This window comes from Flagellimonas eckloniae, from assembly GCF_001413955.1.
In the GTDB taxonomy this organism is placed as follows: domain Bacteria; phylum Bacteroidota; class Bacteroidia; order Flavobacteriales; family Flavobacteriaceae; genus Flagellimonas; species Flagellimonas eckloniae.
In genome coordinates this window covers 1,585,515-1,816,200 of record NZ_LCTZ01000002.1, presented here as the reverse complement: position 1 = coordinate 1,816,200, position 230,686 = coordinate 1,585,515, and the positions used below count along the sequence as shown (strand labels likewise).

The window sequence follows — 230,686 nt, the reverse complement described above, 5'->3', positions numbered from 1 at the left end:
TTTTTATACCGCCCTATACCATACCATGATAGATCCACGTACATTTTCAGATGTTAATGGGAATTATATTGGTGCTGATAAAAAAGTACATCAAACCAAAGACTTTACCTATAGAACCATTTTTAGTGGCTGGGATGTATTTCGGTCGCAATTCCCCTTACAGACAATAATCAACCCAAAATTGGTAAATGATGAGGTCAATTCCTTATTACAGATGGCTGAGTTAAGCGGACGCGAATACCTGCCTAGATGGGAAATGTTGAATTCCTATTCGGGGTGTATGCTGGGGAATCCTGCCGTTTCCGTAATCAATGATGCTTATCAAAAAGGAATTCGGAATTATGATATAGAGAAGGCTTTTCAATATTCTTTAAATACGGTCAACAATACTGGAAATGGTGAATTGGGATATGCCCATAAGCACATTTCCAAAACCTTGGAATATGCATATTCGGATTGGGCACTGGCAACATTTGCAAAATCTCTGGGTAAAAAAGAAATTGCAGAGGAGTACTTTAAGAAAAGTAAGAACTATGCTAATATTTGGAATGATGAAGTAAATTGGTTTAGAGCTAAGGACAGCACTGGAAATTGGTTGGAATGGAAAGGAAAAACTGTTCACGGACAGGGGTGTATCGAAAGCAACCCCTACCAACAAGGATGGTTTGTACCCCATGATATTGAAGGTTTAAAAACTTTGATGGGAGGTAAGGAAGCCTTTAAAAATGAACTTATTTCTTTCTTTGAAAATACTCCGGAAGATTTCCTTTGGAATAACTATTACAATCATCCAAATGAACCAGTGCACCATGTTCCATTTATGCTAAATACCGCTGGAGTTCCACATTTGACCCAAAAATGGACACGGAAAATATGCGAATCCGCCTATGGAACAGACGCGTACGGTTTGTGTGGCAATGAAGATGTAGGACAAATGTCCGCATGGTATGTGTTGGCCTCAATGGGAATTCACCCCATAAACCCTGGGGATAATGTATATCAAATTACAAGTCCGGTTTTCAATGAAATCGAAATAAAATTAGACCAAGATTATTATTCAGGAAAGAAATTTAAAATCCAAGCAAATAACAATTCCAAAGACAATATCTATATCCAATCGATAAAACTGAATGGAAAACCCTTGGACCGCTTTTGGATTACACACCAAGAAATTGTTAAGGGTGGAATTTTAGAAATGGAGATGGGGCCAGAACCTATCATAAATTAAAAATATGAACTACCACAGGTATATGATTTTAAAACGGTTGGTTCCAGTACTTTTTTTGGCCGCTACCTTGATTTCATGTGCGCAGAAAAAAACGGTTGAACCCAAAGTGCAGGCAGCAAAAACTGCTCCCAATATTGTCTATATTCTTTGCGATGATTTAGGGTATGGGGATGTGCAGGTGCTAAATCCTGAAAGAGGTAAAATTCCAACACCCAATATTGATGGTCTGGCTCGGGAAGGAATGACTTTTACCGATGCGCATTCTGGATCCTCGGTATGTACACCCACTCGCTATGGTATTCTAACCGGACGCTACGCATGGCGCAGTCGTCTACAAGAAGGTGTTTTGGCAGGTGGTGCCGAACGGGAACCATTGATTGACAAGGACAGATTGACCGTCCCAACCTTACTAAAAAAACAAGGATATAGTACAGCCATTATCGGAAAATGGCATTTGGGATTTGATTTTGTGGACGATAGTGGAAAAGCTGTAAAATTATACGATGGAAAAAAAGCGCTTTTGGCACCCGTGGGTTCCACGGTTCCTAATGGACCAATTAGCAGGGGATTTGATTCCTATTTTGGTTTTCATCATTCCCGAGTTATGAAAACCGTGATTCAAAATGATAAGGTGGTGGACCATATGCCAGAAGTGGAAATGTTACCCCTTTTGGCTAAGAATACTGCAGAATATATCGAAGAACAATCAAAAAAAGATGCCCCTTTCTTTCTGTATCTGGCATTAAACTCACCCCATAGTCCAGTTGTTCCCACGGCAGAATGGAAAGGGAAAAGCGGTATGGGACCATATGCAGATTTTGTAATGCAGACTGATGATGTAGTTGGCCAGGTGATAAAAGCTTTGGAGAAAAATGGAATTGCAAATAACACCTTGGTTTTTTTTACGAGCGATAATGGCTGTTCTTATCCAGCAGCCAAAGGAAAGCAGTTGGAAGAACAGGGTCATTTTCCAAGTGCACAGTTTAGAGGTTCCAAATCGGATATATGGGAGGGAGGTCATCGCATTCCCTTTATAGTCAAATGGCCTGGCAAGGTGCCACCCAATTCTGAAAACGATGAATTGGTTTGTCTTACCAGTTTGATGGCAACGGTTGCGGAGATAACAGGAGCTGAGATTCCCGATACTGCGGGTGAGGACTCTTTTAACATTTTACCCTTACTTACCGATGCTACTGCCAGTACCAATCATGATGTTGTAGTACACCATTCGATTCATGGAAAATTTTCCATACGAAAGGGAAAGTGGAAATTGGAACTTAATCCTGGTTCTGGCGGATGGTCCAATATAAAAGACCCCAAGGCCCGAAAAATGGGAATGCCAGAAGTGCAATTATACGATATGATGGCAGATGAAGAAGAGCAACATAATGTGCACGACAAATATCCTGAACTGGTAAAAGAACTTACAGATGAATTGGTAGCGGTAGTGAATAAAGGACGTTCTACCCAAGGGGAAGCACAGTCCAATGATGTGTCCATCGATATTTATAAAACAGACAGATAACAGCAAAAATTAAGTATACCAAATTAATGAGACAATGAAGAAAGTGATTTTGATTTTGATGTGTTTTTGGGCAACACTTACAGTAAATGCACAAAAATTTTACGATTACCCAATGCCAGAGTATACACCAACCCAAGGTAATTTAGAAGCACGGGCTACTTTTCAGGATATGAAATTTGGTATGTTTATTCACTGGGGTGTTTACAGTGTTTTAGGGGATGGTGAATGGGTAATGCATCAACAAAAAATACCACTGGAGACCTATAAAAAATTACCGAAGTTTTTTGACCCTGAAGATTTTAATGCCGAGGAGTGGGTTAAAATAGCCAAATCTGCAGGCATGAAGTATATTACAATTACCTCTCGACACCATGATAGCTTTAGTATGTTCGATACCAATGCTACAGATTATGATATTATAGATGCTACACGGTTTGATAGAGATCCTTTAAAAGAATTGGCTGAAGCCTGTAAAAAAGAAGGAATACAATTAAATTTCTATTACTCACTTTTAGATTGGGCAAGAGAGGACTATAAAAATGGTAGAAAAGGTGATGAAGAAGCTTGGAAAGATTATATAAAATTCATGAAAACCCAACTCACCGAACTTCTTACAAATTATGGCGAAATAGGATGTATTTGGTTTGATGGACATTGGGACAGAAAACAAGCCAATTGGCATTATGATGAGATTTATGCTTTAATCCACGAGCTGAGCCCAAATACGTTAATCGCAAATAATCATCACATTCAACCCATACCGGGAGAGGATATTCAAACTTTTGAGCGCGATTTACCGGGAGAAAATCAAGGAGGATATAGTGCAGGAGTTCAGGTAAGTCAGCTGCCATTGGAATCTTGTGCCACCATGGGAAAAGCGTGGGGATTTAATTTAAACGACAAAAAGTATAAAACTACAAAGCAACTCATTCACTTTCTTGTAAATGCGGCAGGCAAAAATGGCAACTTATTATTAAATGTAGGTCCAATGCCAAATGGGGAAATTCAGCCAGAATTTGTTGATACTTTAGGTGAAATAGGTGAGTGGACCAGTACTTACGGAGAAAGTATTTATGGTACACGCGGTAATGTTATTAAAAGCCAAGAATGGGGCACAATGACCAGAAAAGGGAAAACGCTGTACATGCATATTTTAAATCCTTCATCAAAACCCTATTTCTTTATTCCGGAACTAAACGAAAAGATAGTTTCGGTAAAAACTTTTGACGGAAAAAGAGTGAAATTCAAACAAATAAAAGAAGGTGTTTTTATTTACATGGACAGTAAAAAAATAGATGGGATAGATGAGGTTTTAAAATTGAACATAAAATGAAAAAGCATAGCCTATTTTTAATTTTTATTTTGGTTTTTTCGGTTTCATGCTCAAAGCCCAATCCGTCATTTAAAAAAGAGGATATATCAATAATTCCAAAGCCTTTAAATTTTAAACTCAATGAAGGTTCCTTTGAAATAAAAGAAAATACAGCGATTATCCTCGATAGCAGAAATCAGGAAAAAGCAGCAGACTTTTTGGTAAGCATGTTTGAAAAAGCTGCGGACTACAATTTGGAATTGAAAAATACATTGGCAGAAGGAGCATTTTTTTTTAAAAATGTAGAAGGCTTAAAACAAGGCGCATATACATTAGAAGTTAATACCACTTCTATAGTTATAGAAGCATCGGATGAAGGTGGTTTTTTTAATGCGGTTCAAACTATTCGTCAACTTTTACCAGTGGCAGTAGAAAGTTCGAAAAAAACAGCTTCAGATTGGTTTGTGCCTGCAGTGAGTATTGAAGATGAGCCACGTTTTTCTTGGCGAGGGATGCATATGGATTTTAGCCGTCATTTCTTCAATATTGATGAAGTAAAGGCATTTTTGGATTATATGGCACTCTATAAATTGAATACCTATCACATGCATCTTACTGATGATCAAGGATGGCGCATTGAAATAAAAAAATATCCATTGTTGACGGAAAAAGGAGCATGGCGAACCCCTAACAACCAGGATACGATTTGTAACACGAGAGCCATTGAGAATGAATTGTACAAAATAGACGAATCCAATTTTAAGGAAATGGATGGGGAGCGAAAGTACGGAGGATTCTTTACCCAAGAACAGATCAAGGAAATTATAAGCTATGCGGATGAACGCAATATTACTGTAATTCCTGAGATTGATATGCCTGGTCATTTTATGTCCGCAATTGATAATTATCCCTTTTTATTGTGTGAAGGAGAAGAATCTGGTTTTGATACGGTATTTACCAAACCCGCTTGTTTGGCAGAGGATACTACTTACAAGTTTATGGAGAACATATTGACGGAAGTGGCTGAACTGTTTCCAAGTAAATACATCCATATTGGAGGTGATGAGGTCAATATAAGGACTTGGAAAAAATGTCCCAATTGTCAAGTTATGATTAAGAAGCATCACTTGGAAGACGAACATGAATTACAATCACATTTCAATAGACATATAGAGAAGTTTTTGCAATCCAAAGGAAAACAGTTAATGGGCTGGGATGAGATTGTTACAGGCGGCCTAACAGAAGATGCCTCTGTCATGTGGTGGCGGGGTTGGAGACCAGAAGCACCTGGAATTGCAGCAGACAATGGAAACGATATTGTTATTACAACCACGGATGCCTATTATTTTGACTATTTAAATGAAGGTAATCCGGTAGAAAAGATATATAACTACGAACCGGTGCCAGATTATTTTACGCCCAAGCAAACAGAACGGGTTCTTGGATTACAGGCAAATCTCTGGTCGGAGTGGATTCCGAGTTTTAAACGATTGCAGTATCAGGCCTTTCCCAGAATGTTGGCCGTATCAGAAAATGGATGGGCAACGCAAGAAAAAGATTTTGGGGAGTTCAATTCGAGATTGGAAAAACAATATAGTAGGTTGGATGCCCTTGATGTGTACTATTACATTCCTGCCGTAAAAGGTCTTGAAAAGGACATCGCTTATGTGGACAGCACCAAAGTGGCTTTGGAACTGGCATACCCTCTTAAGGACGTGGAAATTTATTACTCTTTGGATGGAAGAAGTCCAACAAAAGAAGCCATAAAATATGAGGCCCCTTTTATGGTGAATGACACGATTGAAATCAAGGCCCGTGCGTATCGTGGTGAAAAATTCAATGATTTAAAAAAAGCAAAGGTAATTCAGAAAACCTATAAAGAGGCATCCGGCAAAACCCCAAAAGAAAGCGGTTTAAAAAGATGGATCACTCGAGGGAAATTTAAAAAAGTCGAAGATATTAAAACACCTATTAATGGCAATTATACAAAAGTGGACAGTATTGCTCTAGGTGATTTTAAGGATGAAAAAAACTTCTCTATGATCTACCAAGGGTATTTCAAAGCAGAAAAAGATGCTGTTTATGAATTTGAGACACGATCGGATGGAGGGAATCTGCTTTATATTGATGATGAATTGATTGTCGACAATGGCGGATATCATGGTCCACGAAAGCGTTATGGAAAAGTTGCACTTAAAAAAGGGTGGCACCCCATCTCAATACGATACAAGCCCAGTCAAAATCCTCGGATGATCAATGTTTGGTACGGCGTACAAGGAGAACAATTAATACCAATAGACAGCCAGGTAACAGGTCACTAAACGGACAAAGGGAAATGAAAAAACACATACTTATAGTTTTCATTTTACTGCTTGGCCATTGGTCATGTAAAGAAAAAGATGTGGTTCCTGAAAAGGAAAAATTAACAGGCTACGTGAACACATTCACGGGTACGGACGGTCCTGGAAACACCTATCCAGGTGCCGTTTTGCCCTTTGGAATGGTACAATTGAGCCCGGATAATGGACTTCCGGGATGGGATAGGATTGCGGGCTATTATTGGCCGGATTCAACCATAGCCGGATTTAGCCATACCCACTTGTCCGGAACTGGTGCAGGGGATATGTATGATTTATTATTGATGCCCTTAAACAGTAGGTTTACCGAAAGCTTGACCCAAGAAGGAAGATATCGACCCTATTCTAAGTTCTCACACGATAAGGAAGAAGCAAGCCCTGGATACTATGCCGTCGATTTATTGAGTTCGGGGATCAAGGCAGAACTTACCACCACTTCCAGGGTGGGATTCCATCGATATGCATTTCCAGAGGATAAAAACAGTCAACTTATTCTTGATTTGGGCTATAGTCTCAATTGGGATGCCCCTGTGGATACCAAGATAACCATTGAAGATGGGCAAACCATTTCAGGATATCGAAAATCAACGGGCTGGGCCAGGGATCAACGGGTGTTTTTTGTGGCCAAGTTTTCAAAGCCATTTGAAAATATACAATTGTCCCAAAATTCAGAACAAAAAGATACCACTTCGGTAAATGGAAAGTTCACACGATTTGCGGCAAATTATAGTACGGAAATGGGTGAGGAAATATTGGTCAAGGTTGCACTTTCCTCGGCAAGTATTGAGGGAGCCCGTAAAAACCTGGAAGCAGAAATGCCACATTGGGATTTTGACCAAACCGTATCCAATGCCAAGAATATGTGGGAAAGGTATTTGTCAAAAATCAAGGTGGAAGGGACAAAAGCACAAAAAGAACTTTTTTATACGAATATGTACCATTGCTACCTAACACCTTCATTGCACAGTGATGTGGATGGAGACTATAAGGGTGCAGATGGCAAGGTACATAAGGCTGAGGGCTACAATAAATATGATACCTTTTCCCTTTGGGACACCTTTAGGGCCACACACCCGCTGTATACCTTATTGAATCAAAGGGAAACCGAGGACATAATCAAGTCGTTTTTATCCCATTATGATGAAACGGGCCTGCTCCCTGTTTGGTCCATGGCCGGAAATGAGACCAATATGATGATCGGTTACCATGCAGTTCCGGTCATTGTGGATGCCTATTTTAAAGGAATCCCCATGGATGCCGAAAAAGCATTGAGGGTCTGCGTGGCTTCGGCGACTGAGAAAGGAAGGCAGATAGATATGTATATGGAACTGGGTTATGTTCCCACTGGTGAAGACCACGAAAATTGGTCGGTTTCAAAAACCTTGGAATATGCCTATGACGACTGGTGTATAGCCCGGTTGGCCAAAGCGCTTGGCGAAAATGAAACGGAAAAAATATTTTTAAAAAGAGCGGATAATTGGAAAAACCTATACGATGATTCTTCGACATTTTTCCGCCCTAAAGATAAAGATGGAAATTTTAGTTCTCCGTTTTCTCCAAAAGCATATACCAGGGAATTTTGTGAAAGTAATGCCTGGCAGTATTTCTGGTTTGTACCCCATGACATGAATGACTTGATAGATACTTTAGGCAAGAAACGTTTTGAACAGAAACTCGACTCCATGTTTACCTATTACCCAACAGCTGGGGATAAATTGCCCATTTTTAGTACGGGAATGATTGGGCAGTATGCACATGGAAACGAGCCTAGTCATCATGTATCGTACTTATACAATGCTATTGGCAAACCCTGGAAAACGCAACAAATGGTTCGCAAGATTATTGAGACCCAGTATAGCACGGAACCTGACGGGTATTGCGGTAACGAGGACTGTGGACAAATGTCGGCCTGGTTGGTATTTTCATCTTTGGGCATGTATCCAACAAACCCGGCAGATGGTATCTATAGTTTGACATCACCGCTTTTTGAAGAAGCCGTAATTGATTTGGAAAATGGAAAGCAATTCAAGATAAGTGTGGAAAATCAATCCAAAACTAATAGTTACATACAAGAAATTACCTTAAACGGAAAACCTTATCAGCAACTAACTATAACCCATCAGCAAATTATTGATGGTGGAGAACTTCATTTTGTACTAGGTGCTGAACCGAATAGGGAGTTAATAAATTTAGGATTATGAAGAGATTTGTATTTGGGCTTATAGGGTTTTTATTGCTTGCGTCATGCGCTAATAAAGAATTGCTTTTAGGCGAAATTTCCATAACCCCTTTACCAGCTGATTTAATAGAGGGCCAAGGATATTTTGAAATCAATGCAAATACTATTGTTGCTGTTGAAAACGAAGAGCAACAAGAAATAGCTACTAGGTTTTTCAACCAATTTGAAACCGTATCAAGATGGGTTCCGGAAATTCAGCGAGGAACGGACAAAGGGACTATTTCTTTAAGCACTGATGCCTCCATGGAAAATGAAGCGTACAAGCTCCAAGTGGATACAACCAAAATACAGATAAAAGCTGCTTCGGGAGCAGGCTTTTTCTATGCTTTGCAGAGTTTAAAACAACTACTTCCCACATCATTCTATTCAACAAAAGAACAGCCCAATGTTGTTTGGGGCGTGCCTGCAGTTACTATAAAGGATAAACCTGCTTTTGGCTGGAGAGGTTATATGCTGGATGTTTCCCGTCATTTTTTTGATAAGGAACAGATCAAGGACGTAATTGACTTTATGGCCGAGATTAAATTGAATCGCTTTCATTGGCATTTGTCAGATGACCAGGGATGGCGTTTGGAAATTAAAAAGTATCCCAAGTTAACAGAAATTGGAGCTTGGAGGGTGGATTACAATGTAACTGATGAAAGTGTTTCCAATTGGTGGGGAAGACCTGTTCAAAAAGAAGGGGATAAAGCCACCTATGGTGGTTTTTATACCCAGGAGGATATAAAGGAGATCGTGGCCTATGCCAAAGAGCGTTATGTTGAAATAATTCCGGAGATTGATATGCCCGGACATTCTTTGGCCGCTATTGCATCCTATCCAGAAATATCATGCACAGGAGGTCCTTTTTATGTAGGGACCGGTGGTGTTTCAAAAGATAACACCTATTGCCCTGGTAAGGAGGTAACTTATGAATTTGTGGAAGGTGTGTTGGATGAGGTCACAACACTTTTCCCATTTGAATATGTCCATATTGGAGGTGATGAATGTAATAAACTAGCGTGGAAAGCAGATCCAGATTGTCAAAAGCGAATTAAAGATGAAAACCTTGCCAATGAAGATGAACTACAGAGCTATTTTATTAAGCGTGTGGAAAAGATGGTCAATGCCCGCAATAAAAAAATGATTGGTTGGGATGAGATTTTGGAAGGAGGTCTAGCGCCGAATGCAACAGTAATGTCTTGGCGTGGTGAAAAAGGAGGTATTGCCGCTGCAAGAGCAGGTCATGATGTAATCATGACACCCTTTAAATATTGCTATCTCGATTTAAAACAAGGTGATGACGACCTAGAACCTAATTTGGGGTATGCCTACAGTTTTCTGAAAGATGCCTATTATTATAATATTGTATCAGACAGTTTAACCGAAGCACAAGGAAAACATGTTTTAGGAGTGCAAGGAAATTTATGGACGGAGTCCATCAGCGATTGGGGCAAGCTTACCTATATGACATTTCCGCGCTTGTATGCCATTGCAGAAAATGGCTGGACGCAGGAGAAACATAAAAACTGGAAAGGGTTTACATCACGTTTACTTTATCAATTTAAACGCTTTGATGAACAAGGCACACGATATGCCACAAGTGCCTTTAATGTAAAAATTGACCATGAGGGTACTGGGACAGGAGCTGTTGACATCTCCTTAAAAACTGAGGTGGAAGATTTGGAGATATATTACACCCTGGATGGTAATGAACCAACCTTGAGTTCAATCAAATATGAAGGGGAATTTAGTGTTGATAGCACCGCCACCTTAAAGGCGACCAGTTTTTTAAATGGAAAACAGGATGGAAATATATCAGAAAAACATTTTCCTATACACATGGCTTTTGGTGCCAAGGTAGTGTATCATTCAGAGGCTGTGAACCCTAAAGAAAAAGACGAAATTGATAAACTGGTGGATTTAAACTATGGAAAACTCCATAGATGGGATTCCAATTGGCAAACGATAAAAGGGGATTTGGAAGTGGATTTGATTTTTGCGAAACCCTCAAAGATTGAGAAAATGGAAATGACTTGTCTACGGTTTACCATCGGAGGTCTTTATATTCCAGAATATGTGGAGGTTTATGGTTCGGAAAATGGGGAATCTTACTCAAAATTGGGCGAAATCCATAAAACGGAACAGAGCATCATTCAAGGACGTAATAAAGTTACATACATAGTGGATTTTGACAAAACAGTAGCGAAATCCATAAAAATAAAAGCAAAAAGTGTAAACCCAATACCGGAAGGACACCACCAAGCTGGAGTTCCTTCAAAAATAGCAGTAGATGAGATTGTGGTCTATTAAATATTTTGAATGTGAGAGGATAATAGGGAGTCTATGAATTTAAAATTTGAGTTTTTGATTTTGTTGTGTGCTGGGTTTTCAATGTTTGGCTGTGCCCAGTCAAAAAACGAACCAACGCCCAAAAGTTATATAGCCTATAAAACACTTGAAAAAATAAAAATTGATGGTGATGGTTCAGATAATTCTTGGAGCAAAACAGATTGGTCTGATTCTTTTATCGATATAGAAGGCGTTAAGCTACCGAAGTACAAAACACAGGTGAAGATGCTTTGGGACAACACCTATTTCTATATTCTGGCCAAATTGGAAGAACCCCACGTTTGGGCAAGTCTAAAAATAAGGGATACCATTATTTTTCACAATAATGATTTTGAAGTGTTTATAGATCCAGATAGTGATACGCACAATTATTATGAGTTGGAGGTAAATGCCCTAAACACTGTTTGGGACTTGTTTGTAACAAAACCCTACCGGAATGAAAATGTGGTTTTAAATGATTGGAATATTTCAGGATTAAAGTCTGCGGTTAAAGTAAACGGAACACTGAACAATCCAAATGATACAGACACGGGTTGGGTTTTGGAGATGGCAATTCCGTGGGCGGTCTATAAAAAAGGATATTTTAAAAAAAATATACCATTAGATAAATTTTGGAGAGTCAATTTTTCCAGAGTGAATTGGGATTTTCAAATTTCCGATGGTAATTATGAAAGAAAGCAGGACGCACATGGGAAGCTATTACATGAATACAATTGGGTATGGTCTCCCATGGGGGTTATCAATATGCATGAACCGGAAAAATGGGGCTATGTATATTTTTCATCAAATGAAGTAGGGCAACAAGATAGTTTCAGTATTCCTCAAGATGAAAAAATAAAATGGGAACTATATAAGATGTACCGTGTTCAAAATGCACATTTCAAAGAACATGAAGCCTATTTTACTTCAATAGACAGTTTGATGGCTACAGAAATACAGGTAGAAGGTAAGGTTTTAGAACCCATATTGGAAAACCACAGTACGGGTTGGAACCTTAGCATTAAAAGTCCGTTCACGGATAAAATATTGATAGTAAAAGAAGATGGAAAGTTTATATCAAAATAAGTTGGATATGAAGATTATACGAATAGTTGTTTATTGTTTTTTGCTAGGCTTGATGTCTTGCAACACTCAGGAAAAGTCAAAGGAAACTACTGGGGTGGAAGATGTAACCATAAAAGAACCAAAATTTAAGTATTGGAACTGGATTACGGTGGGGCATAAAAAGTCGGATTCGGCGTATACGGCCCATTTCAAAAAATTGAAGGGATATGGTATTGACGCGGTGCTTATAAATTCTGGTGCCGATCCAAAATTGTTGGCACGGGTGGCACCTTTGGCAACTGAAGAGGGTCTGGAAGTACATGCTTGGATGTTTACCACCAACCGGCCGGGGGATTCCATTGCTTTGCAACACCCAGATTGGTATATGGTCAGTAGGAGTGGGAAGTCTTGCTTTGATGAACGTCCGTATGTAAATTATTACCAATGGCTTTCACCCAGTCATCCTGATGCAAGAAAACACATTTTAAGCTTGATTGAAGGTCTTGCCAAGGTTGAGGGCGTTGCTAGTGTTCACCTCGACTATATACGCTATCCAGATGTCTATTTGCCCATCGGCCTGCTTCCAAAGTATAATTTAAAACAAGAGGAGGAACTACCGGATTTTGATTTCGATTATTCCGATGCCAGTGTGGAGAAATTTATGGCACTTCATCATAAAGACCCGAGAAAAATGGAAAATCCGGCCATAGACATTGAGTGGAAGAATTTTCGCTTGAACGAGATAAAATCCCTAGTAAATGAGGCCTATACCTTGGTTCATAAATATGATAAAAAACTAAGTGCTGCTGTTTTTCCATATCCTGAAATGGCAGATTATATGGTACGTCAACGTTGGGATAAATGGAATATTGATATTGTATTGCCCATGATTTATTATAATTTTTATAATGAGGAGTTGGATTGGATAGGCTATGCAACGGCACAAGGGGTAGAAGATTTGAAAGGAAGACCAACTGATTTGCACACAGGATTGTATACTCCTAAACTCAGTCCTGAGGACCTAAAATTGGCAATACAATACGCAAAAGACAATGGAGCTTCCGGAGTTGCATTCTTCGATGATTACACCCTTACCGATGAGCAGTTCGAAGTCATAAAAACATCAAAAGAATAGTTGTTTAATACGGCAAATTTATGTCAGAAAGTATACTTAAAACCTTAAAATTAATATCAGGAGTAAAAACAGGAACTATTATCTGTTTGCTATTTTGTAGTATAGGATTAAAGGGACAAGAAGTTTCAGATTACGTAAACCCTTTTATTGGCACATCCAATTTCGGTGCAACATATCCTGGGCCGGTCGCGCCAAGGGGCATGGTTAGCATAGCACCTTTTAATGTGGCGGGTAAGCAAAATGTTTTGGAAAAAGATAGTAGATGGCTTTCCAACCCATATGTTCATGAAAACACTTTCTTAACAGGGTTTAGCCAAGTAAACCTTAGTGGCGTAGGCTGTCCAGACTTAGGCGTGATTTTGGTCATGCCAACTACTGGCATGGTGGAAACGGACCATTTATCATACGGCTCAACCTATTCCAATGAGGTGGCAAAAGCGGGTTATTACAGCAATACATTGGATAAATACAATATCAAAACTGAATTCACAACATCAAAACGAGTTGGGGTGAACAGGTTTACGTTTCCCGCTGGAGAATCCAACATCCTTTTGAATTTGGGACTTGGGCTTACCAATGAAGAAGGTGCCATGGTCAAAGTCGTATCATCTTCAGAAATTGAAGGTATGCGAACTGTAGGTGCATTTTGTTACAACAATCCAGAGTCGGCTTATCCAGTATATTTTGTGGCTAAATTTTCAAAGCCTGCGGACAGTTTTGGAGTTTGGAAGAAACCCAGAAAGTATGAAGGAGAAGAAGCCCAATGGATGACCTACAATGGAAAAACGCGAATGATGGACAATGCCACAAGAATGATTGTTGGCGATAGCATTGGAACGTATTTCAAGTATACTTTCAGTAAACAGGAAACAGTTGAGGTGAAAATTGGCGTATCCTATGTCAGTATTGAAAATGCAAGGAAAAATCTAGAGGAAGAAACATCCAATAAATCACTTGAAACCGTTTATGAAGAAACCCTTGGGGAATGGAATCAAATACTATCAAAAGTAAAAGTGGAAGGTGGTTCAAAAGAGGACAAGATTAACTTTTATACGGCACTGTACCATACATTGATTCACCCCAATACCTTGAACGATTTTAATGGTGATTATCCTGAAATAAATACAGGGAAAATAGGGAATACTACTGGAACTAGATATACGGTGTTTTCACTATGGGATACCTATAGGAACTTACATCAATTCATGTCCTTGGTATATCCCAGACAACAATCAAATATGGTAAAAAGTATGTTGGCCATGTATGACGAAAATGGTTGGTTGCCAAAATGGGAATTAAACTCCACAGAAACCTTTACCATGGTTGGGGACCCAGCAAGCATTGTCATTGCTGACACCTATTTAAAAGGTATTCAGGATTTTGATGTTCAAAAATCGTATTTGGCCATGTTGAAAAGTGCAAATCAAATTGAGGATAATCCATTGCGCCCCGGGCTTAAAAATTATTTGGGAAAAGGATATTTGACAACTGAAGATGTAGGCTCGGTCTCAACAACACAGGAATACAATGCAGCGGATTATTCTATTGCCGTTTTGGCAAAAGCATTGGGAAAAACGAAGGATTATAAAACCTATAGAAAACGGTCATTATCCTATAAAAAACTATTTGATAAGGAGTATAATCTACTAAGACCCCGAAATTCTGATGGAACTTTTTATGAACCTTTTAATCCATTGGCAGGGGCCAATTTTGAAAAAAATGTGGGTTATATAGAGGGGAACGCCTGGCAGTATGCCTTTATGGTGCCCCATGACATAAAAGGACTTAAAAAATTGATGGGAGGTGATAAAAACTTCACAATCCAATTACAAAAAGTGTTTGACGACAATCAATTTGATATGGCCAATGAACCCGATATTGCATATCCGTATTGGTTTAACTATGTCGCCGGTGAAGAATGGCGCACCCAAAAAACAGTAGAGGAATTAGTGACCAAGTATTTTCAGAACAAGCCTGATGGACTTCCTGGGAATGATGATACGGGGACCATGTCTGCTTGGTTGGTGTATTCCATGATGGGAATTTATCCAGCTTCAATAGGGGATAATAAATATCAGATTACAAGCCCTGTATTTGATCAGGTAGAAATAGGCTTGGATTCTAAGTACTATTCTGGAAAAAAATTCACCATAATTACCAAGAATAATTCCAAAGAAAATAACTACATACAATCAATTAAACTTAACGGAGAATCATTGAAACGGTATTGGATAACCCATGATGAGATTGTAAAAGGAGGCGTTTTAGAGTTGGAACTGAGTCCGAATCCAAAAAAATAAAATCAGTTTTTCTTTGAAACTTTCCAGGCTTCAAACTCAGTTTTGAATGTATCGTTGGTTAACGGATATAATCCAATAATTGAGGTTCCATTTTCAACTTTTTCCATCACAAATTCCTCGTACAATGTCATTTGAAGGCATTCATCGGCAACAACTTCTGCAATGTTTCGAGGAATTACCATTACCCCATCATTGTCTCCTACAATATAATCTCCAGGAAAAACGGCAACATCACCACAACCAATGGGTTCATTAATAGAAATGGCTTGGTGAAGTGTTAAATTGGTAGGAGCAGATGGTGTAACATGATAGGATGCAAAATCGAGTTCTGCAATTTCTGCTGAATCCCTAAAACCACCATCGGTTACAATACCTGCCGCCCCCCTTTTCATAAGTCGGGTCACTAAAATGGAACCTGCGGATGCCGCTCTCGAATTCTTCCTACTATCAATGACCATTACATGGTTTTCCGGACATTCCTCCACGGCAACTCTTTGCAGGTGTTTGGGATCCCTAAAAACTTCAATCGGATTCAAATCCTCACGGGCCGGAATATAACGCAAGGTATAGGCGAGTCCTACCATGGTTTTGTTTCGGGATTTTAATGGACGGACTTTTTGTATAAACTGATTTTTCAACCCTTTTTTAAATAGACATGTTGCGATGGTAGCTGTGCTTACCTGGGTTAATTTTTCAATAATGGATTCTTGGTAATTTTTCATGCCGATATATGTTATTTTGGTCGTTTGTCAGGGATATTTTTGTGAATGTCGTAAATATACATATATTTGGTAAACCAATTTGGTAAACCAATTTTTAAATGAACATTTCAAGGAAGCTTTTTTTATGCCTTTTTTCCATTCTATTAGCGTCTTGCAATCAGTCCAATACATCTTCGGGAATAATTAATTCCGTTGATGAATTTAACGAAGCCGTTTCTAATGCACAACCTGGAGATGTAATTACACTGGCCAATGGTGTATGGGAAAATGCAGAGCTTCTGTTTGAAGGGAATGGTACCGAGGATAACCCCATTACACTTACTGTTGAGGAAAAAGGGAAAGTGACATTGGAGGGAAATTCCAATTTAAGATTGGCTGGTAGCTATTTGGTGGTCGAGGGATTGGTTTTTAAAAATGGATTCACACCTACTACTGAGGTGATTTCCTTTAAAAAAGATAAGAATACATTGGCAAATCATAGCAGGATTACTGAATGTGTAATTGATCGCTATAATAATCCCGAACGTCATGAACCGGATACTTGGGTTGCTGTTTACGGGAACAATAATCGGGTAGACCATAACCACCTAGTTGGTAAAGGAAATAGAGGAGTGACCATGATTGTTAGGTTAAATACCAAAGAAAGTGAGAAGAACAACAATAGAATAGATCATAATTATTTTGGGCATAGACCCAATTTGGGTTCAAATGGGGGAGAAACACTTAGGATAGGAACAAGTCATTATTCGTTGGTGAATTCCATGACAGTCGTGGAATCTAATTACTTTGACCGATGTAATGGAGAGCATGAGATTATTTCCAATAAATCGTATAATAATGTATATCGAGATAATGTTTTCTACGAATGTACGGGAACATTGACCATGAGACATGGAAATGAAACCCTGGTTGAAGGCAATGTTTTTATAGGTAACAATAAACCCAGTACAGGAGGGATTCGGGTTATTAACGGCCAACAAACAGTTAGAAACAATTACGGGGTTGGTTTGAAGGGATATCGTTTCCGCGGAGCCTTTGTAGTTATGAACGGTGTACCAAATTCGCCTTTAAACAGGTATTTTCAGGTTGAAGATGCCGAAATCCACAATAATACCTTTATAGAATGTGACCATATTCAATTATGTGCGGGGAGCGATGCTGAAAGAAGCGCTGTTCCCATCAATTCATCCATGACCAATAATATTTTCTACAATCCAGACAAGAATGATGTTTTTACGGTGTATGATGATATTAGTGGTATTGATTTTAAGAATAATCTTCTGAGTCCAAATATATCCGCTATTTCGGAGAATGGTTTTACAGCGAGAGAATTGGAATTTGAGGTGAACAAATACGGATTGAAAATTCCCAAAAAACTGGAAGGTAACCAAGGAGCTGTGTTGAGCGATAAGTTGGCAACAAAAGAAAATACAGGGGTAAGTTGGTATCCAAAGGACGATATTGAAGTGGAACTATCATCTGGAAAAACAATAGTAGTATCCCCAGGCTTGAATACCTTGTTCGATGCCGCAAAAAACTCAAAACCAGGAGACATCTTGGAACTGGAAAACGGAACATACACTCAGACCAAAACCCTAGCGGTTGGTCATCCATTAACTATAAAATCCAAAAATTCACAAAAACCCACAATCCTTTTTGAGAAGAAATCACTGTTTGAAATTAGCAATGGAGGTAGCCTATCATTAGAAGACCTTATTTTTGATGGCGCAGAATCTCCGGATAGAACAGGTAATTCTGTGATTACAACAAGCAAGTACTCTATGAACAAAAATTACAAATTGTTCATAGAGGATTGTGAGTTTACTAATTTAGATGTGAACCACTCCTATGATGCGATTCGGGTTTACAAAAACACTTTTGCGGATACCATCAGTATCAAAAACTCAAAATTTAAAACGATTTCCGGTAATGTAATCGCTTTGGACAAGGAAACTGATGATATTGGAATTTATAATTCAGAATACGTGATTATGAAGAACAATGTTTTTTCGCATGTTGGTGGTGCTGCTTTACGCTTGCATAGGGGAGGAAAAGATGAAAGTACTTTTGGACCATTTTTGGAAATGGATCATTGCGTATTTGATAATGTAGGAAATGACAAAAGAAACAAGTACGATGCGTCAGTTTCACTTTACGGGGTTCAGGTAATCGATATAAAAAATAATATTTTCAATGCAAGTAAAGGTGTCGGAATGCATTTGGTTGTAGGGGAACCCATTGTCAATATATTGAACAACAATTTCTTTAATAGTGCCAGCATCAGTGTAACAGGAGATGAAAAGTATACGATAAGGAATTCCTGGTCTTTGCCTCCGGCATTTGATTCTGAAATCAGCTATATCTTAAAATCGAATTCAGCTTTGATAGGTAAGGCAACAGATGGGAGTAACTTAGGGGTAATCTCTAATTAAATGGATGCGCTAAATATGAATCGAAAGACCTATCATTTTTTTTGTTTGCTTTTTGTTTTTTGTTTTCACACCCTGATTCAGGCGCAGGAACATCCCAAATTAATACTTACAAAACAAGGAGTTGAGGCTATTAGGGCCAAACTAGGGACTGTTCCTTTATTTGATGCATCATTGTCTAAAATAAAGGATGAAGTTGATGCCGAAATTGCGACTGGGATTCATATGCCCATTCCCAAGGATTATTCTGGAGGGTATACACATGAGCGGCATAAAAAAAACTTTTTAATACTTCAAAAATCGGGAGTGCTCTTTCAAATATTGGATGACGAAAAGTATGCAGTATATGTTAGGGATGTGTTGATGTCATATGCAGAAATGTATCCCACACTTCCAGTGCATCCAAAAGAACGGTCTTATGCCCGGGGCAAATTGTTTTGGCAATGTTTGAATGATTCCAATTGGTTGGTATACACAAGTCAAGCTTACGATTGCATCTATGATTGGCTCTCCAAAAAAGAGCGGAAAAAATTGGAAAAAGACTTGTTCAAACCTTTTGCAGATTTCATTTCAAAAGGCAATCCACAGTTTTTTAATCGTGTTCATAATCATAGTACTTGGGGCAATGTGGCATTAGGTATGATTGCTTTGGTGATGGATGATGACCAATTGTTGAACCGTGCCTTATATGGTTTAAAAGTGGATAACCTTTCAGAGGATATGAAGGACAATGATGGGGGCTTCATTAAGACTAAGGATCAGAAGATTGGTTTTTTTGGCAATTTGGATGAACCATTCTCTCCGGATGGATACTATACGGAGGGACCTTATTATCAACGCTACGCCATGTATCCCTTTTTAATTTTTGGACAGGCATTGCATAATGCTAAACCAGAACTGAAAATATTTGAATATAATGATGGGGTTTTATTAAAGAGTGTAGAGACCTTACTCAACCTTACTGATGCTGATGGTGAATTCTTTCCAATAAATGATGGCCAAAAAGGAATGTCCTATTATTCTAGGGAATTAGTCACTGCGGTTGATATTGCATATCATTTTGGAGGTGAAAATGCTCAATTATTGAGTATTGCAGAAAAGCAGGATAGAGTAGTATTGAATGATGCAGGGTTGTCCATAGCTATTGGAATAAAGGAAGGACGGTCAGAGCCATTTCTCAAAAAAACAGTCAATTTATTGGATGGTTCCGATGGGACAGAAGGTGGAATAGGTATTTTGAGAAAGGATGATATGGAGTTGATTTTTAAATACGCTGCCCAAGGATTGAGCCATGGACACTATGACAAACTCTCATTTTCTGTATTTGAAAAGGGAGATGAAGTTCTTCAAGATTATGGATTGGCCAGGTTTGTCAATATTGAACAAAAAGGTGGAGGAAATTATCTAAAGGAGAATACCACTTGGGCAAAGCAGACAATAGCCCATAATACTTTGGTTCAAAATGAGACCTCACATTTTCAAGGAAAGTATGAAATAGGAAGTAAGAACCATTCAGTTTTACATTTTTTTGATACCTCAGATGAAAATCTACAACTTATTAGCGCAAAGGAAAAGAATGCTTATCCTGGCACGGAAATGCACAGAACATTTGCCTTAATCATGGATAACGACTATGAGAAACCTTATATACTGGATATATTGAAGATAAGTTCCGAAACCAATAATCAATATGACCTTCCCTTTTATTTTCTGGGACAGGTTATGGAAGTGAACTTCGATTACGAGGTACCCAAAACCTTGGGTCAATTAGGGGCAGCAAATGGATATCAACATTTATGGCTGGAAGGAAAAGGGCAACCAAAATCAAAGAACACAAAGTTGTCCTGGCTCAACAATCAAAAGTTTTATAGTATAACCATGGCCGCAAATCTTCAGGATGAATTACTATTCGCCAGAATTGGGGCAAATGACCCCAGCTTTAATTTAAGAAGGGATCCTGCCTTGATTGTGAGAAGAAAGGACATCTCAAATACTGTTTTTGTATCCGTTATCGAGTCACATGGATCATATAGTCCGGTTTCGGAGTTTGCCGTGAATGCCTCTAGTAGTGTTGCAGCGCTTCAAGTTGTATTGGATACTGTGGATTTTACTGCTGTGGAAATCGAAAGTGAGAAAGGAAATACAAAATTACTTATTGTGTCAAACGTAAATGCTTCAAAAGAACAGAAGCACGAATTGGAAATTGAAAATAACAAATATAATTGGACAGGGCCATACTATTTTGGCCAACTAAAAAAATAATTTTATGGAAAGTTTTGGATCAAGTAAGGAGTTTTTAATAGGAAGTGAAATCCCATGGGAAACAGTAGGTGAAGGTCTTGAAAGACAAATTATGGGATATGATGACAAGATAATGTTGGTAAACGTAAAATTTGCCAAAGGGGCAATTGGTGTTATGCACGAACACCATCATTCCCAAGTAACTTATGTGGTAAGTGGTTCCTTTAAACTGACTATTGGGGACGAAACCAAAATACTTAATGCGGGGGATTCTTTCTATATACCTCCGCATGTGATGCACGGTGCTCTATGCCTTGAAGCTGGGTTTTTAATTGATGTTTTTAGCCCAATCCGAGAAGACTTCATGCAAAACCGATAAAAAAGCACCTATAAAAATAAATACTTGGTGTTTTTTGGGCACAAAATTGTGTCTAGTCTTAAAATTTTAACATTTAAATCCAAATTAAGTTTTTATTTAACTTTTAGATAACATATATTTGGTAAACCAAATTGGTAAACCAGATTGGATTACCAAAAAAGAAATTAACAAACTAAAACTATGGAACCATGATTAAATGAAAAGGGGATAAGTTTACTATTGTCCTCTTAAAATTTACTTCTTTTTGAAGTAAGCACTAACCTTAACATTTTTATTATGTTTTTAAGAGATCTAAAAAGTGGAAGGCAAATTTTAGATTGTGTTTTAAGAATCCTAATGAAAATGTAGAACAGTAAAGAAAATTATTCTTGCCGGAAATGCTCAACAGTAAGGATTAATTAACTCAACTTTTTTTGAAATTAACTAAATATCAAATGAATTTAAAATTAAAACTAATTTTAATTGCAATATTGTCGATCAATATTCAATTATTTGCCCAAGACAACTATAGTCTGTCGGGTAATGTATCAGATGAGAACAATGTCCCGATTCCCGGGGCGAACGTGGTTGTTTTTGACACAACCAGGGGAACTCAAACAGATTTTGATGGTAACTACACGATTCAGGTAAGCAATGGAGACGTTTTGGTTTTCTCCTATATTGGTTATGCTACACAACAAGTTATCGTAAACGGCCAGACCACGGTAAACATTGTTATGGCTGAAGATCTTAGCGAACTGGATGAAGTGGTTGTCGTTGGGTATGGTACCCAGAAAAAATCGACGGTTACTGGGTCTATTTCCAAAGTAGTGAATGAAACTTTAGATCAGATTGCAGTATCTAGGGTAGATGACGCCCTTATCGGTCAGGTATCCGGTGTAAACATTCAAGCTACCAATGCTGAAGCAGGTGGGGCACCCACTATTACCATTAGAGGTGTTGGGTCAATTGCAGCGGATTCAGGTCCTGCATTAGTGGTTGACGGTATTGTTGTAAGCTCAGATTTTCTAGGAAATCTTGATATGAATGATGTAGAGTCTTTTGAAGTTTTAAAGGATGCTGCCTCGGCTGCTATTTATGGTAGTGAAGGTGCAAATGGTGTTATTTTGATTACTACTAAAAGTGGTAAAGCAGGGAAAACAAAATTTAGCTACCAAACCTACACAGGATTTAAGCAAGCACATGGCAGTGAGGATTACAAAAAAAATATTGATGAATGGTTGGCGTTGGAGCAATCAGTTACTGGGACACTCTCGGAAGAATCGGAATATATAAAGCTTTTAGTAGCGACAACAGGAGTAAATAGAGATTGGCAAGATGTTTTCTTTGATGGAGGTAATGTTACCAGTCACTCACTTTCAGCAAGAGGGGGAACAGAGGATACAAGTTTCAGTACATCTTTGAGATACCTGCATGATGAAGGTGTTGTAATTACTGACGATTATAAATTGTATACAGGTAATTTAAAGGTCAATTCAAAAATTGGCGAAAAAATTAAGTTTGGTGTTAGTGTAACTCCTTCTTACACAAAGCAAAGACGTTTGCCAACGTCGATTCATAATCCAATTCGTCAATCACCTTGGTTGCCTATTTACCATACAGAAGAATCATTGCAGTTTATTAATCGAGATGTATACCCAAATGTTGGTGTCGGAGATTACTTTTGGGAAGATCATTTGGTTGAACTGGATTTAGATGGGAATGGAAGTGATGCCAGACCTCGTACATCAGGTGACTCCAATCCGTATCAACAATATGTGGAGAGAGAGCATTACGATTTTAATACCAAACTATACGGTTCCACGTACTTAAGTTATGAAATTATCGATGGTCTAACGGCAAAAACATCTTTGGGTGTAACTATAGATCAAAGAAAACAAACAAGATGGGATGGTACAAATTATCATCAATCTGGTGATAGTAGGTCCCAGTATATTTTAAGAAATAGATATCGAACAAGATTAATCAGTGATAACACTTTAAATTATAGTAAGAATTTTGGGAAGCATGACCTTAATTTATTGGCAGGTGCAACTATTCAGAAAAGAAGATCTGAGTTTAGCACAATTACAGGTAGTGGATTTACGGATGATAGGCTTAAGAACATGAATGGGGCTGATCCAGAAAATACTATTGTAACTGAATTTAACACAAATCGTAGCAAACTAGGTTTTTTTGCACGAGTTAATTATGCCTTTGCAGATAAGTACTTATTCAATGCATCTTTTAGACGAGATGGTAGTTCGGTTTTTGGTGTTGATTCAAAGTGGGGTAATTTCCCTGCAGTGTCAGTTGGTTGGAATGTTGCCAAAGAAAATTTCTTGGTTAATACCGATTGGATAAGCAATTTAAAGTTTAGAGCTAGTTATGGACTTACAGGTTCAGAGAACTTTAACGTTGGAAATGCGCTAACTAATGCATGGCCTTACCTGGCCTTGAATCAAAATACCAACTATGGTGTAACTCAAGGTGCTTCTCCACTTAATATTGCGAATCCCGATCTACAATGGGAGGCTTCCAAAGAACTAACCATAGGTTTGGACTATGGATTTGCAGGGAATAGAATTTCAGGTTCAATTGATTATTATCAAAGAAACAGTGATGAGCTGCTTTTAAACAACCCTGTTTCATATCTAACTGGATTTAATCAAGGTATTGTAAACTTAGGAGAAGTTCAGAACCGAGGTTTGGAATTTGAATTAAGAACTAGGAACATTGTTACTGAAAATTTCAGATGGAATTCTACATTCATAGCTTCTACTAACCAAAATGAATTGTTGAGTTTTGGTGATTCTAACAATGCTTTGATCTCAGATACTTATGGTAGAAATTCACAATGGATAAACCGAATAGGTGAACCTATTTCATCTTACTGGGGTTTTGTTGTTGATGAAGAGCTTTTTGATGAAACTTCTTTTAGAACAACGTATGTTGACAGTCCCTGGAACAGAATAAATGGAGAGTCAAGGGCCACAATTGTAAAAGATTTAAATGGTGATGGCTTAATTACTGAAGAGGATAAAACCATTTTAGGGGATCCTTATCCAGATTTGATTTACAGTTTCACGAACGAATTTAAAATTGGCGACTTCGACATTTCTTTTATGGTACAAGGTCAGTTAGGTGGTCAAGTAAATAATATTGGAGATGAGTACTTCTTTAACTGGTTTGGTAATACGACTAGAGGCACAGGTGCTGAGGAGGCTGTAGCAGCTGGTCTTGTCCCTGATGTGTCCTTCATTCAAAGAAAAGTTGTCACCAGTGATGTAATAGCAAGTTCAGACTATTTTTCTCTACGTAATGTAAACGTAGGGTATAACTTTTCAAAAGATATCGTATCACGTATTGGATTGAATGGAGTAAGACTTTATGTTACTGGCCAGAATTTGATTTACATCACTGCTGATGATTATCACGGTTTTAATCCAGAGCATGATGATAATGGTAATGTAAGGGCTTTTGGATCACAAAGAGCGGGTACACCAATATTTAGAACGGTTACACTTGGTTTGAACATTGACTTTTAATTTTAGTAAAGAAAATATATTATGAAAAATATAAAATATCTAATTTTTGCTTTCACAGGGTCTCTTTTTCTCTCCTGTGATACAGAAGAATTTTTAAACCCAGTTCCAGACTCTGTAGTTACTGTAGATTCATTCTTTCAAACGGATGCTGACGTGTTTTCTGGACTTATGGGGATTTATGATGCCATTCAAGGTGTAAATGATGCTACAAATTCAAATGAAGCAACGACAAATAGGGGAGTGCAATTTGAGCACCTTCTAACAGAACATAGAACCGATAATACAAGAAACGCTACCACAGAAGGCTCAAAGGCTGATTTTCACCGTTATCTTGTTAATGCTAACAACGTAGAAGTTGAGGATTACTACGCTTCTATGTACGAGGTAATTTTTAGAGCAAACAATGTTTTGAACTTTATTGATATTGCAGATACTGGTAATCAAGCAAGATATACTGCAGAAGCTAAATTTTTAAGAGCTTATGCGTACTTCAAACTAGTTCGCTTATTTAGTGATGTGCCTCTGGTTACAGAAGTAGTGTCACCAGATGATAAAGAGACACCATTTATTAGAACGCCCGAGTCAGAGATTTATGCTCAAATCATTGCAGATTTGCAAGAGGCAATAAGTGTTTTGGATAATTCAAATGTAATAAGAGCTTCTAGAGCGGCTGCACAAGGCATTTTGGCAAAGGTATATCTTACTCAGGATAATCCTAACTATACCGGTGCACAGCAGTTATGCGAAGACATAGTTAATAGTGGGAATTTCTCTTTAGAGCCTGATTTTAATGACGTATTTTATTCAGGAACCGAGGAGGAATATGATGCATCTGCAAATAGTGAAGTCATATTTGCTATTCAATATATTTCCGGTAACCAGTTGGAAAGCCAAGGTTTTTCAGCTGAATTTACTTCATCCACACGTGTTGGTGCAGAAGATGGTCAAAATATTGTTAATGATAATCTTGTTGCTGATTTTGCATTGGCGGGAGGAGATAGAACAGAACTTTCTTATGTTACCTTTGGCCTATCCAATGAGGTAATTAAGTTCTTGCCAGAAGGATCCGATATAACCACGGTACCTCCAAGTTATGGTGCGGGACGTGATGCTGGAAATGATTATATTGCTTTACGTTATGCTGATGTATTGTTAATGCATGTTGAAGCTATTATGGCAGGTGGAGCATCTACAAACAATGCTGCTGCCTTGAGTTCATTCCAAGCAGTTAGGAATAGGGCAGGTTTAACAGATGTTGTAACTAATATTACGCAGGATGATCTTTTACTTGAGCGAAGGGTAGAATTGGCTTTTGAAAACCAACGTTGGTTCGATTTGTTAAGATTTGGTGTGGCAGAAGCTGTATTAAGTGCCCATGCAGTTGAAATGGATTATGTCTTTGATGCCAGAAAATTATTGTTACCAATACCCGCCAGTGAAATTAACATTAGTGGAGGCCTTTTAACTCAAAATCCAGGATATTAATACTCAAAAATATAAACTATGAAAAATAATGTAAAATTTTTCCAAAAAACAACATTGGTACTCTTAACAGCTATTTTTGCTGGTAGTTGTGTTGGTACTGATCTTTTTAGAGATGATTTACCGGATACAGGTTCTAAAGCAGATACCGTATTTCCGGAGGCAAATTTTGATTATACTGCTGATCAAGATGAATTTACAATAATATATTTCACTGATCTTTCCACAGAAGCCAATACGTATTTATGGGATTTTGGAGGTGGAGTTACTTCAACGGAGAGAGATCCATCACACACCTTTGAAAGAGAAGGTACTTTTCCTGTTAGCTTAACTGCATCTGATGCCAATGGAGAATCGTCTACAGTTACCTTGGATGTTGAAGTTGTCGACGAATTGGTTGCAGCTTTTCAATGTCCTGACTTTTTATGTGACCCAAGAACACCTTGGGCAGGAGTAGATAGAGGAACCACGAGTTCTTATTCTGGTAGTTCTTCTCCAACACCACCTGAGGATAATGGGGGAGCTAAAATAAGTAGTTCCTCACAATTTCTTGATCAAACTATTCGTGTAGTTGCAGATGCGCAATATAGAATAACTTTTTGGTATGTGAGTAAAACTACTGGAACGTCTGCAGGTCAGCTCTTAATTGAAGATGGAGATACTGGTGATGACTTCTTAAGCGAAGATGTTCCATTAACTTCTCAATCTACGGAATATGTAGAATACTCTGTTTCATTTGCAACAGGTGTAGACACAGAAAACATGAGGTTCAATATTGAATATGATGGTACAGAATGTAGATACTCTAAAATTAGTATAGAAAGACTTGATTAAGTTATATCTATAGTAATATGTCTCAGAATAAGTATAATGTTTATGCTTTATCAAGTACAACAGACTTTGGCAGACATAAACAAACAAAAAATAAATAAGATTATGAATTTATTAAAAAAAGGAATAGGAGCTCTCTTGGTAATTGGGCTTATAATATCATGTGACGAAGAGGACGAGTTTACACGAGTGGCTCCAGAGGCTTCATCTGGTCCAGGTAGTTCTACAACTGCTGTGTTTTCCAGTTTTTCTGCGGAGGCAAGTGGTGATGGAACTATTGTAACCGTATCACCTCTAACGGTTGGTGTTGATACATATGTTGTGGATTTTGGTGATGGAAGTAGTCCCGTTACCACAGCACAAGGAGAAAGTACAACCCATGATTATTCAAACGTGGAAGCTACGGCAGATTATACCATAACGGTTACTACCAAAGCAGATGGTTATGCTGATATTGTTAAAACCCAAGATATAACCGTGGATCATACGGTAGAATCCATAGATATTGCTCCTGACTCGCCAACAGGTAAACTATATAATATTTTTAATATTTATACGGACAGTGGCTATCCAATAGGTTCTGCTGGGTCAGGTGGTAACGAAGTAACATTGGATTCTGGAAATACCTTACTTGAATTTTCACGACTACATAGTGATACAGGTGTTGTTGAATTGGCTGATGAAGTTGTAGTTGCCGATGCATTTTATAATGGTGTTGGAGCTGAGGTTATTCATTTTGATGTTTATTCGGATTTTGCAACGGGTATCGATAAATTGAAAATAACATTGGTAGACGGTACTAATACGGTAAACTATGAAATAGACGATTTAGATTTAACAGATGGAGAATGGACTAGCTTTGATTTTGATTTAGCCTCTGATTTCTCATCTCCAGTTTCGCAGTTTGATTCAATTATCTTTGAATTGGGTGCTACTGGAACTGCAAATGATCATGCAACTATAACAGTTGATAATATTTATATGCCAAGAACAACTGGTTCAACCGTCATAAATGGTGATTTTGAAGATGGTCAGGATTTCTGGAAATGGGAAACATTTACAGATGGGGAAACCAATCCTTTCGGCTCAAGTTCCGATGGTTCTGATTTTGATATCGATGGAAATGATACTGGAGGCAAAACAAGAGGAGCCAAGTGGTCTTCAAGTCAATCTGGAGGAGAATTTAGATCTTCAAGTTCCAGATATGCATATCAAGAACTTATACTAACTCCTGGAGCTAATTATGTTTTAGAGTATCAATATGCAATTAAAGATGATAGCGGAACCGATCCAATTGGTGGAAGAAATGTAGTAGGTTTAATACTTGGTGAACATTTTGACGATGGAGCAGATGCTGTTGATAGTATCGGAGATAATATAGGATATCATGAAGGGTTTATAGCTGAAGGGAAATTCTCAGATACTACAGATGATTTTGGAACATTGGTTCAAATACCATTTACCGCTTCTGATAACGGTGAGGTTGCTGTAATGTTTTATGCAGTTACTCCAGTCGATGCCTATATAGATAATGTAAAGGTCATTGCCCAATAATTTCAATTTTAATGAAAAAACTTCGAAAAGATTTATTGGTATTTGCTGTACTAATTTTTCTATCTGTTAACGCTACTTCTCAAAAAAAGAAAAGTAGCGTTGCAGAGTCGAAGACAAAAATTGAAAAGCGCAAAAAGAAGAAGTTAAGGCTTCCTGATATTGATTTATCCCATTGGAAAGTTACCATTCCTGAAGGAAAAGGAAAAGGAGGAGCTGTAAGTGTGGAGCCACCGGAGATTTTGGATTATGCAATGAATGAAACATTAAAGCCATTTATGTATAATGACTCTGTTTCTGGAGCATTGGTTTTCCATGCATACCCAACTGAAGCAACAACTGCTAACACAAAATATTCAAGGTCCGAATTGAGGGAGCAGATGGTTCCTGGAGATGATAATGTAAACTGGACTTTTGCCCAAGGTGGTGTTTTAAAAGCCAAAATGGCCATGGATGAAGTGTCTAGAGACAAGAATGGAAAATACCATAAAGTTATCATTTTGCAGATTCATGGTAGATTGACCAATGAGCAACGTGATTTGATAGGACAAAAGGACAATAATGCCCCTCCAATTTTGAAAATTTACTGGGATAAGGGCAAAATTAGGGTCAAGACGAAAGTACTTAAATCTCTAGCGGCCACCCAAGAAGGAATATTGCATGAGGAAGCATGGGGTGATGATAAGGGTCATACGTTTGAGGAGGAAGTAGGATTTGGAAAATTTTATATAGAAGTCAAGGTTACCGATGGCAAAATGGTAGTGTCTTTAAATAAAAATGAATTCGCTGTATATGACGATGCAAGTATTAGAAGATGGGGTGTGTTTGAAAATTACTTCAAAGCAGGAAACTATTTTCAGACAAGGGATGAAGGAGCATTTGCCAAGGTTAAAATTTATGAATTACAGGTTGAACATTAATAGTATTTTTTTGAGTTAGTTTGGTTAAAAATGGGGACTATTGTCCATAAAAAGGTGGTCAATAGTCCTCTAATAACTAAATATGCATAATAAAAAAATACAATCAGTGCATTGTTAATGTAATTTGTTAAATTTAAATTACCAATCTGGTTAACCAATTTAAACTTAAAGAGATTTATGCGAGTTGAAATACTTACTAAAAGTGAAAATGAAGACGTTCAGAAGAATATAATCTCCAAGCTTAGGGATTTGGTAAATTATAAAAATCTGGAGCCTGGAGATAAGTTGCCATCAGAGAGAATGCTGTCAGAAAAGTTTGGGGTCAGTAGAAACAATGTGCGCGAAGCTATTCAGAAACTGGAGTTTTTTGGCATTTTGAAATCAAGACCACAAAGCGGAACTTTCATAGCAAATATTGGCACAGTAGCTATGAATGGGATGTTCGATGATATTTTACGTCTGGAAGACCCAGATTTTAAATCATTGGTTGAAACTCGAATTTTACTCGAGTTAAAAACAGTCAGATTGGCATCGTTGAGAAGAACTGATGAAGATTTGAAGGGATTAAGGGCAGCATTGGATGCATACAATAAAAAAGTGTTGGATGGGAAGGATGCTGTTGAGGAGGATTTGCTGTTTCATTTGGCAATAGCAAAAGCAAGTAAGAACAGTACCATGAATACCTTTATGTTGATAATTACACCTGAGATTATTACAAATTTTGAAAAATATCACGTGTGCGATGCAAATCAATCTTTTATTGGCATTCAAGAGCATGAAGATATTTATGAAGCTATAAAAAATCAAGATCCACAATCAGCAAAAGAGAAAATGAAGGTTCATTTTAAAATGTTGTACCAATACTGTTACAATTCCGGAGGGGAAGAGGATAAATAGGAAATAATATCAAGTAAAGCTAATACCCAAGCTTAATCAATAAATAATCAAATACTAAAGGATTTTCTTTTAAAGTCGTGTTGTAAACTGTGATCAGATGTCTCCAAGAGTATTTTTGGGCTCACTGATAGGATTTTTGTGCTAAAAACATATTAGAATTATGAAAGTAAAGGGATTAAGGTGGTGGATAATAATGCTTATTTTTTTAGCCACTGTTATAAATTACATAGACAGAACGGCTTTTGCATTATTATGGCCAGAGATGGGCAAGGACTTGGGTATGGACAACTCGGACTATGCTTTTATGCTCAACCTATTCATGGCGGCATATGCTATAGGTAAGTTTGCTTCCGGAAAATTATATGATGAAATAGGAACACGTTTGGGTTTTACAGTTTCCATAGTTGTCTGGTCCGTAGCATGTGTCTTTCATGCATTTGCAAAGGGTCTAGGATCACTTTCTCTTTTTAGGGTGTTACTTGGACTTGGAGAGGCAGGGAATTGGCCAGGTGCCGTAAAAAGCAATGGAGAATGGTTTCCGGTTAAAGAACGTGCAACAGCTCAGGGTATTTTTAATTCGGGAGCCTCTATAGGGAATGTCATAGCTCCGTTCATTATTATCTTTTTATATACTGGATACGGATGGAAAATGACCTATGTTATCTTGGGTGTAGTTGGCTTATTGTGGGTAATACCATGGCTTTTTATAAACAAGGCTAAACCTGAGAACCATAAGTGGATAACCGATGCTGAAAAAGAACTTATTCTTAAAGACAGAATTGATAAAGTAAAAGAGAACGAAGATAAAAAACAAAAAGGATTGAGTGTATTGAAAATCCTTAGTTATAAAGAATCTTGGGGAGTTTTGTCCTGTAGATTTTTTATTGAACCCATTTGGTGGTTTTTTGTTGGTTGGATGCCCATTTATTTAGGGGATAGATTTGGCTTGAACATTAAGGAGACCCAAACCATCTGGATTTCATATTTAATGGCTGCTGCCGGAAGTATAATTGGTGGAATGTTTACTGGAGCATTGATGAAAAAACTTTCTGTGGATGCTTCCAGAAAAATTACAATTGCAATTGGGGGGCTATTGATTTTAATTGCCTTTGTCTGCATAATAACATACGTGAAAGAAGATAATTTCATGGCATTTATATACCTAGCGGGATTAGCCTTATTTGGATTTCAATTTGCAATAGGTAATATTCAAACTATTTCAAGTGATCTCTTCAGAGGTCCATCAGTTGGTACCCTTGCCGGTTTGGCAGGAACGATAGCAGCGGTGTCGCCAATGATCATGAACTGGTTCGTTGGTCAAATCACAACAAACTCATATACACCTGCATTTATAGCCATATGTGTATCAGTTGTGTTGGGTGTTTTATCAATATTTATATTAATAAAAAATATTGGTCCAGTTAGAAAAAAGATAATTTAAACATAGAATAAATAGTACAAATAATGAATTTAAACGGAAAAATAGCTTTGATTACAGGAGCAACAGGTGGTATCGGCTTTCAAGTGGCTAAAAGACTTGGAAAAGATGGATATACTGTAATCTTAAACGGAATAGAAGATGAAGAAGGGGCTAAGAGAGTTGAGGAGCTCACCTCAGAAGGGATTACCTCTGAATATTATGGGTTCGATGTTACTAAAGAAGAAGAAGTAACTTCAAATGTCAATACTATCGGAGAGAAGTACGGTAAAATAGATGTGCTCGTAAACAATGCTGGAGGATTGGGTGGAAGATCGAGGTTCGAGGATATGACAACTGAATTTTACAGATTTGTTATGGCCTTAAATCTTGACTCAACGTTTTTTGCTTCAAGAGCTGCAATCCCTTTCCTTAAAAAAGGAGAGAATCCTTCAATAATCAACTATACATCAATTGCTGGTTGGAATGCTGGTGGCCCCGGCGCTGGTATTTATGGAACATCTAAGGCTGGAGTACACGCAATAACACGGGCGCTGGCAAAAGATCTTGCCGAATACGGAATTCGTGTGAATGCTGTATCTCCGGGTACAATAGACACTCCCTTTCATGCTCAAATTAAATCTACAAAACCAGAGGTGTTCCAGTCATGGAAGAACAATATCTTACTTGGAAGATTGGGGCAACCAGAAGACGTAGCTTCAGTAATTTCATTTTTGGTGAGTGATGATGCTTCTTTTATGACTGCTGAAACAATTCAAGTTGGTGGAGGACAAGGGTTAGGAATATAGCGTTAAGGATAGGATGCAAAGATTTAAAGGAAAGGTGGCAGTTGTTACCGGTGGAGCTAGGGATATAGGACGGGCAATATCGGTAAAACTTGCAAAAGAAGGCGCCAAGGTAGTTGTAAACTATTACAATTCCGAATCTGGAGCAAATGAGACGGTTGATGAGATAAAAGCTGCCGGAGGTGATGCTATTGCTGTTAAAGCTGATGTTTCAAAACTGAGTGATATAGAGAACTTAAAAGCAAGAACGGTTGAATCTTTTGGAAATAAAGTAGACGTTTTAGTGAGTAATGCAGGAGGGCTTTTTGCCCGTAAAACATTACAGGAATTTGATGAGTCATTTTATGACTTGGTCATGAACGTTAATTTTAAATCTGCAGTTTTTGTTATGAAAGCTTTTGAGCCTTTAATGGGCAAAGGAGCTTCCATTGTAAATCTTTCTTCACAAGCAGCCAGAGATGGAGGAGGTGGAGGTTCTTCTCTATATAGTTCCTCCAAAGGAGCTGTGACTACATTTACCAGGGCAATGGCAAAAGAACTCGGGCCTAAGGGAGTACGGGTAAATGCGGTCTGTCCGGGTTTAATAGGCACAAAGTTCCATGACGATTTCACAAAAGATGAAGTCCGTACTAAAGTTGCTGCTGGAACCCCTTTAAGAAGGGAGGGCTCAGCATCAGAAGTAGCTGATTTGGTAGTTTATTTGGCAGGTGATGAATCGTCATTTATTACCGGCGCTAATTATGATATCAATGGAGGTTTAGCCTTCAGTTGATGCTATCTAAATAACACATACTTTCAAAGCCCCTTTTAAAAGGGGCTTTTGTTTTTATGGATTTAGTCGTCCTTTCTATTAGAAGAATCCCTAACAATAAGTTCAGCATCAAGAATTATCTTGTTCAAGGTTTGTTTTAAAATAGGTTCCTTTATGCGATCTAAAAATGTTTTTGCTGCCAACTTTCCAATCTCAGAGCTATGTTGCTCAACACTTGTAATTGCAGGGGAAATTAATGAGGTAAAAGGTTCATTGCCAAAACCTACCAATGCAATTTCGGAGGGGACCTTTATTTTGTTTTCCTTTAATACTTGCAGTGCTCCAAGAGCGGCATAGTCCCCAGCAACGTAAACAGCATCTGGCCGATTATCCAACGACAACAATTGAATCATTTTGGCCCTTCCATCTTCCTTGGTAAGACTACTTTCAATTAAAAGTTGATTATCCAAAGGCAAGTTATTCTTTTTGATTGCTTCAACATAACCTCGTATTCTATTGTTGAAAATCCTAGTATGCTTATAACCACCAATGTGGGCAATTCTTTTGCAACCTTGTTCAATAAGATGTTCAACGATCATATGACTACTGGCATAATCATCAATACCAATATAATCAACATTCAAATCATTTTCACCACGATCAAATAAGATAAGCGGGATTCCTTTGGATTTTATTTTTTTATAAAAATCCAAGCTAATGGTCTCATTGGCCATAGAAGCAATAATGCCATCAACCTGGGTAAATAAAAGGGTATCTATATTATCGCATTCTTTTTTAAAAGACTCATTGGATTGGGTCATGATGATGTTGTAACCCTCCTTGTTTAAAACCTCCTCCATATTCTGTATTACCGAAGAAAAGAAGTTGCTGTTTGTTCTTGGAACAATAACACCAACCAGATTGCTTTTTCCCCTTCGCAAAGCACTGGCCAAATGATTGGGTTGATAATTCAGTTCTTTGGCTACCTTTCGTACAGCCTCTTTTGTTTTTGAACTAATACGTGGATCATCATGTAATGCCTTGGAAACCGCAGCAGCAGATATTTTTAAAATATCGGCGATGTCTTTTATAGTAGTTCTTTTTTTATTTGTCAAATTTTAATATATTTGCTTAAACGTTTAAGCAAATATAGATTTTTTAATTACGACAATCAAAATGATTCCATTTTGATTTATTTTAAAAAGATAGGTTAAACGTTTAACCATTTTATAGAAAACAGTAGTAAATAATACAATTTTAGATGAAAAAAGTAGTAACTTTTGGTGAGATAATGCTGCGCTTGGCACCTCAAGGATTTTTAAGGTTTTCACAAGCATCAAGTTTTGATGTTGTATACGGAGGAGGTGAATCTAATGTAGCCGTCTCTTTGGCTAATTATGGTGTTCCCGTTGACTTTGTTACTCGGTTACCAAAAAATGATATTGGCGAATGTGCAATGATGGAGATGCGAAAAAGGGGAGTAGGAGTAGACAAGATTGTTTATGGCGGTGACCGTTTGGGAATATATTTTCTTGAAACCGGTGCAGTAAGTCGTGGAAGCAAAGTTGTTTATGACAGAGCCCATTCCGCAATTGCGGAAATTGAAAAGGGAATGATTGACTGGAAGTCAGTTTTTGAAGGAGTGGAATGGTTCCATTGGACCGGTATTACTCCAGCTATTTCCCAAGGTGCCGCAGATGAATGTTTGGAAGCGGTAAAAGTTGCTAGTGAAATGGGAGTTACGATTTCTACAGACCTTAATTACAGGGCTAAGCTTTGGAATTATGGTGGAGATCGTGAAGCAATTATGACCGAATTAACCTCATATTGTGATATTATACTGGGTAATGAAGAAGATGCAGAAAAGCATTTTGGAATCAAACCAGAAGGATTGGATATTACAACTCAAGGAGAACACGTAAAGGCGGAGGCGTTCTTATCGGTTTGTAAGCAGATGATGAAAAAATTTCCTCGCGCTAAAAAAGTGATAACAACCTTAAGAGGTTCTATTTCTGCTTCCCATAATACATGGGCAGGAGTTTTGTATGATGGGGAAACTATGTTCAAATCAGCAGAATACCAGATTACGGATATCGTTGACCGTGTTGGTGGTGGAGATTCTTTTATGGGTGGATTGATTTATGGATTGCTAAAATATCCTGAAGATGATCAAAATGCATTGAACTTTGCTGTTGCTGCTTCCTGTTTAAAGCATACCATAAAAGGAGATGCCAATTTGGCAACAGTATCAGAAGTTGAAAAATTAATGGGTGGAGATGCTTCCGGAAGGGTAGCTAGATAAATTTTATGGCACAATATTCAAGAATAGAAGTAGTAAAAGTGATGCAGGAGACGGGGATGGTTCCTTTGTTCTATCACTCAGACATAGAATTGGGCAAAAAAGTACTAAAAGCCTGTTATGACGGTGGCGCACGGTTAATGGAATTTACGGCTAGGGGCGATTTTGCTTTTGAAGTATTCTCCGAGTTGAACAAATTTGCCATAAAAGAACTCCCTGGAATGATCATGGGAGTGGGCTCAATTACTGATGCGGGGGCAGCTTCCATGTTTATGCAGATGGGAGCTAATTTTATTGTTACCCCTTCACTTAGGGAAGATATTGCGATTGTCTGCAATCGGAGAAAGGTATTGTGGTCTCCAGGTTGTGGATCACTTACAGAAATCAATAAGGCTGAAGAACTAGGTTGTGAAGTTGTAAAATTGTTTCCGGGATCCACATATGGACCGGGCTTTGTTAAGGCAATTAGAGGACCACAGCCATGGACAAGTGTTATGCCTACGGGCGGTGTCAGCACTGAGGAAAGTAATTTAAAAGGGTGGTTCGATGCCGGGGTAACCTGTGTTGGAATGGGCTCAAAGTTAATCTCCAAGACAATCTTGGAAAAGAAAGACTACAAAGGTCTGGAAGAATTGGTTAAAAATACATTGGAAATAATACAAAGACTAAAAGCTTAATTGTTTCTATTATTTTTTCACCGCTATTGTTTACTTATTTGATTTAATTATGGAGGTGAAAAAATCCCTATTAAAAAAAATACTTGGTCTAATATTAGGTTTTGGGCCAGGTATTTTTGCTATTGGATATACCATTGGCACCGGAAGCGTAACCTCAATGATTGTTGCAGGAAGCACCTATGGCATGCAATTGCTATGGGTACTCTTACTAAGCTGTCTTTTTTCTGGAGTTTTAATGTACGTTTATGGCAATTATGCCCTGATTTCAGGCGACACAGCCCTCTATGGTTTTAAAAAACACATTAAAGGCGGGAAACTCATTGCTATTCTAATAATAATAGGGATATCTTTTGGGCAATGGAATTCCCTGATGGGTATTTTAGGGATTTCCGCTAATATTATATTTGAAATATTTGCCATCTACTTTCCCGGGTTAAGAGGGTCCGAGTATGAAATGGTTTTAGGTATTGCCATTGTTGTAATTGCTATAATGTATGGTTTATTGCTTATTGGTAAGTATACGTTTTTCGAAAAGATTCTGGTGATTTTTGTGTCTATAATGGGATTATCCTTTTTAATATCCCTTTTTATGGTATATCCATTGCCCATTGAGGTTGCAAAAGGACTTATTCCGTCAATACCAGAAGTTAAAGGTGGTAAAATGCTCGTGGCCGCTTTTGTGGGTACTACCATGGCCGCAGCTACATTTCTCTCAAGACCGTTATTTGTTCAAGGTAAAGGTTGGACCAAAGCCAACCTTGGACAACAAAAAAAGGATGCAATTTTAGCGGCTATTTTGGTTTTCACTATAAGCGCTTCCATTATGGCAGTGGCATGTGGCGCTTTGTTCCATCAAGGTAAGCCGGTAACCCATGTTTTGGATATGGTTTCAACTCTGGAACCAGTTGCAGGTAAATTTGCATTGACATTATTTTTCTTTGGAACCCTCAGCGCCGGATTATCTTCAATTTTCCCATGTTTATTGATTGCTCCCATATTAGTTGCTGATTATCAATCCGGAAAATTGGATACCAATTCCAAGCAGTTTAGAATAATCACTGCAATAGCATGTTTATTTGCCTTGATTGTTCCGATCTTTGGAGCCAATCCAATAGAAATGCAAATTCTGTCCCAGGTATTTAATGTCTTTGTATTGCCTTTGGTCATTATAGGTATTATGCTCCTTATCAACAATAAGAAAATTATGGGTCAACATAAGGCGAGCATCTGGATAAATATTGTGTTGGTACTTTCCCTATTGTTTGCCTGTATTATTTCATACAATGGGATAATGGCACTGGGCGCTTACTTTTAGGCAGAACGAGAATGGTTTTTGTTTAAAGGTGTATTAAGAGAGTAATTTCATAAAATAGTATTTTTAATAATTAATCTATTGTCTATCATATGATGATTAGTGGAAAGAATAGTATTGGAAACAATTTTTCAGCCATGGGAACCGATGTTTTTTATGCAAAGAATCCTTCTTCTGGGGAACAATTGAAAACGAAGTACCATGAAGCTACCGTTTCAGAAGTAAATGAAGCCATTGTACTTGCAGAAAAGGCATTTGTTCAATATCGTGAGAAGACCGGATTTGAAAAAGCATCGTTTTTGGATGCTATTGCTGATGAATTGTTCCAGATTGAAAATGATGTGGTTGATTTGTGTGGACAAGAGACAGGACTTCCTGAAGGTAGGCTTAAAGGTGAACTTGGACGAACAACGAATCAGTTAAGGTTGTTTGCTTCCCTTTTGAGAGATGGATCTTGGGTTGATGCAAGAATAGACTTTGCGAACTCAGATAGAAAACCCTTACCCAAACCAGATATTAGACAAATGCAAATTGCTCTTGGTCCTGTGGGCATTTTTGGAGCAAGTAATTTTCCGTTGGCATTTTCTGTGGCGGGTGGTGACACTGCATCTGCCTTGGCCGCTGGTTGTACAATTGTAGTTAAAGCACATCCATTGCACCCTGGAACATCAGAATTGGTTGGGCAGGCAATATTAAAAGCTGCGAAAACCTGCAATATGCCTAATGGTGTATTTTCTTTGGTTCAAGGAGTTTCTAATGATGTAGGATTGGCAATGGTTCGAAATCCATTGATAAAAGCTATTGGCTTTACGGGATCCTATGGAGGAGGAAAGGCGCTATTTGATGAGGCAGCAAAACGAGAAGAACCTATACCGGTATATGCAGAAATGGGAAGTAGTAATCCCGTTTTTATACTTCCAAAAGCTCTGGAAGATAATCAAGAAGCCTTGCCAGAAGGCTTGTCAAATTCGGTTCAATTAGGAGTTGGTCAATTCTGTACCAACCCGGGCTTAACAATTTTGCAGGATTCAGAAAAGGTTCGGGATTTTGAACAAAAGCTTCAAAACTCAATCTCCTTGTCGCAATCGGCAACAATGCTATCGGAATCTATACATAAAAACTATACAAAAGGCCTTGAAAAACTCAAATCCAAGGATTCCGTTACTCTGGTTTCCTCGGGAAAACAACAAGAGATGCCCACTCAAGGAGTAGCCGAAGTTCTTTCAGTTACCGCGGCTAATTTTTTAAAGGACATGGAATTGGAGGAAGAGGTTTTTGGACCTTCAACCTTGCTGGTTCATGCAAAAGACAAAATAGAAGTACTTGCGATCGCCAAGAATTTGACAGGACATTTAACCGCCACGGTTCATGGAACTGAGGAGGATCTTCGTGAGTATTCAGATTTATTGAAAATCTTGGAAAGAAAAGTTGGAAGATTATTGATCAATGGTTTTCCCACGGGTGTCGAAGTGTGTCATAGCATGGTGCATGGGGGACCTTTTCCGGCTACTACTGATGCACGAATGACCTCCGTAGGTACTGCTGCAATTACAAGGTTTACAAGACCTTTTTGTTTTCAAAACTTTCCAGATTCCCTCCTTCCGGATGAATTAAAAACTGAAAATCCCTTAAAAATCTTTAGGGTTGAAAATGGAAAAACTGTAGTTCCCTAAAAGAATAATTTTAGGTTAACTCCCATTTTCCTCTTTCTTTAGAGCTTTAATATCTATAATCAGCTGCGTCATTGACGCCCTGTTCAGACCATTATAAATGCCTCTGATATGACTGTTTTTATCAATCAGTAAAAAGTTTTCTGTGTGTAGAAAATCATCAACTCCCTTAGGCTCTCCCAAATCATTCTCAACAAAGTAATGATTCCTGCCCAAATTGTATATTTCGGTCTTGTCTCCGGTAACCAAGTGCCATTTATTGTCCAGTATGCCATAGCCATCTGCATATTCCTTTAAAACGGAAACTGAATCAATTGATGGGGTTACGGAATGTGAGAGGAGTAGAATTTCAGAGTCGTTCCTAAATTCCTCCTGTATTTTAATCATGTTGCTGGTCATTTTGGGGCAAATGCCAGGACAGCTTGTAAAAAAGAAGTCGGTGATATATATTTTATTATCAAATGTTTTTTTAGTGATGGTATCCCCTAGTTGATTTATGAACTCAAAATCTGGTATTTTATGAAAGTTTTTTTGTTCATCGCTACCAGGTTTTATCCATTTTGGGGTAAAGGATTCGTCATCGTAATAGGGTAAGTTTTCAACTCGGCTGGTTTCAACGATTTTGATGCTTTTTTTCTTGATTTCCTTCTTACAGCTTATAAAACCTATAAACATGACAAGACAGAAACAAGTAAGTCCGCTAATTTTTTGTATAAACAACTTTTTCATCTGCTAATTGATAACATAGGTTGGCACGTCTCATGCCAAAAATTCTTCCGTTTTTTGCTTCGTAATTTACATACAATGTTCCATTTCTAAGCCAAGCCTGTTGCAAGCCCTGTTCCTTTCCATTCACCAAATTTCTTACTTTGGACAATTGACCTGTTTCATACCATTTTGTCTCAATACCATGGAGTTTACCATTCTCATAATTGGCCTCAGAAGCTAGGACACCATTGTTCCACCAGGCTTTGTAACTGTCAACAAGCTTATTTTTATTGTAATGGGATTCAACTTTTAAAATCCCATTGTGAAACCATATTTTCGCAACTCCCATTTTTTTTCCATTATAAAAACCAACTTTTTGCCGTAGCGAACCATTCTTATGGCATTTTACCGCATAACCGGTAAAAAGTTGATCTTTGTAATACCAATTACCTTCATTTCCGTTTAGAACAAGACTGTCTTTTAAAACCTCAATGTTTGCAATTACTGTCTTTTCGTTTGCAATACTTTCTTTTTTAAGCTGCGATTTTTTTTCACAGCAAAACAGAACAATACTTGCAAGCAATACTAAAGATATTTTGGTAATTTTCTTCATTTAATATCCTTGATAGGGTCCGGCAAAAATAACGTAAGAACCTGTGGTCGAGTATATCTCATTTATTATATGATAGTGATATTCTCCATCTGGATTATGTGGAGTAGGTCCAAAATGCCCTCCTGATGCGTCTAAATCTGTTGGATACTCATTTGAAGGATAATCTCTTCTTCCATAAATAAATACACCATCTAATAATATACCAACTAAATTATCATCGTCGTTAGAAAATGCTTTTGGTTCAAGGTGATAGTGGTAAACCCCTGGCCCAATATGTGCACCGGTCCAATCCAAACTCGCGGCGGCTTCATCCAAGGGACCTGCTCCTTCTTGATCATTGAATAGGGAAGAACCACTTATTGCTATTCCTATTGTGCCTAACTCTGTCTGTACGGTACTACCATCTATATCTGGAACAGCATCAACAGTAATGGTAACAGCGTTATTGTTGCTGCTTATAATTGACGGGGTAAGTCTTACATCTGGTTCTTCAATATAGCCATCATTGTTTTCACCCCAGTAGACTGTATCATGGTTGGGCAAACCTGTTGTTTCTATAGTAATAGTTGTACCATTGTCCGAGAGGTAAACATCTACTGCATCACTATTAAACTCTGCAAAAGCTGCAGGCAGTTCAGTTAATGCTATATCGTCCGTATCTCCTGTTTCCTCCTCATTCAAATCATCGGCATCATCTGAACATGATGCAAATACAGTGAAAAAAGCCAGAGCTATTATTAAAATTGGATTCGTTTTCATCTAATTAAGGGGTTTTAGTTATTAATTTCTGTTGGGGCCACCTCGTCTTTCAGGTTTTGGAGCCTTTTCAAGTTCTTCTTCAGAGATAAATCCATCTTCATTAAGGTCTATTTTGTCAAAATCATCTTTTAATGGACCCTTGACTTCCTTTTTGGAAAGTTTTCCATCTTCATTTTCATCCATCATTTCAATAAGCTCTTCAAAGGATGGTGGTTGTTTTCTTTCGGAGTTTCTATCTTGTTGCTGGGCCTTAATCTGGCATGAAGCCAGTAATGCAAATACACCCAAGTATATACTTAATTTAAAAGTTCTGTTTTTCATGATAAATTGTTTTTGCTTTTAAGTTTAGATGTACGTTTTTCAAAAAACTTGCGTAAGAGTTATTTTTTTATGGAAACACAATTTCAGGGAATGTCTAAAATTCCTGCTAAATTGCACTTGCATTAACCAAATAGATTTTTGGAGGATAAACAATTTTTATCAGACCTTAAGCAGCAAAAACAGCTTGCCTATAATAGGTTGTTGGATGAGTATCAATCGAGGGTTTTCAATACTTGCCTATCGTTTGTGCCCAATATGGAAGATGCCGAAGATGTTGCCCAAGAGGTTTTCATAGAAATATATAATTCCATTGATAAGTTTAAGGGCAATTCAAAGCTATCCACATGGATTTATAGGATATCTGTAAATAAAAGCTTGGAATTTATACGAAAAAAGAATACAAAAAAACGTTTTGGTTTTATGCAGTCCATAACAGGGAATGCAATTCCGGTTGATAAATCTTCGTACTTCACAGAGTATAATCATCCGGGTGTTCAATTGGAGAACAAAGAAAGAAATGAGACACTGTATAGAGCAATAAATGAGCTTCCAGAATCTCAAAAAGTGGTTTTTACCTTACATAAAATAGATGGACTGAGCTATAAGGAAATAAGTGAAATTACCAAGAAAAGTGTTTCCTCAATTGAATCCTTATTATTTAGGGCAAAAAAGAACTTAAAAAATATTTTAACAAAATTTTACAAAAAAGAGGGTTGGTAGCGCAAGTTTTAATTTTTGATAGCATCTAAGCACATATCATACTAAAAGTCATGAATGATAAAAAATTTACACCTGAATTAATTGATGAACTTATTGACTCGGCTTCTAAAATTGAAGCTGTCAATACGCCTCCCTTTTTTAAGGATAAGGTTTTGAATAAGCTTTCTCAAGTTACTGTTGAAAAACAGCGACCTGATGTCTTAAATTGGTTTACTCCAAAATACCAGATTGCCATGTTATTGCTTTTTGCTGCTGTGAACATAGTGGCAGTGTACTCATATCGTTCGTCCAATAAGCAACAGGAGTTGCAGACATTTGCGGAGACCTATGGTTTTTCACAATCCGAAAGCGAATCAATCTTAAATTAAACGGCAATGAAGAAAAATCTACCCATTATTATTTTGTTGATTTTCTTAGTGGTCATGAACGGTATTTTATTGTTCCTACTTTTAGATAAACCAGATAGGCAAAGCAGACCTCCCCGGGTTTTTATAACCCAACAGCTTGGCTTTGATGAAAATCAAAAAAAGGAATTTAAGGATATAGATGAGCGACACCATAGAAAGATGAAAAATATAGACAACCGTTCAATGGGCTTAAAGAAATATCTTTTTAACAAATTGGGGGAAATTGATTTTACGGATAAAGAGTTGGATTCCGTTACTGTTTTAATTGGAGAATTGAGTAGAAAAAGGGAAAAAGAGATTTTTAATTACTTCAAAGAGATTGAAAAGGTTTGTAACAAAGAACAAAAGAGTAAACTTGAAGCTATTTTGTCCGGAGCCTTAAACCATGGCCGAAATGGAATGGGGCCGGAGCGCAATGGACCCGACCGAATGCGGCCTGAGCGTGATGGACATGAACCAATGGGGCCTGAACGCGATGGGCGAGACCCAATGAGGCCACCTCCTCCACGCCAATAACATATTGTCCGACTATAAAAGTTGGTGGATAGTTACATAAATTTTATTCAGAAAGGTCTGGTTGCCAAGCTTCCAGACTTTTTTTATTTCGCGCGCAAGTTTTTTTTTAATACCACATCTAATATATATGGGATTGCCTAAAAAAGAGTGGGCATGAACTGTTTTTTGATTGATGATTAGGTTTTTTAGTTGTATTGAGCCCAAGTTTACTCATAAGACTTGGGCTCTTTCATTTATTGTCGTCACAATTTTAGTTCTTGAAAAGCTTCGATAAAAAATTGAACGGCAATTTCTTCATTTGCTTTTGAAGCTGGTAAAATAGCACCTTTAAAGCCTTCATTCAGCCATTTTCCATGCGATAGGTTTTCAAAAGTTGAGGTGTCCAAACTATCATGTCCTTTGTATCCACTGATATAAAAATAGTGCTCATTAACCATAGAATCGGGAATAGCCATCCCCATGCCAACAGATTTCTCTGAGTTATCCATTGCCGAAAATGCACCAGAATCAAAATGATGCGGCCAAATGCGAATATCTGAAGTCAATTGTTCTTTTTCAATAAATGACTTTAATGCATTTTGAGCCAGTGTTCGTAACCCAACCAACTCTTTTACATCAGACTTTTCAAATTTATCGGTTGGATTCGTACTATAGGGCATTTCGTAATGTAAGTCAAATTGGTATGGCTTTTCAAACCCAAGTATTTTGGAAGTCTGACTTAACCATTTTACTATTTCTGCATCCGTTTTTCCATCTAGTAAAATGGAATTGCCTTCGTGGGATTTCCACTCCAGTGAAAACTGCTCATAGTTTAGGCAAAGTTTTGTGTCCGCCTCATCCAATGGCCAAGTTTGAATACTTTTTTCTTCAACAGAAAACCCTAGATTGGTATGGCTATCATCTGCTTTAGCTTCTAAAAAGCTTTTTGCCACAGTAGCCAAGTATTGGGCCGCTAAATGTAGTTGCTTGGTCATTTTCTCGTTTTTGATGCCTTATATAGTAGAAGTAGGGTTTTTATCATTAACCTTACTCCTAAAAGCGTATTTAATACAAGGGAAGACCTTTTGTTATTCTGCTTTGGTTTTAATGGACTTCATGATGATAGGGGCATGGATTCTGGAGTTTTCAATAAACCATTTATGTGTTTCCATTCCTCCACAGATAACTCCGGCAAGGTAGAGCCCTTCAATATTGGATTCCATTGTTTTTGGATCATAACTGGGCAACCGCTTTTCATCTAGCGAAAGTTGTATGCCCAGTTTTTCCAAGAATTCAAAGTTGGGCATATAACCTGTAAGTGCCAGAACAAAGTCGTTTTCTAAGGTCAATGGGCCATCTGGAGTATCAATGAGGAGTTGGGTAGGCTTAATTTCCTTTACCTGGGCATTGTAATAGGCCTTTATGCTTCCTTCCTCAATCCGGTTTATAATATCTGGACGTACCCAATATTTTACACGTTGGCCTACTTCAAGCCCTCTAATAATCAAGCTGACATCCGCTCCCTTACGATAGCATTCCAAAGCGGCATCAATAGCCGAATTACTCGCCCCGATTACAGCCAATTTTTGACTCGCATAAAAGTGTGGGTCTTTGTAGTAATGGGAGACTTTAGGCAAATCCTCACCAGGAACACCTAGATTGTTGGGTATATCATAGAAGCCAGTGGCAACTACAATATTTTTTGATACATATTGATTTTTATCCGTTGTTATGGAAAAAGAGCCATCACTTTTTACAACCTTCGTCACTTTTTCAAATAGGTGTATGTTTAGTTGATTGGAAGTAACAATTCTCCTGTAATATTCCAAAGCCTCATTACGCTTGGGTTTGGCTTCTTTGCTGATAAAGGGAATGTCATCAATTTCCAGTTTTTCAGAAGAAGAAAAAAACTGCATGTTTATGGGGTAGTTGAAAAGTGAATTTACAATAGGTCCTTTTTCAATAATTAAAAAAGAAAGCCCTTGTTTTTTTGCTTCCAGACCACAGGCAATACCAATGGGACCCCCTCCAACAATAATAACATCAAATTTCTGCATTAAGCAATCTGTTCTTTAAGTTTTTTGATGGTCTCTGTTGGATTTTCACTTTTAAAGACAAAACTACCCGCCACTAAGACATCGGCTCCGGCATCCACTAATTTTTTGGCATTAGTTGCGTTTACCCCGCCATCAATTTCAATAAGGGTATTTGAATTTTTCTTTTCGATTAAATTCTTTAGTTCACTTACTTTTTGATAGGTGTTTTCAATGAAGGATTGACCTCCAAAACCAGGATTCACGCTCATAACGCAGACCAAATCTATATCTTGGATAATGTCTTCCAGTAAATGAACGGAAGTATGTGGGTTTAACGCGACCCCGGCTTTCATCCCTTGATTTTTTATGGCTTGCAAAGTTCTGTGCAAATGGTTACAGGCCTCGTAATGCACCGTGAGATAATTGGCACCCAAATCCGCAAATGCTTTTATATATCTATCCGGGTCAACAATCATTAGGTGTACATCCAATATTTTTGTTGAATGTTGGGCAATGGATTTTATCACTGGCATTCCAAAAGAAATGTTGGGAACAAAAACACCATCCATAACATCAATATGGTGCCAATCCGCATCACTTTGGTTGACCATTTCAACATCTCGTTGTAAGTTTCCGAAATCAGCAGCTAATAGGGAAGGGGCTACCAGTTTTGTGCTCATAGTTTTCTTTTGTGAAGTATTTTACAAAAGTAGCGAAATGAAACGGTTCATTCAGAATGAGCGCCAATTACCAAAAGAGATTTAGAGTATAATCAACACTAAATCTTTCTAAATTGAAGATTTTGGATCCCAACTGTATGAATGGAAAATCCTATGATGACATTATCGGAATCTCTATGGTATCTTATACCCCCAAAAGACCCTCGATTTCCTCTAAAAACATCTTTGGTGACGGGATCAAACCTAATTACAGTTCCATCTGGTCTTTTTGTTTGAAGTTTTCCATCCTCAATGTCAAAATGGTAAACAATCCTTAGGTCTTTGGCATAAAAGTATCCGGTATACAACTTGAGGTTTTCCTCTGAATATACGATTGGCTCATATTTTATATAGGGGTATGGGTCACTTTCCCCCAATATAATATCATAAGCTGTTTGCCCTTCTATCTCTTTAAAGGAAAAGTATATTTTGTCATCACTCTCTACTTGTAACTGGAACTTTTCCTTGGTTTTTAGCGGAATCATTCTTGCCCCCTGATTTTGCTCCAAACGTGCATAATAAAGTGTATCATTACGTGTAAAGATTTTTCGTGCTATTCCACGGTCCGAATTCCAATAATGCCCCTCATAGTTTTTAAGCTGGGACCTGGATATTTTTCTTGATTTTATGGTGTTGATATCAATTTCCCTAGGTTCTGGAAATTTATTTTCTAAAAAATGATAAGCCATTGACATAGCTGGCATTCCATTATATCGGTTATTGTTCCCCAGTACGAAGGAAATAAGTTGTTGTTCAGGAAATCTGAAAACATTTGTGGCATATCCTCCAGAAAGCCCATATTGCCAGTAGGCCGGAAGCCCACGTTCTTTATGAAAAAACCCCCTACCCAATGTCATTATTCCCCATGAAGAATTACATGTGTTCCCGTTTTCCAGTTTGACAGGTTGGTCCAATTGTTTTATAAGTTCTGTGAATGTACTATTGGACGGACTGTTGAATATTTTGTACCAGATGAACAAATCATCCACGGAGGTATACAAATTGGTGGGGCCAGCATTACTCTGATTGATGACTTTCAATTTCGTTTTTTCATCTTCTACTTGATAGGATTTTGCAAAATCTGAAATAATGGTATTATAATCTTCAACAAAATGGGTGTTTTGCATCTGTAGTGGCCCAAAAATGTGCTCCTTTGTGAATGCTGAAAGGGTTTGTTCAGAGGCTTTTGCCACGACCTCTGCCAACAGGGAAAGCTCAGTCAGCGAAACGATATAAGAAAAAGCTGTTCCTGGTATAAAGTTTAGTTCTTTCTGGGTTTTGATTAAATCAAGGGCATCCCCATGGGTAAATACATCATCTTCGTGCTTGCGTAAAATGACCTTGGTCATTCCGTAATCGTTTAGACCACTGGAATGATTTATCAGATGTGAAATGGTTAAAAGATGTTCATATTCTGGAAGTTCTGGGATATATTTTTGAACAGGGTCGGTGAATGATAGTTTTCCCTGTTGCTCCAAAATAAGAATTGCCAAAACAGTAAATTGCCTGGATAAATGATCAATCTGGAATTTGGTTTGTGTGGTTATTCGTTGTTCACTTTCAATTTGGGCAAGACCGAATCCCTTCTTATAGATGATGTCATTGCCGAACATTAAGCCAGCTGCAACACCTGGACCATTGTTTTTGCTCCATTCACTAAAAATACTATCAATACGTTGTTCCTCTACATTGGATAACTGTGAGAATACAATTGTGCTTATTGATAGAAAGAGCAAGGTTAAAAAACTTTTTTGGGACATCTTGTTTTCTGCAGGAATTGATGAAATGAACACAGATAGAAATCTGCTCTTTGGCTTTTGAATTTTCATTCGGGGTAGTTTTTAAAGGTGAACGACTTATGTATAATTTTCCAATGGCCATCTATCTTTAACAGCATTAAATAATCTGTATAGATACGTTTTCTGCCCGGCGTTAAAATTTCAATCTTTGCTATTGCAGCGTTTCCTTCAAAATCAATTGAAAGAACTTTACCTATGCGGTTACTTTTTCTACCAGGCTTAAAGTTGGCTATGTATTGCTTTCCCGACCATGCTTTTAGGGAATCATTTTGAACAAAATAGAGATTGAAATCTTCATGAAAAGCACGTTTTAATCGTTCCGGTTCGCCATTGGCCGTACCCTCGATATAATCATAGAGCGTTTTGTTTATATTTTCAATATCGGATTGCGAATACGTTAAATATGTTCCCACGAACAGCAGGATTAAAGTCAATGTTTTTTTCATTTTTTAATGTTTTCTAAAGCTTTTATTATTTTTTCCGCTACTGAAACCGCGGCTGTTGGGTCTTGTCCTGTAATCAATCTTCCATCTGCTACGGAATAATTATCCCAACCTTCTTTGGAATAGCTAAAATCTCCTCCACGTTCTATTATAATTTGCTCAATGGAGAAAGGAAATTGTTTATAATATTCTGCCTCCATATTTTCAAACAAATCAGGAAACCCATTTACCTTTTTTCCTTCATATAGAAAATTTCCATCGGAGGTTTTGAGGTTTACAAGTCCAGCAGTACCATGACATATGGCGGAAACAATGCCATCGTTTTTTTCATAAATCTCCATTACAATTCTTTGGATGTTTTCATTTTCAGGAACCCCAAACATTGCTGCACCTCCACCACTATAGTAGACCGCTTTGTATTTGGAGGGATCTATCTGTTCTGGTTTTAGGGTGTTTTTGAGTTTTCCCATAAACTCAAAATCGTATAGGTATTGTTTTTCTATGGAATCAGATGTATTTAGGTAGCCAATAGGAATGGCACCACCTTCAGGACTAACAAAATCAATAGTGTATTCATTCTGTTTTAAAACATCATAAGCAAGAACTATTTCTGCAAAATGGTTGGCCGCATTGATTTTGGTGCTTCCATAAGTATGCTGATTGGAAACAATAAATAGGATTCTATCTTTTTTGGTATAAAGGTTAATCTCCAATCCTTTATCCTCTGTTTTATCCTTATTAATGCAACCGTAGGACAGTATAAAAGCAAGTACATAAAAAAAGGTAATTCTCATTTGCCGATAATTATATCAGCAATATGAGGTTTACTTGTCGTTTAAAGATTTTAGGTTATAAAATAGAAGTTCGGATTTATAAATATGAACTTCTTAGCTTTTCTTTATACTTAGCCGGTGTAGTACCGGAAAGTTTTTTAAAAGCTGTGTAAAATGTTGATTTTGAATTAAATCCGCATTCATATCCAATGGTTTCCAAGGTGATATTGGAATGGGTTTCAATCATTTGCTGTGCCTTTCCTATTCTATGTTCATTTATGTAAACGGGAAAACTTTTGCCTAGATTATCATTTAATAATTGTGATAATTGATGAACTGTAATCTGTAGCTTTTTTGCCAAATCTGAAGATTTTATGTTGGCATTTTTAAATGGTTCATCCACTTTCATAAGATGGTTTAAACGTTCTATGAGCTTGTCCGCTTCATCATCACTTATTCTCTTATCGGCATATTTTTGACTGGAAACAAAGAGGTTGACATTCTTTCTTTTATTTATAAAGAGTAGCATCAACAGAATATAAAAAAGAAAGGAAAAAGTTAGTGCACCTAAAATGTAAGAAGTATAATTGGTGAAGTAGTATGCCGCGCAAATTATTAGGTTTCCAAGTAGGATACTCAAAAGCCATATGTTTTGTATATCCAACTTTTTTGGATTTCCAAATAGCTTTTTTAACTCTCTACGGAGAATCCATCCGGTTGCCATTATGTAGAGAAACCACTGTAGATAAATTCCATAGATAATATATGGTCGCCAAAGTTGAATGTTGGTCTCAAAAGGATATAGGAACCCTACAACTAAGATTAAGGGTAACAATAAAAGAATATGGTACTTCCAATTCCTGTGGATGCTACTTTGCGGCTCAATTACTGATTTAATATAGAAATAAAGAAAAGGACCAATAAAAAAACAAGCAGTAAGGCCAATTTGTAAGTAGATGAAAGCGAGGTCTGGTTTAAAATAAAAGATGACAGATTTTCCAATACGAAAACTCATCATTAATAACAATGCACCAAAAAACTTATTGGAAATGTGATTAGGTTTTGCAAGAAATAGAAAATGAATTCCCAAACACAAACCGTTGAACGCGCCCAAGGCGCTAAAAAAGAACAAAAGTGTTTGATTCAACTCCATAAACTATGAAAAGGTTCTTAAACCTAAAAATAAGCATTTTAGAAGAGGTTTCTTTTTCTCTACAATGGTATGTATTTCTTTAAAGCATTAAAGGATTTTTAATCCAGTTATCTTGTTAACCAAGATAAGCGGATTCTGGAAGTATAATAGGGTCACATCGAAGTATTCTTCTATCGCACATTTTACATTGATTGTTTTCTTTTAACTCTTTCAATGCCATTTTTGTTGGATCTGGTAGTAAGTATGCCTCTGCTGCACTATATTCTACTTGATATCCCATATCTTCAAAAGCAGCAATGGACAGCCAGCTTATTGGATTATCCCCATCATCAATAAACCCAGTCATTAATTCATTATCGAATGTGAGTTCACGCCAATGCCCATCGCGAGTACCTGCTCCACCAGTATTGGCCAAAGGAACGGAGTCCAAGCTTTCATTATTGTTTAGGGAATTATATTCTCGTATTGCACTTTCACCAACGAAAAAGGGATTTTCGGAACCCTCTCCAGAAATCAAGTTCAAAAATTGAGGAGACCAAAGGGTACCAAACCCTAAAACATGTCCCATTTCATGGATAATTACATCTATAAGACTGTTTTCAGCTTCTAATCGCACTAAATCTGCACTGTCAAAGCGCATGATACCCGTAGCGGGTAAAAAACTTCCAGCTCTAAGTTGCGTAGGCCCAGCTTGGCCCAGAATTCCAGAAGTACCATCGATAGCAGCACCTTGGGCATCAATCCTAACATTATCAATAATATCTCCATTTGCCAGTTGTACACTAGGCAATTCACCCGTAATAATCTCTTGCCATCTACGCGCTGCATCGTCAAAAATTGTTTGTTGACTTTGTGTCAGCCCGCCTAAAAACCTAATTTCTATACTAAAACTCATCTTCTTCAATTTTAAGTTAATATTCAGCCCTTAATATTTACGATGAAAAATAGGATATGGATAGCCGTTTGAGAAACTTTAACAGGCAGTTCTGACAATAGCTGTCCAATTTTTGGACAGGGTATAAATGAAAAAACTCCGGTAATCAGCCGGAGTTTATTCATCAATCAAAAAACGAACAGTCATGATAAACTGTTGTAGGATTACAAATTACAACTTTCTTGCCAAAAAACAAATTTAAGGTTTGTTTAACTGTAATTTGTGACGATAATCGTATCGATTACCCTAAATATGTCTTCAAAATTTTACTTCTTGAAGTATGCTTAAGTCTTCTAATTGCTTTTTCCTTTATTTGACGAACACGTTCCCTGGTCAAATCAAAAGTTTCACCAATTTCTTCCAAGGTCATTGAATGTTGCCCTGCCAAACCAAAGTAAAGACGGATAACATCCGCTTCTCTTGGTGTTAATGTTTCCAAAGCTCGCTCAATCTCCGTACGTAAAGATTCGTGCAACAAATCCTTATCTGGATTTGGAGATTCTCCACTTCGCAATACATCATACAAATTGGAATCCTCACCATCAATTAAGGGTGCATCCATAGATACATGACGACCAGAGTTTTTCAGGGATTGCTTAACATCTTCAACGGTCATGTCCAATTCCTTGGCAATTTCCTCTGCAGATGGAATACGTTCGTGTGCTTGCTCTAGAAAGGCAAAAGTTTTATTGATTTTATTTATGGAACCAATTTTATTCAAAGGCAAACGTACAATACGCGATTGTTCTGCCAGTGCCTGAAGAATGGATTGACGAATCCACCAAACGGCATATGAAATAAATTTAAACCCACGGGTTTCATCAAAGCGTTGTGCTGCCTTGATAAGTCCCAAGTTTCCTTCATTTATCAAATCAGGAAGGGTTAATCCTTGGTTTTGGTACTGCTTGGCAACAGAAACCACGAATCTGAGGTTGGCTTTAGTTAATTTCTCTAAGGCTATTTGGTCTCCTGCCTTGATACGCTGTGCCAATTCTACTTCTTCATCGGCAGTAATTAAATCAACTTTACCGATTTCCTGTAAGTATTTGTCCAACGAAGCAGTTTCCCTATTGGTAACCTGTTTTGTAATTTTTAACTGTCTCATTTAATTTCCCTTCTATTAAGTTTGTGAACCGAAGCTCATTAGGTTATACGTAGGAAAATTCAAAAAGTTACAATTTGATAAAATTTATTTGCTTTTTTTTTCATAAAAGCAAAAACCCCAAGAAAAAATCTTGGGGTTTGTTCATATTGTTTAGACTAACTTTTTAGTCCCTTCTTGGCTTTCTATCTCTATCGCCACCTCTTCTACGGTCACCACCTCTTCTATCTCCACCTCTATCATTACGTGGTGGTCTTTCTACATAACCTTCAGGTTTTGGTAATAGTGCTTTTCTGGAAACCTTCTCTTTTCTAGTTCTTGGATCAAGACCAAAGTATTTCACATCAAAGACATCTCCCATGTTTACCACATCGGAAACATTTTCTGTGCGTTCCCATGCCAATTCGGATACGTGAAGCAATACTTCATTTCCAGGAGCTTCAACATATTCAACAACGGCGCCAAAGTCTAGCATCTTGATAACTTTTACTTCGTAAACGCTACCAACTTCAGGTTTGAACATCAATGCCTCAATTTTTGCAATAACGGCATCGATACCTTCTTGACCTGTACCCAGTATTTCAACAATACCCTCTTCAGTATCGGGGTCTTCGTTAATAACGATAGTTGTATTAGTTTCTTTTTGTAGCTCTTGAATCACTTTTCCTCCAGAACCAATAACAGCACCAATGTATTCTCCAGGAATAATTTTGGTAATAATTTTTGGAGCATATGATTTCACTTCTGCATTAGGGGCAGAGATGGTATCGGTCAATTTTTCAAGGATATGAAGTCTACCTTCTTTAGCCTGCATCAATGCTTTCACTAAAATCTCATAGGATAACCCTTTTACCTTGATGTCCATCTGGCATGCAGTGATACCATCAGCAGTTCCAGTTACCTTGAAATCCATATCTCCTAAATGATCTTCATCACCAAGGATATCGGATAAAACTGCATAGTTTCCTGAATCAGCATCAGAAATTAATCCCATTGCGATACCCGAAACCGGTTTTTTCAACTGAACACCTGCATCCATCAAGGCCATGGTACCGGAACAAACCGTTGCCATGGAAGATGAACCATTAGATTCCAATACTTCAGAAACAACTCTTACGGTATATGGGCAATCTTCAGGAATCATTCCCTTTAATGCACGTTGCGCCAAGTTTCCGTGACCTACTTCTCTACGGGAAGTACCACGTATTGGTCTTGCTTCCCCAGTTGAAAAAGGAGGGAAGTTATAGTGTAGGTAGAATGTTTCTTCGCCTTCGTATGATGGCATGTCTATCTTATTGGCTTCCCTAGAAGTTCCTAGAGTTACAGTGGCCAATGCTTGGGTTTCTCCTCTTGTAAAAATGGAAGAACCGTGAACAGAGGGTAAATAATCAATCTCACACCAGATTGGTCTAATCTCGTCAGTTTTTCTACCGTCCAATCGTAAACCGTCGTTAAGGGTTAAATCCCTTACAGCTGCTTTTTCAGCTTTGTAGAAATATTTTGAGACTAAATCACCAAAATCCTCCAATTCTTCCTCAGAAAAAGTTGCTTTTACTTCCTCTTTTATGGCATCAAAAGCGGCACTACGCTCGTGCTTTGCAGAACCTGCTTTAGCAACAGCATAAACCTTATCATAAGTAAGGTCATGTACTTTTTTGGCCAAATCCTCATCTTCTCTTTCTGGTTCGTACTCCCGTACTTCTTTCTTTCCGAAGGCTTCGGCCAATCGTATTTGCGCTGCACATTGAACTTTAATTGCTTCGTGTGCAAATTTGATGGCTTCGGTCATTTCTTCTTCAGAAATCTCTTCCATTTCTCCTTCTACCATCATTACAGAATCTGCAGAAGCACCAATCATCATGTCAATATCAGACTCTTTTAATTGTTCTCTGGTGGGATTAATGATAAATTCACCATTAACACGACCAACCCTAGCTTCTGAGATGGCACATTCAAATGGAAAATCCGAAAGTTGAATAGCTGCTGAAGCGGCTAGTCCTGCCATTGCATCTGGCATTACATCTTCGTCATGGGACATTAATTGAATCATCACCTGCGTTTCAGCGTGATAATCTTTTGGGAATAAGGGACGTAAAACCCTATCTACTAAACGCATGGTCAATACTTCGCCATCACTAGGGCGAGCCTCACGTTTAAAAAAACCACCTGGGTAACGCCCAGCGGCAGCAAATTTTTCGCGATAATCTACCGTAAGCGGTAAAAAGTCTACATCGCTTTGTTTGTAATTGGATACAACTGTACATAGTAACATACACTTGCCTGATTGTACAACAACAGAACCGTGGGCCTGTTTTGCCAATTTTCCAGTTTCGATAGAAATCTCTCTACCGTCACCAAGGTCTATGACCTCTTTAAAAGTTTTTGGAATCATAAAATTGTGTCTTGCCTTCATAAAAAGAAGGACTTGTTAAACATTTGGTCTGCCGTCTTCCTGACGGTCGGGTTGTGTTGTTGTGTTGACCAATGAAAAACTAAAATGTAGCTTTTTGTGTTGCCTCTGTAGAGGACTTTGTAAAAGTAAGGGGAAGCAAAAGCTTCCCCCAATAAATTATTATTTTCTAATATTTAGCTCTTTAATAAGCTCACGATATTTTACAACATCTTTCTTTTTAAGATAATCTAAAAGACTACGTCTTTTACCTACCAATTTCACCAAAGAACGTTCAGTATTATAATCTTTGTGGTTCTTTTTTAGGTGTTGTGTTAAATGGTTGATACGATGTGTGAACAAGGCAACTTGTCCTTCCGTAGAGCCAGTATTGCTCTCAGAACCGCCATGTTTTTTAAAGATGTCGGCTTTTACTTCTTTTGTTAGATACATTCCAATATTTATTTAAATGATTTTTATGTATATGATTGTCTATCAATCAGCGCGCAAAGATAACTTCTTTTTTTAGAACTAAAAATTTTAACGTTTTATTAAACCTTTTGTTTTTCCAAAGGTCAAAGAAACAAACTATAAAATTTGATTATTATGAAAAAGAATTTTGAACGATTGAACTTTATGAGAATTGCCCCAATGCTAATTGGGGGTTTACTTTTGACCGCTGTTTCTTGTAGTGATAAAGGAGATGATACCGAAGAATTGTTAAGCAATGAAGTAATATCATCCACGGAACTACAGTTTAGTGATGAAGCTGAAATGATTTCTGAAGAGGTTACCGCAGTTGCCGAGGATGTATATGCTGCCGACGAAATTTCGCTTACTTCAAAAGGAGTTTATACATCTGATTATCTTCCAGATTGTGTTACTATTACTACGGTAGTGACAGATACTACAAGAGAGAAAACAATTGATTTTGGAGAAGGTTGTGAACTTCCCAACGGCAATGTGTTGAGTGGAATCATCAATTTAAGTTATGCAAAAGATATGGAAGCGGCATCTAAAAGTATTGCCCTCAATTTGGAGAATTTTACATTTAATGGTGTAGCTGTAGAAGGATCTGCTGATATTTTACGTGTGCGTTCCAATGAGAACGAAAACCCGCAAGCTACCGCCAATGCCTCTTTTGCCGCTACATGGCCCGAAGGTGATACGGCATCATTCACCGGAACCCGAACCCGTGAATGGATTGAAGGGTATGGTTCAGGTTTTTGGGGAGATAATGTATTCTTGATCACGGGCAAAAGAACGTATACCGGAAGAGCGGGAAATGTTTTTGTTAAAGAGATTACCGAACCGCTGCGAAGGGAATTGTCCTGTAGGTTTATTGTTAGTGGAATTTTGGAAATTTCAAGGAACGATAATACCGCTAGTTTGGATTTTGGTGATGGAAGTTGTGATGCCACAGGAATATTGACCCAACCTGATGGTACAGAGGAAGAGGTGTTCTTAAGACGTTTTCTGAAGAAATAAGGAAGGAAAAAATAAAAAGCCTGCAATGGCAGGCTTTTTTTATACTCTAACGGGTTGATTCTGTATTAAATCAAGGTATAAGTTAACTTTTTGCTTTAAATCCTTTCGATGGGAGATAAAATCCAAAAACCCATTTTCCTTTAAAAACTCTGCAGTTTGAAAACCGTCCGGTAAATCCTTTCCCGTTGTATCTTTTACAACTCTAGGGCCTGCGAAACCGATTAAAGCACCAGGTTCAGAAATATTGATGTCTCCCAACATGGCATATGAAGCTGTTGTACCGCCCGTAGTAGGGTCTGTGCACAATGAAATGTAAGGAACTTTCGCTTCAGCCAATTGTGCCAATTTCGCAGATGTTTTTGCCAATTGCATTAAAGATAAAGCAGCTTCCATCATTCGGGCTCCACCAGATTTTGAAATCATCAAAAATGGAACTTTCTTCTTTTTGGCTACATCAATGGCCCTTGCAATTTTTTCACCCACAACACTTCCCATAGAACCTCCAATAAAACTAAAATCCATACAGGCTATTACAATTTCCTTTCCCATAGATTTTCCTACGGCAGTTCTAATAGCATCCTTAAGGCCAGTTTTTTGTTGGGCCGCTTTTAAGCGCTCAGAGTATTTTTTAGTATCCACAAATTTCAAAGGATCTTTGGAAGATAGCTTTTCATCAAGTTCACGGAATTTATTGTCATCAAAAAGAATTTCAAAGTATTCCTTACTGCCAATTCTAACATGATAGTCGTCCTCTGGACTCACATAGAAATTTTTTGCCAGATCCTCGGACTCAACAATTTTTCCGGTAGGAGACTTATACCAAAGTCCCTTGGGGGTGTCTTTCTTCTCCTCAGTAGCTGTTTGTATTCCTTTTTCTTTTCTTTTAAACCAAGACGACATAAAATCAAATTTAAGTTAAAACGGCTTTTTTTGGATATTTATAAGGTATTGATATTGTTTAAATCCTCAAAAGCTTTTTTCAAGCGCCCGACAAAAGTTTTTTCTCCTTCGCGAAGCCAAACTCTTGGGTCATAGAATTTTTTGTTTGGTTTATCGTCACCATCAGGATTTCCTATTTGCCCTTGAAGGTATGATGATTTGTCTTGAATATAATTCCTGACCCCTTCAAGAAAAGCATATTGCAAATCCGTATCAATATTCATTTTAATGACTCCATAGCCAATTGCTTCCCTGATTTCTTCAACGGTGGAACCTGACCCTCCGTGAAAAACAAAGTCAATATCATTATGTTCAACACCATATTTTTCCGAAATAAATTCTTGGGAATTCTTCAGGATTTTCGGAGTCAAGGTAACATTTCCAGGCTTGTAAACTCCATGTACATTACCAAAAGCTGCAGCTACAGTAAATTTTGGGCTTACTTTTGATAGTTCCTCATAAGCATATGCCACTTCTTCAGGTTGGGTATATAGTTTGGAACTATCTACATCTGTGTTGTCCACACCATCTTCTTCTCCTCCAGTTACACCTAATTCAATCTCTAAGGTCATACCCATTTTGCTCATACGAGCCAAGTAGCCTTTGCAGATTTCTATATTTTCTTCAATAGGCTCTTCAGATAAATCAATCATGTGCGAGCTGAACAATGATTTTCCAGTTGCTGCAAAGTGTTCTTCGCTAGCATCTAAAAGGCCATCTATCCAAGGCAATAATTTTTTAGCACAGTGGTCTGTATGCAATATAACCGTAGCACCATAAGCTTCTGCCATTTGATGCACGTGTTTGGCTCCTGCAACAGCTCCTAATATGGCAGCTTTTTGATTTTCATTTGACAGTCCTTTTCCGGCATTGAACTGTGCTCCACCATTTGAAAATTGGATAATTACTGGTGAATTTAGCTCAGCTGCAGTCTCCATGACGGCATTCGTGGTATTTGACCCGATAACATTTACTGCTGGAAGAGCATAACCATTTTCCTTGGCATGATTAAAGATTGCTTGTACTTCGTCGCCAGTAGCAACACCCGGTTTTATATTGTGGGACATAATTTTAGTTGGTTTTGGATTAAAACAAGCTACAAAAGTAATAAAATATTTGCTCTAGAATGGATAATTGATACCGATATTAAATACTGAATTTCTAAAGTTATAATCACGGAACCAACGATTTTGAGACTCTTCTGCAGGATTATAGGTTTTAAACCCAACATCTAACCGAAAAACAAAATAGGTAAAGTCATATCTAAGGCCAAAACCAGTGCCCAAGGCAATATCTGTCAAGGAATCAAATCCGCTGAAAATGGCATCTGGATTATCTTCATTGTCAAAGACATTCCAAATGTTGCCTACATCAGCAAAAAATGCCCCTTTTACATCTCCCGCTATTGGGAAACGGTATTCCAGATTGAAGGCAAGCTTTAAATTGGCTTCGTTGAAATCATTTACATTATTGGTTTTCCCTGGCCCAAGTTCATAGGCATTCCATGCTCTATTGTCGTTGGAACCACCCGCAAAATAACTCCTTACAAATGGAATGTTTTCCGAGTTCCCGTAGGGTATGGCGAGTCCAAAAAAACTTCTAAAAGCCAATACTTTTGAATCAGCTACTTCCCAATGTCTGATAAAATCAAATTCTGTTTTCAAATATTGCGAGAACGGAACACCAAATACCAAGAGTTGCTCATTGTCATTTTTGTTATAGGGAACCACTCCCTCCAATAAGGATAATAAATTACCGGCACTTTCCAGTTTTACCCTGAATTGATAGAAATCATTATCAGTAATATCTACCTTGCTATTTTTGGTAAACGTGTAATTACTGGCAAAAATGAGGTTATTTTCGGTAAGTCGGTCCCTTCTTTCCATAATGCTTCTTACGTCAGAGAAGTCATCATCAGATTGTTCATTGCCCGCCAGTACATAATCAATAAACCCATCCGCACCATCTGGGACAATTAAGTCTTGATTATCATCAAAAAATGCATCCGTCCCAGTTTCGTCTTCATAGCTATCAGCTATATCATTTAAATTGCTATAGGTATTTTGGTATACATTGAAGAAATTATCTGGATTTACATTTCGTACAAACTCGACATTCAACAATTCTATATTATGCTTCTTACTATCGGAAGGCGACCAATTGTAGGAAAGAATAGTGTTGAAAGTCTGTTTATCCAAACCAATGTTCCGTTGAAAGTTGGTGCCCACCAAAAATCTGCTTTGGGGAAGCATATAGTAGGGAATTATTTTTTCAGTATTTAAGGGGAACCAAATTCTAGGAAAGGTGATATTTATGTCGCCTCCCAATTCAGATGTAAATGTTTCGTCCGATAGTGTGGCATCACTCAAAAGACCAATGGATCCCCTTGCTGAAATATTTAAGGTTTCGGCTCCGCCGAAGACATTACGGGTAATTAGGGTAGTGCTGAATGCCGTTCCCACTCGTTGAATATTGGAATGGGTGAGGTCAAAATCCATATTCAACGAAAATTTAGGTCTTGGTGCCAAATAGATATTGGAAATAAGTTGGGCCTGTGTAGTATCTGGAATGAATTCGATATTAGGATATTTGAACGTATTTAAATTAGTTATCTGCCTGTAGGTCCTAATTCTATCCAAATCCCTATAGATACTATCTTTTTCAAAGAAAACGGCATCGGTTAATGCCTTTGGTTTATACTTAAGCTTGTTGGTATAAAAAATGGTGTAATTTTCATGGTTTACCGACTTTACAGAATCCGTCTGACTTCGACCAAAATAATCGGTGTAAATATTGATTTTTTTTAGACGGTGAACTCGATAAGTACTGTTTGTGCTGTCATTTACGTTTCTAGGTTTTTCAATATTTAACTGCACGTCCATTAATTGATCATCTGACACTTGTGAGGTGTCTCTTTGAATATTATAATTTATAGAGCTTTCCTGAAAATTATAAACTCCAGAATTCCTGAACAAGGTCGTTAACCGCTCTCTTTCTTGGTTAAAATTGGCCAAATCAAATTGTTCTCCATCCTTTACAAATGAAAGGTCCATGGATACATCATAAATTGAGTCCAGCTCCGGAGAAGTTATGTTTTTTACTATGGTATCAATAAGGAAAGGTTTCTCCAAAGAAATTTTATAGTCAATTTCAGCTCTTTTTTTTCTTTTCCCTTCAACAATGGTGTATGTGCCTGAATTATTAAAATAGCCCTTACTGTTATAATATGCTTTTAGACGGCCGGTAGACTTTTGGGCTAATGAAGAATCTATAGTTACTGGTGATTCCCCAACCCTTTTTAAAAAATCACTTGCCCCTTTTACCACAAAGGATTCTTTCAAGCGATCGACTTGTTTTTTGGAAAGTAGACGATTTAATCGTTTCTCCCTTTTTTCTTTTCGATGTAACCAATCCTGAAATGATGAATCAGGATTTTTTTTCGCAAGATTGTATAAGTTTAAACGCAGGGGATAACCCAAAAGATTGCTGTTGGGTTTTTGAATGATGAGGCTTTTAATGTCATCATCAGATACCTTAATATCATCTGCATAAATGGAGTTTTTGGTGAGCAATAATTCATCGTCATCTACCCTTTTAAGCGTATTGCAGCCAATTATGGTAAACATAAGCAACAATAATCCTATTTTTGCTTGGCTACGCACTAGGCCTAAAAAAAAAACTCATAGACATCAAAAATACACGATTTAGATGGTTACAAAAAACCAAATTAAATTAGTTGCAAGTTTACAGCAAAAAAAGTACCGAACTAAACATGGGTTGTTTGTTGTAGAGGGTAAAAAAGTGATTAAAGAGCTTTTGGAGTCTGGGTTTGAACCTTTCAAATTATTTGTTGACAATGCTCAAGAGAAAGATGATTTTCATGATGCAGAGCTAGTTTCAAAATCAGAATTGAAACAAATGAGTAGTTTGAGCAATGCGAACGGGGTTTTGGGTGTGTTCCGGGTATTGGATACTAAAAAGATTGAAAATACGGATTGGGTGGTCGCTTTGGATTCAGTTCGTGATCCAGGTAACTTGGGAACAATCATAAGGTTATGCGATTGGTTTGGGGTAAAACACCTCATTTGTTCATTGGATACTGTTGATTGTTATAATCCTAAGGTATTGCAGGCTACCATGGGCTCTATTGCAAGGGTCAATATTGTATATGTCAATTTGGAAGAGTTTTTAACCAATGCTGAGACTCCCATATATGGCGCATTTATGGATGGTGATGTGGTTTATCATAAAGAATTGCCCAAATTTGGAATTTTGGTATTGGGCAATGAGGCCAATGGAATTTCTGCTGAAATCAATTCAAAAATTAAAAATCGAATTGCAATACCCCAGTTTGGTTCTACCACCACCGAAAGTTTAAACGTGGCTACTGCTACAGGTATTCTTTTAAATGAGTTGCGAAGAGGAAGTGGATAGTGTAGTTTTCTAAGTTCTAAGTTCTAAGTTCTAAGTTCTAAGTTCTAAGTTCTGAGTTCTGAGTTCTGAGTTCTGAGTTCTGAGTTCTGAGTTCTGAGTTCTGAGTTCTGAGTTCTGAGTTCTGAGATTGGTTACTCAAAAGTAAAGTTGATAAAAATCCCCCTAGTGCGCATGGCATTTATATTTCCCGTCCAAGGGCTATTTGGGTCATCATCGGGGACAAGTTCATCGGTCAAGGCAAAAACTCCTCGAATTGAAGGTGAAAATTTAAAATACTCGGTATAAATGTCAATGCCAAAACCAAGTTCATAGCCGTAAATATTTTTTTTCATTCTGAATTCACCACTACTGTTGTCATCAAGACTATCTTCCTTACTTCCCAAATTCATGGCGGTATAAACTCCTCCAGTAATATAAGGTTTCCAATTGCCGAACCTTTTTGCACTAGCCTTTAGGAGCAGCGGAAACCGAATATATGTCGATTTTACTTCTCGTATTGCATCAGCTTCCGATGTGAAACCTGGAAAACCCAAATTTCTGGACGTATAAAGTAAACCTGGCTCAAATCGAACATCTAAAAATTCATTGATTCGCATTTCGCCAATCAAACCTACATTGAACCCCAAGCTTTTATCTACCAAAACATCTTGCCCTAAATCATTCTCATATTCAAATTGAAAATCATATTGATTGAATCCGAGGTAATATCCCCAGTTCAAAGGTTTCTTATCCTCTGTCTGTAGATTCAGAATAGGGTCTTTTGTAAATTGGGCAGAAGTATTTGGACATACTAAGATTAGTAGGCCAAATAGAAGAAGGACGTTTTTCATCAAATTATTTTGTCGCAACATATATAGATGCTACCCCAAATGTCTGAGGCATGTTCTCTATACCTATAAACCCAATTTTGGCCAAAATATTGTTGAATTCTTGGCCATGAGGAAAAACAGAGGCAGATTCACTTAAGTAGGCATAGGCCGATCTGTCTTTGGATAGTATCCTGCCCATACCCGTAAGAATGTATTTTGTGTATAATCTGTATCCTTGTTTAAATGGTGTTTTTGTAGGAACAGAGGTTTCAAGGATTACCAAACTTCCTTTTGGTTTTAAGACTCTGTAGATTTCCTTAAGTCCCTTTTCCAGATTTTCAAAGTTCCGCACACCAAAAGCTACCGTAACGGCATCAAATGTGTTATCATCAAAAGAAAGGTTTTCGCTGTCCCCAACCACCATTTGAATGGTATCCTGAAGATTTTTGTCCTGAATCTTGGTCTTACCAACCTCCAACATCCCAGGAGAAATATCCAAACCAATAATTTTTTTGGCTCCGGTGGCCTTCATCGCAATGGCAAGATCTCCAGTTCCAGTGGCAATATCAAGAATGGTTTTTGGGGATTTCTTTTTAAGAAGGGAAACCACCCGCTTTCTCCATTTTAAATCAATGCCAAATGAAATAACCCTATTCAACCCATCGTAATCTTTGGAAATTGTATCGAACATTTGTCTTACCTGCTCTTTCTTTCCAAGGTCAGAATCTTTATAAGGTTTTACTTTTTGGGCCATGTATAAAATTTGCAGGCAAATATACAACTTAGGTATATGGGAGGCGTACAAAAATAATTATGTAATTTTGCACTCAACAAAGGAAAACTTTTCCGTATTATGTTAGGTATTCGTCTTTTAGGCTGTGGCCACTATTCTTTTTTTACCAATACAAATTGAACTTATTTAGGAACATCTTATTTTAATCAATGAAGATTATAATTGCGGGGGCAGGTGAGGTTGGTTTTCATTTGGCAAAACTTTTGTCATATGAGGCACAGGAAATTACATTGATTGATACAGACAAAGAAAGTTTGTCGTACGCCGATAGTCATTTAGATATTAGAGTTCTGCGTGGTGATGCCACATCTATAGAGGTTCTACAGGATGCCAAGGTTGCTTCCTGTAGTTTGGTTATAGGGGTAACGGCATCGGAAACCACTAATTTGACGCTCTGTATGCTAGCCAAACAATTGGGGTGCAAAAGAACCATTGCCCGAATATCGAATACGGAGTTTATGGATAATAGGGAGCTTATCAAGTTTGATGAACTTGGTATTGATGAACTTATTTCTCCGGAAGAACTTGCTGCCACTGAAATTCAATTGTTGTTGAACCAATCTGCCTTTAACGATACTTATGAATTTGAAGGAGGTTTGTTGACAATGATTGGCGTTTTCTTGCCAAAATCCGCTCCATTTGTGGGGAAAATGGTGAAAGAAGCTGCTAAAGTTTTCCCAGAACTTCACTTTATGCCCATAGCGTTGCAACGTATGGGAACCCAATATACCCTCATTCCTAGGGGGGACACGGTCTTTAAAGAAGGAGATCAGGTTTATTTCATTACTTCTGCGGAAGGTGTTGAAGAGCTTTATAAGCTCACGGGCATGCAGAAAAAAGAAATCAAGAATGTAATGATTTTGGGGGGCAGTAAAGTTGGTTTTAAAACTGCTCGCGACCTTTGTAACAAGAAGTTTAATGTAAAGCTTATAGAGCGAAATAAGGAGAAAGCCTTTGATATTGCGGATGATCTACCGCATGCACTGGTCATTAACGGAGATGGAAGAAATGTGGAGCTTTTGGATGAAGAAAGTTTGGAATCCATGGATGCATTTATAGCTGTTACTGGGAATTCTGAAACCAATATCATGTCGTGTTTGGTTGCAAAATCAAAAAAAATTAAAAAGACCATTGCATTAGTGGAAAATATGGATTACTTCCAGCTTTCCCATTCCATTGGAGTTGATACTTTGATCAACAAGAAGCTTCTGGCAGCCAATAATATCTTTAGATATATACGAAGAGGGGAGGTATTGGCACTAACACGTTTAAATAATCTGAATGCCGAGATTTTGGAGTTTGAAGTAAAGGCTACCTCCTTGGTAAATGGTGAAATCATAAGAGAATTAAATTTTCCACGAGAAGCGAGTATAGGTGGTGTTATTAGAGATGGAAAAGGAATTATCGCCCTGGGAGATTTTAAAATTTTGGAAGGTGATCGTGTGGTGGTTTGTTGCTTGCCCAAAGCTATCCCAAGAATAGAAAAGTTGTTCTTATAATGGGACTTAATACGCGAATTATTGTTCACATTATGGGGCTATTGCTACTTTGCAATGGCTCTTTTATGCTTATTGCGGCATTTGTAAGTGGTGTTTATAAAGATGGAGCTACTTTAGACATTACGCTTGCGGCCATTGTTACGATGCTTTTTGGGGTAATGGCAATGTTTTACACAAGAGGCCATAAAAAAGAAGTAAAGCGTAAGGAAGGCTACATTGTTGTAACCTTTGGATGGGTTATCATGTCCATTTCAGGAACACTTCCTTATCTTTTTTCGGGGGCAATACCTGAAGTTACCAATGCTTTTTTTGAAACCATATCTGGTTATACCACAACGGGGGCTTCCATTATGGATGATATTGAATCCATGCCCGAAGGAATTCTTTTTTGGCGAAGTTTAACACATTGGATCGGTGGAATGGGGATTATTGTACTGGCGATTGCCATTCTTCCGCTTTTGGGCATTGGTGGAATGCAATTGTTCGCTGCAGAAGCACCTGGACCGGCAGGAGATAAATTGCATCCAAGAATTACAGATACTGCAAAACGATTGTGGTTAATTTATTTTGGATATACAGTTGCTGAAACCATTCTTTTGAAACTGGCAGGGATGTCACTTTTTGATGCAATGAACCATTCGTTAGCAACCTTGTCAACCGGAGGTTTTTCAACAAAGAATGCAAGTCTGGCCTATTGGAACAATCAACCCTTGATACAATATATTACCATTCTATTTATGTTTTTGGCAGGGAGTAATTTTGTATTGAGTTATTTCGCTTTTACGGGTAAAGTGCAACGAATACTGAAGGATGAAGAGTTTAAATACTATACTATTTTTTTAGCCCTTTTTACTATTGTAGCAGTATTGGTGGTGTATTTTAATGCGAACGTTCCCGTATCTGATTTTCATCCCATGGTTTTAGGGAAAGCCGAGAGCGCATTTAGACACGCGCTTTTTCAGGTTGTGGCAATTGTAACAACAACTGGTTTTGTTACTGCTGATTTTACAGGCTGGACTCCTTTTTTAACTATTTTCTTTTTTGGATTGATGTTCTTGGGAGGTTCTGCCGGGTCAACTGCTGGGGGAATAAAGGTAATGCGACATTTGTTGATTATCAAAAATGGTATTTTGGAGTTTAAAAGAACGCTGCATACAAACGCAATCATTCCGGTGCGCTACAATAATAAAACAGTTTCTGAGCATATCGTATATAATATCATTGCTTTTTTTGTGCTCTATATGTTGTTCTTTATTGTGGGATCCCTGGTTTTAGGTTTTTTGGGTCTGGATTTTGTGTCGGCAATTGGTGGTTCAGCGTCGTCCTTGGGTAATGTGGGGCCCGCTTTAGGAAGCCTTAATCCGGTTAGTAACTACAATAGTTTACCGGACGCAGGTAAATGGTGGTGTGGGTTTTTAATGCTATTGGGGAGATTGGAACTCTTTACAGTGCTTATTATTTTAACCCCGTATTTTTGGAAGCGTACCTAAAAAGTGAAAACCCTTCAATTCAGATAAATCAAAGGGCTTCTATTCTTTAAGATTTTGGATTATTGCCCTACTGCTTCGGCAATTCTAGAAATTGCTTCTCTAATATCTTCTTCACTTGCCGCATAAGAAATTCGAATACTATTACCATTTCCAAAGGCATCACCAGTAACAGTGGCTACATTGGCTTCTTCTAATAAATACATGGCAAAATCCGATGCATTATTGATGGTTTTCCCATTCAATGTTTTTCCAAAAAAGGCTGTTACATCAGGATACACATAAAAAGCCCCTTCGGGTTCATTGCATTTAAATCCGTCAATATCATTCAATAGTCCTAAAATCAGTTTTCTACGATTTTTAAACTCATCAACCATGTATTGAATACGACTTGGAGATTCGAGTAAGGCTGTAATTACTGCACGCTGGGCAATACAATTAGCACCGCTGGTCACTTGCCCTTGAAGTTTATTGCAAGCTCTCGCTATATAGGCAGGAGCTCCAATATATCCAATTCGCCATCCGGTCATGGCAAAAGCTTTGGCAACACCATTTACGGTAACGGTCCGTTCATACATATCTTCAAACGCCCCCATTGAGGCGTGGGCAGTTACACCGTAGTTGATGTGCTCATAGATTTCATCACTTACAACCACTATTTGAGGATATTTTTGAAGAACATCGGCTAATCTTCTTAATTCTTCTTTACTATAAATAGATCCACTTGGATTGCATGGTGAGCTGTACCACAACATTTTGGTTTTTGGAGTGATTGCAGCTTCCAACTGCTCTGGGGTCATTTTAAAATCAGTATCAATAGAAGTGGCTACTTCTACAGGAACCCCATCAGCAAGTTTTACAATATCGCTGTAACTTACCCAATATGGACAAGGAAGAATGACTTCATCGCCTTTGTTTAAACAAGCTTGCGCCAAATTATAAAGCGCTTGCTTTGCCCCAGTTGAAACAACAATTTGGGAATGATCATATGAAATATCATTATCCCTTTTAAACTTAGTGATAATGGCATCTTTGAGTTCCACATACCCATCTACCGGTGTGTACGAATTATATCCGTCATTTACGGCTTGTATAGCGGCTTCTTTTATGTAATCTGGTGTATTAAAGTCAGGTTCACCTAAACTTAGACCAATAATATCTTTTCCTGAGGCTCTAAGCTCTCTGGCTTTTGCAGCCATTGCTAGCGTAGCTGAAGGAACTAAATTGTTAATCCTTTCAGAAAGTTGGTTGCTCATTATTTGAAATTTTCCTAGTATTGAAGAACTGGCTCCTTACCCAATTCTTTCAAATGTTTGAAGTGCGAAATTATAGCTTTTCTTGTAGTTTTATATTCGTTGTAGGGTAAATTAAACTCCTTTGCGGTCTGTTTCACAATTTTGGAGATTTTTGTATAGTGAACATGACTAATATTAGGAAAGATGTGATGCTCTACTTGATGGTTTAATCCACCGGTAAACCAGTTTACAATTCTGTTTTTGGTACCAAAATTTACTGTTGTGGCAAGTTGATGAATGGCCCAAGTATTTTTCATGGTTCCATTTTCATCGGGAAGAGGAGTGTCAGCATCGTCAACAATATGTGCCAATTGGAATACTACGCTTAAAATTACTCCAGCTACATAGTGCATAATAAAGAAACCAAGCAGTATTTGCCACCATGGGATATCAACAAGTAGCAGGGGCAAAACAATCCAAATGGTAATATATATTGTCTTTGTTATGACCAATGTACTCCAATTTATTACAGGATTTGGTAGTTTTCCATAAGATAGTTTGCGCTTCATATAGCGGTACATCTGTTGAAAATCTGTGGTTATGGCCCAATTAAAAGTCAACAATCCATAAAGAAAAATGGAATAAAAGTGTTGGAATTTATGATGCTTTCTCCACTCGGCATGTCTAGAAAAACGGAGTATCCTACCAGCTTCCATGTCTTCATCATGGTCTTGAATATTTGTATATGTATGGTGCAATACATTATGCTGTACCTGCCAGTTATAGACATTTCCTGCAAGGATATAAATACTGCCACCCATTAATTTGTTTACCCATTTCTTATTTGAATATGAACCATGATTGCCATCATGCATAACGTTCATACCAACTCCGGCCATTCCAACGCCCATCGTTACTGATAAGAGGACATAGCCCCAAAAGGGCAGGTTCAATGTAAGCATTAAAAAGTAGGGGGTAAGAAAAACGGCAAACATTACTACAGTTTTTAAATGAAGCTTCCAGTTCCCGGTCTTCTTTATCTTGTTTTCACTAAAATATTGATTTACCCTTTTATTTAGTGTTTTAAAAAATTGTGCAGAGTCTTTTCTTGAAAATCGGATGATATCCTTTTCCATAAATAAATTTTTTACAAAGGTAAGTAAATTGACTTCCCAAGTTCCTTACTTTATATGAAAACGATGTTAAGGTGTCTAAAAGTATTAATTTTGGGCAAATTAACAGATTGAGGATGAATGTAGACTTAATATCTAAGTATTTTACGACACTCACCGATACCCAAATACAACATTTTAGGGCTTTAGAGGTACTGTATCAGGATTGGAACCAGAGGATAAACGTAGTTTCCAGAAAGGATATAAACGAGCTGTATTTGCGCCATGTACTTCATTCTCTTGGAATTGCAAAAATTCAAAAATTCAATGAAGGTTCTTCAATTTTAGATGTGGGCACTGGTGGTGGATTTCCTGGTATTCCATTGGCCATTTTGTTTCCCGAGGTACAATTTACTCTTGTGGACGCCATAGGTAAAAAAATTAAAGTTGTTCAGGAAGTGGTGGATGGGCTTCAATTAGAAAATGTAAAGACCTTGCACTCTAGAGTGGAAGATTTGGATGAACAGTTCGATTTTATTGTTAGTCGGGCAGTTGCGGCAATGCCAACTTTTGTGCATTGGACAAAAGGGAAAGTAAAAAAAGACTCCGCTCATGAGCGAAAAAATGGTATTCTATATCTCAAAGGTGGGGATTTGACCGATGAATTGAAAGAATACAGGACTGCTCAAGTCTTTGAACTAAAAGATTGTTTTGAAGAAGATTTCTTTGAGACCAAAAAGGTTGTGTATCTACCTCAGAAGTTCAAAAACTAGGCGTATTACAGGCTAAGTATGCTGTAATATGCATTTCGGTACTTTACCATATATTCTCTAACAAAAACTTTTATCCTTACCCTAAGGCAGAACAGTTTTATACGCTTTTTTGTGTAAAATTTGCTCCAATTCATCTGCTGCTACATTAATTCTTAGACTGTAAAGTAATGATTTTTCCATTTAATTTACAATTACTTAACGTTAAGTTTACAAACAATATTGTTTAAAGACTGATTTGGAGATCGAGAATCCCTGTTTTTATAGGTAAAACAACGGAAGGAAAATGGAATTGGGTTTATATAAAAAACCGTTATCCAAAATAAAGTCTGAATAACGGCTATGAATCTTATGGTTTTAACAACTTACCCCAAAAACGGATAACGATAATCTTCTGGAGTCACAAAAGTCTCTTTTATCAATCTAGGTGATACCCAACGCAGTAAGTTTTGAGGAGAGCCAGCTTTATCATTGGTACCTGAAGCTCTTGCCCCTCCAAAAGGTTGTTGGCCTACAACGGCTCCTGTAGGTTTATCGTTGATATAAAAATTACCTGCGGAGTTTTGCAAAGCTTTAGTAGCTTCATCAATGGCATACCTATCGGTGGACAAAACAGCTCCGGTAAGAGCATATTCTGAAGTACTATCCACCAATTTCAATGTTTTAGCCCAATCTGAATCTTCATACACATATATGGTAACCACAGGACCAAAAAGTTCCGTGCACATTGTAGTGTATTTAGGATCTTGGGTTAAAATGACTGTAGGTTCTATAAAATAACCCACTGATTTGTCATAACCACCCCCAGCAATAACCTCTGCATTCTTATCGGCTTTTGCTTGGTCAATATATTTGGCCAGTTTGTCAAAAGAACCTTCATGAATGACAGCTGTAATGAAATTACCCATATCTGCCGGAGAGCCTGGTTTTTTAAAGGAATCTATGTCAGTTTTGACCAAATCCAAAATCTCATCTGCAGTAGATTTTGGGAGATAGACTCTGGAAGCGGCACTACACTTCTGTCCTTGAAATTCAAATGCGCCCCGTATTATAGCGGTAGCCACTTGTGCTGGTTTTGCTGATGGATGTGCAATAATGAAATCTTTTCCACCGGTCTCTCCAACAATTCTTGGATATGTTTTATACTTATGAATATTATTGCCGATTTGTTTCCAAAGTTCTTTAAAAACAAAAGTTGAGCCCGTAAAGTGCAGTCCAGAAAAATCAGGGTTGGAGAGAATGGTCTCTGTAATCATTACCGGATCTCCAAACACTACATTAATAACACCATCAGGAAGACCTGCTTCTTTAAAAACGTCAATGATAACTTTGGCTGAAAAAACCTGACTATCACTAGGTTTCCATACAACCACATTTCCCATCATTGCCGCACTAGCGGGTAAGTTTCCAGCAATTGCGGTAAAGTTAAAAGGGGTTATGGCATATACAAAACCTTCAAGAGGCCTATATTCCAACCGATTCCAAATGCCATCTGAAGACTCTGGTTGCTCAGTGTAGATTTTAGACATAAATTCTACATTGAACCTGAGAAAGTCAATAAATTCACAAGCGGCATCAATTTCTGCTTGATGTATTGTCTTGGATTGCGCCATCATTGTGGCAGCATTTATTTTTGCTCGATACGGTCCCGCAATCAATTCCGCAGCTTTTAAAAATATGGATGCACGTTGTTCCCAAGTCAGAGCTGCCCATGCTTCCCTAGATTCCAAGCAGTTGGAAATAGCTTCTTCGATATGTTTTTTTTCTGCTTGATGAAAATGCCCCACGATATGTTTATGCTCATGGGGAGGAGACATTGGCTTGGTATTTCCAGTCTTGATTTCCTTAGTTCCTATGTATAATGGAACTTCAACTTGACTGTTATAATATTCGTCGTATTGTTTGAGTACTTCTTCACGCTCCGCGGTGCCTGGAGCATAACTTTTTATAGGTTCGTTATATGCTGTTGGAACTTGAAAAAAACCTTTGCCCATGATGATAAATTATGTGAGTTAGTAATCCATCAAAGGTAGTAAAAGGAAAATCCATTCTAAAGAGAATCCGCTCTAGTTTATGGCAAAAGGGGCAGCAAATTTAAATGTGGGGATATCAACCTCAAATTCTTCAGATGATGTAAAATTGACCATATGGTAATGTCCTCGCATAGCCCCAATTGGTGAAGCTAAAAGACAGCCAGAACTATAGGTGTGTGATTTTCCGGGTTTAATTACAGGTTTGTTGCCGATAACACCCTCACCATCCACAGTTTCCATCTCTTTTAGGGCATCAAAAATATCCCAATGTCTAGCTGTCAATTGTACAACATCGTTGCCTTGATTTTCTATGGTGATGGTATATCCAAAAGCATAGTGCATTTTATAATTTTTAAAGAATGTACCTTCAAAAGTTGTTTGCACGGATACTTTAATTCCTTTTGTGATCTGAGTGAACATAGTCTTAATAGGTAAAGACACTTCCTGTAAACAATATTGTTATTACCACTAATGCCAAAAAGACAAATATTGTATTCAAAAAGATATATTTAATAATCGTTTTAAATCTTCCCTGTCCATAGAATTTTCTCATAGACTTGTACAGGTAAAAGCTGAAAATCAGCAAAAAAATACCAGAACTAGACATTTTGAAAATAGTATCTATTATCAAGCTAAGGATGAGCAAGATAAATAATAATGATTGGTTGTGAAAACTAAATATAAGATGATCGGTGTAGGTGTATTTTTTCCTGATATAAATCAACCAAATGAATACGGTGAACAATGGCAAAAAGAAAAAAATCACAAATGGAAGTCTAGAAATGGTTGAGTTAATGAAACTGCCTGGTTGCTGTATTACTTTTAAAAGACTGTTTGTAGAATTAAACGCCATTATAGTACCACTGGTATTTTCAATATTGTATTTGGTGCTGGCTTCATCAAAACTGTTAATGGAGTCATTTTTAATTATGCTGGCAAAGAATTCCATTTTAAGCATAAATGAGTTGATTCCGGTACTGTCCTTTATTCGTTTATAATAGGTTTTAGGGTCAGCAAGCATAAAAGAATCTTTGTCAATGCCTTTCTTTTTTGAGGTAAATAGCCCAATCGAGTCAAACTGAATTAACTGCTCAGCAACTGGAACATTGGTTATTCCCATGGAGTCTAGTTGTTTTAGGCCTTTTTCGGTTTGCTCTCTCAGCTCTGTGCTGTCTGTAGACAATTGGCCAGAATTTAGGTCGAATGAAAAGGGGCTTGATGAGGTGATTTTTCCATCAAAATTTTTAGCTGCTTTGTCCAATCCCGCAAACTTATTATTGTAGGTAACCAGCAAAAAATACAGGAAAGCCAGGCTTAGTAGGAAACGAAAAGGATTGGTATATGAAATGCGTTTTCCCTTAACGTAATCTTTCGTTATTGTCCCAGGTCTTATTAGTAGGGTATATAGGGTTTTTAGGAGCTTGGAATCATAATTTATAAGACTGGAGAAAAATTCATCCCAAAAATCTTTGAGTACTAATTTTTTTGTGCTGTTGGCTTGGGAGCAATTGGGGCAATACTTATCACTTATATCTAGTATATGACCGCAGTTAAGACATTCTGTGCCCCTAAATTTGAGTTCATACCTACCTTTGCTGACTACTTTTGGTTTATTACCCATTCCTTTTGAAGGATTTGGGGCTAAAGATAATTAATTGCTAATATTTCGCGAACTCACAGAGCCAATGCCAATAATACTGTCATACATATCTCCAAAATCCCTGTAATAGACTAAAATAAGGTAGTTGTTTTCTGTAAAGTGGAAGTTTCCACTTATATAATTGAGATCAATAGTGCCATCTTCGCGCTCAACAATATACTTGTAATTGTAAAAGCCTTGTTTCATTGATAGCGCAAGCTCCATATTTCCGCTCTCTTCGTTAAAGGACATCCTGTTCTCTTCCTCAAGTGCATAGTTATTGAACTTTCCAAAAACATAAACATTGTCCAATCCAATATCGTTGGAGTAGGGCAAACTAAAATGTACTTTGGAATATTCGGCTTCGCGGGATACATCATCCCCTTGCAACGTACGAATCAAAAAATCTCCATTAATGTCAGGAAAGTAGGTGTAAGCTAAATCATTCCGATAAACATTAGCAAACAAATAGTGATGGTATAATTCTTTAAAATCCACTTTGGAAATTGCAAATGTAGGTGACCGTAAGTCTTTGGTATCGAAATTTAAGAACTCGTTTCCGCCATAAAAACTGGTTTCTTGGTCATATTTATACACAAGTTCTGTTCCAAGGGTAAATTGTGGCTTGATATTGTACAAGGCAGTTGGCCAAAAGTGGTTTTGAATAATGGCTACTTTGACTTCTTTTTTAGGATTTATAACCGGAAATCCAGCAGTATTGATATTAAACTGAACTACCTGTTTCTCATTGAGAAAATTAAAGTCCCTGGAGCGTTTTACAATACCACCAACCGATACCAAATCCTTGTAAACAACAAATCTTCGTGAAAATTGGAGCTCATCAAGGTTGTTGAATATCTTAATGAGATAATTGCCACTTGCCTTCAAGCTTACATTTTGATTGGGAATGGTCAATCTATAGTTTGAATAGGGTTGAAGAGTGTTGTAGCTATTCTCATAATCAATGATACGCTGGTTATCTGAACCCGCAAGGTATTGCGATTTTAGAAGCTGTGAAGGCGTCCAATCGTAATCGCAATGAATTATCCTATAATAATAATCTTGTTCACTCGCAGTAAGGTCATCAAACTCCAAGGTCATGGATTCACCCAATTTAATAACCGGAAATTGATCTTCCGTTGGACCAGTAAAAACAATGGTTTTTATGTTCGATGGAGGATTTACTTCTTCCTGTATCTGGGCAAATACACTGGAAACGCAAAGACAAAAGAAAATCTGTTTGATCAAAAAGCGCATTTAGGGCCTAATTTTTGGGTAAAGGTAAACAAAAAGCGTGCCTAGCAAATTTAGCTCGATGTAATCCCATTTTTATGGTTAATAATTATGAAAACAATCCTTTTAGTGCTAAATTTGCGACCAATTTTGATAACGTAAGGTCTACAACAATATGTCTAAAGACATCCGGATTAAAAAAGGGTTAAACATCAACCTTATCGGGGCAGCAGAACAGACTACTTCCAAAGCCGTTTTAAGTAACGTTTATGCCCTAAACCTAGATGATTTTCATGGAATAACACCAAAAATGTTGGTGAAACAGGGCGCCGAAGTAAAAGCGGGAGAGCCTATTTTTTTCAACAAAAATCGAGAAGATATGCTTTTCGTATCTCCAGTAAGTGGAGAATTGGTGGAGATTGTTCGTGGAGCTAGAAGAAAAATTTTAACGTTAAAGATCCTTGCGGACAAGACGCAGGAATACGTAACCCATAAAACAGTTGATGTTGAAAAATCTGATGCCGAGAGTATCAGGTCTTTCTTGCTTCAGTCTGGTGGTTGGCCATTTATAAAGCAACGTCCTTATGACATTATAGCCAATCCTGAAGCTACGCCAAAAGCAATATTTATCTCTGGATATACCACGGCACCCTTAGCCGCGGACGCCAATTATGTTTTGAATGGTAAAGAAGCGGAACTACAAGCCGCTATTACTGCTTTAAGCAAATTGACCCCAGGAAAAGTTCATGTTTCAGTTGGAAGTGGAAGTAATTCCCCGCTTGAAAAATTGGATGGAATCACACTTCACAAAGTATCTGGACCACATCCGGCTGGATTGGTTGGAACGCAGATCAATAAAATTGACCCTATCAATAAAGGAGAAGTTGCCTGGACAATAACTCCGCAAGATTTGGTAATACTTGGAGAACTGTTTTTAACTGGTAAGTTTAACGCAGAACGCACCATAGCACTGGGAGGATCTATAGTTAAAGCTCCAAAATATTACACAACAAAAATAGGAGCAGAGATTTCTACCTTTTTGTATGCAAGTGGAGTTAATGAAGATAAGTTTAGGTTGATTAATGGAGATGTGCTCACAGGCTCAAAAACACATCCAGAAGGATACCTCGGATTTTATAACAACACGGTAACGGCTATTCCGGAAGGCGATGATTATGAATTCTTTGGATGGAACAAACCAATTTTTAATAAAATTTCTTCCACTAGAGCATTGACTTTCTCATGGATGCAGCCCAATAAAAAATATGATTTGGACACCAATACCAATGGTGAGCATCGGGCGTTTGTGGTAACGGGTCGTTATGAAGATGTTTTTCCGTTGGATATTTACCCACTACAATTGCTTAAAGCATGTATGGTAAAGGATTTGGATGAGATGGAGCAATTAGGATTATATGAAGTGGCACCTGAAGATTTCTCACTAACAGAATTCATTTGTATTTCTAAACAACCGCACCAACAAATAATCAGGGAAGGATTGGATTTGTTGCATCAAGAAATTGGATAATATGGGTATGAAAGAAAAATTACATCAGATAAAAGAAAAATACAAGGGCAAAAAAATGGCTCCTGCATTTAATGCAATCCATACATTTTTGTATATGCCCAATGAAACTACCCACTCTGGTAGTCATGTTCGTGCTGCTGACGATTTAAAGCGTACCATGAACACGGTTATCATGGCTTTGGTTCCTTGTCTTTTATTCGGAATCTTTAACGCAGGGTACCAACATTACTCTGCAATCAATGGTTTTCCTTCGGAATTTTCATTGATGGAGCATTTTATTACATGGGATAACTTTTGGTTGGGAGCAATTACCGTATTGCCAATTGTTGTTGTATCCTATGGAGTAGGATTGGCTATCGAATTCTTGTTTGCAGTAATAAAAGGACATGAAGTGGAAGAAGGATACCTGGTAACAGGAATGTTGGTTCCTCTTATTGTTCCTGTGGACACACCACTATGGATGTTGGCTGTTGCCGTCGCCTTTGGTGTTGTCATTGGGAAGGAAGTTTTTGGAGGAACAGGGATGAACATCTTGAATCCCGCTTTGACTATACGTGCGTTCTTGTTTTTCGCTTATCCTACCTGGATGAGTGGCGATAAAGTTTGGGTGCACGGCGCTAAAGATGGTTTAACACAAGCAGGTTCTACCGATGCTATTTCTGGAGAAACAGTTTTAGGGTATTTGGCACAGGGGAATACTGAGTTTACCTATTCGCTTTCTGATATGTTCTATGGGTTTATACCCGGTTCAGTAGGGGAAACATCGACCTTGTTAATTTTACTGGGTGGATTGTTTTTGATTTTTTCAAAAATAGCCTCATGGCGAATCATGTTGAGTGCTGTAATTGGATCTCTTGCAATGGGCTTGATTTTTAATGGCATTGTTGCTGCAGAATGGATTCCCGAGTATAGCAAGTTCTATGGACTAATGAGTTTTGAATACTGGCAACATTTGTTGGTGGGAGGTCTTGCTTTTGGTATTGTCTTTATGGCTACTGACCCTGTTACAGGATCGCAGACCAACAGGGGCAAATGGATATATGGATTCTTGATTGGATTTATGTCCGTTATGATTCGTGTATTCAACCCAGGTTATCCAGAAGGTGTTTTCTTGGCAATCTTGTTGATGAATGTTTTTGCACCTACCATTGACCATTATGTGGTAAGAGGTAATATCAAAAGAAGAATGAAACGATTAAAAACGGCTACCATACATCCTAAGGTTACTGATGGTGTTGAAGCGTTAAAAACGGAAACAGTATAATAATGGGAATTAACACAGATAAAAACTCATATACCGTAATCTTTGCAATCATAATGGTTGTAATTGTAGGTTCTGTCCTTGCTTTTTTGGCATCTGGCCTAAATGACAGAATCAAGGAAAATGAACGTTTTGAAAAACAACAGAATATCCTTTACGCCATGGGTGTAAATGAGAATACTGAAGATAGTGGGGTAAATTTTATTCCTACAGATGTGGTTGAGGGTGAGTTTTCAAAATACATTAAAGAACAATATGTTTTTGTGGATGGTGAGGTTCAAAAAGATGATCAAGCCTTTTTGATTGATATGAAGAAACAGCTTGCTGCCTTTAAAAGTGGAGGTGAAGCACGGTTGCCCATTTTTATTGGTGAGAAGGATGGTAAAAAATCATATATCCTGCCAATGTATGGTAAAGGGCTATGGGATGCTATTTGGGGTTTTATTTCGGTTGATGACAATATGATCGTTCAGGGAGTTTATTTCGATCATAAAGCGGAAACTCCCGGTCTTGGCGCAAATATAAAAATGCGCTTTTTCATGGATGATTTTATAGGTGAATCTTTGTTGGAAGGTAAAAGTTATGCGGGCGTAAGTGTAGCAAAAGGAAACAATGATCCATTGAACAACGATAAAGAGGATAATGAAGTGGATGCACTTGCAGGTGCAACGATCACTGGAAATGGAGTTTCAGCGATGATAAAAGAAACCTTAAAGGTTTACAAACCTTACTTAGAAACTATTAGAACGAATTAATATGGCATTGCTTTCAAAAAAAGATGCAAATCTAATTTTAGACCCATTAGCGGATAACAACCCAATAACCATTCAGGTTTTGGGAATCTGTTCAGCATTGGCAATTACAGCGGAACTTAAAGCCTCTTTGGTAATGGCAATCTCGGTGATTTTTGTACTGGGAGTAGGTAACGTGGTCATTTCGTTGATGCGTAACGTGATTCCTTCAAAAATCAGGATTATCGTTCAACTTATCGTTGTGGCAACCTTGGTGATCATTGTAGACCAGGTTTTAAAGGCATTTGCGTATGAGTTGAGTAAAACCCTTTCCGTTTTTGTTGGGTTGATTATTACCAACTGTATTATCATGGGGCGTTTTGAGGCCTTTGCTTTGGGCAATGGTCCATGGAAATCCTTTTTAGATGGTATTGGTAATGCACTTGGCTATGGAGTAATATTGATTATTGTTGGATTTTTCCGTGAACTTTTTGGTTCAGGGACCTTATTTGGAATTCCTGTATTGGGAGATCCAATAGCGAAGACTGGGCTATATGCAACAGGATATGAGAACAACGGATTTATGATTATACCACCAGCAGCATTGATAGTTGTTGGAATCATTATTTGGGTGCAGCGTTCAAGAAATAAAGCATTAATAGAAGAAGCATAAATAAGAGAATATGTTAGAACATTTAGAACTGTTTTTTAAGTCCATCTTCATAGATAATATGGTATTTGCGGTCTTTTTGGGAATGTGTTCCTATTTAGCCGTATCAAAGAAAGTAGCAACAGCTGTAGGATTAGGAGCTGCCGTTATATTCGTTTTAGCCGTTACGGTACCTTTAAACTGGTTGTTAGATCAATACTTGCTAAGAGATGGTGCGTTGGTGTGGTTAGGTCCAGAGTATGCCGATTACAACCTTAGCTTCCTATCATTTATTTTGTTTATTGCTACCATTGCAACAATGGTACAATTAGTGGAGATTGTGGTGGAAAAATTCTCTCCCTCACTATACAACTCTTTAGGTATTTTCTTGCCTTTAATTGCGGTAAACTGTGCTATTTTAGGAGGTTCCCTGTTTATGCAGGCAAGAGAGATTCCAAGTTTGGGATTGGCATTCAATTATGGAGTTAGCTCTGGTATTGGATGGTTCTTGGCTATTTTGGCTATTGCAGCGATTCGGGAAAAAATAAGATATTCAAATGTACCGGCTCCACTTCGTGGATTAGGTATAACCTTTATCATTACAGGTTTGATGGGAATTGGGTTCCAAAGTTTTGGTGGAATGCTAACAGGTGATAATGAACCACCTGAAGGAACAGAACCAATTACAGCGGAAAAAATTGAAGAAAAAGAAATTAAAAAAGAGATTGAAGACGAGGAAAAAGCAGTCTCTTATAACGAAGTCATAAACAAATAAATATGATTTTAGCTACCAGTACAGGAGGTACTATTCTAATTACAGTTGTTGCTTTTCTAATTTTGTTGTTGCTATTGGTTGCACTATTGTTGTTTACCAAAGAAAAATTATCACCTTCAGGTCCAGTAACATTGACCATCAACGGTGAAAAACAAATAGAAGTGGCTTCTGGAGGTACTTTACTATCGACTTTAGGAAACCAGAAAGTGTTTTTACCTTCCGCTTGTGGTGGTGGTGGAACTTGTATCCAGTGTGAATGCCATGTACTCTCTGGAGGTGGCGAGGCGCTTCCTACGGAAACACCACACTTTTCCAAAAAAGAATTGACCCATGGTGCTCGCTTGGCATGTCAGGTTAAAGTGAAGCAAGACATGGAAATTACAATTCCTGAGGAGGTTTTCGGAATCAAAAAATGGCCGGCAAAAGTTGTTAGAAATTACAATGTTGCTTCGTTTATCAAGGAATTTGTTGTTGAGATTCCTGATGATATGAATTACAAGGCTGGAGGGTATATTCAAATTGAGATTCCACCCTGTGAGGTAAAGTATTCAGATATTGATATTACAGCGCATCCTGAAGAACATGAAACTCCAGATAAGTTTAAAGCAGAGTGGGATAAGTTCAACTTGTGGCCCTTGGTCATGAAAAACCCAGAAACTGTTGAACGTGCCTATTCAATGGCTTCATATCCTGCAGAAGGACGCGAAATCATGTTGAATGTTCGTATTGCGACACCACCATGGGATCGTTCCAAAAATGGATGGATGGATGTTAACCCTGGTGTTGCCTCTTCATATATTTTCGGATTAAAAGAAGGTGATCCTGTTACAATTTCAGGACCATTTGGAGAGTTTTTTATTAATGAATCGGAAGCAGAAATGCTTTACGTTGGTGGTGGTGCAGGTATGGCTCCAATGCGTTCTCACTTGTATCACTTGTTCAGAACCTTAAAAACCAATAGAAAAGTTACGTATTGGTACGGAGGTCGCTCTAAAAGGGAGTTGTTCTACATTGATCACTTTAAAAAATTGGAAAAGGACTTTCCTAATTTTAAATTCTATATGGCACTTTCAGAACCTATGGAAGAAGACAATTGGAAAGTAAAAGAAGATATTGATGCTGAAGGAGATGGTTTTGTTGGATTTATCCATAACTGTGTTATAGATAATTACCTGAATCATCATGAGTCTCCTGAAGATATAGAGCTGTATTTCTGTGGTCCGCCATTAATGAACAAAGCCGTTCAGAAAATGGGTGAAGACTTTGGTATTCCAGATGAGAATATCAGGTTTGATGACTTTGGAGGATAGCTTTAAGAATATATATTACCTCGAGCGCAGTCGAGAGGTCATTATTAAACCTAGCCGACGTGAAAGCGTCGGTTTTTTTTATGGAAGAACGAAGACAACTTACGGAACAAGAACTTCATAATCTAGCCATGAATATTGTTGGAAAACAATTGGAGGAGGATGGTTTTGAATTTATGGGCATCAACAGCAAACCAAAAAAAAATCCCCAGTATGTTTGCCTTAAAGATAAAATTCTACATTTTATTGTGGTAAGGAATGTAAAATACCCGAAAAGCACAACAATGTTTGATAATGAATTAATGGGAAAGATGAAAGATCATGCAAATAAGTTTGAAGCTAAGACCTATTATGCGGGTGTGGGACTTTCCAACGCATCCAACCAAGAGCTTCCAGTATATTTAAATGAAGATTACATTGTTGATTATCAAGGTTTAATTGAGATTTAAATGATACAACGAATACTTTTTACAGTTGGCCTTGCATTATTTTTTGGATGTAATTCCAATACATTGATAAAAAATCACAATGCTGGTAATGCACTGGGCACTACCTATTCCATTATCTACATTTCAGACGTAGAACTGGATTATCAACAAGAGATAGATTCTGTTTTTCAAGTGATCAATCAATCACTTTCAACTTATATCCCTACATCAGATATTTCAAAAATTAATAATGGTGATTCAACTATAAGGGTGGATCATATGTTCCAAGAGGTTTTTAAGACGTCTAGCTTGGTATTTGAAGCCTCCAATGGCTATTTTGACCCTACTATTGGTGTCATGGCAAATGCTTGGGGTTTTGGCCCAGGAGAACAGCTAGAACTGGATAGTCTTAAAGTAGACAGTTTATTGAAGTATGTTGGTTGGGACAAGGTAAAATTGAATCATGATGGTACCATAACTAAAAATCACTCAGAATTACGTTTTGATTTTAATGCTGTAGCCAAAGGATATACTATTGACCGTTTAGGAGCTTTATTGGATGCTAAGGGTTTGGAAAATTATTTGGTTGAATTAGGCGGTGAGGTCATAACCAAGGGCCAAAATAGGATTTCAGGTAAACAATGGAGTGTGGGGATAGACGATCCCCAAGTTGAGGTTGGACGGCAGCTGAAACAGATAATTTTTCTAGAGAATAAGGCCATGGCATCTTCTGGAAATTATAGGAAGTTTAGAATAGACTCAGAAACAGGAAAAAAGTATGTTCATACCATCAACCCTAAAACTGGATACACTAAAAACTCCAATGTTTTAGCAACTAGTGTGGTTGCAGGTTCCTGTGCCGAAGCGGATGCCTATGCAACAGCTTTTATGGCCATGGACTTGGAAGACTCCAAGAACTTGTTGACTAATCAAGATAATTTGGAAGCGTATATCATTTATTTGGATGAAAGAGGAGAAACGCAAGAATTTATGACTCCCGGATTTAAAAGCTTGATAAAGCAATAATCATTTCCTAACAAAGGGAATGATTTCGCCTTTTGACAATCTATATTGTTCAACCTCTTTTTCGGACAATTTTTGAGTGTAATCCACTTCTTCAACGGTAAAGCCAATGCTTCTTAATTTGTCAAAGTAATCCCTGCCATAGATACGTACATGGTCATATTGACCAAAAATCTTGGCTCTTTCCTTTCTATCAGTTATTGAATCGTCTTCAAATGTTTCTTCTCTTTTTAAATCCTGCGGAATTTGAAAAATGCCCCAACCTCCTGGCTTTAGAATACGAAACAACTCTTGCATCGCTTTGGTGTCATCAGGAATGTGTTCCAAAACATGATTACAAAGAATAACGTCAAATGAATCATCACTAAATGGAAGATTGCAGATGTCCGCTTTTACTTCGGCCAGGGGAGAGTTTAAATCGGTAGTGGTATAGTCAATATTGTCAAACTGTTTAAAACGTTTGTGAAAGGCCTGTTCCGGGGCAAAATGAAGTACTTTTTGGTCTTTGGTGAAAAAATCGGTTTTATTTTTTAGATATAGCCATAACAATCTATGTCTTTCCAGGGATAGGGTAGAGGGGGAGAGCACATTCTCCCTGGGATTTTCATAGCCATAAGGTAAAAAAGTTCTAAAACTTTTTCCGTCAATGGGATCAGTATAGTTTTTTCCTTTTAGTGAAAAGGCAACCAAAGGTCTTACCCAATAACTTAATTTTATAAGAAGTGGTCTTGGGATAAGATTCAAGAAAAATTTAAAGAGCCGTTTCATTCTGTTGTTCCATAAGAAGTGGAACCAAATCTAAAGTTGTAGTTTTTTACTTCGGAATTCTTCTTCCTCATCAGTAGTTACGCCCAAGGCATCATAAATATATTGAAAGGTGGAGAGCAGTTCGGGTTTTCCATCGATTAAAGCAACATCGTGTTCAAAATGGGCACTAGGCTTTCCATCAGCGGTTAAAATGGTCCAGCCATCCTTTAGTTGTTTTATTCTCCGAGTTCCCATATTTACCATGGGTTCAATGGCAACCACCATTCCATCTACAAATTTCTTGCCCCGTCCTCTTTTTCCATAGTTGGGCATTTGTGGGTCTTCGTGAAGTTCGGTTCCAAGTCCATGACCTACCAACTCGCGAACAATTCCATAGCCATGACTCTCACAATGGTTTTGAATGGCATAGCCTACATCGCCAACACGATTTCCTAGCTTAAATTCACGGATTCCCATATATAAGGATTCCTTTGTGACCCTGAGTAATTTTTTGGTGTCTTCTGCAACCTCACCTACTTCAAAAGTATAAGCATGATCACCGTAAAAACCATTTTTCACTGCTCCACAATCAACAGAGATAATATCACCTTCTTTAAGAAGTTCATTGTTTGGAATACCATGAACAACTTGCGTATTTGGACTCCAGTTTAGGGTGTTGGGAAAGTCGTACATACCCAGAAAACCAGGTTCTGCTCCTTGTTCTCGAATAAAGTCTTCAGCTAGTTTATCCAGTTGCAATGGATTAGCTCCAGGTTTGATTTCTGATGCCAACATTCCCAAAGTTTTGGATACCACCAATGCGCTTTCACGCATTAACTCAATTTCCTCTGCAGTCTTAATCTTTATCATGTGCGCAAAGATAAGCGGAAATCAATTAATCATGATTGCCAGATTAACTCTAAACCAACGATTCCTGAGTCATTAATGAAGGTTTTTCAACCCCAATTAACTTTAAAATTGTTGGAGCTATATCTCCAAGGACGCCATCTTTGATTTCTGAAATGGTTTCATCCACTAAAATTAAAGGTACGGGATTAGTGGTATGCGCTGTGTTTGGACTACCATCTGGATTAACCATGGTATCGCAGTTGCCATGATCCGCTATAACGATAGTAGAGTATCCATTTTCCAAAGCAGTGGTAATGACATCTTTTGCACATTCATCTACGGTTTCGCAGGCTTTTATTGCAGCTTCCATAATTCCGGTATGTCCAACCATATCTGGATTTGCAAAGTTTAGGCACACAAAACTTGCCTCTCCTTTTTGCAACTCAGGGATAATGGCGTCCCTAATTTCATAAGCACTCATTTCTGGTTTCAAATCGTAGGTTGCCACCTTTGGTGAGGGACATAAAATTCGTTTTTCCCCTTCAAACGGTTCTTCTCTTCCTCCGTTGAAGAAGAAAGTAACGTGCGGATATTTCTCTGTTTCAGCAATACGGATTTGCTTTTTTCCTTGATTGGCCAATACTTCTCCCAATGTATCTTTAATATTTTCCTTATCATACACAACCTTCGTGCCTTTAAAGGAATCGTCATAATTGGTCAAGGTAACATAGTACAATTCCAATTTTGCCATGTCAAGTTCTGGAAAATCTTCTTGGCTAAGAACCTGGGTCAATTCTCTGCCTCTATCCGTTCTAAAGTTGAAGAAAACGATAACATCCCCTTCTTTTATGGTTCCTTTGGGTTCTAAAACCAAAGGTTCAATAAACTCATCTGTTATTCCGGCATCATAGTTTTTTTGAATAGCCTCCGAAATATTTTCAAAAGCCTCTCCCTTGCCATTTACCATCACATCATATGCTTTCTTTACCCTTTCCCATCGTTTATCACGATCCATGGCGTAATATCTTCCAACTACGGTGGCGAGTTTGGCATTTTTATCCGAGCAAAAATTGGTCAAGTCTTCTAAAAAACCTTTTCCGCTTTTTGGATCAACATCCCTACCATCAGTAAAGGCATGGATATAAGATGTTTTCACTCCATTTTTGTCACTCGCCTCAATTAGGGCTTTTAAATGATTTATATGACTATGGACCCCCCCATTGCTTACCAAGCCTAAAAAATGAACAGGCTTATTATTGGTTTTGGCGTATTCAAAAGCATTTTTGAGAACGGATTCGTCTTTAAGGGTATCTTCTTTTACCGCTTTATTGATTTTAGCCAAATCTTGATAAACTATTCTGCCTGCACCCAAATTCATATGACCTACTTCACTATTTCCCATTTGACCTTCGGGGAGACCAACGTTCATTCCGTCTGTAAGCAGGTTTGAGTTGGGATAGTCGTTATAGAGTGAATCAATAAACGGAGTGTTTGCTTGCGCTATTGCTGAAACTTTTGGGTCTGGAGATTTTCCCCAGCCATCTAAGATCATTAAGATTACCTTCTTATTCATGATATGGAATTCAGCACCAAAAATAGAATCATTTGGCTTCTTGCCCTAGTTTTTTCCAAGTTTTCTATTTGTGATTTTGTTAATTATTTATGTTAAAAAAAATGGACTTGTTAAAGTTTAGTTATTTAAGTGTTAATGCTGTAACATTTAGAAATAGATGGAGTCTATTTTTATATAAGTTAAATCTATAATCAAAAATTATTCATCATGAAAAAAACAATCCTAACAGTAGCTGGGGCATTTATGCTTGCAGTTACAGGCGTTTGCGCCAACGAATCTTCAACGACTTTTAATGACAACGTGAATTTATCCACTGTTTCATTTGAGCTAAGTTCTTTTTGTAAAGCAATTGTGAAAGGGGACTTTGATACGGTTAAAAAGTTGATTGAACTTGGAGAAGATGTAAACCAAAAATCACTTGGTATGGCTCCCATTCATTTTGCAGCACGGTACAATAAAACAGACATTTTAGAGCTGCTAATCGCTAATGGCGCCGATGTTAAGAAGCGTTGCGATAAGGGATATACTGCAAAAAAATATGCAGAACTGTCTAATGCCACGGAAGCATTGAAAATATTGAAATTAGCTATGAAGAAATAAGGAAACGAGTTTATTCATCCAAAAAAAGCCCGTCCAATTGGACGGGCTTTTCTATTCCATTTACTTTTATAGTGTTCAGGTAAAAGAGTAAATGTTTTGTTTATTAAAAATCAAAACCCGTAAACACCCTATACAGGAATGCGTACAATGCCATTGATAGCAATATGCCACAAAATATGGTATACGCTTTTAGCAAGGTGACAACAAAACCAGGTTTGCAATCGTCAAATGCTTCCGTGTAGATGTTCTTAAAATGCAATAGTGTTCCCATGTGTTCTACTTGTTAGCTAGCACAAAGGAGGTTAAAGAAAGATGTTATTGATTTGGGTTATCCAAAGGTAGTCAAAACTGACGAATACTATTTTTTAATCGATGAACGTGTCAAATCTATCGACCGGAATATTTTTCAATGGCTTCTTTGATTTTTTCAATTCTGTTTTCAGGGTCTGGATGGGTACTCTGAAATTCAGGAACTCTATTCGGGCCAGCTGCAGTTTTTAGGATTTCCATAACCTTAATCATTTCATAGGGGTCATAACCAGATTGAATCATAAATAAAACTCCAAGTTCGTCGCTTTCAAGTTCATCACCTCTTCCATTTTTCAACAATGTATTTTGTCCTATACCGCTTACCAAACCGCCCATATCACCTCCTACAGATGCTCCCATGGTCAAAGTCTCCCAAAAGCTACTCTCTGCAATACGCTCTGCAGAATGTCTTCCAATTACATGTCCAATTTCGTGTCCTAAAACACCTGCTAACTGTTCTTCATTTAATTGCGAAAACAATGCATATGTAATAAAACATTGTCCACCCGGCAGCGCAAAAGCATTTATGGTTTGGTCGTCAGCTAGAAGATGAAAATCATATTCATAAGGAGTTTCTCTGGCAATGCTGTTATTCACTAGTTTGTTTCCTACGGCATCGACAAATGCTTGCAAACGTTCATCTGGGTACAGCCCTCCATGTTGTTGCGCCATTTCAGGGGCGCTCTGCAAGCCTATGGCAATCTCCTGGTCTGCAGTCATGTTAATGGTTTGAACTCGTCCTGTATAGGGATTCTCTTCTTTATTATTGCATCGTTGTATAAATGCAAAGGCTACAATGGCAAGCCCAATAAGGATACGGATTTTCCAACTACCTCTTCTCATAATGTTAGTGTTCTTGAAAATTCAAGATACAAAAATGAGTTATAACAGTTCTTGGTTAATGTCCAAAATATTATCTTGAATGTATGCTTTTAAGAATCCAGTGGTAAAATGCTCAGAACCCATAAAGTCTTCATTTAGAATCAATTTTAAAATATTTTTCTTTCTAAATGCAGTTAGCATGGGTATTGATATTGGAGCATAGCTGTAATGCCATGGTTCATATTTAAAACCCCTTCTTCTTGGTTCTTTAGTGTAAACAAGGTAAAACCCAAATTTTTCTGAATTTTCATTGAGCCAGAGTTTAAACCCTCCAAAAGGTCCACCTTCCTCAAACTTTTCAGGAACCAAAATATCTCCAGATGTTTTGGCATAACCATCAACAATATCAATATCGGTTCCCCAATGGTGTCTGCTGGTTCCTGGAATTGTTGAGTATTCTATAATTTTATCTATTGCATCCAAAGGTTGCATTCCTTGATCTTCGGTGTAGCGCAAAAATTTTCGCTCCCATATACTTTCCTGTCTGTAAAAATCTCTGTAGCTAGATACCATTTTAATATCGAAACCGTCTGTGTATGCAGCTTTTTTCATTTTCACAAAGGCGTCATGGGCTTCTTCCCTTAGGTTAATGCCCTCTCCAAAAAGTTCAATATCAGCTTTTCCCATTAATTCTGTAACAGAATAATCATCTGGGTCACTGTTTAGGTTGAAAAAAGGTGGAATGGAACAGACCAGACTGGTGGCGGCTGTATTTTTAATAAAAGTCCTTCTCTTCATGGGACAAAATTGATTTTAGGGCAAGTTAAGAAGTATTTTCTATCCATTTGAAAGCAAGCATGGACTATTTGATATTCCAGTCTTTAATCCGATATGTAAAGATATCCTTGGAACTTTTCCCTTGTGTCATTTACGGTAAGGACATAGAAGTAAATTCCAGAGGATAGACCAGAATCTCTACTAATAACTGAATTACGATTGGATTTACCTCTGAACTCATTGGCATAATTCAATTTGGAATAGACTAAAATGCCATAACGATTGTAAATGTTGAGAAGATTGTTTGGAACATTTTCAATGCCATCGATTAACAAAAAGTCATTTACACCATCATCATTAGGTGTTAAAAAATAGTTGTCCAATTCTAAAACTGTAAATGGCTCCAATAAATCATCTGTTCCTCCCAATGTTATAATTTCATACTCGTTGGGTATAAAACTGTCTGAAGTAATGTTGCCATTTTGAAGGTTTCCCGAAACTGATGAATTACCAAGTCTTTCCCATCTACTCTGTGATTTGCTCCATCCAACAATCAGCAGATTCTCCGTAGATTCTGCCAACAGGTTCGCATTGCTATTTACGTCCCAAGTAATGTTGATTACAGAAGGTTGATTTGATTCCAATCGCCAAAATTCAAGCTCACTTATCTGAAGATCATCAAAATCCTTATTATCAGTACTGAATTGCCCCGATAGTGAAAGGGGGTTATTGGGGTCTTCGAAGAAATAAGCACATTTGGTCAGGTCATTTATTCCATTGGATGTCAACGTAAGAGGTCTTATTCGTTCTCCATCTCCCACTGGAAATGTAATTAATTCCTTGTTTGTTCCTGCTGCATAGCCGTCAACATGGGTTAGGTTTCCACTTCCTATGTAAAACGAAGAATCAATAAAATTAAGGTAGCTATTTGAGTTGTTTCTTGAAGTCAATACATCGCCCATAACAAAATTGGTATTGTTTCTAATTCCAACCCATGTCTCCAAAAACAATCCATTTTGGACAACAACCTCCAAATCTTCAAAAACTGGATTCGAAGTTCCCGAAATGGTCATCCGATTGGTGCCATAAAAGCCTGTCAACCCTGAATTTTGGTCAAAAATACCATCATCAATAACATCAATATGAAAGCCAACAGCAGCAGTTCCATGAAACTGAAGATTTCCAAAATTATGAACCGCATCTTGAGAGTTGGAAATAGCAGACGTAATTAGGAACAAACCCAATAAAAATAGCTTTATGTATCCGTTTGATTTTTTCATTAATTATCTAAATGCTTGATATATTACTACAATTCCATCGGCAAAACTATCCGTATTGATGGTAAAACCATCTGTATTAAACCTTGTAACGGTTGCCGATGTCACCCCAAGATTGTTTCCGTTTTGATTTCCGTATCGTAGACCTATGCAATGGGAATTTGAAGCGTACCGTGAGATGTCATTGATGGAGTTTCCACTTCCGCCTACATAAATCACTTGCTCTACGATAGTATTGCCATCGTTTCTTGCAAACCCGTTCATAGTGCCAAAAGAATTGGCAATACCGGTATTATTGTTGCCAACGGCATTGTCGGAGTTTAAATTATAGCTTTCAACATTTGCATGTGCCGAAAATGTAATACTACTTGGCTCAAAAGGAAGTCCTATTATATTTTGATTCCCCAAACCAGTAATTTGAAAGGCACCTATATACGAATTAGCTACATTAGGAATTTCTACCCACGCTGAATCGCTGTAAAAGTGAATACTTTTTGTTGTTGTATTGAATACCATGGAACCTTCAATTGGGTTTGCTATGGAGTTCATTTCAGTAGTTGTAACATTATGTATGCCCACTAAGTCTCCTGCGGTCGGTGTTTGTGCGTTGAGTTCTATAAATGAAAAGAATAGAACAAGTACTATAACTTTTTTCATTCTATTCTATATTAAAGATCTAAGATGGTAAACATAAACTCGGAGTTAAATCGATTTCTATCCGAACCACCATTATCATTATCGCCAATAATTACTTCAAAACCAGTGCTTAGTTGATTTCGATATGAAATTCCTGGGTCATCATTACCTGCACCGTCCCTACTTGGTTGTGCTAATTGAATTATATAATTACCATCACTGACCATGCCTGCAGGAAGGTTCACTCTATAATACCCGTTTCCAGCCAGTTTTGTGACAGTAATTCCAGCTGTGGCTCTAGTTACATCACCATTTGAGGCAATTTTACCAAAAGCTTTTATAAAATTGTTGCCAGAGGGACCTTGGTCTCCCACTGGACCTTGGTCTCCGATTGGTCCCTGATCTCCAATTGGACCCTGATCTCCAATTGGACCCTGGTCACCGATTGGCCCTTGGTCTCCAACTGGTCCTTGATCTCCAACTATTCCTTGTGGTCCTTGGTCACCTATTGGCCCTTGGTCTCCGATTGGTCCTTGGTCTCCCACTGGACCTTGGTCTCCGACTGGTCCTTGGTCTCCGATTGGCCCTTGGTCTCCGATTGGTCCTTGATCTCCAACTGGACCCTGGTCTCCGATTGGTCCCTGGTCACCTACTGGACCCTGGTCACCGATTGGCCCTTGGTCCCCGATGGGTCCCTGATCTCCGATTGGTCCTTGATCTCCAACTATTCCTTGTGGTCCTTGGTCCCCGATTGGTCCCTGGTCACCGATTGGCCCCTGGTCTCCAACTGGTCCCTGGTCTCCAACCGGTCCTTGATCACCGATTGGTCCTTGGTCACCGATTGGTCCTTGGTCTCCAACTGGACCCTGGTCTCCAACCGGTCCTTGATCACCTATCGGTCCCTGGTCTCCAACTGGACCCTGATCACCTACTGGTCCTTGGTCTCCGACTGGTCCTTGGTCACCGATTGGTCCTTGATCTCCAACTGGACCCTGGTCTCCGACTGGTCCTTGGTCTCCAACTGGTCCTTGATCTCCAACTATTCCTTGTGGTCCTTGGTCACCGATTGGTCCTTGGTCACCGATTGGTCCCTGATCTCCAACTGGACCCTGGTCTCCGACTGGCCCTTGGTCTCCGATTGGTCCTTGGTCTCCCACTGGACCTTGGTCTCCGATTGGTCCTTGGTCACCTACTGGTCCCTGGTCTCCGACTGGCCCTTGGTCTCCAACTATTCCTTGTGGACCTTGGTCACCTACTGGTCCTTTGTCACCTACTGGTCCTTGGTCACCGATTGGTCCCTGATCTCCAACTGGACCCTGGTCTCCGACTGGTCCTTGGTCACCGATTGGTCCTTGGTCACCGATTGGTCCCTGGTCTCCGATTGGCCCTTGGTCTCCAACCGGACCTTGGTCGCCGACGGGTCCCTGATCTCCAACCGGCCCTTGGTCCCCGATGGGTCCCTGGTCACCTACTGGACCCTGGTCACCGATTGGCCCTTGGTCCCCGATGGGTCCCTGATCTCCAACTGGACCCTGGTCTCCCACTGGACCCTGGTCTCCGACTGGTCCTTGGTCTCCGATTGGTCCTTGGTCTCCAACTGGACCCTGGTCTCCAACTGGACCCTGGTCTCCGACTGGTCCTTGGTCTCCGATTGGTCCTTGGTCTCCGATTGGTCCTTGGTCTCCGATTGGCCCTTGGTCTCCAACCGGACCTTGGTCGCCGACGGGTCCCTGATCTCCAACCGGACCTTGGTCACCGATTGGTCCTTGGTCACCGATTGGCCCTTGGTCCCCGATGGGTCCCTGATCTCCAACTGGACCCTGGTCTCCGACTGGTCCCTGGTCTCCGATTGGTCCTTGGTCTCCGATTGGTCCTTGATCTCCAACTGGACCCTGGTCACCGATTGGCCCTTGGTCTCCAACTATTCCTTGTGGTCCTTGGTCACCGATTGGCCCTTGGTCTCCGATTGGTCCTTGATCTCCGATTGGTCCTTGATCTCCAACTGGACCCTGGTCTCCGATTGGTCCTTGGTCTCCGATTGGTCCTTGATCTCCAACTGGACCCTGGTCACCGATTGGCCCTTGGTCTCCGATTGGCCCTTGGTCTCCGATTGGTCCTTGGTCTCCAACTGGACCCTGGTCACCTATTGGCCCTTGATCTCCAACTGGACCCTGGTCTCCGACTGGCCCTTGGTCTCCGATTGGTCCTTGGTCTCCCACTGGACCCTGGTCACCGACTGGTCCTTGGTTACCGATTGGCCCTTGGTCCCCGATGGGTCCCTGGTCTCCAACCGGTCCTTGATCACCGATTGGTCCTTGGTCACCGATTGGTCCTTGGTCTCCAACTGGACCCTGGTCTCCAACCGGTCCTTGATCACCTATCGGTCCCTGGTCTCCAACTGGACCCTGATCACCCACTGGACCCTGGTCTCCGACTGGTCCTTGGTCCCCGATGGGTCCTTGGTCACCGATTGGCCCTTGGTCTCCGATTGGTCCTTGATCTCCAACTGGACCCTGGTCTCCGATTGGTCCTTGGTCTCCGATTGGTCCTTGATCTCCAACTGGACCCTGGTCACCGATTGGTCCCTGATCTCCAACTGGTCCTTGGTCTCCGATTGGTCCCTGATCTCCAATTGGTCCTTGGTCTCCGATTGGTCCTTGGTCACCTACTGGTCCTTGGTCTCCGATTGGTCCCTGGTCTCCAATTGGTCCTTGGTCTCCAACTGGACCCTGGTCACCGATTGGCCCTTGGTCACCGATTGGTCCTTGGTCACCGATTGGTCCCTGATCTCCAACTGGACCCTGGTCTCCGACTGGCCCTTGGTCTCCGATTGGTCCTTGGTCTCCCACTGGACCTTGGTCTCCGATTGGTCCTTGGTCACCTACTGGTCCCTGGTCTCCGACTGGCCCTTGGTCTCCAACTATTCCTTGTGGTCCTTGGTCACCGATTGGTCCCTGGTCACCGATTGGTCCTTGGTCACCTACTGGTCCCTGGTCTCCGACTGGCCCTTGGTCTCCAACTATTCCTTGTGGTCCTTGGTCACCGATTGGTCCCTGGTCACCGATGGGTCCCTGATCTCCCACTGGACCCTGGTCTCCGACTGGTCCTTGGTCTCCGATTGGTCCTTGATCTCCAACTGGTCCCTGGTCACCGACTGGTCCTTGATCTCCAACTATTCCTTGTGGTCCTTGGTCCCCGATTGGTCCCTGGTCACCGATTGGCCCCTGGTCTCCAACTGGTCCTTGGTCTCCAACCGGTCCTTGATCACCGATTGGTCCTTGGTCACCGATTGGTCCTTGGTCTCCAACTGGACCCTGGTCTCCAACCGGTCCTTGATCACCTATCGGTCCCTGGTCTCCAACTGGACCCTGATCACCTACTGGTCCTTGGTCTCCGACTGGTCCTTGGTCACCGATTGGTCCTTGATCTCCAACTGGACCCTGGTCTCCGACTGGTCCTTGGTCTCCAACTGGTCCTTGATCTCCAACTATTCCTTGTGGTCCTTGGTCACCGATTGGTCCTTGGTCACCGATTGGTCCCTGATCTCCAACTGGACCCTGGTCTCCGACTGGCCCTTGGTCTCCGATTGGTCCTTGGTCTCCCACTGGACCTTGGTCTCCGATTGGTCCTTGGTCACCTACTGGTCCCTGGTCTCCGACTGGCCCTTGGTCTCCAACTATTCCTTGTGGACCTTGGTCACCTACTGGTCCTTTGTCACCTACTGGTCCTTGGTCACCGATTGGTCCCTGATCTCCAACTGGACCCTGGTCTCCGACTGGTCCTTGGTCACCGATTGGTCCTTGGTCACCGATTGGTCCCTGGTCTCCGATTGGCCCTTGGTCTCCAACCGGACCTTGGTCGCCGACGGGTCCCTGATCTCCAACCGGCCCTTGGTCCCCGATGGGTCCCTGGTCACCTACTGGACCCTGGTCACCGATTGGCCCTTGGTCCCCGATGGGTCCCTGATCTCCAACTGGACCCTGGTCTCCCACTGGACCCTGGTCTCCGACTGGTCCTTGGTCTCCGATTGGTCCTTGGTCTCCAACTATTCCTTGTGGTCCTTGGTCACCTACTGGTCCTTTGTCACCTACTGGTCCTTGGTCACCGATTGGTCCCTGATCTCCAACTGGACCCTGGTCTCCGACTGGTCCTTGGTCACCGATTGGTCCTTGGTCACCGATTGGTCCCTGGTCTCCCACTGGACCCTGGTCTCCGACTGGTCCTTGGTCTCCGATTGGTCCTTGGTCTCCAACTGGACCCTGGTCTCCGATTGGCCCTTGGTCTCCAACCGGACCTTGGTCGCCGACGGGTCCCTGATCTCCAACTGGACCCTGGTCTCCCACTGGACCCTGGTCTCCGATTGGTCCTTGGTCTCCGATTGGTCCTTGATCTCCAACTGGACCCTGGTCACCGATTGGCCCTTGGTCTCCAACTGGTCCTTGGTCCCCTGTTAAATCTGGTGATGTGAAAACTACTAAACCGTCATCAAGAATAGAAAAGGTTCCATCATTGTTATCGACAAATGTGAGATTTGATGTATTTGATGAATTACAAAGATTAATCCATTGAGAGCCATTAAAATAGTGTACACAGGATGTTTCTATATTATATACTAAGGCACCATTTAGAGGTGCAATACTTTGCATTTGGGCTGATGTCAATCTCGTTAAGACTAGCGCTTTATTGGCGCTTTCTAATTCCAGAATTGACGCAGAATCGATTACATTTGGATTGGAACCGACTTTAACTTGCGAAAATGCAAAAAAGGAAAATAAAAGGGCAAAAAGGGGTAAATATGTATTCAATCTCATCACGACCTAGTTTTGACAGTATGTTAAAATTACTATGGAGGTCGATGAAGTGCCAGATAATGTTGCGTAGTCACAGAGAAATGTTGCAAAACACCATTTGACGGTCTAAAATATTACATTTTAACCGATTACAATAAAATTCTACGAGAAAATTCTTGCTAAAATTATCTGTCAAGGAAGAGAATTCCTTGGTATTCAAGCTCCAGATCATCCAAAACAACCAGATAATAATAGACCCCTTCAGGGAGTCCAATATCTTGACTTAAATAAAAACTTCCAGTATTTGATAATCCAGTGAACTCATCCACATAATTGTTTTTTTCAAATACTTTTTGTCCAAAACGATTGAATATTCGAAGACTGTTGTTGGGAGATTCTGACATGCCTTCAATTACTAAAAAATCATTTGTACCGTCTCCATTTGGACTTAAAAAATAGTTGCCTAGTGTTGGATTGTTTACTGCAAAAGTATCCATTGGCAATGGGATTGTACCAAAGGTAATGGCAGCGAAATCACTGGGCACAAAAGGTAAAGAGGTTACAAACCCTTGATTTATGTCACCGCTAAAAGCATCACTGCCGATTATTTCCCATTGATTGGATTGTTTGCTCCAACCAACTACGATAATTTCATCTATATCAATATTTGAAATGGATTCTAAATCACTTCTTTCGTTCCAACTTATTGTTATTGTAGAAATCGCATCATTTTGTGCAATCCAAAATTCTTTGTCTGTAATTGTACCAATATCCCTCGCTTTTTGGGTTGTATCAAAGGTCTGTGATAGTGAAATTGGTACTGATGGGTTTTCAAAAAAGTAGGCGCATATTGCTAAGGATGTTTGTTCCTCCGATTCCAAAAGAAGGGGCCTGAGCATGTCCTCATCACCAACAGGAAAAGAGAACAACGTCCGATTTTTGGCTCCGGCAAAACCGGTTATTTTGGAAATATCGCTTTCGCCTGTAAAAAAACCAGTATCGGTGAAGTTTAAATTTATGGTCTGATCATCATGTGGAGATTGGACATTTCCACTTATGAAATTGGTATTGTTGTTAATATCTATAGAGTTTTCTAGTGAGACATTGTTGAGAACAAAAATCTCAACATCTGAAAAAGAGGGAGGGATACTTCCGAGTACCTCAATATTCTCGTTACCATAAAAGCCTGCAAGTCCTTCGTTATTGTCAAAAGGGGAATCATTTATAAAATTGGTGTGGAATCCCAGATTTCCATTGGTGTGAATACGGATTGAACCGGTATTGTGCATTGCAGTTTGTCCGCAAATTATACTAGCCCAAAAAAGAAACGCTATAAAAGACCAATTTTTCATTAGTTGATTTGTTGCCAGTTAGTTCCGTCACTTTGTAGCTGAACAACTCCAGTTGGAATGGTGGTGGTGCTTGCTCCAACACTATCAAAATAAGAAGAAATAGTTGGATTGAACGCTGTAGGGTTCTTAATAATATAGATTCTACCTTGACAGGTGTTGGCGACTGGTAAAGTTATCGAGTGAAGGCCGTCTAAGATAACGGTGTAATGTGAAGCATCCAATGTTGTGTTGCCCAAGGTAGATACAATTGGAGCTGAGAAAGACCCCGTTGTCTGTAGTGTTGAATTTGGTGCAGTGGTTCCGACCCCTACTTTTCCATCGTTTTTAATGGTCATGATTGCGTGGGATAGATCTGGAACATTTTGGTTATTGTCATCGTTTTGAAGAAAATGAAAATCCCCTTTTGCATTTTGGTCTTTTCTTTCATACACCAAAGCACCCTTTCCGTAATTGCCAGTAGCTTCAACAGCGAACAGAATTCCAGATGCTGAACCCCCGGTATTATTGTTATTTGAGTTTTGCAATTGTAACCCATAGAAAAGATTGTTTCCCGCACTTCTTTTGACATGAAGTTGTGCATTGGGATTAAGCTCTCCAATACCAACTTCCCCTGTGTTCTTAATGGTCATTACAGCATCTGTCAAATCAGGATTGTCTGTAGTGCTAGCTATATTTTGAAGGAAATGGAAGTCCCCTTTGGCAAAATTTTGATTTCGCTCGTAGACCAATGCCCCTTTTCCGAAGTTTCCTGTTGCTTCCACGGAAAATAGGATTCCTGCTGCTGAGCCTCCACTTGCATTGTTATTTGCATTCTGTAGCTGTAATCCGTATGTGAGATTGTTCCCGGCTGCTTCCCTGATATGAAGCTTGGTTTGGGGCGTTGTTGTTCCCAGGCCAAGGGCACCATTACCAGAATCAAAGGTATTGTCCCAGAACAGATTGGTATTGTTTTCCAAGAGACTGCCTGCTCCATCCGAAAAGAAAATGGAGCCTAAAGTTCCATTGATGGTTTGCTGCAAAGCAGAACCATCAGCAAGCTCCCATGCTGTGGATGTGGCATTCCATTGCAAGATTTGGTCGTCTGCAGCGGCATCTGCCAGTTTTGCGAGCGTAATGCCGCCATCTGGAACTTGCAGTCCATTGGTGGCGTCCACCTCAATTGTTGTCCCGTCTACGTTAACCTCAAGGTCCATTGCCACGAGTGCGGCATCAGCCTGAGTTCCAGTTATGGAGCCATTTGTGGATGTTACGTCCTGTCCAAGGCTTGTTGCTAGGTTTGCGGCGTCCTGCCATTGTGGGTCGCCGGCGGTATCGGTTCCCAGTACTTTGTTTGCGTCTGTGACACCAGTTGTTCCTATTTTATTGGCTGTCACGGCGTCATCAACGATTTCGTCGGTGTTTATGGCGTCATCCGCCATTTTAGCGTTGGTGATGGCATTGTCGGGGATTTGCAAACCATTGGTTGCATCCACTTCAATCGTGGTTCCATCAACATTGACCTCAAGGTCCATTGCCACGAGTGCGGCATCAGCCTGAATTCCAGTTATGGAGCCATTTGTGGATGTTACGTCCTGTCCAAGGCTTGTTGCTAGGTTTGCGGCGTCCTGCCATTGTGGCTCGCCGGCGGTATCGGTTCCCAGCACTTTGTTTGCGTCTGTGACACCAGTTGTTCCTATTTTATCAGCTGTCACGGCATCGTCAACGATTTCGTCCGTGTTTATGGCGTCATCCGCCATTTTAGCATTGGTGATGGCATTGTCCGCCACATCGAAGTTTACATCCTCAAAGATTGCATTTGTCGTTGTTCCCGTAAGCACAATTGTTCCGTCCGTTGATGTGATGTCCCCGTCGGCAAACGTTGCTACGTCCACTTCGAGTGAGCCGTCCACAGCCTGGTTCAGTCCTGTTCCCGCAACTGAAACGTCTATTTTATCGGCTGTCACGGCATCGTCAACGATCTCATCGGTGTTGATCGCGTTATCGGCCATTTTTGCGTTAGTGATGGCGTTGTCAGCCACATCGAAGTTTATATCCTCAAAGATTGCGTTTGTCGTTGTTCCCGTAAGCGCAATTGTTCCGTCCGTTGATGTGATGTCCCCGTCGGCAAACGTTGCTACGTCCACTTCGAGTGAGCCGTCCACAGCCTGGTTCAGTCCTGTTCCCGCCACTGAAACGTCTATTTTATCGGCTGTCACGGCATCGTCAACGATCTCATCGGTGTTGATCGCGTCATCGGCCATTTTTGCGTTAGTGATGGCGTTGTCAGCCACATCGAAGTTTATATCCTCAAAGATTGCGTTTGTCGTTGTTCCCGTAAGCGCAATTGTTCCGTCCGTTGATGTGACGTCCCCGTCGGCAAACGTTGCTACGTCCACTTCGAGTGAGCCGTCCACAGCCTGGTTCAGTCCTGTTCCCGCCACTGAAACGTCTATTTTATTGGCTGTGACTGCATCGTTTGCAATTTCACTCGTGCCAATTCCTCCAACACTTACATCCAAAAGAAATGGATTCGTACTATCACCAGTGCCTTCAAGCCTTAAAGTGGTGTCAAATGGTCCGACCACCTCGTTACCAACTATTCCATCAATTTCGGTTACGCTGAGTCCGGCAATATCAACCAGAGTCCATTGGGCACCATTCCATTGCAAAATTTCACCTGTGTTATCGCCAATAGCCAATTTATCAAAGGATATGGAAGCATCTTGTAGTTGTTGGCCGGTGATAGATCCTGGTTGAATATCCATTTCCCCATTTATGGAGGTGTCAACAATATTTTCACCCCTAATCTCACCAACCTCGAAATTAAAGTTGCTACCGTCCTGCGTTATGACCAAGGTAGGACTAAAGTTTACGATAGCATCCGTTGTAAATGTCTGTTCATCTGGGCGATTACAAAGGTTTTCCCAAAGTGTTCCGGTGTAAAAATGGACACACTGGGTATCTGTATTGTAAACCAAGGCGCCTCTTAATGGCGATGTATTTTCCATTTGGGTAGTCGTCATTCGGGTAATGACCAATACCCTTGAATTACTTTCCAGTTCCAGAACCGAGGAAGGATCTAAATTTTGTGGATTATCGCCAATTTTTATCTGTCCTTGCATTGAAGATATCATAGATAGGGCGAAAGCAATAGGTATAAAACATGTTTTCACAGTTGTTAATATTTGAGGTTACCCAAAATTAAAGTGATCATACATTAAATAGAATTATTACCGTTAAAATACGTTAGTTTATTGGTGAACGGATTGCCATGCCCATCAGTTCGTTTTGGAGAATTAACAAAAGTTTAGAATAGGTTTATTTTTTTATATGGCATTCAAGGGTTTTCTTTAACTTTAGTTAAGATACATTTTTATGAAAAACAGTTACCTAATAGTATTTTTTTTGGTTTTTACCGGTATTTCCATGGCGCAGGACAATAGACAGGTCTTGCGAGGAAAAGTCTTGTACAGGGGTAGCAATGTTCCCAATGAGAATGTTATTAATTCAACCTCTGAAACTGCTACCATTACCAACGATGATGGGCAATTTGCGATTTTGGTAAAAGAAGGAGACCAACTTGTTTTTACCGCAGTGAACTACCAGTTGGAGGTGATTACCATTACCAAAGAAATTTTGGATAATAATAGGCTTGTGGTAGAGGTAACCGAGAAAGTGACCGAATTGGATGAAGTAATCATTAGTCCAGAAAACCAAAAGAAATTTCTGGAGGTTAAAAATGAAGATTTCAAAGGGTTTGAATATGAAATTGATAGAGGTACCGAGGTGGAGAACGTAGCAATGTCCAGAGCCGATCGTGGTATGCGGGATGGTATTAATTTTGTGAATATTTTCAAGGCACTCTTCAATTCAAAAAAGGAAGCAGAGGGACAACAGGTACAATTAAAAGTTAGCGAGGTACTGCGTACGGTATATGATGACGAGTTTTTTGTGGCGGACTTAAAATTGCCACAGGATAAAATAGATGCTTTTTTAATCTATTGTGATGATAAAGTACCTTCACAAACTCTGTTACGAAAGGAAAATGAGTTTCAATTGATTGACTTTTTGGTAACACACAGCAAAACATATTTGGCAGAGCTGGATGAGGAATAAGCTCCTTTTTTTATTGTGCACTATAGCGGTTTTTTCGACCAGGGCCCAACAGGTTGGGGTGAGGGAACTGAAAGGCAAAGTATACAATAAGGATAAAGATGTTGTTGGGGTGGCCGTTCAGAATATTACGGCAAATCGGGCTGTTATTACAGATCTTGACGGCAACTTTTCAATTTTAGTACGACTCAATGATACCTTAGTTTTTTCCGCAGTTCAATTCAAAAGAAAAATACTTCCTATAAATGAGGCGCTTTTCAATACTAATTTCATCACTGTTCCTTTGGAAGAATTTGTAAACGAGTTAAGGGAAGTTGTTGTAACTCCTTATAACCTTTCGGGTGATTTGAATCAGGATTTAGAGGGTTTGCAACTGGAAAAAGATGTGAGTGCCGAAGCTTTGAAACTTCCGAATGCGCATCAAAAAATACCAACCCAAAGTGAACGTAAACTGCAACAAGCCACCTTTGGAAAGTTTAATGTTGGCATGATTCTTAGTCCTCCTTTAGATCCCATTATTAATGCAATTACCGGACGCACCAAAATGCTCAAAAATAGGGTTAAGGTAGATAAGGCTTATGCAAGAACACAGAGGGTACAGGATTTCTACGTTGATTCCCTTTTTATTACAACCTTAAAAATACCAATGGCCAATATAGATGATTTCATGTATTTCTGTGAGGTAGATGAGGAGTTTCAGAAGACAGTTGACAACGGTGATAAACTTAAAATATGGGATTTTCTGATCTTAAAGAGTAGGGCGTATAGAGAAAACAATAATCTAGACTGATTATTTTGGCATATGGTTTGTTACTTTTGATTTTGGATAAGGTCGATTAGAATATGATGAATTTAAAAATGATAAAAAACACCGTTCTCATACTTACAGTAATGCTGTTGTTTTCATTTACAACCTTGCACAAATACTATTTGAGCGTGACGAACATGCAATACTCAGAAAAGAATGATTCATTCCAAATTACCAGTCGCATATTTATTGATGATTTGGAGGAAGTGTTGAAGGAGCGTTACGGAATCATTGCCGAGTTGGCAACTTCAGATGAAGCAAAGGTTTCAAATGCCTATATTGAGAAATACTTCAGGACTAAATTTGCAATAGAACTTAATGGTGAAATTGCCAAATACACTTTTTTAGGAAAGAAATATGAAGAGGATGTAGTGATTTGCTACTTGGAATTGAACAACATAAACTTCACGGATTTACAATCTATATCCATCCAAAATGAAATTCTTACCGACCTCTTCGAAGAGCAACAAAACGTAGTCCATTTAAAATGGAAAGGACAAAAGAAGAGTTTTGTGCTGATCAAGGAAAATAATAAAGGAATGTTAAACTTCTAACGTATTCTTAACAATTGGTTAAAAAAAGTTATTTTTCGCTGTTTTAAAAATCAAAAAGAAAATGAACAAAGTCAAGTATCTATTTGCTTCTATATTGTTCCTTTTTGGTGCTATGGCCATAGCACAGGAAGAAGGGGAAGCAAAAGAAGAAAAGAAGCCCGGCCATTACAATCAAAATAAGTTCAAACAGCTGTATGAGGAGTTTTCCACTCCAAATACATATAGGTCAGCCTCTGGTGCTCCTGGCCCTGATTATTATCAGCAACGTGCAGATTATAAGATGAATATTGAGCTGGATGATAAAAATGCAAAAATATATGGAGAAGAAACCATTACGTATTTCAACAATTCTCCAGACGATTTAGAGTTTCTTTGGGTGCAATTGGATCAAAATGTACGTGCAAAGGACTCAAAATCTCCATTGCGGAATGGAAATGGGGTAAATTTTGCCTACACGGCAGGAAATTTTGCCAACACCTATCTTACTGACCCTTTTGATGGTGGTTTTAATATTGAATTTGTTAAAGATTCCAATGGAAAACCATTGTCTTATACCATTAACCAGACCATGATGCGTTTGAATATTCCGCAACCGTTGAAAAGTGGGGAGCAGATATCTTTTTCAATCAAATGGTGGTATAACATCAATGATCACGTAAATGGTAGAGGACGCTCAGGTTATGAATATTTCCCTAAAGATGGTAACCGTGCTTATGTAATTGCACAATTTTTCCCAAGAATGGCTGTATATAGCGATGTTGAAGGTTGGCAAAACCATCAGTTCTGGGGAAGTGGAGAGTTTGCACTTCCATTTGGTAATTATGATGTAAGCATCACAGTGCCCGCGGATCATGTTTTGGATGCAACAGGTGTGCTACAAAACAGGGATGATGTTTTTTCAAAAGAAATGATGAAACGCTATAAGCTGGCAAAAAAATCATATGACAAACCAGTAATAATTGTAAACCAGGCCGAAGCTGAAGCCGCTGAAAAAAGTTTTTCAGAAAAGAAAAAAACCTGGAAATTCAAAGCGACAAATGTTCGAGATTACGGTTTTGCAACATCTAGAAAATTTATCTGGGATATGCAGGCCGTAAAAATTGGAAGCAAAGACGTTATGGCGGTTTCCTTATATCCCAAGGAAGGAAATCCACTTTGGGAAGAGCAATCTACCAAAGCCGTTGCCCAAACTTTGGAAACCTATTCCAAGTTTACTTTTGATTATCCATATCACAAGGCAATTTCCGTTCATGCAAAAAATCAAGGAATGGAATATCCCATGATTTGCTGGAATTATGGACGGCCAAATGAAGATGGAACCTATTCAGACAGAACAAAATACGGGATGATCAGCGTAATCATCCATGAAGTAGGACATAACTATTTTCCAATGATCGTTAATTCTGATGAACGTCAATGGGGATGGATGGACGAAGGTTTAGATACCTTTATGCAATATTTGACAGAGCAGGAATTTGGTGAAAAATATCCAGATGTAATTGCTCCAAATGGAAATTACCCATCGCGCAGGGGAGAACCTGCCAAAATTGTTCCTTATATGGGCGGAGATCAGAGCCATATATCTCCCATAATGTCTAATCCAGAAAATGTATACCAATTAGGTCCAAATGCCTATGGGAAGCCAGCAACAGCTCTAAACATCCTTAGAGAAACGGTTATGGGCAAGGAATTGTTTGACCATGCATTTAAAACATATGCGCAGCGTTGGATGTTTAAACACCCTACACCTGAAGATTTCTTCCGCACTATGGAAGATGCATCTGCTGTAGATCTTGATTGGTATTGGAGAGGTTGGTTCTATACTACCGATTATGTCGATATAGGTGTGAAAGGCGTTAAAAAATACTATGTGAGTAGTAAGCCAACAAAGGAAATGGAGGAATATATGGCAGATAGAAACCTTACAGAAGCGGATTTACCTCCCTTGGTATATTTGGCAGAAGAAGACAGTGAGGATTTTATGCCAGAGTTGGAAGGAAAGGCTCCCAGCGAGACCTCTCAAAACTTGAAGGAATTTATGATGGACAATATGACCGAAGCAGAAAGAAGTCAGGTTAAAGAGCCAAAATATTTTTACGAAATAACTTTTGATAAACCAGGAGGAATACCAATGCCTTTGATTGTTGAGTATACCTATGCAGATGGTAGCAAGGAAAACATTACCTATCCGGCTGAAATATGGAGAAAGAATGATGCAGAGGTAAAACGTGTGCTTTCATCACAAAAAGAATTGACGGGCATTGTTGTTGACCCAAAATTGGAGACTGCAGATATTGATACTGCCAACAATTCTTGGCCAAAGAAAGAGGAAAAATCAGACTTTGATAAGTTTAAGGAAAATATCAAAGGATAGGTATAACTCATAATGAATGTTAAGAGCCCTACGATTTCGTAGGGCTTTTTTTATTTTCCACCTTAGTTCTCATTATATTTGTTGTATGCATTTTCTATTCATAAGTGGCGCAGAAATCTTTTTTATCCTCTTTATAGTGGTCATGGTTTTTGGTGCGGATAAGATTCCAGGAATTGCCAAAGGACTTGGCAAAGGAATGCGGCAATTAAGAGATGCCACGGACGACATTAAAAGAGAAATCCAAAAGACCGCTGATAAGCAAGGTATAGATACAGATTTTACAAAAGACATTCGAAAAGAATTGGACGAAGTCAAGAAAAATGTAGATGAGGTTACCGGCGCAGTAAAAAGAAGCACAAAATAACAAATGTTCCAGAAGCTTCTTAATTGGGATAAAGAAACTTTTATTTACCTCAATGGACTTGGAACGGAAAGCTATGATTCTTTTTGGTCCACAATTACTGAAATAACCACTTGGATTCCTTTATTTCTGCTCTTTGCACTACTCTTTATATTAAAATTTCCCAGGCGAGAATCACTTTTAAACATACTTTCGGTTGTAGCAACTACTATTTTCATTGTAGTTCTCACCTATTTGGCAAAGATTTTTATTGAAAGACCTCGACCTTGCAATGATGAAACCATAAATTCTGCAATCAGAATATTAAAAACACCAACGGATTACAGCTTTTTTTCCGGTCATGCATCTAGTTCCTTTGCCATTACCGCAATGGTTTTTTTATTGCTGAGAAGTAGGGTTAAATGGGCTTGGATTTTCTTTTTATGGCCCTTGGCGTTTTCCTACAGTAGGATTTATGTAGGAGTCCATTTTCCATTGGATATTTTGGTGGGTGCTATAATCGGAATCCTTTCAGCGATTTTCTTTTACAAAATGTACAAACGATTATTTTACCCTACACAGGGTTAACCCATCCCTTATGGGAAGAATAACAGTTTCAACCCTCGGGTCATTTTTAAGTTTCTGGTTATAGTCGACCAATACTGCGGTGGCCTTATCAGATTTGGCCACTGGTTCCAAGACTTTTCCAGACCAAAGTACATTGTCGGAAAGAATAATGCCCCCCGGCCTTGTTTTTTTTAGTACCGCTTCAAAATAGGCGTTATACTGTATTTTTTGGGCATCAATAAAAACGAGGTCAAAATCATTTTCTAGGGAAGGAACTATATCCAATGCATCGCCAGTATGCTGTACAATCTGATTTCCAAATCCACTCCGATCAAAATACCTTCGCTGAATATCAAAAAGTTCCTTATTCACCTCAATCGTATGCAATTCGCCATTTTTTTGAAGTCCCTCTGCCAAACAAATAGCTGAGTAGCCCGTATAAGTTCCAATTTCCAAGATTTTTTTGGGTGCGATGAGTTTTGAAAGTAAGCTTAGGACCCTTCCCTGAAAATGCCCGGTAATCATTCTAGGCTGAACTACTTTTAAATGAGTTTCCCTAGTCAGTTCTGTAAGAAGTTTTGGCTCGTCTTCTGAATTATCCGTTATGTAGTTTTCCAATAAAGGAGATAGGAAATGCATCTTTAAATTTTCGTAAAAATATAGAAAAGAACTACATTAGAATTTGAATTTTTAATTGGAAGATTATGGAATCTGTCGATTTTAAGATAAGAAATGCCAGCTTGGATGATTTACCCGTTCTTTTGAGCTTTGAACAGGAAATTATAAAAGCGGAAAGGCCTTTTGATACTACTTTGGATGATGATCCAATTAATTATTATGATTTAAAGCAAATGATTTTGAATGAAAACGCAAGTGTCGTGGTTGCTGAATCTGATAAGAGAATCATTGCTTCAGGCTATGCAATTTGCAAAAAAGCAAGGCATTACCTTAATCATAAAAACTATTCTTATTTAGGGTTTATGTTTACGGACCCAGATTTCAGGGGAAAGGGCGTAAATGCCCAAATTGTTGATGAACTTAAAAAATGGTCATACACAAAAGGTCTTACGGAAATTAGATTGACAGTTTATAGCGATAACCTTCCTGCAATAAAAGCTTACGAAAAAGTTGGTTTTAAAAGGCATATGATAGAAATGCGCTTGGAATAAATCATTTATAAGAGTTAGATTTACAAATAAGACTTCATTAAGTTATGACTTTCCAAAATTCCTTAGAATTTGCCCAATTTCTAGATGCAGAAGACGCACTATCTAAATACAGACAAGAATTCCACTATCCGCAGGTAAATGGCAAAGACGTTATCTATTTTACTGGTAACTCTTTGGGATTACAACCAAAACGGACCCAGAAATTTGTTGATGATGTTATGAAAGATTGGCGGGAACTTGCAGTGGAGGGTCATTTTTATGCCGAAAAGCCATGGTGGGATTACCATGAGCGTTTGGCAAATGGTTTGGGGAAAGTTGTGGGCGCCAAGACCCAGGAGATTTCTGTTATGAATACGCTAACCGTGAATCTTCATTTGTTGATGGTTTCCTTTTACCGGCCGAACCAAAAGCGTTTCAAAATTATCTGTGAGGAAAAAGCATTTCCGTCCGATCAATATATGTTGCAAAGCCAGGTAAGATTTCACAGATTTGATCCAAAAGAAGCTATTGTAGAAGTCAAAAAGAGAGAAGGCGAGCATTCATGGTTGGTGGAAGACATACTAAATAAAATTGAAGAGGTAGGGGATGAGCTTGCCTTGGTATTACTAGGAGGGGTAAATTATTACAATGGTCAAGTATTTGACATGAAATCGATTACACAAGCAGGAAAATCGGTCGGAGCTTTTGTAGGATGGGATTTAGCACATGCGGCCGGTAATGTGGAGCTGAAACTACATGAATGGAACGTAGATTTTGCAGCATGGTGCAGCTATAAATATATGAACAGTGGCCCAGGGAACGCCTCAGGTATTTTTGTGAATGAAAAGCATCTGAACAGAAAAGATATTCCCCGCTTTGAAGGCTGGTGGGGAACAAAGAAGGAAACACGTTTCTTGATGCAACCAGAGTTTGACCCCATTGAAACGGCAGATGCCTGGCAATTGAGTAATCCTCCAATATTGTCCATTGCTCCCTATTTAGCTTCTTTGGAGTTATTTGATGAGGTGGGAATGGATGCGCTTATTGAAAAGCAGCAAAAAATTGTGTCTTACCTGGAGTTTGTGCTAAAAGAGATTGACAAGGAGGTGGAGAGTTCCTTTGAAATAATTACGCCTAAAGAAAGAGGTTGTCAACTTTCAGTCTTTTTACACGGAGAAGGCAAAACACTGTTTGATTACCTTATGAAAAATGGAGTTATTACAGATTGGAGAGAACCAAATGTGATACGGTTGGCCCCAGCTCCATTCTATAGTTCTTTTGTGGATATGTACAATTTTGGACAGGTCTTAAAGCAAGGAATCCTTCAAAAGTAGTTGAGGATACCTTTTGTTTACATAGTCGGTTGGAGTAACTCCTTGGTATTTTTTAAATTGACGCGCAAAATAGGAGGGATCATTGAATCCAGATTTGTACATGGCCTCAATAATTGCCATATTATTTTCGCTTAATAGTTCCACAGCCTTTCCTATTCGAAACTCATTCACAAAACTTATAAATCGTTGATGGGTCATTTTTTTAAAAAACCTGCAAAAGGAGTTGGGTGTATAGCCAAGTCGGTCTGAAATTTCAGTTACTGAAATGTTCTTGTGATAATTGTTGTTCACATATTCAAAGGTTTTCTCCAATCTTGAAATCTCAACTTTTTTGAATCCGTTTAAGGAAATGGTATCAAATAAACTTTCATAAGACCCATTTTTAGATAGGTAATCCAAAATGGACAATAGGTTGATTAACTTTCCTTGGTTATCTAAGGTTTCAAACCTTTTGAAATAGTTCCACGATGCAAATTTTGTTTTTTCATCAAAAATCAAAACCTGATTTGATTTTTCAATCAACTTCTTAATTCCTTTTAATTCAGGAAAGACCTTTAATTTTTCAACCAAAAACTCCTTTTTAAACTGGATAACGATTTCCATACTATCCTTGTGGTCCTTATTTCCAAAATCTGCATGAGGAATATTTCCACCTAAAAAAATTAAGGCACCATTGGTATAGTCCCTTTTTTTTGAACCCACATGCAGACATCCCGTACCATTTTTCACATAGACTAGTTCAAACTCCGGGTGAATATGCCAACCGGTAGATTCGCAATTGTTGGCCGCGTTATACGACTCAACCTTAAAAGAAGAGTTGACATTGACATTGATTGCCTCTAACATTGGCTTCATATGGTAAAACTACCTAAAAATAGAATTGAGAAAGATGAAAAAGAATAAAATGTCTCAATATTAGAATACTTCATACTACCAATTCTCTTAAAGGCTTAGTTATTTTGTATGGATATAAACTAAAATGAAATCACTCCAACTCATATTTTCCAATCCAAGATATTTTGCTCCAGCATGGGTTTTTGCAAGCCTTAATATTTGGTTTGGTACGTGGGCCATCTATATTCCTACTGTAAAGGATAAACTTGGAATCGATAAGGCCGATTTGGGAATAGCAATTTTCTGTCTTTCCTTAGGTGTATTTACCATTTTTCCATTAGCATCCAAAATAATCAACAAGCTGGGTGTTGGAAGAGCCACTTGGTTTGGCGTACTCCTTGGTAGTGCTACCGCACTTTTTCCTCTAATGGTACCAAACTATTATTTGTTGATGGTAAGTCTTTTTGTTTTTGGAGCTTCACATGGTCTTTTGGATATATCGATGAATACACTGGTAACTGAAATTGAAAAAGAAGATGAGCAAAAGTTCATGTCGGCAGCACATGGATTTTTTAGTCTAGGTGGCATCATTGTTGGACTTGGAAGTTTTTTAATTCCAGTAATCGGGAGCCCTATCTTACATATGGGGATTACCGTTGTATTGGTTTTGGGCATCAATCTATATGCTTATAAAAATTATATCCATATTGTAGCTATACCTGCAGAAAAAGAACCTTTTAGCTTAAAACTGTTCAAACCACTTTTTTTGCTGGGAATTGTTGGTTTTGTGTCTATGGGAAGCGAAGGTGCTATTATAGACTGGAGCGGTCTTTATCTAAAGGAAATTACCATGGCTCCAGAAGTGCTCATAGGCTCTGGCTTTTTGGCATTTTCGACTACAATGACCTTAGGAAGGTTTTTAGGGGATGGAATAAGTGCAAAGATTGGTTCGGTTAAGATTGTTGCATTAGGGTCTCTTATTGCCGTTGTAGGTTATATTTTAGTGCTTTCAGGGAATACAATTTTGGCCATTGCCGGATTCGCGCTCAATGGACTGGGCTTTTCAGTTATGGTTCCAGAGCTGTTCCGCATTGGGGGCAATGTAAAAGGTGTAGACTCCTCGCAGGGAGTAGCCTTTATTGCGGGCTCAGGGTATACAGGTTTTCTCTTGGGCCCGGTGATTCTGGGGTTTCTTGCCGAAAGTGCTACTTTAAAGCACAGTTTTTATGCTCTGCTTGGATGTGTCTTACTTATTTTGGCCATTACATTTTTGTTGAGGAAAAACAGACCTTAGAAAACATTTGACTAGTTGTTTTTAACCATTAACTTGGTGAAGTTAAGACTAAAGTTTCCTTCAGCCTTTCTATGGTCTTGTGCCAGTTTTAGGCCACTTATATCAACGTAATTCTCCCAAGTTGTTGTCATTGATGGTTCAGCTTGGTTTGCCTTTCTAAAAACCCATTCACGTAGTATAAAATCATCCTTGAAATAGAAATCATAGGCATCTCCCGGAGTATAGCCACCTTCATTAGAATATACTATGGTTAGTTTCTGCATAGGCTCACCACTAATGGGAGATTTTTCATCCTCTACATGTTCATATGTAAAATTTTTGGAATCCCATATAAGATTAAAAGGAGCTAATACCCAATACCTGTCATTGATAAAGCCACCGTTTCTTTTGGTAGCCATGCTATCCATAGATTTTCTGCTATAGTGTAACGTATCTTTTTCTGTGATGGAAGTAACCTCATTGGACTTCGGTTTCCATACCCAACTGCGTTCAAAATGAGAGCTGTCCCTATCTACATTAAATGTGAACGTAAACTCATTTACAGATTTCCAATTTTCGTAACCATGGGCAAATGCTACTTTTTCAAGAACGGTTTGCTCCGGTATTTCTTGAGATACCACCTTTTTTGACTCGGTCTTACAAGATAAAAAGATGAAAAAGCATAACGCGGCAAAAAGAGAAGTAACTTTCATAATAAATTTTAGTTCAAATATACTGGCATTTTAAATTATCTTGTAAAACATTTTCATAAAGAATTTTAGTACAAATCAATTCTTAATAAAAACCTCAAGGTGACTTTTCTAAAAAGGCTGTTTCTAATCATAGTGAATCAATCGAAGAAATCGTTGGGAATAGGCCATTCGTACAATACTCTTACCGATGAGGAACTAGTGCAAAAAATTGTAGCGAGTAATGATACTTTGCTGTTTGGAGTACTTTATGACCGCTATGCAAAAATGGTATACAACAAGTGCTACGGATTTTCAAAATCGCAGGACGAGGCAGAGGATTTAACACAGGATGTGTTTTTGATGTTGTTTGTTAAGTTGGCATCCTTTAAGGGAAAGTCAAAATTCTCTACCTGGCTGTATTCGTTTACCTATAATTTCTGTGTGAATTATGTAAACAGAAACAAGCAACGGAAAATGAGCGATAATTCCGTGCCCATGGAAAATACCGAGTACAAGCTGACAGAAACGGAAGTACCTGACGAGAGTATTTATGAATTAAAAGCAAGCAGATTAGATAAGGCACTGCAATTACTGACACCCGAAGATAAATCTATATTACTTTTAAAATATCAGGATGGAGCATCGATAAAAGATTTGTGCGAGCTTATGGAAGTAGGTGAAAGTGCAATAAAAATGCGATTGAAACGCGCAAAAGCAAAGTTATTGGAAATCTATAATACTGTATCATAGATGGCAAATGAATTTAAAAATCCTTTTGAGGAATTGGACAAAAAATTACGGGAAGTGCCTCCTGAAATGAGGCAAAAAGTAATGAACGATATTGCAATTGCCAAATTGATCATGGATATGGCCATATTGGTGACTTCCAACTATTCAGCCCTTATTTCTGGATTGTTCAAAACAAATAAAAGAAAATAACCAAATCAATAAAACATAGATCATGGAAAAATATCAAAAAGTATTATCGGATAGTCTAAGCGATATGCTATCTAACGTAGTTCAATTATTACCACAAATTATCATTGGTGTTCTTGGTTTAATTGTGGCCTGGGTACTTTTGAAAGTCATTCTTTTTATTGTAAAACGTGTCTTAAAGGCAGCAAAAATAGATAGACTTTCAAAGAAAGTGACAGATGCAAAACTATTTGGGGATAAAGAGGTAAAGATAGATTTACTAAAAATAATACTGGGTGCGGTAAAGGTGCTGCTGATTTTGGGTTTCACCATTGTCATTGCGGAAGTAATAGGGCTAAATGCAATTTCTGAAGGTATCATATCGATATTGGGGTATTTGCCAACCTTGTTGAGCGCAATACTGATTTTTGCTGGTGGCCTCTACCTTGCCACAATGGTGAAAAAAGCAACCCTAACGCTTTTTGAATCCATGGGTGTTGGTGGCTCCAAAGTAATCAGCAATATCTTATTTTATTTGATTACTTTTTTTATTTCAATTACAGCATTAAACCAGGCTGGGATAGATACGGATATCATCACCAGCAATTTTACCATGATACTTGGTGCATTTCTTTTTGCAGCCGCGTTGGGCTTTGGTTTGGGATCACGTGATGTCTTCTCTGATGTTTTAAAAATGTTCTACACCAGAAAAAACTACGCTGTTGGAGATAAGCTTAAAATAGGAGATGTTGAAGGCACCGTTGATGCAATAGATAATATTACCCTAACATTGAAAACGAAAACTGGAAAAATAGTTATTCCAATAAAAGATGTCGTATCACAGCGGGTTGAAATTAAGTCATGAAACCATTTTTTGTTTAGTTGGATTTCTGGTCAATTTCCGATTCTCATTGATTTTTTGACTTTGTGAATTTTAAGATTATTTAGCTTTTCAATATTCTAATCTTCTTTTTTAGTTTGTAAACTTTCTTTATCCTGAAAATTGGTACGTAGAATTTGATTAATTTTGAAACTTTCAATAAATAAATCAATGAGTTCAAAAAAAGGGAAAGTTCAGGAGTTGGTTCAGGAAAAACTGCTTGAGGAACGTAAAGTGTTTTTATGGGGTATGGTGGATGATGATTCTGCCAAACATGTTATCGACCGCTTGCTATATTTAGATTTACTAAATAACAAGGAAATTCAATTGATAATAAATAGTCCTGGAGGGTATGTAACTTCTGGTTTCGCTATTTATGATACTATAAAACAAATCAAGAGTCCGGTGTCAACTGTTTGTTCTGGTCTAGCAGCTTCAATGGGCTCTATTTTACTATCCGTAGGTGAAAAAGGAAGAAGATTTATTCAACCGCATGCCCGTGTAATGATACATCAGCCAAGTGGTGGTGCTCAAGGACAGGCATCCAACATAGAGATTCAGGCAAAGGAAATAATCAAGACGAAAGAGCTTGGTGCCAAAATACTTGCTGATAATTGCGGACAAGACTATGATAAGGTCATGAAGGATTTTGACCGTGACTATTGGATGGGAGCCGAGGAATCCGTAGCATATGGAATTGTGGATGGAATTTTAGAATAGTCATTTTAGATTCCTACCCAAAAAGGAAAAAGTCCTTCGCAATTTTTTGTGAAGGACTTTTTATATATATGGACGCCGAAGCGGAATATTTTTAATATATACGTCAACTATAGTACCAAAAGCTTACGACTATACGTTAAAAAAAAGTGAAAACTCAAAGTGTTAAAAGTTCTGGTCTAAAACCTATGACGGTCAAAGGAATTCGGTGTATCATAAATCGTAATTTCCGTATTTTTATGGTTTAACAAGAATCAGCCCACGGGCATTTATGGTACAGACTTCAAAAAATATAGCCATCATCGGTTCGGGATTGGTGGGTTCACTTCTAGCTATTTATTTAAAAAGAAAAGGACACGATATCACAGTTTTTGATAGAAGACCGGATATTAGAACCATAGAGTTTTCTGGAAGGTCCATCAATTTGGCGATGAGCAATAGGGGATGGAGGTCACTACGTAAAGTTGGTTTGGAGGAAAGTATTAAGGAAATTGCGATTCCTTTGGACAAACGTGCCATGCATGTAAACGATAAACCGGTTTATTTCCAAAAGTATGGTAAGGAGGGGGAAGCTATCTGGTCTATTTCTAGAGGAGTCTTGAATCGTAAGATGATTGATTTGGCCGAAGAAGCTGGGGCCATTTTCCGGTTTAATGAAAAGGTATGGGATATAGATTTGCCCAATGCCAAGATATTTACGGGAGAATCCGAAAAAAGTGAATGGAAAGAGTATCAATACGATTTAATTTTTGGTTGTGATGGAGCCTTCTCAAGAGTACGACATAAAATGCAAAGACGCAGTAGGTTTGATTACTCGCAAAGTTTTATAGATGTTGGTTACAAAGAGCTTACCATTTCACCCAATGAAGATGGAACCCATAAATTGGATAAGAATTCCTTTCATATATGGCCAAGGGGAAAGTTTATGCTAATTGCCATGCCAAATATTGATGGAAGTTTTACCTGTACTTTGTTTTTACCATTTGAAGGAGATGTTTCGTTTGAAAATATTACTACCAAAGAAGAAGCAAAAACTTTTTTTGAAGACTATTTCCCAAACGTTAGAAAGGAAATCGAAAATCTGACCGAAGATTTTTTCAAAAACCCAACCAGTGCCATGGTTACCATGAAATGTTATCCATGGGCCTATTGGAATAAAGTGGCTTTGGTGGGAGATTCTGCACATGCCATCGTGCCCTTTTATGGGCAGGGAATGAATGCTGGTTTTGAAGATATTTACGAATTAGATGAGCTGATGGATATGTACAAGGATGATTGGGAAGTTATTTTTGATAAATATCAAAAAGAACGCAAACCCAATGCTGATGCAATAGCGGAACTCAGTTATCGCAACTTTGTTGAAATGAGCAGTAAAACAGCGGACCCTAAATTTTTGCTGCAGAAGAAAATTGAGAAAAGGTTTGCTAAAAAGTATCCAGATAAATGGATACCCGTATATAGTAGAGTCACATTTTCAGAAAGACCTTATGCCGAAGCATTGGCAATAGGAGATATGCAAGAGAAGATTATGCAAGAAGTGATGTCCATGCCAGAAATTGAAGCCAACTGGGATTCCCAGACTGTGGAAAACAAGATATTGACCTTGTTGGAGGGGCACTAATATTTTTTGTTTCGCATTTCTGCTTGGCGCATCGGCATACTGTCTACCAATTCAAATATGGTCTTTGGTGCTATGACCATTTCGTATCTAGACTTTAACCCGCCGTCTTTACCTATGAGAAGAACACCTTTAAAACTTTTATCTAAGCTATATTTTTCCAGTTCGTCGGAAAGTGGAGAAAGCTTTATGAGCAACATTTCCCGTTCTTCTAGGGATTTTTTATGGGCAGCGAAAAGTTCAAGCTGTTTTTGAACAGTTTCAGATTCCCAATTTGAACTGACCAAAACAACCAACCTTTTTTCCCATTTAAATTTAGCGAGTTCTTGGGAAGACATAGTATACGTTATAAAAAAAGAAGCTATAGCTATGAAAAGTTTCATTCTTAAAAATAGGGAATAAAAAAGCCACCTTTAAGGTGGCTTATTATTTTTCTTGAAGGTTTGCTTAGATTTTTGCAAACATTTTTTGCATTCTTACTTGTTCTTCTTCTGCAAGCAATGGATCTACCAAAATTCTACCACTATGTTCATCTGTGATTATTTTTTTGCGTGATGCAATCTCTACCTGAACTTGAGGTGGTATTGTAAAGAAAGAACCTCCTGAGGCACCTCTTTCCACAGCAACCACGGCAAGGCCATTTTTCACATTGTGGCGAATTCGTTTGTATGCCAGTATTAGGCGTTCCTCTATATTTTCTTCAAATTCCTCCGATTTTTTCAGAAGTGCTTTTTCCTCTTTTTCCGTTTCGGCAAGAATTGCGTCCAATTCACTTTTTTTGTGTTTTAGATGTCCTTCCCTTTCAGATAACTTTTCCTTGGTTGTGGAAATCACTTCTTTCTTCTGTTCTATCTGGGCTTTGAATTCTTTAATGTTCTTTTCAGCCAATTGAATTTCCAATTCCTGAAACTCAACTTCTTTGCTCAAAGAATTAAATTCACGACTGTTTCTAACATTTTTCTGCTGCTCAGCATATTTTTTGATTAGCACCTTAGATTCTTCAATAAGATTTTTCTTGGCAGCTATTTCAAAATTAACCGTTTCTACATCCGTCTTCAATTTATCCATACGCGTTTTAAGACCAAGCACTTCATCTTCCAGGTCTTGCACTTCTAAAGGTAATTCACCTCTAACATTACGTATTTCATCAACCCTGGAATCAATAAGCTGTAAATCATACAGCGCTCTCAATTTTTCTTCCACGGTGTTTTCTTTTTTATTCGCCATAAATTATAAATAATACTTGATGGGATTTGTTATACTCTCCGATAAAGAGATTGCAAAATTAGGAATTTTTTTGATAAGATAATCAACCAATAAATCTTTTGTAAACTGCTCAGTTTCAAAGTGCCCAATATCCGCAATGACAATTTGTTTTTCAGCTTGATAAAATTGATGGTATTTTATGTCCGAAGTAATAAAAATATCAGCATTGGCCCTTTTGGCCGCTGAAATGGCAAAAGCCCCGCTGCCTCCTAAAACAGCTACTCTTTTCACTTTTTTGCCCAATAGTTGAGAATGTCGTATGACAGGTGTTTTCATTTTTTTCTTTACTGATTGAAGAAAAGTGGATTCATCCATTTCAGTTACAAGATGACCAATCATACCCATGCCAATATCCTGGTTTGTATTCTCCAAAGTGATTATTTCATGGGCAACTTCCTCATATGGATGGTTTTCAAAGAGTGCCGCTAGAATTTTTTTCTGCTTTTCAAAAGAAAAAATCACATTGATTTGAGCTTCTTTTTCAAAATGGACTTCCCCAATTTTCCCTGTGGAAGGATTTGTTAGGTCGCCAGGCTTAAAACTACCAATCCCTTCTGAACTAAAACTACAGTTGCTGTAGTTTCCAATTTCTCCTGCACCAGCTTTGAACAATACTGATTTTATGTTTTCTACCTCTGCAATGGGGGCATATGTGGTCAATTTTTTTATGGTACCTGTCTTTGGAATAAGAATTTTTGGGTTTTTGATTCCCAGGACTTCACAAATTTTAGCATTGACACCGCTATTGCTATTATCCAAGGCTGTATGCATGGCAAAAATACTAATGCCATTTGCAATTGCCTTTAGGACCGTGCGCTCCACATAATTGCTTCCTGTAAGTTTTTTTAGGCCACTAAAAATAATAGGGTGAAAGCTTACTATTAGATTACATTCTTTCTCTATGGCCTCGTCCACAACATTTTCAAGTGTATCTAAAGTAACCAAAACACCTGTTACAGTACTGTTTTGGTCACCTACCAATAAACCCACATTATCAAACTCTTCGGCATAGGAAAGCGGTGCAAGTTCTTCCAGTATTTTTGTAATATCCTTTACGGTCATTTAAGTTTCTTAATAAGGCTAAAGATAAAATATTATATTTTCGCTTTATGCAGCAGCTGCTTCGCAAAATAGCATTTCCATTTTCCTTGATTTATGCATTGGTGATTTTTTTAAGGAATTACCTGTATAATATTGGGTTTTATAGGTCTTTATCTTACCCAACCGTTACAATATGTGTTGGTAACCTTAGTGTGGGAGGAACGGGGAAAACACCAATGATTGAATATTTGATTCGATTACTTGATAGTCATTCAATTGCTGTTTTAAGTAGGGGGTATAAACGAAAGTCTAAAGGTTTTTTAATTGCAGAATCAAAATCTTCTGTGGAAGATATTGGCGATGAACCTTTTCAAATTCATAAAAAATTCCCGAAAATTACTGTTGCTGTAGATGCGGATAGAAGAAATGGAATTACACAACTTGAAAACTTGGTCAAACCTGATGTTGTTTTGTTGGACGATGCGTTTCAACATAGGAAAGTTAAACCTACATATTCAATATTGTTAACGGCATATGGAAACTTGTATATTGATGACTGGTATTTGCCTACCGGGAATCTTAGAGACAGTAAATCAGAAGCGAAACGTGCTCACATGGTAATTGTTACTAAGTGTCCCAAACTTTTATCTGAAGATGAAAGAACTGCAATTTCAAAAAAACTCAAATTATTGAGTGGTCAGAAGTTGCTGTTTAGCTCATTGGCATATAACGAGGTGGTTAAGAACGGGTCAAAAGATGAAATAGCTCTTTTAAGTTTGAAAGAGAAAAAAGTTGTATTGGTTACCGGAATAGCCTCTCCCAAACCTCTGGTTTCACATCTCTTTGATATTGGACTACAAGTGACACACTTTGAGTATGCAGATCATCATTATTTTACTGAAAAGGAAATACAGGAGTTCAGTGGTTTTGAAATTATATTGACAACTGAAAAAGATTTTGTGCGATTGTCCGGTAAGGTGGATAACTTATATTATTTGGAAGTAGCCCATCAATTTTCGAAAGAGGATGAAATGATATTACAGAAAGCAATTTTAGATTTAATTTAAACTAATCCTTCCAGCTTATTTTTGAATATGTTCTCACCAATTTTTTGATAGAAGACCTCAGGTTTAAATGGTTTGGTGACCACATCATTACAACCAGCTTCGTAGAAGCTGTCCAAACTATCGTCCAAAGAAATGGCGGTCAACGCAATAATTGGGATTTCCATATCGAATTTTCGAATTTGCCTTGTAGCTTCTTCACCGCTTATTCCTGGCATATGTATATCCATTAAAATGGCATTATAGGTGTTGGCCTTTGCCATATCTATTGCCTCATTTCCATTATTGGCGATATCGCAGGTAATTTCCTTTTTGGTAAGCATTTTTTTGGTGATTACCTGGTTTATCTTATTGTCCTCAACAATCAAAATATGTAACCCCTTAAATTCAAACTCTTGAATGTCCAGTTCAAAAGAAACTTCATTTAACGCATTAGCATCGCATTTTAAATCCATTTCAAAGAAGAACGAACTTCCATGGCCAATTTCACTTTCTAGATTAATTTTGCTATTAAAAAGCCCTAAAAGACTTTTTACAATGGTCAAACCTAATCCAGTACCGCCATATTCACGGTTGATCTGCACAGAACCTTGCTCAAAACTTTCAAAAATGTTTTTTTGCTGATCTTCAGAAATCCCTATGCCATTATCCTTTACCTCAAAGTATAACTTTACCTCATCTTCCTCTTTCTTCAACAATTTGGCAATTACCTCAACTTTACCATCTTTAGTAAATTTTAATGCATTGCCCACAAGATTCATAAAGATTTGGGATATTTTAATGGGGTCTCCCAGTAATTGTTGTGGAATTTTGGAATCGTAATCTAGAATTAAAGAAGTATTTTTTTCGTTTGCATTTTGCTGTAGGGAGTCTACAACATCCGCGAGCACCTTTTGCAGTTTGAACTCTATTTTCAAGGGTTCCAACTTATCTGCATCAATCTTATTGATTTGTAAGATATCATTGATGAAATTAAGCAGATAATCCCCAGAAAATTTCAAAGATTTTAGATGTTCTTTTTGATGTTCCGCTGGATCTTCCTCTAATAGTAAATGTGTAAGTCCAGTAACGGCATATAAAGGGGTGCGCAGCTCATGGGTAACTGTTGATAGGAAGTTTGTTTTTGCCTCCATGGCAGATACGGCTGAATCCCTTGCCAACTCCAATTCCTTGTTTTTTGTATACAACAAATCGTTGGTCTTAAGTTTTATCTGGTTATTTCTAAAAAGTGAAACGGCCAGTAATGAAATAATGGTTAAAAAAGCCGATGTAAGAATAGCGGTTATCTCTGACCGGTTTTTGGACTCACTTAGTTCTTCATTTTTAGCGGTGAGCTTATTTATTGTATTTGTTTTATGTTCGGATGTAATTCTATCCGCTGTCTTTGTTTCCAGTTTTATTTTATCAATGTTGAAAATAGAATCTTTTATCTGCCCCAAGTTTTTGTAATAAAGCAACGATTCTTCATGATTTCCCATCTTTTCATAAATCATGGAAAGCATCTCGTTGGCATATTTAATATTTTTATGATAGCTGTGTTTTTCCGCCAACTCAAGTGCTGCCTTTGAATGAATGATAGCTTCTTCAAAATCTTCAAGTTCAAGACTTATTTTTGCCAACTGTAGATTGGCTGTTGTTGCTAAAAAGGCTCTTTCCTTGTCGTCTGAATTAACAATCAAGGCATGCAAATTTTTGACTGCATCCTCATAATTCCCAATATTGGAATAGATGTAAGCTTCTAGCAAGAGGATATTGTTTCCTAAATTTCTGTTGTTGCTCAATTTTCGCGATTCTTCCAACAACTTTAACGATTGAAAATTATTTCCTTCAGTAAAACGTACTTCAGCCTCTAAATAATTATGAAAGGCTTGTCCAAAAGAATAAGAAAGGTCTTTTAAGAGGATACTTGCCCGGTCCCAATAGTATATGGCTGTTTCTGTGTCTCCTTCTTCCAAGAATAATCGGGTGTATTGATGGTAAGTATCCAAAAGGAGTTTTACATCTTCATTGTTTTCCGCGATCTTGGCAGCTTTATCTAGGGCTTCTATGGCTTTGTCTACCTGGTTTTGATGCCTATAAATTAAGAATTCATCAAAAATTAATTGCACTTTGGAGGTAGAGCTAACATCATTTTGACCGTAGGATAAAATAGTGCATAGGAATATACATAGCACAATTAGATTTGCACTACAAATATGTTTATATATTGAACTCCAGGTCAAATGTATTTTTTCTTTAGAAGCAAAGCTATTAAATCAATGATTCTTGAACAATATCCGGTCTCATTGTCATACCATCCAATGATTTTTACCATTTTGCCGATAACCGAGGTCATCAAAGAATCAAACGTACAAGAGTAACAACTATTGTTTATATCGATAGAAACAATAGGGTCTTCCGTATAATGGAGTATACCTTTTAATTGATTTTTGGCATAATACTCAAAAGTATGGTTTATTTCCTCAATTGAAGTCTCTTTTTTAACATTGAAGGTGATGTCCGTTAAAGAGCCATTGGGAACGGGGACACGTATACCACATCCGCCAATAACATTGGATAATTCCGGAAAAATTTTGGTCAATGCTTTAGCAGCACCTGTGGTAGTTGGTATAATGGATTGCCCAGCTGCTCTGGACCTTCTTAAATCACGGTGTGGCCTATCATGCAGGCTTTGGTCTGATGTATACGAATGTATTGTGGTGATATAAGCCTGTTCAATGCCACATAGCTCATTGATAACCTTAATCATTGGAGCCGCGTTGTTTGTTGTGCAAGAGGCATTGGAGATAATATGGTCTTCTGGTAGTATTTGTTCTTCATTGACCCCAAGTACAACAAGTTTTATAGAATCATCTTCAGGTGGAACGGACAATATTACTTTTTTTGCACCATTTTCTATGTGATGTGCCAGCTGCTCTTTCTTTTTGAATTTTCCTGACGCTTCTACAACAATGTCCACTTTATGTATGCCCCAATCAATCTGTTGTGGATTATCATGTCCCAGAACACTTACTTCTTTACCATCAACTATAATTGAATTTCCTTCGGAACTGATATCAACATTAAAGGGTCCGTGAATGCTATCATATTTCAAAAGATGGGCCAATGTCCCAGCATCGCATACATCGTTAATTGCAACTACGGTTATATTTGGATAAGCTTGAAGCAACCTAAAGAGTGTTCGTCCTATACGACCAAAGCCATTAATGCCAATGTTAATTTGTTTCATTAAAAATGAACGGTATTGATGTGGTTAGGATATGTGTTTATGGGCTTTATAGGAAGAGCGCACAAGAGCGCCGCTTTCCACATGTCTGAAACCCATTTCCAATCCAATTTCCTCGTATTTCTTGAATTGCTCTGGTAAAATGAACTCTTTGACGGGCAAATGTTTTTTTGAAGGTTGTAAATATTGTCCTAATGTGACAACATCCACATTTACATTTCTTAAATCTTGCATGGTGTTGATAACCTCTTCTTCCAATTCTCCAAGACCAAGCATAATACCAGATTTGGTTCTGTTTGCTCCATTTTTCTTCAGATAGTCCAATACCCCCAAGCTTCTTTCATATTTGGCTTGGATGCGTACTTCCCTAGTGAGTCTTTTTACGGTCTCCATATTATGGGAGATTACTTCGGGAGCTACATGCAGAACCCTATCTAAATGGGATTCAATTCCTTGAAAGTCTGGAATAAGCGTTTCCAGGGTGGTTTCAGGATTCATTCTTCGAATGGCTTTTACGGTTTCTGCCCAAATGATGGATCCCATATCTTTTAAGTCATCCCTATCAACTGAAGTAACCACTGCATGCTTTATGCCCATAATCTTTATGGAGCGAGCCACTTTTTCCGGTTCTGCCCAATCAATACTTTCAGGCCTTCCTGTTTTTACACCGCAAAAACCACAGGAACGGGTGCAAACATTTCCAAGAATCATAAAGGTGGCTGTTCCTTCCCCCCAACATTCTCCCATATTCGGGCAACTTCCTGATGTGCAAATGGTATGTAGGTCATACTTATCAACAAGGCCTCTTAACTGGGTATATTTTTTTCCTGTTGGAAGTTTTACCCGTAGCCATTTGGGTTTTCCTTTTGGTGGTAGAACATTGTCAACAGTGGTTGAGCTCATATCAGAAATTTGATATGCAAAGATAAGAAACTGCTAAGGAAAGAATGATGGGTTTACGTGTCACTTTTTTGTGATAATTTCTGCCAAAAGTTTTTTTGCCCGTAAGAGTTTTACTTTGATGTTGTTCACTGGTTCATTGAGTTCTTTGGCAATTTCTGCATAACTCAATTCATTGAAATATCTCAGGTTGATGACCTTTTGATAATGGGGCTTAAGTTTTTTAATGTCCTGTAAGAGGTTTGCTAGGTTTTGTTCTATAATCAATTGATCTTCCACGGACGGGGTTTCGTCCAATACCTTTTTTACTTCATCACCGTGATTGTCCATTTCGTCCAAAAGACTTCTTTTCCTTTTTCGAATGAGATCAACATGAAGGTTTTTGGAGATGGTGATGAGCCAGGTCTTAAACTCGTAGGCATCATCATAGGAGTTTATTTTGTCGAAAGCTTTTGAAAAGGTGCGAATTGTGATGTCTTCCGCATCGTTTTCGTTTTTTGTTCTTATAAGTTGAAAACCATAGACATCATTCCAAAAAGTGTCCAAAAGAATACTAAAGGCAATTTGATTTCCATCTTTTGCTTTTTTAATATTCTCCTTAATGGAAGTCTCAACCATGTTAAAAAAAAGTGATTTTACAATTGTGGGTTATTGTAACTCAGGCATGGAGTCTTTTTTGCAATCTTGCTCACTGGGAAGTTTTCCGCAAAATCCACAAGCTTCTCCTTCTTTGTTTAAAAACGGATTTTGACTAGCACATGTACCAGCAAATTCCCCATCTTTTTTAGACCAAATCTTAATGGCAATTCCTGCAACGGCAAGTCCCAATATGCCAATGGTCAAAAGTGCTAACTTCATATTCCAACTTTTGGGCAAAGTTACAAAATACCTGACTAAGGAATGTCTAGTTTATGGATACTTTAATGGTTGCGCTTAGTAGTTGATATTCGCCACTATATTTTGAACGGTTGGAGATGTGTTTCCTCCTTTGGGTTCAATGGTAATGTAACCAATTGCGTTTTCAGCATAAGGCAATGCCAAAAGTTTATCCTTATCATCAAATTGTTTGATGATACCGAGGTTTACCAACTCTCCATTAACTTCTGCCCACATCTGGAAACATTTGTTCTCAGGAAGATTTGGCACATTACTTACATTAATGTAGGATAGCTTTTTCACAGGGTTAATATACGCCACGGCTTTAAGTTCCTTGGCTTCTTTTTTCCCGCTCAACGCATATTTCTTGGTATCCGGATTGTTTAGAACGATAAATTGGTTCCTTACATCTTCCAATTGATTCTTCATGTTCTCTTCCAAATATTTTATTTGGGTCGTTACAAAGTCATTTTCTACTTGTAGGTTTTTATTCTGGTTCCAAAAGAAAAAGGAAGATCCAGCAAATATCATGATGGCTACACTGGCAGCAATGGCGTAACGGAAGAATTTCTTACTCTCCATTTGCCCTTTCTTTGCACTATGAAGTATAATCTCTTTAAGCCCTTCAGGTGTTTTTCTGGCATACATTTTTGCAAAAGTTTCCAAATTTTCCTGGAGTTCATCATAAGTTTTCCTTACTTCAGGATACATGGTAATATATCTTTCAGCCTTAAGGCTTTCCTCTTTTGAAGTATCCCCAAGGAGATATTTTTCTAAAACATCAGAATCCAAGAATATTTTTACTTTTTCTTTCATGATAATAAAATTATAAAAAGGAGTATGGCTATTGATGTACCATAAATTTTACCAAGTTCCCTTAAACCAATTTTCAATCTTGATTTAATGGTTCCTAAAGGAATTCCCAACTCTTCACTTGCTTCTTGCTGGGTCATGCCTTCAAAAAATAGGGCTTCCAAAACAATTTTATACTTAGGTTCAATCTTTTCCAAGTTGTCCTGGACATCCATAAATTCGGGTCTGATTCCGCTTACTCCTAAATTATATACGTCCGAAACATCAATTTGGACTTCTTTATCAGATTTATTATTAACACTTCTTAACTTATCTATTGCTGTATTTCTAATAATTCGAAACAGCCAGGTAAAGAGTTTTGCTTTTGAAGGGTCGTAGGAATCCGCTTTCTTCCAAATTTTAATAAAGCTCTCCTGCAGAACATCTTGTGCCAAATCTTCATCTCTTACAACTTTATAGGCCACACCGTACAGTGTGTCCCCATAATGGTCATATAACAGTGCTATTGCTTTGTCATCCCTTTCTGCAAGTAATGAAACAATATGTTTTTCAATTAGTGTACTCATTTACCGGTCATTAAAGTAAAATTTCAGGGGGCTAAAATCTAAAATAAAATATCTCTCGTATATACTACAACGCTAAGTTAGAAAAAGGATTATTTATTGGTGTGAAATATAAGCATATAGAACGAATACAATAGTACGTATATACAATTTTGGTTAGTTTGGTTTGGTATAACCCCTGTAATTACTTTAATGCAGGGGTTATTTTATTATATTAACTTCTGGTTGAATACGAATCTTGAATTTACCATCTACTTCTTGATGAATTAATTGTGCCAGCTCAAGTATTTCCTCACCTGTTGCATTTCCATAGTTTACAAGTACCAAGGCTTGTTTTTCGTGGACTCCTGCATCGCCAAATCGTTTTCCTTTAAACCCACATTGTTCTATAAGCCAACCAGCAGGTATTTTATACTGTTCTTGATCAACTTCATAAAAAGGAATATCTGGATTGTTTTTTTTCAACCTTTTAAAAGTTTTTCTAGAAACTACTGGATTTTTAAAGAAACTACCACTATTCCCAATTTCTTTAGGGTTTGGTAATTTATGCTGCCGTATTGCTATTACCGCATTGGATATATCTTGAATAGTGGGGTAAACCACCTCCATTTTCTTGAGTTCGGTTTCAATAGCACCATATCCCGTATTTAAATTATGGTTTTGTTTTGTCAATTTTAGGCTTACCGAGGTGATAATGTATTTTTCTTTGGCTTCATTCTTAAAAATGGAATCCCTATAACCAAATTTGCAAGCATCTTTATCAAATGAAATCAATTCACCGGTATCTATTTCCATGGCCGAGCAGTTTACAAAGACATCCTTGAGCTCTACTCCATAAGCGCCAATGTTTTGTATTGGAGCGGTTCCAGTATTTCCCGGTATAAGGGAAAGGTTTTCCAATCCGCCATAGCCACGTTCCAGGGTCCAGAGCACTAACTCATGCCAATTTTCACCAGCCATTACCTTGATTATAACCTCATCTTCATTTTCTTCAACAACAGTAATGCCTTTTAGGTTGATATGCATAACCAATGCATCAATATCCTTTGTCAAAAGCATATTGCTTCCGCCGCTAATGATGAATTTTCTTGAATAAGATTTTAATTCAAGTACCTTTTGTAATTGAACCATCCCGGTAATATCAATAAAATAGCTGGCTTTAACATCTATTCCAAAGGTGTTGTAGTTTCTGAGCGATATGTTTTCTTGAATGTTCACCCTTCGTTATACACTTTTAATGCTTCGCCCAAAATATGGACCGCTTTTACAAGTTGATCTTTTTCCAGCACATATGCTATTCTAATCTGATTGTTTCCTAGCCCTTTAGTGGCATAAAAACCAGCAGCCGGAGCAACCATTACTGTATTCCCATCTATTTCAAATTTTTCCAAAAGCCATTGCGCAAAATTATCAGAATTCGAGACAGGTAATTCAACAACGCAGTAAAATGCCCCTTGCGGTACAGCTACCTTTACACCTTGTATTTTTTGTAGTTCTGATACCAGGACATTTCTTCTTTCCACATACTCTTTAATTACGTCATCAAAATACTCCTTAGGGGTTTCTAAGGCCGCTTCACTTGCAATTTGGGCAAAAGTGGGTGGTGACAAACGTGCTTGGGCAAATTTGAGTGCCGTTTGTATTACTTCTTGGTTTTTAGATACTAAACAGCCAATTCGTGCACCGCACATGCTGTATCTTTTAGAGACAGAATCCACGATTATTGCATTTTCCTCAAGCCCTTCCTCTTGCAAAATGGAATAATGTTCCCTGTCATCATAGGTAAATTCTCGGTATACTTCATCTGCAACAAGGAATAAATCATGTTTTTTCACCAATGCAGCCAATTGTTGAATTTCATCCTTACTATACAGATAACCAGTGGGATTTCCAGGGTTACAGATTAAAATTGCCTTGGTTTTATCGGTAATCAATTTTTCGAAACTTGCTATTGGGGGTAGCGAAAAATTGTTTTTAATGTTCGATACAATAGGAACAACCTTAACTCCTGAAGCTGTAGCAAAACCGTTATAATTGGCATAAAAAGGTTCGGGAATGATAATTTCATCATCAGCATCCATAATGGAGCCCATTACAAAGGAAAGTGCTTCTGATCCACCGGTAGTAACAATAATATCATTTGATGTTACATTGATTTTGTTGTCTGAATAATAGGCAGCTATCTTTTTTCTGTATTCCTCTGAACCTTCTGTCATGCTGTATGCAAGAACATCAATGTTATGATTTCTTACAGCATCCAATGCTATTTTTGGGGTTTTTATATCGGGTTGTCCAATGTTCAGATGAATGACATGAGTCCCCTTTTTTTTTGCGTCCTCTGCAAAAGGCACCAACTTACGTATAGGTGAAGCTGGCATTTGTAATCCCTTCCTCGAAATATCTGGCATACCTGAAATTTTAGGCAAAAATGAGAAAACCAAAGCATGGAAACAACACAATGAGCTATTATTTGGGAGGTTAGAAGAATGTTAAATTAAAACAGGACCCCATCATTATTTTGTATATTTAAGAAGGATAACCCTTTAAAAGCAAGCAAATTGAAAAAAAATCATCATTTTTTTATGCTTCTTCTAATGTTGATACCATTTTTGGTTTCTGCGCAGAGTTTTGTTTTGCCCAAAAATCAAAAATCCCAAAAAATAAAATTTCAGCTTCTTAACAACCTCATCCTAATTCCTGTCGAGGTTAACGGTGCTGAATTGACCTTTGTTCTGGATTCTGGAGTAAGCAGGCCCATTCTTTTTAATATTTCTGATAGAGATTCACTTCTGATAAACAATGTTCAGGAGATCACGATTAGAGGATTGGGAGGTGGTGAACCCATGGCAGCCTTAAGTTCAAAAGGAAATACGTTTAAATTGGGAAGTGCAAGGAATTACAACCAAGATCTTTATGTGGTTTTGGATAAAGAAATTAATTTTTCAACCTCATTGGGCATGCCTGTTCATGGTATTTTAGGTTATGATCTGTTTAGGGATTTTGTTATTGAGGTTAATTATGGTTCCCGGAATATTAGACTTCATAACCCTGACTTATATAAAGATTCAAGCCCAAAAAAGTCTCAAACACTTCCAATTTCGATTGAGAAAAGAAAAGCTTATATCGAAGGTACTGTGTTAATGGAAGATGCTGATAATGTCCCCGTTAAATTGTTGGTCGATACAGGAAGTAGTGATGCTCTCTGGCTTTTTCATCAACCTGAAAAGGGATTGGATATTCCCGAGAAACATTACGAAGATTATCTCGGTCGGGGTTTAAGTGGTGATGTTTTTGGAAAGCGTACAAAAGTCAGTGGAATTAGAATAGGCGACTTTGAACTTAAGGATGCAAAAACTGCTTTTCCATATAGGGAATCTTTTGGGTTTATTAAATTCTTAGGTGATCGTAATGGAAGTGTGGGAGGGGAAATTCTAAAACGCTTCAATATTATTTTTGATTACCCACGTGGACAAGTAACACTTAAGAAAAACGGGAATTTTTCAACCCCGTTTCAATATAATTTAGCCGGTATAGATATTCAGCACAATGGTCTTAGGTACATTGCTGAGAGTATAGCAGGCCCTAACGGCGTTGTTAAAAATAATGATGATCCGTTTGGCAATGTTCAGATTTTATTGGAAAACAAAACAAGATTGAGTTTGGTTCCCGAAATCATTGTTTCAGGTATTCGTTCGGGGAGCCCAGCGGCTGAGGCCGGACTGCGAGAAGGAGATGTAATATTGGCGGTAAACGGAAAAAGAATCCATACCTATAAGCTTCAAGAAGTTCTAAAAATGTTGAACCAAAAAGAAGGAAAACGCATTCGGGTTTTGATTGAACGCTACAACCGGGATTTATTATTCTCTTTTGTATTGAAGAAAGTGTTTTGAGCCAAAAAAAGTAAAAAGCCCCGCAAACATTGTTTGCGGGGCTTTTTTATGTAATAATTCTTTATTTCTTTACTTGGCTCCTTCAGCTTTAACAGTTCCCTTTATTTTAAGAACCTTTGTTGGAGTATCAGCATTGGAGGTGACCGTTATAGCTTTTCTAATAGGCCCAACTCTTTTGGTATCATATTTAACCTGAATCTCACCAGTTTTTCCTGGTAAAATTGGATCTTCCGGCTTTTTTGGAATAGTACATCCACAGCTGGATTTTACAGCGCTTATTACCAACGGAACACTTCCTGTGTTGGTAAACTCAAAAACTCTGACACCATCGCTACCTTTTTCAATTTCACCGTAGTCAATGGTTTCACTTTTAAATTCAATCTTTGCTGCAGACTCCTGGGCATAAACGCCTAAAGATAGAAGTCCAACGAACAACATGAGTACAGTTTTTTTCATCATTTTTAGTTTTGGGTGAATTTCAAAAGTAAATGTTTTCACACCTGCATCCAAAATTCTTTTGTTATGTAATAACGTTACTTATTTTTGTTTCGTATTTCCAGATTGGCTCTCAGCCGGAGAATAGTCATAAATTAACATTTTGTCTCTCCTTCAAAAACCCAATCTGAATCAAAAAAGACAAAAACTATACCGAAAAATGGAAATCCCATCAAAATATGACCCTATCAGGGTAGAACAACAATGGTATTCATACTGGATGAAGCATGATTTTTTTAGCTCAAAGCCAGATGATAGAGAGCCTTATACTATTGTAATCCCCCCTCCCAATGTCACAGGAGTATTGCATATGGGGCATATGCTCAACAATACTATACAGGATGTACTCATACGTAGGGCAAGGCTTATGGGCAAAAATGCATGTTGGGTGCCGGGTTCCGACCATGCTGCAATAGCCACAGAAGCTAAAGTAGTTGCTAAATTGAAGGCAGATGGGATTGAAAAATCTGATTTAACACGAGAGGAATTTTTAAAACATGTTTGGGACTGGACCCACGAATATGGAGGTGTTATTTTCAAACAATTGGAAAAACTTGGTTGTTCGTTGGATTGGAACCGTAAAAAGTTCACCATGGATGACGATATGTCAGCCTCTGTTATCAAGGTTTTTGTTGATTTATATGAAAAAGGATTGATTTACAGGGGGTACCGAATGGTAAATTGGGACCCAGAAGCCAAAACCACCTTATCTGATGAAGAAGTAATCTATGAAGAAAAACAGGGGGCTTTGTACTATTTGGAGTATAAAATTGAAGGTTCGGATGAAAAAGTAACCATTGCCACCACTAGACCTGAGACAATTTTAGGAGACACCGCTATCTGCATCAACCCAAATGATGAAAGGTATCACCATTTAAGGGGCAAAAAGGCCATTGTGCCTATCTGCAACCGAGTTATACCCATTATTGAGGACGAATATGTTGATATTGAATTTGGAACAGGCTGCTTAAAAGTTACCCCAGCTCACGATGAAAACGACAAAAACCTTGGCGATAAACATGATCTGGAGGTAGTAGATATATTTAATGAAGATGCTACCTTAAATTCCTATGGTCTTCATTACCAAGGAAAAGACCGTTTTGTGGTTAGAAAGGAAATAGCAAAAGAACTTGAAGAACAGGGCTTTTTAGTAAAAACAGAGCAACATACCAACAAAGTTGGTACTTCTGAGCGCACTAAGGCAGTAATTGAACCTCGCTTATCCGATCAATGGTTTTTGAAAATGGAAGATTTGGCCAAACCTGCGATTGATGGTGTGTTAAAGACGGGAGATATAAAACTATATCCCAAAAAGTTTGAAAATACCTATAGGCATTGGATGGAAAACATCCGTGACTGGAACATTTCCCGTCAGTTATGGTGGGGACAACAGATTCCTGCTTACTACTACGGTGACGGCAAAAATGATTTTGTTGTCGCAGAAACCAAGGAACAAGCCTTGGAAAAAGCAAAAATTAAGAATCCAAAAATTAATGAGTCAGATTTGCGTCAAGACTCAGACGTGGTAGATACATGGTTTTCATCATGGCTCTGGCCAATAAGTGTTTTTGGTGGAATTTTGGCTCCTGATAACGATGAGGTAAATTATTATTATCCAACCAGTGATTTGGTTACAGGTCCGGATATTTTGTTTTTCTGGGTGGCAAGAATGATTATTTCTGGCTATGAATATAGAGGCAAGCGACCCTTTGAAAATGTATATTTTACGGGACTAGTGCGTGATAAACAGCGACGCAAAATGTCAAAACAATTAGGGAATTCGCCTGATGCACTCAAACTCATGGAAGATTTTGGGGCAGATGGGGTCCGAGTTGGACTTTTGTTGAGTTCAGCGGCCGGAAACGACCTAATGTTTGATGAAGCCTTATGTCAGCAGGGGAAAAACTTTGCAAATAAGATTTGGAATGCCTTTAGATTGATAAAGGGTTGGGAAGTTGCAGATTTCCCGCAACAAGAAGCTGCTAAAATTGGAATTGATTGGTATACGGCCAAGTTTAACCAAACCTTGTCCGAAATTGAAGATCACTTTTCCAAATATCGTATTTCAGACGCCCTAATGGCTATTTATAAGCTGGTTTGGGATGATTTCTGCTCATGGCTATTGGAAATTGTTAAACCTGCCTATCAAAAACCCATTGACAAAATTACTTTTGATGCGGTTATTCATTTGTTTGAGGAAAATTTGAAACTCCTCCATCCCTTTATGCCATTTTTGACGGAAGAAGTTTGGCAACATATTGCTAAACGGACCCCAGAGGAGGCTTTGATTATTTCCAATTGGCCAAAAGAGTCTGATTTTGATAATCAACTGATCTCAGATTTTGATTTTGCTTCCGAGGTAATTTCCGGTATACGTACAATTCGGAAAAAGAAAAATATCCCACAAAAAGAAAGCTTGGAACTTTCTCTCGTAAATAGCGAGAATGCTAGCGATATAATGAATGCTATAATCACTAAACTGGGCAACATTTCTCAAATGGAAACAATTAACGCAAGTTTAGATGGAGCACTAAGTTTTCGTGTAAAAAGCAATGAATATTTCATTCCAATAAACGGAGCAATCGATGTTGAGGCTGAGATTACAAAAATTACTGAAGAACTAAATTATACTAGAGGTTTTTTACTGTCCGTACAGAAAAAATTGAGCAACGAACGTTTTGTCAGTAATGCACCGGAACAAGTAGTTGCCATGGAAAAGAAGAAAGCTTCAGATGCAGAGGCCAAAATTGAAACCTTGCAAAAAAGTTTGGCTAGTCTTGAGTAGTTTATACCTTTAGGTAATTTCCTTTTTAAAGACAGTACAGCCATGAAAAAACTAAAAAAGACAGATATAAAGCAAGAGATTTTTGATTTATACGATGATTACGCCCATAACAAGATGCAAAGGCGTGAGTTTATGGAAAAATTGTCCCTATATGCGGTTGGTGGTGTCACCATTGCTTCCCTCATGAGTTTTTTAATGCCAAATTATGTGGATACTATGTTGGTTAACCCCAATGACCCAAATTTGGATTCAGGTTACATCGACTATGAATCTCCTAAAGGTGGAGGTGCCATAAAGGGCTTATTGTCAAAACCCAAGGAGACAACAAAGAAAATGGGTGGAATTGTGGTAGTACATGAAAATAGAGGACTAAACCCATATATTGAGGATACCGCGCGAAGAGCAGCACTTGAAGGATTTATTACGTTGGCCCCTGATGCCTTATCTCCTTTAGGTGGCTACCCTGGAAATGATGATGAAGGCAGAACCATGCAAAGACAACGGGATAGGAACGAAATGCTTGAAGATTTTATAGCAGCTTATCAATACCTAAAAAACCATGAAGACTGTAACGGCAAAATAGGTGTAGTAGGGTTTTGTTTTGGTGGGTGGATTTCGAACATGATGGCAGTGAAAGTAAAGGATTTAGCGGCTTCAGTTCCATTTTATGGAGGACAACCAACGGAGGATATTGATAAAATCAACGCACCTTTACTGCTTCAATTTGCCGGATTGGACAAAAGAGTAAATGCCGGGTGGCCGGCATTTGAAGAAGCTTTAAAAGCAAATGGAAAGGAATTCCAAGCTTTTACCTATCCAAATGTGAACCATGGGTTCCACAATACAACTACTCCCCGATATGACAAAGAGGCCGCAGAATTGGCTTGGAAACGAACCATCGATTTTTTCAAAAAGCACTTAACATAGCTAAAGCTGTACAAAACAGCCAAAAAATGATGTTTATAATTATATTTGAGACATCAATTTTTCTAAATGTCCAATTACCCAAAGCGTAATATTTCCGCAACTGGAATTATAGAGTTTTCCAATTTAAAGATTACTGAACCTTCTGATTATGCTGCTGGTGTTCCTGGAATAAAAGCTGCTTTGGAACATGTAAGTAAGGAAGCGGGGCTATTCAGGTCGCTAAGAACCCTTTCCCAGATGAACCAAAAGGAAGGGTTTGATTGTCCTGGATGCGCTTGGCCAGACCCTAAAAAACCCTCTAAATTGGGAGAATACTGCGAGAATGGTGCTAAAGCAATTGCCGAGGAAACTACGTATGAACGGGTGAACCGAGATTTTTTTAAAAAATATTCTGTTGAAGAAATTTCCAACTGGACAGATTACCAAATAGGAAAAAGCGGTAGAATTACCGAGCCTTTTGTTTTAAGACCAGGATCAATCCATTATGAACCTATTTCATGGCTTGAAGCCTTAGAAATTACTTCGGAACATCTACACAATTTAGCTTCTCCCGATGAAGCCATTTTCTATACCTCTGGGCGTTCTAGCAATGAAGCTGCTTTTCTATATGGCCTTTTTGCACGTGCCTTTGGCACCAATAACATGCCGGATTGTTCAAATATGTGCCATGAATCCAGTGGGGTAGGGCTTTCAGAAACTTTGGGTATTGGCAAAGGTTCTGTTATATTGGAAGACTTTCCCGAAGCAGAGGTTGTAATGGTAATTGGTCAAAACCCAGGTACCAATCACCCTAGAATGTTATCTGCTTTACAAAAATGCAAAGAAAATGGAGGTAAGATCATTACAATTAATCCACTTTCTGAAAGTGGATTGAACAGATTTAAAAATCCACAACAGATTAGTGGGATTTTGGGCTCTGGAACCATCCTTACCGATATTTTTCTTCAGGTGAAAATAAATCAAGATGTTCCCTTGTTAAAGTTGATTATGAAACGTTTGGCAAAACGACATAAAAATGGAGAAAAGGTATTCGATACTGAATTTATCTCTGCCAAAACTAGTGGATATCAAGAACTGTTGGATGATTTAGAGCATCAGAATGAAAATAAATTACTTGAATTATCTGGAGTAAGTTCTACGATGATCGATAGTGCGGTCGATGTATTGGCAAAAAAATCAAAAATTATCATTTGCTGGGCTATGGGACTTACCCAGCACAAAAATGGAGTTGAGAATATTAAGGAATGTGTAAATCTATTATTGCTCAAAGGAAGTATTGGAAAAAAAGGATCAGGAACCTGTCCTGTACGAGGACATAGTAATGTACAGGGAGATAGGAGCGTAGGAATTATGCATCATGTTTCAGAACCGCTGAACAAATCTATTGAACAGGTATTTGGTTTTAAACCTTCGGTAAAGGAAGGTTTGGACACAGTACATGCCATTAAAGCAATGCATGATGGAAAAGCCAAGGTTTTTGTGGCATTGGGCGGAAACTTTGTTTCTGCGGCCTCCGATACTGAATACACTTCAGAAGCACTTCAAAGCTGTGATTTAACGGTTTCGATTAGCACAAAGTTGAACCGTACACATCTCACAGCGGGTAAAATGGCACTAATTTTACCTACTTTGGGCAGAACAGAAAAGGATAAGGAAAATTTTGTGACTGTTGAAAACAGTATGGGTAAGGTGCATCAAAGTATGGGAAGGATGGAACCGGCCAGTGAAAATTTAAAGAGCGAACCTGAGATTGTTGCGAGCATTGCAAGTCATTACTTTAAAGAGAGTTCCGAAATTGATTGGAAAGCCCTAGGAAGTAATTATGACTTGGTTAGAGAGAAAATTTCCCAAGTATTTCAAGAATATCAGGATTATTCTAAAAAATCTAAAGGTTCTGGGTTTTACTTGCCGAACAATGCTCGGGAAGCTGATTTTTCAAAATTGCCTGGAGGAAAAGCACAATTTTCAATCTGTAAACTTCCGGAACATAATTTAAAACCTAATGAGTTTATTTTGATGACGGTACGCAGTCACGATCAATTCAATACCACTATTTATGGAATGAATGACAGATATCGAGGTGTTCATGGAGAGCGAAGGGTGGTTTTTATGAACCCGAAGGATATGGAAAATATGCATTTAAAATCCGAACAAGTAGTGGATTTGACCAGTTTTTATAAAGGAAAGGAACGCAGGGCAGAAAAGTTTAAGGTAATTCCATACAATATTCCTTCTGGAAACTTATGTGCCTATTTTCCGGAAACCAACATTTTGGTTCCTATTGGTTTGTATGCGGACAAAAGCAATACTCCAGTTAGTAAATCAATCATTGTTCAAATAGAACAACCTAAACAGTAGAATTCTAGGGAATATATTTTACCTATTCTGAAGAGAAGAATACAATTGCAAAGTTGACTTCTTAGGATTTCTTGATTTCCTTATCAACCAATTCTACATAGGATTTCATAGCTTGTTTAATGCTTATGTTTTGCGCTTGAATCATGGCGTTTGCCTTAAAAGCATTGATAAGTGGTGTTTTACTCCCAGGATTTCCAAAATTTCTGTTTGCTACTTTATAATAGGCGTACAGTTTTAGCAAAAGATCAGCTGGAAGAGGTTCTTTATAACTGTTTACATAAGCTACCGCCTCCTCAAACTTTTTATGTAATGCTTTACTAGTCATCCTTTTTTCTAAGAGCTGCAATGCAAGTCTTGGCTCCAACCACTTTTTGGCCCAGTTTTACGGCAATATCACAATCTAATGGTAATAACAAATCTACTCTAGAACCAAATTTAATAAACCCAGCGTCTTGTCCTTGGGTCACTTGTTCGCCTTCCTCCGCATAATTTACGATGCGGCGTGCTAGTGCACCCGCAATTTGTCTGTATCCAATTTCTCCAAATTTGGGAGTGTGGAGAACAACTGTGGTGCGTTCATTTTCTGTACTTGATTTTGGGTGCCAAGCCACCAAATATTTTCCTGGATGATATTTTGAGTAGGTAACCGTACCACTGGCCGCATAGCGCGTAACATGGACGTTCAAAGGAGACATAAATATGGAAACTTGTCGGCGTTTGCCCTTGAAATATTCAGGTTCTTCCACCTCTTCAATAACAACAACTTTACCATCTACCGGAGCAAGTATTTCATTAAAACTTGGGGTGATGGGTCTTTTTGGGTTTCTAAAGAATTGTAATATTAAAATCAATACTATCAGGGCCGCAATTTGAACAGCTATTCTCAGCCACTCAATGTTGATGAAATGTTGAGCGGAAAATAAAATGGCAACCACAATAAGAAAAGTGACAATTATAATTTTTTGACCCTCTTTATGAAACATAGGAAAATATATTTAAAACTAAATATGCAAATGGTGCGGCAAACACAAGACTATCCAAACGATCCCAAATTCCACCATGCCCTGGTAATATGGCTCCACTATCCTTTACCCCGGCTGCACGCTTAAATTTAGATTCCAACAAATCGCCTAAACCTCCTGCAATAACAATAACTGTAGCAAGAATTAACCATTCGTTTAAGGTTAGACTAGGCTCATATTTTGATAAAATATATGCTGCTATCCATGCAAAAATAAGACCTCCTAAAGAACCTTCAATGGTTTTTTTTGGAGAAACTGCAGGATAAAGTTTTGTACGACCCAGAGTTCTGCCAACCAAATAGGCAAAAGTATCGGTTACCCAGATTAAAATAAATATGCCCATTATTAAAAACTTGGCAAAATTATTTTGTTTGTAGGGAATCATGGTTAAAAAGATACATCCCCCACCTATATAAAAAACAGCTACAATAAATTTCTGAAAATCAGTGAGTTTTTCATTTTTTTTGGTGAACAAAAAAGCAAGCAATGCCAAATCCACTGTTATGGTCAATAACATTAGAATGGTAATTAGGGTGGTGTCATGGATTAAATAGATAAATGCCCACCAAAGCGCCAAATACGCAATAAAGATGTAATAGCCCTTTAGCTGCACAATCCTCTTAAATTCATAAAGACAAGCGAGTCCAAATGCCATAAAAAGAAAATCAAAAGCATCTGAGTTTAAAAAAACGGTTCCCATTAGGAGCACCACATAGATAACCCCTGTAATAGAGCGCCTTAGAATTTCTTTCATGCCATTAGTAGTCTTCTAGCAGTAAAAGATATACATTTTTTGAAGCACTTCCGTAGGAAAGGAAATCATTTTTGTTTTCTGGAGTGGGTTCAAAGTGCTTGAGCGTGGTAATATTGTTAGGAATATTTTTCTTATATTTTTCTTTAATGATTCTCAAAGCCTCACTTATTGAATCTACTAACTGACTTGTCGTGGCAAATACAATTAGATTGGAGGGGAGTTCATCAAGTTTTTTTTCCTTGATTTGATTTGAACACACTAAAATAGAGCCATTATGGGCCACTAAATGCTCGCAGGTAGTAAAGAAAATATCGCTTTCTTTTCGGTTTGTGGTAAACTGAATTTTTTCAGAAGAAAACCGACTTTGTAATCGTTGGTCAAGTGTATAAAAAAAATGACTTTGCCAATCGTTTTCAGAAATTATGCTTTGTAATGCATCGGAAACTTCGAGCTCATTTTCGCAATAAATGAACTTGCCTCCATTTTTCTTGAAGTAGATTGTGAATTTTTCATCCACGGGAATCTTTAAATTGGGCATATAATCCCCACGTGTTTCCACGGTTTCCTTGGAAACTTTTTTACCACCTCCAAAAAGCTTATCAAAAACTCCCATTTATGGTATCAAGGGCATTTATTTAAATTGACATTAATCTAGAAGAATAGACTACTCGGTTGGCTCCAATTCTTCTTTTTCGAAAGGTCTTTTTCCAAAAATCTTTTCTAAATCATCCTTAAAGATAACTTCTTTTTCTAAAAGTCTATCTGCCAACTCCTTTAGTTTATCCTTATTGTCAGCCAACAGTTTAATAGCCCGCTGATATTGTTCCTCTATCATTTTTGATATTTCCTCGTCAATTTTCTGGGCTGTTTCCTCACTATAAGGCTTAGTGAACCCATATTCATTGTTTCCAGAGGAATCATAATATGTAATATTCCCCAACTCTTCATTAAGACCGTAAATGGTAACCATAGCCCTCGCTTGTTTTGTCACCTTTTCCAAATCACTTAATGCACCTGTGGATATTTTATCGAAAATAACCCGTTCCGCTGCTCTTCCTCCCATAGTTGCACACATTTCATCCAGCATTTGTTCTGGACGGACAATTAAGCGTTCCTCCGGTAAATACCAAGCTGCGCCAAGAGACTGTCCCCTAGGTACAATGGTTACTTTTACCAAGGGTGCGGCATGCTCCAACATCCAACTTACAGTTGCATGACCAGCTTCATGATATGCAATGGTTTTTTTCTCTTCTACAGTTATTATTTTATTTTTCTTCTCAAGGCCTCCTACAATTCGATCTACAGCATCCAAGAAATCTTGCTTATTTACCGCTTTCTTTTCCTTACGGGCTGCAATTAAAGCCGCTTCGTTACAAACATTTGCAATATCCGCTCCAGAGAAACCAGGCGTTTGTTTGGCAAGAAAATCCAAATCGAGGGTTTCTGCGGTTTTTATGGGACGTAGGTGAACTTCAAAAATCTCTTTTCTTTCCCTTATGTCCGGAAGGTCAACATAAATTTGACGATCAAAACGACCTGCCCGCATCAATGCCTTGTCCAATACATCTGCGCGGTTGGTGGCGGCAAGTACAATAACATTGGTGTTTGTGCCAAAACCGTCCATTTCTGTCAGTAGTTGATTCAGTGTGTTTTCACGTTCATCATTGGAACCTGTGAAGTTATTTTTCCCTCTTGCTCGACCTATCGCATCGATTTCATCAATGAAAATAATTGCAGGGGATTTATCCTTTGCTTGTTTAAAAAGGTCACGAACCCTTGAAGCACCTACACCAACAAACATTTCCACAAAGTCTGAGCCTGATAGCGAGAAAAAAGGAACTTTAGCCTCTCCTGCCACTGCTTTGGCCAAAAGGGTTTTACCGGTTCCAGGAGGTCCTACTAATAAGGCTCCTTTGGGTATTTTTCCTCCTAAAGAAGTGTATTTATCCGGGTGCTTAAGGAATTCTACAATTTCTTGAACCTCTTCTTTTGCTCCTTCAAGTCCTGCAACATCTTTGAATGAAGTTCTGGTATCTGTTTTTTCATCAAAGAGTTTTGCTTTTGACTTTCCTATATTGAAAATCTGACCTCCAGCACCACCGCCGGCACCACCAGACATTCTTCGCATCAGATAAATCCAAATACCTATAATCAATGCAAATGGAAGTAGTGAGAGCAATAACTCTCCTAAAACGTTTGATTCTGTATCAAAATCAACAATTGTATCAAGATTGTTTTCTTTTTTGATGCTTTTTATTTCGTCCTCAAAATTTTGAAGGTCCCCATAGTCTAAAATGTACTGTGGAATTTTTCCTGCAGAAAAATTAAAAGGTTTCTCCGAAACATTTTTGTGTACATCTTTTTGAAGTGCTTCTTCAGTCAAGAATACCTTTGCCTGTCTTGCATTCGTTATAATCAAGATTTCGGAAATGTCTCCATTTCTTAAATACTCTTGTAGTTCCGAGGTCGTGGTTTTTTCTGTGCTGGAGAAACTATTCCCTCCAAAAAATTGAAAACCGATAATTAATGCGATTACCACACCGTAAATCCACCAAGAACTAAAACGAGGTTTCTTAGGAGTATTAGAATTGTTGTTGTCTTTTGCCATTTTTTTTAAGAATTGTAGCTGCTCTCCACCATTGTTACTTTAGCGTCACCCCAAAGCCCCTCTATGTCGTAGAATTCCCTAATGTGTTTTTGAAATACATGAACAACAACATTTACATAGTCCATCAAAATCCATTCTGCATTTTCAGAACCTTCAACATGCCAAGGTTTGTCGTGTATGGCTTTGCTGACGGTTTTTTGAATAGATGAAACAATTGCGTTAACATGTGTATTGGAAGTACCATTGCAGATAATAAAGTAGTCGCAAACTGTATTTTCAATCTCCCTAAGATCAAGAAGATTTATATCATCTCCCTTAACTTCTTCAATTCCATGTAATATTAAGGCAATCAGTTCATCTGCGCTAGCTTTCGTTTTCTGCATTCAAATATTTTAGTTTCTACAAAGTTATATTTTTTTTGTTTTCTTAGCCCTAGTTTTTAACATAACATTGGACGCACCACTTTGGGAGAACTAACACAAATAATCAAACTTGATGCCACGGACTCAACAAACCTCTATTTAAAGGGTTTATTACTTTCTCAGGAATTGGAAGATTATACCACGGTTGTTGCCAAAAAACAACGTAAGGGTAGGGGGCAAATGGGCACCGAATGGCAGTCTTATGACGGTAAGAACTTGACCTTTAGTATTTTGAAAAAGTTTGAGTCTTTGCAAGTCGCACATCAATTTAACCTAAACATATGTGTTTCCTTGGCTGTTTTTGATGTTTTAAAGCAGCTGGGCATACCTGATTTAAGGGTGAAATGGCCCAACGACATTATGTCAGGTTCATCTAAAGTGTGTGGTATTTTAATTGAAAATACCCTTAAAGGTAAATTGATTCAAAATTCAATTATTGGAATTGGGTTGAATGTGAACCAGATTTCATTTGAAAACCTGCAAAAAGTAGCTTCGTTAAAATCCCTAACTGGAAAACAATTTTATTTGGATGAGCTTTTACAGGAAATTTTGAAAAAGTTAAAATCCCGATTTGTAGGTGTCGAAGCAAAAACTGTGACCCAAATGTTGCCGGAATATCATGAACAATTGTTCCGAAAAGATAGGCCTTCAACTTTTAAAGATGGGAAAACCCAGGTTTTTATGGGCTTTATCCGTGAGGTCTCACCTTCAGGAAAACTCATCCTAGAACTTGAGGATAAGGTTTTAAAAGAGTATGGATTAAAGGAAGTGACCTTACTCTATTAACTTATTTTATCCATGTTTGAGGAAAGTGTTTCCATGAAGTTGGTGATCGGTGTTTTAATCATCATGGCCATCATTGCATTGAATTCTCCTTCAAAACTCAAGACCACACTACTTTCATCAGCTCCTAAATTGCTAATATTTGCGGTAAGCGTAAAGGGTAATTTATCGCTTGCGGCACCTAAAACTACTTTTTCATGCGCAAACTGCTCCTTTAATCGTAGCACAAGTTCTGGCATACCTTTTAAAGCAAACCTGAATGTTTTTTCATCCAAAACCTCAAACTTGTCTATATTATCCGGCATAAGGATTTTAAAGTTTTTGATGTCAGTCAAGAAATCAAATACTACTTTATCACTTTTGGCAACTTTCTTTTCTGGGATTTCAATATGCATGGTATAGATTTATTTCCATTGCTTTGGATTTGACTTCCATTGCAATAGGGTTTGTAGATGTGATTCTTTTATATAGTTTGTTTCAGAGGCTTGTTCAATTAGGTGGTCATAGTCAGACAGCGTATGTAACTCTATATTTTCCTTGGTGAAATTATCCGATGCAACTGAAAATCCATAAGTGAAAATAGCTATCATCCCCTTTACATTAGCCTGTTGGGCCTTTAAGGCTTTAACCGCATTTAAACTGCTCTTACCTGTGCTTATTAAATCTTCAATAACAACAACATTTTGTCCTGATTCCAAATATCCTTCAATCTGGTTTTGTCTTCCATGGGACTTCGGTTCTGGCCTAACATAAATAAAAGGGAGTCCTAATGCTTCTGCTACCAAAATTCCAATTCCTATGGCGCCTGTAGCAACCCCTGCGATAACATCTGGTTTTCCATATAGGGTTTCTACTTGTTTTGCCATTTCCTCCCGAACAAAATTTCGTATTTCGGGATAGGAAAGCATAACTCTGTTGTCACAATAAATAGGAGATTTCCAACCAGAAGCCCATGTAAAAGGATTTTCGGGTTCCAACTTAATTGCATTAATTTGTAATAGAAGTTCGGCTGTTTTTTTGGCAGTGTCCTTGTTTAAAACCATTGCGCAAATGTATAAAGTTTTTGTTAATGAGTCTCTACTGATTTTAACAAATGAGCTCCAAGACAATACTAATGGTAATCTCTTTTCATTGGATGGTGACTCTATACTGATGGCTATAGATTCGTTGGCAAAAGGAAGACTGTCTGAGGCATACATTTATCACCCCGATGAAGAGAAAATGCTGGATGTCTTTATGCATAAAATCCCTGTTGTTGTTGCTGGAGGAGGATTTGTGACCAACCCTAAAGGAAAGGTTTTGTTTATTTATAGAAATGATAAATGGGATTTGCCAAAGGGCAAGGTAGATAAAGGGGAATCTATTGAGAAAGCAGCGATAAGGGAGGTTGAGGAAGAAACAGGTGTTCGAGACCTTCAGATTGAAAAGTTTCTACGCACGACTTATCACGTTTTTAAAAGGAATGGGGAGTACAGATTAAAACAAGTACATTGGTTTGCCATGTATACCACCTATTCTGGAAAGCTTGTAGGACAAAAAGATGAAGGAATTATGAAGGTGAAATGGAAGGGACCCAAAAAAATTAAAAAGGCTTTGGAAAACTCCTATTTCAATATTAGAATTTTGTTTGAAAATAGACCTATTTCTGATCAACAATAGCCTCCGCTTTGCTTCCCTTTTCAATTCTATATATAGGATATCTAAGATAGGATTCTTCCCTATGCTTGGAACGTTGATAGATCCAATCCAATTGGGCATACCAGTCTGCTGAAAAATCAGGATCAAACTCTTTTTTGGCGATGAAGTTATTTCGAAGTATTGAATCGTTTTTAAGCATATCATATGCAACATCCTCAAAAACATAAGGTGAAAACCCTTCTTTTTGTTGAAGTACGGTATCAAAGAAATTCCAATTGAAGAAAGAATCTTCTGCTTGGGGTTCCAGGGTTTCCAATATATATCGAATTCCATATTGATTGGTTGGTACCACAACATCACCTGGTCTAAACGCAACCTTTAATTCAGTTTGTTCAACTCTTGTATAGAAATGAGGATAATGTCCTTCATAGGGGTCTTTTCTGGTGTTATAGTCCAATATTTTGTAGGACGCAACTCCAAAGACCGTATCCTCTTCTATCTCAAAATATTGAATATGGTTTGCTTTTAGCCTGTCTATTATATTTTGCCAGCTTTGCTTTATGACATATGCGGCCGGGACCGCAATGGTATCTGCCGGAAAAAAATAATTATGGTACACAACTTCTTTTGTAAAGGGCTTCTCTCTGTCGTATTTTAATCTGGAAAGCCCAGTTACCTCACTAGAAATTAGATTAGCTTCAAACCCTTTAAAATTTAGTTTTGAGGTTCGGGTTGTATCCACCTGCCAATTAAAGTAATACTGCGATAATTCGGAATATTGATTTAATGTTTCTTTTCGTAGTTTTTTTAAGTTGGAATGTTCTTTTTCAACAATGTTAATCATGCTTTCCATAAGAGCATATGTGCCTCTTACTCTTTTCTTATACGGTTTTAGCATATGTGTTTCAACCATTAATCCCAATGTGCCCCAAAGTGTTGTGTAACCGGTTGAATATCTTGGGTGGTCCATAAATTGTTTAAAACCCAATTCAGGAGGTCTATTAAAAACATTCACATATGGGGTTATGTCCCAATCCTTATCCTGCAATGATTTTTCCATTTTGGGCATAAATTCCTTATGAAGATAGTTGCCGAGTTTTCCACCTAATTTATTGTGCTGTGTAAACAAATGGGTTAAAGTATATTGATAATCGGCTCCGTTGCTTACGTGGTTGTCAATAAAAACATCAGGCTTTATCAAATGAAAGATTTGTGTAAAGGTTTTTGCGTTTTTGGAGTCCATTTTTATGAAATCCCGATTCAGGTCATAATTCAATGCATTTCCCCTAAAACCGTATTCCAAAGGGCCATTTTGATTTGCCCTTGTAGTTGAGTTCCTATTCAAGGCACCACCAATATTATAAATGGGGATGGTAGCCAAAATAGTATTTTCGGGGTGGAGTATTTTTTTGGTGGCCAAATCCCGATATAGTAGCATTGTGGCATCAATGCCATCACTCTCACCTGGGTGAATGCCATTGTTAATCAGTACAATTGCTTTTTCTTGTCTTACATGTTCAAAATTAAAATCTCCATCGGGATTGAATGTCACTATGTGAAGCGGGTAACCACTATCCGTCTCTCCAATGGTCTGGATATTGATTTCCGGAAAATCTTTGGCAAGTCTTATGTAAAAATCAATGGTTTCTTGGTAAGTGGCAGTCTCTTTGCCATCCGCGGTTTCATAAAATGTTTGATATGAGGAAGCCTTATCTTCTGTTTGAGTCTCACAGGATAGGTAAAGCAACATTAATATCAAAAAAAGTAAGTGCTTCAATGTTGTTTAATGTTAGTTGAAAATTCACTAAAAGGAAAACTCTTATCAGCAAAAATAGCGAATTAAGTATTTATGATGCCAAATTGACATCTGTCGCTTCAATTTTATAGATAGGTTTGTTTCTAAAATTTAGATGATGAATGGAGTTGAGCCTGAAATGATTCCATTTTTGATAATCTGATGGATCAATTGAAGAGGTAATTACATTGATGATAACCTTCTCCTCAATGTTTAGGTTTAGCAATTCTTCCAAGAACTCCCAGCCATCCATAATTGGCATATTTATATCTAAAAATATTACTTCAGGTATTCCGTCTCCATATTCTATTCTTCCCTTTAGGTCATCCAAAGCCATTTTCCCATTTTCAAATGCTTTGATATCATTGCATTCTACTTTTAGCTTAAGCATTTTTTTTATGCCAAAGATTGCAATTGGGTCATCATCAATGATATATAGACTATTTATTTTCTTCATTAAAATAGACATTAAACGTAGTGCCCTTGCCCACTTCGCTATTAATAGTTATGCTGCCGCCCATGGCCTCTATCTGGTTTTTAATAATATATAGCCCAAGACCCCTAGCATCTTTTTTGTTATGAAAGGTTTTGTACATTCCAAAGATTTTACCTCCATACTTGTTTAAATCTATCCCCAATCCATTATCTTCAACACTTAATACAACACTATTGTCCTGTTTTTTTGCTCTTAATGTAATTAGGGGATTTCGTTTTGGACTACGATATTTTACAGCGTTGGTAACCAAATTAAGTATAATACTTTCCAGATAGGCAGGAACACTCAAAACAGATAGTTTATTTGGAACATGGTTTACAAACTCAACTTTATTTTTTTCCAGGAAGGCAGCAAGGTTTTGTTGTACCTTAAGAATATTTTCTTTAAGGTTTAAGGGTTTTTTATCAATGTTGACATTTGTACTTATGGCCACAACGTCATTTAAGTTTTCTAAAGTGTCCAATAGATTATCTGAAGCATGAGTCAACATTGTCATGATTCGATCTTTCTCTTTTTCTTCTTTTTCATGAATAAGAAAATCCAGAAGCATGGAAAAGTTGGCAGTATGCGACCTTAAATTATGGGAAACAATATGTGCAAAATTTGTTAGTTTTTTATTTTGGATTGCAGTAATATTTATAAGATTTCGTAACTCATCTTCCTTTTCCTTTATATGGGTAATGTCCATGCTCATACCTATAAGGCCATATGCTTCTCCATTGGAATTGATAAGAGGTATTTTAGAGGTCAAGAAATTGGTAGAGCTACCATCTTTTTTAATGTTAATGGTTTCCACACCTACCATAGGTTTAAGCGACCGCATTACCTCAAGGTCCTCATCTCTTGAAATTTGGGCAATTTTCTTGTCGTAAAGGTCAAAATCTGATTTTCCTATGATGTTCTTGGCAGTTGTTCCTATGTAGTCACATTCGGTTTTGTTTACCAATATTTTTCGAGACTCCTTGTCTTTGATATAGACATTTATGGGAAGATTATCGATCAAGGTACTTAGTAATTGTTCACTTTCTTTTGTTTTTTTCTCAGCAATGACCTGATCATTGATATCTTGGAAAGTTCCTATAATTTTAACGATTTTACCATTTTTCTTCATCGCTTTTCCACCTGCTTCTACCCATTTTTCTTCACCCTTTGCTGTTATTAATATTAAACGTTGATTATAAGGTGTGCCATCTTCCAATATTCTATGGAAAAGCATTGAAACTTTATTTCTGCTGTAACCTTGTTTATAAAACTCTATACCTTGACTTACCGTTGGCACAAAAGATTTTGGAACTTCATGTATTTTTTTGGTTTGCTCGGACCAACTGAGTTTTTGTGAAATTAAATCGTACTCCCAACTGCCTACTTTGGCAACTTCGGATTTAGCTTTTAGCAGAATTTTAGTCCTCTTTAACTCAAGTTCTTTTTCTATTCGTTTGCTTATATTCTCCGATTGTAAAATAGTACCTACTACGTTTTCTTTTTCATCAAACCAAGGTGTTAAAATACTTTCGTACCATGTTTCATCTTCCTTGGTGACCTTTACATGTTGAATTTTTTTCCTCTTATTTGAGTCTAAATATTCTTTCAGTTTTGTTTTGGTGAGTTGTTCGTGGTCAGTAAAAACATTTAGAATGCTTTTTCCTGACAACTCCTCCCATTTGAAATTAAAAAGGTGCAACCAAGAGTCTGAAGCATCTACTATAGAATAGTTTTTATCAACAAAGGCGGTTGCCTTTGGAAGTTGTTTAAGAATATAGTTTTGGGGAACAGTTTCAATAGATTTCAATGTGTAAGCTTGATTTGGGGGTTAATCAAATATCAGAATTTTCTTACTAAAATATTAGTATTATCCCCTAGAATTCACAAATTGTTGTGAACGGGTCGAAATCTGTTGTTTCTACCATAAATGTTAGAGTAAAGGGGGAAGGTTTAATGCCTTTTGAAGAAAATTTTGGACTAAGATTGAGGTTTGAAAAATAAATGGAGACTGCTATTTCACCACAACAGTATCGGGAACAAGACCAGTGTAATCTCCCCCGTTTCTAATCACATCCCTAACAATGGAAGAGCTGATATACGATTTTCCGGAAGAAGTCAATAAAAAGACCGTTTCAATTTCAGAAAGTTTTCTGTTTGTGTGGGCAATGGCTTTTTCAAATTCAAAATCTGCAGGATTTCTTAAACCTCGCAATATAAAATTGGCATCAATTTTTTTGCAAAAATCCACAGTCATACCTTCATAAGTAACCACTTTTATTTTGGGCTCGTCCATAAAGGCTTCTTCAATGAACTTGGTGCGCTCTTCCAAGGAGAACATGTATTTTTTTTCCGCATTTATCCCAATAGCAATAAATAATTCATCAAATAGGTTTATTCCTCTTTTGATAACATCAAAGTGGCCTAAGGTAAGCGGATCAAATGAACCTGGAAAAATAGCACGTCTCATGGTTGGAAAGTTTGTTTAAAAATACTGATTTTCTATCGCAATGCCTCTTCAACAGCGCTTCCAAATAGTTGTTCCAACGATATTCCAGCTGCATTTGCTTGTTGCGGTAAGATGCTCTCCTCTGTAAGTCCCGGAGTTGTGTTTACTTCAAGAAGATGTGGGTCATTGCCAATGAAAATGAACTCACTGCGCGTATACCCCTTTAAACCAAGTGTTTTATAAATGTATTTTGCCCACTTAGTTACATTCTCTTCTTGGATTTTGGAAATTCTAGCAGGGGTTATTTCTTGGGACTTTCCTAGATATTTTGCCTCATAATCAAAAAAATCATTTTCTGTAACTATTTCTGTAATCGGAAGCACTGTTATTTCATTATTGTAAGTAATGACACCGACAGAAACTTCGGTTCCGTCTAAAAATGATTCTATAATTACCTCGCTATCTTCAGAAAAAGCATTCGCTATAGCATCACTTAAATCCTCTCTTTTGTGAACTTTTGAAATTCCATAACTGCTACCGGCCCTATTTGCTTTTACAAAACAGGGGAGTCCCACTTTGTCCAGAATGGCAGCTTCATCAATAGTTTCACCTAAATTTAAATGAAACGATGTAGCACATTGTACGCCATAGGGCTTAAGCGTACTCAACAAATCCCTTTTGTTAAAAGTAAGGGCGGCCTGATAATGGTTGCAAGAAGTCTGTGGTATATTCAACAATTCAAAATAGGCCTGAAGCAACCCATCCTCACCTGGAGTGCCATGAATGGCATTAAAAACACAATCAAAACTAATCTTTCCATCAGGTAAAACAGCACTAAAGTCAGCCTTGTCAATTGGAAATTCCTCATTGTCATCATCAAGGTAAATCCATTTCTCGGTTGAAATTATGATACGATACGCATTATATTTAGTTTTATCCAAGTATTGATAAACCACATTACCGCTTTTTATCGAAATTTCACGCTCACTGGAATAGCCACCCATAATGATGGCGATGTTTTTTTTCATCGGGTCATCGAATATCACTTTGTCAAAGTAAAGAAAAAAGGACTGTCTTTCCTATATTTGTTCAGATAAGGCGTATTACATGAAACATTTTTTGAGCTTTCTAAAAAGTAAGGTTTTTTTGATTCAATTGGGTCTGGCCCTTGTGGCGGTCGTAGTGCTGTGTTTTTTAACGCTTCAATGGTTAAAGAAAACCACAAATCATGGTGAGTTTGTTGAAGTCCCTGATTTTTCAAAGATGTCCGTGATGGAAATGAGAGAGACAGTAGAAAATGCAGGATTGCGTTATCAAGTGTTGGATTCTTCAAACTATAACCCAGAATACCCGCGTTTTTCAATCTTGGAGCAAGATCCGGCGGCGGGAAATAAAGTAAAGGCAAATCGTAAGATTTATTTCACTGTTAACCCTTCTGGTTACAAAAAAGTGACGGTACCGAATATTATCCAAGTTACCCAACGAAACGCAACATCTATGTTACGGGCCGTGGGGTTGGATGTACAGCGTGTAACCTATATTGACGAGTTGGGAAAGAATATGGTTTACAGAATGAAATACAAGGGGAAGTTTTTAAAACCTGGAGATAAGCTACCCAAAACTTCAAAAATAGAATTAGTGTGTGGTAATGGTACTATTCCGGGAAGCGCACGTATACAGGCAGAATCCAATTAAATATGGATGCTTCCGAGAACTCCGATCTTTCACAAGAAGAACTTTTTGAACATCATAAATTTATTGCTTCCAAAGGACAGGAACCTTTGAGGGTTGATAAGTTTTTGATGAATTTTATTGAAAATGCGACCAGAAATAAAATTCAACAAGCTGCCAAACAAGGAAATATTTGGGTCAACGAGCTTGTAGTAAAACAAAATTACAAAGTAAAGGCTGGTGATGAGGTCAAAGTAATGTTTGAGCATCCACCGTATGAGTTTTTATTGACCCCTGAGAATATTCCATTGGACATTGTTTATGAAGACGACACACTTTTGGTGGTTAACAAACCAGCTGGAATGGTAGTGCACCCGGGACATGGAAATTATTCCGGCACATTGATCAATGCATTGGTACACCATTTTGACAATTTGCCCAACAATAGTTCAGAACGCCCTGGACTGGTGCACAGGATAGATAAGGATACATCTGGACTCCTTGTTATTGCAAAGACGGAAAAAGCGATGACGCATTTGGCAAAACAATTTTTTGACAAGAGCAGTGAGCGTGAATATTTGGCCTTGGTCTGGGGAAATGTGGCGGAGGATAAAGGAACCGTTGAAGGACATATTGCCCGAAACCCAAAGAATCGATTGCAAATGGTGGTTTTTCCAGAAGCAGATCAAGGTAAGGAAGCGGTTACTCATTATAAAGTTATTGAACGATTGGGTTATATCACTTTGGTGTCCTGCAAATTGGAAACGGGAAGAACACATCAAATCCGTGTGCATATGAAGTATATAGGACATACTTTGTTTAATGACGAGCGATATGGTGGAGACAAGATTTTAAAAGGAACCACTTTTACCAAATACAAGCAGTTTGTGGAAAATGCCTTTAAAATATTACCTAGACAGGCACTACATGCCAAAACCTTAGGTTTTGAACATCCGGAAACAGGAGAGTTTATGCGGTTTGATTCCGAAGTGCCGGAAGATATGGCAAACTGTATTGAAAAATGGCGAAACTATGCCAAGCACAGCGAACAATAGTTTTTTTCAATTTCAAGATTGAAAACACCGTTGCCAATAATGTGTAAAAGTCAGTTTTCATCTTTATTTTTACTTAAAATTGAACAAAATGAAAATTGTTATTTCTCCTGCCAAATCACTTGATTTTGAAACGGAATTACCAACATCAAGATATAGTCAGCCACGATTTTTGGAGCAATCTGAAAAGTTGAATGGTATTTTGGTAAAGAAAAAGCCAAAGGCATTGTCCAAGCTAATGTCTATATCTGATAATTTGGCAGAGCTTAATTGGCAAAGAAACCAGCAATTTTCAACACCTTTTACTCCGGAAAACTCAAGACCCGCCGTATTTTCATTTAATGGGGATGTATACCAGGGTTTGGATGCATACACGATTCCTGAAAACAAGTTAGATCTACTCCAAGATACGCTTCGCATCTTATCCGGTCTTTATGGAATTTTGAAACCATTGGATTTGATTCAACCGTATCGTTTGGAAATGGGAACCCAATTAAAGGTGGCCCGTAAAAAGAATCTTTATGAGTTTTGGAAAAAACAATTGACCGCTCATTTGAACGAAGAGTTGGAAGAGGGTGAACTATTCATCAATTTGGCTAGCAATGAATATTTTGGAGCCATTGATGAGAAGCAATTAAGAGTACCTACCATAACTCCAATTTTTAAGGATTGGAAGAACGACAAACTAAAGGTTATCAGCTTTTTTGCAAAAAAAGCAAGGGGATCAATGGTTCGATATATTTTGGACACTGATGCAAAAACCATCGAAGACATTAAAGGTTTCAATTATGATGGCTATGTATTCAGTGCGGAACACACATTGAGGGAAGACCAGCCTGTTTTTATACGCTAGGCAATCACCAATTTGGTAGGGTATTCTCAAATAAAGACCTCACTAGGTGTTAAGTTTGTGGGTTTCTTTTTCCAAACTTGTTATGTAGCTAAATTTACCTTCTAAATTTGGGTTTTATCACGATCTTTGAATTCATTTAAATACTAACGAAATAATACCGATTATCCATGCAGCAATCCAAACGTTTAGAAGAATTTAAAAAATCGGTTACCAATAAATTCAACATTTATAACAGTTTGTTCATGAACCTCCCGTATAGGAACATTGAAAATGTTGGAATGTTGATACCGCTTTTATTGGATCAATGCGAGAAAGGACTAAAAGAAGGTAAAACTCCACAAGAAATTCTAGAAACCTTCTTTTCAAATTTTGTAGATATTAAAGATGAACGTGAACGATTAGACTTCATGTTTAAGATAATACAATATGTTGAACGTCAGGTGGTTTTGTATGATAGTGTTGAGGATTCTGCCTTTTCTAAATTACAGCAATACAGCAATTCACTTTCCATAAAAGACTATTTCAAGCTTGTGGATAAGAACAAGAATTGGGATAAAATAGCGAAACAATTATCAACTTTTAGTGCAAGAATTGTGCTTACGGCACACCCTACACAATTTTATACACCCGCAGTATTGGATATTATTTCCAACATGCAATCATTGATCGATGAGAACGAGGTCAATAAAATTGATGTTACCCTACAGCAGTTAGGATTGACATCGTTGATAAATGCCAAAAAGCCTACTCCTTTGGATGAGGCAAAGAATATCATTTATATTTTACGACATACTTATTATGATGCAATCGGGGAATTGTTTCAGTACGTAAAACGCAATGTAAGCGCTGAGGATTTTTGCAACTACAATATTCTAAAGCTGGGTTTTTGGCCCGGAGGAGACCGGGATGGAAACCCTTTTGTTACAGCCAAAATTACCGGACAGGTTGCAGATGAACTTCGTCTCAACCTTATGAAATGTTATTACAATGAGCTTAAATCATTGCGTAAAAAATTAACATTCAAGAATCTGCAAGGTGACTTGAACGCGCTGAGTGGAGAACTCTACAAAGCAATGTTCAATGCAAAGATTATTGTAGGCTATCCAGAAATTATTGATAAGCTAAGTGAGATCCGTAACATATTAGTAAATGAATACCACGGATTGCATTTGGATGATTTGGATCACTTTATCAATAAAGTTCACATTTTTAAGACCCACTTTGCTACTCTCGATGTTAGACAGGATCACAGCAAACATAAATTGGTGGTTGAAACCATTTTAAAACAGCAGGGGGCAATAAAGGAAACCATTGATGAACTAGATGATAAAAAGCTACAAAAATGGTTGTTGGATAAAGACTTGCAACTAAATCCAGCTGATTTTGAAGAGGAAATTGTAAAAGATACAATTACCAATATTCAACAATTAAAAGAAATTCAGGCCAAGAATGGTGAGGAGGGCTGCAACAGATACATCATTAGTAATTCTGAGGATATCTATTCCGTTCTTTTTGTTTTTGGGCTATTTAGATGGTGTGGTTGGAATGTGTATGATATTACTTTTGATATTATCCCCTTGTTTGAGACCATGAAAGGGATGGAAGCCGCTGAAGAAGTTATGCAAACCTTGTTTGATACCGCTTTATATCGTAAGCATTTAGAGCGAAGAAAGGACATTCACACCATAATGCTTGGCTTTTCAGATGGGACCAAGGATGGTGGCTATTTAAAAGCAAATTGGTCTATCTTAAAAACAAAGGAAACTTTAAGTAAGGTGTGTAAGAAAAACGGAATCAAAGCTATATTTTTTGATGGTAGGGGAGGACCTCCGGCAAGAGGAGGAGGAAAGACCCATCGTTTTTATGCCGCTCAGACCAAAGATGTGGCCAATCACGAAATTCAGATGACCATTCAAGGTCAGACCATTACCAGTACCTATGGAACCAAGGAACAGTTTATTCACAATTCTGAACAGTTGCTTACCGCCGGGCTTAGCAACAACCTGTTTGGAAAGGAGCATGTAATCTCAACAGGACAGCGAAAACTGATAGAAGAACTTTCGGAATTAAGCTTTAATAAATACGATGCGCTAAAACAGCACGAAAAGTTCATACCCTATTTGGAGCACCGCAGTACTTTAAAATATTATACAAAGGCCAATATTGGTAGTAGGCCCGGAAAACGTGGAAACAAAAAACAATTGGAACTTTCAGATTTGCGTGCTATTTCTTTCGTGGGTTCTTGGAGCCAGTTAAAACAGAATGTGCCGGGCTATTTTGGTATGGGTTCTGCCATGCAAAAACTAAAAGATGAAGGTCGGTTGAATGAGGTTAAAAAACTATACAAAGAAGTGCCATTCTTCAAGGCTTTAATGCTAAATAGTATGATGTCTTTGGCAAAAACCAATTTTGATTTGACCAGCTATATGAAAGATGATCCTGAGTTTGGGGAGTTTTGGAATATACTTCATGAGGAGTACCAACTGTCCAAAAAAATGCTTTTGCAGATTTCTGGACTCAAAATTTTAATGGAAGACGAAGCTGTATCTCGAGAATCCGTAAAGATTCGGGAAAAAATCGTTCTGCCCTTATTGGTCATTCAGCAAAATGCTTTGTATCATATTACGCAAAATTCGGAATACAAAGAATTGTATGAAAAGATAGTTACAAGGTCATTGTATGGGAATATTAATGCGAGTCGAAATTCGGCATAGAGATTCTTACCCAATCTTAGGTGCATGGTAATATTTAAAATAAGCATTGAAGAAATGCGTTTGAATGATGTTGGTGAAGAGAATGGTTTTAAAACATTAACATCATCTTCCACATATGTTATTGACTATATTTAATCTTTATGAAGAAAGTACTTTTCTTTTTTTGTCTTTGTTTTGCTTTGCTTCAGGTTTCATGCTCTAATGGAGATTCTGTCCCGCCTGAGGAGGAACAGGAGGTTGAAGTGGGAACACTTGAAGTTGTCACAATTTTCGAAGGCGGAGAATTAGTTTCGGATATTTTCATTTCAACCATCCCAGAAACCGAAGAAATAATTACCAATGATTTGGGAAAAGCTATTTTTGATAATATCGAGATTGGCACATATCAAATTATAGTGGAACCTTCTTTTTTGGATGAAGGTATCATGGTTTCTGCTGAGGTAAATGATGGCCAAACTACAATGGTTGAGGTCGTAGTTGGTCCTACTCCAATTTCAATGGACCCCTTGGATATTGATGTTTTATTGTCTGCTACCTATGAAAGTTTAAAGGGAAATTTTCTATTTGATGCTACTGGATATTCACATTATTGGGGAGATATTGGAATGGAGACCATATTTTTGAATCAAAATTCATTGGGTATATATGGGGAGTTGGATAGTTATGATTTTAGTCCTGCGAATTCCGTAATTACTGATGTTTGGGCTGAACATTACAAGATTATTAGACTAACAAATTTGGGGTTGGACAGTATATATGAAAATGATTTTGTGACAGACAACAACACTGATCCCTTGACTGCCGAAGCTGAATTCCGTTTTTTAAGGGCACTTTTATATTTTAATTTGGTAAAACTCTATGGAAATCCAATGTTGGTCACCACTGCTAAAATAGATTTCGATGCCCCACTAATTTATGAGCAAGGTAGGGCTCCGGTATATGAACAAATAGTGGAGGATCTTAAATTTGCCCAGGAGAACTTGGTTTCTAGTTCGCCAAACAATAGGGCTTCGAATGAGATTGCTACAGCTCTGTTGGGAAAGGTATATATAACAATGGCAGGTTTTCCTTTAATGGATTCTGATAAGTATGTTTTGGCCTTGCAGGAACTAGAAAAGGTAGTGGCAAGTTTTACTTTGGAAGAGGATTATACTCAAGTTTTTGACCTAGAAAACGAGATTACAAATTCTGAAGTGATTTTTAGCATCGATTTTGACAATTCAGGAAATTATGGGGTACCCTGGGGCCCCAAAGGGATATCTTTAAATGACCGATTTTTACTGTCTTCTGGTTTTGTAGGTGAATTTTTTAACAATTCAGAAATCCCTTCGGAACCGGTTGCCTTTCCAATAAGTACTGCGGATTCTAGGTTTTATCAAAACATAGCTACTTTTTCATATCAGAATGGTGTGATAACCGATGAAAATCTTCTTGCAAATTGGAGACCGTTCAAATTTGTGAAAAATCCTACTGTACCAAGTGTTATCAATGAGGAATCTTTTGATTATCCATATTTGAGATTGGCTGATATCTATCTTTTGATTGCTGAAGCAGAGAATGCCATAAATGGACCGACTAATAAAGCTTATGACGCCCTGAACTTGGTCAGAAGGAGGGCATTTGGCGATTTGAATCATGATTTGCAACCCGGATTGAGTCAAAATGAATTTTTTAATGCTATTATAAAGGAAAGAAAACTAGAACTTTGTTTTGAGGGTCAATTAAAGGATGATTTGATACGAATGCAAGCCTTGGAAGTTGAAATTTCGAACTTCAATGAATTACATCCAGATCGCGTCAAGGATTTTCAGTTGCATGAATATATATGGCCAATTCCGCAAACGGAAATTTTACTGAGTCCAAATACTGTACAGAACCCAGGATATTGAGTAATATTGTTTTGAGTGACTTGCCTTTTCTTCATGTGCATCCCTACAAACCCTTTCTTTTTTCTGAGGCAACAAAACTAATTGTGGGAACCTTGCCACCACCTAGATTTACTACAGGGGATTTAAAAGAAGGCGATGTAAACTTTTGCTATGGGAGTAGGGATGGACAATTATGGCGAATTTTGGACCAGATTTTTGATTTGGACCTTGTGTTTGAAACTACATCTGAAGCAATCGAACAACGTAAAAAGTTCTTGATTCAAAGAAGAATAGGAATCTGTGATATTGTAGCTAGTGCGGAACGGGATAAAATTGATGCTTCCGATCTTGGAATGCAGAATGTAAAACTCAGAAATCTGATTGGGTACCTAAAGAAGTATCCAAATTTAGATACGATCTTGTTCACGGGTGGAAACAGTAAAAACGGTCCTGAGTATTTTTTTAGAAGGCAATTGAAGGAACATGCATTACAACTGGAAGTGGTTTCTGGTGAGGTGCCTAGAATACATAAGATTCAAATAAATAATCGTACGGTGCAAACAGTCTCCTTAACGGCACCTTCGGGAGCCGCTAACAGGGCAATTGGCAGCTTGCAGACCTATAAAGACCTTAAAAACAAGAACCCTAAATTCAGCACTTTCGATTTTAGGGTACTACAGTATCGTGAGTTTTTCTAATTAAGATTAAAATTGGAAAGCAATTCAGAAAATGTAAAGGTTTTGGGTTGTTTTACTTCTTTACGTTTAATTTGTTGGATTATTTTTCCCACTGCAATATCAAATCTCTTTTTGGGCATAGGTTTCATCAAAAAATCATTGATTCCATAATCAAATGCTCTTTCAGCAAAATTTTCCCAAGTTGAATTCAATACAATCGCAGCGTTGATTTCTATGCTGTCCAATAGCTCAAATGCAGTTACATCTTCCATTAATACATCAAGGAAAACAACGTCAACTTTTTGATCATAAACTGCCTTTATGGCTTGATAAGGGTTTGCGTAGGAGCCAACTAATTCAAGATTTGGGTGGTTCTTGACCAAAGTAGAGGTTGCCAATCTTTGTATGGAAGAATCATCTATTACAATTGTCTTGTATCTCATAATAAGTAGGTTAAATATTTACATCAAAGTTATATTTACCTACATGCTTTCAAACCAAAATAGGGATATATGACAGCTTTACTTCGATGAAGTTAGGATTTAGTTGATTTTACCCAAAAACAAGATTTTGCTTATCGATGTTAATTGTAGTTTGTGGATGAAACGAATTTATTCTAGTTCTAATAAGAATGTAAGAATTGAACAACTATAAATAAGGGTTGATACAGGTCTTCTACAAATTGAACCGCAGGCCTATGGACAAATCAAATCTTCCTAGCCCACCTCCTTCATTTCTAGCAATGTCAATAGACCTTTGTGAAGTGCCATTATCTGTCTCTAGCTTGCTTAATTGACCAAAAAATGTTGATAATTGAAAACCTAACGAAAGGTTATCAGCTATACCTATGTCATATCCTATATCGGAAGCAAAACCTAATGTATTTCCTTTTAGTTTTATGGCATCTTCATATATTGCATTATTAGAATATGTCATATAACCGATAGAAGTATTAAAGAAAAAAGCATTTAGCTTTGCTTTATTGTAAAGCCTTGCAGAAAGTAAAGCTCCAATAAAAGATATACTTATATCATCTTTCAATAGCCTGTTAACTGGACCATTATTTATAGCTTCGAAAAACACCACATTTGTAAAATCTGTAGAGGTCCTGAATTGTTGGTACTTAACTCCAACACCAAAAGACTCTGCGAAATAATAAGTGAAATCTCCACCAAAATGATATCCAGGCCTCAACTTTTCTAAATATTCTCTTAATTCTTGAGACCCTTCATCATTTATTTTCCCTATTTGATAACTATAGCCTCCTTGAAGTGAAATTCTAACTTTCGAATATTCAATATATCCAGGTATTTTCTCTTTTGGAATACGATTCTCTTCATCAAAATTATATTCATATGAAACTATTTCTGTTAATGGAATTAAAGTGCTTTGGTATTGTTGATTGTTTTTAAAAACAAAATATATATTATTCTTTTTAAGCTTTGTGATTTTGCATTGAATGGAATCATTGGATTTTGAGATAATCAAGTCTTGAGACCGCATTAGTTGTCCAAAACATATTATAAATATGAGGTAGAAGAATAATTTATTCATTTATGTCTTTTAAATTTTTAAGATTATTGCATCTAACCTATGACAAGTACTCCAGAAATTGGGTTTCTTGTGTTTAGTGATTTTAATAGCGTTTCCTCCTAGTCTTCGTGCTTCTAGTTTTGCCTGATCCAAAACAATTTCATAATTACATTTTATGCTGAATCCAGTATCTCTAATTTTAATAGTTCCAACGTGCTCAGCATTATTTGGTTTTTCTTGATTTAATTCGAATACTTCAACTTTTTCATCATATCTCAAAGCTTGATAATCTTTATTAACAATCGATGAAATCTTAGGGCTACAGGAACAAAAAAAGAGAATTAGAGAGAGGCAGGTTAAATAAACTTTCTTCACTTTATATTAGTATTGATTATTGAATAAAATGTTTTAATACCATATGCCAGTTGCCCAACCTTAAGATTTTCATTGGGACTGTGTTGGTTGTTATCCGGGTTTACCATGGGAACAATAAAAGCCGGAACCTTTAATTCATTGATGAAGGGTGCAATGGGAACCGTGCCCCCCATAATTCGAATTTGTACAACATCCGTGTCAAAAGCGGTTTGTAGTGTCTCAACCAAAAATTTTCCATAGGGATTGTCTGAATTGGTTCTAAACGCATCGGTAACCCCACTCTCCATAACAGTAACAATTTTGTCATAGTTCAGTCTTTCTTCTTTAGAAGGTATATGGTCAATAACATGGTATCCTTGCTTAGAGATATGGGTTTTGACCAGGTTTTTCAATCGTGTGCCATCAGTTTCAGGTACCAATCGTAAATCCAGTTCTGCTGTTGCGCTTTCCGGTACAATGGTTCTTTTTTTGGCACCAATCCAACCAGATCCCAATCCTCTTATGTTTAAAGAAGGGTACTGCAAAGCTTCTTGATAAAATGCACCTACTTTTTCTGGAGATTTGAATTGAAGTTTTTCGGCAATAGCAGAATCATCATCTAGCACACTTTTTAAAACTTCTTGCACAGTATCATCCAAAGAAATACCATCATAGTATCCCTCAATAACCACACGCCCCTCAGAATCTTTCATGCTAGCCAATAGTTGAGAAAGTTGAAAACCTGGGTTTGGGGCATAATTACCATAATGACCACTATGTTGGGGTTTAATTGGGCCATAGGTTGTCAAGGTCATAGAAGTAATCCCACGGCAACCATAAACAACCGTTGGGTTGGCAGAAACATGTACTGGACCATCAGCAATCACCAAAAAATCAGCTTCCAATAATTCTCGATATTGTTTTACAGCCTGTGGAAGCGGTTTGCTGCCTTTTTCTTCTTCTCCATCCAAAATAACCTTGATGTTGAAAGGAATCTCTTGGTTATCTTTTTTAAGCAAATCAATTGCGGTCAAAAACATTACAATTGGACCCTTGTCATCAGAGGTGGAACGGCCAAACAATCTGTAGTTGTAATCTATATCTACGTCCAAAGTATCAAAAGGAATGGTCTCAAAACCATCATCAACAGGTTTTTTTAAAACAGTTTTGTAGGGATTGGGTTGATTCCATTTTGAAGGATCTACGGATTGGCCATCAAAATGCATATAAATGAGCATGGTAGGTTTATCATCAACCATGGGCAGTGCGGCAAAAAATAGCGGCAGGTTCTCCGTTTCCAATTCAGTGGTATTAAACCCTCGCTCTCCAAATTTCTTTTTCAGCCAAAGAATGTTATCATCAATAGCATCAGCATTCAAAGCATCATTGGGAATGGAAACAAAGTCTCTCAGTTCATTTATTGCATCGGAAACCTTGGATTTTAGAGCAGTTGAATCTTGGGAAAAAACTGAAAAACAGGTGGTTAAAGCAAAAATAAATATAAGTCTTTTGATTGTGAACATTGAATTGATTTTGAGTTCAATTTAGCGAATTCCCCTTACAAACCCTTCAATTTTTTCAACTCCATTTTGAGTCAAATGCTTTATAAAAGCAGAGCCAATAATAGCACCTTTCGTTTTCTGGGTGGCTTGCTTAAAGGTATCAGAATTGCTGATGCCAAAGCCAACAATTTGAGGGTTTTGTAGGTTCATACTCTTTATTCTATCAAAATAGGCCTCTGTTTCTTCTCCAAAACCTGCTTTTGCGCCTGTGGTACTGGCAGAACTTACCATATAGATGAAACCGTCAGAAGCTGCATCAATTTCACGAATACGAGCTTCACTTGTTTGGGGTGTTATCAAAAAAACATTGATGAGGCCATATTTTCTAAAAATAGCCTCGTAGTCTTTCTGAAAGACATCTAAGGGTAAATCGGGCAGAATAATCCCGTCAATGCCAATTTCTTGACATCGCTTACAAAAAGCTTCCACCCCGTATTGCAAAACAGGATTAAAATAACCCATCATGATCAGTGGAATGGACACGGTTTTTCTAATATCTCCAAGCTGCTCAAACAGCAATTCCGTATGCATACCATTTTTTAAAGCAGCTGTTGAACTTTCCTGTATGGTTGGTCCATCTGCCAATGGATCACTAAAAGGCAATCCTATCTCAATCATATCAACACCTTGCTTTTCAAGGTCTTGAATTATTCCGGCAGTGTCATTTAAGTTGGGATAACCAGCCGTAAAGTAAATGGAGAGGAGTTTTTTGTCCTCTTTTAGTTTTTGGTTGATTCTATTCATAGCTTGAAATAGTCAATATAGTTTTGTAAATCTTTATCGCCCCTTCCAGAAAGGTTAATGACCACAATATCTGATGGGTTGAATCTTTTATGTTCTAAAATGGCAAATGCATGTGATGATTCTATGGCGGGAATAATACCTTCCAGTTTGCTTAATGCCAATCCTGCCATCATGGCCTCGTCATCCGTAATCGAGATAAATTCTGCCCTCCCTGATTGGAACAAATGGGCATGCATTGGTCCAACACCCGGGTAGTCCAGTCCTGCCGAGATGGAATAGGGTTCTGTGATTTGACCATCATTGGTCTGCATTAACAGCGTTTTACTACCGTGAATAACCCCTACTTTTCCCAAAGCTGAGGTTGCTGCACTTTCACCCGTATCGATACCTTTTCCCGCAGCTTCTACCGCAATTATTCCAACGTCGGGTATATCCAAATAGTGATAAAAAGCTCCGGCAGCGTTACTGCCTCCACCTACACATGCAACTACGTAATCTGGATTTTCACGATTTTCTTTTTCCGACAATTGCGTTTTGATTTCTTCCGAAATCACGGATTGGAACCTGGCAACCATATCCGGATATGGATGAGGTCCAACCACGGAACCAATGATATAATGTGTATCCACTGGATTGTTGATCCAATCACGGATGGCCTCATTTGTGGCATCCTTTAAGGTTCTACTTCCGGATAATGCCGGGCGTACCTCTGCACCTAACATTTTCATTCGGGCAACATTTGGGGCTTGACGTGCAATATCGATTTCACCCATATAGACCACACATTCAATTCCGGCCAAAGCACAAACGGTTGCCGTTGCAACCCCATGTTGTCCAGCACCTGTCTCCGCAATAATTCTGTTTTTGCCCAGTTTTTTTGCCATAAGAATTTGCCCAATCGTATTATTGACCTTGTGGGCACCGGTATGGCATAAATCTTCTCGTTTTAGATAGATTTTAGTTTGATATTTTTCTGATAATCTTTCCGCAAAATAGAGTGGGGTTGGACGCCCAACATAGTCTTTAAGTAATTGATCGAACTCTTCTTTAAAGGAAGATTCTTCCATTATGCGGATGTAATTTTGACGGAGCTCTTCCGTATTTGGATAAAGCATTTCTGGAATGAAAGCGCCTCCAAATTCTCCGTAATATCCTTTTTCATTAACGTGATAACTCATTAGTTGTCAGTATTTGGTTCAAAGTTGCTGGTGAGCAACCTCTTAAATTCTTTTAACTCTTCACTGTTTTTTAACCCAGGTTGTATTTCAAATCGACTATTCACATCTATGGCATGGCATTTTTTTGATGCTGGACTTTTCAAAAATGCTTGAAGTTCGGAAGCCGTTTCCAATCCGATTCCACCACTCAGGAAAAATGGTTTTGTTGACGGGTAGTTATTCAACACAGACCAATCAAAAGTATATCCATTGCCACCAGGAAGCTTCCCTTTGGTGTCAAACAGATAAAAGTCACATACCTCCTCATAATCTTTCAAAATCGAAAAGTCAAAATTGTCCTTGATGGAAAATACTTTGATGATTTCCAATTTGTCATTCCGAAATGAGTCCTGCGATTGAGGAATCTCATGAGATTTCTCACTTTTGTTCGAAATGACATTGAATCTATTTTTTAATTCATTGCAAAATTCCGGACTTTCCTTTCCATGCAACTGCACCCCGTCTAGATTATACGTTTCAACTTTTTGAAGGACATCGTCAATCGAGGCATCTACAAAGACACCTATTTTTTTTATAGATTTTGGCAAATCCGGCATAGCACCATCAAAATAGCGTGTGGAAGGTTCCCAAAAAATAAAGCCCAAGTAATCTGGCAGCAATTGAGCAACCTCAATAGGGTTATGGTTCATTCCACAGACTTTTAGTTTCATATCGCTTGTTTTGTCATTTCGACCGAATGGGAGAAATCTAGATTTCTCACTTTGACTTCGACTGCGCTCAGTCTAACAGTTCGAAATGACATCATTGTTTTAATTCATTTATAAATTCAGTTGCATGCTTTCCGGGATTATCGGTTTTCATGAAATTCTCCCCAATAAGAAAACCTTGGTAGCCATATTGCTTTAAATCTTTAATCGCTTCAATAGAACTTATGCCACTTTCCGAGACTTTTACAAATTCATCTGGAATCAATTCTGATAGACTTTTACTGGTTTCCAAACTCACCTCAAAAGTTTTTAGGTTCCTGTTGTTTACGCCCAACATATCCAAACTTGGCATGATGGATTTACGCAGTTCCTCTTCATTATGTACTTCCAAAAGCACATCCAATTCCAAACTTTTAGCTGTTTCTGATAGATTTTTGATTTCATCCTTGTTCAAAATGGCAGCTATCAGAAGAATTACATCAGCTCCATGAGCCCTAGCTTCCAAAATTTGGTACTCGTCAATGATAAACTCTTTTCGCAACAGCGGCATTTTTACGGATGCTCTAGCCAGCAACAAATCATCCAAGGAACCTCCAAAATATTTGCCATCGGTTAAAACGGACATTCCGCAAACTCCCGCTTCTTCATATCCCTTGGCAACATCTTGAACATTCAAACTTTGATTGATGACTGATTTGGAGGGAGAACGCCGCTTGTGTTCTGCTATAATTCCTGAGTTGCTATTTCTTAATGAAGTGGCCAAAGAAACCGTATCTCGATTGTAAAGAACAGCCAGCTCCAACTGCGAAACTGGAATCAATGCCTTTTTTAAATCGACCTCTTTACGTTTATCGGCTACTATTTTATCTAAAATATTCATAGTATTATGTCATTTCGAATGAAGTGAGAAATCTAAAACTTCTCGGCTACACTCGATACGGTCTTAGTTTTTACTTAATTCCTGTAATTTCTTTAATGCTCCCAATCCTTTTTTGCTTAGGAGCGATTCTTTTGCTTTTTCAAAACCTTGTTTTGGTGTTGTGTCTTGAACGGTTGCAATGGCAATTCCAGCATTGGCACAAACCACATTATTCTGTGCTTCTGTACCCTTACCATTTAAAATATCCAGAAATATTTGGGCGGATTGCGCTACATCTTCTCCTCCAACAATCTCTTCTTGCAAAATGCTTTCTACTCCAAAATCTGCCGGAGTCAACATGCCTTCAGAATCTTTTGAGATGGTTTTTGTTGCACCCGTTAAAGAGATTTCGTCATAGCCATCCAAAGCATGAAGCACGGTGAAATTTTTATCCGTGTTTTGATAGAGGTATCCATACATTCTAGCGAGCTCCAAATTGAAAACACCTACCATTTGATTCTTTGGAAAGGCTGGATTTACCATAGGCCCCAACATATTGAAAAAAGTTTTCACAGCTAGTTCCCTGCGAATTGGAGCCACATTTTTCATGGCTGGGTGGAATAATGGGGCATGCAAGACACATATTCCTGCTTCATCAATGGATTTTTTAAGAAAATCTGCTTCATTACTGAACTTAATACCTAAAAACTCCATGACATTGCTGCTGCCGCATTTAGAAGAAACACCGTAATTGCCATGTTTGGTCACTTTTATGCCGGCTCCGGCAGTTACAAATGATGCCAATGTAGAAATGTTGAAGGTATCCTTACCATCACCTCCGGTACCACACAAATCAATTGGGTTGTATTCAGATAAATCTACGGCCAAACAAAGTTCTAAAAGCGCATCTCTAAAACCTTCCAGTTCTTCAATGGTGATGCTACGCATCATATAAACTGTCAGAAAAGCTGCAATCTGAGATGTATTGTAATCCCCTTTGGCAATGTTGACCAAGATTTGCTTGGCGTCTGCTTTTGCCAAGATTTCGTGGTTGATGAGTCTATTGAGAGTCTCTTTCATATTTATTGGATATGAGATATTAGTATTTAGATTTGAGCAAATTTTTTGATGAGAGTGTAAATCATTTTTTGAATTTCATCACTTAGGATTGAAACCTCATCAAGTTCATTCTTATGAATAAGCTCTAATCTTTTTGATATTTCTAGTTGTGTATTTAATTCATTCAAAGAACCATTGGCAATTCCAAGAAAATTTCTGAACTCTTTTTTAGAATTTCTTCCCGCTCCTTCTGTAATATTTGAAGCGATTGAAACAGCACTTCTTCTGATTTGGTTCGTCAGGCCATACTTCTCTTCATCAGGAAAACAAGAGGTCATTTTATAAACCAATTCTGTTAACGCTATTGATTTTTGCCACACAATAAGTTCTTTGTAATTATTCATTATCTAAAATCTATTGTCTAATATCTATACTCTATTTAACCAATTTTTTAGCATTTTTTTTCCTTCTGGTGTCAAAACAGATTCTGGATGAAACTGAACCGCCGTAACATCATACGTTTTATGTTTTAAGGACATTATCTGTCCGTTCTCATCTACTGAGGTTGCTTCTAAACTTTCTGGTAAATCCGGATGGACAACCCAAGAATGGTATCTTCCCACTTGAATCGTATCTGGCATACCTTCAAATATGACGTCTTTTTTTGTGATTGTAATATTCGTTGCAATTCCATGATACACCTGATCAAGATTTACCAGTTTTCCACCAAAAACCTCCCCAATGGCTTGTTGACCCAAACAGACCCCAAGAATCCGTTTTGTGGGCGCATAGGTTTTGATAATTTCTTTTAGTAATCCCGCTTCATCCGGAATTCCAGGACCGGGAGACAGGACAATTTCGTCAAAAGCTTCAACCTCCTTCAAGCTTAATTGATCATTACGCTTTACAGTGACATCACAATCCAAATCCTCCAGATAGTGCACTAAATTATATGTGAAACTATCGTAATTGTCAATCATTAAAATCTTTCTTCCCATGCTTAGATTGTTTCCGCTATTTCCAATGCTTTGGTCAAAGCACCTAGTTTGTTATAGGTTTCTTGTAATTCCATTTCGGGGTCAGATGCAGCCACAAGACCTGCTCCTGCTTGGTAATGTAATTCATGGTTTTTGCTCAAAAACGTTCTTATCATAATGGCATGGTTGAAATTGCCATGGAAATCCATAAATCCAATGGCTCCGCCATAATAAGCACGACTCGTCTTTTCATACTTTTCAATGAGTTGCATGGCCATGTGCTTGGGTGCACCACTCAAGGTGCCGGCCGGGAAGGTATCTGCAACAACTTTCATAGTGGAAATATCCTTCTTTTTTTGCCCGGTTACCTTGGATACCAAGTGAATTACATGGGAGAAGTATTGTACCTCTCTATAGGTTTCAACATTTACGGTATTTCCATTTCTGCTGAGGTCGTTTCGGGCCAGATCAACCAGCATTACATGTTCGCTGTTCTCCTTATCATCCTGGGCCAATTTTTTTGCCAATTCTGCATCTTGTTCATCATTTCCTGTTCTTTTGTATGTACCGGCAATGGGATGGATTTCTGCTTTTCCTTCTTTTACAATGAGTTGTGCTTCTGGTGAGCTTCCAAAAATCTTAAAATCCCCATAGTCAAAATAGAAGAGGTACGGTGATGGATTTATGGAGCGAAGCGCCCTGTACACATTAAACTCATCACCTTTAAAGGCTTGTGAGAATCTTCGGGATAGAACCAATTGAAACACATCTCCACGTTGACAGTGTTTTTTCGCCAATTCCACATGCGTTTTGTATTCTTCATCTTCCAAGTTGGATTTTGGTTCCCCTTCTTTTGAAAAATTATAGGATGCAAAGTTTCTTACATTGAACAATTGTGCTATCTCATCAACATTACTTTCACTTTCAAAACAATGGGCAAAGAGATATGCCTCATTTTTAAAATGGTTTATGGCAATGATGTTCTGATATACCGCATAATAGATATCTGGTATTTGAATGGAGTTTTCTTTGGGTGAAATTTCTACGTCTTCAAAATAGCGTACGGCATCATATGACATATATCCAAAAAGACCATTGTTTATAAATTTAAAACCATTGCTGGAAACCGAAAACTTCTTACTAAAATCATGGATGACCTCGGTTACATCTGTTGTGGGCGAAATTGGAAATTCCTCCGTTGAACCATCTGGATAGGTTTGGGTAATAACTTCATTTTGAACCTTTATGGAAGCAATGGGGTTGCAACAGATATAGGAAAAACTATTATCGTTGGCATGATAGTCACTACTTTCCAATAAGATACTGTTGGGAAACTTATCCCGTATCTTAAGATAAACACTGACCGGGGTAATGGTATCGGCCAAGATTTTCTTGTAGTGTGTGTCTAGTTTATAAGTCATTTCAAAATAGTGATAAATTAAAAAAGGCCTGTCGTGATGACAAGCCTCTATATGATTACAATGGGGGACTAGTTCACGACATTCGACGTAAAATATTCCACCACCAAGTTTTAACTGTTCCTAAATTCATTGCTTCAAAGATAAAAAGGAAATTGTAACAAACAAACTTTGATTTGTAAAATTAAAAATCCCGTTCACAAAACTTGAACGGGATTCCTAAACACTAACCTAGGTTTGATTATAGTTGTAAATCAACTACCAAATCAAATTCGTCATAGATTAACTTGTCCTTTGCGGTTCCTATTATACCCGACTTATAGGTTACATCATATTTCGTGCGATCCACTTTTAATGTTGCGGTTGCTTTGCTACCATCAATGGAAACATCAAAAGTTATTGGTTTTGTAATTCCCTTTATGGTAAGGTTCCCAGTTACCTCATAAGTGTTGTCCTCGCCAGCTCTAACTTTTGTAAAGGATAAACTCGCATTGGGGTTGGATGCCGTGGCAAAAAAGTCATCGGAATTTAAATGGCCGTCCAGTTTTTGCTTGTATTCTCCCTCTAAATCAGTTGTGTTGATTGTGGTCATGTCCACCACAAACTCACCTCCTGTAAGTTCTTCTCCATCAAATTCCAAACTACCTGATTTCAAGGCAATGGTACCGGTGTGTGAACCTCCTACCTTGTAGGCTTTCCATGTTACGGTGCTTTCATCAGTTTTTACTTCTTTTTTTTCGCCATCAATTGGATTGGCAGTAGCAGTTAGTCCAAAAACTGCTGTCAACGCTAAACTTAAAATTGTCTTTTTCATGATTGTGTTTAAATTTCTGTTTTTAATTAATTGTTATTGTATAAGTGTAAATAATTCTTCTTTAGATTTTCTGACCTTTGCATAATTTTGGGTTGCATCCTCATCAGAGCGATAACCAATTGTCAATACAACTGCTGTATTCAGGTTTTTTTCCGTAAGCCCAAGAATCTCGTTGTACGCTTCGTTTTCAATTCCCTCCATGGGACATGTATCGATTTTTAATTCCGCAGCTGCCTGCATCACATTACCCAAAGCAATATATGCTTGTCTCGCCGTCCATACAGATTTGGTCTCAGGTGAAAGTTCCAATAATTTGGATTTCATGAAATCCCCATAAGCTTTTAAACCATCTGCTGGAATATTTCTAGTGCTGCTGACATTTTGTAGATATTCATCCACCAATTCCTCTCCAAAATCAGTTGTATTTGCAAATACTATCACATGTGAAGCATCTGTAAGTTGGGATTGCCCCCATGAAACTGGCTTCAACTTTTCTTTTGTTTCCTGGTCGGAAATCACAAATATATGGTAGGGCTGCAGTCCATATGATGATGCACTTAATCGAGTTGCCTCTAACAACAACTCCAAATTTTCCTCCGATACTTTTTTGGTGTTGTCGAATTTCTTTGTGGCGTATCGCCAAGTTCTATTTTCTATGATGTTGTTCATTTTAAAATTTATCTAATAATTCATTTAATTTATCCAATTCGCTTTCAGAAAGGTCTTTTACAATTTTTTGTTCTGCTTCATATACTGCTTTGTCCATTTCAAGTAACGCTTCCATTCCGTTTTCGGTAATAAAGATTTCTACTTTTCTTCTATTGGATTCGCATACACATCTGCTTACATAACCTTTATTCAACAATTTATCTACCAATCTTGTCGTATTGCTCATTTTCGTCACCATACGCTCATTTAATGTGGAGAGATTGGCAGGTTTACCTTTTTGGCCCCTCAAAATTCTAAGCACGTTAAACTGCGGAAGAGAGACTTCATGAGGTTTTAAGGCAGAGGCTATAACTTCCTTAATTTTATTGCTGACCAATTCAATATGAATAATGGTCTTTGTTTCCAAGCTTAATTTTTTTGCCCTTTTAATTACCTCTTCGACATTCATGTCTAAACAATATTTGTATATACAAATGTATAATATATACTCTTCTAATTTTTTTATTTAAGAGATAAAATTTTGTTAAAAAGAGTTTTTGGACTTTTTTTATAGGTCTTGGTTAAACCTTATTGTATATTAAGTATCAAATATTTACAGGTATACACAATAAAGAAAAAATGGAGTTGCAAGAATTATTTCATTTATATAAAAGGGCAGGATTTGGAATCTCATTGAAAAAAGCCAAAGAAAAGTCATCCAAAAAAAGGGAAGATATCATAAAGGATTTGTTTCAATCTTCAAAGAAAACTACTCTATTAGAAGTGTCGGTAGATGAAATTAAAGACCTCGTAAAGAAGAGCTCCGGTAAAATTTCCAAGGAAACCCGAGATGAAATACGCAAACTGAGTCGACAGAAGCTACTTGATTTTAATAGAGAATGGATATACAGAATGGCGGATACCAATGAGCAGCTAAGAGAGCGGATGACCCTATTCTGGGCAAACCATTTTGTTGTTCGTGGTCGCAATATTGTTTACTACCAATCCTTTAATAATACACTCCGTAAGCATGCTTTGGGGAATTTTAGGGATTTTGTGGTGGCCGTTGCCAAAGGGGCCTCTATGCTCAATTATCTTAACAACCAGCAAAATCTAAAAAAGAAACCCAATGAGAATTTTGCCCGTGAGCTCATGGAACTCTTTACATTAGGTGAAGGGCAGTATTCCGAAAAAGATATAAAGGAAGCCGCAAGAGCTTTTACAGGGTGGAGGCATAACTTTAAAGGTGACTTTGCATTTAGGGAAAAGATTCATGACTTTGAAAGCAAAACTTTTATGGGCAAAACTGGGAATTTTGATGGAGAAGATATCGTAGATATTATTTTGGAACAGCCCCAATGCGCCTATTTTATTTCAAAAAAAATATACACCTATTTCGTAAGTCATGAAGTGAATGAAGACCATGTCGAAGAAATGGCGGACATCTTTCGAGTGAACTATGACATATCCGAAGTAATGCGCCACGTCTTTATGTCCAAGTGGTTTTATGATAAAAGTATAATGGGAACCAAAATAAAATCGCCTACTGATGTATTGGTGGGAATGATGCGGATTGTTCCGTATAAATTCAAAAAAACCAGGGAACTGGTCTATGTGCAAAAGCTTTTGGGACAAGATCTATTGAATCCACCCAATGTAGCTGGGTGGTCTGGAGGTAAAAAATGGATAGATTCCAATACAATGATGGTTCGTCTTAAGTTACCGTCCGTTTTGTTGAGCGATGGTATTATTTCTTTTGATGTAAAAGGAGAATTTGAGGATAGTCTAACAGAATTCAATAAAAAGAAAAATGTAGGTAGGAGACTGGATGTGGAAAGCGATTGGAACTTTTTTGAAAATGAGTATAAAAAATCATCCCATGCAGAACTGGCATCCGTTGTTCTAGGAGCTAATTTACAGGAAGAAGCCAAGTCTTTTATGGATAGCCTTGAAAAAGAGAGCAAAGCGGAATATTGTATACAGCTAATGTCAATACCAGAATTTCAACTGTGTTAAATTACACAACATGAAGAGAAGAACATTTATAAAAAGAAGTGGTTTGGCGAGCAGTGTGCTCTTTGTTCCAAACTTTTTGAAGGCCCATAACGAACTATGGCCCGTTACTCTTGGTAACAAGAAACTGGTTATTATTCAATTGTCTGGGGGTAACGACGGTTTAAACACCATTGTACCCTACACCAATGATGTATATTATAAAAATAGAGTCTCAATTGCCCAGAAAAAACAGGACTTACTTCTGGTAGATGGTGAAGTGGGATTTCATTCGGCATTGTCCAACTTTAAAAATCTTTTTGATGATGGATTTGTCACCATTATGAACAATGTGGGATATCCCAATCCAGTAAGATCACACTTTAGATCTACAGATATATGGCAGACCGCATCCGCTTCAAACGAAATTCTAAAAACAGGATGGGTGGGGCGATACCTTGATGGTGTCGCAAAAGACCCTGTTGGCGCAATAGAAGTGGACGATATGCTTTCGACCCTAATGAAAGGCAAAAAAATAAACGGGATAGCCACAAAAAATGCAAGATTGCTATACAATACTACCAAAGAACCCTACTTTGCAAAGGTTCTTGAAAACTCCAAGGACAAGCATTTGAGCGAACACAACCTTGGGTATCTCTATAAAACTGCCATAGACGCCAAGTCTTCGGCGGCCTATATTTTCGAAAAGACCAAAGTTTATAAGAGTTTATGGGAGTACCCCAAAAATTCTTTTGGAAAACAATTAAAAACGGTTTCTGAGTTTATAAATTCTGGTCTCAAAACACAGATTTATTATACGTCCCTTGGTGGATTCGATACGCATGCAAATCAAGTAAATTCGCAAAAGAAATTGTTGGGGACCTATTCCGATGCAATAGCTGCATTTGTAAACGATTTGAAAAATGCAGGCACCTTCAAGGATACTATTATCCTTACGTTCTCAGAATTTGGAAGGCGCGTAAAACAGAATGCAGCCAATGGTACCGATCATGGCGCTGCAAATGCAGTATTCTTAATGGGAGAAAACCTTAAAAATCCAGGAATGTTCAATAAACCCTCTTCACTTCTGGATTTAGATAGTAACGGAGATATTAAATATGAAATTGATTTCAGACAAATTTATACTTCGCTATTAAAAAAATGGTTGCATACAGATACCGAAGCTATCATCTCTGGCAATTTTGAACCCTTGGATTTAGTATAAAAAAAGTAATCCGTAGTAAAGAGCAATAAATTTTTGTTAAAAACAAAAATGAGTGTTTACACATTGATTATTTTTAGTACTTAAAATATATACCATGCCACGTTTTATCCTAATTGTTTCATTATCAATTTTTTTAATGGTGGGTTGTGGTTCAAAAGAAAAAAAAGCCACAGAAGAAGATACGGCGGTATTGGCAGAAAGTGCTATTGGTTCTGAAAGTCCTGAAGTAAGTTTTCCAGTATACAATTTTGAAGGTTTTGAATCCTTGCTTCACAAGGATGATGACAAAACCTATATTGTTAATTTTTGGGCAACCTGGTGCAAGCCGTGCATAGAAGAACTTCCTTATTTTGAACAAGTGGGCGCAGAACAAAAAGACAACAATGTTGAGGTTATTCTAGTGAGTTTGGATATGCCTTCCATGTGGAAGTCAAGATTGGAACCTTTTGTTGAGAAGAAAGGCCTAAAATCCAAAGTGGTTATTCTTGATGACCCTAAGCAGAATGATTGGATTCCTAAAGTTGCGGAAGAATGGGGTGGCGGAATTCCAGCAACCTTAATTTATAATAAAGATTCCCGAGGCTTTTACGAACAAGGATTTACTTACGAAGAATTAAATACAGAATTGAATAAATTTTTAAAATAAACAAGATGAAAACACTTAAAATTATTGGTTTGCTTGCATTGGTGCTCTCAATGGGTGCTTTTTCAGAAAAAACGGTCGTTGAGGATGCCGGATATGGCATAGGGGATATAGCTACGGATTTCTCTTTGAAAAATATTGATGGTTCCATGGTTTCGCTTTCAGATTATAAGGATGCCAAAGGTTTTTTGGTCATTTTTACCTGTAACACATGTCCATATGCAGTGGCTTATGAGGATAGGATTATTGGTCTTGATAAAAAATACAAGAAGCTAGGGGTTCCTGTAATCGCAATCAATCCGAACAATCCATCCGCAAAACCTGGAGACAGTTTTGAGGCTATGAAGAAAAGGGCATCTGAAAAGGGATTCACCTTCCCCTATTTATTGGATGAGGGACAGAAGGTTTATCCACAGTACGGTGCTACCCGAACTCCCCATATTTATTTATTGGAAAAGACCGCATCCGGGAATGTTGTAAAATACATAGGAGCAATTGATGATAACTACCAGGATGCATCTAAAGTTGAGGAAAAATTTGTTGAAAATGCAGTGGATGCAATGCTTGCTGGAAAAGAAATCAAATTAGCAACTACCAAGGCAATAGGTTGCACTATCAAAGTCTAATTAAAAGAATAAACTAATAAAAATCCGGGGTAATGCTCCGGATTTTTATTTTTGCAGAACTTAAACTTTTAAAAATGTCAGATTTATCACAAGAAGAATGGGAAAGTCAACTGGAAGGTGACACTAATGCTTTTATTTTGGATGTTCGTACTCCAGATGAAATAGAAGAAGGATATATTCCAGGAGCTACCAATATTGATATTTACTTGGGTCAAGAGTTTCTTAATGAAATTGAAAAGTTGGACAAGTCCAAGAATTACTACGTATACTGCAGATCAGGGAATAGAAGCGGGCAGGCCTGCGCCATTATGAACAGCGTGGGTATTGAAAATGCGTACAACCTTGAAGGGGGCTTTATGAACTGGGAAGGCGAAGTGGCCGAATAGGTTATGGGCGTAGAAGAAATCATCAATGAACTAAGCCGGAATCCAAAGGTTTTTAATGAAATGTTGGAGAATTTATCTTCAGATTTGATTATCTGGAAATCAAAACCAACGGATTGGTGCATTCTTGAAATTGTTTGCCATTTGGTTGACGAGGAAAAAGAAGATTTTAGGACAAGGGTAAAGCATAGTCTTGAGACCCCAGCCAAACCGTTGATTCCGATTCACCCACAGAACTGGCCTGCGGAAAGGGGTTATTTGGAGCAGGACTTTGGAGTTGCACTTAAACAATTTACAACAGAAAGAAATGATTCTATTCTATGGCTGAGAAAATTGATTAATCCTTTATGGGATAGTGCAATAGACCATCCCGAGTTGGGGAAGATTTCAGCACTCTCATTTCTTACCAATTGGCTAGCCCATGATTATCACCATATTCGTCAAATAAATGCTATAAAACACAGTTACTTAAAACATAATTCCAGTGATGGTCTAACCTATGCCGGAAAATGGTGATCATTTTCCTATTTTAGCTGAATGAGGGAAGACCTACTCCATTTTATTTGGAGGTGCGGCAAGCTTCAAGGAAAACCACTCACCACAACAACCTCCCAAAAAATAGTTATTAAAAGTCCAGGTGCGCTAAACCGTAAAGCGGGTCCAGATTTCTTTAATGCTTTGGTTGAGGTTGAGGGTCAGCTTTGGGCGGGCAATGTGGAAATGCACCTTAAATCTTCAGATTGGTACGTACATCATCATGAGATAGATGATAACTATACTAACGTAATACTGCATGTTGTCTGGGAAGATGACATAGAGGTATTTAGAAAAGACAACACCATAATTCCAACACTAGAATTAAAAGAGTATGTTTCGCCAGAACTCTTAAAAAAGTATAATGGATTATTTAAGCATGCCAAGTCAAGTTTTATAAATTGTGAAAAGGATTTTAAGTCCTTCGATTCTTTTTTGGTTGAAAATTGGCTACTTCGATTATATATTGAAAGGTTGGAACAGAAGTCTGGTCTCATCTTTGAATTGTTGAAAAAATCAAACAATGATTGGGAAGGTGTTCTTTTCACCATGTTGACGAAGAATTTTGGTTCAAAAGTAAATGGAGCGTTCTTTTTAGATAAAGCCTTGCAGTTAGATTTTTCAATAATCCGCAAAACTGCTTCCGACTTAACTCAATTGGAGAGTTTATTGTTTGGGTATTTTGGATTACTTGAAAGCGAAGAATGTAAAGATCAATACTACCTTCAACTTAGAAAAGAATATGGTTATCTAAGTAAAAAATTTGAATTGAAATCCACCAGAAACAAACCTGAGTTCTTTGGTCTTCGGCCTGCTAATTTCCCTACCATTAGGATATCCCAATTGGCTAATTTATACGCAAAAGAGCAGAATCTATTTACTAGTTTAATGGTTGTGACTGAGCTTGAAGACATTTATACAATTTTTGAAACAAAGACCAGTCCATATTGGGATGATCATTTTACCTTTGGAAAGATTTCCAAAAGAAGTAAAAAGAAGATGTCCAGGGCCTTTATGGATTTATTGATTATCAATACCATTGTTCCCATCAAATTTTGTTATGCCAAACATCTTGGACAAGATTGGAACGATGATATAATTTTGATGATAACGCAGATAAAAAAAGAGGCAAATTCTATTGTCAATGGTTTTGAAACACTTGGGTCTACAACTAAAAATGCTATGGAAAGCCAAGCCAAAATACAGTTGTATACTAATTATTGCTCAAAAAATAAATGTCTTCAATGTGCTTTGGGTACACATTTATTGAATAGAAATACATAATTTTAAATATGAGTTTGTTCTACAATACACTCTATTATTTTCAAAAAAGGGGATTCGAGGTCTGCGGGCGCATTGCCGAAAGGTTGGGGATACGTGCCAGGGTTGTACGTACAACCTTTATATATTTAACTTTTGCTACCCTGGGCTTTGGTTTTGCCCTATACCTTTTTATTGCATTTTGGTTAAAGATCAAAGATTTGGTCTACACCAAAAGAACTTCAGTATTTGACCTTTAATTATGATAAGACTTTTACGATCAAAAATAGTATGGGCAATAAGTTTAATGTTGTTGGTACTCTTATTTGGTGTAATAGGATATAAATTTATTTCAGGCTTTACATGGATTGAGGCCATCTATATGACCATTATTACGGTTACTACAGTTGGGTTTTCTGAAGTAAGACCACTGGACCCAAGTGCTAAAATTTTTACCGTATTTTTAATTGTTACAAGTGTTTTTATTTTTGGTTTCGCCTTATCGGTAATAACAGAATATTTATTAGGAAGAAATTCACTTCAAATACTAAAAAAGAAAAGAGTGAAAAACAAAATCAAAAGCTTAACAAATCATGTAGTGGTTTGTGGATATGGAAGAAATGGACAACAAGCTGCGGAAAAATTGAAGGCGTACAATAAATCGTTTGTAGTTATTGAAAAGAGCAAAGAAGTGATTGAACGCTACGAGGACGAGGTGCTTTTTGTTGAAGGCGATGTTAATGAAGATGAAGTTCTTATTGAGGCAGGTGTTGAAAAAGCACAATATTTGATAGCCGCTGTCCCAGATGATGCCGTAAATCTATTTATAGTCCTTTCTGCCAGGCAACTAAATAGCAAACTTTTTATAATTAGCCGGGCGTCTCAAATAACCAGCCAGAAAAAACTTGAATTTGCGGGTGCAAACAAAGTAATCATGCCTGATAAAATAGGTGGTGACTATATGGCCTCTTTGGTGGTAATGCCAGATTTGGTAACCTTTATTAATAAATTATCTGTTGAAGGTGAAAATACGACCAATTTGGAGGAAGTGGAGATAGAAGACTTTACGGATCAAATGGATTGTAATTCATTAAGGGATTTAGATTTAAGACAGAAAACGGGTTGTACCATAATAGGTTATATAGAGCCAGATGGAAATTATATAATTAATCCTGAAGCAGATTTGGTATTGCAACCTAAGGGAAAAGTGATTGTTTTGGGCAGACCTGAGCAGATTAAAAAACTTAACCAAATGTTCCAGATAGGTTAGATTTATAACTTTTAAATTTGATTGCGTTGAATTTTTTTAGGATATTGTCCGCTATACATCAAATTAAAACAACCAAATAACATATTATGAAGTATAGACTTCTTGCGATTTTCTCAATGTTGATTCCTATATTCTCTTTTTCCCAAGAAACTACTGAAGTAGGTTTAGATGAAAAAATTGATCAAGCTTTTGCTCCTGTTTCCGATTTTTTTAACACAGTAATTTTCTTTGAAATTTTCGGAACTCCCTTCGTTTTGATTTTGTTGGTAGGAAGTGCTTTGTTCTTTACAATTTATTTTGGTTTTCCCAATATTAGACATTTTGGAACTGCAATAAATGTTGTACGGGGTAAATATGATGAGCTTGAATCACCTGAGGGACATGGAGTGGAAAAAGCGGAAGTAAATATTGTTGATGGCGATTTGCCGGATACTATTAGAGACGAGAGTCAGGAAGGTGAGGTAAGCCACTTTCAAGCTTTGGCCACAGCGGTTTCCGGAACTGTTGGAAATGGAAATATTGCAGGTGTAGCCCTGGCCATTGCATTAGGTGGACCCGGCGCCACTTTTTGGATGATAATTTGTGGATTGATAGGGATGTCAACCAAGTTCGTGGAATGTACTTTAGGGGTGCAATATAGAGATGTAGGAGAAGATGGTACTGTTTATGGCGGACCAATGTACTATATAAGTAAAGGACTTAAGGAAAAAGGTTTTGCAACACTTGGCAAAATTGCGGCAGCATTATTTGCAATTTTCTGTATAGGAGGATCTTTTGGAGGTGGAAATGCGGCCCAGTCCAACCAAGCTACTATTGTTGTAAAAGAACTTTTTGGGTGGGAAAGCACCATGGCAGGTACCATTATTGGTTTGGTCTTGGCGATATTGGTAGGTATCATAATCATAGGTGGAATTAAGAGAATCGCATCTGTTACAGAAAAAGTTGTTCCGTTTATGGCAGTTCTGTACATTGTTGCCTGTCTCTATATTATATTTAGCAACTTTCCTTTGATTGATGATGCTTTTTCATTGATTATAACCGAAGCATTTAAGCCGACTGCAATTGGCGTTGGTAGTTTAATAGGTGTTTTGCTAGTTGGTTTTAGGCGTGCTGCGTTTTCTAACGAAGCAGGGGCAGGTTCGGCTTCCATTGCGCACTCTGCCGTTAAAACAAAATATTCCGCATCTGAAGGTTTAGTGGCCCTTTTAGAGCCATTTATTGATACTGTGGTTATTTGTACAATGACTGCGTTGGTAATTGTGATATTTAATTTTGGAGGTGTATTTGAATATGGTGGTGATGGCTCCGGAGTTGTACTGATTGATGGAATGGCGTATGAAGGTGCCGGAATTACTTCAAAGGCATTTGCAGAATATATTCCATATTCCAATGTCTTTTTGACCATAGCCGTAGTTCTATTTGCGGTATCAACTATGATTTCATGGTCCTATTATGGCCTTCAGTCCTGGAAATTTTTATTCGGACGTGGCAAGAGGGCTGACTTGGTCTATAAATTACTTTTCTTAACCTTCGTAATTATTGGTGCTGCGGCAAGTATGGGGTCAATATGGGCATTTTCCGATGCAATGATCTTTGCCATGATATTCCCTAATATGGTAGGGTTATTTTTCTTGTTCCCTGTGGTGAAGAAACAACTGAATAGATATCTAGAGGCAATTAAGGCTTCCAAATAAATAAAGTAATAAAATAATGAAATCCCATTTCAAGTTCAATAAACAAGAACGGAATGGGATTTTCTTTTTACTGCTTCTTATTGTCATCTTACAAGGCCTGTATTTTCTAATTAAGTCGCAACCCAATGATGGCTATGCAAAGTTAAGTGTCAATGCTCAGGAACAAAGCATGGTGGATAGTCTTAAAAATAATATCCTCCAAAAAGATTCCATAAAACTATATCCCTTTAATCCAAATTTTATATCCGATTACAAAGGTTATACATTGGGCATGTCTCCAATGGAATTGGAGCGGTTATTTGTCTTCAGAAAACAAGAAAATTTTGTGAATTCTATAGAAGAGTTTCAAGATGTAACCAAAGTTTCTGATTCACTTTTAAATGTCATTTCTCCCTATTTCAAATTTCCAGAATGGACCCAAAAGAAGAAAACGAGATTTACTAAGAGTATTTCGAACAACAAATCGGAAGAAAAAAAGGCAAAAGAAATCAGGGATTTAAATCTAGCAACAGCTGATGAGTTGAAGACTATAAATGGGATAGGGGATAAACTTTCCGTTCGCATCGTAAAGTTCAGGGATAGATTGGGAGGATTTTTAGTCAACGAACAATTGTACGATGTCTATGGGTTGGATTCCGAAGTGGTTGATAGAACGTTAAAAAAATTCAGCGTAGTCAATGTGCCAAAAATCAAAAAGATTAACGTTAATAAATCAACCGCTTCTGAAATATCAGAACTAGTCTATATTTCGCATTCGGTCGCTATCAAAATATTAGAATATAGGGAGTTAAAAGGAAGAATTAATTCCTTTGATGAGTTGACTTCTATCGAGGGTTTCCCGTCTAATAAACTAGATAGAATAGTCCTATATTTGTCACTTTAAAAAAATAGCCATGAACAGTATGTACTTCACTGAAGAACATCAACTTTTTAGGCATAGCCTAAAAGAATTTTTACAAAAAGAAGTGGTCCCACACATAGAAAAATGGGAAGAAACCGGTACTATAGATCGATTTATTTGGAAAAGATTTGGAGACATGGGCTACTTTGGACTGGCAACGCCAGAAACAGAGGAAGGCCTGGGACTTGATCTTTTTTATACGGTAATTTTACTTGAAGAATTACAAAAGATAAATTCAGGTGGTTTTGCTGCTGCTATTTGGGCGCATGTGTATTTGGCAATGACCCATTTAAATAAGAATGGCAATGAGGCTCAAAAGAAGGCATATCTAATTCCTAGCGTACTCGGTGATAAAATAGGGTGTTTGGGCGTTACTGAGCCTTTTGGCGGAAGTGATGTTGCAGGTATGAGAACCACGGCAACTCGAAAAGGCGATTCGTACATAATTAATGGTTCCAAAACCTTTATAACAAATGGGGTCTATGGAGACTATATCATTTTAGCTGCCAAAACTGACCCAACTGTTGGAAACAAGGGTATAAGTCTATTCATTGTAGACTTGGAAAGTTCTGGTGTTTCTGCTAATAAACTAAATAAATTGGGTTGGCGGGCTTCGGATACCGCAGAATTGGCGTTTGACAATGTTGAGGTTCCCGCTTCAAACTTGATGGGTGAAGAAGGAAAAGGATTTACTTTTATTATGGAAGCTTTCGCATTGGAACGTTTGGTCATGGGTATTAATGCCCATGCAAGGGCAGAATGGGCTTTGGATTATGCAATTCAATATATGTCGGAGAGAGCAGCTTTTGGCAAGTCCATAGATCAATATCAAGCCTTACGCCATCGTTTTGTAGACTTGCACGCCGATATGGATTTGTGCAAACAATATAACTATGCGGTGGTATCTAAAATGGAAAGGGGAGAGTATGTGGTTCGAGAAGCTACTATTTCAAAACTGAAGTCGACCAAGATGGCCGATGAAGTTATTTATAACTGTCTTCAATTTTTAGGAGGTTATGGTTATATGGAAGATTACCCAATGGCCCGTATGTTTCGGGATAGTAGGCTTGGTCCAATAGGAGGTGGGACTTCTGAAATCTTAAAGGAAATCATAGCCAAAATAGTAATTGATAAAAAAGATTACAGACCCCCTAGTAAGTAGGGAATTGAAAAGTGCAGAAAATATTTTAAAATAAATCTTTTCTGCACAGAATACATTTGTATATTTGCAGCCCCGTTCAGTACGGGATATCATTTAAAGAAAGGAGGTTGTAGCCAATGTTAATAATACCAGTAAAAGAAGGAGAAAACATCGATAGAGCTTTAAAGCGTTTCAAGCGTAAGTTTGATAAGACAGGCACTATGCGTCAGTTAAGAAAAAGACAGCAGTTTACCAAACCTTCCGTAAAACGAAGAGCTGAAATTCAAAAAGCTGAATATATACAAGGACTAAGAGACCAAGAAGAAATTTAAGGTTCTTACCATGATATTATAATCCCGTTCCAAATTTATTTGGAACGGGATTTTTTTGTTTATGATTCCGTATTATAGATTTCGGTAACTTTGAATAATGTCCGTAACTGCTTTCATTTCCTATTTAAGGTTGGAGAAAAATTATTCGCAGCATACAATGAATGCGTATGAAAAGGATATTATTGAGTTTTCCAATTTTTGTCTTAGCGATTATAATGAACCATCTATTGATCAGGTAGAGTATACACTGGTGCGAAGTTGGATAGTATGTTTGGTCAATAAAAAAGTATCAAACAGGACAATCAATAGAAAAATATCTTCCTTAAGGGCCTATTATAAATTTCTACAAAAGATAGGTCAAATCAGTGCTTCGCCATTGTCCAAGCATAAAGCCCTAAAGACCAGTAAGAAAATAGAGGTGCCATTTTCGGAAATGGAAATGCAGAAAATCATATCAGAAATTCCATTTAATGATGATTTTGAAGGAGTGAGAGATAGGCTCATTATAGAATTGCTGTATACTACAGGGATGCGAAGAGCTGAATTGGTCAATTTAGAATTAAATGATTTTGATAGCGGAAGAAGTACACTAAAAGTATTGGGAAAAAGAAATAAGGAACGGATTCTTCCACTCATACCCTCAACTACATCGCTACTACAAGAATATCTGAAGCTTCGGTCCAGACAGGAAAAAATCATAGATTCCTCGTACCTATTTTTGACCATGGGAGGTCTTAAAGTTTATGAAACGCTTGTATATCGCACCATAAATAAGTACTTTAGTTTGGTGTCCCCCAAGGTAAAAAAGAGTCCACATATATTGCGGCATACCTTTGCAACACATCTGCTCAACAGGGGGGCGGATTTAAATTCTGTTAAGGAATTATTGGGTCATTCAAGTTTGGCATCAACTCAAGTGTACACGCACAATAGTATAGCCGAGCTTAAGAAAGTACATCAAAAGGCCCACCCCAGGAACAAGGAATAACGAATTTCTTGTATTGTTTAACCTAGCTGCCAAGGGGTAGCATTAAAAACTAAATCTTATGAAAGTAAATGCGCAGTCGGTAAATTTTGTAGCTGATGGAAAACTCATGGAGTTTATCCAAAGACGAATGGATAAATTGGAATTGTTCTATGATAAGGTGATAAGTTCAGATGTCTATTTAAAAGTTGAAAATACCAGTGCGAAAGAAAATAAGATAGTTGAGATTAAACTATTGGTGCCCAGAGATCAGCTCATTGTAAAAAAGCAATGTAAATCTTTTGAAGAAGCAGTTGATTCTGCATGTAGTTCTTTAGAAAGAAAATTAGTAAAAAAGAAAGAAAAATTAAGGGCAAAAGCTTGATTAAAATTTTTGCAAAATTATTTTGATTAAATAAATAAATATATACATTTGCAGTCCGTTAGAAATAGCGGGCTTTTTTTATGTTGAAAAGGCAGTAAAATGCCGATGTAGCTCAGCTGGCTAGAGCAGCTGATTTGTAATCAGCAGGTCGTGGGTTCGAGTCCCTCCATCGGCTCGTAAGTTACTGAAAATAAGGCGGGGAGATACTCAAGCGGCCAACGAGGGCAGACTGTAAATCTGCTGACTATGTCTTCGCAGGTTCGAATCCTGCTCTCCCCACTAAAGCTACTTTTTTAAAAGTAGTTGTAGGATTAGGTTTTTTTGAAATGTTGAAAGTATTTGGGGTAAGACTCAAAAAAATGCGGGAGTAGCTCAGTTGGTAGAGCGTCAGCCTTCCAAGCTGAATGTCGCCGGTTCGAACCCGGTCTCCCGCTCTAAAGTCATCCTGTGAAAACAGGAATCTCTTCCAATTATGGGAGAACTATTTTAAAGTAGTTGATTCAACACTTTACGCCGGTGTAGCTCAGGGGTAGAGCGTTTCCTTGGTAAGGAAGAGGTCACGAGTTCAAATCTCGTCATTGGCTCAAAACGATTTGTACACTAATATAAACTAAGATTAAAATTATTTAAAATGGCAAAGGAAACTTTTGATCGTTCCAAACCGCACTTAAATATTGGTACTATTGGACACGTGGATCACGGTAAAACAACGTTGACCGCTGCTATTACTACTGTATTGGCAAATGCGGGCTTGTCAGAGCTTAGAAGCTTTGATTCTATTGATAATGCTCCCGAAGAAAAAGAAAGGGGTATTACAATTAACACATCTCACGTTGAGTATCAAACAGCAAACCGTCACTATGCGCACGTTGACTGTCCAGGTCACGCGGATTACGTAAAGAACATGGTTACTGGTGCTGCTCAAATGGACGGTGCTATATTGGTTGTTGCTGCAACTGATGGGCCTATGCCACAAACACGTGAGCACATCCTATTAGGACGTCAGGTTGGTATTCCAAGAATCGTTGTTTTCTTGAACAAAGTTGACATGGTTGATGATGAAGAGCTTTTGGAGCTTGTTGAAATGGAAGTAAGAGAATTACTTTCTTTCTATGAGTACGACGGTGACAATGGACCTGTGATTTCTGGTTCTGCCCTTGGAGCACTTAATGGTGAGCAAAAATGGGTTGATACCGTTATGGAATTAATGACAGCTGTTGATGAGTGGATCGAGCTTCCTAAAAGAGATGTTGATAAGGATTTCTTGATGCCTGTTGAAGATGTATTTACGATTACTGGTCGTGGTACTGTTGCTACTGGGCGTATTGAAACTGGTATCGCCAATACTGGTGATGCTGTTGATATCATTGGTATGGGTGCTGAGAAATTAGCTTCTACTATTACTGGTGTTGAAATGTTCCGTAAAATATTGGATAGAGGTGAAGCTGGAGATAACGTAGGTATCTTGTTGAGAGGTATTGAAAAATCTCAAATTAGCCGTGGAATGGTAATCTGTAAGCCAGGTTCTGTTAAGCCACATGCTAAGTTTGAAGCTGAGGTTTATATCCTTAAGAAAGAAGAAGGTGGTCGTCACACTCCTTTCCATAATAACTACCGTCCACAGTTCTATGTTAGAACTACAGATGTAACAGGTAACATTGCTCTTCCAAGTGGAGTTGAAATGGTTATGCCTGGAGATAACTTAACTATTACAGTAGAGTTGATTCAGCCAATTGCACTAAGTGTAGGTCTACGTTTTGCTATCCGTGAAGGTGGTAGAACAGTAGGTGCTGGTCAGGTTACTAAGATTTTAGATTAAAATTATTATATAATCATAGTTTACGTTAAAGGGGTGTCCGTCAAATGACGGATACCTTTCGACGTAAATAGAAGCGGGTGTAGTTCATCTCTGAAAGTTGAGATAGTAAGACGCCATAATTTACGGGCGTAGCTCAGTTGGTAGAGCACTGGTCTCCAAAACCAGGTGTCGGGAGTTCGAGCCTCTCCGCCCGTGCTGGAAAATACAAAATAGAATATGTTCACTTACATAAAGGAATCATTCGAGGAGTTAAAGAACAATGTTACCTGGTTAGATAGGGAGAAAGCTTCCAATCTAATGGTAGTGGTGGCAGTTTTTTCAATTTTGTTTGCATTGGCTACATGGGGAGTGGATTCACTTTTCAGTAAGTTGATTCGATTGTATTTTGATAACGTAATAGGATAGTTGGGTATGTCTGAGGTTCTGGATAAAAAATGGTATGTGGTAAGAGCGGTCAGTGGCCAAGAGAATAAAATCAAAGGATACATTGAAAGCGAAGTTGAACGTAACGGTTTTGCAGATTATCTGGAAGATGTGCTTGTTCCAACAGAAAAAGTAGTACAGATTCGGAACGGAAAGAAAATCAATAAAGAAAAGGTTTACTTTCCCGGATATATAATGATAAAGGCCAATTTGGGAGGAGAAATGATACATATCATACGCTCCATAACAAATGTAATTGGCTTCTTGGGTGAAACCAAGGGCGGTGACCCTGTTCCTTTAAGGAAATCAGAAGTCAACCGTATGCTAGGTAAAGTGGATGAACTTGCTGTTAACACTGACAATATTGCGATTCCTTTTGTACTTGGTGAAACAATTAAGGTTATTGATGGCCCATTTAATGGTTTCAATGGAACTGTTGAAAAAATCAATGAAGAAAAGCGTAAGCTTGAGGTCATGGTGAAAATTTTCGGAAGAAAGACACCGTTGGAATTGAGTTATATGCAAGTAGAAAAAGTATAATAGAGCTGTTACATATATAAAGTTGTGTTGCTTCCAATTAACACACTTTCATTTTAATTAAAATCAATGGCAAAAGAAGTAGATAAGGTAGTTAAATTACAAGTCAGGGGAGGTGCTGCGAATCCGTCGCCACCGGTTGGACCCGCCTTAGGTGCTGCTGGTGTTAACATCATGGAGTTCTGTAAGCAGTTTAATGCGCGTACACAGGACAAACCAGGTAAAGTATTACCTGTTGTTATCACCGTTTACAAAGACAAATCTTTCGAGTTTGTTGTAAAGACACCACCGGCGGCAGTTCAATTGTTGGAAGCAGCAAAGATTAAAAAAGGATCTGGCGAACCTAACAGGGTTAAATCAGGTAATGTTTCCTGGGATCAAGTAAAGCAAATCGCTGAAGACAAAATGGTCGATTTGAATGCTTTTACCGTAGAATCTGCAATGAGTATGGTTGCAGGTACGGCAAGATCTATGGGACTCAAAGTATCTGGAAAAAGACCTTTTTAAAATCTTAAAGCAATTTATAATGGCAAGATTGACTAAAAAGCAAAAAGAAGCTAATTCCAAAATAGATAGGAACAAACTATACTCTTTGGATGAAGCATCTGCTTTAGTAAAAGAAATAACCAATGTAAAGTTTGACGCTTCCATTGATTTAGCGGTTCGTTTGGGTGTGGATCCAAGGAAAGCAAATCAAATGGTACGTGGTGTTGTTACCCTTCCACATGGAACAGGTAAAGACGTAAAAGTTTTAGCATTGGTGACCCCAGATAAAGAAGCAGAAGCTAAAGAGGCTGGTGCTGATTTTGTAGGGTTAGATGAATATTTGGATAAAATAAAAGGAGGTTGGACAGATGTTGATGTTATCATCACCATGCCAAGCGTTATGGGTAAACTTGGTCCACTCGGTAGAGTTTTAGGACCTAGAGGTTTAATGCCCAATCCAAAAACGGGTACAGTAACAATGGATGTTGCAAAAGCAGTTTCAGAAGTTAAGGCCGGTAAAATTGATTTTAAAGTTGATAAGACTGGAATTGTACATGCTGCGGTAGCTAAAACATCTTTTTCGGCAGATAAAATTGCTGAGAATGCCAAAGAACTTTTAGATACTTTGGTAAAGCTTAAACCAGCAGCTGCAAAGGGTATTTATATGAAGAGTATCTATTTGTCAAGTACAATGAGTCCTAGTGTTCAATTAGATCCAAAAGCAGTTTCGTAACTGGTAGTTCAATATTTTAACTATGACAAGAGAAGAAAAAGCAACAGTAATAGAAGATTTGACTGCACAGTTGGCTGATAGCGCTAATATTTATTTAGCGGATATTTCAGGATTGGATGCCGTTGCCACTTCAAATTTAAGAAGGGCATGTTTTAAGGCTAATATTAAACTTGCAGTTGTGAAGAATACATTGCTTGCAAAAGCAATGGAAGCTTCAGATAAGGAGTTCGGGGAACTTCCTGATGTTTTAAAAGGAAATACATCTTTGATGTTGTCCGAAACCGGGAATGCTCCGGCAAAACTTATCAAAAATTTCAGAAAAAAATCAGATAAACCATTACTTAAAGGAGCTTTTATAGAAGAGGCTGTCTATGTAGGTGATGAAAACCTTGACTCACTTGTTAACATCAAGTCCAAAGAAGAGGTTATTGGGGATATTATCGGATTGTTACAATCACCAGCCAAGAATGTTATTTCTGGACTTAAATCTGGTGGCGGTAAATTGGCCGGTATTCTTAAAACATTATCTGAAAAATAATTCGCGCACAATAAACTAAGTATATTTTAAAAATTTGATTAAACGATAGAAAAATGGCAGATTTAAAAGATTTTGCAGAACAGTTGGTAAACCTTACAGTAAAAGAGGTAAATGAGTTGGCCGACATTTTAAAAGAAGAATACGGTATTGAGCCTGCTGCTGCTGCAGTAGCTGTTGCTGGTGGCGGTGCCGCTGGTGGTGGTGACGCTGAAGCTGCTGAGGAAAAGTCAGAATTTGATGTAATCCTTACAGCTGCCGGTGGTTCTAAATTGGCAGTAGTAAAACTAGTTAAGGAATTAACTGGTCTTGGATTAAAAGATGCCAAAGACATCGTTGACAGCGCACCAAAAGCTGTTAAGGAAGGTGTTGCCAAGGATGAGGCAGAAGGTATCAAGAAATCATTGGAAGAAGCAGGAGCAGAAGTTGAGCTTAAATAGTAGCTTTTACCATACAAATTTGGTTAAGGTCTTTCCGTAAAACGGTTAGACCTTAGCCTGTTTTTATAGCAGCGTGTGATGGCACACGTTACCCATTTGAGAATTCACTATCAAAATTTGTCCATAGATGTTCACAAACAATACTGAAAGAGTAAATTTTGCATCCGCTAAGAACATACCGGAATATCCGGATTTCTTGGACATTCAGATTAAATCTTTTCAAGACTTTTTTCAACTTGAAACGAAATCTGATGAAAGAGGAAATGAAGGTCTCTACAATACCTTCATGGAAAATTTTCCAATTACAGACACCAGAAACCAGTTTGTACTTGAGTTTTTGGATTACTTTATAGATCCACCGCGTTATTCCATACAAGAATGTATAGAACGGGGGCTTACCTATAGTGTACCTTTAAAGGCTAGATTGAAATTATTTTGCACAGATCCAGAGCATGAAGACTTTGAGACCATAGTACAAGATGTATACTTAGGTACCATTCCTTATATGACTCCTAGCGGGACCTTTGTTATCAATGGCGCCGAAAGAGTTGTGGTTTCACAGTTGCACAGATCTCCAGGGGTTTTCTTTGGACAATCTTTTCATGCAAACGGAACAAAACTGTATTCAGCAAGGGTAATACCTTTTAAAGGTTCTTGGATTGAATTCGCCACAGATATCAATGGCGTCATGTACGCATATATTGATAGAAAGAAAAAATTACCGGTTACCACGCTTTTCCGTGCAATCGGTTTTGAAAGAGATAAGGATATATTGGAAATCTTTGATCTTTCAGAAGAAGTAAAAGTATCCAAAGCCGGACTTAAAAAAGTATTGGGTCGAAAATTGGCTGCAAGGGTATTGAACACTTGGCATGAGGATTTTGTTGATGAAGATACTGGAGAGGTAGTTTCCATTGAGCGAAATGAAATCATATTGGATCGTGATACCGTTCTTGAAAAAGAGCATATTGACGAAATTATTGATGCCGATGTGAAGACCATTTTGCTTCACAAAGAAAATAATGCGCAATCGGATTATGCTATAATCCACAATACATTGCAAAAAGATCCTACCAACTCAGAAAAAGAAGCGGTAGAACATATCTATAGACAATTACGTAATGCCGAACCACCAGATGAGGAGACAGCTCGTGGTATTATAGATAAATTGTTCTTCTCGGATCAACGTTACAACTTAGGTGAAGTTGGTCGTTACAGAATGAACAAAAAATTACAGTTGGATATTGGAATGGACAAGCAAGTCTTGACCAAGGAAGATATCATCACTATTATCAAATATTTGATTGAGTTGATTAACTCAAAAGCAGAGATTGATGATATTGATCACTTGTCCAACCGTCGTGTAAGAACAGTAGGTGAGCAGTTATCATCTCAGTTTGGTGTTGGTTTGGCACGTATGGCACGTACCATTCGTGAACGTATGAACGTTCGGGATAATGAGGTGTTTACACCAATCGATTTGATTAATGCCAAGACATTGTCTTCCGTTATCAACTCGTTCTTTGGAACAAACCAGCTGTCTCAGTTTATGGATCAAACCAATCCATTGGCAGAGATTACACACAAAAGAAGATTATCAGCATTAGGGCCAGGAGGTTTATCAAGAGAAAGAGCAGGATTTGAAGTACGTGACGTTCACTACACGCACTATGGAAGATTATGCCCTATTGAAACGCCAGAAGGACCAAATATTGGTTTGATATCGTCACTTTCAGTATTTGCAAAAGTAAACCCAATGGGCTTCTTGGAAACGCCTTACCGAAAGGTTGAAAATGGTGTTGTTGATACCAAGGAGTTTAGGTACTTGAGCGCAGAGGAAGAAGAAGGAATGAAAATTTCCCAGGCAAACATCCCAATGGATGACAAAGGGAAAATTCAAGATGATAAAGTAATTGCTAGGGAAGAAGGAGATTTCCCAGTAGTAGACCCATCTGAGGTAAACTATACGGATGTTGCTCCAAATCAAATTGCTTCAATTTCGGCATCTTTGATTCCTTTCTTGGAACATGATGATGCGAACAGGGCATTGATGGGGTCAAACATGATGCGTCAGGCAGTTCCGTTATTAAAACCACAGTCTCCAATTGTTGGAACAGGTTTGGAAAGACAGGTGGCCAAAGATTCTAGAGTATTGATCAATGCGGAAGGAGATGGAGTTATAGAATATGTGGATGCTCAGAAAATAACCATAAAGTATACAAGAACTGAAGAGGAGCGATTGGTAAGCTTTGAAGAAGATTCTAAAACGTATAACCTCGTTAAGTTCAGAAAGACAAACCAAGGTACAAGCATCAACCTAAAACCAATCGTTAAAAAAGGCGATAAGGTTAAAAGGGGAGAAGTACTTTGTGAAGGATATGCCACAGAGAAAGGTGAATTGGCACTTGGTAGAAACTTAAAAGTGGCATTTATGCCATGGAAAGGATACAACTTTGAGGATGCAATTGTAATCTCAGAAAAAGTGGTTCGCGAAGATATCTTTACTTCCATTCACATTGATGAATATTCATTGGAAGTTAGAGATACCAAATTAGGTGCTGAAGAATTGACCAACGACATCCCTAACGTTTCAGAAGAAGCTACCAAAGATTTGGATGAACATGGTATGATACGGATTGGTGCCGAAGTGAAGCCTGGTGATATTTTAATTGGTAAGATTACACCAAAAGGTGAATCTGACCCTACACCGGAAGAAAAACTGTTACGTGCTATTTTTGGTGATAAAGCTGGAGACGTAAAAGATGCATCGCTTAAAGCATCACCATCATTAAGAGGTGTTGTTATTGATAAGAAGTTGTTCTCTCGTTCCATTAAGGATAAAAGAAAACGTTCTGAAGATAAAGAGGCCATCACTAGATTAGAGATGGATTATGAAGTTAAGTTTGAACAATTGAAAGATGTTCTTATTGAAAAACTCTTTGGATTGATCAATGGCAAAACTTCACAAGGTGTTATCAATGATTTAGGTGAAGAAGTACTTCCAAAAGGAAAGAAATACACCATCAAAATGTTGAATTCCGTTGATGATTTTGCCCACTTGGTAGGCGGAAGCTGGACTACGGATAATACAACCAATGCACATGTAGCTGATTTGTTGCACAACTACAAGATTAAATTGAATGACATTCAAGGAAATCTTAGAAGGGACAAATTTACTATCTCTGTTGGGGATGAGTTACCAGCAGGTATCATGAAGTTGGCCAAGGTCTATATTGCCAAAAAGCGTAAGCTTAAAGTTGGTGATAAAATGGCAGGACGTCACGGTAACAAAGGTATTGTTGCCCGTATCGTTCGTCAAGAAGACATGCCATTCTTGGAAGATGGAACACCGGTGGATATCGTATTGAATCCATTAGGGGTACCATCACGTATGAATATTGGTCAAATTTATGAAACTGTTCTTGGTTGGGCAGGTCTTAAACTGGGCAGAAAATACGGAACCCCAATTTTTGATGGAGCTACTCTTGACCAAATCAATGCACTTACAGATGAAGCTGGAGTACCAAGATTTGGACACACGTATCTATATGATGGAGGAACAGGAAAACGCTTTGATCAAGCAGCAACCGTTGGTGTTATCTACATGTTGAAATTAGGACACATGGTAGATGATAAAATGCACGCTAGATCTATTGGGCCATACTCATTGATCACACAACAACCATTGGGTGGTAAAGCCCAGTTTGGTGGTCAGCGTTTTGGTGAGATGGAGGTTTGGGCACTTGAGGCTTATGGAGCTTCAGCTACACTTCGGGAAATATTGACCGTTAAGTCGGATGATGTTATCGGAAGGGCCAAGACCTATGAATCCATAGTAAAAGGCGAAACCATGCCAGAACCTGGATTGCCAGAATCTTTCAATGTATTGATGCACGAACTTAAGGGATTAGGTTTGGATATTAGATTGGAAGAGTAGTACATAGTTAACACTATTGAAAAAAAGTTTTTTTAATTATATCATCTCCATAGTATTATGGCTAGAATAAAAGATAATAACGCACCAAAAAGGTTTGATAAAATTTCCATAGGATTGGCTTCACCGGAGTCTATCTTGGGTGAATCCCGTGGAGAGGTTTTAAAACCTGAAACTATTAACTATAGAACGCACAAACCTGAGCGTGATGGATTGTTCTGTGAGCGTATTTTTGGTCCTGTAAAGGATTATGAATGTGCCTGTGGAAAGTACAAGCGTATCCGTTACCGCGGTATTGTTTGTGACCGTTGTGGTGTTGAAGTAACGGAGAAAAAGGTGCGTAGAGACCGTGTTGGGCACATTAATTTGGTGGTTCCCGTAGCACATATCTGGTATTTCCGTTCACTTCCAAACAAAATAGGATACTTGTTGGGATTACCTTCCAAGAAGTTGGATATGATTATCTATTACGAAAGATATGTTGTAATTCAACCAGGTATTGCAAAAGGTCCAGAAGGTGAGGAAATCAATAAAATGGATTTCTTGACCGAGGAAGAGTATTTGAACATTTTGGAATCCATTCCAGCAGAAAACCAATATTTGGAAGATACAGACCCTAATAAGTTTGTAGCTAAGATGGGTGCTGAATGTTTAATTGACTTGTTGTCGAGAATTGATTTGGAAGAACTTTCCTATCAATTGAGGCACAAAGCCAATACGGAAACTTCTAAACAACGTAAGACAGAGGCCTTAAAAAGACTTCAAGTTGTTGAAGCTTTGCGTGAATCTCAAGAAAATAGGGAAAACAGACCTGAGTGGATGATCATGAAGGTGGTTCCTGTTATTCCGCCAGAATTACGTCCATTGGTTCCATTGGATGGGGGTCGTTTTGCCACTTCAGATTTAAATGATTTATACCGAAGAGTTATTATCCGTAACAATCGTTTAAAGCGATTGATGGAAATAAAAGCTCCAGAAGTAATCTTGAGAAATGAGAAACGTATGCTTCAAGAAGCAGTAGATTCTCTTTTCGATAATACAAGAAAAGCTTCAGCGGTCAAAACAGAATCAAACAGACCATTGAAATCCCTTTCAGATTCATTGAAAGGTAAGCAAGGTCGTTTCCGTCAAAACCTTTTGGGTAAACGTGTTGATTATTCAGCTCGTTCGGTAATCGTCGTTGGTCCAGAGATGAACCTTTACGAATGCGGTCTTCCAAAAGATATGGCAGCAGAATTGTACAAACCTTTTGTTATCAGAAAATTGATAGAAAGAGGTATTGTAAAAACTGTAAAGTCAGCCAAGAAAATTATAGATAAAAAGGAACCTGTAGTTTGGGATATCCTTGAAAATGTCCTTAAAGGACATCCAGTATTATTGAACCGTGCCCCTACATTGCACAGATTGGGTATACAGGCGTTCCAGCCAAAACTTATTGAAGGTAAGGCGATTCGTTTGCATCCATTGGCATGTACGGCATTTAATGCGGATTTTGATGGTGATCAGATGGCAGTTCACTTGCCATTGGGCCCAGAGGCTATTTTGGAGGCTCAATTATTAATGTTGGCATCCCAAAATATCCTGAATCCTGCAAATGGTTCTCCAATTACCGTTCCTTCCCAGGATATGGTCTTGGGTCTGTATTATATGACCAAAGAAAGAAAATCGACCAAAGAAGTGCCTATTCAAGGTGAAGGTTTGACATTCTACTCTGCTGAAGAAGTGGAAATAGCCTTTAACGAAGGAAAGGTTGATTTGAATGCTGGAATCAAGGTAAGAGCCAAAGATTTCAATGAAGAGGGAGAGCTTGTTAATCAAATTATTGCCACAACAGTTGGTCGTGTATTGTTTAACAGCGTTGTGCCTGAGCAAGCAGGATTCATTAATGAAGTATTGAACAAAAAGTCGCTAAGAAATATCATTGGAGATATTCTTGCTGTTACAGATGTACCAGCCACAGCGGCCTTCTTGGATAAGATAAAATCCATGGGGTATGACTTTGCCTTTAAAGGAGGATTGTCCTTCAGTTTAGGTGATATTATCATTCCACCAGAGAAGCATGAGATGATTAATGAAGCCAATGGGCAAGTTGATGGTATTATGGCCAACTATAACATGGGTCTTATCACCAATAATGAAAGGTATAACCAAGTTATTGATGTTTGGACATCAACAAATGCAATGTTGACGGAATTGGCCATGAAGCGAATTCGAGAAGACCAACAAGGGTTCAATTCAGTATATATGATGTTGGATTCTGGTGCAAGGGGTTCTAAAGAGCAGATTCGTCAGTTGACCGGTATGCGTGGTTTGATGGCTAAGCCTAAAAAATCAACAGCAGGTGGTGGAGAGATTATTGAAAACCCGATTCTTTCCAACTTTAAGGAAGGATTATCCATTTTGGAATACTTTATTTCTACGCACGGTGCACGTAAAGGTCTTGCAGATACCGCTTTGAAAACGGCAGATGCTGGATACTTAACAAGACGTTTGGTGGATGTTTCACAAGATGTAATCATCAATATTGAAGATTGTGGTACATTAAGAGGAATTGAGGTAAAAGCCTTAAAGAAGAACGAAGAAATAGTTGAAACTCTTGGAGAACGTATTCTTGGAAGAGTATCTCTACATGATGTATACAATCCATTGGATGAAGAGTTGTTGTTAACTGCTGGTCAAGTAATTACCGAAGCCGATGTAAAAAAGGTGGAAGTAGCTCCAATTGAAAGTATTGAAGTGCGTTCTGCATTGACTTGTGAAGCACCCAAAGGAATTTGCGGTAAATGTTACGGTAGGAACCTTGCAACCAATAAAATGGTACAACGAGGTGAAGCTGTTGGTGTTGTTGCTGCACAATCTATCGGTGAACCTGGTACACAGTTAACATTGCGTACATTCCACGTGGGAGGTATTGCAGGAAACATTTCTGAGGACAACAAGTTAGAGGTTAAGTTTGATGGTATTGCGGAAATTGAAGACCTAAGAACAGTTGTTGGAGAAAATAGTGATGGTGAAAAAGCCAATATTGTTATCTCAAGAACTTCTGAAATTAAGGTTGTTGATGCTACCACAGGTATTACCTTAAGTACAAATAATATTCCTTACGGTTCGCAATTGTTCGTTAAGAACGGAGATAAAATCAAGAAAGGAACTGTTATTTGTCAGTGGGATCCTTATAATGGAGTAATTGTTTCTGAATTCCCTGGACAGATTGCATATGAAAATATTGAGCAAGGAATTACGTATCAAGTTGAGATAGATGAACAAACAGGTTTCCAGGAAAAAGTAATTTCTGAATCTAGAAATAAGAAACTGATTCCTACCCTTTTAATCAAAGATGGTAAGGGAGAGACTTTACGTTCGTACAACTTACCAGTTGGTTCACATATTATGGTGGACGATGGTGATAAAATCAAGGAAGGTAAGATCTTGGTCAAGATTCCACGTAAATCTGCTAAAGCAGGGGATATTACTGGTGGTCTTCCAAGAGTTACTGAGCTTTTCGAAGCGCGTAACCCATCTAACCCAGCTGTTGTTTCTGAAATTGATGGTGTAGTTTCATTTGGTAAGATCAAGCGTGGTAACCGCGAGATTATTATCGAATCTAAATTGGGAGAGATCAAGAAATACTTGGTTAAACTTTCAAATCAGATTTTGGTGCAGGAGAACGATTATGTTCGTGCTGGTATGCCATTGTCGGATGGATCTATTACTCCGGAAGATATCTTGGCGATTAAAGGACCATCAGCAGTACAACAGTATTTGGTGAACGAAGTACAAGAAGTTTACCGATTGCAAGGTGTGAAGATTAATGACAAACACTTTGAGGTTGTGGTAAGACAGATGATGCGTAAAGTACGAATAGAAGATTCTGGGGATACAACATTCTTGGAGAATCAATTGGTACATAAAGACGACTTTATCCGTGAGAATGATGAAATCTTTGGACAGAAGGTTGTTGAAGAAGCTGGAGATTCTGAGAACCTTAAGGCTGGACAGATTATTTCTGCCCGTGCATTAAGAGATGAAAACTCTGTTCTTCGAAGAGCTGATAAGGCCCTTGTAACTGCAAGAGATGCTGTAGCTGCTACAGCTACTCCAATCTTACAAGGTATTACACGTGCCTCGTTGCAGACCAAATCATTTATCTCAGCTGCATCGTTCCAGGAGACTACCAAAGTATTGAACGAAGCTGCGGTAAGCGGTAAAGTAGATACCTTGGAAGGATTAAAGGAAAATGTTATTGTTGGACATAAGATTCCTGCCGGTACAGGTATGAGAGATTACAATAGTATCATTGTTGGCTCAAAAGAAGAGTACGATGAAATTATGGCTCGAAAAGAGGAATTTAAATTCTAATATATAAACCCTGGCAATAGTCAGGGTTTTCTTTTTATAATAATAGTATGGCTGAAAAAGATAAGAACCAAAAGCAAATAAATATAGAATTGGATGAAAAAACCGCTGAGGGAATTTATTCCAACTTAGCGATTATCAATCATTCGGTATCCGAATTTGTGGTTGATTTTATAAGCATGATGCCTGGAGCTCCTAAGGCAAAAGTGAAGAGTAGAATAGTCCTAACGCCTCAGCATGCCAAGAAGTTTTTAAAGGCATTGAATGATAATGTTACACGATTTGAGAAAGCACATGGTACTATTAAGGATTACGAGCAACCTCCAATCCCTTTAAATTTTGGACCTACAGGAGAAGCATAACAAATAAAAAACCGACAATGAGTGTCGGTTTTTTTATTTCATCTCCATTTGTGAACCAACTGGAAGATAATCGCAAATGCAGATTTCAGGAGGGACATTTGAAAATGCCCATTTTACCTTATTATATTTGAAAAATAAAAGTATATCGTCTAAAATCACAACTAATATTTTCACTACTAGTATCAACCTTTTGAAATAGGATTTACATGAAAGACAATAACAAACTAAAAGGGAAAAAAATTCTCATCACAGCGGGTGCCCAAGGAATAGGGGAATCAATCACCAGGCATTTTATTGATAGCGGAGCCTATGTGGGCATTCACTATTTTTCTAGTGCCGATACCGCAAATCAATTGATGGATTATGCAACTAGTAAAGGACAAAAAGCAACTACCGTAAGTGGTGACTTAACAAAAGAAGCGGACGCCTATGCAATAGTCGAAAAAACTGTGGAAGCGCTTGGTGGTTTGGATATACTAATCAACAACGCAGGTTCTCTTGTTGCACGTAAGTTGCTGAGCGAAATGGAGGCAGAGTTCTGGCAAAAGGTAATGGATATTAACCTTACCTCTATGATGTTTGTGACAAGGGCAGCATCGCCTCATCTAGCAAAAAATGACAACAGTAGTATTGTTAATTTGGCATCACTTGCCGGGCGTAAAGGAGGTCACCCGGGTTCTCTCGCGTATTCTACCAGTAAGGGAGCTATACTAACCTTAACGAGGGCACTCTCCGCTGAATTGGGACCTCAAGGGATACGAGTCAACGCCGTTGCCCCAGGTCTTATTCTTGGAACTTCGTTTCATAATACACATACAACAAAGGAATCGGCTGCTGCAACAACCGCTGGTATTCCAATCCAAAGAGCTGGTAATGCAGATGACGTAGCACGAGCGGTTTTATATCTGGCCTCTGAATACGATGGGTTCATCACTGGCGCTACGCTTGATATCAATGGGGGAGTCTATAATATGTAGTTTCTTTATAAGTTGTATCTGATTGAATACAAAATTTCATGTAATTAGTAGTTGAAACAATACAAACAAAGCGGGCAACAGATGATTGAGGCAAAACAAAATTTAAAAAGGGATTTATTAGACATAAATTCCCAATCCTAAAATGATACTTATATTACCAATTATTGCTCTTGCTCTCTGGATTTTAAGTATTTTTTTGGTTAAAAGTTGGAGACATTTTTGGCTTTATTTAATTACTAATTTTTTAATAGTATTGATTTACACAATTAATACACTTTATGGAAAATTGGAGTTTATTGGGCATGATGAATATGGTTTAGGGAGGTTAATGCTTTTATTTGTTTTTCCCATAGCACATGCAGTTATAGGTTTTATTTTTGCTCTTGTGATTAATAGATTTATAAGCGCCAGTAAATAGGCAAATTAATTAGAGGTTTAGATAACAGATCTGTAAAAGAATACTAAAAATGGAAAATCATTATGTTTTATATCAGAAAGGACTAACAAATAGTACGGAAGTATTTATTTATAATGGTAAGGTGTGTATCAGAAATAATAGCTCTGGTGGTGAACATTTATTATATATTTCAGTCAGTAGCGAAGACAGTTTACTAACAATACTAGAACCTAAGAATTTTCTAAAAAGAATATTCCTTAAAAAGTATCAAAACAATATACCTGAAAAAGAGCGAAAAGGAAAAATCGTAAAACTTTTGGCCCAAAAGTTTTCTTATGGTGATACGGACCCTGATAAAGATATTCGCTCTTTTTTAAAGAAATATAAAATTAAGTCTGAAGGTCAATATTGGCCAGATTCAGACAGATTTTAATTTTGGTTAGATACCAAGTAAAACCTGAGTATAATACACTCAGATTCAAAAACTGTAATTATTTAGCTTAGCCACCCCTTTTGAACACCTTTTTTGGCAAAGAAAACAAGATAGATGCCAAAAACAATAACTATAATGGGCATAATCACAGAATTAGTGCCCATGACTTCCAAGGCATTGCTCAAAAAAATGGTATGAATATTTATGAGAATAGCACCCAAAACAGACACAAGCAATAAGGGTCTAGCCCATTTCTTACGAAGTAACAATGCAATTGATCCAATGGTACCTGTAAAAACTGCTATTGCAAATGCTGCGGTTGCCCAAGCTGGTCTGCCTTCATAAAGTTCTCTCATTTCTTGGCTCATTTGTTCCAATTGTTCTATACTGGTGAAGGCATCAGCCAAATAAGCGCTTACTCCCATTAGGTTCCATAGTAAAGCAATAACGCTTACCACCCAGAACCAAACCGGTGGTTTGTTTAAAGAATCGGTTGTCATAAAAAAGGTATTTATTGGTTATACGCCAATAAAGTACAAAAAAAGTAAGAATATACAAACGGATAAAGTTGGATGCAAACCCACAACCTTTTAACTGTTAAGTAATTAGTCGAATTCTGAAGTAAAATGCAGCTTCACTGTGGGATACTTTTGTTGCGTCATCTGTAGGGAAAATTGTGAATCGGCCAAGAAGACAAGTTGCCCTTGTTTATCAGTTGCCAAAAACTTTTGTTTCACTCGCTTGAATTCTTTGAATTCATTATTGGAAGCATCTTCAGCTTCAACCCAACAAGCCTTATGTACTGGAAAATTTTCATACGTACACTTGGCTCCATATTCATGTTCCAATCGGTACTGAATAACTTCATATTGCAGCGCCCCAACAGTACCAATTACTTTACGGCCGTTCAGTTCCAATGTAAATAGTTGGGCAACACCTTCGTCCATCAATTGGTCAATTCCCTTAAAGAGTTGTTTAGCTTTCATTGGATCCGCATTGTTGATGTATCTAAAGTGTTCCGGAGAAAAACTTGGAATACCCTTATAGTTTAGCTTTTCACCGCTTGTTAAAGTATCTCCAATTTTAAAATTACCAGTGTCATGCAAACCAACAATGTCACCAGGGTATGAGATATCCACAATTTCTTTCTTTTCCGCGAAAAAAGCATTGGGACTTGAAAATTTCAGTTTTTTATCGTGCCTTACATGCAAATAAGGTTTGTTTCGTTCAAAAGTACCTGAGACAATTTTGATGAAAGCCAATCGATCTCGGTGTTTTGGGTCCATATTGGCATGAATTTTAAATACAAAACCGGAAAAATCCGGTTCATTGGCATCTACCATTCTTTCCTCCGCATTTTTAGGTCTTGGAGTTGGTGCAATATCAACAAAACAATCTAACAGTTCCCGAACACCAAAATTATTTAAAGCAGAACCAAAAAACACAGGTTGCTGTTCTCCTTTTAAGTAGGAATCTTTGTCAAATTCAGGATAAACCCCATTTACCAATTCTAAGTTATCTCTAAGTTCTTGGGCAGCAGATTCTCCGATTATGTTGTCAAGTTCAGGATTTTCAATATCGGTAAATGCTATGGTTTCTTCAATATTTTGCTTGCTATTACCGCTAAAGAGATTGATGTTTTTTTCATAAATATTATAGATTCCCTTAAAGTCATAGCCCATCCCAATGGGAAAACTGAGAGGAGTCACGGACAGACCAAGTTTTTGTTCAACTTCATCCAGAAGATCGAAGGCGTCTTTACCTTCCCGGTCCAGTTTGTTTATAAAGACTATCATGGGGATATTTCGCATTCTACAGACTTCAACCAATTTCTCTGTCTGCTCTTCCACACCTTTTGCAACATCAATAACCACAATAACGCTGTCAACTGCTGTTAAGGTTCTAAAAGTATCTTCAGCAAAATCTTTATGCCCAGGGGTGTCCAGAATATTTATTTTCTTGTCATTATAAATAAATGCCAACACAGATGTAGCCACCGAGATTCCCCTCTGGCGTTCAATTTCCATAAAATCACTGGTAGCGGTTTTTTTGATTTTATTGTTCTTTACGGCTCCAGCTTCTTGTATTGCACCGCCGAAAAGCAACAGTTTTTCCGTTAAAGTGGTTTTTCCCGCATCAGGGTGGGAAATAATCCCAAAAGTCCTACGTCTTGCTATCTCATTTTCAAAATCCATCTGCAAAAATTTGGGCAAAAATAGGGTAATTATCCCTTTTCCAATTGATTTATAACATCATAAGTAATTGTTGATAGAATTAATGGAAAAAAAGTAGGATAATCACCCTAAAAAATAAAAAAGTAAAGTAATTTTCGCCTGCTTTAGATTTTGTTTTTTTACCATACGGTAATCTTTTTTCCAAACTCTAACGTATTATTATAGGTGGTAAATTATAATGAAGAATACGCTTTTTATCGATTAAAATAGGTGAGAAGTCTTAAATGCATTAATTATGCGCTTGAGATTATTTGGAGCGTAGAGAACACAAATAACCACTAATATTAAATAAGAAAAGCCCCATTTTCTTACACTTACGGAAACTGCATGCCATGGTGATTAGTTGACCAAAACTATCATTTATGGAAAAAAATACTTTCTTAAATTTTAAGAAAAAGGTTTCATACAGTCTTTTTTTACTAGTAGGATTCACCGTTTTCACCAGTATTACTGCTTTTGAGAATAGCCCCGTTGCAGATGGAACTGCAACCATTTTTTTAACTGACAAGGATACCGATGGAGATGGGGTTCTAAATAGCCAAGATATTGATGATGATGGAGATGGGATCATTGATGCGAATGAAGATGAAAACCTTGATGGCGATAATAACCCAGAAACCAATTTCACAGACAGCGATGGTGACGGGGTTCCTAATTATTTGGATTTGGATTCAGATAATGATGGAATTTTAGATAATATAGAAGCGCAAACGGTTACAGACTATCTAGAACCATCCTTGGTAGATGATGATAAAAATGGATTGGACGATAGCTATGAAACTACACCCGGTTCGGGAGAAGGTCTTTCACCAATTGATACAGACAATGACAATGTTCCAGATTATTTGGATTTGGATTCGGATAATGATGGAATTTTGGATAAAAACGAATCCAGCGTTTTAAGCACCGATTTTGATTGTGAGACAGTTCCTAATCTGGAATTTGACTCTGTTCCCACTTTAGAATCTGGTGATGCTTTGATGGAGGGTGCTGTTTATAGATTTTCAAATGTAACATCTGAATTGGATGCGCTTGTAACTTTGGAAGAAGTTGTAAACGGAGAAATTAAGTTCTTAGATCAAAATGAAACTGATCCTGAATTTTTTAAACCAGAGATTTTCTTTACTACAACAGATGATATTAGGAGACCTTTTGTTGATTTTAGAATAACTATTGTTAATTCAGGAACCAATACACCTGTTGTCCTAAATGAATTAATCGCAAATTTCATAGATGTTGATGGTGGCAACGTTTATCAAGAATTCAACCGGTTTGATACCCCTACTAGTTTTACCGTCGATGAGAATACAGATGTACTGGTAAACAATACACCAGGTGGTCTCCTTATTAATGGGGGTACTACGGAATTCCCTGGAATATCCAACGAAAACCCATCAGTAAATGTTGCTGTGGAATTCGTGAATATTTCAACTTTCGTTTTTAGATTTGGAATACAACCTTCAAATAACAATAATTTTACAACACGAGTAGCAAGACAAGCTGGAATTCAATTTACATGTCTGGATAATTTTATTAATCCACAAACAACTAATTTCAGTGTTGATGTAGATTCAGATACTGATGGCATACCAAATCGATTGGATATTGATAGTGATAATGATGGGATTCCAGACAATGTAGAAGCACAACCAACTGCCGATTATGTTCCCCCCACTGGAGAGGATGATGACAATGATGGTCTTGACAATGCTTACGAAGGAAGTGGTGATGAGGGTCTTACCCCTGAGAACACTGACGGTGCGGATGAGCTTCCGGATTATCTTGACGACGACAGCGACAACGACCTGGTTCTGGACAACAACGAGGGGAACGACTTCAACTTTGATGGTATTCCCGATCAGACGTACACTGGGGTTGATACGGACAATGACGGACTTGACGATGGCTACGAGGGCAGTGATGTCAACGATGGCTATGACGTTAACGACGAGATCGACGATCCTGCGAACGACCTGCCGGATACCGATGGCACCGAGGATGTGAACTATCGCGACTTTGACGATGACGGTGATGGCATCGACACCCCTGACGAGGATGTTGATGAAGACGGTGACCCCACCAATGACGATACGGACGATGACGGGACCCCGGACTATCTGGACCCTACCGATGACAGGGAGGACACGGACGATGACGGCGTACCTGACAGTGTTGACCTTGATGATGACAATGATGGGATCCTGGATACCACCGAGGACCCCAATAACGACAATGACAACGATCCGCTCACAGATCCATTGGACAGTGACGGCGATGGCCGCCCCGACCATTTGGACATCGATAGTGACGACGATGGTATTCCCGACAATGTTGAGGCCCAGCCCACCAATGGCTATGTTGCGCCGAACGATGACGATGAGGCTACCTATGCTGCCAATGATGGGGTGAACTCGGCCTACCTTGGCGGTTTGACCCCTGAGAACACTGACGGTGCGGATGAGCTTCCGGATTATCTTGACGACGACAGCGACAACGACCTGGTTCTGGACAACAACGAGGGGAACGACTTCAACTTTGATGGTATTCCCGATCAGACGTACACTGGGGTTGATACGGACAATGACGGACTTGACGATGGCTACGAGGGCAGTGATGTCAACGATGGCTATGACGTTAACGACGAGATCGACGATCCTGCGAACGACCTGCCGGATACCGATGGCACCGAGGATGTGAACTATCGCGACTTTGACGATGACGGTGATGGCATCGACACCCCTGACGAGGATGTTGATGAAGACGGTGACCCCACCAATGACGATACGGACGATGACGGGACCCCGGACTATCTGGACCCTACCGATGACAGGGAGGACACGGACGATGACGGCGTACCTGACAGTGTTGACCTTGATGATGACAATGATGGGATCCTGGATACCACCGAGGACCCCAATAACGACAATGACAACGATCCGCTCACAGATCCATTGGACAGTGACGGCGATGGCCGCCCCGACCATTTGGACATCGATAGTGACGACGATGGTATTCCCGACAATGTTGAGGCCCAGCCCACCAATGGCTATGTTGCGCCGAACGATGACGATGAGGCTACCTATGCTGCCAATGATGGGGTGAACTCGGCCTACCTTGGCGGTTTGACCCCTGAGAACACTGACGGTGCGGATGAGCTTCCGGATTATCTTGACGACGACAGCGACAACGACCTGGTTCTGGACAACAACGAGGGGAACGACTTCAACTTTGATGGTATTCCCGATCAGACGTACACTGGGGTTGATACGGACAATGACGGACTTGACGATGGCTACGAGGGCAGTGATGTCAACGATGGCTATGACGTTAACGACGAGATCGACGATCCTGCGAACGACCTACCGGACACCGATGGCACCGAGGATGTGAACTACCGTGACTTTGACGATGACGGCGATGGCATCGACACCCCTGACGAGGATGTCGATGAAGACGGTGACCCCACCAATGACGATACGGACGATGACGGGACCCCGGACTACCTGGACCCTGATATTCCAAGCGTAATCGACGCTGTGAATGATGCCTATACTTCTGATGGTTCTGATGGAGTAATTCCCGATAGCAATGTGCTTTCAAACGACACTTTGAATGGAGAACCTGTGACCTTGACGGATGTTATATTGACATCGACCAGCACGGACGAACTGAGCATCAACGAAGATGGAAGTGTCAGCGTAGCCCCTGGAACACCAGAAGGGACCTACACCATTGAATACACCATCTGTGAAATTGCTGATGTCAACAACTGCGACACAGGTACAGTTACCATAGAAGTGGATCCTAGCATGGGGAATGTAATCGATGCCATAGATGATGCCTACACTTCTGAAGGTTCTGATGGGGTAATTCCCGATAGCAATGTGCTTTCAAATGATACTTTGAATGGAGAACCTGTGACCTTGACGGATGTTATATTGACATCGACCAGCACGGACGAACTGAGCATTAACGAAGATGGAAGTGTCAGTGTGGTCCCTGGAACACCAGAAGGTACTTACACTATTGAATATACCATTTGTGAAATTGCTGATGTTAACAACTGCGATACAGGTACGGTTACCGTAGAAGTGGGACCAGGGATGGAGAATATAATCGACGCGATGGATGATGCCTATACTTCAGATAGTTCTGGCGGAATTATTCCCAATAGTAATGTGCTTTTAAACGATACCCTTAACGGTGAAACAGTTGCATTGTCTGATGTAATTTTGACTTCGACTCCAACCAACGTACTGACGGTTAATCAGGACGGAAGCATCAATGTGGCTCCTGGAACGTCTGATGGCATTTACACTATTGACTATACCATTTGTGAGTCGGCTAACCCTGACAACTGTGATACGGCTACAGTTTCGGTATCTATAGAAAACATTTCAGTTAATCAAATGCTAACGCCTAATGGAGATCTTAAAAATGATTTTCTATTTATTAGAGGTGTTGATAAAATAACATCAAGTACACTTAGAATTTTTAATCGTTGGGGAGTTGCCGTATATGAGGGGAAAGACTACAATAATGTAAATAATGTTTTTGATGGACGTTCGCGTGGTAGATCAACTTTAAGTGTGAACGATTACCTTCCAGCCGGTGTATATTTTTATATATTTGACTACCAAACCGAAAAAGGAAGTTTTACAGACTCAGAATACATATACATAAGTAGATAACATATTTAAATAGAATGATTAAAAAGAATTTTTTAATTCCGTTTTTATTTATTGGAATGGTAGTTCAGGGTCTTGTAGCGCAGCAAGATGCCCAGTATACTCAGTATATGTTCAATACACTAAGCGTTAACCCAGCTTACGCTGGATCTAGAGGGCAATTAAGTTTTGCCGGGCTGTACCGTTCCCAATGGGTCGGACTGGATGGAGCTCCGGAGACCTTTACAGTAAATCTTCATTCTCCTATTCGAAATAGTAGATTGGGTTATGGTATTTCACTGGTAAATGATAATATTGGTGATGGCGTGGTACAAGAAACGTATTTGGATGCAGTACTGTCATATACAATAGATGTTTCGTTGGATGCGAAACTTTCTTTTGGATTAAAAGCAGGAGGTAATATGCTAAATCTAGATTTCAATGGCCTTCGCAATTTCGACCAAGAAGTAGTTAATCAAGATAATATTGATAATCAATTTTCACCCAATTTTGGTTTGGGAATATACTATCATACAGATAAGTTCTATGCAGGGGTTTCTGCTCCCAATATTTTAGAAACCGAATACTTTGACAATGGTTCAAGTGACCCTGAGTCGGTGAATTTTTTGGCTACGGAGCGGATTAATTTTTATTTAATTACAGGTTATGTTTTTGATTTAAATGCAGACCTTAAATTTAAACCAGCACTTTTGACCAAAGCAGTGGGTGGAGCTCCTTTGCAAGTTGACTTATCTGCCAATTTTCTGTATGCGGACAAATTCAGTTTTGGAGCGGCATATAGATTTGACGCGGCGATAAGTGCTTTAGCAGGATTTCAGGTTACCGATCAGATTATGCTGGGTCTTGCTTATGACCGAGAAACAACAGAATTGGGAGGAACCCAATTTAATGACGGCTCCTTTGAAGTGTTTTTAAGGTTGGAGTTGATAAAAGCGTTTCAAAAAACAGTATCGCCTAGATTCTTTTAATATAGTAAGATGCTAAAAAGAATACTCATATTTATACTCGTGTTTTTAGGTTATTTAACCAATATCGCCGCACAGGATAAGGTTAATGAAAAACAACAAGCGAAGGTTAAAGTTAAGGCGGATGAACAATATGACGAATATTCCTTTAGTCCGGCAATAGATATTTATAAAAAAGTTCTTGATAAAGGCTATGTTTCCGAAGATTTGTTAAAACGATTGGGAAATTCATACTATTTCAATGCCAAGTATCAAGAAGCTGCCAACGTATATAAAAGACTTGCAGAGACCTATCCCGATGAAACGGAGCCAGACTATATATTCAGATATGCACAAAGTTTAAAAAGCTTGGGTGAATATGAAGAATCGGCCAAAATAATGGCAAGGTTCAAAGAAATTACCTCGGTAGAAGACGAAAACAATTTATATGATGCCGATTATTTAACTAAAATAGAGGAGAATTCTGGTCGGTACGAAGTCAAACCGTTTGAGTTCAATAGTAAATATTCAGATTTTGCAGCTTCGTTCTATGAACAAGGTCTTATTTTTTCTTCTGACAGGGATACCGGGAATTTAGCGAGGTATAGGCATACCTGGAACTCAAGGGATTTTTTGGATTTATATAAGGTAAATGCAGATAGTGTTTCTAACAATACAGTTGTTAAATTGGATGGAGATGTAAATACAAGACTCCATGAATCCACTTCCGTTGTCACCAAAGATGGATTGACCATGTATTTTACAAGAAACAATTTCTTGGATGGAAAAAAGTACAAGGATCAAAATGGAGTTATTCGCTTGAAGGTTTATAGAGCTGAATTAGTTGAAAACGAGTGGACCAATATTGTTGAACTGCCCTTCAACAATGATTCATACTCAGTTGCACATCCAGTGCTGAGTCCAGATGAGAAAAAGCTCTACTTTGTTTCCGATATGCCAGGAACACATGGGGCATCGGATATATTCATGACGGAAATAATAGGAGACGGAACATACGGTCCTATTATCAATTTAGGAAAAAATATAAACACATCGGCTAGGGAGACATTTCCTTTTATTACCAAAGATGGAGTACTCTATTTTTCTTCTGATGGGCATCAAGGTCTTGGTGGGCTAGATATTTTTGCAACTAAAATTGCTTTTGGCAACTTTCAAGAACCTGTCGTAAATGTGGGCAGACCGGTTAACGGACAATATGATGATTTTACATTTATCATAGATGACGAAAATAAAGAGGGCTATTTTTCATCCAACAGAGAAGGTGGTTTAGGTGAAGATGATATTTACACATTTGTAGAGACAGAACCTTTGGTTTTAGATTGTTTGCAAGATGTTACTGGTACGGTAAGAGATCGTATTTCCAATGAAGTGTTAGTAGGAGCTACCGTTAAAATTATTGATGAAGAAAACAACGAGGTTTCCTCCACAATAACGGATGATAAAGGTAATTATGTTTTAGGTTTGGATTGCGCGAAAGGGAATTTTGTAAGGGCATCCCGTGATGGTTATGTGCCAGCTGAGGAATATTTGAACAAGTCTTATGGAAAGCCAAGAATTGTTGATTTTTACTTGGAACGTGATGTCGTCACTGGTGGTTTTGGAGACGATTTGGCCAAATTACTTCAATTGAGCACAATTTACTTCGACTTGAACAAATTTAATATTAGGCCAGATGCGGAGATTGAAATTCAGAAGGTCATCGTTGCAATGGAGAAATATCCAAGCTTGAAGATAAAAGTCAATTCCCATACAGATAGTAGGGGTAATGATGCTTACAACCTATGGCTATCCCAAAAAAGAGCCGAATCCACAGTTGCTTATATGATTTCAAAGGGAATTAGTGCAGACCGCTTAGAAGGTGAAGGTTATGGAGAGACCCGACTGGTTAACGAATGCGAAAACGGTATTTCCTGCTCCAAAGAAAAGCATCAACTAAATAGACGATCTGAGTTTATCATTTTTGATTGATTTACTTCAAGTTGAAAAATTATTCTTCACTGTTTTAAAATGCTTTTTAGTTTTCCCTTCGGAGAGGTTTGGGTTTAAAGGCTTTATCGACAAAATGTGTTTTTAGTATTCTTATAGATATCTGGAAATACATACACCAGTATTTACTGTCTTCACTAGTGGAATATTGGTATAGACAACATTTTTTGGGCATACAAGGGCTTCCCATCTATTTTTACGGGATTAGTAAACAGTTTTGTTTATAAATATCCATACGTGACCCCTTTTCTTAGAAATAGTTTATTCTTGATAGCCATTTTTTTTGCCACAGCTGCCTTTGGCCAAGAAACGTTTTTGGATGATTTCAACATAGAATCTTACACGGAAAACGATGGAACGCGGAACTTTTTATCCGGTTGGGATGAGACTGGGGATGATGATGATGCGGCCAACGGTACGATTGAAGTGATTCTTTCCAGGGGGGAATTGGAACTCAGAAATATAGATAACGATTATATTACCAGGGACTTGGATTTATCTGGGGCAATAGCAGTTACCTTGACCCTTAGCTATAACAGAACCAATGGAAATGAGCCTTTATTGGTGCAACTTTACGATGGTTCATCATACAATACAATAGCTACGTTAAACGGTACGGGTACACTTTCATATGACTTGGCAGTAAACGAAATTTCGGCTTCATCTTCAATACGTTTTAGGGGTGATGGCACAAATTGGGGAGGTAGTGAGAGAATCTATATTGATGACGTACTTTTTACTGCAACATATGGGCCGGATTCAGATAGCGATGGCATATACGATATGTTTGATGCTGATGATGACAATGACGGTATTTTGGATGCTGTTGAAGCTCCGAATACCAATACAGTTTTATGGGTGGATGACGATGGAGTACCCACAACCTCGGAACAAAATGCAATTGATAAATTAAACCTTTTGGGTTATACTGTGACCGTTGTTGCGGACAATGTTGGAGGTAATGCCAATAACTATGCAGTTGTATTTATCTATGAAGATGCCAGCAGTGGAACCGCACTTGGAAACATAAGTAACCTAACAACTACAAGCAATGGAGTTGTTACCAGTGAGAATGCACTACATGATGATATACTTGGAGCTTCTACCGGGGGCAATAGTGTAACAAACATTGTAAACATAACCAACAATACGCACCCTATAACATCTGGTCTGTCGTTGGGGAATTATGATATTGGAGACGCATCATACCATGCAAATGGAATAACTTCGGGTACAATTTTGGGAAACCATCCCAATGGCTCTGTATCACTTGCCGCTTGGGAAAATGGTGATGCAATGGAAGTAGGCACAGCACCTGGGCGAAGAGTTATAGTACCCCATTCAAATCAAGGAGGGTCTGGCTTTAATTTAGCTGGTGAAGACCTTTTGGTAAATGCCATTATTTGGGGAGCTGGTATAGATAGTGATAAGGATGGAGTAGAAGACCGTTTGGATTTAGATAGCGATAATGATGGTATTTACGATGTAATTGAAGCTGGTCATGAACAAGCACAAACATCAGGTCGTCTAACAGGAGCTGTTGGTGCAGACGGTGTGCCAGATAGTGTGCAGGCCAGTGGACAAGAAGATAGTGGAACGGTAAACTATACCGTTGCCGATTCAGACACAGATGGTACTAACGATTATTTAGAACTTGATAGTGATAACGATGGATGTAACGATGTGGTTGAGGCCGGATTCACCGAAAACGGTAGTATCACCGGAGAACTTGATGGTTCAGGATATGATACAACAACCGGTGTGGTAACCGGCAATGCTGATGGTTATACAACACCGAATGATGCAGATACCAACAGCACTTTCGATTATACAGAAGCAGGTACTGTACCAACAATTTCAACACAACCACAGGACCAAACTGTAAATCCAGGTGATGATGCCATATTTTCAGTTGTGGCTGTAGGTACGTCGCTTTCATATCAATGGCAAAGAAGTACCAACGGAGGTACAAGTTTTAGCGATATTTCAGGAGCCACTTCTTCGTCTTATACGGCAATCAATGTATTATCATCTCAAGATGGGTACTTATATCAAGTAATTATAACGGATGATACATATATATGTACCACGATTACTTCAGTTCAGGCTGAGTTGATTGTTAATCCAGATGCGGATGGCGATGGTATTGTTGATTCATTGGATAATTGCCCAACTGAAGCTAATCCCTTACAAGAAGACAATGATGGTGATGGCATTGGGGATATTTGTGATTTAGACGATGATAATGATGGTGTTTTGGACAGTGATGAGTGTCTGGGAGTGGTATGTTTGGAACCAATTGTGAATGAAGGTCTTGAAAGTCCAACAATTCCCTCCAGTACTTATCGAATTTTGGATGCTGATGATATACCAGGTTGGGAAACTACCTCTACGGACAATAAAATTGAAATATGGTCTACAGGTTTTTATGGTGTTCCATCTTTTGAAGGAAATCAGTTTGCAGAATTAAATGCCACGCAAAATTCGGCCTTATATCAAATATTGTGTTTAACCCCAGGTTCAGTAGTACAATGGTCTGTAAGACATAGAGGGCGTGGTGGTACAGATGTGGCTGAAGTGAAAATTGGTGCAGATTTGGCTTCAGCAACTGTAGAAACTACCATGACCAGTCCAAATACAGCCTGGGTTTATTATACAGGAAGTTATACAGTACCAGCAGGTCAAAGTAATACCTATTTTATATTTGAGGCGGTATCTACAGGTTCAGGAAGTATCTCTAGTGGTAATTTTATAGACGATGTGCAGATTTCAGTAACATCGACCCCAACATGCCAAGATTCAGATACCGACGGCGTCTTTGATAATTTTGATGTGGATGCGGACAATGATGGTATTTATGATATTGTTGAAAATAATAATGGAAGTCTGGATGCCAATAATGATGGAGTAATAGATAGCAGTAATGGTTCAGTGGGCGATAACGGTGTTTATGATGTAATAGAAACCTCGGTGGATAGTGGAATCTTAGACCCTGCGTATGCTCCCACAGATACCGATACCGATGGTGTGCCAGATTACGTAGAATTTGATAGTGACAATGACGGTTGTAACGATGTTCTTGAGGCGGGCTTTACAGAGAGCGGTACAAAACCAGGAGAACTCCAAGGAACCGGATATAATTCAGATGGTTCAGTAAGTGGAAATTCTGACGGTTATACGACTCCAAATGATATAGATAGCAATAGTACCTTTGATTTTCAGGAAGCAACTACTCCACCAGCAATTACAGTTCAACCTGTTGATGCAACTACATGTCCAGGATGTGGAACAACATTTGGGGTTACAGTTACAGACGCAAATACTTATCAGTGGCAGCGTTTTAATGGCGCATCTTGGGAAAATATAATGGACACAGGAATCTATAGTGGATCAACCACAAGTACGTTAACAGTAACCAACCCTACCACAGCAAATGATGGGGAGCAATATCGGGTATTGGTATCGAACACCGTATATATATGTAGTTCTGCAACCTCAAGCACGGTAGTGCTGTCTATTCGCGTAGCAAGTGTAATCACAAATAGAAGAATTACGTACAGGGTTAAGAAAAATTGATATAAATATGCAAGAAACATGCTTTTTTGCCCATTGAACAACTCTTTTTCAATTCTTTACAACATTTTTTAGATAACGGTTTACCACAATTCTATCTTTATTGAGATTTTGATAGTATTGAAAATACACCTATCAATTTCACAATTAACATCTTTAGATGAAAAACCTCTATATCAAAAGTCTAATACTTTTTATCCTTTTTTTAGGAACAGTTACCGTATCTGGGCAAACTACAATTTGGTTTGAGGATTTTGAAAGTCCAACAGCCGTTCAAGATGTCTCGGGAACAGCAACAGGACCAGAAGCAACAACATGGACCGTTTCAGGTGAGACCCATAATAACGTTATTAGACGGTTAGATGTGGAAAACTTGAGCGGTGATCAGGTAATGCATGGTAGAAATACAGATGAAATTGAAACTTGGTCCACAGGGTCAATAGATATATCTGGATACACCAATGTTCAGTTTAGCTTGGACGCTGGATTCAACGAAGTGGAAAACGGCGGTGGTCCTGCGGGTACTACATTCGATAGGTTTTCAGGTTCGTATAGAATTGATGGTGGGAGCTGGATAGATTATCAATCTTCTACCTTAAATGGAGTGTCATCGTCATATTCGATTACTGGACTGTCCGGCTCAACATTGGAGATTCGGGCACAATTTGCTACAAATGCAAATAGCGACAATGAATATTATTTTATAGATGATGTTTTGGTGGAAGGTACTGCTGTAGCAACTACATGTACAACAGAGTCCACATCTCCTAACATTTCAATACCTGATAACAATGCCACTGGAGTCTCGAGAACGGTCAACTTTTCTACAACCAGTTCTGTAACCGATGTAAATGTCACAGTAGATATAACACATCCATGGGATTCAGATCTAACCATTACTTTAAGTAGTCCAACAGGAACATCGGTGGAATTGTCATCGGGTAATGGAGGTAGTGGTGATGACTATACAAGTACAGTTTTTGACGATTCAGGAGGAACAGATATTACCTCAGGATCAGCTCCATTTACAGGGACTTTTAGGCCAGAAGGTAATTTGAGTGATTTTATTGGAGAAAATCCAAGCGGGAATTGGACCTTGACTGTTGCTGATAATGCAGGTTCCGATGTGGGTACATTGAATAGCTTCTCGGTTGAGGTATGTACATTGGCCCCTACAGATCCAGATTTGGCCGTTACCAAAACCGTTGACGATAGCACACCAAATGAAGGGTCTAATATAGTTTACACACTTTCTGTAACAAACAATGGTCCTGTAGATGCCACAAATGTTAGCATAACGGATATTTTACCTGCTGGTGTGTCTTTTGTAGGCGATGACGGTTCTTACAATTCAGGGACTGGCGTTTGGACAATTGGTAGTTTAACCAATGGATCAACAGCAACACTGAATATTACAGCTAGTGTGAATGGTGGTACAAGTGGTTCCACAATAACAAATACAATAACTGCTGTGAGTGCAGACCAAACAGATAGTAACGCTACAGCCGATGACTTAAGCGAATCCATAGTACCAACCGTAGATCAACCTCCTGTACTTACAGTGACCGGAGATCAGGCATACTGTCCCGGTACTTCACAAGCAATAGTGGAGACCATTAGCATTACCGATGCAGATGATACAACAACTGATGCTATTTATATCCAAATTTCTTCAGGATATATAAATGGTGAAGATTTATTGACCCTTACCGGAACACATCCAAATATTACGGCTACATGGGATGCAACGGAAGGAGAACTTACACTTCAGGGCCCGACAACATACGCAGAATTTGAAACCGCTATTTTAGCCGTGGAATATTCAAGCAGTGCTGCAAGTCCAACGGGAACTAGACAATTTTCAATTACTCCTGGTAGTGCAAATTTTTTACCCCCCACAGGTCACTATTATGAATTTATTTCCAGTCCCAATATCACATGGACAGCGGCAAGAGATGCTGCTGCTTTAAGAACATATTTTGGCTTACAAGGATATTTAGCGACCCTAACTTCCCAAGCGGAAGCAGATTTTTCAGGTTCACAAGCTTTAGGAGTAGGCTGGATTGGTGGTAGTGATGCTGCAACGGAAGGAGATTGGAGATGGGTTACGGGGCCAGAAGGCCTTGCCAATGCAGGTACAGGAACTCCTTTTTGGTCTGGAACTGCAGGAGGTACAACTACTGCCCCCGATTTTTTTGCTTTTTGGAATTCAGGAGAACCCAATCAATCAGGAAATGAAGACTATGCACATATTACAGACGTTTCAGTAACTTCATCACCAGGGTCTTGGAATGATTTACCAAATACAACTGCTACCTCTGGAGCATATCAAGCACAGGGATATGTAGTGGAATATGGAGGTACCACGGGAGATCCTGTCTTAAGCATTACAGGAGTTACCACTATTACCATTGATAATGTGGATCCAACAGCAAGCAATCCATCTCCGGTTACTGTGAATTGTTCTGCGGACATTCCAACGGTAGATATTACGGATGTTACCGATGAAGCAGACAATTGTACTGCAAGTCCTACGGTCACCCATATAAGCGATGTTAGTGATGGAGGAACCAATCCAGAAATAATTACAAGAACGTACAGAGTAACAGATGACGCAGGTAACTTTATAGATGTGACTCAAACAATCACTATAAGTCCAATTACAATAGATATTCAACCCACTGACCAAACCGTAGGCTTGGGAAGCAATGGTACGTTTGCTTCAAGTACAAGCAATACAGATACCTACCAATGGCAAGTGAGTACCAATGGTGGAGGAAGTTTTTCAAATGTATCCAATGGATCGGAATATTCTGGGACAACTACAGAAACATTGACTGTACTGGCCCCAGGTTTGACCAAAGATGGATATGTCTACAGAATTATTGTATCTAATTCAACAGGAACTTGTTCCTCCATAACTTCTTCTGAAGTGACATTAACAATTGCAATTGATAGTGATTCGGACGGTATTTCAGACATTACAGATTTAGATGATGATAATGATGGTATTTTGGATACTGTTGAATCTCCAAAAACAGTATTATGGGTAACCAATGGCACTCCGGGTTCCGAAGAACAGAATACAATAGATAAGTTAACAGCATTGGGCTACACAGTTACTGTGGTTGATGATGGAGTGGGTGGAGATGCCAACAATTATGGAGTAACTTTTCTTTACGAAGACGTAATTAGTAGTACGGCCTTAGCCAATGTGTCCAATTTAACAACTACCACGAATGGTGTCATAACAAGTGAACCAGCTTTACATGATGATATATTGGGAGCATCCGCCGGAGGAAATGGATCTTCAACTGAAGTAAATATTACAAATAATATACATCCAATAACTTCTGGTCTATCATTGGGAAATTACAATATAGGTGATGCCCAATATTATGGAAATGGACTGACTACAGGGACAGTTTTAGGTCAAGATCCTAGCAGTGGAGAAGCATCAATTGTAATATGGGAAGAAGGTGATGCAATGGAAACTGGAACTGCACCAGGAAAAAGGGCAATAGTGCCCCATGCAAATGGAAATGGAGGATTTAACTCTGCAGGAGAAGATTTATTGGTTAATGCAATAATTTGGACAGCAGCTATTGATACAGATAATGACGGAGTTTATGATGATTTGGATTTGGATAGTGATAATGACGGAATTTACGATGCCGTTGAAGCGGGTCATGATCAAGCCCATTCAAGTGGTCGTCTAACGGGAACGGTAGGCACAGATGGAGTTCCAGACAGTGTTCAGGCCAGTGGGCAAGAAAACAGTGGAACAGTAAATTATACGATTTCGGATTCAGATTCAGATGGAAATAATGATTATTTGGAATCCGATAGTGATAACGATGGCTGTAACGATTCTGATGAGGCATATGCAGATACAAATGCAGATTCTGATGATAATGGCACATATGGTTCAGGAATACCTTCTATCAATACAGATGGATCTGTTCAAACCGCTTCATATGTAACGCCTGTGGACGGAAATTCCAATACAACTTTTGACTTCAGGGAAGCTGCTACGCCACCAGCTATTACGGTTCAACCTACTGACACAACTACCTGCCCAGGATGTTCAACAACATTCGGTGTAACAGCTACAAATACAGATACCTATCAATGGCAACGTTTTAATGGGTCATCATGGGAAAATGTAACCAATACTGGAATTTATAGTGGAGCAACTACAAGTTCGCTAACGCTTACCAATCCAACAAGCGCAGAAAATGGAGAACAGTATAGAGTATTGGTTTTAAACTCGGCTTACATATGTAGTTTTGAGACTTCAAATACTGCGGTTTTAACCATAAGGGTTTCTTCTGTAATCACTAACCGAAGAATCACGTATAGAGTCAAGAAAAACTAAAGCAAAATCAATTATTACTGTAATTTTTTTGCTAAGTCTTGGAATCACATATCTTAATTTATCTAAATATCCTTCACACATATTAAAATTAATAGAGTGTTTTTGAATCTAATTCACAGTGAAAAAAATGTTTTTTAACAAGTAAAATTTCACAATAATTTAGGTTTTAACAGGCATCATTATAGAATTCTATAATGATGATAACCTTTGAAAATACTGCTTTTATCGACCAATAACCTTAAGAAAATCTTAATAGTTAAGGTCGATGACTTCAATTTTTAACAGCTATACATTCGGTTTTAAGGAGTACACAACAAATATTTCTTTCCCCTATAGGTAAAAGTAATTTTGTAAAGTGTAGAAGTATCCAAAATGCAGTATTGATGGATATGGGCACAAAACAAACAAAACAGATTACAAAACAGATTACAAAAAAGATTACAAAAAAGATAGTACATACGATGTCAATTAACAATAACCCCATGAAAAAGAGCATCATAATAATAGCTTTCCTTTTCTTTACAGGATTTGCTTTCTCACAGACTACGGTAACCTTGCAAGATCAATGCAATTGTGAAGTTCTAAGTGGAACCACAGTTACAACACCTGGAGTAGCAACACCGGCAGGAGCTGACGCCGGAGATATTTATGTAAACACCAATACAGGTACCATCTATTTTTGGGATGGTGATTCTTGGGAACTAACTTCATCAGATGACCAGCAACTAACAGGTTTTGCTTTTGATGGAATTACAAATGAATTGACATTGACTTTGGAAAATGGGGGAAGTGTAAATGTTGATTTAAGTAGCTTGAGTGATACCCTTACGGATACAAATACCACTGTAGCTTCTTTTGGTATTGATGGAACAAATACGAATCTGGTAATTACAGATTCAGATACAAATACATTTTCAATTGCTTTAGCAGATATTGCAGCTTTGGTTAATACCGACGACCAGACCCTATCCGAAGTGCTTACGGAAGGCAACGATGCCAATGGATTGGTACTTACCGGCCTAGGCACCCCGACAGCCGGGAGTGACGCTGCCACGAAGGCCTATGTCGACGGTCTTGCGGATGATGATATCAGTGCTGTTGCCTTTGACGGCACGAACCTGAGTGTAACGGAGAGCGGCACGACGTTATCCGCTGACATCTCTGCCCTTGACGATTCTGCGGGGGTTACGGCTAACGCTGGCAACATAGCGACCAACACGACCGACATAGCAACGAATGCTGGTGGCATAACCACGAACGCTGGCAACATCGCCACGAACGCCACTGACATCGCGAACCATATCGCGGCGGACGACGATACGGACGATACGAACGAGCTACAGGACATAGAGGAAGTGCTTACGGAAGGCAACGATGCCAATGGATTGGTACTTACCGGCCTAGGCACCCCGACAGCCGGGAGTGACGCTGCCACGAAGGCCTATGTCGACGGTCTTGCGGATGATGATATCAGTGCTGTTGCCTTTGACGGCACGAACCTGAGTGTAACGGAGAGCGGCACGACGTTATCCGCTGACATCTCTGCCCTTGACGATTCTGCGGGGGTTACGGCTAACGCTGGCAACATAGCGACCAACACGACCGACATAGCAACGAATGCTGGTGGCATAACCACGAACGCTGGCAACATCGCCACGAACGCCACTGACATCGCGAACCATATCGCGGCGGACGACGATACGGACGATACGAACGAGCTACAGGACATAGAGGAAGTGCTTACGGAAGGCAACGATGCCAATGGATTGGTACTTACCGGCCTAGGCACCCCGACAGCCGGGAATGACGCTGCCACGAAGGCCTATGTCGACGGTCTTGCGGATGATGATATCAGTGCTGTTGCCTTTGACGGCACGAACCTGAGTGTAACGGAGAGCGGCACGACGTTATCCGCTGACATCTCTGCCCTTGACGATTCTGCGGGGGTTACGGCTAACGCTGGCAACATAGCGACCAACACGACCGACATAGCAACGAATGCTGGTGGCATAACCACGAACGCTGGCAACATCGCCACGAACGCCACTGACATCGCGAACCATATCGCGGCGGACGACGATACGGACGATACGAACGAGCTACAGGACATAGAGGAAGTGCTTACGGAAGGCAACGATGCCAATGGATTGGTACTTACCGGCCTAGGCACCCCGACAGCCGGGAGTGACGCTGCCACGAAGGCCTATGTCGACGGTCTTGCGGATGATGATATCAGTGCTGTTGCCTTTGACGGCACGAACCTGAGTGTAACGGAGAGCGGCACGACGTTATCCGCTGACATCTCTGCCCTTGACGATTCTGCGGGGGTTACGGCTAACGCTGGCAACATAGCGACCAACACGACCGACATAGCAACGAATGCTGGTGGCATAACCACGAACGCTGGCAACATCGCCACGAACGCCACTGACATCGCGAACCATATCGCGGCGGACGACGATACGGACGATACGAATGAATATAATACGGGTAGTGGTATTACTGCTGGTAGTGTTCAAATTACGGATGGTGGGGGAACAGAGTCGGTAAACCTTATAAGTGCCGATGCAAACAATGACATTGCAGCGGGAACAGATGGCGCCCTTTATTTAAATGTTGCCTCGGTAACGATTTCAGAAACCAACACCATATTAGGTTTTAATGGCGCGACGAATGAATTGAGCTACACTAATGAGTTGGGTAACAATCCAGCTGTTGACATCTCTGCCCTTGACGATTCTGCGGGGGTTACGGCTAACGCTGGCAACATAGCGACCAACACGACCGACATAGCAACGAATGCTGGTGGCATAACCACGAACGCTGGCAACATCGCCACGAACGCCACTGACATCGCGAACCATATCGCGGCGGACGACGATACGGACGATACGAACGAGCTACAGGACATAGAGGAAGTGCTTACGGAAGGCAACGATGCCAATGGATTGGTACTTACCGGCCTAGGCACCCCGACAGCCGGGAGTGACGCTGCCACGAAGGCCTATGTCGACGGTCTTGCGGATGATGATATCAGTGCTGTTGCCTTTGACGGCACGAACCTGAGTGTAACGGAGAGCGGCACGACGTTATCCGCTGACATCTCTGCCCTTGACGATTCTGCGGGGGTTACGGCTAACGCTGGCAACATAGCGACCAACACGACCGACATAGCAACGAATGCTGGTGGCATAACCACGAACGCTGGCAACATCGCCACGAACGCCACTGACATCGCGAACCATATCGCGGCGGACGACGATACGGACGATACGAACGAGCTACAGGACATAGAGGAAGTGCTTACGGAAGGCAACGATGCCAATGGATTGGTACTTACCGGCCTAGGCACCCCGACAGCCGGGAGTGACGCTGCCACGAAGGCCTATGTCGACGGTCTTGCGGATGATGATATCAGTGCTGTTGCCTTTGACGGCACGAACCTGAGTGTAACGGAGAGCGGCACGACGTTATCCGCTGACATCTCTGCCCTTGACGATTCTGCGGGGGTTACGGCTAACGCTGGCAACATAGCGACCAACACGACCGACATAGCAACGAATGCTGGTGGCATAACCACGAACGCTGGCAACATCGCCACGAACGCCACTGACATCGCGAACCATATCGCGGCGGACGACGATACGGACGATACGAACGAGCTACAGGACATAGAGGAAGTGCTTACGGAAGGCAACGATGCCAATGGATTGGTACTTACCGGCCTAGGCACCCCGACAGCCGGGAATGACGCTGCCACGAAGGCCTATGTCGACGGTCTTGCGGATGATGATATCAGTGCTGTTGCCTTTGACGGCACGAACCTGAGTGTAACGGAGAGCGGCACGACGTTATCCGCTGACATCTCTGCCCTTGACGATTCTGCGGGGGTTACGGCTAACGCTGGCAACATAGCGACCAACACGACCGACATAGCAACGAATGCTGGTGGCATAACCACGAACGCTGGCAACATCGCCACGAACGCCACTGACATCGCGAACCATATCGCGGCGGACGACGATACGGACGATACGAATGAATATAATACGGGTAGTGGTATTACTGCTGGTAGTGTTCAAATTACGGATGGTGGGGGAACAGAGTCGGTAAACCTTATAAGTGCCGATGCAAACAATGACATTGCAGCGGGAACAGATGGCGCCCTTTATTTAAATGTTGCCTCGGTAACGATTTCAGAAACCAACACCATATTAGGTTTTAATGGCGCGACGAATGAATTGAGCTACACTAATGAGTTGGGTAACAATCCAGCTGTTGACATCTCTGCCCTTGACGATTCTGCGGGGGTTACGGCTAACGCTGGCAACATAGCGACCAACACGACCGACATAGCAACGAATGCTGGTGGCATAACCACGAACGCTGGCAACATCGCCACGAACGCCACTGACATCGCGAACCATATCGCGGCGGACGACGATACGGACGATACGAACGAGCTACAGGACATAGAGGAAGTGCTTACGGAAGGCAACGATGCCAATGGATTGGTACTTACCGGCCTAGGCACCCCGACAGCCGGGAGTGACGCTGCCACGAAGGCCTATGTCGACGGTCTTGCGGATGATGATATCAGTGCTGTTGCCTTTGACGGCACGAACCTGAGTGTAACGGAGAGCGGCACGACGTTATCCGCTGACATCTCTGCCCTTGACGATTCTGCGGGGGTTACGGCTAACGCTGGCAACATAGCGACCAACACGACCGACATAGCAACGAATGCTGGTGGCATAACCACGAACGCTGGCAACATCGCCACGAACGCCACTGACATCGCGAACCATATCGCGGCGGACGACGATACGGACGATACGAATGAATATAATACGGGTAGTGGTATTACTGCTGGTAGTGTTCAAATTACGGATGGTGGGGGAACAGAGTCGGTAAACCTTATAAGTGCCGATGCAAACAATGACATTGCAGCGGGAACAGATGGCGCCCTTTATTTAAATGTTGCCTCGGTAACGATTTCAGAAACCAACACCATATTAGGTTTTAATGGCGCGACGAATGAATTGAGCTACACTAATGAGTTGGGTAACAATCCAGCTGTTGACATCTCTGCCCTTGACGATTCTGCGGGGGTTACGGCTAACGCTGGCAACATAGCGACCAACACGACCGACATAGCAACGAATGCTGGTGGCATAACCACGAACGCTGGCAACATCGCCACGAACGCCACTGACATCGCGAACCATATCGCGGCGGACGACGATACGGACGATACGAACGAGCTACAGGACATAGAGGAAGTGCTTACGGAAGGCAACGATGCCAATGGATTGGTACTTACCGGCCTAGGCACCCCGACAGCCGGGAGTGACGCTGCCACGAAGGCCTATGTCGACGGTCTTGCGGATGATGATATCAGTGCTGTTGCCTTTGACGGCACGAACCTGAGTGTAACGGAGAGCGGCACGACGTTATCCGCTGACATCTCTGCCCTTGACGATTCTGCGGGGGTTACGGCTAACGCTGGCAACATAGCGACCAACACGACCGACATAGCAACGAATGCTGGTGGCATAACCACGAACGCTGGCAACATCGCCACGAACGCCACTGACATCGCGAACCATATCGCGGCGGACGACGATACGGACGATACGAACGAGCTACAGGACATAGAGGAAGTGCTTACGGAAGGCAACGATGCCAATGGATTGGTACTTACCGGCCTAGGCACCCCGACAGCCGGGAGTGACGCTGCCACGAAGGCCTATGTCGACGGTCTTGCGGATGATGATATCAGTGCTGTTGCCTTTGACGGCACGAACCTGAGTGTAACGGAGAGCGGCACGACGTTATCCGCTGACATCTCTGCCCTTGACGATTCTGCGGGGGTTACGGCTAACGCTGGCAACATAGCGACCAACACGACCGACATAGCAACGAATGCTGGTGGCATAACCACGAACGCTGGCAACATCGCCACGAACGCCACTGACATCGCGAACCATATCGCGGCGGACGACGATACGGACGATACGAACGAGCTACAGGACATAGAGGAAGTGCTTACGGAAGGCAACGATGCCAATGGATTGGTACTTACCGGCCTAGGCACCCCGACAGCCGGGAATGACGCTGCCACGAAGGCCTATGTCGACGGTCTTGCGGATGATGATATCAGTGCTGTTGCCTTTGACGGCACGAACCTGAGTGTAACGGAGAGCGGCACGACGTTATCCGCTGACATCTCTGCCCTTGACGATTCTGCGGGGGTTACGGCTAACGCTGGCAACATAGCGACCAACACGACCGACATAGCAACGAATGCTGGTGGCATAACCACGAACGCTGGCAACATCGCCACGAACGCCACTGACATCGCGAACCATATCGCGGCGGACGACGATACGGACGATACGAACGAGCTACAGGACATAGAGGAAGTGCTTACGGAAGGCAACGATGCCAATGGATTGGTACTTACCGGCCTAGGCACCCCGACAGCCGGGAGTGACGCTGCCACGAAGGCCTATGTCGACGGTCTTGCGGATGATGATATCAGTGCTGTTGCCTTTGACGGCACGAACCTGAGTGTAACGGAGAGCGGCACGACGTTATCCGCTGACATCTCTGCCCTTGACGATTCTGCGGGGGTTACGGCTAACGCTGGCAACATAGCGACCAACACGACCGACATAGCAACGAATGCTGGTGGCATAACCACGAACGCTGGCAACATCGCCACGAACGCCACTGACATCGCGAACCATATCGCGGCGGACGACGATACGGACGATACGAACGAGCTACAGGACATAGAGGAAGTGCTTACGGAAGGCAACGATGCCAATGGATTGGTACTTACCGGCCTAGGCACCCCGACAGCCGGGAGTGACGCTGCCACGAAGGCCTATGTCGACGGTCTTGCGGATGATGATATCAGTGCTGTTGCCTTTGACGGCACGAACCTGAGTGTAACGGAGAGCGGCACGACGTTATCCGCTGACATCTCTGCCCTTGACGATTCTGCGGGGGTTACGGCTAACGCTGGCAACATAGCGACCAACACGACCGACATAGCAACGAATGCTGGTGGCATAACCACGAACGCTGGCAACATCGCCACGAACGCCACTGACATCGCGAACCATATCGCGGCGGACGACGATACGGACGATACGAACGAGCTACAGGACATAGAGGAAGTGCTTACGGAAGGCAACGATGCCAATGGATTGGTACTTACCGGCCTAGGCACCCCGACAGCCGGGAGTGACGCTGCCACGAAGGCCTATGTCGACGGTCTTGCGGATGATGATATCAGTGCTGTTGCCTTTGACGGCACGAACCTGAGTGTAACGGAGAGCGGCACGACGTTATCCGCTGACATCTCTGCCCTTGACGATTCTGCGGGGGTTACGGCTAACGCTGGCAACATAGCGACCAACACGACCGACATAGCAACGAATGCTGGTGGCATAACCACGAACGCTGGCAACATCGCCACGAACGCCACTGACATCGCGAACCATATCGCGGCGGACGACGATACGGACGATACGAACGAGCTACAGGACATAGAGGAAGTGCTTACGGAAGGCAACGATGCCAATGGATTGGTACTTACCGGCCTAGGCACCCCGACAGCCGGGAGTGACGCTGCCACGAAGGCCTATGTCGACGGTCTTGCGGATGATGATATCAGTGCTGTTGCCTTTGACGGCACGAACCTGAGTGTAACGGAGAGCGGCACGACGTTATCCGCTGACATCTCTGCCCTTGACGATTCTGCGGGGGTTACGGCTAACGCTGGCAACATAGCGACCAACACGACCGACATAGCAACGAATGCTGGTGGCATAACCACGAACGCTGGCAACATCGCCACGAACGCCACTGACATCGCGAACCATATCGCGGCGGACGACGATACGGACGATACGAACGAGCTACAGGACATAGAGGAAGTGCTTACGGAAGGCAACGATGCCAATGGATTGGTACTTACCGGCCTAGGCACCCCGACAGCCGGGAGTGACGCTGCCACGAAGGCCTATGTCGACGGTCTTGCGGATGATGATATCAGTGCTGTTGCCTTTGACGGCACGAACCTGAGTGTAACGGAGAGCGGCACGACGTTATCCGCTGACATCTCTGCCCTTGACGATTCTGCGGGGGTTACGGCTAACGCTGGCAACATAGCGACCAACACGACCGACATAGCAACGAATGCTGGTGGCATAACCACGAACGCTGGCAACATCGCCACGAACGCCACTGACATCGCGAACCATATCGCGGCGGACGACGATACGGACGATACGAACGAGATTGAATTGCCAACTGGAGGAACAAGCGGTCAGGTGTTGAGCACTAATGGAAGTGGAACATATTCATGGGTGGATGACACCAATGATGATGATCAAACCGCTGGAGAGGTTGATTTGAATACACCTGTAGATGTAGATGGTGGCTTAACAGATCCAGATGGAGCAGGACCAGAACCACCAAGAGCAAATGAAGAAACAGTTGAAGAAGCAATTCAAGCTATGGCACCAATAACTTCCAAAGCGGCACGGATTTTTTACCCACCATCTATAGCCATTGATGCTTCCACTACAGGGACACAAGTAATTGATTTGTATGCCCAGTATATCGCTCAGTATGGAACTCCAATGGTACGCAGTGATGATGGAGGACCAGATGAAGCACCTGCAGCTATACCTACATATGCTGATGATGAATTATATTATTATATAACCTATGCAGATCCTGCGGTATTCGATACAACATCAACCAGTGGACCTACAGAAATGACGATAACAGCTGATGGAGAATTGAGGATAACTGTTATTGCCCCACCAGCAGATTATAATTCATTGATCAACGTAGTATTTGTTGTAAAATAATAATGAAGACTAAATAAGAAATTTGAAATCAAACATTTTACATAAGTCTTTATTCATTGGATTATTCGTCTTTATTTTTGGGACGAGCTTTCTAAATGCACAATTCTTACTTCAAGCACCTAATAGTGGCGATGAGAGTAATTACCAATGGTACGAGGCTTCAGATTTAGGAACTGTTTTAAGTACAGCTTCCTTCTATGAAGCCACGCAGCCAGGAGTGTATTTTGCAACTTATGATGGAACCCTTTGTGGTTCCAATGCAACGGGATACTTTATCTTGACTGATTGCGTTGCTCCTGATAATGAAGTGACTTTAGATATTACAGCAAGTATTCCAACTGGGGCAACCGTGAGTTGGAGTCCTACAGTTACAGGAGATCAAACCCAACCTACTGTAACTAGCACGCCAACAGTGATGCGCTATACAGCAACAATTTCAAAAGCAGGAAATACTAGTGAACTACCGCGCTTTACTGTAGTTTGTATGAGTCAAGCTGGAATTTTGGTTGATGATTTGATAACTGTAAATGAAGATGAATCCATAGTAGTTCCCATTTTTGATAATGACTCAGATTTACCAACTGATGGTACATTAACAACAACAGACCCTGCGAATGGTTCCATTGCAATAGATAACAATGGAACGGCCAATGATCCAACAGACGATATAGTTACTTATACACCAGATGCGGATTATAATGGCGCAGACACATTTGATTATACGGTTTGCAACGCCTTTGGTGCATGCAGTACAGCAACGGTAACGGTCGATGTCTTGCCAATAGTTGATGCCCTGGACGATTCTGTAGCCACAGATCAAGATATTACCGTGGATATTGATATGCTTGCTAACGACAATGATTTACCAACTACTGGAACAATTACTACCACGAGTCCAGCAAATGGAACTATATTCCTTAATGATAATGGAACTGCAGGCGACCCTTCTGATGACTTTATTACCTACACACCAACTGCAGGTTTCCTAGGTTCGGACAGCTTGGATTATACCATTTGTGATGGAGTTGGAAATTGTAGTACAGCCACCATTACTATCATGGTTAATGTTCCTATGATTGATTTGGATGCAGATGATGATGGAATTGTTGATGCTTTTGAAGATTTAAACTCCGATTTGGATGATGATCCTACAACAAATCCAACAGATACAGATGGGGATACCATACCGGATTATTTGGATATTGATAGTGACAATGATGGAATTCCAGATAATGTTGAGGCTCAAGAAACAATAGGCTATATAGCACCAAGTCTTGTTGATGCAAATGACAATGGATTGGATGATGTATATGAAAATGGTGGCAATATTGGATTGATTCCGGTGGACACGGATAATGATTTAATTCCAGATTATGTTGATGAGGACAGTGATGATGATAATGTTCCGGATATAATTGAAGGTAATGATGCAGACCAAGATGGTATAGCTGATGTTACTATTACTGGATCGGACAAAGACAATGATGGCCTTGATGATGCTTTTGAAGGAAGTACCGTAATCGATTTGGACGTTAATGATGAAATAAACGATCCTACAATAGATCTAATGGATACCGATACTGATGGTGTTCCAGATTATAGGGATACCGATGATGACGATGATGGTATTGAAACCATAGATGAAGATTTGGATGAAGATGGAAATTACGCCAATGACGATTCAGACGGTGACAATATTCCTAATTATTTAGATCCTGATTTGGGGCCTACCCAAGTTGATGAAATAGATGTAATCAATGTGATTACTCCAAATGGAGATGGCATTCACGATGTGCTTACAATTAGAAATTTAGAAGATTATCCAAACAATACAGTAAAAATTTATAACAGGTGGGGTGTGCTGGTCTACGCAACCAATGCATACAACACAACAGGAAATGTCTTTGATGGCACTTCCGAAGGAAGAGTAACAGTAGATAAGGATAACAAGCTTCCAGTAGGTACGTATTTCTATATTATAGATTATGAAGACCCCAATGGAAACGTGAAACAACTTTCAGGTTACTTATATATCAACAGATAAAATAAATTGGTACTGTGGATAAAATGCGAATAAACAAAAAAATTAAAACCCTGGTTTTTGCAATGGTTTTTGCTTTTAGTGCATCAATTTATGCACAGCAGGATGCCCAGTACACCCAGTACATGTATAATACAGTCAGTGTTAATCCGGCATATGCGGGTTCTAGAGGTCATTTAAGTATTGCAGCTTTGTACCGCAACCAATGGTTGGGACTGGATGGCGCACCAGAGACACAAACCCTTAATCTTCATACTCCATTGGGATATAGAGGGGTTGGCTTGGGTGTATCCATAGTCAATGATAAAATTGGACCAACTTCTGAAACCTATTTTGATGTAGATATTTCATACACAATTCAAACTTCATTGGATGCCAAATTAAGTTTTGGACTAAAAGCCAGTGCACACATGCTGGATATCCGATTTTCAGAGTTGGATGAATTTGAGATTGATCCTCAGCTTCAAGCCCAAGGAGATATCCAAAATCAGTTTTCACCAAATATTGGAGCAGGAGTATACTATCATACAGAACGTTTTTATGCTGGACTTTCGGTGCCGCGTTTATTGGAAACTACCCATTTCGATGAATCTTCAATTTCGACTGCAACGGAACAGATTAATTGGTATGCCATCACCGGATATGTATGGGATTTAAACCCATTCTTAAAATTTAAGCCAACACTTTTGGCCAAAATGGTTCAAGGAGCACCTTTGCAGGCAGATATATCAGCAAATTTTATGCTTAATGAAAAGTTTGTGGGTGGTATTGCCTATAGATGGGATGCAGCATTTAGTGGTCTCATAGGTTTTAGAATTTCAGATGAAGTATTCATTGGAATCGCTTATGACCGTGAGATTACGGACTTAGGAGCCACAACCTTCAACGATGGGTCTTTTGAAGTGATATTTCGCTATGACTTTATCAAAAACCTTGGTAATTTAAAATCTCCCCGTTTCTTTTAAGTGCATTTTTAATAACATTTTAGACCTTCTATTTATTTATTTCCTGACAAACGTCATATTTTTACCCTATGAAAGAGGAAAATGTGATATTGGTCAACGAGGCTGATGAGCCTATTGGATTAATGCCTAAAATGGAAGCCCATGAGAAAGCTGTTCTTCACAGAGCTTTTTCGGTTTTTATTATGAACGATAGTGGGCAGACCATGCTGCAACAACGCGCAAAAGACAAATATCATTCACCACTACTTTGGACAAATACATGCTGCAGCCACCAAAGGGACGGCGAAAGTAATATAGAAGCTGGAAAACGTCGTTTATCAGAAGAAATGGGTTTTGAAACTGAACTAAAAGAATTGTTTTCATTTATATACAAAGCCCCTTTTGACAATGGATTAACGGAACATGAACTAGATCATGTTATGATGGGGAAGTATAATCTACTCCCCAAAATTAATCCAGACGAAGTAGCGGATTGGAAATGGATGCATCCTTCAGAAATCAAAAAAGATATAGCCGAGAACCCTGATAATTACACAGCTTGGTTCAAGATTATTTTTGAACGCTTTTACAACCATATTATGGATAATACTGATAAGCTATGAAAGTGAAGGTTAGTAGAAAGGCAAATTTTAATGCTGCCCATAGGCTTTATAGGTCAGATTGGAGCTTTGAGAAAAATGACGAAGTCTTTGGAAAATGCAACAATCCCAATTATCATGGACATAATTACGATTTGATTGTTAGTGTAAAGGGTGAAATAGACCAAGAAACTGGTTATGTAATGGATATGAAAGTGCTAAAGGATTTGATAAAAGAACATGTTGAAGAAGCTTTGGACCATAAAAATCTTAATGAGGATGTTCCTGATTTCAAGAATCTTAATCCAACTGCTGAAAATATTGCTGTGGTCATTTGGAACAAACTTAGACCCCATATAAAAAAAACAAATGAACTGGAAGTGCTTCTTTATGAAACTCCACGTAATTTTGTAACCTATTCTGGATAAATTCTCAATCAATAATTTAAGTTTTCTATTTAATTTGATATAAGTAATGAATGAACTATACCCTTTGAAGTTTGATCCCATTATGCATTATAGACTTTGGGGCGGAACCAAACTGAAAGATTTATTTGGCAAGCCCAGTACAACTGATACTGCGGCCGAAAGTTGGGAACTGTCTGCTGTAAAAGACAACGTTTCCATAGTCTCGAATGGTAGTTTGGCCGGTACATCACTCCAGCAATTGCTAAATGATAATGCCAAAGCTCTTCTTGGGGTTAGTGTTGTAGAAAGGTTTGGGGAAGAGTTTCCCATTCTAATCAAGTTCATAGATGCCAAAAAAGATTTATCCATTCAATTGCATCCCAATGATGAACTTGCCAAATCACGCCATAATTCCTTTGGAAAAACTGAAATGTGGTATATTATGGACACTGATCCTGGTGCCAATCTTATTATTGGTTTCAATAAGGATGTAACCAAAGAAGAGTATACAGAAAGTCTGGAAAATGACACTCTACTCGACTTGTTGAATTATGTACCTGTAACCGAGGGCGATACTTTTTTTATCAATACTGGAAAAATCCATGCCATTGGTGCCGGAGTAGTGCTGGCGGAAATACAGCAAACTTCAGATCTTACCTATCGAATTTTTGATTTCAATAGAAAGGATGCTCATGGCAATCTTAGGGAATTGCATACGGATTTAGCTCTTGATGCCATAGATTACGAACAAAAAGACGACTTTAAGGTAAATTACCCAACAACAAAGGATACGGCAAATACGATGGTGGATTGTCCTTACTTTAAGACCAATTTTATGGATTTAACTGGTGATTTAGAGCAAAACGTTACAAATAGAGATTCATTCACAATTTATATGTGTGTGAATGGAGCTGCAGAAATATCAAATGATTGGGGCAGTACATCAATCAAAAAAGGAGAAACGGTTTTATTGGCAGCATCAAGCACTTTGATCAACATAATTACTGAGGGTGCCAAACTTTTAGAAGTTACCATTTAATAGTACATTTGAAAAAATAACTGTATGGCAAGTATTCGCGATTTAAAGAAAGATGTCAATTTTGTTTTAGGAGATATCATAGAAGCCGTTTACCTATGGGAGGCAGGCTCCAATAACAAGGATTCCGAAGAAGGTTCTGTCATTATTGATAAAGCCATTGCGGTTTTTGACGAGCTTATGTCCATGATTCATGAAAAAGAAGTTACGGATAGCAAAGCACATTTTAAAAAGATTCGGGTAGAACTGGAAAAAAAAGCTACCGGACTTGTTGAAGAGTTGAACAAACTTGGCGATTAGTCAGTTTTCTGCTTATCCAAAAACTCCTTAAATATCATTCCATATTTTGAGGACGCTACTTCTGGCGTAAGCGAATTGTAAACCGAATCCAGATATTTTGGATTTGCTTCTTTTGCCTCTGTAATCATAAGATATGGAGTTACATAAGAATCGCTATTTATCAATCCAAAGTTTAAGGTATACCGATATCTGTTCACTACATTTTGATCACTAAGTTTTTGTAAGGAATCCATAGCAATGGAATCTTCTTGAAACTCGGGCAAAGCACCTTGTTGAATCAATGAAAGTGTTTTAATATTGAAATTGGACATCATCTCAGTGAACTCAATCATTTTCTCATGAGATTTTGAACCAGAAATTTCGGAGTCGGTGTCAAAAGTATTCCATGCCGTATTGATGAAGATTTCACCTGGTTCTCCAAAAAATGTGATACGATCATTAATATCATTATTATCCTCTTTTTTTAGATATAGGTAGAATACTTCAGGACTTTCAAGTTCATGTGAAAAGGTGAACGCTCCATCACCCTTAATGTTCAAGGAATCCAAAACAATTAAAGTTGAATCAGGAAAGTGTTGTAGATATAAAGTCCCCTTTTTTAAACCCTTTATATTTCCAGAAACGGTCATGGTATTTTCTGTCTTTTTTTCACAGGACAAAATGGCGAACCCAACCACGACTATAAACAGAATTTTTTTCATTGGAGAAATTTAAGCAGGGCAAATATGCATAAACTTATTTAATAATTAAACTTTTGAAGCCACTTCCATAAGCAGGGCACATAAATACGCTCCACCCGTACCCACCACATAGCCAAACACTGCCAAAAGGATACCAACCGATGTTAATGAGGGATGGAATTCCGCTGCAACCACGGGTGCCGAAGCTGCTCCTCCCACATTTGCCTGACTTCCCACGGCAAGAAAAAAGTAAGGTGCTTTAATCAATTTGGCGACCAAAATCAAAAGTCCGGCATGTATTGTTATCCATATAAGTCCAACCACAATCAGACCGGGATTTTCCAAAACACGACCTAAATCCATTTTCATTCCAATGGTTGCCACCAAAATATATATGAACATGCCGCCAATTTTACTGGCGCCAGCCCCTTCATAATTTTTGGCCTTGGTAAAAGATAGCCCAATACCGATAGCTGTGGCAAACACCACCATCCAAAGGAATTTAGAACCCAAGGACGAAAGTATTTTTTCTTTATTTCTGATAACTTCAAAACTGTTTTCCAAAAATTCAGCAAAGTGGTGCCCTAAAAAATGTGCAATACCTACTCCAGCAAAAGCATAAAGAAGCATCATCATGAAATCATGCAGAGAAGTTACCCTAGCAATTTTAGCTGTATGGGCTGACACTTTTTCCTTCAATTCTTCGATGGAGGAGGTATCCGCCTTTAGCCAACGATCAATTTTTTTGGTCTTGCCTATTCCCAACAAAAGGATTGCCATCCAAAGATTGGCCATTACAATATCGACCAAAACCATTTTCGAGAATTCTTTTGGGTTGTATTGAAAGACTTCTAACATTGCCGCTTGGTTGGCCCCCCCGCCTATCCAACTGCCGGCAATTGTGGAAAGTCCTCGCCAGACAGCGTCAAACCCATTTCCACCAACAGTTTCGGGAGAAAAAATAGAAACGATCAAAATAGCTAAAGGTCCACCAATAATAATACCTGCAGTTCCCGTTAAAAACATGATCAAGGCTTTGGATCCCAAATTAACTATGGCCTTAAGATCTATGCTCAAGGTCATTAAAATAAGGGCCGCAGGTAAAAGATATCTACTTGCTACATAATAGGTCTGCGATTGTTCTTCACTGACTATTCCCGTGCTTGCCAAAATTGCTGGTAATAAATAGCACATAAGTACGGTAGGCACTATACCATAGAATTTTTTCCAAAAACCTTTTTTTATAGACGATGTATAGAAAACAAAACCTAAACAGAGGCATAGAAGTCCAAAGATGACGGTATCTTCAGTAAATGGTAGTTGGTTCATAAAGCTTTATTATGGTATTTTCAAATATAGGAAAATCAAAGATGGTCTTTGATGAATTGGGCAACACCATTTTCTTTGTTGGTTAGGGTCACTTTATTGGCAATTGTTTTTACTTCCTCACGTGCATTTGAAACTGCAACTCCAAGACCTACGTTCTTAAGCATTTCCAAATCGTTGTAATTGTCCCCAAAAGCGATAACATCAGTTAGGGATTCATTTGATTTCAATAAAAGTTTGATGGCAGAAAGTTTGGAAACGGTTTTAGGGGCTGCTTCAATAAGCGTATCATTGGAGCGATAAAAATTCATTGCTGCTGAAAACTCCTCGGGTAATTCTAAAGCTAAATTATCCAGACTTTCCTTTGTTCCCATGAGCATTATTTTATGTGGACCAATATTTGCCTCCTTCCATCTTTCCAAAGTTTGTGCAGTTGGTTCAAAAGTAGGGTCGGCTTTTGTGTTGAAAATCTCCTTTTCTACACGTTCCGATGTCTCGCTCACACACCATTCATCTTTATAATACAGCCCTAGTTTGATTTTATGGGATTTACAGATAGTGTTCAACTTAATTGTGCTGGTTATGGAAATTAATGTAGAACTTATTTCTTTCCCACCCTGAATCACCAAGGCACCATTGTAACAGATAATAGGGTTTTCTTGTATGTCCATTCTGTTTTGCAAATAGGTCATGGACTTTGGCATTCTTGCGGATACTAGAATGATTCTTAGCTGATTTTTTATGCGTTTTATTTCTGAAACAGTGAAATCTGAAACATCATTTTTTGTGGATAATAAGGTACCATCCAAATCTGAACAAAGTATTTTATAATTCATCCTAAATATTCAACCAGTATGTAAATTTTAGGTTTATAGACCTACTTCTGGGCATAAAGGAATTTACAAAATAGTTATCATTATAAACAATGAACAAATCTGAAAGTGGAGCAAAGCGCCATTGCAACCGCGAATTGAAACCTAAATTATCTCGTTGATTGCTATATTGTACCAAGGTTGACCAGAAAATAGACTTATTAAAAGTGATATTGATTCTAGGGCTTACCAACCATATATCTGCACTAGGATATGGGTCTGGAAGGTTAATGCTATCATAATTCAAACCAAGCGATAGGAACACTTTGGGCTGCAGTCTTAAACTCATGTCCCCTTCAAATGAAAACCGTGAGCCATTATAGAAATCACCATAACCAGGTT

At 38.7% G+C, this 230,686-nt stretch carries 199 protein-coding genes and 5 tRNA genes (2 of these 204 only partly in view); 115 read left to right on the top strand and 89 right to left on the bottom strand.

The genetic code is table 11. The features are described 5' to 3' along the window. The 9 genes in view from AAY42_RS07800 to AAY42_RS07760 are tightly spaced (at most 34 nt apart) and all read left to right on the top strand, a layout consistent with a single transcriptional unit that may run on beyond the window. On the top strand, nucleotides 1-1,228 hold the 3' portion of the coding sequence (locus tag AAY42_RS07800) for a GH92 family glycosyl hydrolase (protein WP_082433360.1). It extends 1,085 nt beyond the left edge of the window; 1,228 of the gene's 2,313 nt are visible here — the last part of the coding sequence; its start codon lies beyond the left edge, outside the window; it ends in the stop codon at nucleotides 1,226-1,228. A gap of 4 nt (nucleotides 1,229-1,232) precedes the next feature. Continuing rightward, the gene (locus tag AAY42_RS07795; protein WP_175288740.1) at nucleotides 1,233-2,753 is read left to right on the top strand and encodes a sulfatase family protein; all 1,521 of its coding nucleotides are present in this window, start codon (nucleotides 1,233-1,235) and stop codon (nucleotides 2,751-2,753) included. Between the two features lie 34 nt (nucleotides 2,754-2,787). Beyond that, entirely contained in the window at nucleotides 2,788-4,086 is a 1,299-nt protein-coding gene (locus tag AAY42_RS07790; protein ID WP_055393943.1) for an alpha-L-fucosidase, read from the top strand. Beyond that, a complete protein-coding gene (locus tag AAY42_RS07785; RefSeq protein ID WP_055393941.1) occupies nucleotides 4,083-6,386 on the top strand; it encodes a family 20 glycosylhydrolase in 2,304 nt (767 codons plus the stop codon). Before AAY42_RS07790 ends, AAY42_RS07785 begins: the two co-directional genes overlap by 4 nt. A 14-nt stretch (nucleotides 6,387-6,400) precedes the next feature. Beyond that, nucleotides 6,401-8,623, top strand: coding sequence for a GH92 family glycosyl hydrolase (locus AAY42_RS07780; protein WP_055393939.1), 2,223 nt, complete (start codon nucleotides 6,401-6,403; stop codon nucleotides 8,621-8,623). Further along, complete coding sequence (locus tag AAY42_RS07775; RefSeq protein ID WP_055393937.1) at nucleotides 8,620-10,953, top strand: beta-N-acetylhexosaminidase; 2,334 nt, start codon at nucleotides 8,620-8,622, stop codon at nucleotides 10,951-10,953. Before AAY42_RS07780 ends, AAY42_RS07775 begins: the two co-directional genes overlap by 4 nt. A 33-nt stretch (nucleotides 10,954-10,986) precedes the next feature. Further along, a complete protein-coding gene (locus tag AAY42_RS07770; RefSeq protein ID WP_055393935.1) occupies nucleotides 10,987-12,057 on the top strand; it encodes a carbohydrate-binding family 9-like protein in 1,071 nt (356 codons plus the stop codon). A 7-nt stretch (nucleotides 12,058-12,064) separates the two neighbouring features. Further along, nucleotides 12,065-13,171, top strand: a complete 1,107-nt coding sequence (locus AAY42_RS07765; protein ID WP_055397771.1) for a family 10 glycosylhydrolase — start codon at nucleotides 12,065-12,067, stop codon at nucleotides 13,169-13,171. A 20-nt stretch (nucleotides 13,172-13,191) separates the two neighbouring features. Further along, complete coding sequence (locus AAY42_RS07760; RefSeq protein ID WP_055393933.1) at nucleotides 13,192-15,471, top strand: GH92 family glycosyl hydrolase; 2,280 nt, start codon at nucleotides 13,192-13,194, stop codon at nucleotides 15,469-15,471. Between the two features lie 2 nt (nucleotides 15,472-15,473). Here the strand turns inward: AAY42_RS07760 and AAY42_RS07755 are convergent, their stop codons facing one another. After that, entirely contained in the window at nucleotides 15,474-16,193 is a 720-nt protein-coding gene (locus AAY42_RS07755; RefSeq protein ID WP_055393931.1) for a ribonuclease activity regulator RraA, read from the bottom strand. Between the two features lie 98 nt (nucleotides 16,194-16,291). On the opposite strand from AAY42_RS07755, the gene AAY42_RS07750 reads away from it, so the two are divergent. The 12 genes from AAY42_RS07750 to AAY42_RS07695 all read left to right on the top strand — a co-directional run bounded on the left by AAY42_RS07750 (nucleotide 16,292) and on the right by AAY42_RS07695 (nucleotide 33,445). After that, nucleotides 16,292-18,625, top strand: a complete 2,334-nt coding sequence (locus AAY42_RS07750; RefSeq protein WP_055393929.1) for a chondroitinase-B domain-containing protein — start codon at nucleotides 16,292-16,294, stop codon at nucleotides 18,623-18,625. A 15-nt stretch (nucleotides 18,626-18,640) separates the two neighbouring features. Then, nucleotides 18,641-20,884, top strand: a complete 2,244-nt coding sequence (locus tag AAY42_RS07745; protein ID WP_055397769.1) for an alginate lyase family protein — start codon at nucleotides 18,641-18,643, stop codon at nucleotides 20,882-20,884. Between the two features lie 4 nt (nucleotides 20,885-20,888). Beyond that, nucleotides 20,889-21,242 carry a cupin domain-containing protein gene (locus AAY42_RS07740; RefSeq protein ID WP_055393927.1) on the top strand — a complete coding sequence of 118 codons (354 nt, stop codon included), beginning with the start codon at nucleotides 20,889-20,891 and terminating at the stop codon, nucleotides 21,240-21,242. Nucleotides 21,243-21,676: 434 nt separating this feature from the next. Continuing rightward, complete coding sequence (locus AAY42_RS07735) at nucleotides 21,677-24,769, top strand: SusC/RagA family TonB-linked outer membrane protein (RefSeq protein WP_055393926.1); 3,093 nt, start codon at nucleotides 21,677-21,679, stop codon at nucleotides 24,767-24,769. A 21-nt stretch (nucleotides 24,770-24,790) separates the two neighbouring features. After that, nucleotides 24,791-26,254, top strand: a complete 1,464-nt coding sequence (locus tag AAY42_RS07730) for a RagB/SusD family nutrient uptake outer membrane protein (protein WP_055393924.1) — start codon at nucleotides 24,791-24,793, stop codon at nucleotides 26,252-26,254. 18 nt (nucleotides 26,255-26,272) lie between these two features. Continuing rightward, nucleotides 26,273-27,085, top strand: a complete 813-nt coding sequence (locus AAY42_RS07725) for a PKD domain-containing protein (RefSeq protein ID WP_055393922.1) — start codon at nucleotides 26,273-26,275, stop codon at nucleotides 27,083-27,085. Between the two features lie 102 nt (nucleotides 27,086-27,187). Next, nucleotides 27,188-28,636 (top strand): hypothetical protein, encoded by a 1,449-nt coding sequence (locus AAY42_RS07720; protein WP_139063685.1) that lies wholly within the window; start codon nucleotides 27,188-27,190, stop codon nucleotides 28,634-28,636. 11 nt (nucleotides 28,637-28,647) lie between these two features. Beyond that, nucleotides 28,648-29,553: a polysaccharide lyase family 7 protein gene (locus tag AAY42_RS07715; protein WP_055393918.1), complete on the top strand. Its 906-nt coding sequence runs from the start codon at nucleotides 28,648-28,650 to the stop codon at nucleotides 29,551-29,553. Nucleotides 29,554-29,730: 177 nt separating this feature from the next. Then, nucleotides 29,731-30,450, top strand: coding sequence for a FadR/GntR family transcriptional regulator (locus tag AAY42_RS07710; RefSeq protein WP_055393916.1), 720 nt, complete (start codon nucleotides 29,731-29,733; stop codon nucleotides 30,448-30,450). Between the two features lie 160 nt (nucleotides 30,451-30,610). Next, nucleotides 30,611-31,891 (top strand): MFS transporter, encoded by a 1,281-nt coding sequence (locus AAY42_RS07705; RefSeq protein WP_055393914.1) that lies wholly within the window; start codon nucleotides 30,611-30,613, stop codon nucleotides 31,889-31,891. Nucleotides 31,892-31,914: 23 nt separating this feature from the next. After that, nucleotides 31,915-32,676: an SDR family NAD(P)-dependent oxidoreductase gene (locus tag AAY42_RS07700; RefSeq protein ID WP_055393912.1), complete on the top strand. Its 762-nt coding sequence runs from the start codon at nucleotides 31,915-31,917 to the stop codon at nucleotides 32,674-32,676. Between the two features lie 13 nt (nucleotides 32,677-32,689). Continuing rightward, the gene (locus AAY42_RS07695) at nucleotides 32,690-33,445 is read left to right on the top strand and encodes an SDR family NAD(P)-dependent oxidoreductase (protein WP_055393910.1); all 756 of its coding nucleotides are present in this window, start codon (nucleotides 32,690-32,692) and stop codon (nucleotides 33,443-33,445) included. 62 nt (nucleotides 33,446-33,507) lie between these two features. Here the strand turns inward: AAY42_RS07695 and AAY42_RS07690 are convergent, their stop codons facing one another. Beyond that, nucleotides 33,508-34,539 carry a LacI family DNA-binding transcriptional regulator gene (locus AAY42_RS07690; RefSeq protein WP_055393907.1) on the bottom strand — a complete coding sequence of 344 codons (1,032 nt, stop codon included), beginning with the start codon at nucleotides 34,537-34,539 and terminating at the stop codon, nucleotides 33,508-33,510. Between the two features lie 146 nt (nucleotides 34,540-34,685). Here AAY42_RS07690 and AAY42_RS07685 point away from each other — a divergent pair, with 146 nt between their 5' ends. The 4 genes from AAY42_RS07685 to AAY42_RS07670 all read left to right on the top strand — a co-directional run bounded on the left by AAY42_RS07685 (nucleotide 34,686) and on the right by AAY42_RS07670 (nucleotide 39,385). Further along, a complete protein-coding gene (locus AAY42_RS07685; protein ID WP_055393905.1) occupies nucleotides 34,686-35,726 on the top strand; it encodes a sugar kinase in 1,041 nt (346 codons plus the stop codon). Nucleotides 35,727-35,731: 5 nt separating this feature from the next. Further along, complete coding sequence (locus tag AAY42_RS07680; protein WP_055393903.1) at nucleotides 35,732-36,400, top strand: bifunctional 4-hydroxy-2-oxoglutarate aldolase/2-dehydro-3-deoxy-phosphogluconate aldolase; 669 nt, start codon at nucleotides 35,732-35,734, stop codon at nucleotides 36,398-36,400. Nucleotides 36,401-36,449: 49 nt separating this feature from the next. Next, nucleotides 36,450-37,715, top strand: a complete 1,266-nt coding sequence (locus AAY42_RS07675; RefSeq protein WP_055393901.1) for an NRAMP family divalent metal transporter — start codon at nucleotides 36,450-36,452, stop codon at nucleotides 37,713-37,715. Between the two features lie 89 nt (nucleotides 37,716-37,804). Then, on the top strand, nucleotides 37,805-39,385 hold the full coding sequence (locus tag AAY42_RS07670; protein WP_055393899.1) for an aldehyde dehydrogenase (NADP(+)): 1,581 nt from the start codon (nucleotides 37,805-37,807) through the stop codon (nucleotides 39,383-39,385). A gap of 15 nt (nucleotides 39,386-39,400) precedes the next feature. Here the strand turns inward: AAY42_RS07670 and AAY42_RS07665 are convergent, their stop codons facing one another. The 4 genes from AAY42_RS07665 to AAY42_RS07650 are packed head-to-tail and all read right to left on the bottom strand — an operon-like array spanning nucleotide 39,401 to nucleotide 41,783. Then, nucleotides 39,401-40,111, bottom strand: a complete 711-nt coding sequence (locus AAY42_RS07665; protein ID WP_055393897.1) for an SCO family protein — start codon at nucleotides 40,109-40,111, stop codon at nucleotides 39,401-39,403. Beyond that, on the bottom strand, nucleotides 40,083-40,703 hold the full coding sequence (locus AAY42_RS07660; protein WP_055393895.1) for a toxin-antitoxin system YwqK family antitoxin: 621 nt from the start codon (nucleotides 40,701-40,703) through the stop codon (nucleotides 40,083-40,085). The genes AAY42_RS07665 and AAY42_RS07660 overlap by 29 nt, the downstream gene beginning before the upstream one ends. Beyond that, nucleotides 40,704-41,462 (bottom strand): YHYH protein, encoded by a 759-nt coding sequence (locus tag AAY42_RS07655; RefSeq protein ID WP_055393893.1) that lies wholly within the window; start codon nucleotides 41,460-41,462, stop codon nucleotides 40,704-40,706. A gap of 21 nt (nucleotides 41,463-41,483) precedes the next feature. After that, nucleotides 41,484-41,783, bottom strand: coding sequence for a CREC-EF hand family protein (locus AAY42_RS07650; protein ID WP_055393891.1), 300 nt, complete (start codon nucleotides 41,781-41,783; stop codon nucleotides 41,484-41,486). Between the two features lie 138 nt (nucleotides 41,784-41,921). On the opposite strand from AAY42_RS07650, the gene AAY42_RS07645 reads away from it, so the two are divergent. The 3 genes from AAY42_RS07645 to AAY42_RS07635 are packed head-to-tail and all read left to right on the top strand — an operon-like array spanning nucleotide 41,922 to nucleotide 43,426. Beyond that, on the top strand, nucleotides 41,922-42,503 hold the full coding sequence (locus AAY42_RS07645) for an RNA polymerase sigma factor (protein ID WP_055393889.1): 582 nt from the start codon (nucleotides 41,922-41,924) through the stop codon (nucleotides 42,501-42,503). A 50-nt stretch (nucleotides 42,504-42,553) separates the two neighbouring features. Continuing rightward, nucleotides 42,554-42,871 (top strand): hypothetical protein, encoded by a 318-nt coding sequence (locus tag AAY42_RS07640; protein WP_055393887.1) that lies wholly within the window; start codon nucleotides 42,554-42,556, stop codon nucleotides 42,869-42,871. Nucleotides 42,872-42,877: 6 nt separating this feature from the next. Further along, the gene (locus AAY42_RS07635) at nucleotides 42,878-43,426 is read left to right on the top strand and encodes a hypothetical protein (protein ID WP_139063683.1); all 549 of its coding nucleotides are present in this window, start codon (nucleotides 42,878-42,880) and stop codon (nucleotides 43,424-43,426) included. A gap of 242 nt (nucleotides 43,427-43,668) precedes the next feature. Here the strand turns inward: AAY42_RS07635 and AAY42_RS07630 are convergent, their stop codons facing one another. The 11 genes from AAY42_RS07630 to rpsO all read right to left on the bottom strand — a co-directional run bounded on the left by AAY42_RS07630 (nucleotide 43,669) and on the right by rpsO (nucleotide 55,206). Continuing rightward, entirely contained in the window at nucleotides 43,669-44,400 is a 732-nt protein-coding gene (locus AAY42_RS07630) for a hypothetical protein (RefSeq protein WP_055393884.1), read from the bottom strand. Between the two features lie 93 nt (nucleotides 44,401-44,493). Beyond that, nucleotides 44,494-45,462, bottom strand: a complete 969-nt coding sequence (locus AAY42_RS07625) for a YpdA family putative bacillithiol disulfide reductase (protein ID WP_055393882.1) — start codon at nucleotides 45,460-45,462, stop codon at nucleotides 44,494-44,496. Continuing rightward, nucleotides 45,462-46,121 carry a ribulose-phosphate 3-epimerase gene (gene rpe, locus AAY42_RS07620; protein ID WP_055393879.1) on the bottom strand — a complete coding sequence of 220 codons (660 nt, stop codon included), beginning with the start codon at nucleotides 46,119-46,121 and terminating at the stop codon, nucleotides 45,462-45,464. Before rpe ends, AAY42_RS07625 begins: the two co-directional genes overlap by 1 nt. Before the next feature lie 98 nt (nucleotides 46,122-46,219). Beyond that, a complete protein-coding gene (locus AAY42_RS07615; protein ID WP_055393877.1) occupies nucleotides 46,220-47,989 on the bottom strand; it encodes a serine hydrolase domain-containing protein in 1,770 nt (589 codons plus the stop codon). Then, nucleotides 47,986-48,405, bottom strand: a complete 420-nt coding sequence (locus AAY42_RS07610) for a nuclear transport factor 2 family protein (protein WP_055393875.1) — start codon at nucleotides 48,403-48,405, stop codon at nucleotides 47,986-47,988. The genes AAY42_RS07615 and AAY42_RS07610 overlap by 4 nt, the downstream gene beginning before the upstream one ends. Continuing rightward, nucleotides 48,402-49,196 (bottom strand): type 1 glutamine amidotransferase domain-containing protein, encoded by a 795-nt coding sequence (locus AAY42_RS07605; protein ID WP_055393873.1) that lies wholly within the window; start codon nucleotides 49,194-49,196, stop codon nucleotides 48,402-48,404. The genes AAY42_RS07610 and AAY42_RS07605 overlap by 4 nt, the downstream gene beginning before the upstream one ends. Before the next feature lie 76 nt (nucleotides 49,197-49,272). After that, nucleotides 49,273-49,815, bottom strand: coding sequence for a helix-turn-helix domain-containing protein (locus AAY42_RS18265; protein ID WP_175288739.1), 543 nt, complete (start codon nucleotides 49,813-49,815; stop codon nucleotides 49,273-49,275). A gap of 628 nt (nucleotides 49,816-50,443) precedes the next feature. Beyond that, nucleotides 50,444-51,223, bottom strand: a complete 780-nt coding sequence (locus tag AAY42_RS07595) for a leishmanolysin-related zinc metalloendopeptidase (protein ID WP_055393869.1) — start codon at nucleotides 51,221-51,223, stop codon at nucleotides 50,444-50,446. A 280-nt stretch (nucleotides 51,224-51,503) separates the two neighbouring features. Continuing rightward, entirely contained in the window at nucleotides 51,504-52,367 is an 864-nt protein-coding gene (locus AAY42_RS07590; protein WP_055393867.1) for a sigma-70 family RNA polymerase sigma factor, read from the bottom strand. Nucleotides 52,368-52,530: 163 nt separating this feature from the next. Next, the gene (locus tag AAY42_RS07585) at nucleotides 52,531-54,756 is read right to left on the bottom strand and encodes a polyribonucleotide nucleotidyltransferase (RefSeq protein WP_055393865.1); all 2,226 of its coding nucleotides are present in this window, start codon (nucleotides 54,754-54,756) and stop codon (nucleotides 52,531-52,533) included. Nucleotides 54,757-54,936: 180 nt separating this feature from the next. Next, complete coding sequence (gene rpsO, locus AAY42_RS07580) at nucleotides 54,937-55,206, bottom strand: 30S ribosomal protein S15 (protein ID WP_055393863.1); 270 nt, start codon at nucleotides 55,204-55,206, stop codon at nucleotides 54,937-54,939. A 153-nt stretch (nucleotides 55,207-55,359) separates the two neighbouring features. Here rpsO and AAY42_RS07575 point away from each other — a divergent pair, with 153 nt between their 5' ends. Further along, the gene (locus AAY42_RS07575) at nucleotides 55,360-56,241 is read left to right on the top strand and encodes a hypothetical protein (protein ID WP_055393861.1); all 882 of its coding nucleotides are present in this window, start codon (nucleotides 55,360-55,362) and stop codon (nucleotides 56,239-56,241) included. A 39-nt stretch (nucleotides 56,242-56,280) separates the two neighbouring features. Here AAY42_RS07575 and accD read toward each other — a convergent pair whose 3' ends face one another. Genes accD through tamL form a run of 3 tightly spaced genes read right to left on the bottom strand, consistent with a single transcriptional unit; the run spans nucleotide 56,281 to nucleotide 60,806 of the window. Continuing rightward, nucleotides 56,281-57,141 (bottom strand): acetyl-CoA carboxylase, carboxyltransferase subunit beta, encoded by an 861-nt coding sequence (gene accD, locus AAY42_RS07570; protein ID WP_055393859.1) that lies wholly within the window; start codon nucleotides 57,139-57,141, stop codon nucleotides 56,281-56,283. Nucleotides 57,142-57,179: 38 nt separating this feature from the next. Then, nucleotides 57,180-58,247 carry a class II fructose-bisphosphate aldolase gene (fbaA, locus tag AAY42_RS07565; protein ID WP_055393857.1) on the bottom strand — a complete coding sequence of 356 codons (1,068 nt, stop codon included), beginning with the start codon at nucleotides 58,245-58,247 and terminating at the stop codon, nucleotides 57,180-57,182. A 54-nt stretch (nucleotides 58,248-58,301) separates the two neighbouring features. Beyond that, entirely contained in the window at nucleotides 58,302-60,806 is a 2,505-nt protein-coding gene (gene tamL / locus AAY42_RS07560) for a translocation and assembly module lipoprotein TamL (protein WP_055393854.1), read from the bottom strand. An 82-nt stretch (nucleotides 60,807-60,888) separates the two neighbouring features. Here tamL and AAY42_RS07555 point away from each other — a divergent pair, with 82 nt between their 5' ends. Next, on the top strand, nucleotides 60,889-61,614 hold the full coding sequence (locus AAY42_RS07555; protein ID WP_055393852.1) for a TrmH family RNA methyltransferase: 726 nt from the start codon (nucleotides 60,889-60,891) through the stop codon (nucleotides 61,612-61,614). Between the two features lie 131 nt (nucleotides 61,615-61,745). Here the strand turns inward: AAY42_RS07555 and porT are convergent, their stop codons facing one another. Both porT and ubiE read right to left on the bottom strand, forming a co-directional pair. Beyond that, nucleotides 61,746-62,444, bottom strand: a complete 699-nt coding sequence (gene porT, locus AAY42_RS07550; RefSeq protein WP_055397768.1) for a type IX secretion/gliding motility protein PorT/SprT — start codon at nucleotides 62,442-62,444, stop codon at nucleotides 61,746-61,748. Nucleotides 62,445-62,448: 4 nt separating this feature from the next. Further along, on the bottom strand, nucleotides 62,449-63,177 hold the full coding sequence (gene ubiE, locus AAY42_RS07545) for a bifunctional demethylmenaquinone methyltransferase/2-methoxy-6-polyprenyl-1,4-benzoquinol methylase UbiE (protein ID WP_055393850.1): 729 nt from the start codon (nucleotides 63,175-63,177) through the stop codon (nucleotides 62,449-62,451). A gap of 188 nt (nucleotides 63,178-63,365) precedes the next feature. Between ubiE and trkA the strand changes: the two genes are divergently transcribed. Both trkA and AAY42_RS07535 read left to right on the top strand, forming a co-directional pair. Continuing rightward, the gene (trkA, locus tag AAY42_RS07540; RefSeq protein WP_055393848.1) at nucleotides 63,366-64,715 is read left to right on the top strand and encodes a Trk system potassium transporter TrkA; all 1,350 of its coding nucleotides are present in this window, start codon (nucleotides 63,366-63,368) and stop codon (nucleotides 64,713-64,715) included. Next, nucleotides 64,715-66,205 carry a TrkH family potassium uptake protein gene (locus AAY42_RS07535; protein ID WP_055397767.1) on the top strand — a complete coding sequence of 497 codons (1,491 nt, stop codon included), beginning with the start codon at nucleotides 64,715-64,717 and terminating at the stop codon, nucleotides 66,203-66,205. The genes trkA and AAY42_RS07535 overlap by 1 nt, the downstream gene beginning before the upstream one ends. A gap of 59 nt (nucleotides 66,206-66,264) precedes the next feature. Here AAY42_RS07535 and AAY42_RS07530 read toward each other — a convergent pair whose 3' ends face one another. Then, nucleotides 66,265-67,458, bottom strand: a complete 1,194-nt coding sequence (locus AAY42_RS07530) for a pyridoxal phosphate-dependent aminotransferase (protein WP_055393846.1) — start codon at nucleotides 67,456-67,458, stop codon at nucleotides 66,265-66,267. A 14-nt stretch (nucleotides 67,459-67,472) separates the two neighbouring features. After that, nucleotides 67,473-68,573, bottom strand: coding sequence for a fatty acid desaturase family protein (locus AAY42_RS07525; RefSeq protein ID WP_055393844.1), 1,101 nt, complete (start codon nucleotides 68,571-68,573; stop codon nucleotides 67,473-67,475). A 113-nt stretch (nucleotides 68,574-68,686) separates the two neighbouring features. Here AAY42_RS07525 and rsmG point away from each other — a divergent pair, with 113 nt between their 5' ends. Then, the gene (gene rsmG, locus AAY42_RS07520; RefSeq protein WP_055393841.1) at nucleotides 68,687-69,322 is read left to right on the top strand and encodes a 16S rRNA (guanine(527)-N(7))-methyltransferase RsmG; all 636 of its coding nucleotides are present in this window, start codon (nucleotides 68,687-68,689) and stop codon (nucleotides 69,320-69,322) included. Between the two features lie 362 nt (nucleotides 69,323-69,684). Here rsmG and pruA read toward each other — a convergent pair whose 3' ends face one another. From pruA to AAY42_RS07500, 4 genes are all read right to left on the bottom strand, one after another. Next, nucleotides 69,685-71,313, bottom strand: a complete 1,629-nt coding sequence (gene pruA / locus AAY42_RS07515; protein WP_055393839.1) for an L-glutamate gamma-semialdehyde dehydrogenase — start codon at nucleotides 71,311-71,313, stop codon at nucleotides 69,685-69,687. Nucleotides 71,314-71,385: 72 nt separating this feature from the next. Continuing rightward, on the bottom strand, nucleotides 71,386-71,772 hold the full coding sequence (apaG, locus tag AAY42_RS07510; RefSeq protein ID WP_055393837.1) for a Co2+/Mg2+ efflux protein ApaG: 387 nt from the start codon (nucleotides 71,770-71,772) through the stop codon (nucleotides 71,386-71,388). 4 nt (nucleotides 71,773-71,776) lie between these two features. Beyond that, nucleotides 71,777-72,973 (bottom strand): DUF3667 domain-containing protein, encoded by a 1,197-nt coding sequence (locus tag AAY42_RS07505; RefSeq protein WP_055393836.1) that lies wholly within the window; start codon nucleotides 72,971-72,973, stop codon nucleotides 71,777-71,779. A 30-nt stretch (nucleotides 72,974-73,003) separates the two neighbouring features. Beyond that, nucleotides 73,004-74,248, bottom strand: a complete 1,245-nt coding sequence (locus AAY42_RS07500) for a type IX secretion system plug protein (protein WP_055393834.1) — start codon at nucleotides 74,246-74,248, stop codon at nucleotides 73,004-73,006. A 151-nt stretch (nucleotides 74,249-74,399) separates the two neighbouring features. Here AAY42_RS07500 and AAY42_RS07495 point away from each other — a divergent pair, with 151 nt between their 5' ends. The 8 genes from AAY42_RS07495 (at nucleotide 74,400) to AAY42_RS07460 (ending at nucleotide 81,929) form a co-directional block, all read left to right on the top strand. After that, nucleotides 74,400-75,752: a Na(+)-translocating NADH-quinone reductase subunit A gene (locus AAY42_RS07495; protein WP_055393831.1), complete on the top strand. Its 1,353-nt coding sequence runs from the start codon at nucleotides 74,400-74,402 to the stop codon at nucleotides 75,750-75,752. 1 nt (nucleotide 75,753) lies between these two features. Further along, nucleotides 75,754-77,016, top strand: a complete 1,263-nt coding sequence (locus AAY42_RS07490; RefSeq protein ID WP_055393829.1) for an NADH:ubiquinone reductase (Na(+)-transporting) subunit B — start codon at nucleotides 75,754-75,756, stop codon at nucleotides 77,014-77,016. Nucleotides 77,017-77,018: 2 nt separating this feature from the next. Then, a complete protein-coding gene (locus tag AAY42_RS07485) occupies nucleotides 77,019-77,768 on the top strand; it encodes a Na(+)-translocating NADH-quinone reductase subunit C (RefSeq protein WP_055393827.1) in 750 nt (249 codons plus the stop codon). Nucleotide 77,769: 1 nt separating this feature from the next. Beyond that, nucleotides 77,770-78,417, top strand: a complete 648-nt coding sequence (locus AAY42_RS07480) for an NADH:ubiquinone reductase (Na(+)-transporting) subunit D (RefSeq protein ID WP_055393825.1) — start codon at nucleotides 77,770-77,772, stop codon at nucleotides 78,415-78,417. 10 nt (nucleotides 78,418-78,427) lie between these two features. Beyond that, nucleotides 78,428-79,168 carry an NADH:ubiquinone reductase (Na(+)-transporting) subunit E gene (gene nqrE, locus AAY42_RS07475; protein ID WP_055393824.1) on the top strand — a complete coding sequence of 247 codons (741 nt, stop codon included), beginning with the start codon at nucleotides 78,428-78,430 and terminating at the stop codon, nucleotides 79,166-79,168. A gap of 2 nt (nucleotides 79,169-79,170) precedes the next feature. Then, nucleotides 79,171-80,478, top strand: coding sequence for an NADH:ubiquinone reductase (Na(+)-transporting) subunit F (nqrF, locus tag AAY42_RS07470; RefSeq protein WP_055393821.1), 1,308 nt, complete (start codon nucleotides 79,171-79,173; stop codon nucleotides 80,476-80,478). An 80-nt stretch (nucleotides 80,479-80,558) separates the two neighbouring features. After that, nucleotides 80,559-80,924 (top strand): hypothetical protein, encoded by a 366-nt coding sequence (locus AAY42_RS18045; RefSeq protein WP_055393819.1) that lies wholly within the window; start codon nucleotides 80,559-80,561, stop codon nucleotides 80,922-80,924. Then, entirely contained in the window at nucleotides 80,925-81,929 is a 1,005-nt protein-coding gene (locus tag AAY42_RS07460) for an FAD:protein FMN transferase (RefSeq protein WP_055393817.1), read from the top strand. It abuts the gene before it with no gap. Here AAY42_RS07460 and AAY42_RS07455 read toward each other — a convergent pair whose 3' ends face one another. From AAY42_RS07455 to gpmI, 3 genes are read right to left on the bottom strand one after another with little or no spacing between them, the layout of a single operon-like run. After that, complete coding sequence (locus AAY42_RS07455; RefSeq protein ID WP_055393815.1) at nucleotides 81,930-82,694, bottom strand: class I SAM-dependent methyltransferase; 765 nt, start codon at nucleotides 82,692-82,694, stop codon at nucleotides 81,930-81,932. Between the two features lie 30 nt (nucleotides 82,695-82,724). Next, nucleotides 82,725-83,543: a type I methionyl aminopeptidase gene (gene map / locus AAY42_RS07450; RefSeq protein ID WP_055393813.1), complete on the bottom strand. Its 819-nt coding sequence runs from the start codon at nucleotides 83,541-83,543 to the stop codon at nucleotides 82,725-82,727. Nucleotides 83,544-83,592: 49 nt separating this feature from the next. After that, entirely contained in the window at nucleotides 83,593-85,095 is a 1,503-nt protein-coding gene (gpmI, locus tag AAY42_RS07445; protein WP_055393811.1) for a 2,3-bisphosphoglycerate-independent phosphoglycerate mutase, read from the bottom strand. Between the two features lie 207 nt (nucleotides 85,096-85,302). Here gpmI and AAY42_RS07440 point away from each other — a divergent pair, with 207 nt between their 5' ends. Beyond that, the gene (locus AAY42_RS07440; RefSeq protein WP_055393809.1) at nucleotides 85,303-85,695 is read left to right on the top strand and encodes an ankyrin repeat domain-containing protein; all 393 of its coding nucleotides are present in this window, start codon (nucleotides 85,303-85,305) and stop codon (nucleotides 85,693-85,695) included. Nucleotides 85,696-85,798: 103 nt separating this feature from the next. On the opposite strand, the gene AAY42_RS18260 is transcribed toward AAY42_RS07440, so the two are convergent. The 6 genes from AAY42_RS18260 to AAY42_RS18415 all read right to left on the bottom strand — a co-directional run bounded on the left by AAY42_RS18260 (nucleotide 85,799) and on the right by AAY42_RS18415 (nucleotide 89,890). After that, nucleotides 85,799-85,966, bottom strand: a complete 168-nt coding sequence (locus AAY42_RS18260; protein ID WP_175288738.1) for a DUF6747 family protein — start codon at nucleotides 85,964-85,966, stop codon at nucleotides 85,799-85,801. Between the two features lie 116 nt (nucleotides 85,967-86,082). Next, nucleotides 86,083-86,847 carry a M48 family metalloprotease gene (locus AAY42_RS07435; RefSeq protein WP_055393807.1) on the bottom strand — a complete coding sequence of 255 codons (765 nt, stop codon included), beginning with the start codon at nucleotides 86,845-86,847 and terminating at the stop codon, nucleotides 86,083-86,085. A gap of 39 nt (nucleotides 86,848-86,886) precedes the next feature. Further along, nucleotides 86,887-87,624, bottom strand: coding sequence for a M15 family metallopeptidase (locus AAY42_RS07430; protein WP_055393805.1), 738 nt, complete (start codon nucleotides 87,622-87,624; stop codon nucleotides 86,887-86,889). Between the two features lie 83 nt (nucleotides 87,625-87,707). After that, nucleotides 87,708-88,883: a gliding motility-associated C-terminal domain-containing protein gene (locus AAY42_RS07425; RefSeq protein WP_082433358.1), complete on the bottom strand. Its 1,176-nt coding sequence runs from the start codon at nucleotides 88,881-88,883 to the stop codon at nucleotides 87,708-87,710. Nucleotides 88,884-88,886: 3 nt separating this feature from the next. After that, nucleotides 88,887-89,537 (bottom strand): hypothetical protein, encoded by a 651-nt coding sequence (locus tag AAY42_RS07420; protein ID WP_055393803.1) that lies wholly within the window; start codon nucleotides 89,535-89,537, stop codon nucleotides 88,887-88,889. A gap of 11 nt (nucleotides 89,538-89,548) precedes the next feature. After that, on the bottom strand, nucleotides 89,549-89,890 hold the full coding sequence (locus tag AAY42_RS18415) for a hypothetical protein (RefSeq protein WP_222836836.1): 342 nt from the start codon (nucleotides 89,888-89,890) through the stop codon (nucleotides 89,549-89,551). Between AAY42_RS18415 and AAY42_RS18410 the strand changes: the two genes are divergently transcribed. Beyond that, a complete protein-coding gene (locus AAY42_RS18410; RefSeq protein ID WP_222836835.1) occupies nucleotides 89,879-93,970 on the top strand; it encodes a hypothetical protein in 4,092 nt (1,363 codons plus the stop codon). The genes AAY42_RS18415 and AAY42_RS18410 overlap by 12 nt on opposite strands. Before the next feature lie 521 nt (nucleotides 93,971-94,491). Here AAY42_RS18410 and AAY42_RS07410 read toward each other — a convergent pair. Further along, nucleotides 94,492-95,658, bottom strand: coding sequence for a gliding motility-associated C-terminal domain-containing protein (locus AAY42_RS07410; protein ID WP_055393800.1), 1,167 nt, complete (start codon nucleotides 95,656-95,658; stop codon nucleotides 94,492-94,494). Further along, nucleotides 95,658-98,810, bottom strand: coding sequence for a beta strand repeat-containing protein (locus AAY42_RS07405; RefSeq protein WP_139063682.1), 3,153 nt, complete (start codon nucleotides 98,808-98,810; stop codon nucleotides 95,658-95,660). Before AAY42_RS07405 ends, AAY42_RS07410 begins: the two co-directional genes overlap by 1 nt. Nucleotides 98,811-99,012: 202 nt before the next feature. On the opposite strand from AAY42_RS07405, the gene AAY42_RS07400 reads away from it, so the two are divergent. The 6 genes from AAY42_RS07400 to AAY42_RS07375 all read left to right on the top strand — a co-directional run bounded on the left by AAY42_RS07400 (nucleotide 99,013) and on the right by AAY42_RS07375 (nucleotide 104,414). After that, nucleotides 99,013-99,753 (top strand): carboxypeptidase-like regulatory domain-containing protein, encoded by a 741-nt coding sequence (locus AAY42_RS07400; protein WP_055393796.1) that lies wholly within the window; start codon nucleotides 99,013-99,015, stop codon nucleotides 99,751-99,753. 58 nt (nucleotides 99,754-99,811) lie between these two features. Next, nucleotides 99,812-100,540 (top strand): carboxypeptidase-like regulatory domain-containing protein, encoded by a 729-nt coding sequence (locus tag AAY42_RS07395; RefSeq protein ID WP_245625603.1) that lies wholly within the window; start codon nucleotides 99,812-99,814, stop codon nucleotides 100,538-100,540. A 68-nt stretch (nucleotides 100,541-100,608) separates the two neighbouring features. Next, entirely contained in the window at nucleotides 100,609-101,112 is a 504-nt protein-coding gene (locus tag AAY42_RS07390; RefSeq protein WP_245625602.1) for a DUF6702 family protein, read from the top strand. A gap of 61 nt (nucleotides 101,113-101,173) precedes the next feature. Then, nucleotides 101,174-103,486, top strand: coding sequence for a M1 family metallopeptidase (locus tag AAY42_RS07385; protein WP_055393790.1), 2,313 nt, complete (start codon nucleotides 101,174-101,176; stop codon nucleotides 103,484-103,486). A gap of 85 nt (nucleotides 103,487-103,571) precedes the next feature. Next, entirely contained in the window at nucleotides 103,572-103,850 is a 279-nt protein-coding gene (locus AAY42_RS07380; RefSeq protein ID WP_055393788.1) for a Sec-independent protein translocase subunit TatA/TatB, read from the top strand. A 3-nt stretch (nucleotides 103,851-103,853) separates the two neighbouring features. After that, nucleotides 103,854-104,414: a phosphatase PAP2 family protein gene (locus AAY42_RS07375; protein ID WP_055393787.1), complete on the top strand. Its 561-nt coding sequence runs from the start codon at nucleotides 103,854-103,856 to the stop codon at nucleotides 104,412-104,414. Here the strand turns inward: AAY42_RS07375 and AAY42_RS07370 are convergent. Further along, a complete protein-coding gene (locus AAY42_RS07370; protein WP_055393784.1) occupies nucleotides 104,391-105,032 on the bottom strand; it encodes an O-methyltransferase in 642 nt (213 codons plus the stop codon). The genes AAY42_RS07375 and AAY42_RS07370 overlap by 24 nt on opposite strands. A 65-nt stretch (nucleotides 105,033-105,097) precedes the next feature. Here AAY42_RS07370 and AAY42_RS07365 point away from each other — a divergent pair, with 65 nt between their 5' ends. Together AAY42_RS07365 and kynU are read left to right on the top strand one after the other, a co-directional pair. Further along, the gene (locus AAY42_RS07365; protein WP_055393782.1) at nucleotides 105,098-105,562 is read left to right on the top strand and encodes a GNAT family N-acetyltransferase; all 465 of its coding nucleotides are present in this window, start codon (nucleotides 105,098-105,100) and stop codon (nucleotides 105,560-105,562) included. Nucleotides 105,563-105,606: 44 nt separating this feature from the next. Next, nucleotides 105,607-106,875, top strand: a complete 1,269-nt coding sequence (gene kynU, locus AAY42_RS07360; protein ID WP_055393780.1) for a kynureninase — start codon at nucleotides 105,607-105,609, stop codon at nucleotides 106,873-106,875. Here the strand turns inward: kynU and AAY42_RS07355 are convergent. Continuing rightward, nucleotides 106,849-107,721 (bottom strand): AraC family transcriptional regulator, encoded by an 873-nt coding sequence (locus AAY42_RS07355; protein WP_055393778.1) that lies wholly within the window; start codon nucleotides 107,719-107,721, stop codon nucleotides 106,849-106,851. The two genes, kynU and AAY42_RS07355, sit on opposite strands and share 27 nt — an antisense overlap. 133 nt (nucleotides 107,722-107,854) lie before the next feature. Between AAY42_RS07355 and AAY42_RS07350 the strand changes: the two genes are divergently transcribed. Continuing rightward, nucleotides 107,855-109,003: an MFS transporter gene (locus AAY42_RS07350; protein WP_055393775.1), complete on the top strand. Its 1,149-nt coding sequence runs from the start codon at nucleotides 107,855-107,857 to the stop codon at nucleotides 109,001-109,003. Nucleotides 109,004-109,014: 11 nt separating this feature from the next. Here AAY42_RS07350 and AAY42_RS07345 read toward each other — a convergent pair whose 3' ends face one another. Then, nucleotides 109,015-109,695 (bottom strand): hypothetical protein, encoded by a 681-nt coding sequence (locus AAY42_RS07345; RefSeq protein WP_055393773.1) that lies wholly within the window; start codon nucleotides 109,693-109,695, stop codon nucleotides 109,015-109,017. A gap of 99 nt (nucleotides 109,696-109,794) precedes the next feature. Between AAY42_RS07345 and AAY42_RS07340 the strand changes: the two genes are divergently transcribed. The 5 genes from AAY42_RS07340 to AAY42_RS07320 all read left to right on the top strand — a co-directional run bounded on the left by AAY42_RS07340 (nucleotide 109,795) and on the right by AAY42_RS07320 (nucleotide 113,807). After that, entirely contained in the window at nucleotides 109,795-110,424 is a 630-nt protein-coding gene (locus AAY42_RS07340; RefSeq protein WP_082433356.1) for an RNA polymerase sigma factor, read from the top strand. Beyond that, a complete protein-coding gene (locus tag AAY42_RS07335) occupies nucleotides 110,425-110,613 on the top strand; it encodes a hypothetical protein (RefSeq protein WP_055393772.1) in 189 nt (62 codons plus the stop codon). It abuts the gene before it with no gap. Between the two features lie 22 nt (nucleotides 110,614-110,635). Further along, nucleotides 110,636-111,454: a mechanosensitive ion channel family protein gene (locus AAY42_RS07330; RefSeq protein WP_055393770.1), complete on the top strand. Its 819-nt coding sequence runs from the start codon at nucleotides 110,636-110,638 to the stop codon at nucleotides 111,452-111,454. 186 nt (nucleotides 111,455-111,640) lie between these two features. After that, nucleotides 111,641-112,189: a ClpP family protease gene (locus AAY42_RS07325; RefSeq protein ID WP_055393769.1), complete on the top strand. Its 549-nt coding sequence runs from the start codon at nucleotides 111,641-111,643 to the stop codon at nucleotides 112,187-112,189. A 268-nt stretch (nucleotides 112,190-112,457) separates the two neighbouring features. Continuing rightward, complete coding sequence (locus AAY42_RS07320) at nucleotides 112,458-113,807, top strand: FAD-dependent oxidoreductase (protein ID WP_055393767.1); 1,350 nt, start codon at nucleotides 112,458-112,460, stop codon at nucleotides 113,805-113,807. Here the strand turns inward: AAY42_RS07320 and AAY42_RS07315 are convergent. The 3 genes from AAY42_RS07315 to AAY42_RS07305 all read right to left on the bottom strand — a co-directional run bounded on the left by AAY42_RS07315 (nucleotide 113,804) and on the right by AAY42_RS07305 (nucleotide 116,132). Next, nucleotides 113,804-114,187: a DUF4174 domain-containing protein gene (locus AAY42_RS07315; RefSeq protein ID WP_055393765.1), complete on the bottom strand. Its 384-nt coding sequence runs from the start codon at nucleotides 114,185-114,187 to the stop codon at nucleotides 113,804-113,806. The two genes, AAY42_RS07320 and AAY42_RS07315, sit on opposite strands and share 4 nt — an antisense overlap. A 64-nt stretch (nucleotides 114,188-114,251) precedes the next feature. After that, nucleotides 114,252-115,031 carry a zinc ribbon domain-containing protein gene (locus AAY42_RS07310; protein WP_055393763.1) on the bottom strand — a complete coding sequence of 260 codons (780 nt, stop codon included), beginning with the start codon at nucleotides 115,029-115,031 and terminating at the stop codon, nucleotides 114,252-114,254. A 3-nt stretch (nucleotides 115,032-115,034) separates the two neighbouring features. Then, nucleotides 115,035-116,132: a Nif3-like dinuclear metal center hexameric protein gene (locus AAY42_RS07305; RefSeq protein ID WP_055393761.1), complete on the bottom strand. Its 1,098-nt coding sequence runs from the start codon at nucleotides 116,130-116,132 to the stop codon at nucleotides 115,035-115,037. 47 nt (nucleotides 116,133-116,179) lie between these two features. On the opposite strand from AAY42_RS07305, the gene lpxK reads away from it, so the two are divergent. Next, complete coding sequence (gene lpxK / locus AAY42_RS07300) at nucleotides 116,180-117,178, top strand: tetraacyldisaccharide 4'-kinase (protein ID WP_055393759.1); 999 nt, start codon at nucleotides 116,180-116,182, stop codon at nucleotides 117,176-117,178. Here the strand turns inward: lpxK and AAY42_RS07295 are convergent. The 9 genes from AAY42_RS07295 to AAY42_RS07255 form a co-directional block, all read right to left on the bottom strand. Then, entirely contained in the window at nucleotides 117,175-119,349 is a 2,175-nt protein-coding gene (locus AAY42_RS07295; protein ID WP_245625601.1) for an ATP-binding protein, read from the bottom strand. The two genes, lpxK and AAY42_RS07295, sit on opposite strands and share 4 nt — an antisense overlap. 44 nt (nucleotides 119,350-119,393) lie before the next feature. After that, the gene (gap, locus tag AAY42_RS07290) at nucleotides 119,394-120,404 is read right to left on the bottom strand and encodes a type I glyceraldehyde-3-phosphate dehydrogenase (protein WP_055393757.1); all 1,011 of its coding nucleotides are present in this window, start codon (nucleotides 120,402-120,404) and stop codon (nucleotides 119,394-119,396) included. Nucleotides 120,405-120,428: 24 nt separating this feature from the next. Beyond that, a complete protein-coding gene (gene lipA / locus AAY42_RS07285; RefSeq protein WP_055393755.1) occupies nucleotides 120,429-121,304 on the bottom strand; it encodes a lipoyl synthase in 876 nt (291 codons plus the stop codon). Nucleotides 121,305-121,364: 60 nt separating this feature from the next. After that, nucleotides 121,365-121,919 carry an RNA polymerase sigma factor gene (locus AAY42_RS07280; RefSeq protein ID WP_055393753.1) on the bottom strand — a complete coding sequence of 185 codons (555 nt, stop codon included), beginning with the start codon at nucleotides 121,917-121,919 and terminating at the stop codon, nucleotides 121,365-121,367. A 30-nt stretch (nucleotides 121,920-121,949) separates the two neighbouring features. After that, nucleotides 121,950-122,159, bottom strand: a complete 210-nt coding sequence (locus AAY42_RS07275) for a hypothetical protein (RefSeq protein ID WP_055393751.1) — start codon at nucleotides 122,157-122,159, stop codon at nucleotides 121,950-121,952. Between the two features lie 75 nt (nucleotides 122,160-122,234). Continuing rightward, on the bottom strand, nucleotides 122,235-122,993 hold the full coding sequence (locus tag AAY42_RS07270; RefSeq protein WP_055393749.1) for an anti-sigma factor: 759 nt from the start codon (nucleotides 122,991-122,993) through the stop codon (nucleotides 122,235-122,237). Next, nucleotides 122,990-123,556 (bottom strand): RNA polymerase sigma factor, encoded by a 567-nt coding sequence (locus AAY42_RS07265; protein WP_055393747.1) that lies wholly within the window; start codon nucleotides 123,554-123,556, stop codon nucleotides 122,990-122,992. Before AAY42_RS07265 ends, AAY42_RS07270 begins: the two co-directional genes overlap by 4 nt. Nucleotides 123,557-123,754: 198 nt before the next feature. Continuing rightward, nucleotides 123,755-124,771: a UDP-N-acetylmuramate dehydrogenase gene (murB, locus tag AAY42_RS07260; RefSeq protein ID WP_055393745.1), complete on the bottom strand. Its 1,017-nt coding sequence runs from the start codon at nucleotides 124,769-124,771 to the stop codon at nucleotides 123,755-123,757. After that, nucleotides 124,768-125,961, bottom strand: coding sequence for a pyridoxal phosphate-dependent aminotransferase (locus AAY42_RS07255; RefSeq protein WP_055393743.1), 1,194 nt, complete (start codon nucleotides 125,959-125,961; stop codon nucleotides 124,768-124,770). The genes murB and AAY42_RS07255 overlap by 4 nt, the downstream gene beginning before the upstream one ends. Before the next feature lie 150 nt (nucleotides 125,962-126,111). On the opposite strand from AAY42_RS07255, the gene AAY42_RS07250 reads away from it, so the two are divergent. After that, entirely contained in the window at nucleotides 126,112-127,443 is a 1,332-nt protein-coding gene (locus AAY42_RS07250; RefSeq protein WP_313777877.1) for an aspartyl protease family protein, read from the top strand. A gap of 69 nt (nucleotides 127,444-127,512) precedes the next feature. Here AAY42_RS07250 and AAY42_RS07245 read toward each other — a convergent pair whose 3' ends face one another. Then, nucleotides 127,513-127,902 (bottom strand): DUF1573 domain-containing protein, encoded by a 390-nt coding sequence (locus AAY42_RS07245; RefSeq protein ID WP_082433353.1) that lies wholly within the window; start codon nucleotides 127,900-127,902, stop codon nucleotides 127,513-127,515. A 196-nt stretch (nucleotides 127,903-128,098) separates the two neighbouring features. On the opposite strand from AAY42_RS07245, the gene AAY42_RS07240 reads away from it, so the two are divergent. The 3 genes from AAY42_RS07240 (at nucleotide 128,099) to AAY42_RS07230 (ending at nucleotide 134,008) form a co-directional block, all read left to right on the top strand. After that, nucleotides 128,099-130,723, top strand: coding sequence for a valine--tRNA ligase (locus tag AAY42_RS07240; RefSeq protein WP_055393739.1), 2,625 nt, complete (start codon nucleotides 128,099-128,101; stop codon nucleotides 130,721-130,723). Nucleotides 130,724-130,765: 42 nt separating this feature from the next. Further along, the gene (locus AAY42_RS07235) at nucleotides 130,766-131,650 is read left to right on the top strand and encodes a dienelactone hydrolase family protein (RefSeq protein ID WP_055393737.1); all 885 of its coding nucleotides are present in this window, start codon (nucleotides 130,766-130,768) and stop codon (nucleotides 131,648-131,650) included. 66 nt (nucleotides 131,651-131,716) lie between these two features. Beyond that, entirely contained in the window at nucleotides 131,717-134,008 is a 2,292-nt protein-coding gene (locus tag AAY42_RS07230; RefSeq protein ID WP_055393735.1) for an FdhF/YdeP family oxidoreductase, read from the top strand. A 61-nt stretch (nucleotides 134,009-134,069) separates the two neighbouring features. Here the strand turns inward: AAY42_RS07230 and AAY42_RS07225 are convergent, their stop codons facing one another. Genes AAY42_RS07225 through rsfS form a run of 6 tightly spaced genes read right to left on the bottom strand, consistent with a single transcriptional unit; the run spans nucleotide 134,070 to nucleotide 138,775 of the window. Further along, nucleotides 134,070-134,333, bottom strand: coding sequence for an acyl-CoA-binding protein (locus AAY42_RS07225; protein ID WP_055393733.1), 264 nt, complete (start codon nucleotides 134,331-134,333; stop codon nucleotides 134,070-134,072). Beyond that, on the bottom strand, nucleotides 134,326-134,991 hold the full coding sequence (locus AAY42_RS07220) for a phosphatidylserine decarboxylase family protein (protein ID WP_055393732.1): 666 nt from the start codon (nucleotides 134,989-134,991) through the stop codon (nucleotides 134,326-134,328). The genes AAY42_RS07225 and AAY42_RS07220 overlap by 8 nt, the downstream gene beginning before the upstream one ends. Continuing rightward, a complete protein-coding gene (locus AAY42_RS07215; protein WP_055393730.1) occupies nucleotides 134,981-135,784 on the bottom strand; it encodes a phosphatidate cytidylyltransferase in 804 nt (267 codons plus the stop codon). Before AAY42_RS07215 ends, AAY42_RS07220 begins: the two co-directional genes overlap by 11 nt. A 4-nt stretch (nucleotides 135,785-135,788) precedes the next feature. Then, the gene (locus tag AAY42_RS07210; protein WP_055393728.1) at nucleotides 135,789-136,397 is read right to left on the bottom strand and encodes an LUD domain-containing protein; all 609 of its coding nucleotides are present in this window, start codon (nucleotides 136,395-136,397) and stop codon (nucleotides 135,789-135,791) included. Between the two features lie 51 nt (nucleotides 136,398-136,448). After that, entirely contained in the window at nucleotides 136,449-138,392 is a 1,944-nt protein-coding gene (ftsH, locus tag AAY42_RS07205) for an ATP-dependent zinc metalloprotease FtsH (RefSeq protein ID WP_055393726.1), read from the bottom strand. 5 nt (nucleotides 138,393-138,397) lie between these two features. Next, nucleotides 138,398-138,775: a ribosome silencing factor gene (gene rsfS / locus AAY42_RS07200; RefSeq protein WP_055393724.1), complete on the bottom strand. Its 378-nt coding sequence runs from the start codon at nucleotides 138,773-138,775 to the stop codon at nucleotides 138,398-138,400. A gap of 81 nt (nucleotides 138,776-138,856) precedes the next feature. Here rsfS and AAY42_RS07195 point away from each other — a divergent pair, with 81 nt between their 5' ends. Further along, nucleotides 138,857-139,600 (top strand): biotin--[acetyl-CoA-carboxylase] ligase, encoded by a 744-nt coding sequence (locus tag AAY42_RS07195; protein ID WP_055393722.1) that lies wholly within the window; start codon nucleotides 138,857-138,859, stop codon nucleotides 139,598-139,600. Here the strand turns inward: AAY42_RS07195 and AAY42_RS07190 are convergent. Together AAY42_RS07190 and pyrE are read right to left on the bottom strand one after the other, a co-directional pair. After that, a complete protein-coding gene (locus tag AAY42_RS07190; protein WP_055393721.1) occupies nucleotides 139,597-139,992 on the bottom strand; it encodes a hypothetical protein in 396 nt (131 codons plus the stop codon). The genes AAY42_RS07195 and AAY42_RS07190 overlap by 4 nt on opposite strands. 9 nt (nucleotides 139,993-140,001) lie before the next feature. Continuing rightward, a complete protein-coding gene (pyrE, locus tag AAY42_RS07185) occupies nucleotides 140,002-140,640 on the bottom strand; it encodes an orotate phosphoribosyltransferase (protein WP_055393720.1) in 639 nt (212 codons plus the stop codon). 7 nt (nucleotides 140,641-140,647) lie between these two features. On the opposite strand from pyrE, the gene AAY42_RS07180 reads away from it, so the two are divergent. Beyond that, the gene (locus tag AAY42_RS07180) at nucleotides 140,648-141,256 is read left to right on the top strand and encodes an NUDIX hydrolase (RefSeq protein WP_055397762.1); all 609 of its coding nucleotides are present in this window, start codon (nucleotides 140,648-140,650) and stop codon (nucleotides 141,254-141,256) included. Here AAY42_RS07180 and AAY42_RS07175 read toward each other — a convergent pair. From AAY42_RS07175 to AAY42_RS07155, 5 genes are all read right to left on the bottom strand, one after another. Then, nucleotides 141,237-143,012, bottom strand: coding sequence for a M14 family metallopeptidase (locus AAY42_RS07175; protein WP_055393717.1), 1,776 nt, complete (start codon nucleotides 143,010-143,012; stop codon nucleotides 141,237-141,239). The genes AAY42_RS07180 and AAY42_RS07175 overlap by 20 nt on opposite strands. Before the next feature lie 70 nt (nucleotides 143,013-143,082). Next, the gene (locus AAY42_RS07170; RefSeq protein ID WP_245625600.1) at nucleotides 143,083-143,487 is read right to left on the bottom strand and encodes a response regulator; all 405 of its coding nucleotides are present in this window, start codon (nucleotides 143,485-143,487) and stop codon (nucleotides 143,083-143,085) included. Next, a complete protein-coding gene (locus AAY42_RS07165) occupies nucleotides 143,471-145,315 on the bottom strand; it encodes a PAS domain-containing sensor histidine kinase (protein ID WP_055393713.1) in 1,845 nt (614 codons plus the stop codon). The genes AAY42_RS07170 and AAY42_RS07165 overlap by 17 nt, the downstream gene beginning before the upstream one ends. Before the next feature lie 204 nt (nucleotides 145,316-145,519). Further along, nucleotides 145,520-145,975 (bottom strand): pantetheine-phosphate adenylyltransferase, encoded by a 456-nt coding sequence (coaD, locus tag AAY42_RS07160; RefSeq protein ID WP_055393711.1) that lies wholly within the window; start codon nucleotides 145,973-145,975, stop codon nucleotides 145,520-145,522. A gap of 32 nt (nucleotides 145,976-146,007) precedes the next feature. After that, entirely contained in the window at nucleotides 146,008-146,982 is a 975-nt protein-coding gene (locus AAY42_RS07155; RefSeq protein ID WP_055393709.1) for a D-alanine--D-alanine ligase, read from the bottom strand. A 79-nt stretch (nucleotides 146,983-147,061) separates the two neighbouring features. On the opposite strand from AAY42_RS07155, the gene AAY42_RS07150 reads away from it, so the two are divergent. From AAY42_RS07150 to AAY42_RS07125, 6 genes are all read left to right on the top strand, one after another. Then, nucleotides 147,062-147,649 carry a PASTA domain-containing protein gene (locus AAY42_RS07150; RefSeq protein WP_055393707.1) on the top strand — a complete coding sequence of 196 codons (588 nt, stop codon included), beginning with the start codon at nucleotides 147,062-147,064 and terminating at the stop codon, nucleotides 147,647-147,649. 2 nt (nucleotides 147,650-147,651) lie between these two features. Next, nucleotides 147,652-148,680: an RluA family pseudouridine synthase gene (locus AAY42_RS07145; protein ID WP_055393705.1), complete on the top strand. Its 1,029-nt coding sequence runs from the start codon at nucleotides 147,652-147,654 to the stop codon at nucleotides 148,678-148,680. Nucleotides 148,681-148,768: 88 nt separating this feature from the next. Next, complete coding sequence (gene yaaA, locus AAY42_RS07140) at nucleotides 148,769-149,530, top strand: peroxide stress protein YaaA (protein ID WP_055393702.1); 762 nt, start codon at nucleotides 148,769-148,771, stop codon at nucleotides 149,528-149,530. A gap of 167 nt (nucleotides 149,531-149,697) precedes the next feature. Continuing rightward, complete coding sequence (locus AAY42_RS07135; RefSeq protein WP_055393701.1) at nucleotides 149,698-152,244, top strand: phosphoenolpyruvate carboxylase; 2,547 nt, start codon at nucleotides 149,698-149,700, stop codon at nucleotides 152,242-152,244. A gap of 140 nt (nucleotides 152,245-152,384) precedes the next feature. After that, complete coding sequence (locus AAY42_RS07130) at nucleotides 152,385-154,133, top strand: RagB/SusD family nutrient uptake outer membrane protein (protein WP_055393699.1); 1,749 nt, start codon at nucleotides 152,385-152,387, stop codon at nucleotides 154,131-154,133. Next, on the top strand, nucleotides 154,130-154,810 hold the full coding sequence (locus AAY42_RS07125; protein WP_417935076.1) for a uracil-DNA glycosylase family protein: 681 nt from the start codon (nucleotides 154,130-154,132) through the stop codon (nucleotides 154,808-154,810). Before AAY42_RS07130 ends, AAY42_RS07125 begins: the two co-directional genes overlap by 4 nt. Here the strand turns inward: AAY42_RS07125 and AAY42_RS07120 are convergent. The 15 genes from AAY42_RS07120 to AAY42_RS07050 all read right to left on the bottom strand — a co-directional run bounded on the left by AAY42_RS07120 (nucleotide 154,807) and on the right by AAY42_RS07050 (nucleotide 167,111). After that, nucleotides 154,807-155,232: a LytR/AlgR family response regulator transcription factor gene (locus tag AAY42_RS07120; protein WP_055393697.1), complete on the bottom strand. Its 426-nt coding sequence runs from the start codon at nucleotides 155,230-155,232 to the stop codon at nucleotides 154,807-154,809. The genes AAY42_RS07125 and AAY42_RS07120 overlap by 4 nt on opposite strands. A gap of 232 nt (nucleotides 155,233-155,464) precedes the next feature. Next, nucleotides 155,465-156,343, bottom strand: coding sequence for a hypothetical protein (locus AAY42_RS07115; RefSeq protein ID WP_139063680.1), 879 nt, complete (start codon nucleotides 156,341-156,343; stop codon nucleotides 155,465-155,467). A 9-nt stretch (nucleotides 156,344-156,352) separates the two neighbouring features. Further along, nucleotides 156,353-156,601 carry a hypothetical protein gene (locus AAY42_RS07110; protein WP_139063678.1) on the bottom strand — a complete coding sequence of 83 codons (249 nt, stop codon included), beginning with the start codon at nucleotides 156,599-156,601 and terminating at the stop codon, nucleotides 156,353-156,355. 92 nt (nucleotides 156,602-156,693) lie between these two features. Next, nucleotides 156,694-158,199, bottom strand: coding sequence for a M20/M25/M40 family metallo-hydrolase (locus AAY42_RS07105; protein ID WP_055393691.1), 1,506 nt, complete (start codon nucleotides 158,197-158,199; stop codon nucleotides 156,694-156,696). Nucleotides 158,200-158,220: 21 nt separating this feature from the next. Further along, the gene (gene trpA / locus AAY42_RS07100) at nucleotides 158,221-158,982 is read right to left on the bottom strand and encodes a tryptophan synthase subunit alpha (protein WP_055393689.1); all 762 of its coding nucleotides are present in this window, start codon (nucleotides 158,980-158,982) and stop codon (nucleotides 158,221-158,223) included. Further along, a complete protein-coding gene (gene trpB, locus AAY42_RS07095) occupies nucleotides 158,979-160,160 on the bottom strand; it encodes a tryptophan synthase subunit beta (protein ID WP_055393687.1) in 1,182 nt (393 codons plus the stop codon). The genes trpA and trpB overlap by 4 nt, the downstream gene beginning before the upstream one ends. After that, a complete protein-coding gene (locus tag AAY42_RS07090) occupies nucleotides 160,160-160,870 on the bottom strand; it encodes a phosphoribosylanthranilate isomerase (protein WP_055393685.1) in 711 nt (236 codons plus the stop codon). The genes trpB and AAY42_RS07090 overlap by 1 nt, the downstream gene beginning before the upstream one ends. Nucleotides 160,871-160,961: 91 nt before the next feature. Beyond that, complete coding sequence (gene trpC / locus AAY42_RS07085) at nucleotides 160,962-161,747, bottom strand: indole-3-glycerol phosphate synthase TrpC (protein WP_055393682.1); 786 nt, start codon at nucleotides 161,745-161,747, stop codon at nucleotides 160,962-160,964. 63 nt (nucleotides 161,748-161,810) lie between these two features. Continuing rightward, a complete protein-coding gene (gene trpD / locus AAY42_RS07080; protein WP_055393680.1) occupies nucleotides 161,811-162,806 on the bottom strand; it encodes an anthranilate phosphoribosyltransferase in 996 nt (331 codons plus the stop codon). A 26-nt stretch (nucleotides 162,807-162,832) separates the two neighbouring features. Further along, complete coding sequence (locus tag AAY42_RS07075; RefSeq protein ID WP_055393678.1) at nucleotides 162,833-163,189, bottom strand: four helix bundle protein; 357 nt, start codon at nucleotides 163,187-163,189, stop codon at nucleotides 162,833-162,835. Nucleotides 163,190-163,213: 24 nt separating this feature from the next. Beyond that, entirely contained in the window at nucleotides 163,214-163,783 is a 570-nt protein-coding gene (locus AAY42_RS07070) for an anthranilate synthase component II (protein WP_055393676.1), read from the bottom strand. A 2-nt stretch (nucleotides 163,784-163,785) separates the two neighbouring features. Beyond that, nucleotides 163,786-165,183 (bottom strand): anthranilate synthase component I family protein, encoded by a 1,398-nt coding sequence (locus AAY42_RS07065; protein WP_055393674.1) that lies wholly within the window; start codon nucleotides 165,181-165,183, stop codon nucleotides 163,786-163,788. Nucleotides 165,184-165,421: 238 nt separating this feature from the next. Further along, nucleotides 165,422-165,994: a YceI family protein gene (locus tag AAY42_RS07060; protein WP_055393672.1), complete on the bottom strand. Its 573-nt coding sequence runs from the start codon at nucleotides 165,992-165,994 to the stop codon at nucleotides 165,422-165,424. Nucleotides 165,995-166,027: 33 nt separating this feature from the next. Further along, the gene (locus tag AAY42_RS07055) at nucleotides 166,028-166,663 is read right to left on the bottom strand and encodes an NAD(P)H-dependent oxidoreductase (RefSeq protein ID WP_055393670.1); all 636 of its coding nucleotides are present in this window, start codon (nucleotides 166,661-166,663) and stop codon (nucleotides 166,028-166,030) included. A 1-nt stretch (nucleotide 166,664) separates the two neighbouring features. After that, entirely contained in the window at nucleotides 166,665-167,111 is a 447-nt protein-coding gene (locus AAY42_RS07050; protein ID WP_055393668.1) for a MarR family winged helix-turn-helix transcriptional regulator, read from the bottom strand. A gap of 170 nt (nucleotides 167,112-167,281) precedes the next feature. Here AAY42_RS07050 and AAY42_RS07045 point away from each other — a divergent pair, with 170 nt between their 5' ends. The 33 genes from AAY42_RS07045 (at nucleotide 167,282) to AAY42_RS06885 (ending at nucleotide 195,424) form a co-directional block, all read left to right on the top strand. Further along, nucleotides 167,282-168,658, top strand: coding sequence for a DUF1800 domain-containing protein (locus AAY42_RS07045; RefSeq protein ID WP_055397759.1), 1,377 nt, complete (start codon nucleotides 167,282-167,284; stop codon nucleotides 168,656-168,658). Nucleotides 168,659-168,668: 10 nt separating this feature from the next. Beyond that, a complete protein-coding gene (locus tag AAY42_RS07040; RefSeq protein ID WP_055393666.1) occupies nucleotides 168,669-169,859 on the top strand; it encodes a DUF1501 domain-containing protein in 1,191 nt (396 codons plus the stop codon). 94 nt (nucleotides 169,860-169,953) lie between these two features. Continuing rightward, nucleotides 169,954-170,505, top strand: coding sequence for a TlpA family protein disulfide reductase (locus AAY42_RS07035; protein WP_055393664.1), 552 nt, complete (start codon nucleotides 169,954-169,956; stop codon nucleotides 170,503-170,505). Nucleotides 170,506-170,510: 5 nt separating this feature from the next. Beyond that, the gene (locus AAY42_RS07030) at nucleotides 170,511-171,128 is read left to right on the top strand and encodes a thioredoxin family protein (RefSeq protein ID WP_055393662.1); all 618 of its coding nucleotides are present in this window, start codon (nucleotides 170,511-170,513) and stop codon (nucleotides 171,126-171,128) included. 74 nt (nucleotides 171,129-171,202) lie between these two features. Then, nucleotides 171,203-171,514, top strand: a complete 312-nt coding sequence (locus AAY42_RS07025) for a rhodanese-like domain-containing protein (RefSeq protein WP_055393660.1) — start codon at nucleotides 171,203-171,205, stop codon at nucleotides 171,512-171,514. 3 nt (nucleotides 171,515-171,517) lie between these two features. Beyond that, a complete protein-coding gene (locus AAY42_RS07020; RefSeq protein ID WP_055393658.1) occupies nucleotides 171,518-172,027 on the top strand; it encodes a DinB family protein in 510 nt (169 codons plus the stop codon). A 21-nt stretch (nucleotides 172,028-172,048) separates the two neighbouring features. Next, on the top strand, nucleotides 172,049-173,329 hold the full coding sequence (locus AAY42_RS07015; RefSeq protein ID WP_055393656.1) for a DUF2851 family protein: 1,281 nt from the start codon (nucleotides 172,049-172,051) through the stop codon (nucleotides 173,327-173,329). 8 nt (nucleotides 173,330-173,337) lie between these two features. Then, complete coding sequence (locus tag AAY42_RS07010) at nucleotides 173,338-173,565, top strand: PspC domain-containing protein (RefSeq protein WP_055393654.1); 228 nt, start codon at nucleotides 173,338-173,340, stop codon at nucleotides 173,563-173,565. A gap of 2 nt (nucleotides 173,566-173,567) precedes the next feature. Continuing rightward, entirely contained in the window at nucleotides 173,568-174,575 is a 1,008-nt protein-coding gene (locus AAY42_RS07005) for a potassium channel family protein (RefSeq protein WP_055393652.1), read from the top strand. Between the two features lie 86 nt (nucleotides 174,576-174,661). After that, a complete protein-coding gene (locus tag AAY42_RS07000; protein ID WP_055393650.1) occupies nucleotides 174,662-176,269 on the top strand; it encodes an alanine/glycine:cation symporter family protein in 1,608 nt (535 codons plus the stop codon). 16 nt (nucleotides 176,270-176,285) lie between these two features. Then, complete coding sequence (locus AAY42_RS06995; protein ID WP_055393648.1) at nucleotides 176,286-177,152, top strand: ComEA family DNA-binding protein; 867 nt, start codon at nucleotides 176,286-176,288, stop codon at nucleotides 177,150-177,152. 10 nt (nucleotides 177,153-177,162) lie between these two features. After that, nucleotides 177,163-178,332, top strand: a complete 1,170-nt coding sequence (locus AAY42_RS06990; RefSeq protein ID WP_055393646.1) for an acyl-CoA dehydrogenase family protein — start codon at nucleotides 177,163-177,165, stop codon at nucleotides 178,330-178,332. 116 nt (nucleotides 178,333-178,448) lie between these two features. After that, complete coding sequence (gene rpsU / locus AAY42_RS06985; protein ID WP_055393644.1) at nucleotides 178,449-178,643, top strand: 30S ribosomal protein S21; 195 nt, start codon at nucleotides 178,449-178,451, stop codon at nucleotides 178,641-178,643. Between the two features lie 97 nt (nucleotides 178,644-178,740). Further along, nucleotides 178,741-179,631, top strand: a complete 891-nt coding sequence (locus AAY42_RS06980) for a tyrosine-type recombinase/integrase (RefSeq protein WP_055393642.1) — start codon at nucleotides 178,741-178,743, stop codon at nucleotides 179,629-179,631. Between the two features lie 58 nt (nucleotides 179,632-179,689). After that, a complete protein-coding gene (gene hpf / locus AAY42_RS06975) occupies nucleotides 179,690-179,992 on the top strand; it encodes a ribosome hibernation-promoting factor, HPF/YfiA family (protein ID WP_055393640.1) in 303 nt (100 codons plus the stop codon). 101 nt (nucleotides 179,993-180,093) lie between these two features. After that, nucleotides 180,094-180,167, top strand: a tRNA-Thr gene (locus tag AAY42_RS06970). 22 nt (nucleotides 180,168-180,189) lie between these two features. Beyond that, nucleotides 180,190-180,271: transfer RNA gene (locus AAY42_RS06965), tRNA-Tyr, on the top strand. 82 nt (nucleotides 180,272-180,353) lie between these two features. Further along, nucleotides 180,354-180,426 (top strand) — tRNA-Gly (locus AAY42_RS06960). Nucleotides 180,427-180,504: 78 nt separating this feature from the next. Further along, a tRNA-Thr gene (locus tag AAY42_RS06955) sits at nucleotides 180,505-180,576 on the top strand. 47 nt (nucleotides 180,577-180,623) lie between these two features. Next, complete coding sequence (gene tuf / locus AAY42_RS06950) at nucleotides 180,624-181,811, top strand: elongation factor Tu (RefSeq protein WP_055393638.1); 1,188 nt, start codon at nucleotides 180,624-180,626, stop codon at nucleotides 181,809-181,811. A gap of 122 nt (nucleotides 181,812-181,933) precedes the next feature. Then, a tRNA-Trp gene (locus AAY42_RS06945) sits at nucleotides 181,934-182,006 on the top strand. Nucleotides 182,007-182,027: 21 nt separating this feature from the next. Beyond that, nucleotides 182,028-182,216 (top strand): preprotein translocase subunit SecE, encoded by a 189-nt coding sequence (gene secE / locus AAY42_RS06940; RefSeq protein ID WP_055393636.1) that lies wholly within the window; start codon nucleotides 182,028-182,030, stop codon nucleotides 182,214-182,216. A 6-nt stretch (nucleotides 182,217-182,222) separates the two neighbouring features. Next, entirely contained in the window at nucleotides 182,223-182,774 is a 552-nt protein-coding gene (gene nusG / locus AAY42_RS06935; RefSeq protein ID WP_055393634.1) for a transcription termination/antitermination protein NusG, read from the top strand. Between the two features lie 66 nt (nucleotides 182,775-182,840). Beyond that, nucleotides 182,841-183,278: a 50S ribosomal protein L11 gene (rplK, locus tag AAY42_RS06930; protein ID WP_055393631.1), complete on the top strand. Its 438-nt coding sequence runs from the start codon at nucleotides 182,841-182,843 to the stop codon at nucleotides 183,276-183,278. A gap of 19 nt (nucleotides 183,279-183,297) precedes the next feature. Next, entirely contained in the window at nucleotides 183,298-183,990 is a 693-nt protein-coding gene (gene rplA, locus AAY42_RS06925) for a 50S ribosomal protein L1 (protein WP_055393628.1), read from the top strand. A gap of 22 nt (nucleotides 183,991-184,012) precedes the next feature. Then, on the top strand, nucleotides 184,013-184,528 hold the full coding sequence (gene rplJ, locus AAY42_RS06920; protein WP_055393626.1) for a 50S ribosomal protein L10: 516 nt from the start codon (nucleotides 184,013-184,015) through the stop codon (nucleotides 184,526-184,528). 53 nt (nucleotides 184,529-184,581) lie between these two features. Further along, on the top strand, nucleotides 184,582-184,965 hold the full coding sequence (gene rplL, locus AAY42_RS06915; RefSeq protein ID WP_055393624.1) for a 50S ribosomal protein L7/L12: 384 nt from the start codon (nucleotides 184,582-184,584) through the stop codon (nucleotides 184,963-184,965). A gap of 127 nt (nucleotides 184,966-185,092) precedes the next feature. After that, the gene (gene rpoB / locus AAY42_RS06910; RefSeq protein WP_055393622.1) at nucleotides 185,093-188,902 is read left to right on the top strand and encodes a DNA-directed RNA polymerase subunit beta; all 3,810 of its coding nucleotides are present in this window, start codon (nucleotides 185,093-185,095) and stop codon (nucleotides 188,900-188,902) included. 57 nt (nucleotides 188,903-188,959) lie between these two features. Next, on the top strand, nucleotides 188,960-193,258 hold the full coding sequence (gene rpoC / locus AAY42_RS06905; protein ID WP_055393620.1) for a DNA-directed RNA polymerase subunit beta': 4,299 nt from the start codon (nucleotides 188,960-188,962) through the stop codon (nucleotides 193,256-193,258). Between the two features lie 47 nt (nucleotides 193,259-193,305). Further along, nucleotides 193,306-193,617, top strand: a complete 312-nt coding sequence (locus AAY42_RS06900) for a DUF3467 domain-containing protein (RefSeq protein WP_055393617.1) — start codon at nucleotides 193,306-193,308, stop codon at nucleotides 193,615-193,617. A 206-nt stretch (nucleotides 193,618-193,823) separates the two neighbouring features. Continuing rightward, entirely contained in the window at nucleotides 193,824-194,594 is a 771-nt protein-coding gene (locus tag AAY42_RS06895) for an SDR family NAD(P)-dependent oxidoreductase (RefSeq protein WP_055393615.1), read from the top strand. 142 nt (nucleotides 194,595-194,736) lie between these two features. Further along, entirely contained in the window at nucleotides 194,737-195,012 is a 276-nt protein-coding gene (locus tag AAY42_RS06890; protein WP_055393613.1) for a hypothetical protein, read from the top strand. 49 nt (nucleotides 195,013-195,061) lie between these two features. Further along, a complete protein-coding gene (locus AAY42_RS06885; RefSeq protein ID WP_055393611.1) occupies nucleotides 195,062-195,424 on the top strand; it encodes a hypothetical protein in 363 nt (120 codons plus the stop codon). A 62-nt stretch (nucleotides 195,425-195,486) separates the two neighbouring features. Here the strand turns inward: AAY42_RS06885 and AAY42_RS06880 are convergent, their stop codons facing one another. Then, nucleotides 195,487-195,924, bottom strand: a complete 438-nt coding sequence (locus tag AAY42_RS06880) for a hypothetical protein (protein WP_055393610.1) — start codon at nucleotides 195,922-195,924, stop codon at nucleotides 195,487-195,489. 105 nt (nucleotides 195,925-196,029) lie between these two features. Further along, nucleotides 196,030-197,619, bottom strand: coding sequence for a peptide chain release factor 3 (locus AAY42_RS06875; RefSeq protein ID WP_055393608.1), 1,590 nt, complete (start codon nucleotides 197,617-197,619; stop codon nucleotides 196,030-196,032). 401 nt (nucleotides 197,620-198,020) lie between these two features. On the opposite strand from AAY42_RS06875, the gene AAY42_RS18040 reads away from it, so the two are divergent. The 12 genes from AAY42_RS18040 (at nucleotide 198,021) to AAY42_RS06815 (ending at nucleotide 227,466) form a co-directional block, all read left to right on the top strand. After that, nucleotides 198,021-202,349, top strand: coding sequence for a gliding motility-associated C-terminal domain-containing protein (locus tag AAY42_RS18040; protein WP_082433352.1), 4,329 nt, complete (start codon nucleotides 198,021-198,023; stop codon nucleotides 202,347-202,349). Nucleotides 202,350-202,363: 14 nt separating this feature from the next. After that, nucleotides 202,364-203,314 (top strand): PorP/SprF family type IX secretion system membrane protein, encoded by a 951-nt coding sequence (locus AAY42_RS06865; protein WP_055393606.1) that lies wholly within the window; start codon nucleotides 202,364-202,366, stop codon nucleotides 203,312-203,314. Nucleotides 203,315-203,323: 9 nt separating this feature from the next. Further along, nucleotides 203,324-205,279, top strand: a complete 1,956-nt coding sequence (locus tag AAY42_RS06860) for an OmpA family protein (protein WP_055393604.1) — start codon at nucleotides 203,324-203,326, stop codon at nucleotides 205,277-205,279. A 285-nt stretch (nucleotides 205,280-205,564) separates the two neighbouring features. Then, on the top strand, nucleotides 205,565-208,873 hold the full coding sequence (locus AAY42_RS06855; protein WP_139063676.1) for a thrombospondin type 3 repeat-containing protein: 3,309 nt from the start codon (nucleotides 205,565-205,567) through the stop codon (nucleotides 208,871-208,873). Nucleotides 208,874-209,030: 157 nt separating this feature from the next. Next, nucleotides 209,031-213,248, top strand: a complete 4,218-nt coding sequence (locus AAY42_RS06850) for a proprotein convertase P-domain-containing protein (protein ID WP_055393600.1) — start codon at nucleotides 209,031-209,033, stop codon at nucleotides 213,246-213,248. 482 nt (nucleotides 213,249-213,730) lie between these two features. After that, nucleotides 213,731-222,139, top strand: a complete 8,409-nt coding sequence (locus AAY42_RS06845; protein WP_139063674.1) for a hypothetical protein — start codon at nucleotides 213,731-213,733, stop codon at nucleotides 222,137-222,139. A gap of 22 nt (nucleotides 222,140-222,161) precedes the next feature. Next, the gene (locus AAY42_RS06840; protein WP_055393596.1) at nucleotides 222,162-224,183 is read left to right on the top strand and encodes an Ig-like domain-containing protein; all 2,022 of its coding nucleotides are present in this window, start codon (nucleotides 222,162-222,164) and stop codon (nucleotides 224,181-224,183) included. Between the two features lie 23 nt (nucleotides 224,184-224,206). Continuing rightward, complete coding sequence (locus tag AAY42_RS06835; RefSeq protein WP_055393595.1) at nucleotides 224,207-225,145, top strand: PorP/SprF family type IX secretion system membrane protein; 939 nt, start codon at nucleotides 224,207-224,209, stop codon at nucleotides 225,143-225,145. Between the two features lie 68 nt (nucleotides 225,146-225,213). After that, on the top strand, nucleotides 225,214-225,747 hold the full coding sequence (gene idi / locus AAY42_RS06830; protein ID WP_055393593.1) for an isopentenyl-diphosphate Delta-isomerase: 534 nt from the start codon (nucleotides 225,214-225,216) through the stop codon (nucleotides 225,745-225,747). Further along, complete coding sequence (locus AAY42_RS06825; RefSeq protein ID WP_055393591.1) at nucleotides 225,744-226,151, top strand: 6-pyruvoyl trahydropterin synthase family protein; 408 nt, start codon at nucleotides 225,744-225,746, stop codon at nucleotides 226,149-226,151. Before idi ends, AAY42_RS06825 begins: the two co-directional genes overlap by 4 nt. Before the next feature lie 46 nt (nucleotides 226,152-226,197). Further along, nucleotides 226,198-227,169, top strand: coding sequence for a type I phosphomannose isomerase catalytic subunit (locus AAY42_RS06820; RefSeq protein WP_055393589.1), 972 nt, complete (start codon nucleotides 226,198-226,200; stop codon nucleotides 227,167-227,169). Nucleotides 227,170-227,193: 24 nt separating this feature from the next. Further along, nucleotides 227,194-227,466, top strand: a complete 273-nt coding sequence (locus tag AAY42_RS06815) for a hypothetical protein (RefSeq protein WP_055393580.1) — start codon at nucleotides 227,194-227,196, stop codon at nucleotides 227,464-227,466. On the opposite strand, the gene AAY42_RS06810 is transcribed toward AAY42_RS06815, so the two are convergent. The 4 genes in view from AAY42_RS06810 to AAY42_RS06795 are tightly spaced (at most 45 nt apart) and all read right to left on the bottom strand, a layout consistent with a single transcriptional unit that may run on beyond the window. After that, on the bottom strand, nucleotides 227,463-228,167 hold the full coding sequence (locus tag AAY42_RS06810) for a DUF4369 domain-containing protein (RefSeq protein ID WP_055393578.1): 705 nt from the start codon (nucleotides 228,165-228,167) through the stop codon (nucleotides 227,463-227,465). The two genes, AAY42_RS06815 and AAY42_RS06810, sit on opposite strands and share 4 nt — an antisense overlap. Before the next feature lie 45 nt (nucleotides 228,168-228,212). Then, nucleotides 228,213-229,475, bottom strand: coding sequence for a DUF819 family protein (locus AAY42_RS06805; RefSeq protein WP_055393576.1), 1,263 nt, complete (start codon nucleotides 229,473-229,475; stop codon nucleotides 228,213-228,215). A gap of 35 nt (nucleotides 229,476-229,510) precedes the next feature. Next, nucleotides 229,511-230,308, bottom strand: a complete 798-nt coding sequence (locus AAY42_RS06800) for a Cof-type HAD-IIB family hydrolase (RefSeq protein ID WP_055393574.1) — start codon at nucleotides 230,306-230,308, stop codon at nucleotides 229,511-229,513. Nucleotide 230,309: 1 nt separating this feature from the next. Further along, on the bottom strand, nucleotides 230,310-230,686 hold the final stretch of the coding sequence (locus AAY42_RS06795; RefSeq protein ID WP_055393572.1) for a DUF5916 domain-containing protein. Its footprint extends 1,822 nt past the window's final position; only the last 377 of its 2,199 coding nucleotides appear in the window; its start codon lies beyond the right edge, outside the window — the gene reads right to left on this strand; it ends in the stop codon at nucleotides 230,310-230,312.

Bases quoted from the DNA above. Each gene is read 5' to 3' on its own strand.
- AAY42_RS07385 (WP_055393790.1), top strand. From the start codon at position 101,174: ATGAACAAAGTCAAGTATCTATTTGCTTCTATATTGTTCCTTTTTGGT.
- AAY42_RS07190 (WP_055393721.1), bottom strand. From the start codon at position 139,992: ATGCATATTGAAATCCCAGAAAAGAAAGTTGCCAAAAGTGATAAAGTA.
- AAY42_RS18260 (WP_175288738.1), bottom strand. From the start codon at position 85,966: ATGGGAACACTATTGCATTTTAAGAACATCTACACGGAAGCATTTGAC.
- AAY42_RS07050 (WP_055393668.1), bottom strand. From the start codon at position 167,111: ATGAATGTCGAAGAGGTAATTAAAAGGGCAAAAAAATTAAGCTTGGAA.
- yaaA (WP_055393702.1), top strand. From the start codon at position 148,769: ATGAAAATTGTTATTTCTCCTGCCAAATCACTTGATTTTGAAACGGAA.
- trpC (WP_055393682.1), bottom strand. From the start codon at position 161,747: ATGAATATTTTAGATAAAATAGTAGCCGATAAACGTAAAGAGGTCGAT.
- AAY42_RS07345 (WP_055393773.1), bottom strand. From the start codon at position 109,695: ATGAAAGTTACTTCTCTTTTTGCCGCGTTATGCTTTTTCATCTTTTTA.
- rpoB (WP_055393622.1), top strand. From the start codon at position 185,093: ATGTTCACAAACAATACTGAAAGAGTAAATTTTGCATCCGCTAAGAAC.
- fbaA (WP_055393857.1), bottom strand. From the start codon at position 58,247: ATGTCCCACAATATAAAACCGGGTGTTGCTACTGGCGACGAAGTACAA.
- AAY42_RS07480 (WP_055393825.1), top strand. From the start codon at position 77,770: ATGGCATTGCTTTCAAAAAAAGATGCAAATCTAATTTTAGACCCATTA.
- AAY42_RS06835 (WP_055393595.1), top strand. From the start codon at position 224,207: ATGCGAATAAACAAAAAAATTAAAACCCTGGTTTTTGCAATGGTTTTT.
- AAY42_RS07435 (WP_055393807.1), bottom strand. From the start codon at position 86,847: ATGAGAAGAGGTAGTTGGAAAATCCGTATCCTTATTGGGCTTGCCATT.
- AAY42_RS07235 (WP_055393737.1), top strand. From the start codon at position 130,766: ATGAAAAAACTAAAAAAGACAGATATAAAGCAAGAGATTTTTGATTTA.
- porT (WP_055397768.1), bottom strand. From the start codon at position 62,444: ATGAAAAACGTCCTTCTTCTATTTGGCCTACTAATCTTAGTATGTCCA.
- AAY42_RS07760 (WP_055393933.1), top strand. From the start codon at position 13,192: ATGTCAGAAAGTATACTTAAAACCTTAAAATTAATATCAGGAGTAAAA.
- AAY42_RS06800 (WP_055393574.1), bottom strand. From the start codon at position 230,308: ATGAATTATAAAATACTTTGTTCAGATTTGGATGGTACCTTATTATCC.
- AAY42_RS07055 (WP_055393670.1), bottom strand. From the start codon at position 166,663: ATGAACAACATCATAGAAAATAGAACTTGGCGATACGCCACAAAGAAA.
- AAY42_RS07725 (WP_055393922.1), top strand. From the start codon at position 26,273: ATGAAAAATAATGTAAAATTTTTCCAAAAAACAACATTGGTACTCTTA.
- AAY42_RS06895 (WP_055393615.1), top strand. From the start codon at position 193,824: ATGAAAGACAATAACAAACTAAAAGGGAAAAAAATTCTCATCACAGCG.
- pruA (WP_055393839.1), bottom strand. From the start codon at position 71,313: ATGGGCAAAGGTTTTTTTCAAGTTCCAACAGCATATAACGAACCTATA.
- AAY42_RS07335 (WP_055393772.1), top strand. From the start codon at position 110,425: ATGGCAAATGAATTTAAAAATCCTTTTGAGGAATTGGACAAAAAATTA.
- rsfS (WP_055393724.1), bottom strand. From the start codon at position 138,775: ATGCAGAAAACGAAAGCTAGCGCAGATGAACTGATTGCCTTAATATTA.
- AAY42_RS06815 (WP_055393580.1), top strand. From the start codon at position 227,194: ATGGCAAGTATTCGCGATTTAAAGAAAGATGTCAATTTTGTTTTAGGA.
- AAY42_RS07045 (WP_055397759.1), top strand. From the start codon at position 167,282: ATGGAGTTGCAAGAATTATTTCATTTATATAAAAGGGCAGGATTTGGA.
- rplA (WP_055393628.1), top strand. From the start codon at position 183,298: ATGGCAAGATTGACTAAAAAGCAAAAAGAAGCTAATTCCAAAATAGAT.
- AAY42_RS07025 (WP_055393660.1), top strand. From the start codon at position 171,203: ATGTCAGATTTATCACAAGAAGAATGGGAAAGTCAACTGGAAGGTGAC.
- AAY42_RS07170 (WP_245625600.1), bottom strand. From the start codon at position 143,487: ATGAAGAAAATAAATAGTCTATATATCATTGATGATGACCCAATTGCA.
- AAY42_RS07015 (WP_055393656.1), top strand. From the start codon at position 172,049: ATGAGGGAAGACCTACTCCATTTTATTTGGAGGTGCGGCAAGCTTCAA.
- AAY42_RS07390 (WP_245625602.1), top strand. From the start codon at position 100,609: ATGATAAAAAACACCGTTCTCATACTTACAGTAATGCTGTTGTTTTCA.
- AAY42_RS06860 (WP_055393604.1), top strand. From the start codon at position 203,324: ATGCTAAAAAGAATACTCATATTTATACTCGTGTTTTTAGGTTATTTA.
- AAY42_RS07035 (WP_055393664.1), top strand. From the start codon at position 169,954: ATGCCACGTTTTATCCTAATTGTTTCATTATCAATTTTTTTAATGGTG.
- apaG (WP_055393837.1), bottom strand. From the start codon at position 71,772: ATGTTCACTCAGATCACAAAAGGAATTAAAGTATCCGTGCAAACAACT.
- AAY42_RS07210 (WP_055393728.1), bottom strand. From the start codon at position 136,397: ATGGGAGTTTTTGATAAGCTTTTTGGAGGTGGTAAAAAAGTTTCCAAG.
- map (WP_055393813.1), bottom strand. From the start codon at position 83,543: ATGATAAAGATTAAGACTGCAGAGGAAATTGAGTTAATGCGTGAAAGC.
- AAY42_RS07440 (WP_055393809.1), top strand. From the start codon at position 85,303: ATGAAAAAAACAATCCTAACAGTAGCTGGGGCATTTATGCTTGCAGTT.
- AAY42_RS07730 (WP_055393924.1), top strand. From the start codon at position 24,791: ATGAAAAATATAAAATATCTAATTTTTGCTTTCACAGGGTCTCTTTTT.
- nqrE (WP_055393824.1), top strand. From the start codon at position 78,428: ATGTTAGAACATTTAGAACTGTTTTTTAAGTCCATCTTCATAGATAAT.
- AAY42_RS18045 (WP_055393819.1), top strand. From the start codon at position 80,559: ATGGAAGAACGAAGACAACTTACGGAACAAGAACTTCATAATCTAGCC.
- AAY42_RS07180 (WP_055397762.1), top strand. From the start codon at position 140,648: ATGTATAAAGTTTTTGTTAATGAGTCTCTACTGATTTTAACAAATGAG.
- AAY42_RS06900 (WP_055393617.1), top strand. From the start codon at position 193,306: ATGGCTGAAAAAGATAAGAACCAAAAGCAAATAAATATAGAATTGGAT.
- AAY42_RS07595 (WP_055393869.1), bottom strand. From the start codon at position 51,223: ATGAGTTTTAGTATAGAAATTAGGTTTTTAGGCGGGCTGACACAAAGT.
- AAY42_RS07495 (WP_055393831.1), top strand. From the start codon at position 74,400: ATGTCTAAAGACATCCGGATTAAAAAAGGGTTAAACATCAACCTTATC.
- AAY42_RS07245 (WP_082433353.1), bottom strand. From the start codon at position 127,902: ATGATGAAAAAAACTGTACTCATGTTGTTCGTTGGACTTCTATCTTTA.
- trkA (WP_055393848.1), top strand. From the start codon at position 63,366: ATGAAGATTATAATTGCGGGGGCAGGTGAGGTTGGTTTTCATTTGGCA.
- AAY42_RS07255 (WP_055393743.1), bottom strand. From the start codon at position 125,961: ATGCCAGATATTTCGAGGAAGGGATTACAAATGCCAGCTTCACCTATA.
- AAY42_RS07675 (WP_055393901.1), top strand. From the start codon at position 36,450: ATGGAGGTGAAAAAATCCCTATTAAAAAAAATACTTGGTCTAATATTA.
- AAY42_RS07640 (WP_055393887.1), top strand. From the start codon at position 42,554: ATGAATGATAAAAAATTTACACCTGAATTAATTGATGAACTTATTGAC.
- AAY42_RS07785 (WP_055393941.1), top strand. From the start codon at position 4,083: ATGAAAAAGCATAGCCTATTTTTAATTTTTATTTTGGTTTTTTCGGTT.
- trpB (WP_055393687.1), bottom strand. From the start codon at position 160,160: ATGAGTTATCACGTTAATGAAAAAGGATATTACGGAGAATTTGGAGGC.
- AAY42_RS07710 (WP_055393916.1), top strand. From the start codon at position 29,731: ATGCGAGTTGAAATACTTACTAAAAGTGAAAATGAAGACGTTCAGAAG.
- AAY42_RS07280 (WP_055393753.1), bottom strand. From the start codon at position 121,919: ATGGTTGAGACTTCCATTAAGGAGAATATTAAAAAAGCAAAAGATGGA.
- rsmG (WP_055393841.1), top strand. From the start codon at position 68,687: ATGAATGTAGACTTAATATCTAAGTATTTTACGACACTCACCGATACC.
- AAY42_RS18040 (WP_082433352.1), top strand. From the start codon at position 198,021: ATGGAAAAAAATACTTTCTTAAATTTTAAGAAAAAGGTTTCATACAGT.
- AAY42_RS07625 (WP_055393882.1), bottom strand. From the start codon at position 45,462: ATGCAGAAATTTGATGTTATTATTGTTGGAGGGGGTCCCATTGGTATT.
- lipA (WP_055393755.1), bottom strand. From the start codon at position 121,304: ATGAGCTCAACCACTGTTGACAATGTTCTACCACCAAAAGGAAAACCC.
- AAY42_RS06805 (WP_055393576.1), bottom strand. From the start codon at position 229,475: ATGAACCAACTACCATTTACTGAAGATACCGTCATCTTTGGACTTCTA.
- AAY42_RS07120 (WP_055393697.1), bottom strand. From the start codon at position 155,232: ATGAGATACAAGACAATTGTAATAGATGATTCTTCCATACAAAGATTG.
- AAY42_RS06825 (WP_055393591.1), top strand. From the start codon at position 225,744: ATGAAAGTGAAGGTTAGTAGAAAGGCAAATTTTAATGCTGCCCATAGG.
- AAY42_RS07655 (WP_055393893.1), bottom strand. From the start codon at position 41,462: ATGAAAACGAATCCAATTTTAATAATAGCTCTGGCTTTTTTCACTGTA.
- AAY42_RS07605 (WP_055393873.1), bottom strand. From the start codon at position 49,196: ATGAGAATTACCTTTTTTTATGTACTTGCTTTTATACTGTCCTACGGT.
- AAY42_RS07155 (WP_055393709.1), bottom strand. From the start codon at position 146,982: ATGAAAAAAAACATCGCCATCATTATGGGTGGCTATTCCAGTGAGCGT.
- AAY42_RS07490 (WP_055393829.1), top strand. From the start codon at position 75,754: ATGGGTATGAAAGAAAAATTACATCAGATAAAAGAAAAATACAAGGGC.
- AAY42_RS07685 (WP_055393905.1), top strand. From the start codon at position 34,686: ATGAAAAAAGTAGTAACTTTTGGTGAGATAATGCTGCGCTTGGCACCT.
- AAY42_RS07750 (WP_055393929.1), top strand. From the start codon at position 16,292: ATGAACATTTCAAGGAAGCTTTTTTTATGCCTTTTTTCCATTCTATTA.
- AAY42_RS07700 (WP_055393912.1), top strand. From the start codon at position 31,915: ATGAATTTAAACGGAAAAATAGCTTTGATTACAGGAGCAACAGGTGGT.
- AAY42_RS07425 (WP_082433358.1), bottom strand. From the start codon at position 88,883: ATGAAAAAATCAAACGGATACATAAAGCTATTTTTATTGGGTTTGTTC.
- AAY42_RS07075 (WP_055393678.1), bottom strand. From the start codon at position 163,189: ATGAATAATTACAAAGAACTTATTGTGTGGCAAAAATCAATAGCGTTA.
- coaD (WP_055393711.1), bottom strand. From the start codon at position 145,975: ATGAGACGTGCTATTTTTCCAGGTTCATTTGATCCGCTTACCTTAGGC.
- AAY42_RS07220 (WP_055393732.1), bottom strand. From the start codon at position 134,991: ATGTTTCATAAAGAGGGTCAAAAAATTATAATTGTCACTTTTCTTATT.
- AAY42_RS07400 (WP_055393796.1), top strand. From the start codon at position 99,013: ATGAAAAACAGTTACCTAATAGTATTTTTTTTGGTTTTTACCGGTATT.
- AAY42_RS07505 (WP_055393836.1), bottom strand. From the start codon at position 72,973: ATGGGTAATAAACCAAAAGTAGTCAGCAAAGGTAGGTATGAACTCAAA.
- trpA (WP_055393689.1), bottom strand. From the start codon at position 158,982: ATGAATAGAATCAACCAAAAACTAAAAGAGGACAAAAAACTCCTCTCC.
- AAY42_RS07020 (WP_055393658.1), top strand. From the start codon at position 171,518: ATGGGCGTAGAAGAAATCATCAATGAACTAAGCCGGAATCCAAAGGTT.
- AAY42_RS07650 (WP_055393891.1), bottom strand. From the start codon at position 41,783: ATGAAAAACAGAACTTTTAAATTAAGTATATACTTGGGTGTATTTGCA.
- AAY42_RS07630 (WP_055393884.1), bottom strand. From the start codon at position 44,400: ATGACCAAGCAACTACATTTAGCGGCCCAATACTTGGCTACTGTGGCA.
- AAY42_RS06990 (WP_055393646.1), top strand. From the start codon at position 177,163: ATGAACAGTATGTACTTCACTGAAGAACATCAACTTTTTAGGCATAGC.
- AAY42_RS07215 (WP_055393730.1), bottom strand. From the start codon at position 135,784: ATGAAAGAAATTCTAAGGCGCTCTATTACAGGGGTTATCTATGTGGTG.
- accD (WP_055393859.1), bottom strand. From the start codon at position 57,141: ATGTCGTCTTGGTTTAAAAGAAAAGAAAAAGGAATACAAACAGCTACT.
- AAY42_RS07670 (WP_055393899.1), top strand. From the start codon at position 37,805: ATGATGATTAGTGGAAAGAATAGTATTGGAAACAATTTTTCAGCCATG.
- AAY42_RS07375 (WP_055393787.1), top strand. From the start codon at position 103,854: ATGTTCCAGAAGCTTCTTAATTGGGATAAAGAAACTTTTATTTACCTC.
- AAY42_RS07010 (WP_055393654.1), top strand. From the start codon at position 173,338: ATGAGTTTGTTCTACAATACACTCTATTATTTTCAAAAAAGGGGATTC.
- AAY42_RS07460 (WP_055393817.1), top strand. From the start codon at position 80,925: ATGATACAACGAATACTTTTTACAGTTGGCCTTGCATTATTTTTTGGA.
- ubiE (WP_055393850.1), bottom strand. From the start codon at position 63,177: ATGGCCCAAAAAGTAAAACCTTATAAAGATTCTGACCTTGGAAAGAAA.
- AAY42_RS07500 (WP_055393834.1), bottom strand. From the start codon at position 74,248: ATGCGCTTTTTGATCAAACAGATTTTCTTTTGTCTTTGCGTTTCCAGT.
- AAY42_RS07695 (WP_055393910.1), top strand. From the start codon at position 32,690: ATGCAAAGATTTAAAGGAAAGGTGGCAGTTGTTACCGGTGGAGCTAGG.
- gap (WP_055393757.1), bottom strand. From the start codon at position 120,404: ATGAAACAAATTAACATTGGCATTAATGGCTTTGGTCGTATAGGACGA.
- AAY42_RS07130 (WP_055393699.1), top strand. From the start codon at position 152,385: ATGAAGAAAGTACTTTTCTTTTTTTGTCTTTGTTTTGCTTTGCTTCAG.
- AAY42_RS07715 (WP_055393918.1), top strand. From the start codon at position 28,648: ATGAAAAAACTTCGAAAAGATTTATTGGTATTTGCTGTACTAATTTTT.
- AAY42_RS07065 (WP_055393674.1), bottom strand. From the start codon at position 165,183: ATGACTTATAAACTAGACACACACTACAAGAAAATCTTGGCCGATACC.
- AAY42_RS07310 (WP_055393763.1), bottom strand. From the start codon at position 115,031: ATGGCGAATAAAAAAGAAAACACCGTGGAAGAAAAATTGAGAGCGCTG.
- AAY42_RS06885 (WP_055393611.1), top strand. From the start codon at position 195,062: ATGGAAAATCATTATGTTTTATATCAGAAAGGACTAACAAATAGTACG.
- AAY42_RS07365 (WP_055393782.1), top strand. From the start codon at position 105,098: ATGGAATCTGTCGATTTTAAGATAAGAAATGCCAGCTTGGATGATTTA.
- AAY42_RS07585 (WP_055393865.1), bottom strand. From the start codon at position 54,756: ATGATTCCAAAAACTTTTAAAGAGGTCATAGACCTTGGTGACGGTAGA.
- AAY42_RS07735 (WP_055393926.1), top strand. From the start codon at position 21,677: ATGAATTTAAAATTAAAACTAATTTTAATTGCAATATTGTCGATCAAT.
- AAY42_RS07555 (WP_055393852.1), top strand. From the start codon at position 60,889: ATGGTTACAAAAAACCAAATTAAATTAGTTGCAAGTTTACAGCAAAAA.
- AAY42_RS07355 (WP_055393778.1), bottom strand. From the start codon at position 107,721: ATGTTAGAGGCAATCAATGTCAATGTCAACTCTTCTTTTAAGGTTGAG.
- AAY42_RS07070 (WP_055393676.1), bottom strand. From the start codon at position 163,783: ATGGGAAGAAAGATTTTAATGATTGACAATTACGATAGTTTCACATAT.
- AAY42_RS07455 (WP_055393815.1), bottom strand. From the start codon at position 82,694: ATGAAACGGCTCTTTAAATTTTTCTTGAATCTTATCCCAAGACCACTT.
- rplK (WP_055393631.1), top strand. From the start codon at position 182,841: ATGGCAAAAGAAGTAGATAAGGTAGTTAAATTACAAGTCAGGGGAGGT.
- secE (WP_055393636.1), top strand. From the start codon at position 182,028: ATGTTCACTTACATAAAGGAATCATTCGAGGAGTTAAAGAACAATGTT.
- AAY42_RS06875 (WP_055393608.1), bottom strand. From the start codon at position 197,619: ATGGATTTTGAAAATGAGATAGCAAGACGTAGGACTTTTGGGATTATT.
- AAY42_RS07380 (WP_055393788.1), top strand. From the start codon at position 103,572: ATGCATTTTCTATTCATAAGTGGCGCAGAAATCTTTTTTATCCTCTTT.
- rplJ (WP_055393626.1), top strand. From the start codon at position 184,013: ATGACAAGAGAAGAAAAAGCAACAGTAATAGAAGATTTGACTGCACAG.
- AAY42_RS07610 (WP_055393875.1), bottom strand. From the start codon at position 48,405: ATGAAAAAAACATTGACTTTAATCCTGCTGTTCGTGGGAACATATTTA.
- AAY42_RS07145 (WP_055393705.1), top strand. From the start codon at position 147,652: ATGGATGCTTCCGAGAACTCCGATCTTTCACAAGAAGAACTTTTTGAA.
- nqrF (WP_055393821.1), top strand. From the start codon at position 79,171: ATGATTTTAGCTACCAGTACAGGAGGTACTATTCTAATTACAGTTGTT.
- AAY42_RS07665 (WP_055393897.1), bottom strand. From the start codon at position 40,111: ATGAAAAAGTTGTTTATACAAAAAATTAGCGGACTTACTTGTTTCTGT.
- AAY42_RS07755 (WP_055393931.1), bottom strand. From the start codon at position 16,193: ATGAAAAATTACCAAGAATCCATTATTGAAAAATTAACCCAGGTAAGC.
- AAY42_RS07370 (WP_055393784.1), bottom strand. From the start codon at position 105,032: ATGCATTTCCTATCTCCTTTATTGGAAAACTACATAACGGATAATTCA.
- AAY42_RS07090 (WP_055393685.1), bottom strand. From the start codon at position 160,870: ATGAAACTAAAAGTCTGTGGAATGAACCATAACCCTATTGAGGTTGCT.
- AAY42_RS06995 (WP_055393648.1), top strand. From the start codon at position 176,286: ATGAAATCCCATTTCAAGTTCAATAAACAAGAACGGAATGGGATTTTC.
- AAY42_RS06890 (WP_055393613.1), top strand. From the start codon at position 194,737: ATGATACTTATATTACCAATTATTGCTCTTGCTCTCTGGATTTTAAGT.
- AAY42_RS07325 (WP_055393769.1), top strand. From the start codon at position 111,641: ATGAGTTCAAAAAAAGGGAAAGTTCAGGAGTTGGTTCAGGAAAAACTG.
- AAY42_RS06880 (WP_055393610.1), bottom strand. From the start codon at position 195,924: ATGACAACCGATTCTTTAAACAAACCACCGGTTTGGTTCTGGGTGGTA.
- AAY42_RS07780 (WP_055393939.1), top strand. From the start codon at position 6,401: ATGAAAAAACACATACTTATAGTTTTCATTTTACTGCTTGGCCATTGG.
- AAY42_RS07135 (WP_055393701.1), top strand. From the start codon at position 149,698: ATGCAGCAATCCAAACGTTTAGAAGAATTTAAAAAATCGGTTACCAAT.
- AAY42_RS07775 (WP_055393937.1), top strand. From the start codon at position 8,620: ATGAAGAGATTTGTATTTGGGCTTATAGGGTTTTTATTGCTTGCGTCA.
- AAY42_RS07770 (WP_055393935.1), top strand. From the start codon at position 10,987: ATGAATTTAAAATTTGAGTTTTTGATTTTGTTGTGTGCTGGGTTTTCA.
- pyrE (WP_055393720.1), bottom strand. From the start codon at position 140,640: ATGGTTTTAAACAAGGACACTGCCAAAAAAACAGCCGAACTTCTATTA.
- AAY42_RS07525 (WP_055393844.1), bottom strand. From the start codon at position 68,573: ATGGAAAAGGATATCATCCGATTTTCAAGAAAAGACTCTGCACAATTT.
- AAY42_RS07315 (WP_055393765.1), bottom strand. From the start codon at position 114,187: ATGAAACTTTTCATAGCTATAGCTTCTTTTTTTATAACGTATACTATG.
- AAY42_RS07410 (WP_055393800.1), bottom strand. From the start codon at position 95,658: ATGAAAAATTGGTCTTTTATAGCGTTTCTTTTTTGGGCTAGTATAATT.
- AAY42_RS06850 (WP_055393600.1), top strand. From the start codon at position 209,031: ATGAAAAACCTCTATATCAAAAGTCTAATACTTTTTATCCTTTTTTTA.
- AAY42_RS07790 (WP_055393943.1), top strand. From the start codon at position 2,788: ATGAAGAAAGTGATTTTGATTTTGATGTGTTTTTGGGCAACACTTACA.
- AAY42_RS07420 (WP_055393803.1), bottom strand. From the start codon at position 89,537: ATGAAAAAAGTTATAGTACTTGTTCTATTCTTTTCATTTATAGAACTC.
- AAY42_RS07060 (WP_055393672.1), bottom strand. From the start codon at position 165,994: ATGAAAAAGACAATTTTAAGTTTAGCGTTGACAGCAGTTTTTGGACTA.
- gpmI (WP_055393811.1), bottom strand. From the start codon at position 85,095: ATGAATAAGAAGGTAATCTTAATGATCTTAGATGGCTGGGGAAAATCT.
- AAY42_RS07330 (WP_055393770.1), top strand. From the start codon at position 110,636: ATGGAAAAATATCAAAAAGTATTATCGGATAGTCTAAGCGATATGCTA.
- AAY42_RS07040 (WP_055393666.1), top strand. From the start codon at position 168,669: ATGAAGAGAAGAACATTTATAAAAAGAAGTGGTTTGGCGAGCAGTGTG.
- idi (WP_055393593.1), top strand. From the start codon at position 225,214: ATGAAAGAGGAAAATGTGATATTGGTCAACGAGGCTGATGAGCCTATT.
- AAY42_RS07305 (WP_055393761.1), bottom strand. From the start codon at position 116,132: ATGACCGTAAAGGATATTACAAAAATACTGGAAGAACTTGCACCGCTT.
- AAY42_RS07680 (WP_055393903.1), top strand. From the start codon at position 35,732: ATGGCACAATATTCAAGAATAGAAGTAGTAAAAGTGATGCAGGAGACG.
- AAY42_RS07705 (WP_055393914.1), top strand. From the start codon at position 30,611: ATGAAAGTAAAGGGATTAAGGTGGTGGATAATAATGCTTATTTTTTTA.
- AAY42_RS07240 (WP_055393739.1), top strand. From the start codon at position 128,099: ATGGAAATCCCATCAAAATATGACCCTATCAGGGTAGAACAACAATGG.
- AAY42_RS07030 (WP_055393662.1), top strand. From the start codon at position 170,511: ATGAAAACACTTAAAATTATTGGTTTGCTTGCATTGGTGCTCTCAATG.
- rpe (WP_055393879.1), bottom strand. From the start codon at position 46,121: ATGAGCACAAAACTGGTAGCCCCTTCCCTATTAGCTGCTGATTTCGGA.
- AAY42_RS07765 (WP_055397771.1), top strand. From the start codon at position 12,065: ATGAAGATTATACGAATAGTTGTTTATTGTTTTTTGCTAGGCTTGATG.
- AAY42_RS07795 (WP_175288740.1), top strand. From the start codon at position 1,233: ATGAACTACCACAGGTATATGATTTTAAAACGGTTGGTTCCAGTACTT.
- AAY42_RS07225 (WP_055393733.1), bottom strand. From the start codon at position 134,333: ATGACTAGTAAAGCATTACATAAAAAGTTTGAGGAGGCGGTAGCTTAT.
- tamL (WP_055393854.1), bottom strand. From the start codon at position 60,806: ATGTTTACCATAATTGGCTGCAATACGCTTAAAAGGGTAGATGACGAT.
- AAY42_RS06810 (WP_055393578.1), bottom strand. From the start codon at position 228,167: ATGAAAAAAATTCTGTTTATAGTCGTGGTTGGGTTCGCCATTTTGTCC.
- AAY42_RS07485 (WP_055393827.1), top strand. From the start codon at position 77,019: ATGGGAATTAACACAGATAAAAACTCATATACCGTAATCTTTGCAATC.
- AAY42_RS06980 (WP_055393642.1), top strand. From the start codon at position 178,741: ATGTCCGTAACTGCTTTCATTTCCTATTTAAGGTTGGAGAAAAATTAT.
- AAY42_RS06820 (WP_055393589.1), top strand. From the start codon at position 226,198: ATGAATGAACTATACCCTTTGAAGTTTGATCCCATTATGCATTATAGA.
- AAY42_RS07230 (WP_055393735.1), top strand. From the start codon at position 131,717: ATGTCCAATTACCCAAAGCGTAATATTTCCGCAACTGGAATTATAGAG.
- hpf (WP_055393640.1), top strand. From the start codon at position 179,690: ATGAAAGTAAATGCGCAGTCGGTAAATTTTGTAGCTGATGGAAAACTC.
- lpxK (WP_055393759.1), top strand. From the start codon at position 116,180: ATGCAGCAGCTGCTTCGCAAAATAGCATTTCCATTTTCCTTGATTTAT.
- AAY42_RS07720 (WP_139063685.1), top strand. From the start codon at position 27,188: ATGAATTTATTAAAAAAAGGAATAGGAGCTCTCTTGGTAATTGGGCTT.
- AAY42_RS07105 (WP_055393691.1), bottom strand. From the start codon at position 158,199: ATGTTCACAATCAAAAGACTTATATTTATTTTTGCTTTAACCACCTGT.
- AAY42_RS07005 (WP_055393652.1), top strand. From the start codon at position 173,568: ATGATAAGACTTTTACGATCAAAAATAGTATGGGCAATAAGTTTAATG.
- AAY42_RS07350 (WP_055393775.1), top strand. From the start codon at position 107,855: ATGAAATCACTCCAACTCATATTTTCCAATCCAAGATATTTTGCTCCA.
- AAY42_RS07115 (WP_139063680.1), bottom strand. From the start codon at position 156,343: ATGAATAAATTATTCTTCTACCTCATATTTATAATATGTTTTGGACAA.
- AAY42_RS07635 (WP_139063683.1), top strand. From the start codon at position 42,878: ATGAAGAAAAATCTACCCATTATTATTTTGTTGATTTTCTTAGTGGTC.
- AAY42_RS07275 (WP_055393751.1), bottom strand. From the start codon at position 122,159: ATGAAGTTAGCACTTTTGACCATTGGCATATTGGGACTTGCCGTTGCA.
- kynU (WP_055393780.1), top strand. From the start codon at position 105,607: ATGACTTTCCAAAATTCCTTAGAATTTGCCCAATTTCTAGATGCAGAA.
- rpoC (WP_055393620.1), top strand. From the start codon at position 188,960: ATGGCTAGAATAAAAGATAATAACGCACCAAAAAGGTTTGATAAAATT.
- trpD (WP_055393680.1), bottom strand. From the start codon at position 162,806: ATGAAAGAGACTCTCAATAGACTCATCAACCACGAAATCTTGGCAAAA.
- AAY42_RS07660 (WP_055393895.1), bottom strand. From the start codon at position 40,703: ATGAAGAAAATTACCAAAATATCTTTAGTATTGCTTGCAAGTATTGTT.
- rpsO (WP_055393863.1), bottom strand. From the start codon at position 55,206: ATGTATCTAACAAAAGAAGTAAAAGCCGACATCTTTAAAAAACATGGC.
- AAY42_RS07745 (WP_055397769.1), top strand. From the start codon at position 18,641: ATGAATCGAAAGACCTATCATTTTTTTTGTTTGCTTTTTGTTTTTTGT.
- nusG (WP_055393634.1), top strand. From the start codon at position 182,223: ATGTCTGAGGTTCTGGATAAAAAATGGTATGTGGTAAGAGCGGTCAGT.
- AAY42_RS07740 (WP_055393927.1), top strand. From the start codon at position 20,889: ATGGAAAGTTTTGGATCAAGTAAGGAGTTTTTAATAGGAAGTGAAATC.
- AAY42_RS06845 (WP_139063674.1), top strand. From the start codon at position 213,731: ATGAAAAAGAGCATCATAATAATAGCTTTCCTTTTCTTTACAGGATTT.
- AAY42_RS07590 (WP_055393867.1), bottom strand. From the start codon at position 52,367: ATGAGACAGTTAAAAATTACAAAACAGGTTACCAATAGGGAAACTGCT.
- rplL (WP_055393624.1), top strand. From the start codon at position 184,582: ATGGCAGATTTAAAAGATTTTGCAGAACAGTTGGTAAACCTTACAGTA.
- AAY42_RS07430 (WP_055393805.1), bottom strand. From the start codon at position 87,624: ATGAAGAGAAGGACTTTTATTAAAAATACAGCCGCCACCAGTCTGGTC.
- AAY42_RS07530 (WP_055393846.1), bottom strand. From the start codon at position 67,458: ATGAGCAACCAACTTTCTGAAAGGATTAACAATTTAGTTCCTTCAGCT.
- AAY42_RS07320 (WP_055393767.1), top strand. From the start codon at position 112,458: ATGGTACAGACTTCAAAAAATATAGCCATCATCGGTTCGGGATTGGTG.
- tuf (WP_055393638.1), top strand. From the start codon at position 180,624: ATGGCAAAGGAAACTTTTGATCGTTCCAAACCGCACTTAAATATTGGT.
- AAY42_RS07265 (WP_055393747.1), bottom strand. From the start codon at position 123,556: ATGAGTACACTAATTGAAAAACATATTGTTTCATTACTTGCAGAAAGG.
- AAY42_RS07000 (WP_055393650.1), top strand. From the start codon at position 174,662: ATGAAGTATAGACTTCTTGCGATTTTCTCAATGTTGATTCCTATATTC.
- AAY42_RS07535 (WP_055397767.1), top strand. From the start codon at position 64,715: ATGGGACTTAATACGCGAATTATTGTTCACATTATGGGGCTATTGCTA.
- AAY42_RS07615 (WP_055393877.1), bottom strand. From the start codon at position 47,989: ATGAAAATTCAAAAGCCAAAGAGCAGATTTCTATCTGTGTTCATTTCA.
- AAY42_RS06865 (WP_055393606.1), top strand. From the start codon at position 202,364: ATGATTAAAAAGAATTTTTTAATTCCGTTTTTATTTATTGGAATGGTA.
- AAY42_RS07575 (WP_055393861.1), top strand. From the start codon at position 55,360: ATGAAAAAGAATTTTGAACGATTGAACTTTATGAGAATTGCCCCAATG.
- AAY42_RS07270 (WP_055393749.1), bottom strand. From the start codon at position 122,993: ATGAAAGAAAAAGTAAAAATATTCTTGGATTCTGATGTTTTAGAAAAA.
- ftsH (WP_055393726.1), bottom strand. From the start codon at position 138,392: ATGGCAAAAGACAACAACAATTCTAATACTCCTAAGAAACCTCGTTTT.
- AAY42_RS07150 (WP_055393707.1), top strand. From the start codon at position 147,062: ATGAAACATTTTTTGAGCTTTCTAAAAAGTAAGGTTTTTTTGATTCAA.
- rpsU (WP_055393644.1), top strand. From the start codon at position 178,449: ATGTTAATAATACCAGTAAAAGAAGGAGAAAACATCGATAGAGCTTTA.